General features: G+C 68.6%; 193 protein-coding genes, 1 tRNA gene and 6 pseudogenes. 127 read left to right on the forward strand and 73 right to left on the reverse strand.

All coding sequences use genetic code 11. From position 1 onward, the window contains the following. From AB0M45_RS12770 to AB0M45_RS12810, 9 genes are all read right to left on the reverse strand, one after another. Positions 1-680: AMP-binding protein (locus AB0M45_RS12770; protein ID WP_364326836.1), on the reverse strand; the 680-nt coding region annotated here is incomplete at its 3' end. A gap of 51 nt (positions 681-731) precedes the next feature. After that, a complete protein-coding gene (locus tag AB0M45_RS12775) occupies positions 732-2,369 on the reverse strand; it encodes a cation acetate symporter (RefSeq protein WP_364326839.1) in 1,638 nt (545 codons plus the stop codon). Continuing rightward, a complete protein-coding gene (locus AB0M45_RS12780) occupies positions 2,366-2,722 on the reverse strand; it encodes a DUF485 domain-containing protein (protein WP_364326842.1) in 357 nt (118 codons plus the stop codon). Before AB0M45_RS12780 ends, AB0M45_RS12775 begins: the two co-directional genes overlap by 4 nt. Positions 2,723-2,917: 195 nt before the next feature. Next, positions 2,918-4,666 carry a cation acetate symporter gene (locus AB0M45_RS12785; RefSeq protein WP_364326845.1) on the reverse strand — a complete coding sequence of 583 codons (1,749 nt, stop codon included), beginning with the start codon at positions 4,664-4,666 and terminating at the stop codon, positions 2,918-2,920. Next, positions 4,663-4,953, reverse strand: a complete 291-nt coding sequence (locus AB0M45_RS12790) for a hypothetical protein (RefSeq protein WP_364326848.1) — start codon at positions 4,951-4,953, stop codon at positions 4,663-4,665. The genes AB0M45_RS12785 and AB0M45_RS12790 overlap by 4 nt, the downstream gene beginning before the upstream one ends. A 2-nt stretch (positions 4,954-4,955) precedes the next feature. Then, positions 4,956-5,321, reverse strand: a complete 366-nt coding sequence (locus AB0M45_RS12795; protein ID WP_364326851.1) for a hypothetical protein — start codon at positions 5,319-5,321, stop codon at positions 4,956-4,958. Further along, entirely contained in the window at positions 5,318-6,106 is a 789-nt protein-coding gene (locus tag AB0M45_RS12800; protein WP_364326854.1) for a LytTR family DNA-binding domain-containing protein, read from the reverse strand. Before AB0M45_RS12800 ends, AB0M45_RS12795 begins: the two co-directional genes overlap by 4 nt. 32 nt (positions 6,107-6,138) lie before the next feature. Then, on the reverse strand, positions 6,139-7,326 hold the full coding sequence (locus AB0M45_RS12805; RefSeq protein ID WP_364326858.1) for a histidine kinase: 1,188 nt from the start codon (positions 7,324-7,326) through the stop codon (positions 6,139-6,141). Between the two features lie 197 nt (positions 7,327-7,523). After that, entirely contained in the window at positions 7,524-7,964 is a 441-nt protein-coding gene (locus tag AB0M45_RS12810; protein ID WP_364326861.1) for a hypothetical protein, read from the reverse strand. A gap of 321 nt (positions 7,965-8,285) precedes the next feature. Here AB0M45_RS12810 and dnaE point away from each other — a divergent pair, with 321 nt between their 5' ends. Next, entirely contained in the window at positions 8,286-11,834 is a 3,549-nt protein-coding gene (gene dnaE, locus AB0M45_RS12815) for a DNA polymerase III subunit alpha (RefSeq protein ID WP_364326864.1), read from the forward strand. 235 nt (positions 11,835-12,069) lie between these two features. Here dnaE and AB0M45_RS12820 read toward each other — a convergent pair whose 3' ends face one another. Continuing rightward, positions 12,070-12,687 (reverse strand): class I SAM-dependent methyltransferase, encoded by a 618-nt coding sequence (locus tag AB0M45_RS12820; RefSeq protein ID WP_364326867.1) that lies wholly within the window; start codon positions 12,685-12,687, stop codon positions 12,070-12,072. Positions 12,688-12,984: 297 nt separating this feature from the next. On the opposite strand from AB0M45_RS12820, the gene treZ reads away from it, so the two are divergent. Both treZ and AB0M45_RS12830 read left to right on the forward strand, forming a co-directional pair. Further along, positions 12,985-14,724, forward strand: a complete 1,740-nt coding sequence (gene treZ, locus AB0M45_RS12825) for a malto-oligosyltrehalose trehalohydrolase (protein ID WP_364326870.1) — start codon at positions 12,985-12,987, stop codon at positions 14,722-14,724. Between the two features lie 113 nt (positions 14,725-14,837). Then, positions 14,838-16,085 (forward strand): serine hydrolase domain-containing protein, encoded by a 1,248-nt coding sequence (locus AB0M45_RS12830; RefSeq protein WP_364326873.1) that lies wholly within the window; start codon positions 14,838-14,840, stop codon positions 16,083-16,085. A 92-nt stretch (positions 16,086-16,177) separates the two neighbouring features. Here AB0M45_RS12830 and ilvA (AB0M45_RS12835) read toward each other — a convergent pair whose 3' ends face one another. Beyond that, the gene (gene ilvA / locus AB0M45_RS12835) at positions 16,178-17,533 is read right to left on the reverse strand and encodes a threonine ammonia-lyase IlvA (RefSeq protein ID WP_364326876.1); all 1,356 of its coding nucleotides are present in this window, start codon (positions 17,531-17,533) and stop codon (positions 16,178-16,180) included. Positions 17,534-17,608: 75 nt separating this feature from the next. Next, complete coding sequence (locus tag AB0M45_RS12840; RefSeq protein ID WP_364326879.1) at positions 17,609-18,043, reverse strand: nitroreductase family deazaflavin-dependent oxidoreductase; 435 nt, start codon at positions 18,041-18,043, stop codon at positions 17,609-17,611. A gap of 85 nt (positions 18,044-18,128) precedes the next feature. On the opposite strand from AB0M45_RS12840, the gene AB0M45_RS12845 reads away from it, so the two are divergent. From AB0M45_RS12845 to AB0M45_RS12855, 3 genes are all read left to right on the forward strand, one after another. Then, a complete protein-coding gene (locus AB0M45_RS12845) occupies positions 18,129-18,362 on the forward strand; it encodes a hypothetical protein (RefSeq protein ID WP_364326882.1) in 234 nt (77 codons plus the stop codon). Positions 18,363-18,470: 108 nt separating this feature from the next. Beyond that, a complete protein-coding gene (locus AB0M45_RS12850; protein ID WP_364326885.1) occupies positions 18,471-19,076 on the forward strand; it encodes an MspA family porin in 606 nt (201 codons plus the stop codon). A 106-nt stretch (positions 19,077-19,182) separates the two neighbouring features. Next, complete coding sequence (locus AB0M45_RS12855; protein WP_364326888.1) at positions 19,183-20,355, forward strand: DUF2235 domain-containing protein; 1,173 nt, start codon at positions 19,183-19,185, stop codon at positions 20,353-20,355. Here the strand turns inward: AB0M45_RS12855 and treY are convergent. Genes treY through AB0M45_RS12870 form a run of 3 tightly spaced genes read right to left on the reverse strand, consistent with a single transcriptional unit; the run spans position 20,341 to position 25,512 of the window. Further along, complete coding sequence (treY, locus tag AB0M45_RS12860; protein WP_364327383.1) at positions 20,341-22,749, reverse strand: malto-oligosyltrehalose synthase; 2,409 nt, start codon at positions 22,747-22,749, stop codon at positions 20,341-20,343. The two genes, AB0M45_RS12855 and treY, sit on opposite strands and share 15 nt — an antisense overlap. A 34-nt stretch (positions 22,750-22,783) precedes the next feature. Continuing rightward, positions 22,784-24,904, reverse strand: a complete 2,121-nt coding sequence (glgX, locus tag AB0M45_RS12865) for a glycogen debranching protein GlgX (RefSeq protein ID WP_364326891.1) — start codon at positions 24,902-24,904, stop codon at positions 22,784-22,786. Between the two features lie 59 nt (positions 24,905-24,963). Continuing rightward, complete coding sequence (locus tag AB0M45_RS12870; protein ID WP_364326894.1) at positions 24,964-25,512, reverse strand: cupin domain-containing protein; 549 nt, start codon at positions 25,510-25,512, stop codon at positions 24,964-24,966. Between the two features lie 30 nt (positions 25,513-25,542). Here AB0M45_RS12870 and AB0M45_RS12875 point away from each other — a divergent pair, with 30 nt between their 5' ends. Beyond that, the gene (locus tag AB0M45_RS12875) at positions 25,543-25,992 is read left to right on the forward strand and encodes a MarR family transcriptional regulator (RefSeq protein ID WP_364326897.1); all 450 of its coding nucleotides are present in this window, start codon (positions 25,543-25,545) and stop codon (positions 25,990-25,992) included. 54 nt (positions 25,993-26,046) lie between these two features. Here the strand turns inward: AB0M45_RS12875 and AB0M45_RS12880 are convergent, their stop codons facing one another. Continuing rightward, a complete protein-coding gene (locus AB0M45_RS12880; RefSeq protein WP_364326900.1) occupies positions 26,047-26,973 on the reverse strand; it encodes a helix-turn-helix domain-containing GNAT family N-acetyltransferase in 927 nt (308 codons plus the stop codon). A 182-nt stretch (positions 26,974-27,155) separates the two neighbouring features. On the opposite strand from AB0M45_RS12880, the gene AB0M45_RS12885 reads away from it, so the two are divergent. Continuing rightward, the gene (locus AB0M45_RS12885; RefSeq protein ID WP_364326903.1) at positions 27,156-28,436 is read left to right on the forward strand and encodes an adenosylmethionine--8-amino-7-oxononanoate transaminase; all 1,281 of its coding nucleotides are present in this window, start codon (positions 27,156-27,158) and stop codon (positions 28,434-28,436) included. 16 nt (positions 28,437-28,452) lie between these two features. On the opposite strand, the gene AB0M45_RS12890 is transcribed toward AB0M45_RS12885, so the two are convergent. Continuing rightward, positions 28,453-28,782: a hypothetical protein gene (locus AB0M45_RS12890; RefSeq protein ID WP_364326906.1), complete on the reverse strand. Its 330-nt coding sequence runs from the start codon at positions 28,780-28,782 to the stop codon at positions 28,453-28,455. Positions 28,783-28,908: 126 nt separating this feature from the next. Between AB0M45_RS12890 and AB0M45_RS12895 the strand changes: the two genes are divergently transcribed. The 8 genes from AB0M45_RS12895 (at position 28,909) to AB0M45_RS12930 (ending at position 38,971) form a co-directional block, all read left to right on the forward strand. Further along, a complete protein-coding gene (locus tag AB0M45_RS12895) occupies positions 28,909-30,063 on the forward strand; it encodes an 8-amino-7-oxononanoate synthase (protein WP_364326909.1) in 1,155 nt (384 codons plus the stop codon). 97 nt (positions 30,064-30,160) lie between these two features. Beyond that, the gene (gene bioD, locus AB0M45_RS12900) at positions 30,161-30,835 is read left to right on the forward strand and encodes a dethiobiotin synthase (protein ID WP_364326912.1); all 675 of its coding nucleotides are present in this window, start codon (positions 30,161-30,163) and stop codon (positions 30,833-30,835) included. Positions 30,836-31,413: 578 nt separating this feature from the next. Then, positions 31,414-33,588, forward strand: coding sequence for a hypothetical protein (locus tag AB0M45_RS12905; protein WP_364326915.1), 2,175 nt, complete (start codon positions 31,414-31,416; stop codon positions 33,586-33,588). Between the two features lie 122 nt (positions 33,589-33,710). After that, on the forward strand, positions 33,711-34,874 hold the full coding sequence (locus tag AB0M45_RS12910) for an alpha/beta hydrolase (protein WP_364326918.1): 1,164 nt from the start codon (positions 33,711-33,713) through the stop codon (positions 34,872-34,874). Positions 34,875-34,939: 65 nt separating this feature from the next. After that, positions 34,940-36,031 (forward strand): ABC transporter substrate-binding protein, encoded by a 1,092-nt coding sequence (locus AB0M45_RS12915; protein ID WP_364326921.1) that lies wholly within the window; start codon positions 34,940-34,942, stop codon positions 36,029-36,031. After that, entirely contained in the window at positions 36,031-36,894 is an 864-nt protein-coding gene (locus AB0M45_RS12920; protein ID WP_364326924.1) for an ABC transporter permease, read from the forward strand. The genes AB0M45_RS12915 and AB0M45_RS12920 overlap by 1 nt, the downstream gene beginning before the upstream one ends. Next, positions 36,870-37,625: an ABC transporter ATP-binding protein gene (locus AB0M45_RS12925; RefSeq protein WP_364326927.1), complete on the forward strand. Its 756-nt coding sequence runs from the start codon at positions 36,870-36,872 to the stop codon at positions 37,623-37,625. The genes AB0M45_RS12920 and AB0M45_RS12925 overlap by 25 nt, the downstream gene beginning before the upstream one ends. Then, positions 37,622-38,971, forward strand: coding sequence for an LLM class flavin-dependent oxidoreductase (locus AB0M45_RS12930; protein WP_364326930.1), 1,350 nt, complete (start codon positions 37,622-37,624; stop codon positions 38,969-38,971). The genes AB0M45_RS12925 and AB0M45_RS12930 overlap by 4 nt, the downstream gene beginning before the upstream one ends. Before the next feature lie 410 nt (positions 38,972-39,381). Here the strand turns inward: AB0M45_RS12930 and AB0M45_RS12935 are convergent, their stop codons facing one another. Beyond that, positions 39,382-39,966, reverse strand: coding sequence for a TetR/AcrR family transcriptional regulator C-terminal domain-containing protein (locus AB0M45_RS12935; RefSeq protein WP_364326933.1), 585 nt, complete (start codon positions 39,964-39,966; stop codon positions 39,382-39,384). A gap of 104 nt (positions 39,967-40,070) precedes the next feature. Between AB0M45_RS12935 and bioB the strand changes: the two genes are divergently transcribed. The 4 genes from bioB to AB0M45_RS12955 are packed head-to-tail and all read left to right on the forward strand — an operon-like array spanning position 40,071 to position 42,705. Continuing rightward, entirely contained in the window at positions 40,071-41,084 is a 1,014-nt protein-coding gene (gene bioB, locus AB0M45_RS12940; protein ID WP_364326936.1) for a biotin synthase BioB, read from the forward strand. A 34-nt stretch (positions 41,085-41,118) separates the two neighbouring features. Further along, a complete protein-coding gene (locus AB0M45_RS12945; RefSeq protein ID WP_364326939.1) occupies positions 41,119-41,346 on the forward strand; it encodes a hypothetical protein in 228 nt (75 codons plus the stop codon). 2 nt (positions 41,347-41,348) lie between these two features. After that, the gene (locus tag AB0M45_RS12950) at positions 41,349-42,008 is read left to right on the forward strand and encodes a DUF2567 domain-containing protein (protein ID WP_364326942.1); all 660 of its coding nucleotides are present in this window, start codon (positions 41,349-41,351) and stop codon (positions 42,006-42,008) included. Positions 42,009-42,048: 40 nt separating this feature from the next. Next, a complete protein-coding gene (locus AB0M45_RS12955) occupies positions 42,049-42,705 on the forward strand; it encodes an AAA family ATPase (RefSeq protein WP_364326945.1) in 657 nt (218 codons plus the stop codon). Here AB0M45_RS12955 and AB0M45_RS12960 read toward each other — a convergent pair. Continuing rightward, on the reverse strand, positions 42,699-43,352 hold the full coding sequence (locus AB0M45_RS12960) for a Uma2 family endonuclease (protein ID WP_364326948.1): 654 nt from the start codon (positions 43,350-43,352) through the stop codon (positions 42,699-42,701). The two genes, AB0M45_RS12955 and AB0M45_RS12960, sit on opposite strands and share 7 nt — an antisense overlap. A 209-nt stretch (positions 43,353-43,561) precedes the next feature. Continuing rightward, the gene (locus AB0M45_RS12965) at positions 43,562-44,320 is read right to left on the reverse strand and encodes an NUDIX domain-containing protein (RefSeq protein WP_364326951.1); all 759 of its coding nucleotides are present in this window, start codon (positions 44,318-44,320) and stop codon (positions 43,562-43,564) included. 77 nt (positions 44,321-44,397) lie between these two features. Here AB0M45_RS12965 and nadA point away from each other — a divergent pair, with 77 nt between their 5' ends. The 3 genes from nadA (at position 44,398) to nadC (ending at position 48,051) form a co-directional block, all read left to right on the forward strand. Next, a complete protein-coding gene (gene nadA / locus AB0M45_RS12970; protein WP_364326954.1) occupies positions 44,398-45,441 on the forward strand; it encodes a quinolinate synthase NadA in 1,044 nt (347 codons plus the stop codon). A 115-nt stretch (positions 45,442-45,556) separates the two neighbouring features. After that, a complete protein-coding gene (locus AB0M45_RS12975; protein WP_364326957.1) occupies positions 45,557-47,128 on the forward strand; it encodes an L-aspartate oxidase in 1,572 nt (523 codons plus the stop codon). 62 nt (positions 47,129-47,190) lie between these two features. After that, positions 47,191-48,051, forward strand: coding sequence for a carboxylating nicotinate-nucleotide diphosphorylase (gene nadC / locus AB0M45_RS12980; protein WP_364326960.1), 861 nt, complete (start codon positions 47,191-47,193; stop codon positions 48,049-48,051). A gap of 288 nt (positions 48,052-48,339) precedes the next feature. On the opposite strand, the gene AB0M45_RS12985 is transcribed toward nadC, so the two are convergent. Further along, positions 48,340-48,978 (reverse strand): GNAT family N-acetyltransferase, encoded by a 639-nt coding sequence (locus AB0M45_RS12985; protein ID WP_364326963.1) that lies wholly within the window; start codon positions 48,976-48,978, stop codon positions 48,340-48,342. Between the two features lie 117 nt (positions 48,979-49,095). Further along, entirely contained in the window at positions 49,096-50,274 is a 1,179-nt protein-coding gene (locus AB0M45_RS12990; RefSeq protein WP_364326966.1) for a winged helix DNA-binding domain-containing protein, read from the reverse strand. A 52-nt stretch (positions 50,275-50,326) separates the two neighbouring features. Here AB0M45_RS12990 and AB0M45_RS12995 point away from each other — a divergent pair, with 52 nt between their 5' ends. The 9 genes from AB0M45_RS12995 to hisH all read left to right on the forward strand — a co-directional run bounded on the left by AB0M45_RS12995 (position 50,327) and on the right by hisH (position 60,756). Then, positions 50,327-51,034, forward strand: coding sequence for a ubiquinone/menaquinone biosynthesis methyltransferase (locus tag AB0M45_RS12995; protein ID WP_364326969.1), 708 nt, complete (start codon positions 50,327-50,329; stop codon positions 51,032-51,034). A gap of 283 nt (positions 51,035-51,317) precedes the next feature. Continuing rightward, complete coding sequence (locus tag AB0M45_RS13000; protein WP_364326972.1) at positions 51,318-52,193, forward strand: prolyl oligopeptidase family serine peptidase; 876 nt, start codon at positions 51,318-51,320, stop codon at positions 52,191-52,193. Between the two features lie 187 nt (positions 52,194-52,380). After that, positions 52,381-53,247 carry an arylamine N-acetyltransferase gene (locus AB0M45_RS13005; protein ID WP_364326975.1) on the forward strand — a complete coding sequence of 289 codons (867 nt, stop codon included), beginning with the start codon at positions 52,381-52,383 and terminating at the stop codon, positions 53,245-53,247. Positions 53,248-53,411: 164 nt separating this feature from the next. Further along, positions 53,412-55,163, forward strand: coding sequence for a penicillin-binding transpeptidase domain-containing protein (locus AB0M45_RS13010; protein ID WP_364326978.1), 1,752 nt, complete (start codon positions 53,412-53,414; stop codon positions 55,161-55,163). Positions 55,164-55,263: 100 nt separating this feature from the next. Then, entirely contained in the window at positions 55,264-56,868 is a 1,605-nt protein-coding gene (locus tag AB0M45_RS13015) for a protein kinase (protein WP_364326981.1), read from the forward strand. 132 nt (positions 56,869-57,000) lie between these two features. Continuing rightward, a complete protein-coding gene (gene hisD, locus AB0M45_RS13020; protein WP_364326984.1) occupies positions 57,001-58,338 on the forward strand; it encodes a histidinol dehydrogenase in 1,338 nt (445 codons plus the stop codon). A gap of 5 nt (positions 58,339-58,343) precedes the next feature. Then, entirely contained in the window at positions 58,344-59,468 is a 1,125-nt protein-coding gene (locus AB0M45_RS13025) for a histidinol-phosphate transaminase (protein ID WP_364327386.1), read from the forward strand. A 44-nt stretch (positions 59,469-59,512) separates the two neighbouring features. Next, positions 59,513-60,127 carry an imidazoleglycerol-phosphate dehydratase HisB gene (hisB, locus tag AB0M45_RS13030; protein ID WP_364326987.1) on the forward strand — a complete coding sequence of 205 codons (615 nt, stop codon included), beginning with the start codon at positions 59,513-59,515 and terminating at the stop codon, positions 60,125-60,127. Then, positions 60,124-60,756, forward strand: coding sequence for an imidazole glycerol phosphate synthase subunit HisH (hisH, locus tag AB0M45_RS13035; protein WP_364326990.1), 633 nt, complete (start codon positions 60,124-60,126; stop codon positions 60,754-60,756). Before hisB ends, hisH begins: the two co-directional genes overlap by 4 nt. A gap of 40 nt (positions 60,757-60,796) precedes the next feature. Here the strand turns inward: hisH and AB0M45_RS13040 are convergent, their stop codons facing one another. Both AB0M45_RS13040 and AB0M45_RS13045 read right to left on the reverse strand, forming a co-directional pair. Beyond that, complete coding sequence (locus AB0M45_RS13040) at positions 60,797-61,258, reverse strand: hypothetical protein (protein WP_364326993.1); 462 nt, start codon at positions 61,256-61,258, stop codon at positions 60,797-60,799. Positions 61,259-61,403: 145 nt separating this feature from the next. After that, complete coding sequence (locus AB0M45_RS13045; RefSeq protein ID WP_364326996.1) at positions 61,404-61,922, reverse strand: nuclear transport factor 2 family protein; 519 nt, start codon at positions 61,920-61,922, stop codon at positions 61,404-61,406. 97 nt (positions 61,923-62,019) lie between these two features. Between AB0M45_RS13045 and AB0M45_RS13050 the strand changes: the two genes are divergently transcribed. From AB0M45_RS13050 to hisI, 7 genes and pseudogenes are all read left to right on the forward strand, one after another. After that, complete coding sequence (locus AB0M45_RS13050) at positions 62,020-62,481, forward strand: MarR family transcriptional regulator (RefSeq protein WP_364326999.1); 462 nt, start codon at positions 62,020-62,022, stop codon at positions 62,479-62,481. Between the two features lie 63 nt (positions 62,482-62,544). Beyond that, a complete protein-coding gene (priA, locus tag AB0M45_RS13055; protein ID WP_364327002.1) occupies positions 62,545-63,276 on the forward strand; it encodes a bifunctional 1-(5-phosphoribosyl)-5-((5-phosphoribosylamino)methylideneamino)imidazole-4-carboxamide isomerase/phosphoribosylanthranilate isomerase PriA in 732 nt (243 codons plus the stop codon). Beyond that, positions 63,273-64,088, forward strand: coding sequence for an inositol monophosphatase family protein (locus AB0M45_RS13060; RefSeq protein WP_364327005.1), 816 nt, complete (start codon positions 63,273-63,275; stop codon positions 64,086-64,088). Before priA ends, AB0M45_RS13060 begins: the two co-directional genes overlap by 4 nt. 4 nt (positions 64,089-64,092) lie before the next feature. Continuing rightward, a complete protein-coding gene (gene hisF, locus AB0M45_RS13065; protein WP_364327008.1) occupies positions 64,093-64,866 on the forward strand; it encodes an imidazole glycerol phosphate synthase subunit HisF in 774 nt (257 codons plus the stop codon). A 59-nt stretch (positions 64,867-64,925) separates the two neighbouring features. Then, positions 64,926-65,213, forward strand: coding sequence for an LLM class flavin-dependent oxidoreductase (locus AB0M45_RS13070; RefSeq protein WP_364327011.1), 288 nt, complete (start codon positions 64,926-64,928; stop codon positions 65,211-65,213). A 38-nt stretch (positions 65,214-65,251) separates the two neighbouring features. After that, positions 65,252-65,920, forward strand: a pseudogene (locus tag AB0M45_RS13075) (LLM class flavin-dependent oxidoreductase); the annotation flags it as partial. 7 nt (positions 65,921-65,927) lie between these two features. Further along, positions 65,928-66,275 carry a phosphoribosyl-AMP cyclohydrolase gene (gene hisI, locus AB0M45_RS13080; protein ID WP_364327014.1) on the forward strand — a complete coding sequence of 116 codons (348 nt, stop codon included), beginning with the start codon at positions 65,928-65,930 and terminating at the stop codon, positions 66,273-66,275. A 6-nt stretch (positions 66,276-66,281) separates the two neighbouring features. On the opposite strand, the gene AB0M45_RS13085 is transcribed toward hisI, so the two are convergent. The 3 genes from AB0M45_RS13085 to AB0M45_RS13095 form a co-directional block, all read right to left on the reverse strand. Continuing rightward, positions 66,282-66,734: a MarR family transcriptional regulator gene (locus AB0M45_RS13085; protein ID WP_364327017.1), complete on the reverse strand. Its 453-nt coding sequence runs from the start codon at positions 66,732-66,734 to the stop codon at positions 66,282-66,284. Positions 66,735-66,934: 200 nt separating this feature from the next. Continuing rightward, positions 66,935-67,483, reverse strand: a complete 549-nt coding sequence (locus tag AB0M45_RS13090) for a permease (RefSeq protein ID WP_364327020.1) — start codon at positions 67,481-67,483, stop codon at positions 66,935-66,937. Positions 67,484-67,610: 127 nt separating this feature from the next. After that, a complete protein-coding gene (locus AB0M45_RS13095) occupies positions 67,611-68,066 on the reverse strand; it encodes a peroxiredoxin (protein ID WP_364327023.1) in 456 nt (151 codons plus the stop codon). A gap of 158 nt (positions 68,067-68,224) precedes the next feature. On the opposite strand from AB0M45_RS13095, the gene AB0M45_RS13100 reads away from it, so the two are divergent. From AB0M45_RS13100 to AB0M45_RS13145, 10 genes are all read left to right on the forward strand, one after another. After that, positions 68,225-69,784 carry an anthranilate synthase component I gene (locus AB0M45_RS13100; RefSeq protein ID WP_364327026.1) on the forward strand — a complete coding sequence of 520 codons (1,560 nt, stop codon included), beginning with the start codon at positions 68,225-68,227 and terminating at the stop codon, positions 69,782-69,784. Next, a complete protein-coding gene (locus AB0M45_RS13105) occupies positions 69,781-70,599 on the forward strand; it encodes a TIGR02234 family membrane protein (RefSeq protein ID WP_364327029.1) in 819 nt (272 codons plus the stop codon). The genes AB0M45_RS13100 and AB0M45_RS13105 overlap by 4 nt, the downstream gene beginning before the upstream one ends. Before the next feature lie 183 nt (positions 70,600-70,782). Further along, positions 70,783-71,601 (forward strand): indole-3-glycerol phosphate synthase TrpC, encoded by an 819-nt coding sequence (trpC, locus tag AB0M45_RS13110; RefSeq protein ID WP_364327032.1) that lies wholly within the window; start codon positions 70,783-70,785, stop codon positions 71,599-71,601. Then, positions 71,598-72,866 (forward strand): tryptophan synthase subunit beta, encoded by a 1,269-nt coding sequence (trpB, locus tag AB0M45_RS13115; protein ID WP_364327035.1) that lies wholly within the window; start codon positions 71,598-71,600, stop codon positions 72,864-72,866. The genes trpC and trpB overlap by 4 nt, the downstream gene beginning before the upstream one ends. A gap of 55 nt (positions 72,867-72,921) precedes the next feature. Continuing rightward, positions 72,922-73,725: a tryptophan synthase subunit alpha gene (trpA, locus tag AB0M45_RS13120; RefSeq protein WP_364327038.1), complete on the forward strand. Its 804-nt coding sequence runs from the start codon at positions 72,922-72,924 to the stop codon at positions 73,723-73,725. A gap of 117 nt (positions 73,726-73,842) precedes the next feature. Beyond that, positions 73,843-74,940: a prolipoprotein diacylglyceryl transferase gene (gene lgt, locus AB0M45_RS13125; protein WP_364327041.1), complete on the forward strand. Its 1,098-nt coding sequence runs from the start codon at positions 73,843-73,845 to the stop codon at positions 74,938-74,940. A gap of 253 nt (positions 74,941-75,193) precedes the next feature. Next, entirely contained in the window at positions 75,194-75,688 is a 495-nt protein-coding gene (locus AB0M45_RS13130) for a TM2 domain-containing protein (protein ID WP_364327044.1), read from the forward strand. A 69-nt stretch (positions 75,689-75,757) separates the two neighbouring features. Then, positions 75,758-77,164 carry a transposase gene (locus AB0M45_RS13135; RefSeq protein WP_364327047.1) on the forward strand — a complete coding sequence of 469 codons (1,407 nt, stop codon included), beginning with the start codon at positions 75,758-75,760 and terminating at the stop codon, positions 77,162-77,164. A 162-nt stretch (positions 77,165-77,326) separates the two neighbouring features. After that, on the forward strand, positions 77,327-78,745 hold the full coding sequence (pyk, locus tag AB0M45_RS13140) for a pyruvate kinase (RefSeq protein ID WP_364327050.1): 1,419 nt from the start codon (positions 77,327-77,329) through the stop codon (positions 78,743-78,745). 95 nt (positions 78,746-78,840) lie between these two features. Further along, complete coding sequence (locus tag AB0M45_RS13145; RefSeq protein WP_245547961.1) at positions 78,841-79,659, forward strand: acyl-CoA thioesterase II; 819 nt, start codon at positions 78,841-78,843, stop codon at positions 79,657-79,659. A 44-nt stretch (positions 79,660-79,703) separates the two neighbouring features. On the opposite strand, the gene AB0M45_RS13150 is transcribed toward AB0M45_RS13145, so the two are convergent. From AB0M45_RS13150 to AB0M45_RS13160, 3 genes are all read right to left on the reverse strand, one after another. After that, a complete protein-coding gene (locus tag AB0M45_RS13150) occupies positions 79,704-80,090 on the reverse strand; it encodes a hypothetical protein (protein ID WP_364327053.1) in 387 nt (128 codons plus the stop codon). Positions 80,091-80,283: 193 nt separating this feature from the next. Next, positions 80,284-80,904: a low molecular weight phosphatase family protein gene (locus AB0M45_RS13155; protein WP_364327056.1), complete on the reverse strand. Its 621-nt coding sequence runs from the start codon at positions 80,902-80,904 to the stop codon at positions 80,284-80,286. 1,080 nt (positions 80,905-81,984) lie between these two features. Further along, positions 81,985-82,068, reverse strand: a tRNA-Leu gene (locus tag AB0M45_RS13160). 222 nt (positions 82,069-82,290) lie between these two features. Between AB0M45_RS13160 and AB0M45_RS13165 the strand changes: the two genes are divergently transcribed. The 9 genes and pseudogenes from AB0M45_RS13165 to AB0M45_RS13205 all read left to right on the forward strand — a co-directional run bounded on the left by AB0M45_RS13165 (position 82,291) and on the right by AB0M45_RS13205 (position 93,972). Next, positions 82,291-82,908: an ANTAR domain-containing response regulator gene (locus tag AB0M45_RS13165; protein ID WP_040777220.1), complete on the forward strand. Its 618-nt coding sequence runs from the start codon at positions 82,291-82,293 to the stop codon at positions 82,906-82,908. Positions 82,909-83,140: 232 nt separating this feature from the next. Then, positions 83,141-84,340, forward strand: a complete 1,200-nt coding sequence (locus AB0M45_RS13170) for a branched-chain amino acid ABC transporter substrate-binding protein (protein ID WP_364327061.1) — start codon at positions 83,141-83,143, stop codon at positions 84,338-84,340. 94 nt (positions 84,341-84,434) lie between these two features. Continuing rightward, positions 84,435-85,472, forward strand: coding sequence for a branched-chain amino acid ABC transporter permease (locus tag AB0M45_RS13175; RefSeq protein ID WP_364327064.1), 1,038 nt, complete (start codon positions 84,435-84,437; stop codon positions 85,470-85,472). Continuing rightward, positions 85,469-86,890, forward strand: coding sequence for a branched-chain amino acid ABC transporter permease (locus AB0M45_RS13180; protein WP_364327067.1), 1,422 nt, complete (start codon positions 85,469-85,471; stop codon positions 86,888-86,890). The genes AB0M45_RS13175 and AB0M45_RS13180 overlap by 4 nt, the downstream gene beginning before the upstream one ends. Next, a pseudogene (locus tag AB0M45_RS13185) lies at positions 86,887-87,822 on the forward strand (ABC transporter ATP-binding protein); the annotation flags it as partial. The gene AB0M45_RS13180 and the pseudogene AB0M45_RS13185, both read left to right, overlap by 4 nt. A gap of 201 nt (positions 87,823-88,023) precedes the next feature. After that, positions 88,024-88,719, forward strand: coding sequence for an ABC transporter ATP-binding protein (locus AB0M45_RS13190; protein WP_364327390.1), 696 nt, complete (start codon positions 88,024-88,026; stop codon positions 88,717-88,719). A gap of 38 nt (positions 88,720-88,757) precedes the next feature. Continuing rightward, a complete protein-coding gene (locus AB0M45_RS13195; protein WP_364327070.1) occupies positions 88,758-90,446 on the forward strand; it encodes a DUF885 domain-containing protein in 1,689 nt (562 codons plus the stop codon). Positions 90,447-90,533: 87 nt separating this feature from the next. Then, complete coding sequence (gene polA, locus AB0M45_RS13200; RefSeq protein WP_364327073.1) at positions 90,534-93,278, forward strand: DNA polymerase I; 2,745 nt, start codon at positions 90,534-90,536, stop codon at positions 93,276-93,278. 199 nt (positions 93,279-93,477) lie between these two features. After that, entirely contained in the window at positions 93,478-93,972 is a 495-nt protein-coding gene (locus tag AB0M45_RS13205; protein WP_364327076.1) for a carbonic anhydrase, read from the forward strand. Positions 93,973-94,186: 214 nt separating this feature from the next. On the opposite strand, the gene AB0M45_RS13210 is transcribed toward AB0M45_RS13205, so the two are convergent. Further along, positions 94,187-94,498, reverse strand: coding sequence for a DUF6191 domain-containing protein (locus AB0M45_RS13210; RefSeq protein ID WP_364327079.1), 312 nt, complete (start codon positions 94,496-94,498; stop codon positions 94,187-94,189). A gap of 427 nt (positions 94,499-94,925) precedes the next feature. Between AB0M45_RS13210 and AB0M45_RS13215 the strand changes: the two genes are divergently transcribed. After that, positions 94,926-95,363, forward strand: a complete 438-nt coding sequence (locus AB0M45_RS13215; protein ID WP_364327082.1) for a 2-keto-3-deoxygluconate kinase — start codon at positions 94,926-94,928, stop codon at positions 95,361-95,363. A 158-nt stretch (positions 95,364-95,521) separates the two neighbouring features. Here the strand turns inward: AB0M45_RS13215 and trxA are convergent, their stop codons facing one another. Both trxA and AB0M45_RS13225 read right to left on the reverse strand, forming a co-directional pair. Continuing rightward, positions 95,522-95,893 carry a thioredoxin gene (trxA, locus tag AB0M45_RS13220; protein WP_040777328.1) on the reverse strand — a complete coding sequence of 124 codons (372 nt, stop codon included), beginning with the start codon at positions 95,891-95,893 and terminating at the stop codon, positions 95,522-95,524. 47 nt (positions 95,894-95,940) lie between these two features. Beyond that, positions 95,941-96,471, reverse strand: a complete 531-nt coding sequence (locus AB0M45_RS13225) for a 2'-5' RNA ligase family protein (protein ID WP_364327086.1) — start codon at positions 96,469-96,471, stop codon at positions 95,941-95,943. 79 nt (positions 96,472-96,550) lie between these two features. Between AB0M45_RS13225 and AB0M45_RS13230 the strand changes: the two genes are divergently transcribed. Continuing rightward, positions 96,551-97,645 (forward strand): isocitrate/isopropylmalate family dehydrogenase, encoded by a 1,095-nt coding sequence (locus AB0M45_RS13230; RefSeq protein WP_364327089.1) that lies wholly within the window; start codon positions 96,551-96,553, stop codon positions 97,643-97,645. 71 nt (positions 97,646-97,716) lie between these two features. Here the strand turns inward: AB0M45_RS13230 and AB0M45_RS13235 are convergent, their stop codons facing one another. After that, positions 97,717-98,934 carry a DUF4062 domain-containing protein gene (locus AB0M45_RS13235; protein WP_364327092.1) on the reverse strand — a complete coding sequence of 406 codons (1,218 nt, stop codon included), beginning with the start codon at positions 98,932-98,934 and terminating at the stop codon, positions 97,717-97,719. Between the two features lie 717 nt (positions 98,935-99,651). Between AB0M45_RS13235 and AB0M45_RS13240 the strand changes: the two genes are divergently transcribed. The 3 genes from AB0M45_RS13240 to AB0M45_RS13250 are packed head-to-tail and all read left to right on the forward strand — an operon-like array spanning position 99,652 to position 102,308. Further along, entirely contained in the window at positions 99,652-100,560 is a 909-nt protein-coding gene (locus AB0M45_RS13240; protein WP_364327095.1) for an ABC transporter substrate-binding protein, read from the forward strand. A 3-nt stretch (positions 100,561-100,563) separates the two neighbouring features. Beyond that, a complete protein-coding gene (locus AB0M45_RS13245) occupies positions 100,564-101,523 on the forward strand; it encodes an amino acid ABC transporter permease (RefSeq protein WP_364327098.1) in 960 nt (319 codons plus the stop codon). Positions 101,524-101,555: 32 nt separating this feature from the next. After that, complete coding sequence (locus AB0M45_RS13250) at positions 101,556-102,308, forward strand: amino acid ABC transporter ATP-binding protein (RefSeq protein ID WP_364327393.1); 753 nt, start codon at positions 101,556-101,558, stop codon at positions 102,306-102,308. A gap of 274 nt (positions 102,309-102,582) precedes the next feature. Here the strand turns inward: AB0M45_RS13250 and AB0M45_RS13255 are convergent, their stop codons facing one another. After that, positions 102,583-103,482 (reverse strand): LysR family transcriptional regulator, encoded by a 900-nt coding sequence (locus AB0M45_RS13255; RefSeq protein ID WP_364327101.1) that lies wholly within the window; start codon positions 103,480-103,482, stop codon positions 102,583-102,585. A 71-nt stretch (positions 103,483-103,553) separates the two neighbouring features. Between AB0M45_RS13255 and AB0M45_RS13260 the strand changes: the two genes are divergently transcribed. The 4 genes from AB0M45_RS13260 to AB0M45_RS13275 all read left to right on the forward strand — a co-directional run bounded on the left by AB0M45_RS13260 (position 103,554) and on the right by AB0M45_RS13275 (position 106,544). Beyond that, complete coding sequence (locus AB0M45_RS13260; protein WP_364327105.1) at positions 103,554-104,909, forward strand: FAD-binding oxidoreductase; 1,356 nt, start codon at positions 103,554-103,556, stop codon at positions 104,907-104,909. An 82-nt stretch (positions 104,910-104,991) separates the two neighbouring features. Then, the gene (locus AB0M45_RS13265; RefSeq protein WP_364327108.1) at positions 104,992-105,876 is read left to right on the forward strand and encodes an SPFH domain-containing protein; all 885 of its coding nucleotides are present in this window, start codon (positions 104,992-104,994) and stop codon (positions 105,874-105,876) included. 11 nt (positions 105,877-105,887) lie between these two features. Then, a complete protein-coding gene (locus AB0M45_RS13270) occupies positions 105,888-106,076 on the forward strand; it encodes a hypothetical protein (RefSeq protein WP_364327111.1) in 189 nt (62 codons plus the stop codon). Positions 106,077-106,235: 159 nt separating this feature from the next. Next, a complete protein-coding gene (locus AB0M45_RS13275; RefSeq protein ID WP_364327114.1) occupies positions 106,236-106,544 on the forward strand; it encodes a hypothetical protein in 309 nt (102 codons plus the stop codon). Here the strand turns inward: AB0M45_RS13275 and AB0M45_RS13280 are convergent. After that, complete coding sequence (locus AB0M45_RS13280; RefSeq protein WP_364327117.1) at positions 106,531-107,376, reverse strand: class I SAM-dependent methyltransferase; 846 nt, start codon at positions 107,374-107,376, stop codon at positions 106,531-106,533. The genes AB0M45_RS13275 and AB0M45_RS13280 overlap by 14 nt on opposite strands. A 241-nt stretch (positions 107,377-107,617) precedes the next feature. On the opposite strand from AB0M45_RS13280, the gene rpsA reads away from it, so the two are divergent. Beyond that, entirely contained in the window at positions 107,618-109,084 is a 1,467-nt protein-coding gene (gene rpsA / locus AB0M45_RS13285; protein WP_195131197.1) for a 30S ribosomal protein S1, read from the forward strand. Positions 109,085-109,153: 69 nt separating this feature from the next. On the opposite strand, the gene AB0M45_RS13290 is transcribed toward rpsA, so the two are convergent. Beyond that, positions 109,154-109,702, reverse strand: a complete 549-nt coding sequence (locus tag AB0M45_RS13290) for a hypothetical protein (RefSeq protein ID WP_364327122.1) — start codon at positions 109,700-109,702, stop codon at positions 109,154-109,156. Positions 109,703-109,801: 99 nt separating this feature from the next. Further along, on the reverse strand, positions 109,802-110,479 hold the full coding sequence (locus tag AB0M45_RS13295) for an NAD(P)H-binding protein (RefSeq protein ID WP_364327125.1): 678 nt from the start codon (positions 110,477-110,479) through the stop codon (positions 109,802-109,804). 85 nt (positions 110,480-110,564) lie between these two features. Between AB0M45_RS13295 and AB0M45_RS13300 the strand changes: the two genes are divergently transcribed. From AB0M45_RS13300 to coaE, 5 genes and pseudogenes are all read left to right on the forward strand, one after another. Further along, positions 110,565-111,266, forward strand: a complete 702-nt coding sequence (locus tag AB0M45_RS13300; protein WP_364327128.1) for a TetR/AcrR family transcriptional regulator — start codon at positions 110,565-110,567, stop codon at positions 111,264-111,266. A 295-nt stretch (positions 111,267-111,561) separates the two neighbouring features. Beyond that, positions 111,562-112,233 carry a TetR/AcrR family transcriptional regulator gene (locus tag AB0M45_RS13305; RefSeq protein WP_364327131.1) on the forward strand — a complete coding sequence of 224 codons (672 nt, stop codon included), beginning with the start codon at positions 111,562-111,564 and terminating at the stop codon, positions 112,231-112,233. Then, positions 112,233-112,382, forward strand: a pseudogene (locus AB0M45_RS13310) (hypothetical protein); the annotation flags it as partial. The gene AB0M45_RS13305 and the pseudogene AB0M45_RS13310, both read left to right, overlap by 1 nt. 113 nt (positions 112,383-112,495) lie before the next feature. Then, positions 112,496-113,416, forward strand: a complete 921-nt coding sequence (locus AB0M45_RS13315; protein ID WP_364327134.1) for an SDR family NAD(P)-dependent oxidoreductase — start codon at positions 112,496-112,498, stop codon at positions 113,414-113,416. Between the two features lie 720 nt (positions 113,417-114,136). Beyond that, positions 114,137-115,339, forward strand: a complete 1,203-nt coding sequence (gene coaE / locus AB0M45_RS13320) for a dephospho-CoA kinase (RefSeq protein ID WP_364327137.1) — start codon at positions 114,137-114,139, stop codon at positions 115,337-115,339. Between the two features lie 11 nt (positions 115,340-115,350). On the opposite strand, the gene AB0M45_RS13325 is transcribed toward coaE, so the two are convergent. Continuing rightward, positions 115,351-115,875: a DUF402 domain-containing protein gene (locus tag AB0M45_RS13325; protein WP_364327140.1), complete on the reverse strand. Its 525-nt coding sequence runs from the start codon at positions 115,873-115,875 to the stop codon at positions 115,351-115,353. Between the two features lie 57 nt (positions 115,876-115,932). Further along, positions 115,933-116,577 (reverse strand): DUF402 domain-containing protein, encoded by a 645-nt coding sequence (locus AB0M45_RS13330; protein ID WP_364327143.1) that lies wholly within the window; start codon positions 116,575-116,577, stop codon positions 115,933-115,935. A gap of 306 nt (positions 116,578-116,883) precedes the next feature. On the opposite strand from AB0M45_RS13330, the gene uvrB reads away from it, so the two are divergent. Continuing rightward, on the forward strand, positions 116,884-119,073 hold the full coding sequence (gene uvrB / locus AB0M45_RS13335; RefSeq protein ID WP_364327146.1) for an excinuclease ABC subunit UvrB: 2,190 nt from the start codon (positions 116,884-116,886) through the stop codon (positions 119,071-119,073). Positions 119,074-119,305: 232 nt separating this feature from the next. Here the strand turns inward: uvrB and AB0M45_RS13340 are convergent, their stop codons facing one another. After that, on the reverse strand, positions 119,306-119,776 hold the full coding sequence (locus AB0M45_RS13340; protein WP_364327149.1) for a VOC family protein: 471 nt from the start codon (positions 119,774-119,776) through the stop codon (positions 119,306-119,308). A 52-nt stretch (positions 119,777-119,828) separates the two neighbouring features. Between AB0M45_RS13340 and AB0M45_RS13345 the strand changes: the two genes are divergently transcribed. From AB0M45_RS13345 to AB0M45_RS13355, 3 genes are all read left to right on the forward strand, one after another. Beyond that, positions 119,829-120,725, forward strand: a complete 897-nt coding sequence (locus AB0M45_RS13345) for a helix-turn-helix domain-containing protein (RefSeq protein ID WP_364327152.1) — start codon at positions 119,829-119,831, stop codon at positions 120,723-120,725. A 28-nt stretch (positions 120,726-120,753) separates the two neighbouring features. Continuing rightward, complete coding sequence (locus AB0M45_RS13350) at positions 120,754-121,167, forward strand: DoxX family protein (RefSeq protein ID WP_364327155.1); 414 nt, start codon at positions 120,754-120,756, stop codon at positions 121,165-121,167. Positions 121,168-121,651: 484 nt separating this feature from the next. Further along, on the forward strand, positions 121,652-122,104 hold the full coding sequence (locus AB0M45_RS13355) for a universal stress protein (protein ID WP_364327158.1): 453 nt from the start codon (positions 121,652-121,654) through the stop codon (positions 122,102-122,104). A gap of 112 nt (positions 122,105-122,216) precedes the next feature. On the opposite strand, the gene AB0M45_RS13360 is transcribed toward AB0M45_RS13355, so the two are convergent. From AB0M45_RS13360 to AB0M45_RS13370, 3 genes and pseudogenes are all read right to left on the reverse strand, one after another. After that, on the reverse strand, positions 122,217-124,514 hold the full coding sequence (locus tag AB0M45_RS13360) for an ATP-binding domain-containing protein (protein ID WP_364327161.1): 2,298 nt from the start codon (positions 124,512-124,514) through the stop codon (positions 122,217-122,219). 171 nt (positions 124,515-124,685) lie between these two features. Next, positions 124,686-124,970 (reverse strand): annotated as a pseudogene (locus AB0M45_RS13365) (antibiotic biosynthesis monooxygenase); the annotation flags it as partial. Positions 124,971-124,980: 10 nt separating this feature from the next. Beyond that, a complete protein-coding gene (locus tag AB0M45_RS13370; protein ID WP_364327164.1) occupies positions 124,981-126,330 on the reverse strand; it encodes a diguanylate cyclase in 1,350 nt (449 codons plus the stop codon). Positions 126,331-126,818: 488 nt separating this feature from the next. Here AB0M45_RS13370 and AB0M45_RS13375 point away from each other — a divergent pair, with 488 nt between their 5' ends. Further along, positions 126,819-127,595, forward strand: coding sequence for a sigma 54 modulation/S30EA ribosomal C-terminal domain-containing protein (locus AB0M45_RS13375; protein WP_364327167.1), 777 nt, complete (start codon positions 126,819-126,821; stop codon positions 127,593-127,595). A 4-nt stretch (positions 127,596-127,599) separates the two neighbouring features. Here the strand turns inward: AB0M45_RS13375 and AB0M45_RS13380 are convergent, their stop codons facing one another. Next, positions 127,600-129,156, reverse strand: coding sequence for a GAF domain-containing protein (locus AB0M45_RS13380; protein ID WP_364327170.1), 1,557 nt, complete (start codon positions 129,154-129,156; stop codon positions 127,600-127,602). A 568-nt stretch (positions 129,157-129,724) separates the two neighbouring features. Between AB0M45_RS13380 and uvrA the strand changes: the two genes are divergently transcribed. Next, a complete protein-coding gene (gene uvrA, locus AB0M45_RS13385) occupies positions 129,725-132,694 on the forward strand; it encodes an excinuclease ABC subunit UvrA (RefSeq protein ID WP_364327173.1) in 2,970 nt (989 codons plus the stop codon). Positions 132,695-132,796: 102 nt separating this feature from the next. On the opposite strand, the gene AB0M45_RS13390 is transcribed toward uvrA, so the two are convergent. The 3 genes from AB0M45_RS13390 to AB0M45_RS13400 form a co-directional block, all read right to left on the reverse strand. Next, positions 132,797-133,507, reverse strand: a complete 711-nt coding sequence (locus AB0M45_RS13390; RefSeq protein ID WP_364327176.1) for an alpha/beta hydrolase — start codon at positions 133,505-133,507, stop codon at positions 132,797-132,799. A gap of 156 nt (positions 133,508-133,663) precedes the next feature. Further along, positions 133,664-134,005, reverse strand: a complete 342-nt coding sequence (locus AB0M45_RS13395; RefSeq protein WP_364327179.1) for a DUF1844 domain-containing protein — start codon at positions 134,003-134,005, stop codon at positions 133,664-133,666. A 5-nt stretch (positions 134,006-134,010) separates the two neighbouring features. Next, complete coding sequence (locus tag AB0M45_RS13400; protein WP_364327182.1) at positions 134,011-134,538, reverse strand: DinB family protein; 528 nt, start codon at positions 134,536-134,538, stop codon at positions 134,011-134,013. 338 nt (positions 134,539-134,876) lie between these two features. On the opposite strand from AB0M45_RS13400, the gene infC reads away from it, so the two are divergent. The 4 genes from infC to AB0M45_RS13420 all read left to right on the forward strand — a co-directional run bounded on the left by infC (position 134,877) and on the right by AB0M45_RS13420 (position 137,267). Further along, positions 134,877-135,542 carry a translation initiation factor IF-3 gene (infC, locus tag AB0M45_RS13405; RefSeq protein WP_364327396.1) on the forward strand — a complete coding sequence of 222 codons (666 nt, stop codon included), beginning with the start codon at positions 134,877-134,879 and terminating at the stop codon, positions 135,540-135,542. Between the two features lie 57 nt (positions 135,543-135,599). Then, positions 135,600-135,794, forward strand: coding sequence for a 50S ribosomal protein L35 (gene rpmI, locus AB0M45_RS13410; RefSeq protein WP_040777415.1), 195 nt, complete (start codon positions 135,600-135,602; stop codon positions 135,792-135,794). Positions 135,795-135,904: 110 nt separating this feature from the next. Next, on the forward strand, positions 135,905-136,285 hold the full coding sequence (gene rplT / locus AB0M45_RS13415) for a 50S ribosomal protein L20 (RefSeq protein ID WP_040777418.1): 381 nt from the start codon (positions 135,905-135,907) through the stop codon (positions 136,283-136,285). Between the two features lie 178 nt (positions 136,286-136,463). After that, positions 136,464-137,267 (forward strand): RNA methyltransferase, encoded by an 804-nt coding sequence (locus tag AB0M45_RS13420; RefSeq protein ID WP_364327187.1) that lies wholly within the window; start codon positions 136,464-136,466, stop codon positions 137,265-137,267. A 129-nt stretch (positions 137,268-137,396) separates the two neighbouring features. On the opposite strand, the gene AB0M45_RS13425 is transcribed toward AB0M45_RS13420, so the two are convergent. Next, complete coding sequence (locus AB0M45_RS13425) at positions 137,397-137,951, reverse strand: helix-turn-helix domain-containing protein (protein WP_364327190.1); 555 nt, start codon at positions 137,949-137,951, stop codon at positions 137,397-137,399. A 129-nt stretch (positions 137,952-138,080) separates the two neighbouring features. Between AB0M45_RS13425 and AB0M45_RS13430 the strand changes: the two genes are divergently transcribed. The 6 genes from AB0M45_RS13430 (at position 138,081) to AB0M45_RS13455 (ending at position 146,061) form a co-directional block, all read left to right on the forward strand. Beyond that, positions 138,081-139,511: an MFS transporter gene (locus AB0M45_RS13430; RefSeq protein WP_364327193.1), complete on the forward strand. Its 1,431-nt coding sequence runs from the start codon at positions 138,081-138,083 to the stop codon at positions 139,509-139,511. 361 nt (positions 139,512-139,872) lie between these two features. Then, entirely contained in the window at positions 139,873-140,934 is a 1,062-nt protein-coding gene (pheS, locus tag AB0M45_RS13435) for a phenylalanine--tRNA ligase subunit alpha (RefSeq protein ID WP_364327196.1), read from the forward strand. 33 nt (positions 140,935-140,967) lie between these two features. Next, positions 140,968-143,472: a phenylalanine--tRNA ligase subunit beta gene (gene pheT, locus AB0M45_RS13440; RefSeq protein ID WP_364327199.1), complete on the forward strand. Its 2,505-nt coding sequence runs from the start codon at positions 140,968-140,970 to the stop codon at positions 143,470-143,472. 167 nt (positions 143,473-143,639) lie between these two features. Then, entirely contained in the window at positions 143,640-144,407 is a 768-nt protein-coding gene (locus AB0M45_RS13445) for an alpha/beta hydrolase (RefSeq protein WP_364327202.1), read from the forward strand. Between the two features lie 37 nt (positions 144,408-144,444). Continuing rightward, a complete protein-coding gene (locus AB0M45_RS13450) occupies positions 144,445-144,963 on the forward strand; it encodes a hypothetical protein (RefSeq protein ID WP_364327205.1) in 519 nt (172 codons plus the stop codon). A gap of 45 nt (positions 144,964-145,008) precedes the next feature. Then, positions 145,009-146,061, forward strand: a complete 1,053-nt coding sequence (locus tag AB0M45_RS13455; RefSeq protein ID WP_364327208.1) for a hypothetical protein — start codon at positions 145,009-145,011, stop codon at positions 146,059-146,061. Positions 146,062-146,130: 69 nt separating this feature from the next. On the opposite strand, the gene AB0M45_RS13460 is transcribed toward AB0M45_RS13455, so the two are convergent. Then, on the reverse strand, positions 146,131-146,670 hold the full coding sequence (locus AB0M45_RS13460) for a DUF3558 domain-containing protein (protein ID WP_364327211.1): 540 nt from the start codon (positions 146,668-146,670) through the stop codon (positions 146,131-146,133). A 438-nt stretch (positions 146,671-147,108) separates the two neighbouring features. Here AB0M45_RS13460 and AB0M45_RS13465 point away from each other — a divergent pair, with 438 nt between their 5' ends. From AB0M45_RS13465 to AB0M45_RS13510, 10 genes are all read left to right on the forward strand, one after another. After that, the gene (locus AB0M45_RS13465; protein WP_364327214.1) at positions 147,109-149,553 is read left to right on the forward strand and encodes a nitrate- and nitrite sensing domain-containing protein; all 2,445 of its coding nucleotides are present in this window, start codon (positions 147,109-147,111) and stop codon (positions 149,551-149,553) included. A gap of 112 nt (positions 149,554-149,665) precedes the next feature. After that, on the forward strand, positions 149,666-150,049 hold the full coding sequence (locus AB0M45_RS13470) for a roadblock/LC7 domain-containing protein (RefSeq protein ID WP_067470251.1): 384 nt from the start codon (positions 149,666-149,668) through the stop codon (positions 150,047-150,049). Next, positions 150,046-150,480, forward strand: coding sequence for a DUF742 domain-containing protein (locus AB0M45_RS13475; protein ID WP_364327217.1), 435 nt, complete (start codon positions 150,046-150,048; stop codon positions 150,478-150,480). Before AB0M45_RS13470 ends, AB0M45_RS13475 begins: the two co-directional genes overlap by 4 nt. A 16-nt stretch (positions 150,481-150,496) precedes the next feature. Then, positions 150,497-151,054, forward strand: coding sequence for an ATP/GTP-binding protein (locus AB0M45_RS13480; RefSeq protein WP_364327220.1), 558 nt, complete (start codon positions 150,497-150,499; stop codon positions 151,052-151,054). A gap of 107 nt (positions 151,055-151,161) precedes the next feature. Beyond that, positions 151,162-151,428, forward strand: coding sequence for a hypothetical protein (locus AB0M45_RS13485; protein WP_364327223.1), 267 nt, complete (start codon positions 151,162-151,164; stop codon positions 151,426-151,428). Between the two features lie 96 nt (positions 151,429-151,524). Beyond that, entirely contained in the window at positions 151,525-151,944 is a 420-nt protein-coding gene (locus tag AB0M45_RS13490; protein WP_364327226.1) for a VOC family protein, read from the forward strand. A 63-nt stretch (positions 151,945-152,007) separates the two neighbouring features. Further along, a complete protein-coding gene (gene ppc, locus AB0M45_RS13495) occupies positions 152,008-154,779 on the forward strand; it encodes a phosphoenolpyruvate carboxylase (protein WP_364327229.1) in 2,772 nt (923 codons plus the stop codon). Between the two features lie 255 nt (positions 154,780-155,034). After that, on the forward strand, positions 155,035-156,339 hold the full coding sequence (locus AB0M45_RS13500; RefSeq protein ID WP_364327232.1) for an amino acid deaminase: 1,305 nt from the start codon (positions 155,035-155,037) through the stop codon (positions 156,337-156,339). Between the two features lie 342 nt (positions 156,340-156,681). Then, positions 156,682-157,635, forward strand: a complete 954-nt coding sequence (locus tag AB0M45_RS13505) for an ADP-ribosylglycohydrolase family protein (RefSeq protein ID WP_364327235.1) — start codon at positions 156,682-156,684, stop codon at positions 157,633-157,635. Positions 157,636-157,854: 219 nt separating this feature from the next. Continuing rightward, positions 157,855-158,625, forward strand: a complete 771-nt coding sequence (locus AB0M45_RS13510; protein ID WP_364327238.1) for a hypothetical protein — start codon at positions 157,855-157,857, stop codon at positions 158,623-158,625. Between the two features lie 510 nt (positions 158,626-159,135). Here the strand turns inward: AB0M45_RS13510 and AB0M45_RS13515 are convergent. Further along, positions 159,136-160,626, reverse strand: coding sequence for a DUF222 domain-containing protein (locus AB0M45_RS13515; protein ID WP_364327241.1), 1,491 nt, complete (start codon positions 160,624-160,626; stop codon positions 159,136-159,138). A 510-nt stretch (positions 160,627-161,136) separates the two neighbouring features. Here AB0M45_RS13515 and AB0M45_RS13520 point away from each other — a divergent pair. After that, positions 161,137-161,634 carry a hypothetical protein gene (locus AB0M45_RS13520; RefSeq protein WP_364327244.1) on the forward strand — a complete coding sequence of 166 codons (498 nt, stop codon included), beginning with the start codon at positions 161,137-161,139 and terminating at the stop codon, positions 161,632-161,634. A 107-nt stretch (positions 161,635-161,741) separates the two neighbouring features. On the opposite strand, the gene AB0M45_RS13525 is transcribed toward AB0M45_RS13520, so the two are convergent. After that, positions 161,742-162,302 carry a TetR family transcriptional regulator gene (locus AB0M45_RS13525; protein ID WP_364327247.1) on the reverse strand — a complete coding sequence of 187 codons (561 nt, stop codon included), beginning with the start codon at positions 162,300-162,302 and terminating at the stop codon, positions 161,742-161,744. 113 nt (positions 162,303-162,415) lie between these two features. Here AB0M45_RS13525 and AB0M45_RS13530 point away from each other — a divergent pair, with 113 nt between their 5' ends. Further along, positions 162,416-163,513, forward strand: a complete 1,098-nt coding sequence (locus AB0M45_RS13530; protein WP_364327250.1) for an FAD-dependent monooxygenase — start codon at positions 162,416-162,418, stop codon at positions 163,511-163,513. Between the two features lie 110 nt (positions 163,514-163,623). Here the strand turns inward: AB0M45_RS13530 and AB0M45_RS13535 are convergent, their stop codons facing one another. Next, complete coding sequence (locus tag AB0M45_RS13535) at positions 163,624-164,589, reverse strand: YafY family protein (RefSeq protein ID WP_364327253.1); 966 nt, start codon at positions 164,587-164,589, stop codon at positions 163,624-163,626. A gap of 63 nt (positions 164,590-164,652) precedes the next feature. Between AB0M45_RS13535 and AB0M45_RS13540 the strand changes: the two genes are divergently transcribed. After that, on the forward strand, positions 164,653-165,906 hold the full coding sequence (locus AB0M45_RS13540) for an epoxide hydrolase (protein ID WP_364327256.1): 1,254 nt from the start codon (positions 164,653-164,655) through the stop codon (positions 165,904-165,906). Between the two features lie 105 nt (positions 165,907-166,011). Here the strand turns inward: AB0M45_RS13540 and AB0M45_RS13545 are convergent, their stop codons facing one another. Beyond that, the gene (locus tag AB0M45_RS13545) at positions 166,012-166,983 is read right to left on the reverse strand and encodes a WYL domain-containing protein (protein ID WP_364327259.1); all 972 of its coding nucleotides are present in this window, start codon (positions 166,981-166,983) and stop codon (positions 166,012-166,014) included. Positions 166,984-167,047: 64 nt separating this feature from the next. On the opposite strand from AB0M45_RS13545, the gene AB0M45_RS13550 reads away from it, so the two are divergent. Then, complete coding sequence (locus tag AB0M45_RS13550; RefSeq protein WP_364327262.1) at positions 167,048-167,539, forward strand: pyridoxamine 5'-phosphate oxidase family protein; 492 nt, start codon at positions 167,048-167,050, stop codon at positions 167,537-167,539. On the opposite strand, the gene AB0M45_RS13555 is transcribed toward AB0M45_RS13550, so the two are convergent. Then, entirely contained in the window at positions 167,540-168,358 is an 819-nt protein-coding gene (locus AB0M45_RS13555) for an isocitrate lyase/phosphoenolpyruvate mutase family protein (protein WP_364327265.1), read from the reverse strand. It lies immediately after the preceding gene. Between the two features lie 466 nt (positions 168,359-168,824). Here AB0M45_RS13555 and argC point away from each other — a divergent pair, with 466 nt between their 5' ends. The 6 genes from argC (at position 168,825) to AB0M45_RS13585 (ending at position 174,740) form a co-directional block, all read left to right on the forward strand. Then, positions 168,825-169,883 (forward strand): N-acetyl-gamma-glutamyl-phosphate reductase, encoded by a 1,059-nt coding sequence (gene argC, locus AB0M45_RS13560; protein ID WP_364327268.1) that lies wholly within the window; start codon positions 168,825-168,827, stop codon positions 169,881-169,883. Further along, the gene (gene argJ / locus AB0M45_RS13565; protein WP_364327271.1) at positions 169,880-171,097 is read left to right on the forward strand and encodes a bifunctional glutamate N-acetyltransferase/amino-acid acetyltransferase ArgJ; all 1,218 of its coding nucleotides are present in this window, start codon (positions 169,880-169,882) and stop codon (positions 171,095-171,097) included. The genes argC and argJ overlap by 4 nt, the downstream gene beginning before the upstream one ends. After that, positions 171,094-172,017: an acetylglutamate kinase gene (gene argB / locus AB0M45_RS13570; RefSeq protein WP_364327274.1), complete on the forward strand. Its 924-nt coding sequence runs from the start codon at positions 171,094-171,096 to the stop codon at positions 172,015-172,017. Before argJ ends, argB begins: the two co-directional genes overlap by 4 nt. Then, positions 172,014-173,216, forward strand: a complete 1,203-nt coding sequence (locus AB0M45_RS13575; RefSeq protein WP_364327277.1) for an acetylornithine transaminase — start codon at positions 172,014-172,016, stop codon at positions 173,214-173,216. Before argB ends, AB0M45_RS13575 begins: the two co-directional genes overlap by 4 nt. Next, on the forward strand, positions 173,213-174,157 hold the full coding sequence (gene argF, locus AB0M45_RS13580; RefSeq protein WP_364327280.1) for an ornithine carbamoyltransferase: 945 nt from the start codon (positions 173,213-173,215) through the stop codon (positions 174,155-174,157). The genes AB0M45_RS13575 and argF overlap by 4 nt, the downstream gene beginning before the upstream one ends. A gap of 67 nt (positions 174,158-174,224) precedes the next feature. Further along, positions 174,225-174,740: an arginine repressor gene (locus AB0M45_RS13585; protein WP_364327283.1), complete on the forward strand. Its 516-nt coding sequence runs from the start codon at positions 174,225-174,227 to the stop codon at positions 174,738-174,740. 102 nt (positions 174,741-174,842) lie between these two features. Here AB0M45_RS13585 and AB0M45_RS13590 read toward each other — a convergent pair whose 3' ends face one another. The 3 genes from AB0M45_RS13590 to AB0M45_RS13600 form a co-directional block, all read right to left on the reverse strand. Then, entirely contained in the window at positions 174,843-175,223 is a 381-nt protein-coding gene (locus AB0M45_RS13590; protein ID WP_364327286.1) for a hypothetical protein, read from the reverse strand. 56 nt (positions 175,224-175,279) lie between these two features. Next, positions 175,280-177,088, reverse strand: coding sequence for a hypothetical protein (locus AB0M45_RS13595; protein WP_364327289.1), 1,809 nt, complete (start codon positions 177,086-177,088; stop codon positions 175,280-175,282). Positions 177,089-177,454: 366 nt separating this feature from the next. Continuing rightward, entirely contained in the window at positions 177,455-178,096 is a 642-nt protein-coding gene (locus AB0M45_RS13600; RefSeq protein ID WP_364327292.1) for a type I restriction-modification enzyme R subunit C-terminal domain-containing protein, read from the reverse strand. 430 nt (positions 178,097-178,526) lie between these two features. Between AB0M45_RS13600 and AB0M45_RS13605 the strand changes: the two genes are divergently transcribed. After that, entirely contained in the window at positions 178,527-178,670 is a 144-nt protein-coding gene (locus tag AB0M45_RS13605; protein ID WP_364327295.1) for a hypothetical protein, read from the forward strand. A gap of 58 nt (positions 178,671-178,728) precedes the next feature. Here AB0M45_RS13605 and AB0M45_RS13610 read toward each other — a convergent pair whose 3' ends face one another. Both AB0M45_RS13610 and AB0M45_RS13615 read right to left on the reverse strand, forming a co-directional pair. Then, positions 178,729-179,148 carry a type II toxin-antitoxin system VapC family toxin gene (locus tag AB0M45_RS13610; protein WP_364327298.1) on the reverse strand — a complete coding sequence of 140 codons (420 nt, stop codon included), beginning with the start codon at positions 179,146-179,148 and terminating at the stop codon, positions 178,729-178,731. A gap of 176 nt (positions 179,149-179,324) precedes the next feature. Beyond that, positions 179,325-179,438: pseudogene (locus AB0M45_RS13615) on the reverse strand (CopG family transcriptional regulator); the annotation flags it as partial. A 298-nt stretch (positions 179,439-179,736) separates the two neighbouring features. Between AB0M45_RS13615 and AB0M45_RS13620 the strand changes: the two are divergent. Together AB0M45_RS13620 and argH are read left to right on the forward strand one after the other, a co-directional pair. After that, positions 179,737-180,939, forward strand: a complete 1,203-nt coding sequence (locus AB0M45_RS13620; protein WP_364327302.1) for an argininosuccinate synthase — start codon at positions 179,737-179,739, stop codon at positions 180,937-180,939. A 364-nt stretch (positions 180,940-181,303) separates the two neighbouring features. Beyond that, positions 181,304-182,713 carry an argininosuccinate lyase gene (argH, locus tag AB0M45_RS13625; RefSeq protein ID WP_364327305.1) on the forward strand — a complete coding sequence of 470 codons (1,410 nt, stop codon included), beginning with the start codon at positions 181,304-181,306 and terminating at the stop codon, positions 182,711-182,713. 368 nt (positions 182,714-183,081) lie between these two features. On the opposite strand, the gene AB0M45_RS13630 is transcribed toward argH, so the two are convergent. Further along, complete coding sequence (locus AB0M45_RS13630) at positions 183,082-184,347, reverse strand: hypothetical protein (RefSeq protein WP_364327307.1); 1,266 nt, start codon at positions 184,345-184,347, stop codon at positions 183,082-183,084. Positions 184,348-184,471: 124 nt separating this feature from the next. Between AB0M45_RS13630 and AB0M45_RS13635 the strand changes: the two genes are divergently transcribed. Then, a complete protein-coding gene (locus AB0M45_RS13635; RefSeq protein WP_364327310.1) occupies positions 184,472-184,795 on the forward strand; it encodes a multidrug efflux SMR transporter in 324 nt (107 codons plus the stop codon). A 130-nt stretch (positions 184,796-184,925) separates the two neighbouring features. Here the strand turns inward: AB0M45_RS13635 and ilvA (AB0M45_RS13640) are convergent, their stop codons facing one another. Continuing rightward, positions 184,926-186,146, reverse strand: a complete 1,221-nt coding sequence (ilvA, locus tag AB0M45_RS13640; protein WP_364327313.1) for a threonine ammonia-lyase — start codon at positions 186,144-186,146, stop codon at positions 184,926-184,928. Positions 186,147-186,356: 210 nt separating this feature from the next. On the opposite strand from ilvA (AB0M45_RS13640), the gene AB0M45_RS13645 reads away from it, so the two are divergent. After that, positions 186,357-187,022, forward strand: a complete 666-nt coding sequence (locus AB0M45_RS13645; RefSeq protein ID WP_364327400.1) for a GntR family transcriptional regulator — start codon at positions 186,357-186,359, stop codon at positions 187,020-187,022. 14 nt (positions 187,023-187,036) lie between these two features. Further along, a pseudogene (locus tag AB0M45_RS13650) lies at positions 187,037-187,192 on the forward strand (Asp/Glu racemase); the annotation flags it as partial. A gap of 6 nt (positions 187,193-187,198) precedes the next feature. Here the strand turns inward: AB0M45_RS13650 and AB0M45_RS13655 are convergent. The 5 genes from AB0M45_RS13655 to AB0M45_RS13675 all read right to left on the reverse strand — a co-directional run bounded on the left by AB0M45_RS13655 (position 187,199) and on the right by AB0M45_RS13675 (position 192,432). Further along, the gene (locus AB0M45_RS13655; RefSeq protein WP_364327316.1) at positions 187,199-187,549 is read right to left on the reverse strand and encodes a hypothetical protein; all 351 of its coding nucleotides are present in this window, start codon (positions 187,547-187,549) and stop codon (positions 187,199-187,201) included. Between the two features lie 288 nt (positions 187,550-187,837). Further along, positions 187,838-188,410: an isopentenyl-diphosphate Delta-isomerase gene (gene idi, locus AB0M45_RS13660; RefSeq protein ID WP_364327319.1), complete on the reverse strand. Its 573-nt coding sequence runs from the start codon at positions 188,408-188,410 to the stop codon at positions 187,838-187,840. After that, positions 188,407-189,279, reverse strand: coding sequence for a geranyl diphosphate 2-C-methyltransferase (locus AB0M45_RS13665; RefSeq protein ID WP_364327322.1), 873 nt, complete (start codon positions 189,277-189,279; stop codon positions 188,407-188,409). The genes idi and AB0M45_RS13665 overlap by 4 nt, the downstream gene beginning before the upstream one ends. Positions 189,280-189,313: 34 nt before the next feature. Further along, positions 189,314-191,011: a family 2 encapsulin nanocompartment cargo protein terpene cyclase gene (locus tag AB0M45_RS13670; RefSeq protein ID WP_364327325.1), complete on the reverse strand. Its 1,698-nt coding sequence runs from the start codon at positions 191,009-191,011 to the stop codon at positions 189,314-189,316. A 14-nt stretch (positions 191,012-191,025) separates the two neighbouring features. Further along, positions 191,026-192,432, reverse strand: a complete 1,407-nt coding sequence (locus AB0M45_RS13675; protein ID WP_364327328.1) for a family 2B encapsulin nanocompartment shell protein — start codon at positions 192,430-192,432, stop codon at positions 191,026-191,028. Positions 192,433-193,221: 789 nt separating this feature from the next. On the opposite strand from AB0M45_RS13675, the gene AB0M45_RS13680 reads away from it, so the two are divergent. Both AB0M45_RS13680 and AB0M45_RS13685 read left to right on the forward strand, forming a co-directional pair. Next, positions 193,222-196,173, forward strand: a complete 2,952-nt coding sequence (locus tag AB0M45_RS13680) for an AMP-binding protein (protein WP_364327331.1) — start codon at positions 193,222-193,224, stop codon at positions 196,171-196,173. 86 nt (positions 196,174-196,259) lie between these two features. Next, entirely contained in the window at positions 196,260-196,859 is a 600-nt protein-coding gene (locus tag AB0M45_RS13685) for a class I SAM-dependent methyltransferase (RefSeq protein ID WP_364327334.1), read from the forward strand. A gap of 132 nt (positions 196,860-196,991) precedes the next feature. On the opposite strand, the gene rffA is transcribed toward AB0M45_RS13685, so the two are convergent. Further along, entirely contained in the window at positions 196,992-198,131 is a 1,140-nt protein-coding gene (gene rffA, locus AB0M45_RS13690) for a dTDP-4-amino-4,6-dideoxygalactose transaminase (RefSeq protein WP_364327337.1), read from the reverse strand. Next, positions 198,121-199,221 carry a glycosyltransferase family 2 protein gene (locus AB0M45_RS13695; protein ID WP_364327340.1) on the reverse strand — a complete coding sequence of 367 codons (1,101 nt, stop codon included), beginning with the start codon at positions 199,219-199,221 and terminating at the stop codon, positions 198,121-198,123. Before AB0M45_RS13695 ends, rffA begins: the two co-directional genes overlap by 11 nt. A gap of 270 nt (positions 199,222-199,491) precedes the next feature. Here AB0M45_RS13695 and AB0M45_RS13700 point away from each other — a divergent pair, with 270 nt between their 5' ends. The 6 genes from AB0M45_RS13700 to AB0M45_RS13725 all read left to right on the forward strand — a co-directional run bounded on the left by AB0M45_RS13700 (position 199,492) and on the right by AB0M45_RS13725 (position 206,145). Continuing rightward, on the forward strand, positions 199,492-201,726 hold the full coding sequence (locus tag AB0M45_RS13700) for a hypothetical protein (RefSeq protein ID WP_364327403.1): 2,235 nt from the start codon (positions 199,492-199,494) through the stop codon (positions 201,724-201,726). Further along, positions 201,723-202,220, forward strand: coding sequence for a GtrA family protein (locus AB0M45_RS13705; RefSeq protein ID WP_364327343.1), 498 nt, complete (start codon positions 201,723-201,725; stop codon positions 202,218-202,220). The genes AB0M45_RS13700 and AB0M45_RS13705 overlap by 4 nt, the downstream gene beginning before the upstream one ends. A 134-nt stretch (positions 202,221-202,354) precedes the next feature. Then, positions 202,355-204,610 carry a hypothetical protein gene (locus tag AB0M45_RS13710; RefSeq protein WP_364327346.1) on the forward strand — a complete coding sequence of 752 codons (2,256 nt, stop codon included), beginning with the start codon at positions 202,355-202,357 and terminating at the stop codon, positions 204,608-204,610. Next, complete coding sequence (locus AB0M45_RS13715; protein WP_364327350.1) at positions 204,607-205,167, forward strand: GtrA family protein; 561 nt, start codon at positions 204,607-204,609, stop codon at positions 205,165-205,167. Before AB0M45_RS13710 ends, AB0M45_RS13715 begins: the two co-directional genes overlap by 4 nt. A gap of 10 nt (positions 205,168-205,177) precedes the next feature. Beyond that, positions 205,178-205,411, forward strand: coding sequence for a Trm112 family protein (locus tag AB0M45_RS13720; RefSeq protein WP_364327353.1), 234 nt, complete (start codon positions 205,178-205,180; stop codon positions 205,409-205,411). 278 nt (positions 205,412-205,689) lie between these two features. Continuing rightward, positions 205,690-206,145: a L,D-transpeptidase gene (locus AB0M45_RS13725; RefSeq protein ID WP_364327356.1), complete on the forward strand. Its 456-nt coding sequence runs from the start codon at positions 205,690-205,692 to the stop codon at positions 206,143-206,145. Positions 206,146-206,167: 22 nt separating this feature from the next. Here the strand turns inward: AB0M45_RS13725 and AB0M45_RS13730 are convergent, their stop codons facing one another. From AB0M45_RS13730 to AB0M45_RS13745, 4 genes are all read right to left on the reverse strand, one after another. After that, a complete protein-coding gene (locus tag AB0M45_RS13730) occupies positions 206,168-206,812 on the reverse strand; it encodes a TetR family transcriptional regulator (protein ID WP_364327359.1) in 645 nt (214 codons plus the stop codon). Continuing rightward, positions 206,809-207,603 carry an ABC transporter permease gene (locus AB0M45_RS13735; RefSeq protein WP_364327362.1) on the reverse strand — a complete coding sequence of 265 codons (795 nt, stop codon included), beginning with the start codon at positions 207,601-207,603 and terminating at the stop codon, positions 206,809-206,811. The genes AB0M45_RS13730 and AB0M45_RS13735 overlap by 4 nt, the downstream gene beginning before the upstream one ends. Next, positions 207,600-208,331 (reverse strand): ABC transporter ATP-binding protein, encoded by a 732-nt coding sequence (locus AB0M45_RS13740; RefSeq protein WP_364327365.1) that lies wholly within the window; start codon positions 208,329-208,331, stop codon positions 207,600-207,602. The genes AB0M45_RS13735 and AB0M45_RS13740 overlap by 4 nt, the downstream gene beginning before the upstream one ends. Before the next feature lie 88 nt (positions 208,332-208,419). Then, entirely contained in the window at positions 208,420-209,943 is a 1,524-nt protein-coding gene (locus AB0M45_RS13745) for a multicopper oxidase domain-containing protein (protein WP_364327368.1), read from the reverse strand. A gap of 300 nt (positions 209,944-210,243) precedes the next feature. Between AB0M45_RS13745 and AB0M45_RS13750 the strand changes: the two genes are divergently transcribed. The 4 genes from AB0M45_RS13750 (at position 210,244) to tyrS (ending at position 214,485) form a co-directional block, all read left to right on the forward strand. Next, entirely contained in the window at positions 210,244-211,392 is a 1,149-nt protein-coding gene (locus AB0M45_RS13750; protein WP_364327371.1) for a low temperature requirement protein A, read from the forward strand. A 235-nt stretch (positions 211,393-211,627) separates the two neighbouring features. Then, complete coding sequence (locus AB0M45_RS13755) at positions 211,628-212,260, forward strand: DNA-3-methyladenine glycosylase (RefSeq protein ID WP_364327374.1); 633 nt, start codon at positions 211,628-211,630, stop codon at positions 212,258-212,260. A gap of 108 nt (positions 212,261-212,368) precedes the next feature. Then, positions 212,369-212,788 (forward strand): DoxX family protein, encoded by a 420-nt coding sequence (locus AB0M45_RS13760; protein WP_364327377.1) that lies wholly within the window; start codon positions 212,369-212,371, stop codon positions 212,786-212,788. Positions 212,789-213,195: 407 nt separating this feature from the next. Next, positions 213,196-214,485, forward strand: a complete 1,290-nt coding sequence (gene tyrS, locus AB0M45_RS13765; protein WP_364327380.1) for a tyrosine--tRNA ligase — start codon at positions 213,196-213,198, stop codon at positions 214,483-214,485. Positions 214,486-214,912 lie beyond the last annotated feature (427 nt).

A 214,912-nucleotide genomic window follows, 5' to 3' on the forward strand; every position in this document is an offset into this window, starting at 1 on the left:
GGCGCGTCGATGCCGGTGCGTTGCACCACCAGCACGTGCTCGACGGTCGTCTGGCCCGCGGTGAGTGCCTCGTCCACGGCCGCTTTGAGCGGGGCGGGGTTGCCGCGGCGCCATTGCCCGTCGGTGGTGATGATCAGTCGAGCGGCCGCGTCGTCGACGCGCTGGCGCAGCGCGGTGGGGGAGAATCCGGCGAACACGACCGAGTGGGTGAGCCCGAGGCGCGCGCAGGCGAGCATGGCCACGATCGCCTCGGGGATCATCGGCATGTAGATCGCGACGCGGTCCCCGGCCTGCAGGCCCAGCTCGGTGAGGTAGTTGGCGGCGCGTGATACTTCGGCCAGCAGTTCGGCGTAGGTGATGGCGCGGGAGTCGCCCGGCTCGCCCTCGAAGTGGAGGGCGATCTGGTCGCCGTGGCCGGCCAGTACGTGGCGGTCCACGCAGTTGTAGGCGACGTTGAGCTTGCCGCCGACGAACCACCGCGCCACCGGCGCGGCGGTCCAGTCCAGCACCTGCTCGAACGGTTGATGCCAATGCAACCGCCCGGCCTGCTCCGCCCAGAACTCCAGCCGATCAGCCCGCGCCCGGTCGTACAACTCCGCGTCCGCGTTTGCCTGGGCGGCGAACTCCTGGGTGGGCGGGTAGGCGGTGTCGTCGCGGTTGTCGGTGGTAGCGCTGGTCACGCGAAATCTCCTAACGAAAGAACAACAGGGACAAGGAAGACCGGGCACTGATCAGTGCACGACCGCCTTTTCGGCGCCGACGCCGGTGAGCGAGCGGACCTCCATCTCGGCGGCCTTGGCGGGGTTCTCGGATTTGCCGCCGAGGAAGGTGCCGGCAATGCCGAGCACGAAGGCCAACGGGATGGAGACGATGCCAGGATTGGACAGCGGGAACCAGTCGAAATCCGATCCCGGCAGCATGGCGGACTTACTGCCAGAGACCGCGGGGGAGAACACGATCAGCACGATCGTCGAAATCAGTCCGCCGTACATGCTCCAGAGCGCGCCGGTGGTGTTGAACCGCCGCCAGAACAGCGAAAACAGGATGGTCGGCAGGTTCGCCGACGCGGCGACCGCGAACGCCAGCGCCACCAGGAAGGCCACGTTCTGTCCGTTGGCCAGGATGCCGAGCGCGATGGCCAGCACGCCGATCACCACCGCCGTGATCCGGGAGACCCGAACCTGTTCGCGCTCACCGGCTTTCCCGCGCTTGATGACGTTGGCGTAGATGTCGTGCGCGAACGAGGCCGACGCGGTGATGGTCAGGCCGGCGACCACCGCGAGGATGGTGGCGAAGGCGACCGCGGAGATGACGCCGAGCAGCACCACGCCGCCGAGTTCGAAGGCCAGCAGCGGCGCCGCCGAATTCTGCCCGCCCGCGGCGGCCAGGATACGGTCCGGCCCGACGATCGCGGCCGCGCCGTAGCCGAGCACCAGGGTGAACAGGTAGAACGCGCCGATCAGGCCGATCGCCCAGACCACCGAGCGCCGCGCCTCTTTGGCGGTGGGCACGGTGTAGAAGCGCATCAGCACGTGCGGCAGACCCGCGGTGCCGAGCACCAGGGCGAGACCAAGGGACAGGAAGTTCAGCTTCGAGGTCTCGCTGCCGCCGTACTGCGCTCCCGGCGCGAGCACGTCGCGTGCGGCGACGGCTTTGCTCGCCGAATCGGAGACCGCGTCCTGCGCCGAGCCGAGGATGCCGGAGAAGTCGAATCCGTACTTGGCGAACACCATGACGGTCATCAGCGCCGCGCCCGCGATCAGCAGCACCGCCTTGATGATCTGCACCCATGTGGTGCCCTTCATGCCGCCGACCAGCACGTACACGATCATCAGCACGCCGACCACGGCGATCACGACCGACTGCCCGGTCTTGTCGGAGATGTCCAGCAGCAGCGCGACGAGCCCGCCGGCGCCCGCCATCTGCGCGAGCAGATAGAACAGCGACACCGTCAGCGTGGACAGCGCGGCCGCGGTGCGCACCGGTCCTTCCTTCAGCCGGAAGCTCAGCACGTCGGCCATGGTGAATTTGCCGGTGTTGCGCAGCATCTCGGCGACGAGCAGCAGCGCGACCAGCCAGGCGACCAGGAATCCGATGGAGTAGAGGAATCCGTCGTAGCCGTAGACCGCGATGGCGCCGGCAATGCCGAGAAAGCTCGCGGCCGAGAGGTAGTCGCCCGCGATGGCAACGCCGTTCTGTGGGCCGGAGAAACCGCGCCCGCCGGTGAAGTAGTCGGCGGCGCTGGCGTTGTTGCGGCTGGCCCGGATCACCACGACCATCGTGATCGCGACGAAGACGCCGAAGATGGCGATATTGGCGATCGGGTTGCCGACCGTCGCGGCGGCGGCGTAGGTGTGCACAGTGTTCATGCTCGGTCTCCCTCGAGGTAGCCGCGGATGGCCGCCGCGCGCGGATCCAGTTCCCGGTTGGCGAACCGGACGTACAGTGCGGTGATGGCGAAGGTGGAGACGAATTGGCCGAGGCCGAATAGCAATCCGACGTTGATGTTGCCGAATACCGGGCGGCTCATGAAGTCGTGCGCGTATGCGCCGAGCAGCACGTAACCGAGGTACCAGAGCAGGAACAGCGCGGTCATCGGAAAGACGAAGCGCCGCAGGCGGTTTCGGAGGTCCTGGAATTGGGGGCTCGCCTGGGCGTCGGCGAATTCCGCTGCGCTCGGCGCTTGCCTCGGTGCGAGGCCGTCGAGATGGGTACTGGTCATGATGGTCCTACCAAGTGACGTGGCTTACTTCTCGAGGACGGTAAGCCAGGCAGGCGGGCCGACTGTAGGCTGTGGTGTGGGTCACTCCGTGAAGGTGGCCGAATATGCGGTGAGCGGTCGTTGCGGCGCGACGAACGGTCACACCGCGCAACCCCTCCCCACGCGATGCCGGGCAGGTTCCCATGGCAAGGCGGGTCAGTCGGAGCGCAGGCTGCGCTCGCGGTCCGCGCCCATCCCCAGGCGTTCCGGCGCATGCATCCGCACGAAGATCCGGCCGACCGCTCTGCCGCCGAGTCCGCGGGTGAACGCGCTGACCAGCACCATGCTGGCGAACGCCAACGGCACGCTGATCCCCGCGGGATAGCTGAGCAGTGCCGCGGGCCAGCCGTTCGCCACCTCGCCGGAGAACCCGCCGGTGACCGAGACGGCCGTCGCCCCACCCGCCGTGAGACCACCCGCCACCAGGCCCGCCGCCGCGCCCGCCGCGGTCAGCCCGCGCCACCAGATGCCCAGCACCAGCAGCGGACACAGGGTGGAGGCGGCCACCGCGAACGCCAAGCCCACGGTGCGGGACAGATCCAGCGACGCGACGGTCAGCGAGAGCGCCAGCGGTACCGCACCCGCGGCCAGCGCCGCGGTGCGGAAATCGCGGATCCGGCCGCGCAGCATGTCGGTGCTGAGCACGCCCGCGATGCTCACCAGCAGGCCCGACGAGGTGGACAGGAACGCGGCGATCGCGCCCGCCGCGGCCAGCGCGGCGAGCAGTTGACCCGGCAGTCCGGCGACCACCGCCGCGGGCAGCAGTACGACCGCGGCATCGGAGGTGCCGGTGATCAGTAGTTGCGGCACGTACAGGCGCGCGAAAACGCCCAGCAGCACCGGGAACAGATAGAACACCCCGACCAGGCCGATCACCGCCAGCGCTGTCGCCCGGGCCGCCCGCCCGTCCGGGTTGGTGTAGAAGCGCACCAGCACGTGCGGCAGACCCATGGTGCCGAGAAAGGTCGCGAGGATCAGCGAGTAGACCTGATAGGTCGGATGCGGCCCGCCCAGTCCACCGCCCGGCGCCAGCCAGTCCGTCCCGTCCGCGGGCGCACCCGCGACCACCGGCACAACGGAGCCTGCCTCCAGCACCAGCCGGGTGCCCGCGGCCAGTTCGTGGGTGCCCGGTGTCAGCGGCACCGAGCCGTCGACCACGCGGTCGTCGAGGGTGCCGGTGATCGAAAACCGCTCCTGAGCGGCGACCCGCACCAGCACGTCGGTGCGCACGTCGACCGTGGTGCGTTCGGACACCACCGGCGGCGCGGGCGCGCCCAGTTCGCGCTCGTCGGCGAGGAAGTGCCCGAGCAGAACCAGCGCCGGGATCGCCACGGCGGTCAGCTTCAACCAGTACTGGAACGCCTGGACCAGCGTGATCGAGCGCATCCCGCCGCCGACCACGTTGGCGATCACGATCGCGCCCACCGCCACCGCGCCCACCCAGTCCGGCACGCCGAGCAGCAGGTGCAGGGTCAATCCCGCTCCCTGGAACTGCGGGATCAGATACACCGCGCAGACGAGTACCACGACGGTGGCCGCCAGCCTGCGCAAACGCGGCGAGCCCAGCCGGAATTCGGCGAAATCGGGCACCGTGTACGCACCGGACCGGCGCAGCGGGGCGGCGACGAACAACAGCAGAGCGAGATACCCCGCGGTGAAGCCCACCGGATACCACAGCGCGTCCGCCCCGTACTTGGCGATCAGTCCGGCGACGCCGAGAAACGAAGCAGCCGAAAGATACTCGCCGGAGATGGCGGCGGCGTTCCAGCGCGGTCCGACGCTGCGCGAGGCGACCAGGAAGTCGGAGGTGGTGCGTGCGAGGCGCACGCCGTACGCGCCGATCGCAACCGTAGCCAGCGCCGCGAGGACCAGCGCGGCCACGGTCAGCGCGGAGCCCGCGATCACGGCGCACCCTTGCGCGAGCGAAAGAGGCTGCCACGTGCCGAACCGCCTTCGGGAGTGCGCGCCCCGGCCGTATCGACGCGGTAGCCGGTGGCCCGGACCACGCGTGAGCGTCCGGCAGTTGCCGGGTTTCCGGCGGGTGTTCGGGTCGCGTTGCCGTGGTAGCTGGTGGCCTGCACCGCGTGCGAGAGCTGGGCTCGCGCCGAAGTTCCTTCGGGGGGACGCCTCTCAGCCGCATCGCCGCGGTAGCCGGTGGCCCGCTCCGCGCGGGGGGTTCGGGTCGAGAGCATCGTCAATCCTCGGCCAGCTCGAGAAAATCCTGTTCGTTGCGCTCGGCCAGCCGCACATAGATCCGGCCGATAAGGAACAGCAGCGGGTAGACCGCGCCGCCGAGCAGCAACCACGGCAACCGGATCCCCAGCACCTCCAGCGATCCGATCGCCTCGGTTCGCAGCAGCACGGGCAGCGCACCCAGTACGGCTATCGCCACCAGACCCAAGCGCAGCGCGAGCCCGAGTTGCGCGCGGATCAGCCCACCGATGAGCGCCTCGCCGAACTCGGTCTGCTCGGCCACCTCCGCCCGCGTGCGCACCCGCCGCGCCCCGCGTCGCTGCGAGAGCACGACGCGCTGGCGCACCGGACGCTGTGGCCCGGTCACGGGGTCCCCCGGTGCCGGTGGCGGTGCACCAACCGCTGTTTCAGCTCGCGCACCTGCCTGCGGCTGACCGGGAGTTCGACGGCCCGCGCCTCGCCCTCGGCGCGCAGGCACACCACGGTCCCGGTGCCCACCGTCCGCAGCCCGGTGACCAGCCGCAGCGCGACCAGATACGACCGGTGCACCCGGAGGAAGCCCGCGTCCTGCCAGCGGGATTCCAAGGCCGACAACGGAATCCGGACGAGATGGGATCCGCCGCTGGTGTGCAGCCTGGCATAGTCCCCGTCGGCCTCCACCCAGCTGACGCTCGATCGCGGCACCAGCGTGGTGACCCCGGCCAGCTCCACGGGGATGACCTCGCTCGGGTCGGTGCGTGTGTCGGAGGCGGGCTGGTGTGGCGCGCTGCGGGCCGCGGCGATCCGCCGCACCGCCTCGGCAAGCCGCGCTTCGTGCAGCGGTTTGAGCAGGTAGTCGACCGCGCCCAGGTCGAATGCCGCGATCGCCCGGTCGTCGTGCGCGGTCACGAAGACCACCGCGGGCGGGTTGGCGAACTCCGAGAGGATTCCGGCCAGCTCCATCCCGTCCAGGCCCGGCATGTTGATATCCAGGAACACCGCGTCGACCGGATGCGCCCGCAGCATCCGCAGCGCGTCGGTGGCGTCGCCCGCCGCGTGGATCTCGCCGATCTCGCGCCGCGCGCGCAGCAGATACACCAGCTCGTCCAGAGCGGGTTTCTCATCGTCCACGGCGAGCACGCGCAGCGCCGTCTTGCTGGTAACGCGGGTCACAACCGCTCCATCGTAAGGGGGCGCTGGACTCCTCACGCCCGGATGCCCGCGCGGAACTTGGGGACGCGCAAGCTGACCTTCGTGCCCGCGCCGGGCGCGGTCTCCACGACCAAGCCGTAGTCGTCGCCGAAGGCCGCGCGCAGCCGGTCGTCGACGTTGGCCAGTCCGACATGGGCCGACTCCCCGGTGCCCGCCCCGGTGTCGACTGCATCGAGCGCGCCGGAGCGCAACAGGTCCGGGTCCATGCCGACGCCGTCGTCCTCCACGCTGATCACGCAGTCGGTGCCAGCGTCGGTGGCAACGATGCTGATGGTGCCGCCGTGCGCGGTGCCCGCCAGCCCGTGCCGCACCGCATTCTCCACCAGTGGCTGCAGCGCGAGGAAGGGCAGGACCACTCCGAGCACCTCGGGCGCGATGCGCAGCCGGACCTGCAACGCGTCGCCGAAACGCGCCCGCTCGAGTGCGAGGTACCGCTCGATGTTGCGTAGTTCGTCGGCCAGCACCGTGAACTCGCCGGCGGCGCGGAAGGAATACCTGGTGAAGTCGGCGAACTCGAGGATGAGCTCACGGGCGCGCGCCGGGTCGGTGCGGACGAACGAGGCGATCGTGTTCAGCGCGTTGTAGATGAAATGCGGGCTGATCTGCGCACGCAGCGCGCGCACCTCCGCGCGGTCCAACCGGGCCCGCGACGCGTCCAGCTCGGCCAATTCCAACTGACCGCAGGCGTACCGCGCCACCTCCGCGACCGCGCCGAGCCCTCCGGGGCCGGGCGGCCCTGTGCTCACCACGCCGAGAACCCCGGCCACACCGGTGGATTCGATCAGCAGTGGCTGCGCGATCAAGGTTCGCCCGGCATGCTCGCCGCGCCCGGGACCGGCGACGAGCACCGGGCGCTCGCCCGCGACGGCGCGCTCGGCCGCCTCGGTGAAGTGTTCGGCCAGTTCGGCGTGCGGCCCCTCCCAGACCAACAGCGTTCCGTCGGCATCGGCCAGCGCGAGCGCCTCGGCGCCGGTGAGCGCGCGCAGGTGCGGCGCCGCCTCCCGTGCGGACCGCTCGGTCAGCCCGCGGCGAAGTGGGACCGCCGCCAGCGACGCGGTGTGCAGCGCCGAGTGCACCGCCCGCTCGGCGGGGGTGGTCACCAGCCTGCGAGTGCGCGACCAGATCAGCAGCGCACCCGCGATCAACGCCGCCGCGGCCACGGCGGCGAGTGCGGTGGTCATGGCGGGCTTCGACGTGGGCGGTCCATGGGCCGATTATGGCGTCGGGTGGATCCGCGCGCGCTTCGGCGTCGGCTCGGACACCGAAAACCCGGGCGTGGTCGCCAGGACATCCGGCTAGGTCCGGCCACTTGCATGGGCATGGTCGAGCGGCGTTCCGTACTTACCGGCTCGGGCGGAGCATGGCCGTTCGCCCGCGGCTAGCCCTGGTATTTCGTCACCGTGAACTCGACCGTGCCCGGCTCCGGGAAGTGCAGGGCGCCGACGGTGACCGTCGCGGTGAAGTGACCGATGCCCGGTGCGAACAGCGTCGAGTGGCTGCTGTTGGCCCAGTAGCCGGGTCCGTGCGCGATCACCTGGAACGCGCCCGTCTGACCGGTGGCTACATTGCGCCAGTTCAGCGTGACCGGCAGGCTGCACGGCCCGACGCCGACCAGCGTCGTGCTCACGGTGAACGCCGCCTGGTTCGGATAGGCGTCGCCGTTGACCGACATCTCCAGCTGTCCCGCGCACGCCCCCTGGGCGAGGGTGTACACGGTGGCGAACTCGACGGCCGGAGCCGCCGTGGCCGGTGCGGCCGTCGCGACCAGGGTTGCCGCCGCCACGGCGGGAAGGGCCAACAGCGCTGTCGTCGAATTCATCGACACCTCCACAGGTTCACCGAACATCCGTGTCCGTCATGCCGTGCGTCCGTCCCCGATACGCCCCGGCGGCGCCGTGGGAGGAAGGCCGAGACTACCGCCGCCGAACGGCCACGGTGCGGGAGTTCCGATATCCGGCGCGACCCGACACTCGCGGAAATTGGACGCTCACATGGCGAGTCGCCAGGACGCGCCGATCGCCTTTTCCGCCGACACGCCGGGTACGGACCGGACGCCAGCGCGCCGTGGAAAACCCGTCGGTGGGCACCCCTAGAATCGGTCCAGCCAACCCCCGTCGAGACTTTGGGAGGAAGGACCGTCTTGGCCCCCTCGTCCGGATCGTTCGTCCATCTGCACAACCACACCGAGTACTCCATGCTCGATGGTGCGGCCAAGATCTCGCCCCTGTTCAGCGAGGCGAAACGGCTGGGGATGAACGCCGTCGGGATGACCGACCACGGCAACATGTACGGGGCGTCGGAGTTCTACAACTCCGCCAAGAAACACGGCATCAAGCCGATCATCGGCATCGAGGCCTACATCGCGCCCGTCTCCCGGTTCGACAACAAGCGCGTGCAGTGGGGCGACCCGAGTCAGAAGGGCGACGACGTCTCCGGCTCGGGCGCCTACACGCACATGACCATGGTCGCCGAGAACGCGACCGGTCTGCGCAACCTGTTCAAGCTGTCCTCGCTGGCCTCCATCGAAGGCCAGCTCGGCAAATGGGCGCGCATGGACGCGGAGATCATCGCCCAGTACGCCGAAGGCATCATCGCGACCACCGGCTGCCCTTCCGGTGAGGTGCAGACCCGGTTGCGCCTCGGCCACGACCGCGAGGCGCTGGAGGCGGCGGCCAAATGGCAGGAGATCTTCGGCAAGGACAATTTCTTCCTCGAGGTGATGGACCACGGATTGTCCATCGAGCGCCGGGTCCGCGAGGGATTGCTGAACGTCGGCAAGCAACTGGGCATTCCGGCGCTGGCCACGAACGACTGCCACTACGTCACCAAGGATCAGTCCGCCAACCACGAGGCGCTGCTGTGTGTGCAAACCGGCAAGACGCTGTCCGACCCCACCCGGTTCAAGTTCGACGGTGACGGCTACTACCTGAAGTCCGCCGAGGAGATGCGCGCGCTCTGGGATGCCGAGGTGCCCGGCGCGTGCGACAACACGGTGCTGATCGGCGAGCGGGTCCAGTCCTACGACGATGTGTGGGCCTTCAAGGACCGCATGCCGGTCTTCCCGGTGCCCGAGGGCGAGGACCAGGATTCCTGGCTGCGCAAAGAGGTCGAGCGCGGCCTGCGGCGCCGGTTCCCCGGCGGGGTGCCCGAGGAGTACTACACCCGCGCCTACTACGAGCTCGACGTCATCAAGCAGAAGGGCTTCCCGGCGTACTTCCTCGTCGTCGGCGACCTCGTGTCGCACGCGCGGGAAGTCGGCATCCGCGTCGGACCAGGCCGTGGTTCGGCGGCCGGGTCGCTGGTGGCCTACGCGCTCGGCATCACCAACATCGATCCGCTGCCGCACGGCCTGCTGTTCGAGCGGTTCCTCAACCCGGAGCGCCCGTCCGCGCCCGATATCGATATCGACTTCGACGATCGCCGCCGCGGTGAGATGGTCCGCTACGCCACCGATAAGTGGGGCAGCGACCGGGTCGCCCAGGTGATCACGTTCGGCACCATCAAGACCAAGGCCGCCATCAAGGACTCCGCCCGAGTCCAGTTCGGTCAGCCCGGCTTCGCCATCGCCGACCAGATCTCCAAGGCGCTGCCGCCGCCGATCATGGCCAAGGACATTCCGCTGTCGGGCATCATGGACCCCGACCACGAGCGGTACAAGGAGGCCGCCGAGGTCCGCGAGCTCATCGGCAGCAATCCCGACGTGGCCAAGATCTACGAGACCGCGCGCGGACTCGAGGGCCTGATCCGCAACGCGGGCGTGCACGCCTGCGCGGTGATCATGTCCTCCGAGCCCCTGATGGACGCCATCCCGGTGTGGAAGCGGCCCCAGGACGGGGCCATCATCACCGGCTGGGACTACCCGTCCTGCGAGGCCATCGGCCTGCTGAAGATGGACTTCCTGGGCCTGCGCAACCTCACCGTGATCGGTGACGCGCTGGACAACATCAAGGCCAACCGCGGCATCGACCTGGACATGGACAACCTGCCGCTGGACGATCCCGCGACCTACGAATTGCTCTCGCGCGGCGACACTCTGGGCGTCTTCCAGCTCGACGGCGGCCCCATGCGCGACCTGCTACGCCGCATGCAGCCCACCGGCTTCAACGACATCGTCGCCGTGCTCGCGCTCTATCGTCCCGGCCCGATGGGCATGAACGCGCACAACGATTACGCCGACCGCAAGAACGGGCGGCAGCCGATCACGCCGATCCACCCAGAGCTGGAAGAACCGCTGAAGGAGATCCTCGCCGAGACCTATGGCCTGATCGTCTACCAAGAGCAGATCATGTTCATCGCGCAGAAGGTCGCCTCCTACTCGATGGGCAAGGCCGACGCGCTGCGCAAGGCGATGGGTAAGAAGAAGCTCGAAGTCCTCGAAGCCGAGTACAAGGGCTTCCACGAGGGCATGACCGCGAACGGATTCTCCGAGGGCGCGGTGAAGGCGCTGTGGGACACCATCCTTCCGTTCGCCGGCTACGCGTTCAACAAGTCGCACGCCGCCGGCTACGGCCTCGTCTCGTTCTGGACCGCCTACCTCAAGGCCAACTATCCGGCCGAGTACATGGCGGGCCTGCTCACCTCCGTCGGCGACGACAAGGACAAGGCCGCGGTCTACCTCGCGGACTGCCGCCGCCTCGGCATCACCGTGCTGCCGCCGGATGTCAACGAGTCCGAGCAGAACTTCGCCTCCGTCGGCAAGGACATCCGTTTCGGTCTGGGCGCGGTGCGCAACGTCGGCGCGAACGTGGTGTCCTCGATCATCCAGGCGCGCAAGGAGAAATCGAAGTTCACCGACTTCTCCGACTACCTGAACAAGATCGACGCGATCGCGGCGAGCAAGAAGGTCACCGAATCGCTGATCAAGGCGGGCGGGTTCGACTCCCTCGGGCACCCCCGCAAGGGCTTGATGCTGATCCATTCCGACGCCATCGACGCCGTGATGGCCACCAAGAAGGCCGAGGCGATCGGTCAATTCGACCTGTTCGGCGGCTTGGACGCGGACGAGTCGGTGACCTCGGTGTTCAACGTGAAGGTGCCCGACGAGGAATGGGAGGCCAAACACCGGCTCGCGCTGGAGCGGGAGATGCTCGGGTTGTACGTGTCCGGGCATCCGCTCAACGGCGTCGAGCACGTCCTCGCGGCCCAGGCGGATACGCAGATCCCGGCCATCCTGGAAGGGGATATCAAGGACGGCACGCAGGTGACCGTCGGCGGCATCCTGGCCTCGGTGAACCGGCGGATCAACAAGAACGGCCTGGCCTGGGCCTCGGCGCAGCTGGAGGACCTCACCGGTGGCATCGAGGTGCTGTTCTTCCCGCAGGCGTACTCGGTCTACGGCATGGACGTCGTCGAGGACGCCGTGGTGCTGGTGAAGGCGCGCGTCTCGGTACGCGACGACCGGATCTCGTTGATCGCCAACGATCTCGCGGTGCCCGATCTGTCCACGGTCGGCGTGGCCAAGCCGCTATCGGTCACCATCACCACCCGCATGTGCACCCCGGACAAGATCGGCGAACTCAAGCGGGTATTGTCCAGGCACCCCGGCACCTCAGATGTCCATATCCGCCATGTCGGTGCCCGAGACAAGACCACGCTGTGGAAAATCGACGAGCGGCTGCGTGTCTCGCCGTCGTCAGCCCTGATGGGCGACCTGAAGGCGCTGCTCGGCCCCGGCTGCCTGGCCAGCTGACGCACAGGTCCGCACGGTATCGAGTGGCACATTGCTGCGGCGTTTCGCGAGAAGAGCCCTCCACCGTGTGCCGTTGATCTTGAAACCTGATGTGACGGGAGGGTTCGTCCTTCAAGCGGTTGTTAAGCAACCGCGAGCCGGATCACGTTGCCGCAGAACGGTTACTACACGATCACCGTGGCGCCGAGCCGCGGCAACGCGACCTACACCCTGTCGGTGCGGATCGTCTGACCGTTCACGGTGAGACCGCGACGCCGAGCGTCTGGGCGGCCTCGAAGCGGGGGGCGCCTTCGCCGTAGAACGACTCGGCCTCGCGGATCTCGAAACCGGCGGTTGTCAGCAGAGCGTGGATGTCGCGGTTCAGGTGGCAGCCGCCGAACAGCCGTTTCTGGACCGGGTTCAGCCGGTTCTGCCAGACCTGCACCTTGTGGTCCGGCGCGCGCCCGTGCTCCACGAAATGCAAGGTTCCGCCGGGCATCAGCACCCGGCGCACCTCGGCGAGCGCGGTCGCGATGTCGGGAATTGTGCACATCGTCCACGTCGACAGCGCGCAGTCGAAGGTGTTGTCCGCGAAGGGGAGGGCTTGCCCATCCAGCCCCGAGCGTTCGATCGGCACGGTAGCCGCGGCGATCCGCTTGCTCGCTAGCCGCCACCCGAGATCGGCGGGTTCCACCGCGCTGACCGACTCCACCGCCGCCGGGTAGAACGGCACGTTGAGCCCCGAGCCGAACCCGATCTCCACGACCCGTCCGTGCAGCCCGGCGCACACGCGCTCACGCAGCGGTTTGTTGACCCGCATCCTGCAGGCAACGTTCACGATCCGCGGGACGACCTGCTCGCCATAGATGCCCACACCCCCACTCTCGCAGGGATCGCGCGCCCAGACCAGAGGCATGAGGACGCTGTCGCGCTGCTGGAGTCCGGGGCGGTGATCTCGGTCCGGCGAACACGCCGGTCCGCCGGTGGGGCCGCTGGTGGCGTTCTTCCCGTCGCTGGACTCGCGCGTCGCCGTACGGCGGGAGGACTAGGCCGGGGTACGGCCGGGCAAACTGATCCGGATTGCCAGGCGGGCGGTCCGCACGGCGCTCGAGCTGCCGGACCGGGTGTTCGTACCCCGGCGGACCGGTGACGCTCATGGGATGCTGGCGCGGTGACTGTGTTCGAGGTGTGGGCGCCGCGGCCGGAGTCGGTGCGATTGGATCTGGACGGCGTTGTCCACCCGATGACGCGGTCGCCGGACGGCTGGTGGCGTGCCGACGTTCCCGCCGCGAGCGGGGCCAGGTATGGGTTCCTGCTCGACGACGACCCGACCGTGCTGCCCGACCCTCGCTCGCCGCGTCAGCCCGACGGGGTGCACGCCCGTTCGGCCCTGCACGCCCTCGATCCGGCGGCATGGACCGACGCGGGCTGGACCGGACGGCCGCTGGCCGGAGCGGTCTACTACGAACTGCACATCGGGACCTGCACAGCGGCGGGTACCTTCGACGCCGCGATCGAGCGGCTCGACCACTTGGTCGACCTGGGTGTCACCGTGGTCGAGGTGATGCCGGTGAACGCCTTCGACGGCACGCACAACTGGGGCTACGACGGTGTGCTCTGGTACGCGGTACAGGAAAGCTACGGTGGCCCCGACGGCCTGCAGCGGTTCGTGAACGCCTGCCATGCCCGCGAGCTGGCGGTCTGCCTCGACGTCGTCTACAACCACCTCGGCCCGTCCGGCAACTACCTGCCGCGCTTCGCGCCCTACCTCACCGAGGGACGCAACACCTGGGGGCAGAGCCTCAACCTGGATGGCCCGCAGTCCGATAACGTGCGCGCGCACATCATCGACAACGCGCTGCGCTGGCTGCGTGATTTCCACCTCGACGCCCTGCGCCTGGACGCGGTGCACGCCTTGGTCGACCGGACCGCATCGCACCTGCTCGCCGAGCTCGCCGTCGCCACCGAACGCCTCGCCGCCCACCTGCGCAGGCCGCTGACGCTGATCGCGGAAAGCGATCTGAACGACCCGAAGCTGGTCACTCCGCGCGCGGCCGGTGGCTACGGGCTGACCGCGCAGTGGAACGACGACCTGCACCACGCCGTCCACACCGCCGTCTCCGGCGAACGGCAGGGCTACTATGCCGACTTCGGGTCGCTGCGCTGCTTGGCCCAGACGCTCACGCACGGGTTCTTCCACGCGGGCACGTATTCCAGCTTCCGCGGCCGCACGCACGGCCGCCCGATCGACCCCAGCCTGGTCCCGGGCAGCGCGCTGCTGGCCTACACGTGCACTCACGACCAGATCGGCAACCGGGCCATCGGCGACCGGCCGAGCGCTTACCTGACCGACGGCCAGCTGGCGATCAAAGCCGCACTGGTGCTGTGCTCGCCGTTCACGCCGATGCTGTTCATGGGAGAAGAGTGGGGCGCCCGCACGCCGTTCCAGTTCTTCACCTCGCACACCGATCCGGTCATCGCCGCCGCGACCGCGGCCGGGCGCAAGGACGAGTTCGCCGAACACGGCTGGCCCACCGACGAGGTGCCGGACCCGCAGGATCCGCGGACCTTCCAGCGCTCGAAGCTGGACTGGGACGAGCTCGCGAAACCGGCCAACGCCCGGCTGCTGTCCTGCTACCGAGCCCTGCTGGCGGTGCGCCGGGAGCGGGCCGAGCTCAGTGACCCATGGCTGACCCATGTTTCGGTGGATTACGACGAGGCCGCGCGCTGGATCGTCGTGCATCGAGGCACGCTGGCCCTGGTGTGCAACATGGGCGAGGACCAGGTCGCCGTGCCGGTTGCGGGGCTCCCGCTGCTGTACTGGGAGTCTCCGACCGTAGGCCCTTCTACGACAACCGTTCCGGGTCACTCGTTCGCGCTGCTGGAAACGGCGCCGCCGGGTGCGCGCTGAGCGTGCCGGAAGCGCAAGCACCGGCTCCTTTCTGGGCATGTGTTAAATAACGTGCTGACAACTGTCCGAGACACAACTTTGCCGGATGTGATCCACGCCATTACCGTGGAGGGATGAGCAACGTCGCTTCCGGGGACCTTGCGGTTCTTCCCCCGGGGATGGGCGGCAGCGCTGCCGCCGAATTCGCACCTTTCGTGCGTGCTTTCGCGCGGGCATTCGGCAACCGGAGAGGTGCGGGCGCGGCGTTCGCGCTGCACCGGCACGGTGAGCCGCTGGTGGACATCTGGATCGGCTCCGGTGGCGACGCTCCGTGGACCAGGGACACCGGCACGATCATCTTCTCCGCCACCAAGGGCATCTCCGCCACGGTCGTGCACCGTCTCGCCGACCGCGGATTGCTCGACTACTCCGCCCCGGTCGCCGAGTATTGGCCGGAATTCCGGGTCAACGGCAAACACAAGATCACCGTCCGCCAGCTGATGACGCACCGAGCGGGACTGTACGCACTGGCGCCGATCGCCACCGGCCTGGCCGACGTGCTCGATCACCGGCTCATGGAGCAGCGCCTTGCCGCGGCGAAACCGGACCGTCTGCTCGGCGTACCCACCTACCACGCACTCACCTTCGGCTGGTTGGTCGCCGGGCTGGCCCGCGCGATCACCGGCAGCAGCCTGGGTGAACTGTTCCGCACCGAGGTGGCCGAGCCGCTCGGCATCGACGGCCTGCACCTGGGCAGGCCGCCCGCCGACTCGGCGACCAGCTACGCGCCCCTGGCGGGCACCCAGCTGAGCATGGCCGGAAAGCCGCTCGGCGCGGCCATTCTCGGCCGTAGCCATCGGATTCCGGGCGCGCTGGGCGCCGCTACGCGCTGCCTGTTCCTGCCCGGCCTGGAAGCCATTCTCGAGGGCGTGGATCCGCCGATCCTGAACACCGAGCTCGGCGCGGGCAACGGCGTGTGCACCGCGCCCGCGCTGGCCACGATGTACAGCGCGCTCGCCAACGACGGTGTGCTGGCCGGCCGCAGATACCTCGGCGGGCACACCATGAAGGCGCTGCGCCGCATCGAGACCTACCAGCCCGACCGCGCGCTGTTCTACGCGCCCATGCTGTGGCGCCTCGGCTACCACTCGCTGCCGATGCCGGGCGCGCACGCCGGGTTCGGGCACATCGGTCTTGGCGGCTCGTTCGGCTGGGCCGAACCGCGGCTGGGTCTGTCGGTCGGGTTCGTGCACAACCGGCTCTCCGCCGCCCAGCTGCATTACGACCAGTCGGCGGCCTTCTGGCTGCTGCCGCTCATGCTGAACTGCCTGCGCGCGACCCGCCGCCGGGTGCCGGTAACGGCGACGCCGAAGGCAGCCTGACACCCGCCGCGGCGTGGCCTGACGGGACCGACCGGGGACCTGCCGTGTGGACCGGCCTGGCGGAACCAGCCCGGTCGGACCGGCGCGGTGGTTCAGGTCAGGTAGCGGTAGGCGGGTGTGTCCGGCTCGAGGCGCTCGCACTGTATCGGGGACTGGCGCATCCGTTCCAGTAGCGGCCCGAGCCCGTCCGGTGCGCCCAGTTCGATGCCGACCAGCGCCGCGCCCGTCTCGCGGTTGTTGCGCTTGACGTACTCGAACAGCGTGATGTCATCGTCGGGGCCGAGCACCTCGTCGAGGAAGCGGCGCAGCGCGCCGGGCTCCTGCGGGAAGTCCACGAGGAAGTAGTGCTTGAGGCCGCGATGCACCAGCGAGCGCTCGATGATCTCGCCATAGCGGGACACGTCGTTGTTGCCGCCGGATACCAGGCACACCACCGTCGACCCCGGCTCGACGGTGATCTCGGCCATTGCCGTCACGGTGAGCGCCCCCGCGGGTTCGGCGATGATGCCCTCGTTCTGGTACAGATCGAGCATGGTCGTGCAGATCGCGCCCTCGTCGACGTGCATCATCTGGAACGCGCCCGCCCCCTTGGGGTAGTCGGTGGTGGTCAGCAACGGCAGCGAGGCGTGCGAGACCACCCGCCCGCCGAAACCGGACACCGCGGAGAACGGCACCGAGCCGACGCGCCGCACCGCGGCGCCGTCCACGAACGGATCGATCGCCGGCAGCGTCACCGGGCCGCCCGCCACCAGCGCGGCCGTCATGGAGGCCGCGCCCGCGGGCTCCACGCCGAGGATGCCGGTGCGCGGGGACCGTTCGCGCAGATAGGTGCCGATACCGGCGAGGCAGCCGCCGCCGCCCACCGGAACGATCACCAGGTCGGGGGAGCCGCCGAGCTGGTCCAGGATCTCCGCGGCGATGGTGCCCTGACCGGCCGCCGTGCGCGCGTCGTCGAAAGGGGGAACCATGGTCGCGCCGGTGCGGGCCACGTCGTCGGCGGCGGCCGCGGCGGCCGCGTCGTAGGTCTCGCCGATGGCGATCAGCTCGACGAACTCGCCGCCGTGCGCCCGAATGCGATCGCGCTTCTGCTTCGGCGTCGTGGTCGGCACGTAGATGCGGCCGGTGATCCCCATCGTCTGGCACGCGAACGCGACGCCCTGCGCGTGGTTACCGGCGCTGGCCGCCACCACGCCCGCGGCGCGCTCGTCCTCGGTCAGCTGAATGACGAGGTTGTAGGCGCCACGCAGTTTGTAGGAGCGGACCGGGCCGAGGTCTTCCCGCTTGAGGTAGACGCTCGCCCCGGTCAGCTTCGAGAGCCGGTCGCTGCGCTGCAGCGGGGTCGGCTCGATGACGTGGGCAATCCGCTTGGCGGCAGCATCGATCTCGTCCGCGGTGAGCGGGGGACGAGTGGCGGATAGTGCGTCGAGGACCTCGAGCGGATTGGACACCCGAAATATGCTGCCACCCGCCGCGGCGGCGAGCTGCGGCGGGTGGCGGTGACACGGTGGCTACCTTCGCTCGGACTACGTGGGAGAGAGGACGAAGACCGGGATCTGGCGGTCGGTCTTGGTCTGATAGGTCGCGTAGTCCGGCCACACCGCGACCGCGCGCTCCCACCACAGCGCCTTCTCCTCGCCGAAGACCTCGCGGGCGGTGTAGTCCTTGGTCACCGTGCCGTCGCGCAGTTCGACGTGCGGTTCGGCCTTGATGTTGTAGTACCAGACCGGGTGTTTCGGCGCGCCACCCAGCGAGGCGACCACGGCGTATTCGCCGTTGTGCTCCACCCGCATCAGCGGGGTCTTGCGCAGCTTGCCGCTCTTGGCGCCCTTGCTGGTCATCAGGACGACGGGAACGCCCTGCAGGGTCGTGGCCTCGGTGCCGCCGGAGTTCTCGTAGCTCTCGGCTTGCTGGCGTGCCCAGTCGGAGGTACTCGGTTCGTATTCACCTGTCAATGGCATATCTGCCGGAACGCGGTGGCGATCTGGAGTGTTCCCACGGCGAAGTTCGCTCGCCCGAACATTCATTTCCGACTACCCTGAGGACATGGCAGTGGTGCACCCTCCGGTACGCGGCGCGACGATCGACATCGCCGGTAGCGCCTGGCCGGTGTACAAGCTCGACGCGGTGGTCGCGGGGTTGGTGAGCTGCCTCGTGCTGGCGCTGATCACCGGATCGCTACAGGTCGCGGTGCTGGCCGCCGCCGCGCTTGGGTCGGCGTGGTGGGTCGGCGGGCTGGCGGCTGCCCGGCGGGGCTCATCGACCGGCAAGGCGTCGTAGCGAGGCGCACGTCGCGGCGGTGTGTCGCCGCCGGACATCACGACTCGATCAACTCCTCGTCGTGTCGCGCACTACTGTAATAGCCATCTGCTACTACAGTGCTCGCCTATGCCGTCGAATGTCAGGAAAGCGCTGCTCGTAGCAGCGGGAGCTATCGTGGCCTGTATTCCTTCCACCGCGTTCGCCCCGTCGGGTGGGGCGGAGATCATCACCATGCCGGCGCACGAAAAGCAATTCACCTCACCCAACGGGATGACCTTCTCGGTCGGAAGCCGGGACGAGACGATCAACCGCATCCCACCGTTGAACATGATGGGCACGACGAGAGAGGCATTCGTCAGCGGTACCGCCTACGCCCGGCTGGAAGGTGACGCCGCGGGCAAGCTCCGGATCGGCTATCACGTCGGCTGCGCCGTGAACATCGGCACCGGCACCATCGGTTTCCAGCCCGAGATCGTCATCGCCCCGCAGGCGTTTCTCAACATCGGCCCGGTCGCCGTTCTCGACCTCGGCCCCGGCGAGGTCGTCGAGGTGCCGATCCGGGAGAAGGAGCTGATCCCCGGCAAGCTCGTCCAGGTCGTCATGCGTGACTTCCATCTCCGGGTCAACGCGTGCAGCGGCCCGGTGACGCTGCGCCAGTACGCCTACGTCGATCTCGAGACGCCCGAGGTGGACGATTCCGGCGCGGTGTTCGGGGATCCCAGCTGGCTCTGACGCGCGGATTCGGCCTCGTCCATTAACGCTGTCCCGTCCCGCCCGCGATGAATTCGAGTAGTCGATTACGCGGGTCACGGCAAGGTTGCCAGCGGAGGATGAGGCCATGAAGCGCTTGGTTGTGTGTTGCGACGGCACCTGGAAGGCCGAGTCGAGCAGCACGGTATCGAACATCATCAAAATCGCGCAGACGGTGCGGTTCGACGCGCCGGGGCCCGAAGGGGAGACGATCCAGCAATGGGTCACCTACGTGTCCGGCCCCGGCGCACGCGGCTTCCTCTCCGACCGGCTGATGGGCGGGGCCTTCGGGCTCGGACTCGAGGCGAACCTCTCCTCCGCATACTGGCATCTCGCCCTGAACTGGGAAAAGGGCGACGAGATCTATATTTTCGGCTTCAGCCGCGGCGCCTTCACCGCCCGCAGCCTGGCCGGGCTGATCAGCCGCATCGGCATCATGACCCCGGAAGCGATGATCAACGGCAAGTACCCGGACGCGTTGCGGATCTATCGGCAGCGTCCGCCCGCCAAGACCCAGGACAACCCGGATCCGCCGGAGCCCGCCCACTGGAAGGAGTTCCGCCGGAAGTACGCCAGGAAGGCCAAGATCGACTTCCTCGGCGTGTTCGACACCGTCGGCGCATTGGGCGTGCCAGGGCTCACTTCGCTTCGGCACCGGTTCCACGACGTCAAGCTCTCGCGTGAGGTGCACTGCGCCCGTCAAGCCCTGGCCATCGATGAGCGGCGGCGCAATTTCGAACCGTCGCTGTGGGAGGTGCCGGTCGAGCCGACCGTGAAGTACCGGCGTGGGTTCGAGCGGGTCAAGCAGGTGTGGTTCCCCGGCGTGCACAGCGATATCGGCGGCGGTTACGCCGAATGCGGACTGTCCGACGCCACGTTGCAGTGGATGGTCAGCGAGGCGGAATCGGTCGGTCTGGCGTTCGACCGGGACCGGCTGGCGGAGCTGTCGAAACGCTGCCGGGCCGCGGGCGGGGACCACATGCGGCTGCACGACTCTCTCGGCATGGGCTACCGAGTTCTGAATGTGGTCCGCACGCTGCGCCGCCCGCGCAGCCGCCGCTTTCACTGGGATTCCTGGCGCCGGATGTCCATGCCGACCGATCAGGGCGTCCGGGTGGCCTCCAGCACTCAGGACGCGCTGGACTACCGTCCGGCGAACCTGCGGCGGTGGCGCGAGGAACTCGGCGGCCTGTTCCCGGAGGAACTGTTCGAGAAGGTCGACGCGGTGACCGCCGAGTCGGTGCCCTCAGCGGACCAGTAACGCGACCGGCAGCCGGGCGAACACCTTCTCCAGCCGCGCCCGGCCCTGGAACGTGTGACCGGTCAGCCGGTCGGTCCAGTTGCCCGATGGCAGGTCGAGAAACGTGTCGCTCCACCCGCTTTCGGCCAATCCCACGCTGTGGCGGGTGGCGACGACGATCACCTCCGGCGCTTCGCCGGCGCGGCCGCGCGCGTAGGACACCACCTTGCTCGCGTGGTCGCCGGTAGCGAACAGCGGCCGATAGCTGCCGCCGACGAAGCAGTCGGGACGTTCGCGGCGCAGCCACAGGGCGTAGGCCACGATCCACATCTTTGCCGCGCCGGTGGTGTCCAATGCCGGTGTGCCGGTGAGTGATTGCAGCATGCCCGCGCGGGCGGCGAAGTCCACCGGACGGCGGTTGTCCGGGTCGACGAGGGAGTCCTCCCACAGCTCGCAGCCCTGGTAGACGTCCGGGATGCCGGGGCCGCACAGCTGCAGCAGCTTCTGCGCCAGCGAGTCCGACCAGGCGTGCGGCGCCAGCTCGTGCACCAGGTCGCCGAGCTCCGAGCCGACTGGCCCGTCGATCACCCCGTCCACCCAGGCGTGCACGGCGGCCTCGAATTCGGCGTCCGGCTCCTCCCAGGAGGTCTTGATGTTCGCCTCCCGGATCGCCTTCTCGGCGAACACGTGCAGGCGTTCCCGCAGGCCCGGCACCGACCCGGCGGGCCGGCCATCCGCGGGCCACACGCCGAACATGTTCTGCAACAGCAACAGCGCGGTGGCCCCGTCCGGGGCCGGTGTGGTCTCCAGCCAGGATTCGACGTTGCGCGCCCAGGTCTCTGCGGCCTGGGACAGCACGCCGATACGGGCACGCACATCCTCCCCGCGTTTGGTGTCGTGCGTCGACAATGTCGTCATGGTCGCGGGCCACCGCTGCGCGCGTTGACTGTTGGACAGGTGGAACTCGTTGAGCGAGTGGCCGAACCGGGCCGGGTTGCCGCCCACTTCCTGCAACGAGACCAGCCGACCGGCCTGATAGAACATGGTGTCCTCGACCGCCTTGGCGGTCACCGCCCCGCACACCTGACTGAAGCGCACCGCCGCGTCCGAGTCGGCGGCCAGCGCCGCGACCAGCACCGCCAGCGGCGCGGTGAGCTCGCTGTTGCGTTTCTCCACCTCGGCGATCACCGCGCCGGCCATCCCGGCCAGCGGTGCGTAGTCGGCCCGGTACACCGGCATGAACGCCAGCACCTCGATGGTGGCGTTGGTCAGTGCCATCGTGTCGAAGCTCTCGGCATGGGCGTCCTGCTTGATCGCGGCGACCAGCCGCCGGATCTCCGGCGCCAGAATGCTTTCCGCGACCGCCCGCTTGATCCGGTGCTCGGTCTCGCCGATCCACGCGCGATCGCTGCCGTGCCCGGCGACGCGCCGCGACAGTTCGGTGAGGGCCGGTTCGCCGCGCGGGTCGATCAGCACGCCGCCGAAGTCGGCCAGCGCGTCGTAGCCGGTGGTGCCGTCCACCGGCAGCGTCTCGTCCAGCGGCTCGCGGTTGGCCAGGATCTTCTCCACCAGCAGCAGCCGGTGCGGGCCGATGAGCCTGCGCAGCCGGATGAGGTAGCCGACGGGGTCGGACAACCCGTCCGGATGGTCGACCCGCACGCCGTCGATCAGATCGTGCTCGCACCAGGCGGCGAGTTCGCGGTGGGTGACGTCGAAGACCTCCGGGTTCTCCTGGCGGAGCGCGGCCAGGCTGCTGACCGCGAAGAACCTCCGGTAGGTGCACAACCCGGCCTTCCAGCTCACCAGCCGGTAGTGCTGCTTGTCGTGGATGCGCAGCGCGTTGTCACCGTCGGTGCCGGGCGCGATCGGGAAACGCAGATCGTGCAGCGCCAGCATGGGTTCGGCGCCGGTACGGTCCACGGTCAACGCGGCGGGGTCGTTCTCGCTCTGCAGCACCGGCAGCGCCAGCCGCCCGCCCGCGCCGTTGCCCGGGCTCCAGTCGATGTCGAAATACTGTGCGAACCTGGACTCCTGGCCGTTCCGCAGCACGTCCCACCACCAGGCGTTCTGCCGTGGGTCGGCGACCCCGACGTGATTGGGCACCAAGTCCACGATCAGGCCCATGCCGCGGCTGCGCACTTCGTCGGCGAGGGCCTTGAGGCCGGTCGGCCCGCCGAGGGCAGCGGAGACCGTGGTCGGGTCGGTGACGTCGTAGCCGTGCGTGGAACCGTGCGTCGCGGTCAGGATCGGCGACAGGTAGAGGTGCGAAATGCCCAGCTGCTGAAGATATTCCGCGATAGCGCGGGCTTCGGCGAAGGTCAGCGCGTCCGGTCGCAGCTGTAGCCGGTAGGCGCTGCGGATCGTCGTCTGGCGGGCGGGCTTGCGGCGCAGGGATACCGGGTCGGTCACGTGCATCTCGGTGGAATCGGGTGCGGTCATCGGCATTGGGTCAGGCGGCCTGGCGGAGGACGAGGAGACAGCGGGCTTCGACGGTGACGGTGGCGCCCCCGGCGTAATCGGCGTCGGCCAGACCGGTCGGCGTCGAGCAGTCCAGCGCTACCGACCATTCCGCGCCGTCGCCGGTGACGGGTAGCGCGAAGTCGATGGCCTCGTCGTGGGCGTTGAAGCAGAGCAGGAACGAGTCGTCGGTGATCCGCTCGCCGCGCGGGCCCGGCTCGGGTATGCCCGCGCCGTTGAGGTGGACCGCCAGCGACTTGCCGAAGCCGCTGTCCCAGTCCGCGGCGGTCATCTCCTCGCCCGAGGGGGTGAGCCAGGCGATGTCGCGGGCGTGGCCGCTGGATCGGAGCGGGCCGCCCGCGAGAAACCGCCTGCGCCGGAAGACGGGATGCTCGGTGCGCAACGCGATCACGGTGCGGGTGAACGCGAGCAGGTCGGCATTCGTCTCGCGCAGCGACCAGTCCATCCACGCCAGCGGCGAGTCATGGCAGTACACGTTGTTGTTGCCGGATTGGGTGCGGCCCATCTCGTCACCGTGCGCGAGCATGGGCACCCCCTGACTGAGCACCAGCGTCGCCAGCAGGTTGCGGCTCTGCCGGTCGCGCAGCGCAAGGATCTCCGGATCGTCGGTCGGTCCTTCGGCGCCGCAGTTCCACGACCGGTTCCAGCTCTCGCCGTCACGGTTGTCCTCGCCGTTGTCCTCGTTGTGCTTCTCGTTGTAGGACACCAGGTCCCGCAAAGTGAACCCGTCGTGTGCGGTGACGAAGTTGATGCTCGCGCTCGGCCTGCGCCCGGTGGCCTCGTACAGGTCGGAGGAGCCGGTGAGCCGCGCGGCGAACTCGCCGAGCGTCGCGGGCTGGCCGCGCCAGTAGTCGCGGACGGTGTCGCGGTATTTGCCGTTCCACTCCGTCCAGAGGCCGGGAAAATTGCCGACCTGGTAGCCGCCCTCGCCCACGTCCCACGGCTCCGCGATGAGCTTGACCTGGCTCACCACCGGGTCCTGCTGCACCAGATCGAAGAACGTCGACAGCCGGTCCACGTCGTGCAGTTCCCGCGCCAGCGTCGCGGCCAGGTCGAAACGGAATCCGTCGACGTGCATCTCCAGGATCCAGTAGCGCAGCGAGTCCATGATCAGCTGCAGGGTGTGCGGGTGGCGGACGTTGAGGCTGTTTCCGGTGCCGGTGTAATCCGTGTAGTGCGACGGGTCGTCGTCGACCAAGCGGTAGTAGGCGGCGTTGTCGATGCCGCGGAAGCCGATCGTCGGGCCGTGGTGGTTGCCCTCGGCGGTGTGGTTGTAGACCACGTCGAGGATCACCTCGATGCCCTCGGTGTGCAGCGCCCGCACCATCGCCTTGAACTCGGTGACCGCCGCACCGGCGCGGTCCAGCGCCGCGTACTCGTTGTGCGGAGCAAGGTAACCGAAGCTGTTGTAACCCCAGTAGTTCCGCAGACCCTGATCCAGCAGCACCCGGTCGTGCAGGAACTGGTGTACCGGCATCAGCTCGATCGCGGTGATGCCCAACCCCTTCAGATGGTCGATGACCGCGGGGTGTGCGATGCCGGCGTAGGTGCCGCGCAGTTCCTCGGGCACATCGGGGTGCGTCATCGTCATACCTTTGACGTGCGCCTCGTAGATCACCGTCTCGTGGTACGGCCGGTTCGGCGCGCGGTCGGCGCACCAGTCGAAGTACGGGTTGATCACCACGCCGGTCATGGTGTGGCCGAGCGAGTCCAGCCCATAGGTATAGAGCGACGGGTGCTTGTCGAATTTTCCGTCGAAAGCCTTGCCGTACGGATCGAGTAGCAATTTGCTCGGATCGCAGCGCAATCCGCGATCGGGGTCGAAAGGGCCGTGCACACGGAATCCGTAGCGTTGGCCGGGCTCGATCGCGGGAAGGTACGCATGCCAGACATAGCCGTCGACCTCTTCCAGCGCGATCCGGGTCTCGGTGCCATCCCCGGCGATGAGGCAGAGTTCGATCGCGTCGGCAACCTCCGAGAACACCGAGAAGTTGGTGCCCGCCCCGTCGTAGGTGGCCCCGAGCGGATAGGCGGTGCCGGGCCAGACACCCAGTGGTGTCGCGTCGCTGGGCGCTGCGTCGGGCTGAGCCATGGCAACGACAGTAGCGGCAGCCGGGCGTTTGCCTGTGCGGGTGGTTCTGGCTGGCGGAGTCAGGGGAGGTCGGAGCCGTTTTCCAGCCAGCGGCTGCGGTAGCCGAGGCGCACGGCGAGGCGGGCGAGACCACCCAGTACGAGCCGCTGCAACCGGGCCGGGATGCCCCCGAGGTAGCCGTCCTGGTAGTCCCACAGCAAGGCGAGCGCGAGCGGATCGCGTGGCACCCCGCCCCGGGTGGTCTTGCCCGCGCGGTCCAGGTTGTGCCAGAGCCGGAACATCTCCCAGTGCCGCAGCGGGGGACGGATCTCGTGATCGATCACCGTGCCGGGGACCTCGCTGCGGAATTCGTGCACGGCACCGGCCGGTGCGGTGACCGTATCGCCTGGGTGCGCGAGGATCTCGGTGCCGTCGACGGTGAATCGGAGTCGGCCCTGCCGGACTGTCCACCGCTCGCTGAGCACCGGATGCCAGTGCGGGCCCGCTTGGCGTTCAGCCCGCGGCAGCACATGCTCGAGCCGCAGGTAGGGACCGTGCTCGTCGGTGCCCTGCGCGACCAAGGTGACGCGGTGCCCATTGCGGAAGGTGAGTGTCCGTGCGTCTCGCATACTCCCAGATATAAAGGTAACCTTTGTAATATGTCAACCGCTGAACCGACGCTGCTGAAGTTGCTCAGTCAGGCCACCGCGGCCTACGAGCGCGCGCTGAACGATCAGCTGCGCGCCCGGCTCGACGCGCAGCTGCGCCCGGCGCACTACGCGGTGTTCCGGTACCTGGACCCAGCCGGGTCCCGGATCACCGCGCTGGCGGAAGCCGCCGGGATGACCCAGCAGTCGATGGGTGAGCTGGTCACACACCTGGAACGACGCGGGCTGGTGGTACGCCGGGTCGACCCGGCCGACAGACGGGCGCGGGTGGTGCTGGTCACCGAGGAGGGGCGGGCCGCCCTGGAGGTGGCGACCGAGCGGATTCGCGATATCGAGCGAAGGCTCGCGGGGACGTTGGGGGAGCGCCGTCTCGGTGAGTTGCGTACGGCGCTGGCGCAGCTGGGCGACAGGTTGGCGGAGGACGAAGCGGACGCCGGGTGACCGGGGCTGTTGCGACGCAAGCTGTTCGGTGTCGTCGCGTTCCCAGGCGCCCGGTCAGTCCGAGGGTTCCAGCGAGCGCCGCCAGGTCTGACCGACCAGGTCGTGGCCCCAGCTGTGGTGCGGATTCTGCTCGACGAGCTCGAATCCCGCGCGCTGGTAGACGCGCCGCGCCGCGGTGAGCACGTCGTTGGTCCACAGCACGATCTCGCGGTAGCCCGCCGCGGCGGCGAAGCGCAGGCATTCGCCGACCAGCGCCGACCCGACACCGAGGCCGCGCGCCGTGGGCTCGACCAGTAGCAACCGCAGCCGCGCGGTGGTGTCGTCCTCGCGGACGCAGAAGACGCTGCCCACCGGGCGGCCCGCCGACTCCGCGATCCAGGCGCGCTCGGAGCGCTCGTCGTGCGAACCCAGGTAGTCGGCGACGATGCGGACGATCATCTCCTCGTATGTTCCGTCCCACCCGTATTCGTTCGCGTAGAGCTCCGCGTGGCGCTGGATCACCCAGCCGTACTCGCCCGACCGCGGGGCGCGCAGCATGAACGACGGTGCGTCGGCGGGCCGGTCCAGGATCTGCTGGATGGTCCGCATCGCGTGGAGCAGCCGCGCCCGGTCCGCCGGGGATCGCTCGCCGAGCAGCACGCCGACCTCGTCGCTGGAGCGCTGGTCGAGGGTCGCGAAAACCTCCCGGCCCCGGGTTGTCAGCCGCACTTCTTGACGGCGGCCGTCGCTGTCGGAGCGATTGCGCCGCACCAGACCGGCCTGTTCGAAGCGGGCCAGGATGCGGCTCAGGTAACCCGCGTCGAGATCGAGGGACCGGCGCAGCGCGACCACCTCGGTCGCGTCCGATCCGGCCAGCTCGAACAGAACGCGCGCCTCGGCCAGCGAGTACTGGCTGTCGTGCAGTCCTTCGCGCAGCACACCGATCACCCGGGTATAGCGGCGGTTGAACTCGCGGACGGCGGCGATCTCGGCGGCGGTCACGGCGGCTCCAATCTTTGACTAAGTCAAAGGATATCCGACCGAGTGTCCTCCGGCGCGGAATCGCCGAACTCGGCCGTACGGACTCGGCTGCGCCGGACTCGCTGGGTGCCCGCCCAGTTCGGGTGCTAACTTGAACAGCGTTCAAGCCCCGGGTGGGCCGGGGCCGCGACGCGAGGATTCCTGTGGCACTGACCCCTGACGAGATCACCGCCCTCGACGCCGAGCATGTCTGGCATCCCTACGGCGGCTTTCCAGCCAGCACCGAGCCGCTGGTGGTGGCGGGTGCGGCGGGCACTCGGCTGACCCTGGCCGACGGGCGCGAGCTGGTCGACGGCATGAGTTCCTGGTGGGCCGCCATCCACGGCTATCGGCATCCGGTGCTCGACGCGGCACTGGTCGCCCAGTCGCGGCGGATGAGTCACGTGATGTTCGGCGGGCTCACCCACGAGCCCGCGGTGCGGTTGGCCGAATTGCTGGTCGAGTCGGCGCCCGCCGGTCTGGACAAGGTGTTCCTGTGCGACTCCGGCTCGGTGTCGGTGGAAGTCGCGGTCAAGATGTGCCTGCAGTATTGGCGTTCGCTGCACAAGCCGCAGAAGCGGAGGCTGCTCACCTGGCGCGGCGGCTATCACGGCGACACCTTCACGCCGATGAGCGTGTGCGACCCGGAGGGCGGCATGCACTCGCTGTGGACCGACATCCTGGCGGATCAGCTCTTCGCGCCCGCGCCGCCGCGCGAATACCGGCCCGAGTACGTCGCGGAGCTCGAGCGCATGCTCGTCACGCATGCCGACGAGCTCGCGGCGGTCATCGTGGAGCCGATCGTCCAGGGTGCGGGCGGAATGCGCTGGCATCACCCCGGCTACCTGGCCGACCTGCGCAGGCTGTGCGACGAATACGGTGTGCTGCTCGTCTTCGACGAGATTGCCACCGGATTCGGCCGCACCGGAACGCTTTTCGCCGCGGATCGAGCACGTGTGAGCCCGGACGTCATGTGCGTCGGAAAGGCGCTGACCGGCGGCTATCTCACGCTGGCCGCCGCGCTGTGCACGGCGCGGGTCGCCGAGACGATCAGCGCGGCACACGGCGGTCTCATGCACGGGCCTACCTTCATGGGCAACCCCCTGGCCTGCGCGGTCGCGGTCGCGTCGATCGAGTTGCTCCGCTCGCGCGACTGGCGCGGCGAGGTGGCGCGGATCGAGGCCGGGCTGGAGGCCGGGCTCGCCCCCGTGCGGGGCCTGCCGGGCGTGGTCGAGGCGCGGGTGCTCGGCGCGATCGGTGTGATCGAACTGGACCGCCCGGTGGACATGCGCGCCGCGACCGACGCCGCGGTCGCTGCCGGGGTATGGCTGCGTCCGTTCCGCAACCTGGTGTACACCATGCCGCCGTTCATCAGCACGCCGGAGGACGTCGCGACGATCACCGCCGGGATGCGGGCGGCGGTCGCCGCGCAGTCCGGTCGGTGACCTCCGCCCAACGGGTTCACTGGTCCGTGAATCCGTCACGCCCGCTGCGGCGGGTGTCGGCGATGTCCGGACGATCGCTGTCGGACAACACTTCCCAGACCCGGAAGATGCAGTGGTAGTCGTCGGACCAGCCGCGCACCATCAGCAAGTAGGTGTCGCCGTCGCGCAGGACGACGCGGCGGCCGCGCAGTTTGGGGTGTTCGGGGGTGTAGGTGGGGAGCACGCCGGCCAGCTTGGCCAGTGCCTGGGCTCGCGTGCCGACCACTTCCGCGAGAATGCGGGGTGACCAGCGCTTGTGATCGCCCGAGCCCGTTGTTTCCTCGACGACTATGGCCCACCGCGGCATCCGGCCGTTTCCTCCGGGGTGAAGCTTCGTCACCGCAGGCCGGTGACGCCACCAACGATGGAACAACGGTACCAGCCGGGTCCACGACTGGCTGCCCTGAACGGTGTTCAAGTATGCTGCGGAGCTGTGACTACCGATCCGTTGAGCTGGTTGGACGAGCGCGCCGCCGCGCGGGTGGCCGCGGGGCTGCGCCGTGAGCTGCGGCCGCGCGCACCGCGGACGCCATCGATCGACCTCGCCTCCAACGACTACCTCGGGCTGGTCCGCCACCCGGAGGTGATCGACGGCGCGATCGAGGCGGTGCGCCGCTGGGGCGCCGGATCGACCGGGTCCCGGCTCGTCACCGGCACCACCGCCGAGCACGAGCTGCTGGAAACCGAGCTGGCCGAATTCGTCGGCGCCGAAGCCGGACTCGTGTTCGCCTCCGGGTACGCCGCCAATCTCGGCGCGGTCACCGCACTCGCCGGGCGCGGCTCGCTGGTGGTCTCCGACGCCGGCAGCCACGCGTCGCTGGTGGACGCCTGCCGACTGTCGCGGGCCCGGGTGGAGATCGCGCCGCACCGCGATGTGACGGCGGTGGACCGGCTGCTGGCGCAGCGCACCGAGGAACGGGCGCTGGTGCTCACCGATTCGGTGTTCAGCGCCGACGGTGACCTCGCGCCGCTGGCCGAGTTGCATCAGGTGACCAGGGCCAATGGTGCGGTGCTCGTCGTGGACGAGGCGCACGGCCTCGGCGTGCGCGGCACGGGCGGGCGCGGACTGGTGCACGAACTCGGGCTCTCCGGGGCGCCGGACCTGGTGATCACCGCGACGCTGTCGAAATCCCTTGCCGCGCAAGGCGGTGTGGTGCTGGCCAGTGCACGGGTGCGCGCCCACCTGATCGATGCCGCGCGCACGTTCATCTTCGATACCGGTCTCGCGCCCGCTGCCGTCGGTGCGGCGCGGGCCGCGTTGCGCCTGTTGCGCGCCGAGCCGGAACTGGCCGGGCGGGTACTCGAACGCGCCGGGGACATCGCGCGGATCGCTGGTGTGCCCGCCCCGGATTCAGCGGTGGTGTCGGTCGTGCTCGGCCGCGCGCAGGTGGCCTTCGACGCGGCTCAGGCGTGCCAGGCGCGCGGCCTGGACGTGGGCTGCTTCCGTCCGCCGTCCGTTCCGGAGGGCACGTCGCGCTTGCGCCTGACGGCGCGTGCCAACCTCACCCCCGCCGAACTCGACACCATCGCAACGGTGCTCGGCGAGGTGCTGGCCGAGGCGCGGGGTATGGGGGTGGTGCCGACGTGATCGCGCTTCTCTGCACCGCGCGGTTCGGTGGTTGCGCTCGAGGCGGATCAGTCCTCGCGGCACGCATCGAGGTTCACCGGCCCTGGAGGAGGCGCCCATGAGCATCCTGTTGGTCACCGGAACCTCTACCGACGTCGGCAAAACCGTGGTCACCGCCGCCATTGCCGCCGCGGCGCTGGCAGAAGGCCGCTCGGTGGCGGTGTGCAAACCGGGCCAAACCGGTGTCGCCGCAAGGGAGCCCGGTGACGTCGCGGAGATCCAGCGCCTATCGGGCGTCACCCGAACCGTGGAACTCGCCCGCTATCCGGATCCGCTGGCGCCCGACACCGCCGCCCGCAGGGCCGGGCTGCCCGAGCTGACCCTCGCCGAGACCGTCGCCGCCGTCGAATCACTCGCCGGCGCCGACTTGGTTCTGGTCGAAGGTGCGGGCGGATTGCTGGTGCGCCTCGGGGATTTCACGCTCGTGGATCTCGCCCAGAAACTCGCCGCGCCCGTCCTCGTCGTCACCGCTGCCGGACTCGGCACCCTCAACCACACCGAATTGACCACCCGCGCGCTGCAATCGGCAGGCGTCCGCTGTGCAGGTCTGGTCATCGGCTCCTGGTCATCGGCCCCCGACCTCGCCTCCGAATGTAACCGCGCGGACCTGCCCCGCGTGACCGGCGTCGACCTGGTCGGCGCAATCTCTGCGGGGGCGGGCCGCTGGGACCGTGCGCGGTTCACCGCCGCGGCGCCTGGTTGGTTCGACCCCGCCTGGTCACCGTTCGTTTGACCGCAGCCGGTCCATGGTTGGTGGGCTTGCCGCTACCCGCCCGCCTTCGGCGGCATGTGAATGCGCCGTGCAGGGATGTCCACCCGCCTTGCTGGACGCACAGGCGGTGTCGCTGTGTGGCTGGTACCGACCGGCATGGCCGGCCCGGAGGGGCTGCGCGCGTCACCGCGGAATTCCTTCGAGAGGGAGCTTGCTCGCTCGAGCGACCCTCTGGCGCTGCGGGCAATCCGTTGTGCGGGTGCAGAATTCGGCGGAGTTTGCGCCGCCGCGTGGAACCTGCCATGCCGCCGATGCGACCCGGAGCTGATCGTAATATATCCGTTACATTTTACCGGTGAGCCAACGAGTAACGGCACGTTTAATGGTGTACCGACAAGCACGTAACCTACAAACGACCTGCGATCCAGGTCTGCGAGGTGAGACGTATGCGACTGCCCATGAGGCTTGGTCCGAATTCCTGTCCACGTGGGTCCACCGTGTGGGACACAGATTGGTCACTGCGGGCCTTGCTGGGGCGGGGTCGCGCCTGGGCCCGCGCCACGCGTCGCCGACATACCACCGTCCGGCTCCTGACCATCTTGCTGGCTCTGCTGGCAGCCTGGACTGTCAGCGGCGGTGCGGCCGCCGGACGGACCGACACGGTCGCCTATGCCAGAAGCCCGTCCACGATCGACGGGCTCGCCTGGACCGGTATCAAGGACTCGTACGGAGTTCCGTTGTCGAACTACATCTTCGCCACCGAAACCAACGTCCTCGACCCCGAAGAGGCGGCGGTGGCGATGGTGCTGGGTCTGCTCTTCGCGACCTTCATGGTCATCGTGATCAGTGGCATCTGGCTGACCGGGTTCGTGGCGAGTTTCGGCTGGCTCGCCTGGCTCGACAAACCCTTGACCGCGGTCGCCGACAGCCTCACCGGTGCGATAGCCACCCCGCTCATGCTGACCTCGGCGGCGGCGATCGGTGCGTTCTTTGTGGCGTGGTTCGTCGTGCGGGGGTACACCGCCAAAGCCGTAGTTCAAGTCGTAGCGATGCTGATCGTTGCCGTCGCCGGCGCCGGATACCTTGCGCATCCGCTGGCCGCCGTGTTGTCGTCGGACGGCTTGCTGAGCCAGGGGCGTGATGTCGGGATAGCGGTCGCCGCGGGACTGAACGGCAACTCTACTCCGGATCCACAATCGATAGTCGCCGAGTTCAACGGAACGCTGGCCGACAACTTCGCACGGCGTCCGGTGCAGGTCTGGAATCTCGGTCATGTCGTAGACGATTCGCCCAGGTGCCGTGCGGCATGGTCGTCGGCAGTTCTGGCGGCCGAGGAATCGCGGCTCGCGGAAGGAATGCGCCAGTGCGGCGACACCTTGGCCCACGACCGAATCCAGAATCCGAGTATCGGACAGATCGGCACCGGCCTGGTGCTGTTGATCTTCGCGACGATCCTGCTGCTCTTCCTGGAATATCTCTCGATCAAGATTTTCCTCGCCGCACTCTCGTCGGTCTTCCACGCGATCGCGGCTATTGTCGGTTTCGCCGCAGGTGGATTCATTTACGGTCCTACTCAGGCATTTCTGGTCCGCAACCTCGTGGGCATGGTCGGCGATGCCGGATCGATGGTGGTCCTCTTCGTATTCGAAGGTGGCTACATCCTTGTGCTCGGCAGCGTGTTCCGTGCAGCACCCGAGAGTGGCCTAGCGGTGATCTTCGTCGGTGGCATCGTGCTGATTGCAGGTTTCGTGCTGGTGCACCGTCTCGATCTCCACCTGATCGGTGGCCAGAGCCGGATAGCTGAGAAGATCCGTGCAGTGCTCGAGGGTAGACCGGCTCCGGCGGGCGGCGCATCCACCGGAATGGGCCAGGCAACCATTCGTCAGTGGTTATCTCCGGGCCACGCCATGGGAACCGCACTACGTTTTGCCGCTGATTTCAATGGAAACCCCGTCGCGTCCTGGGTATTCGGTCGCCCGAACCCGTTGATGTACTACTCGCGACGAATGCAGGAGATGAATTATCTGAATTACGAGCTGCTGCGCGGAAACGTACCGCCACGTACCGCCGGGAGCTGGATGGCTCGACTCACGTTGGGGAAGAATGCGCACGATGCAGCCGCCAGGGCTGCCGTGGAAGGCTTCGATGGTGTCAATGCCCGAGCTGCCGCAGCAGCCATGACGACCATTCTCACCCTCGGTGGGGACCGCGCCGACGCAATGGGCGCACTCGCTGTCGCCCGCTTCCCCCCTGCAATGCGCAGATGGGCGGCCGAGGCTCATGCTCGTACGGTGCAGTCTGCCGACGAGAATCCGGTGCAGTACGGGCCGCTGGCGCAAGCTGCTGCCGCGTTGGATCTCGCCGAAAGCACTCGAGGCTGGGGCGGCGCCGTCGAACAAGCCGCCCACAATGCGCAATTCGCGGAGTCCGCGGTTATGTTCCACCGTCTCACCCCCCGCCCCCTGGGCAGCACTCGCGGTTTTGAAAAGGACCCATTTACCTCGAAAGCTCTGGCTGATTACAATACGTACCAAGATTTCCTCAACGCATTCGGTGGGACGAAAGAGGGCGCGGCGCGGGAATGGGCGACGCAGAGTGAGGATAAGCGGCGATACGTCGGGTACACGCTCGCCGAGAGGCTGGCGAGCAAGGCGCAGCAATATGAAAGAACCCCGAGCAGTACCCTTCTCGCAGAGGCGATGGATCTCAAGAACAAGGCCACATATATAGATCTGGCGCTTTCCGGTACCAATATAGGCCCGTGGACCAACTAGTGTGCTGCTCTGCGCCGAGGGCTTGCCTGACCTGATCAGTCGATCGCGTCTCGGCCCCAGCCGGAGGGCCGGATCCCGCCGCCGGATGGCAGCCTTCCGCACTCGTGCCTACAGTGGGGTGGATGTCGCCGTTGGACGAGAGGCACCCGTCCACCGTCTCCGGCTGGGACGACGCGCGACGCCGCGATCGGCTGCGGGACACGGGCCTGGGGCACGGGTGGAAGACGTTGCGCCGCACCAGGGTGACGCTGCTTCGGGTGGCCGCATTGCTGCTGACCGGGCTCGTGGTGTTCGCGCAGTACTGGAAGTACGACGTCGTGCCGGAACAGGCGCGGTTGGCGCGCACCGACCCGGCCGTGCTACCGGTCGCCCCGCCGATGGACCCGGACAACTGGGACACCGTGGTGGTGGACCTCGTCGGGCTGGGCGGCTTGGACGCCAGTGACACCGCCGCCGCGCTGCCCTCGCTGCGCAGGATGGGCATGGTGTGGGCGATCCGCTACGACAACCGAGGTATCGACACCAAGGTGATCGCCGACCTGATCGTCCGCGCCGCGGAACTGTCCGGCTTGAAGAACGTGGTGCTGGTCGGACACAGCATGGGCGGGGTGATCGCGCTGGAGGTGGCCGAGCACATCCATCGGGACAGCGACCGCAGGCTCGTCGGGGTGATCCTGGACTGCACGCCGATGGACCTGAACGCGGTCCGCCCGGAGAGTCGCGGTCGCGGTGAGGATATGCAGCGCTGGATGCGCTGGCTGCCCGGCGCCCGGGAGAGCCGCATACTGCGTCTGGCGGTGGAGACCTACGCCCGCCGGGACCGGTTCCTCGAGCGCGGCGGCGAACTGCCCGGCATCCGGTTCGGTGAGCTGGGCGAGGTGTTGACGGAGGTGCTGCGGGAGAAGATCGTCTCGCGCGACGCCGCGAGCAACGGTCTGATCGAGTCCCAGTTCACCGCCATCGTGGCGGGTGGTGCGACGGACAATTTGCGCGCCTTGGCCGAACCCGCGGCCCAGAAGCCGCGGCCCGCCATCGTTTTCCTCCGTCCGCGCGATCCGGGTCGAGACCGCGTGGTCGACGTCGAATACTCCCACCAAGTGCTGATCGAGCGGTCCGGCGGCGTCGACGGCACGCTGCTGGTGGTGCTCGCGCGAAACATCGGGCACGCCAATCCGATGCAGCGTCCGCACGAGTACAACACGGTGATCGAGCAGCAGGTATTGCCGTTCATCCAGCGCTATCAGCAACAGGTTCGGGGAACGACGGTCGCGGCGCCGACCCGCTGACCGGGGTTCGAACCAGGCTGAGACAAACCGTTTTCACGCCGGATCCGTCTTGCTTCAATTCGCCTATGTTCCGACCCAGTACGTTCCGGTCCGGCCTCAGCGGCCGCACGACCGCCGCATTGCTCGCCGTGGCAACCGTTGCGACCCTGGGGCTCACCGGCTGCGCGAACGACGACAAGCCGGTCGGTCCCACCGCCGACGGACCACTGCCCACCGAGGTTCCGGCGGGAACCACCCTAGTGGTCGCCGACCAGTCCGAGCGCCTGCAGTCGGTCCTGCGCATTTCTGGTGAACTCGACAAACTTCCGTTCACGGTGGAGTTCGCCAACTTCGTCGGCGGACCGGCCATTCTCGAGGCGTTCCGCGCGGGCGCCGCCGATGTGGCGCAGGTGGGCGACGTTCCCCCGATTCACGCCCTGGTGGCCGGACAGGACGTTCCGATCATCGCGTCCTACCAGACCAGCACCACCGCCCTGAAACTCGCGGTGGCACCGGGCAAGCCGGTGTCCACCCTGGCGGATCTGAAGGGAAAGAAGATCGCCTACGCCGAAGGCACCGCCCAGCAGGCCGCGGTGCTGCGCGCCATCGACAAGGCCGGACTGAAAACCTCCGACGTGCAGCTGGTGCGGTTGCAGCTGGCCGAGTTCCCGGACGCGGTGCGCACCGGCCAGGTCGACGTCGCCCCGCTGATCGAACCGAATGTCACCCGGTTCCTGCGCACGCCGGGCACCTCGCTGATCGCCGACTCCGAGACCGCGGGCATCTACGGCGGCCTCGCCTACCTGTACGCCCGCCGCGCCGTCGTGCGGGACCCGGCCAAGGCGGCCGCCACCCGCGCCCTGGTCGGCGCGTTCGTGCGCGCCTACCAGTGGGCCAACACCCACCCGGAGGAGTGGGCGCGCCGCTACTACGTGGAGAACCAAAAGGTGAGCGCGGACGACGCGAGGCGCATTGTGGACTCGTTGGGCACGTATGTCTTCCCGCACCTGGACCAGAAGCTCGTCGACCATCAGCAGGCCACCATCGACGCCATCGCCAAAGCGGGCGAACTGCCCGAGAAGGTGCAAGCCGCGAACGGTTTCGATCTACGTTTCGACGCCGCGATCACCCAGGCGGTCACCGAGAGCGGTGCCGCGTTCGAACCGAAGGCACGCTGATGGCAACCCTGGACGCCGGAGTACTGCACCGCATCGGCCTGGCCCGCTCCGGCCCGGAACCGGTGCTCGCCAAACGCAAGCTCGCCCGCCCGCGGCTCGGCCCTGGCCGCCCGATCCCGTTCGGCATCGCGGTGGGACCGGTGTTGCTGGTCGCCGCGTGGGTGGCCGGATCGGCTTCCGGCGCTTTGGATCCGGAGACCCTTCCCGCGCCGTGGACGGTCGCCGGGACCGCCGGTGACCTGCTCGCCGACGGCAGGCTGCAATCCAACCTGCTCACCTCCGTGCAGCGCGCCGTGACCGGCCTCGGGCTCGGCGTGGCCATCGGCTTGGTGCTCGCGCTGCTGGCCGGGCTGAGCCGGATCGGCGAAGCGCTGGTGGACGGGCCGATCCAGATCAAGCGCGCCATCCCGACGCTCGCCCTTATCCCGCTGTTCATCGTGTGGTTCGGCATCGGCGAGGAAATGAAGCTGCTGGTCATCACCACCAGCGTGGCGGTACCGATCTACCTGAACACGCACGCGCACTTGCGCAGCGTCGACGTCAGATACGTCGAACTCGCCCAGACGGTGAAGCTGTCGCACTGGGGGTTCATCCGCCGGATCGCGTTGCCGGGGTCACTGCCCGGGTTCTGCACCGGCCTCCGGCTCGCGGTCACCATCTCGTGGCTGGCACTCGTCGTGGTGGAACAGGTCAACGCGACCAGCGGTATCGGCTATCTCATGACCCAGGCCCGCACCTACGGCCAGATCGACGTGATCGTGGTCGGCCTGGTGATCTACGGCCTGCTCGGGCTGTTCGGCGACATCCTGGTGCGCGCCGCGGAAAGGAAGGCGCTGTCATGGCGACAGACACTCGCGGACTGAACGTCGTCCGCACCAGGCAGCTGCGACGCGGCTTCGGCGACCGGGTCGTACTGCGCGACCTGGACATCGACATCGCACGCGGCGAGTTCGTCGCGCTGCTCGGCCGCAGCGGTTCCGGCAAGAGCACATTGCTGCGCGCGCTGGCCGAACTGGACTACGACGTGCCGGGATCCGGTGAGCTGAGTGTGCCCACCGAACGTTCGGTGGTCTTCCAGGACTCCCGGTTGCTGCCGTGGGTGCGGGTGCTGGACAACGTGACGCTCGGGCTCAGCGGCTCCGACGCGGCCGAGCGGGGACGCTCGGCGCTGGCCGAAGTCGGTCTCGCGGGGCGGGAGAAATGCTGGCCCAAGGAGCTTTCCGGTGGCGAGCAGCAGCGCGTCGCGCTGGCGCGGTCGCTGGTGCGCGAGCCGGAGCTGCTGCTGGCCGACGAACCCTTCGGCGCGCTCGACGCGCTGACCCGCATCAAAATGCACGCACTACTGCAGGACCTGTGTGCGAAACACCGGCCCGCCGTGCTGCTGGTGACCCACGACGTGGACGAGGCGGTGTTGCTGGCCGACCGCGTGCTGGTGCTCGACGACGGGCGCATCGCGGTGGACCAGCGCATCGACCTGGAACGCCCACGCCGCCACGGTGACCCGGCCCTTGTGCGGCACCGATCCCTGCTCCTGGCCGGCCTCGGCGTCGGCGTCCAGACGCCCGCCGACGACGAAGAGAAGAAAGCCTCATGACCGCACCGCGCAAACTCAGCCTCAACGCGTTCATCTACCCCTCCGGCCATCATGAAGCCGCGTGGCGGCACCCGTGGAGCAGCCCCGAGCGGATCTACGACGTCGCCTACTACCAGGAGATCGGCCGCACCGCCGAGGCGGCGAAGCTGGACGCGGTGTTCTTCGCCGACGGACCGGCCCTGCGCACCAACGTGAAGTACAACGCGGCCTCCGGCTTGGAGCCGATCACCCTGCTCACCGCGATCGCCACGGCCACGACGCATCTCGGTCTCATCGCCACCGCATCGACCACGTACTACGAGCCCTACAACCTGGCCAGGTTGTTCTCCACGCTGGACCACATCTCCGGTGGGCGCGCCGGCTGGAACATCGTCACCACCGGCACCGATCTCGCGGCGGCCAACTTCGGTCTGGACAAGCACCCCGACCACGCCGAACGGTACGCGCGGGCACGGGAATTCGTCGATGCCGTGGTCGCGTTGTGGGACAGCTGGGAGGATGACGCCATCGTCCTGGACCAGGCTTCCGGAGTGTACGCAGACCCCGGCAAGATCCACCGGATCGACTTCGCGGGCGAGTATCTGTCGGTTCGCGGGCCGTTCAACGCGCCGCGAACGCCGCAGGGTCACCCGGTGCTGGTCCAGGCGGGCGCCTCCAACGACGGCCGCGCGTTCGCGGGCCGATACGCCGAGGCGATCTTCACCGCGCATCAGCGATTGGGCGACGCGCAGGCGTTCTACGCCGACATCAAGGCGCGCGCCCGCGCTTTCGGCCGCGACCCCGAGCATGTCAAGATCCTGCCCGGGATCAGCCCGTTCATCGCCGGCACCGAGGCGGCCGCCAAGCGGCTGGAGCGCGAGTTCAACGAGCTCACCGTGCCGGAATACGGGCTGGCCCAGTTGGAGGGCATCGTCGGGATCAGCCTGCGGCACCTGTCACTGGACGAGCCGATTCCGGTCGAATTGTTCGAGGCGGCAGGCGATGTCACCGACAACGGACAGAGCCGATTGCAGGTCGTCGCGGGCATCGTGCAGCGCGAACGGCCGACCGTGCGCGGCCTGCTGCACCGCCTCGCCGGTGCGCGCGGCCACCGCGTCTTCGCCGGGACCCCAGAGCAGGTGGCCGACACCATCGAGGAATGGTTCCGGGGCGGCGCCGCGGACGGGTTCAACGTGATGCCGCCGTACTACCCGGGCGGACTGGAGATCTTCGCCGAAACCGTCGTGCCGATCCTGCAGGAACGCGGTCTGTTCCGCACCGAGTACACCGGCACCACCCTCCGCGACCACTTCGGCCTGCCCCGCCCCGACAGTCGCTTCGCTCGCCCGCCCGCGCTGACCCGGTGAGCGGCCCGCGCGACTACGCCGCGGTGGTACCGCGATGAATGAGCGGTCTGTCGCGCGCGGCGGTGTCGTGAGTCCTGTGCGTCTGCGGTCGCTGACCTGGACGGTGTTCGTGCCCATGGTGGTGTACGGCATCGGATCGGGCGCCGCGGCGCCGATGTTCGCGCTACGAGCGCTGGACTTGGGCGCGTCCGCGGGGCTGGCCGGGGTGGTCGTCGCGCTGTCCGGGTTGGGCATGGTGCTGACCGATCTGCCTGCGGGCCGGATCGTGCCCGTGGTCGGCGAACGCGGTGCGATGGCGGTGGGGTCGGTGCTCGGCCCGGACGATGTGGCGTGGCCCGCGCAGGTCAGCGGATCCCGGTGTCGCGCGGTCAGATCCGGCGCGTGCCCGCTTCGGGCGAGGCCAGGGTGCGTCAGCGGGCGCGGGTGCCGAGCAGGTGGCGCACGCCGGCGACGAACAGTTGCAGGCCGAAGTCGAAACGCGCTGTGGCGTCGGGGGTTTCCTCCAGCGTCGACAGGTCGTCGGGCAGAGCGCCCATCGAGTCCATCTGCATTCTCGACTGCTCGTCCACGGTCTGGCCCAGGACGTAGTAGAGCAGGGTGAATGCCGCGAGCTCGGCCTCGTGCCGCGGCATGCCGGCGCGAATCGCCGCGCTCACCAAGCGTTCCCGACCCCTGCTCGTGGTGAGGCGGGAAGCGTACGTCGCCGAGACCAGTTCGGCGCCGTCGCGATAAGCCAGCAGGCAGTCGCGCAGGCGGTGGGCCAATTCGGTGATCTGGCCGGACCAGTCGTCGGCCTCGACCGGGTCCTCCATGGGCGCGAGGATCTTGTCCGCGACCGCGCCGAGCAAGGCCTGCTTATTGGGGAAATGCCAGTACAGCGCGCCGGGTTGCACTTGAAGGGAACCGGCCAACCTGCGCATGGTGAGGTCGGCGAGACCGTATTGGTCCAGAATCGCGATGGCGCCGTCGACCACGTCCGCCCGGTGCAGCTGCACTCGAAGTCCTTCCCCGTCGTGCTTTGACTCACTCCTACCGCTACCCTAGCCTGAACACCGTTCAAGTTGCACGGCCACCTCGGCCGGACGAAGGGATTCGTGCAGTGACCCAGGCACCGGTAGACACCAACATCCTGTCGATCGCCCGCGAGCAGGTGCTAGAGCGCGGCGAGGGGCTGAACCAGGAACAGACCCTGGAGGTACTGCGTCTGGGTGACGACCGGCTGGAGGAGCTGCTCGCCCTGGCCCACGAGGTGCGGATGAAGTGGTGCGGCCCCGAGGTCGAGGTCGAGGGCATCATCAGCCTGAAGACCGGCGGCTGCCCCGAGGACTGCCACTTCTGCTCGCAGTCGGGCCTGTTCCAGTCGCCGGTGCGCGCCGCGTGGCTGGATATCCCCAGCCTGGTGGAGGCCGCCAAGCAGACTGCGAAGACCGGCGCCACCGAGTTCTGCATCGTGGCCGCCGTACGCGGCCCGGACGAGCGCCTGATGGCCCAGGTCGCCGCGGGTGTCGAGGCGATCCGCAACGAGGTCGACATCCAGGTCGCCTGCTCGCTGGGCATGCTCACCCAGGAGCAGGTCGGCCAGCTGGCCGCGATGGGCGTGCACCGCTACAACCACAACCTGGAGACATCCCGCTCCTACTTCCCGAACGTGGTCACCACGCACACCTGGGAAGAGCGCTGGGACACCCTGCGCATGGTGCGCGAAGCGGGCATGGAGGTGTGCTGCGGCGGCATCCTCGGCATGGGCGAAACCCTGGAGCAGCGTGCCGAATTCGCCGCGAACCTGGCCGAGCTCGAGCCGGACGAGGTGCCGCTGAACTTCCTCAACCCGCGCCCGGGGACGCCGTTCGGCGACCTCGAGGTGCTGCCCGCCGCCGACGCGCTGCGCGCCGTCGCCGCGTTCCGGCTCGCGCTGCCGCGCACCATGCTGCGCTTCGCCGGCGGCCGGGAGATCACCCTGGGCGATCTCGGCGCCAAGAAGGGCATTCTGGGCGGCATCAACGCCGTGATCGTCGGCAATTACCTGACCACCCTCGGCCGCCCCGCCGAGCAGGATCTGGACCTGCTCGGCGAGCTGAAGATGCCGATCAAGGCGCTCAACGAAACGCTCTGACCCCGGCTCGGTTGCGAGGAAAGAGGCCACGACCATGGGTACTGTCATGGACATGGACGAGCGCTACAACCCGTTCACCGGCAAGCGGATCGTGCCGGGACTCGACGACGCGATCCCGGCGGCCGCCGCGCTGGGCCTGGAGCCGCCGCGCTTCTGCGAGCAGTGCGGTCGCCGCATGATCGTGCAGGTCAGCCCGGACGGCTGGTGGGCGAAATGCTCCCGGCACGGCGTGCTGCTCTCCGCCGATCTGGAACGCCGCTAGTGGTGACGGTGCCGTCCCCGGGCGGGCTGCGGAGCGAGGTGCGTGCGGCGGCGCTGGTCGCCGTGGCGGTCGTGGCGGCGAGCGCGATCGGCGGTGTCGGATGGGCGCTGCTGGCGCCCACCGAGCGGCTGCTCGTGGTCGAGCCGGGCCGCGGTGTCGCGCTGCCCGGCGAAAGCGCGCACCGGTTCGACGCCTTGGCGCTGTTCGTGCTCGCAGGGGCGGTGCTCGGTCTGCTGTCGGCCCTGGCCGCGTGGCGGTGGCGCTCCGCGCGCGGCCCGCTGCTGCAGATCGGTGTGCTGATCGGCTCCGGCGTGGGCGCGGCGGTGCTGGCGCGAGTCGGCGAACAGGCCGCCGAATGGCTGCATCCGCGCCCGCACGATCCGCCGGTCGGCCAGATCGTCGCACTGCCCATCGAGGTGGGCAGTGCGCTCGCGCTGATCGTGCAGCCACTGATCGCGTCGTTCGTCCTGCTGTTACTCGCCGCGCTGAACACATCGGAAGACCTCGGTACCGGCCGCGGCCGGCGCAAGGGCGAATCCTTCGATACTGCAGGCACTTTCACGCCCTATGGTGACGCCGCGCACGGGGCAGAGTTGCCCTATCGCGGCTACGAGCCTGCCGCCGACGGACATTCGCTGCCCGCGTCCCACCCACGGCACTGACGCGTTGCCACAGGTGACGGTGAAGGACTGTCGAACAGCTATGCATGGGCTTCCCACACTCGTGGTCGTCAGCGGCCCACCCGGTTCCGGCAAGACGACGCTGGCCCACGCTCTCGCCCACGCCATCGGCTGCCCGGCTGTCTGCCGCGACGAGATCAAGGAGGGAATGGTCCACGCGACACCGGATTTCACATCCGGCCCCGAGGACCAGCTGAATCTGCGCACCCTGCCGGTGTTCTTCCAGACGCTGGAACTGCTGCTCCGGGCAGGCGTCACGGTCGTAGCCGAAGCCGCCTTCCAAGACCGGCTGTGGCGTCCGGGTCTGACGCCCCTGCAAGCCCACGCCCACCTGCGCGTCATCCACTGCATGGTCGACCCCGCCCTCGCCGCGGCGCGAATCGACCAGCGCCGCAAGAACGATCCGCGACGCCGTGCCCATTCCGATCCGCAACGCCCCATCTGGGCACCTGCCGCGTTCCAGCGAGTCACACTCGACGCGCCGCCCCTCGAGATCGACACGACATCCGGCTACCGCCCGACCCTCACCGCGATCGTCGATTTCGTCAACAGCAGCCACTGGAGCGACACGATTCATGATCAACGGCACATGAGCGAGGGCCCTTCTCGCGAAATGCCGCAGCCATGTGCCACTGATCATGAAGCTGAACGGACGGACAGCACGGGAGGCTGTCAGTAGGCGAGGTCGGACCACGGAATGTGGATGGGAAACGGGAAGTCGATGGTGATGCCGTCGGTGGTTGCCGGGGTCCACTCGTCGGCCAGGATGTAGTTCGTCGGGTGCAGCGGTCGGACCCCGGCCGGAAGTCGGCCGTGGCCTGTCTCCAGTGCGTAGGCGCGGACTATGTCGATTCCGCGCGGATCGCGTGCCAGCCTGACCTCCCAGTACCACGGGATACCCCCGTCGGCGTATCGGGCCTTCTTGGCTTCGATGTCTCGCTGCGTGTTCGACGGCGACAGTACTTCGCCCGCGATCAGGACATCACTCGCGCGGATGTCCTGATAATCGGATTCGAGGCAACGGAAAACCAAGAAATCCGGCGTTACGAAATCGGACTTCTCGTCGGCTCGGAGAAAGACGTTCGTCTCCATGCCGACCTGCCAGCACTGCTCCGGCTGCCCGGACATGGTTTGCTGGACGCATCGGCGCAGCGCGGTCCAGAACAGCCCGGTGTACTGCTGGTGCTCGAAGGGGCCGCGCCGGACCCAGACGACACGGCCGTCCCAGAGCTCGATCTGGGACGCGATGTCCTCCGGGAGCCGCTCGAGCTCCTCCCAGGTCATGTACTCGGGAAGCTCCGGCCGATCTACTCGCGGCGTCGACATGCCGCTCATGGTAGTCGGATAGGGCCCAGAAGAGCTTCGCCGACCGGACTTGCCCACGGCCTCGCCCGCACGATCGGTTGCCCCGCCGTGTGCCGGGACGAGATCGAGGAGGATGGTTCATACGGCACGGGGTTTCACGCCGGTTCTGACGACGGGCCGAACCTGTGCAGGGTCGGTGCAGCGGCAAACCGTCGCACAGTGGGCGGTGCTCAGCTCGGTGGGCGCAGGGCCGCGAATTCGTCCGTGACGCGTAGACCGGAGTCGGTGAAGCGGTAGACGGCGGCGGGGCGGCCGCCCGCGCGGCCGGGTGTGGCGGTGGCGCCGGTGGGTGTGATCACTTTGCGGCGGGTGAGGACTCGTTGGAGATTTGTGGTGTCTACGTCGTATCCGAGTGCGGCGCAATAAATTTCGCGCAAAGTGGACATCGTGAACCGGTCGGGGGCGAGTGCGAAGGCGATGTTGGTGTAGGACAGTTTCGCGGCCAGGCGGGTGCGGGCGTGGTCCACCACGGTGCGGTGGTCGAAGGACATGTCCGGCAGGGCGGAGACCGGATGCCAGGCGGTGTCCGACGGTAGCCGCGGGTCGGCGGTGAGCGGCACGAGGCCGAGGTAGGCCGAGGCGATGCGCCGCGGGCTCGGCACCCGGTCGGGGGCGCTGAACACCGAGAGCTGTTCGAGATGGGCCAGCTCGCGCACGTCGACCTTCTCGGCGAGCTGGCGGCGCGCGGAGGTGTCGAGGTCCTCGTCGTCGCCGAGCCGGCCGCCGGGCAGCGACCAGGTGCCCTTCTGCGGGTCGAGCGCGCGTTCCCACAGCAACACCGCCAGTTCGGTCCGCTGGTCGGGTGGGCAACGTCGCAGCATGCCTTCCGGGCCGTCCGCGGGACTTCTACCTGCGGTGATATCTGCGGGGAAGCGACGAACCTGGAACACCGCGGTGAGCGATTCGTGGATGGTGCTACCATGGGGCACGTTTTCGATTATAAGTCGAAAACCTGGTTTGGTGCGAATCGGCGGGGTAGCCGACCGCACGAGGAAGGGAGCCATCCATGGCGACGACGGGTGCGAAACTGGCGCCCCCGCTGATGGGGCAGGTGTTCGACGGACCCGCGGGGTTCGCCGGAGTCGAGGCGACGCCGGAATGGGCGCAGGAGGTCAAGCGACTGGCCAGGGAGCGCAACGCGACCATTCTCGCGCACAACTATCAGCTACCGGAGATCCAGGACGTGGCCGACCACGTCGGCGACTCGCTGGCGTTGTCCCGGATCGCGGCGGAGGCGCCGGAGGACACAATCGTGTTCTGCGGCGTGCACTTCATGGCCGAGACGGCCAAGATCCTCAGCCCGGCCAAGACCGTCCTCATCCCGGACCAGCGCGCCGGATGCTCGCTCGCGGACTCCATCACCGCCGACGAACTGCGCGCCTGGAAAGCCGAGCACCCGAACGCGGTGGTCGTCTCGTACGTGAACACCACCGCGGAGGTGAAGGCGCTCACCGACATCTGCTGCACCTCGTCCAACGCCGTGGACGTGGTCGCCTCGATCGATTCGGACCGCGAGGTGCTGTTCCTGCCGGACCAGTTCCTCGGCGCGCACGTCAAGCGGGTCACCGGACGGGCGAACATGCACATCTGGGCGGGCGAGTGCCACGTGCACGCCGGCATCAACGGTGACGAGCTGACCGAGCAGGCGCGCACCCACCCGGACGCGGAGCTGTTCGTGCACCCCGAATGCGGTTGCGCCACCTCGGCGCTGTACCTGGCGGGCGAGGGCGCGTTCCCGGCCGAGCGGGTGCACATCCTGTCCACCGGCGGCATGATCGACGCGGCCAAGGCGGCGAAGTCGAACCAGGTGCTGGTGGCCACCGAGGTCGGCATGCTGCACCAGCTGCGCAAGGCCGCGCCCGGTATCGACTTCCAGGCCGTGAACGACCGCGCCTCGTGCAAGTACATGAAGATGATCACCCCGGCAGCACTGTTGCGCTGTCTGGTCGAGGGCAGTGACGAGGTCCATGTCGATCCGGAAACCGCTGCGCTGGGCCGCAATTCGGTGCAGCGGATGATCGCGATCGGCAATCCCGGCGGCGGTGAATGAGTTTCTTCGGGGCGGTCGGTCTCCGGCGGAACGCGGTGGCGCAAGCGCTGGCCACCGCGAATCCGCCTGGGCGACCGGCTGATTCGCGGGTCGGAGGACAGAGAGGCACGGGCCGATGACATCCCGGTTTTCGATCGACTGGGAGGCCGAGGCGGACCTGGTCGTGATCGGCGGCGGCGTCGCCGGGCTGACCGCGGCGCGCACCGCGTCACTGCGTGGCCTGCGGGTGCTGACGCTCAGCAAGGGCGGGCCGACGGACACGTCCACCCAGTACGCCCAGGGCGGTATCGCGGTTGCGGCACCGCATGGCGATTCGGTCGAGTCGCACGTGCACGACACCGTGGAAGCGGGCGCGGGGCTGTGTGACGTGGACGCCGTGCGCTCCATCGTCGAGGGCGGCCGAGCCGCGGTGGCCGCGCTGACCGACCTCGGCGCGGTATTCGACCTCGGCCGGGACGGTCAGATATCCCGGACCAGGGAAGGCGGCCACAGCGCCCGCCGGATCATCCACGCCGGCGGCGACGCGACCGGCGCCGAGGTGCAGCGGGCGCTGAACGAGGCCGGTCTGCCGGTGCTGTTCGGGACCGCGGTGGGGCAGATCGTCACCGGGCGCGGCGGCGTCCAGGGTGTCGTCGCGGTGTCGGAGAAGGGATTCGGCGTCGTCCACGCGCCCGCGGTGCTGCTGGCCACCGGCGGGCTCGGCCAGTTGTACGCGCTGAGCACCAACCCGCCGGGCGCCACCGCCGACGGCGTCGCGCTTGCGCTGTGGGCCGGTGCCACGGTCGCCGATCTCGAGTTCGTGCAGTTCCACCCGACGGTGCTCTACACCCCGGGCGGGGTGGGGCGCAGGCCGCTGATCAGCGAGGCGGTTCGTGGTGAAGGCGCGAGACTCGTCGACACCGAGGGAAATTCGGTGACCGACGGGTTGCATCCGCGTGGCGACCTCGCGCCGCGCGACGTGGTCTCGCGCGCCATCGCCGCGCGCATGCGGGCGCTGGGCACCGAGCACGTCTACCTCGACGCGCGCTCGATCGAGCACTTCCCGCAACGGTTTCCGACGATTACCGCCTCCTGCCTGGCCGCGGGCATCGATCCGCGTACGGACCTGATCCCGGTCGCGCCCGCCGCGCACTATCAGTGCGGCGGGGTCGTCACCGATACCCACGGCCGCAGCGGAGTGCCCGGCCTGTACGCGGCGGGTGAGGTCGCGCGCACCGGCCTGCACGGGGCGAACCGGCTGGCCTCCAACAGCTTGCTCGAGGGTTTGGTGGTCGGCGAGCGCGCCGGAGCCGCCGCGGCCGAGCGGCTCGGCGAGCGGGTGAACGTTGCCGAAATCCCGGTTCGCGTCGCCGAGCATGCCGATCGCGACATCGTGCAGCGCTTGATGACCACGCACGCCTCTGTGGTCCGTGATGGCGCCGGTCTCGCCGAAGCGCTCAAACGGCTCGACGACGTGGTCTCCCGGCGCGACACGCTCACCGGCGCCGCACACCCGATCGCCAGGATCGAGGACGCTGCGCTGACCCTGGCGGCGCGCACCCTGCTATCGGCCGCCCTCGCCCGCACCGAAAGCCGTGGCTGTCACACCCGCTCGGATCACCCGGACCTGGTGGACGGACTCCGCCGTGACCTTCCGATCCGGTTGAACGACGACGGCGCCCCCGAACACCCTTCACCCATTTCCTGAACACAGCCGCCGCGCGCGTCCCGGATCCATCGTGTCCCGCTCGGCGAGAGAGGAGCGCTCCGATGGCGCTGGACGCCGGTCTGGATCGTGACGAGATACTGCGGATCATCCGCGCGGCGCTGGACGAGGATCTGCGCTACGGCCCGGATGTCACCACGGTGGCCACCGTGCCCGCCGACGCGGTCGTGAAGGCGTCGGTGGTATCGCGGCAGCCGGGGACCGTCGCGGGACTCGACGCCGGGCTGCTCGTGCTCGACGAGGTGATCGGCGCGGGCGAGTACGAGGTCACCGACCGCGTGGCCGACGGAAGCCGGGTGACACCGGGACAGTCCGTGCTGACCGTGGTCGCACCGACCCGCGGCCTGCTCACCGCGGAGCGCACCATGCTCAACCTGGTCTGCCATCTCTCCGGCATCGCCACCGCCACGGCCGCCTGGGTCGACGCGGTCGCCGGCACCCGGTGCCGCATCCGGGACAGCCGCAAGACGCTGCCCGGACTGCGCGCGCTGCAGAAGTACGCCGTCCGCGTCGGCGGCGGCGTGAATCACCGTATGGGCCTCGGCGACGCCGCGCTGATCAAGGACAACCATGTGGTCGCCGCGGGATCGGTGGTCGAGGCGCTGCGCGCGGTCCGCGCCGCCGCCCCCGGCATCCCCTGTGAGGTCGAGGTCGACAGCCTCGACCAGCTCGACGCCGTGCTCGCCGAGAACGTGGAACTTGTCCTGCTGGACAACTTCCCGCTCTGGCAGACCCAGGCCGCCGTGCAACGCCGCAACGCCACGGCACCGCGAACCAAGCTGGAATCCTCCGGCGGCCTGAGTCTCGACGTGGCCGCCGACTACGCCCGCACCGGCGTCGACTACCTCGCCGTCGGCGCGCTCACCCACTCGGTGCGCGTCCTCGACCTCGGCTTGGACATGTAGGCGGGCAGGCGCGCGAAGTTATCCGCGCAGACGAGCTCGCTGGTAACGGTTTACGACTCCCCGCGCTGCCCACCGAGTCGCGTCCCGGAACGGTCGGCGCAATACCGCAAGCGGCTCCGGCCAGAAGCACGGACACGCCGCGGCCAGTTCGAGTACCTCGGTGCGGCAGCGGGTCTGCTCGTCGCTGCAACGGTGATCCCAGCCGACGGTGACGAGCTCGGCATCTTGGGCGAAGTACCCGCCCGCCGCGCGTGCGGGCTGTGTGGCGGCTCATGGCGCCACCCGGCGTCAGGTGTCGCGCACCATCGTGCGTTGGTGGACACGTGCCCCGCGGTAGCGCAGGCCGGGTACCAGCGGCTCCGGGCCGTGGGAAGTGAATCCCATGCGCTCGAAAAACCGCACCGCCCGGCCGTTTTCGACCAGCGTTTGCAGGTGACAGCCGGGTGATCCGGCCTCGGTGAGGCGTTCGAACCAGCGCGCCATCAGGCGGTCGGCGGCGCCGATGCCCCTGGCTTCCGGTGCGACGTTGATGTGCAGGTGGCTCGGCCAGCGGTCGCCGCGGAAGTCCCCGGCCATCGGTGCCCTGCGGATCGCCGCGCCCGCGACGTCGGCGAGGCTGCGCGCGAAGAATGCCGCGGATCGGCGGCGGAACATCGGGCGATAGCGGCGGATGGCCTGGTCCATGCGCTCGCTCTCGCTGGGAAATGCCGAACTGTCCACGCAGCCGGTGAGATATCCGACCAGCGTGCCTCGAGACTCCGCGACGAACAGCGATTCCGGTTCCAGATCCAGGTACGGCTCGAGGTATACCGCCGCCTCGGATTCCGGGTGGCCCCAGAGCGACTCGGTCGGCGAATCGGCGCCCGCTCGAACGAACAATTCACGCAGGGCGGCTCGATCGCCGTCGGCGAACCCGCGAATCTCCATGCCGCCCAAGCTACCCGCCGGCAGTGGACCGGATGGTGCGCCCGGGCTCGCCGACGCGCGAGGCCCGTGTTGTCCGCGCGGAGCGAGGGACCCGGCCGCGAAGGTGTCGGGTGGTGATCAGGCGGTGAGTTCGCGTTCCAGCGGCGTCCGGAACCGCGGAACGGCGCGCACGTCGCCGAACCAGTCCGTGACCCGCTGCGATTCCGCGGCGATCAGCGATTCCGCGTCCGCCCCGACGTCCTCGAGCAGCCGGTAGACGATCTCGCCGTCCTTGCGCTGCGCCCAGCCGCCGACGATGCGCCCGTCCCACCAGACCGTGGGGCCGATATTGCCGTTGCGGTCGAACAGGCTCGGTCCGTGCGGGCCGAGAAACCAGTCCCGCCCCTGCCAGCCCATCGGGGTCGGGTCGAGCGCGGGCAGTAGCGCCGCCCACGGTTCCGGCGCGACGACGGACTCGAGATCGTCGGCGAGCAGCACGCCGGTGACGCCGTTCACGTCGACTTCGACCAGATCGAGCGCGCCGAGCGCCGCGCGGACCTCGCCGAGCGTCCAGCCGGTCCACCACTTGATGTCGGACACCGGCGCGGGTCCGAAGGCGCGCAACCAGCGCCGGACCAGCTCGACGCGGGCCGCGGCGGCGGGCACGGCGGCGACACCCTCCGGCAACCACGATTCGATCGGCGCCCAGGTGTATTGGCTACTGGCCCAGCTGCCGTTCGGCCTGCCGCGCACGATGCGGCCTTCACAGCCAAGCGTCACCAGCACCCAGGTGGTGATGTTCGTCGGTTTCGAATACGACTTGTCCGGCGCGGGGTTCACCTGGGTGCGCAGCCTGGGGACATCCTTGCTCAACTGCGCGCCAGTCGCCGATCCCCGCTCCAGCAACGCTTTGTGCGTCTCGGCTTCCACCTCGGCGAGCCAGCCCTGCACGTCGCCGTCGCCGACGCCCTCCTGCGCGAGGTACTTGCCGTAGGTGCGACGCTGCTTGTGCGCCAGCGCATCCGCGCACGCCGCTTGCAGAATCGGGACCAGGTCCACCGGCGCGACGAACATTGTGCGGCGCATCGCCAGCATGCGCAGCAGGGCCCGGTCCTGGTAGAGCGCCTGCTCGACATCCGCTGGAGTGAGACCGTCGCCGCGGGCCGCGACCGAAAGGAAGACGGTGGCCGGATCGGTCGCGTGCAGCGCCACCATCGACCTGGCGATCTCGGCGACCCCGGCGGACCGTTCCGGCGTCGCGAGCCGGTGCCGCACCGCCAACCGAGCGCGCCGCTCGGCGGCATCCATCGAACGCATAGGCGAATCGTAGCGTTGAGTGGGAAATGTACCGACCAGAGAGGTCCGCGAGATGACAAGTGACCGACTAGCTCATGGCAAAGGCTCTGAAGTACACGGGATCTTCGAAAAGGTCGCCGGGTACTACGATCGGATGAACTTCGTCATGACGCTCGGCCGCCATGAACGATGGTGCCGTGAAGTCGCCGAGCGTGTCGCACCGCCCGCGGGTGGACAGCTCTTGGATATCGCCACGGGGACAGGTGTGATCGCCTTGGAGGCGGCACGGAGGTACCCCGCCGTGACCGTGACAGGTGTCGATTTCTCGGACCAGATGCTGACTCGTGCAATGACCAAGCCCGGGGCGGACGCGGTTCGATGGCGCCACGCGGATGCAGCCGGTTTGCCGTTCGAGGACGAGTTTTTCGACGGGGTTACCGAAGGCTATCTGCTCCGGAACGTCGAAGACCTGGCCGGAGTGCTGCGTGAACAGCACCGAGTGCTCAAGCCCGGCGGGCGGATCGTCATACTCGAAACGTGCCCACCGAGCGGCCCGGTGAAGCCGGTCGTGGAGTGGGGAATGCGCCTCATCGTTCCGCTGCTGGGGCAGGTGGTGGCTCGCGACCGGTCGTCGTACACCTATCTCGAATCCAGCACGCTGGCCTTCGATTCACCAGAACAGGTCGCCGATGTTCTGAGCGGACTCGGTTTTCAGGACATCGGGTGGAGCAAGAAGTTCTTCGGCACCAACGTCATCCTGTGGGCCACCAAGCCGAGTTGATGAGATCTACGCGCCGAGCCGCTGCCGGGTGATGCGACCGGCCAGATCGTGCTGGTCGTCGGCGTGAGTCCGGGACCGCATCCCGCCGTGGTCACCGTTCCCGTCATGCCCCCGCAAGAGCCGGGTCGGTGGGAGTCACGATGCGTGCCATGATTCGGACATGAGGCGCTGGTATCCGGTGTTCGTGTGCTGTGTTCTCTCCAGCTTGTTCGCAACGATGAGCAGTGCGGCGCATCCTGTTTCGGCGGAACCCGGCTGTTCGGCAGGCGTAGTGGTCCGGCCCGTGACGCTGAGCGTCGACGGGGAGAACGCGACCGGCCGCGTCTATGAGCCCTACCTCTGTGCTGCAGGTGACATGACAGCGCAGGCCCTCGTGGTCGCCGTGCACGGGCACGACGGGTCCTCGGCCGACTTCGCTGACTATCTCGCCTCGATCGCGCGGCGTACCGGGACCCCGATTCTGTCGATGGACCTGCGGTCGGCGGAGAGCGTGTGGCGTCCCGGAGAATGGAACCTGTGGGCGGGGTGGCGCGACATCGTCGCCGCGACCGCGTGGTATCAGCAGGCCCATCCCGCCATCACGCGGACCGTGCTGTGGGGCTGGAGCCAGGGCGGTATCACGAGCGGTCTCGCGGTGGCGCACGGTCCGCGCGGGATGTTCGACTATTGGGTGGACAACTACGGTCCCGCCGACGATTTCACCATGTGGCTGGGTGCGGCGGCGGTGGATCCGGCCCTGCCGGGGCAGATCGAGCGCGATGCGGGTGGTTGTCCTCCGGCCGCCTGCCCGTTGGCCTACGCCGAGCGTTCGCCCGTGCTGCTGGCGAACCGCATGGACGTGCGGCGCGCGTTTCTCGTCCACGGCACCGCCGACGACGTGGTGCCTTACGCCACGAGCGTGCAGATGCGCGCCGGGCTTCTGGCCGCGGGCAAACCCACCTCGATGTACACCGTCGTCACCGGCCGCGATCTGACCGGGCGGGTGGTTCCCGGCGATCACAGCGTCGGTCCGGCTTTCTTCGAGGGCGGCTGCGTCGTAGAGCGTCTGCTGCTCGGCGCGGAGCCGGTCGACGGCTCGGATCGCGACTATGTGGTGGACGTCGCACACGGGGTCGTCACCGCTCCTTCCGCGCCGCCGGGCGCCAAGTGCGCGGCGTAGACAAGCGCCGGAACATGATCGCGGCGGGGGCGGTCGACGGCCCGGATCCGACTGCGTCGTCGACCTCGCGCACCGCGTCGTCACTACGCCGGCCGGCGCCACGTGCGCGGCGTGCGGCGAGCGCGGGAACATGATCGCGGTGTCGAGCGGTTGATCACGGGGAGACCAACGACGAAGTGAGGACTTGATGACGAAGCCGACCGACCCGGCCTTCCACTGGAACGGCGCCGATCTCGACCTGGACGCTTACCTGGCTCGGATCGGCTTCGACGGCGAGCGCGCCCCCACCGTGGCGACGCTGCACGAGCTGGTGCGGGCGCACACCACCGCGATCCCGTTCGAGAACCTGGAGATCATTCTCGGCCGCACGATCGAGCTGGACCTCGCGACGTTGCAAGACAAGCTCGTCCGGCGCCGCCGCGGCGGCTACTGCTACGAGAACGTCGGACTGTTCGCGGCGGCGCTGGAGCGGATCGGCTTCGGCGTCACCGGCCTCAGCGGCCGGGTGAGCATGGGCGCGGGCGCGGGGTTGCGGCCCGCCACCCACGCCCTGCTGCGGGTGACGACCGCCGATGACGACCGTGTCTGGCTCTGCGATGTGGGTTTCGGCGCCGGTCCGCTCGTGCCCTTCGAGTTGTCCACGGAGACCGGCGAATTCACCGCGGGGGAATGGAGGTTCCGCCTGGAACGCACGCTCGGCGAGCTGGATTCCGACCTGTGGGTGCTGCACCAATTCGGCCGGGAAGGCTGGGTCGATCGCTACAGTTTCACCCTGAACCCGCAATACCGCATCGACTACGCCGTCGGCAATCATTTCGTGTCCACGTCGCCGCGTTCGCCTTTCACCACACGGCCGTACGCGCAGCGCTTTCACCCGGACGTGCATCATGTGCTGGACGGCACCACGTTCGTCACCGAGTATCCCGACGGAACGAGCGACACACGGGAGTTGGAACCCGCCGAGCTGCCCAAGATCCTCGCCGAGGTGTTCGACATCGAGCTCGCCGACGCCGACGCCGCCGCGTTGGCCGAGGCACCCTGGGTGCGCAGCTGACACCATGCCCGGCGGACCTGGTCCGTTCCGGGCCTGTGCCGGGCCGGGCGAAAACTCGAGCAGCCGCATTACCGGCGCCGGCGGACGCAGTCTGCGCCGGGCCTACCGAAGGCGAGGCGCCCGCCTACGCCGTCGGCGCGCCCCGGCCCGATAGTGTCGGAGGCGTGCGTACCAACCGGAACTCTCTCGTCCTGTTCGCCGCACCAGTGCTCGTGCTCGCCGCCTGCTCGTCCGGACCGGACCAGCCCGACGCCGTGGCCGGGCAGTTCGCCGAGGCGCTCAATCGCGACGACATCGCCGCGGCCGCCGCGCTCACCGATAATCCGGCCGCTGCGTCCGACACGCTCGGCAGGCTCTACGACGGGCTCGGCAAGGATGTGCGCTTCGCGGTCAGCTCAGCCGACGACAACGGCTTCGCGCTGGCCGCGACCTGGAAGCTGGGTGAGGGCGGCACGACCGAGTGGACCTACACCACCAACGGCACCGCGAGCGACAGCGGTGCGGGGTGGAAGGTGAAGTGGGATCCGGCTACCCTCGCCCCCGGCCTGGCTTCGGGGCCGTTGAGCTACAGCCGGGTCTATCCGAAACCGGCCCGGGTTCTCGATTCCGCCGGTGGCGAGTTGCTGACCGAGCAGGTCGTCACGCTGGTGAATATCGCCCCTGGCGCCGATCTGGCGGCGGTGGCGGACCTGCTCGGTCCGCTCGCATCCGGCCTCACCACGCAGTCGCTGCACACGGAACTGGTCCAGGCGCAAGGAAAGCCGGTCACCGCGATCACGCTACGCGAGGCGGATATCGCTCCGATCCGGGATCGGCTTGCCGCGTTGCCGGGTGTCACCCTCGCGCCGCAGACCCGATTGCTGACGACCGATAAAGCGCTGGCCGCACCGACCCTGTCCGGGCTCGCCGAGTTGTGGCAGGAATCGGCCGACGCGAACGCGGGTTGGGCGGTGCGCGCCCAGACGCCGGAGGGCACCCAGCGCGTGGCCGGGAAGGACGCGACGCCCACCACCGACATCGTGACCACCCTCGACCTCGGCCTGCAGCGCGCGGCGGAGGCGGAGCTCGCGCCGATCGCGCAGCCCGCCGCGATCGTCGCCCTGCGACCTTCGACCGGCGACGTGGTCGCGATCGCGCAGAACGCCGCCGCCGACGCGCAGGGCCCGATCGCCTTGACCGGCCTGTACCCGCCCGGCTCGACGTTCAAGACGGTGACCGTCTCCGCCGCGCTGCAGGCGGGCACGGTCACACCCGATACCCAGGTGGCCTGCCCCGGCACCGCGAACATCGAGGGGCGCCGCATCCCCAACGACAACAATTTCGATTTGGGCACGGTGCCGCTGCACATCGCTTTCGCGCGTTCCTGCAACACGACGATGGGCGCGCTCGCGGTGAATCTGCCCGCCGACGCCCTGACGAAAGCGGCGGCACAGCTGGGGCTGGGAATCGACTACGTCACACCGGGCCTGACAACTGTCACCGGGAAAGTGCCACCAGCCGGCACTTCCGCCTTGCGGGTGGAGTCGGCGATCGGTCAAGGGCAAGTGACAGCCTCGCCGTTCGGCATGGCACTGGTCGCCGCCTCGATCGCCCGCGATGCCGTGCCGGCGCCAACCCTCGTCGCGGGGCGGCCCGGTACCCAGGACCGGACGCCGGACGCGCTGCCGCCGACCGTGGCCGACCAGCTGAAATCCATGATGCGCGAGACGATCACCGCCGGCACGGCGACCCAGCTGCGCGATATTCCCGGACTGCTCGGGAAGACCGGAACCGCGGAGTACATCGATGACACCCACGCGCACGGTTGGTTCGTCGGCATCGACGGTGACCTGGCCTTCGCGGCCTTCGTCAGTGACGCGAGCGGTTCGGCTCCCGCGGTGGAGGCCGCGGGGCGGATGTTGCGCGCGGCGCGATAGTCCGTTTCGGGCGATTTGGGCCCGGAACATGGCCCGGCTGACGCGTGCGAGTATTCCGGCGCCCGCTACACTCATCCCCGGACCGCGTGAAGTTATCAATATGCGGGATGTCACGATTTCGAGAAGGTTCGGAGTAGGCGCCATCGATACCGGTCAGTTGATCGCGGAGCATTACCGCCTGGTCGAGCGGATTGGTAGCGGCGGCACGGGCGTGGTCTGGCGTGCCGTCGACGAACGCCTCCAGCGCTCCGTGGCCGTCAAGCAGATCCACATCCAGCCGAGCCTGCCCGAGGCCGAACGGGACGTGGTGCGTCAGCGCGCCATCCGGGAGGCCCGCAACGCCGCCCGCTTCCAGCATCCGAACGCGATCGTCGTGTTCGACATCACCGAGCACGAGGGCGACCCCTGCCTGGTGATGGAGTACCTGAAGTCCAAGAGCCTCGCCGCGGTGATCGCCGCCCAGGGCACGCTGCCGCTGACCCAGGTCGCGCGGATCGGCGAGCAGGTCGCCTCGGCGCTGATCGCCGCGCATCAGGCGGGCATCGTGCACCGCGACGTGAAGCCGGGCAACATCCTGCTCGACGACCACGGCACGGTGAAGATCACCGACTTCGGCATTTCCCGCGCGACCGGCGACGTCACGCTCACCGAGACCGGACTGATCTGCGGCACCGCCGCCTACCTCGCACCGGAGATGGCTCGCGGCGCCGATCCGACGCCCGCGTCCGACGTGTTCGCGCTGGGCGCCACGCTGTTTCACGCGCTGGAGGGCGAACCGCCCTACGGTGGGGGCTCCAATCCGCTCGCGGTGCTCTACGCCGCCGCCAACGGTCAGGTGAGCGAGCCGCGCAACGCCGGTCCCGCCACGGATTTCCTGCTCGACCTGCTCAGCCCCGAACCGTCCGAGCGCCCGAGCATGCGGGTGGCCAGACAGCACCTGGCCGCGTTCGCCGACGCCGGTCCCGCGCCGGTGGCCGCCGGATTCGTTCCGGCCAGTGAGGCTTTCGCCCGGCCGGGAGCGGGGGAGTCGGAATCGGCCACCCGCGCGCTGCGACCGTCGGCGATGTCCTCGGCGCCCTACACGCCGACCGAGCGGCGTCCGCGTCCCGCACCGTCGCGCCCGCCCGCCCAGTACGACACCGCGGCGCATCCGCCGACCATGGCGCAGCCGCGTCCGTTGCCCGAGCGGCGGTCGGGTGGCAAACGGCGCGCGGTGCTGATCGGCGCGCTGGTGGGCGCGGTCGCCGCCGTCTCGGCGCTGCTGATCAGCGCGTTCAGCCAGTCCGGTGGTGACTCGCCGAGTCCGCAGGCGAGCCCGCCATCGGCGACCGCGACGACGAAACCCGGTTCGACCTCGACCGTCGCCGCCGAACTCGGCCGCACCCCGAGCTCGGGAGAGCGGGTCGAGATCGGGGCGGCCGGCGGCCTGATCGAGCAGTTCTACAGCGATCCGAGTGCTTCATGGACGCTACTCACGCCCGCCGCGCAGAAGGTCTACGGCAACGAACAGGGTTTCCGGCAGTACTGGGGGGCGCGGACCATCGACACCTTCGCCACCATCGAGGCGGCCAGGCGGACGAACAACGACGACGGGTCGGTCGACATGCGACTGGCCAGCCTCACCATCGAGGGCCAGACCAAGGGTCTGACGCTGCGCGTGATCAGCTCGGGTGGGCGTCTGCTCATCGATAGCGATACCCGCTAGGCATCGGCCGCCTCGCGTCCGCGCTCGGCCCGGCGGCGCCTGTGGCCCGGATCGGCGTCCGGCCGCGTCGATTAGGCTGGAGCTGCAACTTTCCTGTTGCGGAATCAGCTGGAGACAAGGAACCGACACCACATGACAACCCGCATCGAGCTCGCCCGCGTCGATCTGCGCGGTCGTACTCCCTCCGTTGCCGAGCTGCGCGCCGCGCTGCCCCGCGGGGGAGTCGACGTGGACTCGGTGCTGCATCAGGTGCGTCCGGTGGTCGAGGCGATCCGCGACCAGGGTGTGTCGGCGGCGTTGGAGTTCAGCGAGCGGTTCGACGGCGTGATCCCGGCCACGGTGCGGGTGCCCGCCGCCGAGCTGGACGCCGCGCTGGACCGGCTGGACCCGGCGGTGCGCGCGGCGCTGGAGGAGTCCATCGCCAGGGCGCGCAAGGTACACGCCGATCAGCGGCGCACCGACAAGACCACCGAGGTGGTTCCCGGCGGCACGGTCACCGAGCGCTGGGTGCCGGTGGAGCGGGTCGGTCTGTACGTGCCGGGCGGTAACGCCGTCTACCCGTCCAGCGTCGTGATGAACGTGGTGCCCGCGCAGACCGCGGGTGTCGGCTCGCTGGTGGTGGCCTCGCCACCGCAGGCGCAGTTCGGTGGGCTGCCGCACCCGACCATCCTGGCGGCCGCGCGGCTGCTCGAGGTCGACGAGGTGTGGGCGGTCGGCGGCGCTCAGGGCGTCGCGCTGCTGTCCTACGGCGGCGTCGACACCGACGGCACACAGCTGGAGCCGGTCGACCTGATCACCGGCCCCGGCAACATCTACGTCACCGCGGCCAAGCGGCTGTGCCGCGGCCTGGTCGGCATCGACGCCGAGGCGGGCCCCACCGAGATCGCGATCCTCGCCGACGCAACCGCCGATCCGGTGCACGTGGCCGCCGACCTGATCAGTCAGGCCGAGCACGACGTGCTGGCCGCCAGCGTGCTGGTCACCGACAGCGAGCAGCTGGCCGACGCGGTGGACGCGACGCTGAACGCGCAGCTGACCGTGGTCAAGCACGCCCACCGGGTCAGCGAGGCGTTGCGCGGCAAGCAGTCCGGCACGGTCCTGGTCGACGACATCGAGCAGGGTCTGCGCGTGGTGAACGCCTACGCCGCCGAGCACTTGGAGATCCAGACCGCCGACGCGCGCGCGATCGCGGCCAGGGTGCGCAGCGCGGGGGCGGTGTTCGTCGGCGCGTACGCGCCGGTCAGCCTCGGCGACTACTGCGCGGGTTCCAATCACGTGCTGCCCACGGCGGGCTGCGCGCGGCACTCGTCGGGCTTGAGCGTGCAGACCTTCCTGCGCGGCATCCACGTCGTGGAGTACACCGAGGCGGCGCTGAAGGATGTCGCCGGTCACGTGGTGGCGCTGGCCAACGCCGAGGACCTGCCCGCGCACGGCCAAGCGGTGCAGGCGCGCTTCGAGGCGCTGTCGTGACGGGCGTGGTGCGCGCGCCCGGCGCGAACGTGACCCTGGACGACCTGCCGCTGCGGCCGAACCTACGTGGCAAAAAGCCTTATGGCGCACCGCAATTGACCGTCCCCGTGCAGCTGAACACGAACGAGAACCCACATCCGCCGAGCCGGGCCCTGATCGACGACGTCGCCGAATCGATCCGCGCGGCCGCCGCGGACCTGCACCGCTACCCGGACCGCGACGCCGTCGCACTGCGCACCGACCTCGCGCGGTACCTGACCACGCAGACCGGCGTCGCGGTGCACACCGGCAACGTCTGGGCGGCCAACGGTTCCAACGAGATCCTCCAGCAGCTGTTGCAGGCGTTCGGCGGCCCCGGCCGCAGCGCCCTGGGTTTCGTGCCGTCGTACTCGATGCACCCGATCATCTCCGAGGGCATCGACACCGAGTGGATCGAAGCGAAGCGCAACGCCGACTTCTCCCTCGACGTCGACCACGCGCTGGCCGCCATCGCCGAGCGCACGCCCGACGTGGTCTTCGTGACCAGCCCGAACAACCCCACCGGGCACAGCATTCCGCAGCAGGATCTGGCGCGCATCCTGGACGCCGCGCCCGGGATCGTGGTGGTGGACGAGGCCTACGGTGAGTTCTCCGCGCAGCCGAGCGCGATCGGGCTGATCGACCGGTTCCCGGCCGAGCTGGTGGTCACCAGGACGATGAGCAAGGCGTTCGCGTTCGCGGGCGGGCGCCTGGGTTACCTGGTGGCCGCGCCCGCGGTGATCGACGCGATGCTGCTGGTGCGGCTGCCCTATCACCTGTCGGTGGTCACCCAGGCCGCCGCGCGCGCGGCCCTGCGGCACGCCGACGAGACCCTCGGTAGCGTCGCCGAGCTGGCCGCACAGCGCGATCGGGTCGCGGTGGCGTTGCGGGAGATGGGTTTCGACGTGATCCCCAGTGACGCCAATTTCCTGCTGTTCGGCCGCTTCGCCGACGCCCCGCGCACCTGGCAGCGCTATCTGGATCACGGTGTGCTGATCCGCGACGTCGGCATCCCAGGCTATCTGCGCACCACTATCGGCCTCGCCGCCGAGAACGATGAGCTGCTGAAGGTCAGTGCGGCGCTGGCGGGCACCGACCTCGCACCGCGATGACTCAGCGCCGGGAAATCCCGGCGACAACCCGATTGGACGTGAGCATGAGTAGGACCGCCCGGGTGGAGCGGATCACCAAGGAATCCAGCATCGTCGTCGAACTCGATCTGGACGGCACCGGCAAGACCGAGATCGCCACCGGCGTCCCGTTCTACGACCACATGCTGACCGCCCTCGGCGCGCATGCGAGCTTCGACCTGACCGTCCGCGCCGAAGGCGACATCGAGATCGAGGCGCACCACACTGTGGAGGACACCGCGATCGTGTTCGGCCAGGCGCTCGGTAAGGCACTGGGCGACAAGGCGGGGATCCGCCGTTTCGGCGACGCCTACATCCCGATGGACGAGACGCTGGCGCATGCCGCGGTCGACGTGTCCGGCCGCCCGTACTGCGTGCACACCGGCGAACCGGACCACCTGCTGCACGCGGTGATTCCGGGCTCCGGCCCCGGTGCGCCGTATTCCACCGTGCTCAACCGCCACGTCTTCGAGTCGATCGCCCTGAACGCGCGCATCGCCCTGCACGTGCGGGTGCTCTACGGCCGCGACCAGCACCACGTCACCGAGGCCGAATTCAAGGCGGTCGCGCGGGCTTTGCGCGCGGCGGTGGAACTCGACCCGCGGGTGAGCGGGGTCCCGTCCACGAAGGGAACGCTGTGAGGAAATCCGTCGCCCTGCTCGACTACGGTTCCGGCAACCTGCACTCCGCCGAGCGGGCGCTGACCAGGGCGGGCGCCCGAGTCGACGTGACGGCCGACCCGCAGGTGGTGCTGGCCGCCGACGGTCTGGTCGTGCCCGGCGTCGGCGCATTCGCCGCGTGCATGGCGGGTCTGCGGGAGGTACGGGGGGAGCGGCTGATCGGTCAGCGGCTCGCCGGTGGACGCCCGGTGCTGGGGATCTGCGTCGGCATGCAGATCCTCTTCGAGCGAGGGGTCGAGTTCGGCGTGGAAACCGACGGATGCGCCGAGTGGCCCGGCACCGTCGAACGCCTCTCCGCGCCGGTGCTGCCGCACATGGGCTGGAACACCGTCTCCGCTCCCGCCGACACCGTCCTGTTCGCGGGCCTCGACGCGGCCACTCGCTTCTACTTCGTGCACTCCTACGCCGCCCAGGCGTGGGATCTGCCGCCCAGCGACCACTTCGCCGCGCCCAAGCTCACCTGGGCCGAGCACGGGGTGCCTTTTCTGGCCGCGGTGGAGAACGGCGCGCTCTCGGCGACCCAGTTCCACCCGGAGAAGTCCGGTGACGCAGGCGCCCATCTGCTGCGCAACTGGGTGAACTCGCTGTAGCGACGATCCCGCGCACCCCGGCGCGGGATCGTCGATCGACTCAGCGCGACACGACCTTGCTGACCAGCCAGCGTCCGTCGACGTTGTCCACCGTCACGGTCATCGCCATGCGGCCGGTCTGCGGGAGGCCGTCGGTTTCGTCGCTGGTCACCGTTCGTGTGACGTCCACGTCCACCACGGCACGGTTGTCGTCGCCGGAGACGACGCGGCAGTCCGCCGAATCGGCCTGGGCGCGCAGGTGCGAGGCCTGCGCGCTCGCCTGGATGTTGCCGCGGAAGTTCTCGAACTCGGCCCGGAATTCCCCGGTGCTCAGCTCGAGCATCGTGCGGACGTGGTCGTCGAACCGCGCGTAGTCGTATGTCGCTGCCGCGGTACCGAATTCGCACCCGGCCAGGCGCGCCTCCTCGGGCGGGGCCGCCGCGGCGACGGGTGCGGCGAGGATCGCCGCGGAGCAGGTGGCTGCCGAAAACATCAGTGCGGCAGCAAGTGTCGATCGTGACATGCACTTCCTCGGTGCGAGGGGAAAGCGGCGACCGGGGTTGATCGCCGAGCGCAGACGATACCGGCCACCCGGCCCGACCCGTGGCGATCTCGCGCGCGGAATCGCCCTCGCTCGCAACCGCGCACGGGTGCCGGCCGCCAACTGCTCACGGGCGGGTGCCGGTGGACCAGATCGGGATGCTCTGCACCCGCGACAGCCGCCAGCCCTCCGTGGTGCGCACGGCGTCGAAGCGGTAGATCTCGCCGAGCGTGTATTGCGGTTGCGCAATCGCCCCATTCGTCGCGGCGGGCGCGAAGGTGGCGATGAGGTTGGCCCGGACGTCGGCGGCGTCGCCGCGCAGGTCGACCAGCACGTTGCTGATGACGTGCTGGATGTGGGTGTCGGCGGTGTGGTTGCGGCTGGCCTGGGCGATCAGCGCGTCGCGCCCCTCGGCCATGCCGCCCGGCGTCTTCGCGGTCGCCTCCGGCGTGTAGATCGCCCGCAGGTCGTCGAAGCGGCCCTCGTCCAACGCGCGGCCGAGCCGGTCGACCAGCGCCGTGATCTGCTGGCGGTCCAGCATGTCGCGGACCTCCCGCGCGTCGGTCGTGGTGGCGGAGGTGCAGGCGGCGGTGAGCGCGGCCAGCGGGAGGGCGAGCAAGGGGAGGGCGAGGCGAATCTTGCGCATCGGAGGGCCTTTCAGTAGAACGTTGGTTACCCCAACGTTGGCGCTGCCAATGTTATCAGTTGTGGGTGTCACCAACAAATGTTGTTAGAGTGACCGCATGGAGATCGCGCACGAGGGTGCGGCGGAGAGACTGAAGGCCCTGCCCACCCGGCTGGTCAATCAGGTCGCGTTGGTGGCGAACCGGGCGACCGAGCGGGCGCTGGAGAGCACCGGCTCCCGCCGCTACCACTACGCGCTGCTGGCCACGCTCGAGGAGTTCGGCGCGGCCAGCCAGGCCGATCTGGGCAGGCGCACCCGCATCGACCGCAGCGATGTCGTCGCCGCGGTGAACGACCTCGCCGTGCGCGGTCTGGTCCAGCGCAGTCCCGACCCCGCCGACCGGCGCCGCAACATCGTCACCATCACCACCGCGGGCACCCGGCACCTGGACGATCTCGACGAGCGCCTGGCCGGCGCCCAGGACGAGTTGCTGGCCGGATTCTCCGCCGCGGACCGCCGCACCCTGGTCACCCTGCTGACCCGCATCCTGGAGACGCACAGCGCCGCCCGCGGCCGGTGACCGGGGTCCCATTCGCCCAGGCCCGTGACTCGGACGCGGCCGGGTAACCACTAGGCTGCTCTCGTGAGTCTTGTGCTGCTACCCGCCGTCGATGTCGCCAACGGAGAGGCCGTTCGCCTCGTGCAAGGAGAGGCAGGCAGCGAAACCAGCTACGGTTCGCCGCGTGAGGCGGCGCTGGCCTGGCAGGAGGCCGGCGCGGAATGGGTGCATCTGGTCGACCTGGACGCGGCCTTCGGGCGCGGCTCGAACCGGGAGCTGCTCGCGGGCGTCGTCGGCGAGCTCGACGTCAAGGTGGAACTGTCCGGCGGCATCCGCGACGACGAGAGCCTGGAGGCGGCGCTGGCCACCGGCTGCGCCCGGGTGAACCTCGGCACCGCGGCGCTGGAGGACCCCACCTGGTGCGCGAAGGCCATCGCCCGCCACGGCGAGCGCATCGCCATCGGCCTGGACGTGCGCATCGTCGACGGTGAGCACCGGCTGCGCGGCCGCGGCTGGGTCAGCGACGGCGGCGACCTGTGGGAGGTGCTCGAACGCCTGGAACGCGACGGCTGCTCACGCTACGTGGTGACCGACGTGACCAAGGACGGCACGCTCACCGGCCCCAACCTGAGTCTGCTGCGCGAGGTGTGCGCGGCCACCGACGCGCCGGTCATCGCCTCCGGCGGCGTCTCCACCATCGACGACCTGGTCGCGATCGCCGAGCTGGTGCCGGATGGCGTCGAGGGTGCGATCGTCGGCAAGGCGCTCTACGCAGGCCGGTTCACCCTGCCCGAGGCGCTGGCCGCGGTGAGATGACCCAGGCGCTGTCGGCACTGCTCGCGGAGGCGAGCGAGGTCCTGGACGCGGTGTGCTCGCGGTTCGTCGAGGGTGTCGGTGCGCCGAGGGCGGTCGTCAAGGGCCGCAACGACTTCGCCACCGCGCTCGACTTGGAGCTGGAGCGCACCATCTCCGCCGAGCTGCACCGGCGCACCGGCATCGACGTGCACGGGGAGGAGTTCGGCGGCCCGCAGCTCACCTCCGGCACCGCGTGGGTGCTCGACCCCATCGACGGCACGTTCAACTACTCGTCCGGACATCCGCTCTCGGGCATGCTCCTTGCGCTGGTGCGCGACGGCGAGCCGGTGCTCGGCCTGACCTGGCTGCCGCTGATCGGGCGTCGATACGCGGCCATGGCCGGTGGTCCGGTGCTGCTGGACGGCCGCCCGCTGCCCCCGCTGCCACGGGGCGCGCTGGCCGAGTCGATGATCGGATTCGGCGCATTCAACGTCGACTCGCACGGCCGCATCCCCGGACAGTTCCGCTTCGATCTGCTCGGCCCGCTGAGCAGGCTGTCCTCGCGGGTGCGCATGCACGGCTCCACCGGCATCGATCTGGCGTTCACCGCCTCCGGAGTACTCGGCGGCGCGATTGTCTTCGGACACCATCCCTGGGATAACGCGGCGGGCGTCGCGCTGGTGCGCGCGGCCGGCGGCGTGGTCACCGACCTGGCGGGCCGGCCGTGGACCATCGCCTCCGGCTCCGTGCTGGCGGCCGCACCGGGGGTACACGAGGAACTGCTCGACATGATCTGCACGGTCGCCGACCCGACGGCCGGGGAGAAAGGGTGAGGCAATGACGTTGGCCGTACGTGTGATTCCGTGTCTGGATGTCGACGCGGGGCGGGTGGTCAAGGGCGTCAAGTTCGAGAATCTCCGCGACGCGGGCGATCCCGTCGAGCTGGCCGCCCTGTACGACGCGCAGGGCGCCGATGAACTGACCTTCCTCGACGTGACCGCCTCGACCGGCGACCGCGGCACCATGATCGACGTGGTGACCCGCACCGCCGAGCAGATCTTCATCCCGCTCACCGTCGGCGGCGGTGTGCGCACCGTGGCGGACGTGGACCGGCTGCTGCGTGCCGGCGCCGACAAGGTCTCGGTGAACACCGCCGCGATCGCGCGGCCCGAGGTGCTGCGCGAGATGTCCGAACGGTTCGGTTCGCAATGCATCGTGCTCTCGGTGGACGCGCGGACCGTCCCGGACGGCCAGCCCGACACCCCTTCCGGCTGGGAGGTCACCACACACGGCGGCAAACGCGGAACCGGCATCGACGCCGTCGAATGGGCGGTGCGCGGCGCCGAACTCGGAGTCGGTGAGATCCTGCTGAACTCGATGGACGCCGACGGCACCAAGGTCGGTTTCGACCTGCCGATGATCCGCGCCGTGCGGGCCGCGGTCACGGTGCCGGTGATCGCCAGCGGAGGCGCGGGCGCGGTCGAGCACTTCGCACCGGCCGTGCACGCCGGCGCCGACGCGGTGCTCGCGGCCAGCGTGTTCCACTTCGGCGAGCTGACCATCGGCCAGGTCAAGGATGCGATGCGGACGGAGAAGATCGTCGTCCGGTAGCGGTCGGCGGAAATCCGCCGAGCCGGAAGGGGCGTGGCGCGGTCGCGGTTGCATCGGGTATGAGCATCGGAATCGCGCTGTCCCCGTTGGCCCTCGACACCACCGGCAACGCCGTGGACGCGGCGGTCGCGCTGGGCGGCACGGCGGCGGCCGCCGGATTGTCCGCACTGTGGTTCGGTCAGACGTTCACCCATGACGCCATCACGCTGGCCGGGATCGTCGGCCGCGCGGTGCCCGAGCTGGTGGTGGGGACCTCCGCGGTGCCGATCACCGCACGGCATCCGCTGCTGATCTCCAGTCAGGCGCAGACGGCGCAGGCGGCCACCGGCGAGGCCGGTTCACCCTAGGTCTCGGTCTCGGGGCGAAGTCCTTCGCCGAAGCGGCGTTCGGCGGGTCCTTCGACCGGCCGATCACCCGGCTGCGCGAATTCCTGACCGCGCTGCGTACCGTGGTGCACACCGGCGCGGTCGATTTCCACGGCGAGACGCTCACCGCCGCCGCTCCGCTGCCCGCGGCGGTCGCGGGGGCGCGACCGCCCGTGCCGATCCTGGTGGCGGCCATGGGACCGCAGGCGTTGCGCGTCACCGGCGAGCTGGCCGACGGCGCCCTCCCCTTCCTGGTCGGGCCGCAGGCGATCGCCGAGCATATCGTCGCGCCGCTCGTCTCGGCGGCCGAAGCTGCAGGTAGGCCGAGCCCGCGGATCGCGGTTCTGGTTCCCGATGTGGTCACTGCCGACGTCGATGCCGCGCGCGCGGCCGCGGCGGCGCAGACCGCCTTCTACGATGACATCCCGTCCTATGCCCGCGTCATCGAGCTGTCCGGCGCGGCGCGCGCCGCGGATCTGGTGGTGATCGGCGACGAGGAGCTGGTCGCGGCGCGGGTCGAGGAGTACTTCGCGGCGGGTGCGACGGAGGTGGTGTTCTCGCAGACCGACTTGACCACCCCGGAGGACCAGTGGCGCACCTGGCGGGTGCTGGGCGAGCTCCAGCGGTCGGCGTGCGCGCTGAACCGCAGGCATGGCGGGCGCGTCGGCCGAAGACCGGCACTGTTATAACGGTGCTATGAGTCTGGATCCCGCCATCGCCGCCCGTCTCAAGCGCAACGACGCCGGGCTGGTGTCGGCCGTCGCGCAGGAACGCGCCACCGGTGACGTGCTGATGGTCGCGTGGATGGACGACGAAGCGCTCGCGCGGACGCTGCAAACCCGCAGAGCGACGTACTATTCGCGCTCGCGGCAGCAGTACTGGGTCAAAGGGGACACCTCCGGCCACACCCAGTACGTGCACGAAGTGCGGCTGGACTGTGACGGTGACACGATCCTGCTGGTCGTCGATCAGGAAGGCGCGGCCTGCCACACCGGCACGCACACCTGCTTCGACTCGGATGTGCTGCTGGCCGCGCAATCCTGAGCGCGGTTACCCACTCGACGGGCGGTCGTCGTCCTTGCTCACCGAGGTGAGCCCGCCGGATTGGTCGAGCCGGTCGGCGAGCCGCGCGGCCAGCAGCTCGCCCAGTTCGGCGAGCTGGGCCTTCTGCCCGTCGTCCAAACCGTCGAAGACCAGGTGGCGCACGGCGTCCACATAGCCGGGCGCGGCCTCGACAACCTTCAGGTATCCCTCGTCGGTGAGCACGGCGTGCACGCCGCGCCGCCCGGCGGTCGCCGAACGCTCGGCCCAACCCATGCGCTCCAGCTTGGACACCACGTGCGACAGGCGCGATAGCGATGCGTTTGCTTTGTGGGCAAGCTCACTCATCTGGAGCCGGTGCCCCGGTTCTTCCGACAGCAGCGTCAACACCCAGTACTCGAAATGCGTCACGCCGGATTCACGCTGCAGCTGGGTATCCAATGCCGCTGGTAGACGCGTCATCAGCGCCACGATGGCGCGCCAAGCTCGTTGTTCGACGGGATCGAGCCACTTCGTCACTGTGTGCCTTCTTTCAAGCCAAGTGACGTGGTTGCGTCGTGGGCCTAGGGATTGTGGAAGAGCATGTGCACAGTCACCCGCGTCCATGAGTTTGCCACGACTTCGCTCGACCGTCTTAAAGATCGCGAATGACGTGAGTTCACTCACACCTTCTCAGGGCCGGCGGCCACCGCGGCGCGCGAGTGCGTGCGCCGCCACTTACGCAGCAGCAACAGGCCGACCGCGAGCAACAGCAGCAATGTGGCGACGATCGCGCCGACGAGCGCGGCGCCACGGAACGCGGGCGCGCCCACGTCCAGGATCCGCTCACCCGCATGGGCGGCGCTGCTGTTCCCCAGCACGATGGTGAGGGTCATCAGGTTGGGAATCGCGACCAGGATCGCGACGATCGCGGCCGCCCCAGCCAGGAACCGGCCCGCCTTCCTGCGCCAGACCAGTACCGCGAAAAGCAGCAGAAAAAGCGATACGACGGTGCACAATCCGCCATAGAACAAGCCCCAGCCGATGCCCTTGGCGAAGCTGCCCCCCACCATCGACCCGACCCGCTGGGCCCACCATCGCGGGATGAAGGCGGCCAGGACGAAATAGGTGAGGAAGAAGAGAGCGAGGATCGCGGCGCCGACAATGATCCGTGTGCGCCAGACGGTGGCCGTGGGTTTGCGACCGCCGGGCTGAACCTCGGTCGAAGTCATGCGGAAAGCCTATGCCGCTGCCTTGCCCCCGCTCGGCCCGGCGCGCGGGCTACGGGACGGACTTCCGCGCCCGTTATGCCGCCCACCAGCGCGGACGCGGCCGCGGGCATGCGGTGCGTCGCGTGCGCTACCTGGCGCGCAGGTACGCCAGGGCCTCGTCGGCGTGCACGTTCGCGCGCAGCTCGCCGGTGATGACCTTGCGGATGGCGCGGTCGGTGTCGATGACGAAGGTCTGCCGCTTCACCGGAGCCAGTTTGCCAAGCAGTCCCCGCTTCACGCCGAACCGCGCGGCCACCGCGCCGTCGGCGTCGGACAGCAGCGGATAGCCGAGGTGCTGTTTCTCGGCGAACCCGGCCTGGGTGTCCACCCCGTCGGTGCTGACGCCGACGCAGGTGGCGCCGACGGCGGCGAATTCGGCTGCCAGGTCACGGAAATGGCAGGCTTCGGCCGTGCACACCGGGGTGTTGGCCGCGGGATAGAAGAAGAGGACCAGTGGGCCGTCCGCCAGCAATGCGTCGAGGGAGCGGGGCGTGCCGGACTGATCGGGAAGCTCGAAGTGCGGGGCGAACTGTCCTGGCTGCATGCCCGAGAACTTACCGGTCGCTTGGTCCGCGAGCGTAGTGAGGGCCGCCACACTCCCGCACTGGACGACCGAGCTGATGTGTCCGGTTTGCCGCCTCCGTGGCCGTGTCACCGGCACCGCTCACCGGCTTGTCGGCCCGGCCTGGGATGATGTGTCCCATGCCAGGCACGTCCACTCCCACCACCACGACCCGCGAACAGTTCCATCTGCTGGCCGCGGAACACCGGGTGGTCCCGGTGACCCGAAAAGTGCTGGCGGACTCCGAAACTCCGCTGTCGGCCTACCGCAAGCTGGCGGGCGACCGGGCGGGCACGTTCCTGTTCGAGTCCGCGGAGAACGGACGTTCGTGGTCGCGCTGGTCGTTCATCGGCGCGGGCAGCCCCTCCGCGCTCACCGTCGTCGACGGCGAGGCAGCCTGGCTCGGTCACATCCCGGCCGACGCGCCCTCCGGCGGCGACCCGCTGGTCGCGCTGCGCGAGACTCTGGAGCTGCTGCGCACCGAGCGACTTCCCGGACTGCCTCCGCTGACCGGCGGCATGGTCGGGTACCTCGGCTACGACGCGGTGCGCAGGATCGAGCGGCTGCCGAACCTGGCGGTGGACGACCTGGCCCTGCCGGAGATGGTGCTGCTCCTGGCCACCGACCTGGCCGCGTTCGACCACCACGAGGGCGCGATCACGCTGATCGCCAACGCGGTCAACTGGAACGGCACCGCCGAGCGGGTGGACGAAGCCTATGACGACGCGGTGGCCAGGCTGGACCGGATGACCGCCGCGCTCGGCGCGCCCGCCGATTCCACCGTGTCGGTGTTCGACCAGCCGGAGCCGCGGTACCGCCGCAAGCGCACCAGCGAGGAGTTCGGCGCGGGAGTGCGCCGCCTGGTCAAGGAGATCGAGGCGGGCGAGGCGTTCCAGGTCGTGCTGTCGCAGCGTTTCGAAATGGACTACGACGGTTCGCCGCTGGACCTGTACCGCATGCTGCGCGCGTCGAACCCGAGCCCGTACATGTACCTGCTGCACATCCCGGACGGCGACGGCGGCACCGCGTTCTCCATCGTCGGCTCCAGCCCGGAATCGCTGGTGACCGTGAAAGACGGTGTGGCGACCACCCATCCGATCGCGGGCACCCGCTGGCGCGGCGTCACCGAGGAGGAGGACCTGCTGCTGGAGAAGGGCCTGCTCGCCGACGAGAAGGAGAACGCCGAGCACCTGATGCTCGTCGATCTCGGCCGCAACGACCTGGGCCGGGTGTGCGAACCGGGCACGGTGCGGGTTACCGAGTACCGGCACATCGAGCGCTACAGCCACGTGATGCACCTGGTGTCGACGGTGTCGGGGCGGCTGGCGCCCGGGCGCATCGCGCTGGACGCGGTGCGGGCCTGCTTCCCGGCGGGCACCCTGTCCGGCGCGCCGAAGGTGCGGGCCATGGAGCTGATCGAAGAACTCGAGCCGACCCGCCGCGGCATCTACGGCGGCGTCGTCGGGTACCTGGACTTCGCGGGTGACGCCGACACCGCGATCGCCATCCGCACCGCGCTGCTCAAGGACGGCACGGCCTACGTGCAGGCGGGCGCCGGCGTGGTCGCGGACTCCGAGCCGGAGTACGAGGACGTGGAATCGCGCAACAAGGCGATGGCGGTGCTGAAAGCCATCGCGGCAGCCGGAACGGTCCGGGCCTACGGTACGGAACCGAGTGCGGGGATCGGCGAACCGCGATGACGGCGGCCGACGACGTCGGGAAGGTAGCGGGCCGGGCGCGGGAACCAGCCCCGGACGCGAGCGCCACGGCAGAGCCGCAATCCGCTCCCGCGCTGGACGATTCCGTCGCGTCCACGGAATCGGCTCGTGGCGACGCCGATTCCCGCCGCAGGTATCCGGTCGGTGCGGTCGTGTTGCTGACCGTCGCCGCCGCCGCGCTCTGGGCCTCGTCCCGGATGACGTGGGTGACGCTCACCTCCTCCGACGGGCTCACCCAGCCACGAACGGATCATCTGGACGGCGGGGTGTGGTTCGGCGCTCTGACACCGCTGGCGCTGGTGCTGCTCGCCTCGATCGCGGCCGTGCTGGCCACCAGGGGATGGTTGCGCCGGGTGGTCGGCGTGCTGGTCGCCTTGGTCGCCGCGGTGGCCGCGGTCCCTGCCTTCGCGCTGCTGACCAGCTCCGGCACGATCGCCGAACGGGCCGCGAAGCTCGCCGAACTCCCGGCCCGCGCGCAGGTGCAGGAGGCGACCACGTCGGGGTTCCCTGCCGTGCTCGCCCTGCTCGGCGCGATCGCCGCTTTCGGCGCGGGCATCCTGTTGGCCCGGATGCCCGCGGAAACGGCGCGGCTGTCCGGCAAATACGACAATCCGGTCTTCCGGCGCGCCGACGCGACGGCGGAGGTCACGCAGCGGCGCGCGCAGTCGCCGGAGCGGGGATCCGAGCCGCAGGTGTCCGAGCGTGTGCTGTGGGACGCACTGGACGCCGGTACCGACCCGACCGAGGAACCTCCGGATGATCCGGACCCGGGCGAGGCGGGCCGACGTGCGCGCTGAACTGTCCCCGCGTGCGGGGTGTGGCGGGTACCACCTTGCGCCGAGCCCTTCCGCGTGGTCCAACTCGAGCCCCGGCGCGAACGCGCCCGGTAGGTCCATTTATTCTTTGTCAGCATCGGTGAGACAGCGCCTGGGGGGATTCTCAGGTAGCAAGTCCGTCTCCCCAGAAAGGATTCGAGCCAGATGACGGTACTCGACTCGATTCTCGACGGGGTCCGCGCGGATGTGGCCGCTCGGGAAGCCCTTCTCGGCTTCCAGGCGGTCAAGGCCGCCGCCGCCGCCGCACCCGCGCCACTGGACGCCCGTGCCGCGCTGCTCGAGGACGGCATCGGCGTGATCGCCGAGGTCAAGCGTGCCAGTCCGTCCAAGGGCGAGCTCGCGGACATCCCCGACCCGGCCAGCCTCGCCAAGGCCTACGAGGACGGTGGCGCCCGGATCATCAGCGTGCTCACCGAGGGCCGCCGCTTCAACGGGTCGCTGGACGACTTGGACGCGGTCCGCGCCACGGTGAACATCCCGATCCTGCGCAAGGACTTCGTCGTCGGCCCGTACCAGATCCACGAGGCCCGCGCGCACGGCGCGGACGTCATCCTGCTCATCGTCGCGGCGCTGGAGCAGGACGTGCTGTCCTCGCTGATCGACCGCACCGAATCGCTGGGGATGACGGCGCTGGTCGAGGTGCACACCGAGGAGGAGGCCGACCGCGCGCTGGAGGCGGGCGCGTCCGTGATCGGTGTGAACGCCCGCAACCTCAAGACGCTCGAGGTCGATCGCGATGTGTTCGCCCGGATCGCGCCAGGCCTGCCCACCGAGGTCATCCGGATCGCCGAGTCCGGCATCCGCGGCACCGCCGACCTGCTGGCCTACGCGGGCGCGGGCGCGGACGCCGTTCTCGTCGGCGAGGGCCTGGTGACCAGCGGGGACCCGCGCGCCGCGGTGTCGGAGCTGGTGACCGCGGGGACGCACCCGTCCTGCCCGAAGCCGGCGCGGCGGGGCCGGTGACGGGCGTGGCGGCATTACCCCAGGCCAGTGACGGCGTCGCCCAGCGCAGCGGCCACGAGCCGGACGCGGGCGGGCACTTCGGTGTCTACGGCGGCAGGCACGTCCCCGAGGCACTGATGGCGGTGATCGAGGAGGTCACCGCCGAATACGAGAAGTCCCGGCTCGACGGGTCGTTCCTCAACGAACTCGACCGGCTGCAGCGCGATTACACCGGCCGCCCGTCGCCGGTGTTCGAGTGCACGCGGCTGGCCGAGCACGCGGGCGGTGCGCGCATTCTGCTCAAGCGCGAAGACCTGAACCACACCGGCTCGCACAAGATCAACAATGTGCTCGGCCAGGCCCTGCTGGCCAAGCGGATGGGCAAGACCAGGGTGATCGCCGAGACCGGCGCGGGCCAGCACGGCGTGGCCACGGCGACCGCCTGCGCGCTGCTCGGCCTGGACTGCATCATCTACATGGGCGCGGTCGACACCGCGCGCCAAGCGCTGAACGTCGCGCGCATGCGCCTGCTCGGCGCCGAGGTGGTCTCGGTGACCTCCGGTTCGCAAACCCTGAAGGACGCCATCAACGAGGCGCTGCGCGACTGGGTGACCAACGCCGACGACACTTACTACTGCTTCGGCACCGCCGCGGGCCCGCACCCGTTCCCGATGCTCGTGCGCGATTTCCAGCGCATCGTCGGCATGGAGGCCCGCGCCCAGGTGCAGGCTTCGACCGGCCGGTTGCCCGACGCGGTCGTCGCCTGCGTCGGCGGCGGCTCCAACGCCATCGGCATCTTCCACGCGTTCCTCGACGACGCCGACGTCCGGTTGATCGGCTACGAGGCGGCCGGTGACGGCGTCGACACCGGGCGGCACGCGGCCACTTTCACCGGCGGAACGCCGGGCGCCTTCCAGGGCGCGTACTCCTACCTGTTGCAGGACGAGGACGGCCAGACCATCGAGTCGCACTCGATCTCGGCGGGTCTGGACTACCCCGGCGTCGGTCCCGAACACGCCTATCTGAAGGACATCGGCCGCGCCGAGTACCGGCCGATCACCGACACCGAGGCGATGGACGCGCTGTTGCTGCTCAGCCGCAGCGAGGGCATCATCCCGGCGATCGAGTCGGCGCATGCGGTCGCGGGCGCGGTACAACTGGGCAAGGAACTCGGTCCCGGCGCGATCATCCTGGTGAATCTCTCCGGCCGGGGTGACAAGGACATGGACACGGCAGCGCGGTGGTTCGGGCTGTTCGACGCCGAGACCGAGGAGGCGGACCAGTGAGCGAGCGCCAGCGAGGTGCAGTCGTGAGCAGCCCGAGCGCAGGCGAGGCGCAGTCGTGAGTCAGCAGTCTCGTCTGGCGAACACTTTCGCCGCCTGCCGCGCCGAAGGCCGCGCCGCGCTGATCGGCTATCTGCCCGCCGGTTTCCCCGACCTCGCCGGTTCGATCGAGGTCGTGCGCGCGATGGTCGAATCCGGCTGCGACATCATCGAAGTCGGCGTCGCCTACTCCGATCCCGTGATGGACGGCCCGACCATCCAGGCCGCCGCCGAGCAGGCGCTGCGTGGCGGCGTGCGAGTGCGTGACGTGTTCTCCGTCGTCGAGGCCATCACCGCCGCCGGCGGCAAGGCCGTGGTGATGAGCTACTGGAATCCGGTGCTCAAGTACGGCGTCGATCGCTTCGCACGCGATCTGGCCGCCGCAGGCGGGTCGGGCATCATCACTCCCAACCTGATCCCGGAGGAGGCCGACGATTGGTTCGTCGCCTCGTCCACGCACAATCTGGACCGCATCTTCCTGGTCGCGCCGTCGTCCACCGAGGAGCGCCTGGTGAAGACGCTCGAGGCCAGCCGCGGCTTCGTGTACGCGGCCTCGACCATGGGCGTCACCGGCGCTCGCGACGTGGTCTCCTCGGCCGCGCCCGCGCTGTGCGCGCGCATCCGGGCCCACTCCGACATCCCGATCGGCGTCGGGCTCGGCGTGCGCTCGGGGGAACAGGCCGCCGAAATCGCGGGCTACGCCGACGGTGTGATCGTCGGCTCGGCGCTGGTCACCGCGGCCGCGGCCGGGCTGGACCCAGTGCGGCGACTCACCGCCGAACTCGCGGCCGGTGTCCGTTCACCGATCGCGTTCGTGAGTTGACTCATAGGCCGTGAGGTCCATCTGACGCCGCGGTGCTGAGCAACCGGATGCCAGCGGATCGGGCGACGCCCGACCGTGGAGCTTGCGGCTGAAGCGCACTCCGCTACGGTGGCGACCGTGACCTTACGAGTCCTGGCAGACAGTGTCGTGGCCAACAGCGACGTGCTGGCCTACATTCCCAGCCCCGCGCAGGGCGTGTGGCAGATCGGGCCCTTCCCGTTACGGGCGTACGCCTTGTGCATCATTCTCGGCATCGTCGTCGCGATCTGGTGGGGTGAACGGCGCTGGCGCGCGCGCGGCGGCCAGCCCGGCGCGATCCTGGATGTCGCGATGTTCGCGGTGCCGTTCGGTCTGGTCGGCGGCAGGCTCTACCACGTGGCCACCGACTGGCAGAAGTACTTCGGTGCGGACGGCAACCCGGTCGACGCGCTGAAGATCTACCAAGGTGGACTCGGCATCTGGGGCGCGGTGCTGCTGGGCGGCATCGGCGCGTGGATCGGCTGCCGGGTGTACCGCATCCCGTTGCCCGCGCTGGGTGACGCGGTCGCACCGCCGATCCTGCTCGCCCAGGCCATCGGCAGGCTCGGCAACTATTTCAACCAGGAGCTGTACGGCCGCGAGACCGACGTGCCGTGGGGTTTGCAGATCTTCCGCCGGGTCGGCGACGAGGGTCAGCTGGACATGATGAATGGCGTCTCCACCGGCGTGGTCGACAAGATCGTGCATCCCACCTTCCTGTACGAGCTGATCTGGAACCTGCTCGTCGTCGTGCTGCTGGTGTACGTGGACCGGCGCTTCCGGATCGGGCACGGACGCCTGTTCGCGCTGTACGTCGCCGGCTACTGCTTCGGGCGGTTCTTCATCGAGCTGATGCGCGCCGACGAGGCGACCCAGATCGCGGGCATCCGGATCAACTCGTTCACCTCCGCCGTGGTGTTCCTGGGCGCGATCGCTTACTTCGTGTTCGCCACCAAGGGCCGCGAGACGCCCGAGCAGTTGCAGCCCGGCGCGAGTCCTCGTCCGTGGCCGTGGCAGTTGCGCGCGTTGCGCGCCGCGGGTACGGCGTCGGCCGAGAAGCCTTCGGTCGCCGCATCCGAGCAGACCGCGACCGATGCGGCCGCCGAGGAGACGTCCGACCGCGAGTCCGATCCGGAGACGTCCGGTGGCGAGTCCGCTGAGACCGGTTCGGAGAAGGCGGGTTCGGACAAGAGCTGATTCGTGCCATCCGGTGCGGGCGGCGCAGTGGATTCGGCGCGCCCGCCGACCCGCTGCCGCCTGCGCCGGTTCTCCTCCACGGCAACGAATCGGCGACACACGGCGATAACTCCTCGCAGGGCCGAGAACATCGGGGGCGACAACCCGGTCGATCCCGGTGACAATGTCTCGTGATCGTCGCGAGCGGCAAATCGGCGGTCCAGCAATGACGGGGGCCGAGTAGAGGGTGCCCGCACTAATGAGGAGGACATGAGTGACCGACCCTAACCAGCAGATTCCGGGTTCCACGGGCCCGCAGTACGGCCCGCCCGGTACGGGTCCGGATCTGACCAAGCCGCTGGAGGCGCAGAGCCCGCCGCAGTACGGCCCGCCATCGGCCCCCTACGGCCAGCCGCAGTACGGCCAGCCCGTCGACCCCTACGGCCAGCAGCCGGGCGGTTACCCGCCCGCGCCGTACCCGGGTGTGCCGCAGGGCTACAACCCGAACGACCCGGAGGCGCCGTGGGGCCGCGACCCCTTCGGCGTGCCGCTGTCGGAGAAGCAGAAGCTGATCGCGGGTCTGCTGCAGATCTTCCTCGGTAGTTTCGGCGTCGGGCGCTTCTATCTCGGCTACACCGGGCTCGGCATCGCCCAGTTGGTGGTCACGATCTTCACCTGCGGCATCGGCGGCATCTGGGGTCTCATCGACGGCATCATGATCATCGTCGGCAAGGTCCCCGATCCCCAAGGTCGCCCGCTGCGCGACTGATCGCGATCGCACCGGCACAGGGAGGCGGGCGCAGGTTGTCCGCCTCCCTGTGTACGCCGGGCGAAAGCAATGAGCACAATCCTTCCGCATGCCGACCGGATCGCCGTGCCGATCCTGTCCAAGAGACTGATCTCGCTGGTCAAGGTCACTCGCTGGCCTGCGACCATTTGCTGCGGATCGCCCAGCTTGCCGCAGCGGCGATTCCAATCGGAGAATCGTGCGTGCACACCCGGTCTTTCCGGTAGCGCATCAAGTCCGTGGTTGTCGGTTCCTTGCGTTAGAGTTCGGGATGTGCTGACCGGCCGCCGTTATCGCTTGTCCCTCAATGAGACTCAAGCGCAGTACGCCGAACTGATCGGTGACACTTGCCGTGCGGTGTGGAACATCGGGTTGGAGCAGCGGCGGGAGTATCGGCGCCGGGACGCCTGGATCAACTACCGCGAGCAGGCCGGGCAACTCGCCGCCGCGAAGATCGAGCATCCGTGGTTGACCGACGCTCCCGCGCATTGCCTGCAGCAAACCCTGATGGACTTGGACCGGGCCTGTCGGGAACGCGGCACCTGGAAGGTTCGATGGCGGTCCGCGCGGTGGTGGCGGCCGTCGTTCCGGTTCCCCGAAGGCAACAAGATCCCCGTCGAGCGGCTCGGTCGCCGATGGGGCAGGGCGAAGCTGCCGAAACTGGGGTGGGTGCGGTTCCGCTGGTCCCGCCCCCTCGGCGGCTGCGTCCGGTCGGCCACGGTGTCGCGCGAGGGCGTGCACTGGTACGTGTCGTTCCTGGTCGAGGACGGCAAGCAGACACCCGAACAGCATGCGAGCGCGAGCGTGGTGGGAGTGGATCGGGGTGTCGCGGTCGCTGTGGCCTGCTCCGACGGCAGCATGCACGACCGCGCATTCACCACACCCGGTGAGCGCACGCGCTACCGCAGGTTGCAGCAGAAGCTCGCGCGGCAGCAGAAGCACAGTGGTAAGCGGCGCAAGACCATTGCGGCGATGCGGAGGTTGAAGCGGCGGGAAACGGATCGGCGCGCTGACTTCGCCGCCCAGGTCGCCAACCGGCTCGCCACCCGCCACGGCCTGGTCGTGCTGGAACACCTCGCCATCACGAACATGACGGCCAGCGCGAAGGGAACCGTCTCTGAGCCCGGTCGCGGCGTCGCCCAGAAAGCGGGGTTGAACCGAGCCATCCTCGGCAAGGGCTGGTATCGGTTCGAGCTGGCGCTGGCCAACGTGGCCTGGTACACGGGCACCCGGATTGTGAAGGTTCCGGCCGCGTATACGTCGCAGACGTGTTCGCGCTGCCGCAGTGTGGACCCAGTGAGCCGTGAGAGCCAAGCGGTGTACCGGTGCACCAGTTGCGGATATCGCGCGAACGCGGATGTAAACGCCGCGCAGAACATCCTCGCCGCAGGACGTGCGGTGACAGCCTGTGGAGACCTCGGCGGGTCGCGGCGCTGTACTACTGGGGCATCTGCCTGATCCTCGGATTCGCGCAGACCCGGCTGGAAACGAGGTTGGCCCGGCATGTCGCGCGCTGAGTATCCGTTTGTACCGGCTATCGAGCCGTCGTTCATATTTTTCACCAAGGTTTCACCGTGGCCACGGCGAGACCTGTACACCCAGCAGGACTAGGCTCTACCCGTGATGCGACGGACGAAGATTGTGTGCACGCTCGGCCCGGCCACTGCCACCGAGGACCGTATCCGCGAACTCGTCGAGAGCGGTATGGACGTAGCGCGGCTGAACTTCAGCCACGGCGAGCACGTGGACCATGCCGAGAACTACAAGAAGGTGCGTCAGGCCGCCGACCACCTCGGCCGAGCCGTCGGCATTCTCGCCGACCTCCAGGGTCCCAAGATCCGCCTCGGCCGCTTCCTGGAGGGAAAGACCGTCTGGGCGACGGGCGAAGAGGTCCGCATCACCGTCGACGACATCGACGGGACCCACGACCGGGTGTCCACGACCTACAAGGAACTGGCCCAAGACGCCAAGGCCGGCGACCGCCTCTTGGTCGACGACGGCAAGGTGGGCCTGGTCGTCACCCGCGTCGACGGCAACGACGTGGTCTGCCGGGTCACCGAGGGCGGCCCGGTCTCCAACAACAAAGGCGTCTCGCTGCCGGGCATGGACGTGTCGGTGCCCGCGCTGTCGGAGAAGGACATCGAGGACCTGGAGTTCGCGCTGAAGCTCGGCGTCGACTTCATCGCGCTGTCGTTCGTGCGGTCCCCTTCCGATGTCGAGCTGGTGCACGACGTGATGGATCGTGTCGGCCGCCGGGTGCCGGTGATCGGCAAATTGGAGAAGCCGGAGGCGATCGACAACCTGGAGGCCGTGGTTCTCGCCTTCGACGCGGTGATGGTCGCCCGCGGCGATCTCGGCGTGGAGCTGCCGCTGGAGCAGGTGCCGATCGTGCAGAAGCGCGCCATCCAGATGGCCAGGGAGAACGCCAAGCCGGTCATCGTCGCCACCCAGATGCTGGAGTCGATGATCGACAACTCCCGCCCGACCCGCGCCGAGGCCTCGGACGTGGCCAACGCGGTGCTCGACGGCGCCGACGCGGTGATGCTGTCGGGTGAGACCTCGGTGGGCAAGTACCCGATCGAGACGGTGCGCACGATGGCGCGCATCGTGCACGCGGTGGAAACCGAGTCGACCCGGGTCCCCCCGCTGACGCACGTGCCCCGTACCAAGCGCGGTGTGATCTCCTACGCCGCCCGGGACATCGGCGAGCGGCTCAACGCCAAGGCGCTGGTGGCGTTCACCCAGTCGGGTGACACGGTGCGCCGCCTGGCCAGGTTGCACACTCCGCTGCCGCTGCTGGCGTTCACGCCGCTGCCGGAGGTGCGCAGCCAGCTGGCACTGACCTGGGGCACGGAAACCTTCATCGTGCCGACCGTGAACAGCACCGATGCGATGATCCACCAGGTGGATGTAGCACTTCTGTCGATGGACCGATACCAGAAGGGTGATCTGGTGGTCATCGTGGCGGGATCGCCGCCCGGCACCGTAGGCTCCACCAATCTGATCCACGTGCACCGCATCGGCGAGGAGGACCATTAGTGAGTGCTTCCCTAGGCAGTCCCGTCATCGTCGAGGAGCCGCCCACACGGCGCTCCGACTTGGACGTGCTGCTCGGCCTGCTCGATCTGGAACAGATGGACGAGGACGTCTTCGTCGGCCAGCACCCGGAGAAGGTGTGGAGCCGGACCTTCGGGGGTCAGCTCGTCTCGCAGGCCATCATCGCGGCGGGACGGACGGTCGGTGACCGTCCGGTGCACGCGGTGAACGCGCATTTCGTGCGCGGCGGGGATGTGAAGAAGCCGATCGAATACCGGGTGGACCGCCATCGCGACGGCCGCGCGTTCGCCAACCGCACGGTCACCGCCACTCAGGACGGCCAGGAGCTGTTCGTGATGCTCGCCGCGTTCCAGGATTGGGGCAAGGGGCTCGAGCACGCGCACGCCCAGCCGGAGGTGCCCGATCCGGAGACGCTGCCTCGCGTGGAGGAGAGCTTCGAAGGCTTGGAGGACAAGCTGGAGATGTTCGTCAACGCGCCGCATCCGATCGATATGCGCTACACCAACGACCCGGCCTGGATTCTCAAGGGCACGGGGGAGCGGCTCAACCACAATCGGGTGTGGATGCGCGCGGACGGCAGGCTGCCCGACGACCCGCTGATCCACGTGGCGATGCTGGGCTATTCGTCCGACACCACGGTGCTGGACTCGATCATCACCACCCACGGGCTGTCGTGGGGCCTGGACCGGATCGTGGCGGCCACGGTCAACCACTCGATCTGGTTCCACCGCCCGTTCCGTTTCGACGAGTGGGCGCTGTACGCCACCGAGTCGCCGGTGGCAGCGGGCTCCCGTGGCCTGGCGACCGGACGGTTCTACTCCCGCAGTGGAGACCTACTGGCCACCACGGTGCAGGAGGGGCTAATCCGCCACTTCCCCTCGCGTCAGCGGGGCTAGGCGTACCTCCGCCTTCACTCCGGGCCCGGGTCCACCGACCCGCTCTACAGCAGTTCGCGGTCGCGATCGATGTCGAGATCGACGTCGGTGCGCTGCGAGGCGCGGATCGAGACCGGGATTTGCCGTCCCGGCTCGGTTCGCGCGAGTCCGGAGACACCGCACAGCAGTTGCCGTTCCAGCGTGGCCACGTCGTCGTCGGTCAGCTGGTCCGGCGCCCCGACGAGGCTGAGCGCGATTTCGTAGGTGCGGCGGTTTTCCGGTGCGTCGTCGAGCCGGTTCGTCGCGCAGTGGCTCGCCAGCGTCGCATGCGCCGGGTCGTCGGTATCGACCGGCAAGGTGAAGCGCCAGGCGAACACGTCGCAGTCGGTGAGATAGTCGTCCACCACCTCGCGCACGGTCTCGACGACGCGTTCCAGAGCTTCCGGTGTCACATAAACATGGAGCGAAACATCCGAAATTCGCTTCGGCATGTCTGATTCCTGTCCTGTGTCGAAGCAGCAACGGCGGAGAGTGTTGTCCGCGGGAGTGTAAACCGTCCAGGCCCGGAATGGACATAGCCGACTCGTGACAGGCGGGTCGGCCGGGTATTCGACGCTGCCCGAGCCGCTTCCGTGTGGTGGCGTGTTATCGCGCGCGCTGGGCGGCGAGGAAGGTCGCCAGCGGCGCGCGTGCCGCGCCGGGACGGATCACCAGTCCGGTGCGCTCGTCGTCCTGCGTGCGGGGCTGCTCGTGCGGCGCGAGCGCCAGCAGCAGCGGCACGAGCGCCTCGGCGATGCGGTCACCGATCTCGCAGAACGCCTGGGCCGACAACCCGACCGGGTCGGCGATGTTCTCCCGGCCGACCAGTGCGAGATCGTTGCGCGCGGCATGCAGTTCGGCGACTGTGCGTGCCCCGGTGACGTGGGCGATGCGGCTGGCTTCCAGCAGCGTGAAAGTGCGCGGCCGAGCGCCGAAGGCCATTTCGATCGCTTGGTCGCGGATCTGCTCGGTCATCGCGAGGACCAAGTCGGCTTTGTCGATCATCTCCGGCTTCAGGCGCCGGGCCCGGAAGTTGGCCGGGTCGGCGCCGAGCCCCGCGATGGTCTGCGCGGCGAGCGGTTCGACCGGAAATCCCACCAGCGCACGGGTTCCCGCGCTTTCGGTGGTGAGGTGGGGCAGAGCGTGCTCGGCCGCCAAGGCGCGGGTGAGCCGCTCGGCGATTACCGACCGGCAAACGTTGCCGTTGCAGACGAACAGGACGTGCATACAAACACGATAATCCGCGCGGAGGGTACCAGAACGCCCCGATGTGGTAGTCCCAGGTGTGGGAACAACATATTCATCTGTTCGTAGCGCGCCGTACACGAAGCTCGCCGCTTTTTCCGCTCTGGCCTGCGACGTACGTCACTTCCGCGGGTGGTGCGGTCTGATTCCCCACACTTGATGTACCCCGTGGCACCCGCAGCGAAACGCTGCATTGTGATTGCTTCGTGATATGACAGGCTGCCCAGACTGCTCGAATTCGCCGTCGCGGTAAGTGGATTCGGGTGCGACGGGCTTCAACTCGGCGGGCTGTCCTCGACGCGGGCGCGGTGGTGAACCTCCGTCCGAGGGTGGGCCACGGGCGCGAACCGCGCGAGCCCGGTCGCGGGGTCCATGGCGTCGATGTCGCCGCGCCCGAAGCCTAGGCCTCGCGCCGAAGCCGGTGCAGGCCGAGTCGCGCAGGACCTTCTGTCATCCCGCCGCCACCCGCTCCATAGCACAAACCAACGGAACCACATACCCCGCGCGAAATCTATGAACGCAACTCGCGACCGCCCGTAACATTCGCCGACCGCAACACGGAAGAGTCGCCCCGCCGACTCACGCGCAGGACGCGGCAACCCCCCACCGTTCCGAAGATGCACCCAGATCGAAACCGGAGCCCGGGGTTGCACCCACAGACTGCCGAAGACAGCTGCCAATTTCTGGTAACTACAGCTGACCGCAACACCGGATCGCGCCTATGACCAGACAGACCCTTCCGCAACGCAACCACACGCACGAGGTAGGAAAGACCCGCCGAGGAAGGCCGGAAGTCTCACCGCTCAGAAGATGCAACGACCCCCGTCCGGTGAGCGCTCTCCGCAGACGAAGGCAGCTTCTGGTTGTTGCTGACAACTGCTGGCCGTAACACCGGATCACACCAACTACCAGACGAGACGCTTCCACCCAACGCAACTACCCACATGGGGGTTCGGGGGGCGCAGCCCCGCCGAGCGGGGTCTGGGGGTTGCACCCCCAGAAAAACGACGAACTCCCCACCAGTGAGCGCCCTCCGCGAACAGGGCTCACCTAGGGAGCGAGTGCCGAGTGTGGGACTCGAACCCACACGTCCTTTCGGACAACGGTTTTTGAGACCGTCGCGTCTGCCAGTTCCGCCAACTCGGCGCACCGGGTGGAAACTATAGCGGGTGGGGTGCCGTGGAAGCGAATGGGTTGGTCTCGGTGCCCCGACCGCGCGGTTTGCGCAGGGTATATGCGTTCTATGCCGAAGTGAAAGGTACTCTTTACATCACTCGGCAGCCTGATGGGGTGCGGTGGTCGTCCGTGCGATCGCGGCCTATTTTCGGCGTGTCGGGTCAAGGGCATCGGAACCAGAGGGGTCTACCTATGAGCACAGCAGCTGGGGGCGCCGGCACCAAGCGGGACGCCGGGGCGAAGCGGGTCGTCGTCGCCGAGGACGAGGCGCTCATTCGCATGGATCTGGTCGAGATGCTGACCGAAGAGGGCTATCAGGTGGTCGGCGAGGCGGGCGACGGGCAGCAGGCGGTCGATCTCGCGGTGGAGCACCGGCCGGATCTGGTCATCATGGATGTGAAGATGCCGCGCCGGGACGGGATCGACGCGGCGGCGGAGATCGCGTCCAAACGTGTTGCGCCCGTGGTGATTCTGACCGCGTTCAGCCAGCGTGATCTGGTGGAGCGGGCGCGGGACGCGGGTGCGATGGCCTACCTGGTGAAGCCGTTCACCAAATCGGACCTGGTGCCGGCCATCGAATTGGCGGCCAGCCGCTTCCATGAGATCACCGCGCTGGAGAGCGAGGTGGCGAATCTGGCCGATCGGCTGGAGACACGGAAGCTGGTCGAGCGCGCCAAGGGTGTGCTGATGCAGACTCAAGGCCTTTCGGAGCCGCAGGCGTTCAAGTGGATTCAGCGCACGGCAATGGATCGGCGCACGACCATGAAGGCGGTCGCGGAAGTCGTGTTGGAGAACCTGACGCCGAAGTGACATCGGTGCGCGCGCGGCGGGAAAATTTACGCGGTCGAAACGCGATCGTGAACAAGAATTCGACACAATGTCGCGCGCATGATCCGAATGTGATGCGGAACTAACGTACCGACGCTATGTTCTGACCGGGCTGACGTGGTCGGCCTCCTCGGCGACCCCGGGGGAGCACAGAACTTAGATGAGGTGAATCGTGCTTAGTTCGACATGGCGCAGTCGATCGACGCGAGGTGTTTTGGCCGTCGGCGCTGCCGCCGCGCTGGTGCTGACGGGTTGTAGCGACAAATCCACCAGCAGCGGTTCGGATTCCTCGGGCACCAATGGCGCGGGTGGCCTGTCCATCCAGCCGGTTTTGCAGGTCGACCAGCAGGGCAAGGAGGTGCCGAAGGCGGATGCCGCCGCCGCGGCCGATCCCGCGGGCGACGGCAAGGCGACCTGCGCGCCGGGTACGTCCATCGCTATGGCGGGCGCGCTGACCGGTCCGGACGCCGCGCTCGGCATCAATATCGTCAACGGCGTCAAGCTCGCCCTGGACCAGCACAACAAGGCCAACCCCGGCTGCAAGATCGAGCTGAAGCAGTTCGACACCGAGGGTGACCCGCAGAAGGCCACCCAGGTGATCCCGCAGATCGTCAACGACAGGTCGATCATCGGCCTGGTCGGCCCCGCGTTCTCCGGTGAGACGAAGGCGACCGGCAAGATACTCAGCGACGCGGGCCTGGTCTCGGTCACCTCCTCGGCCACCAACGCGACGCTGACCCAGAACGGCTGGACCACCTTCTTCCGCGGCCTGGCCAACGACGACGTGCAGGGCCCGTCCGTGGCGAAGTACCTGGTCAACACCGCGGGCTACAAGAAGGTCTGCGTCATCCAGGACAACACCGACTACGGCACCGGCCTGGCGAAGTCGATCACCGAGGGCTTGGGCGCCGCGGCCGATCCGGCCTGCGCCGCCAGCATCAAGAAGGGCGACAAGGACTTCTCCGCGACGGTCACCAAGGTGGCGGGCGCGAATCCGGACGCCATCTTCTACTCCGGCTACTACTCCGAGGCCGCGCCGCTGGCCCAGCAGCTGAAGTCCGGTGGCGTGAAGGCGGTCTTCGTGTCCGCCGACGGCACCAACGACCCGCAGTTCGTCGCGCAGGCGGGCAGCGCGGCCAAGGGCGCGAAGCTGTCGTGCCCGTGCGGTCCGGCCCCGGAGAAGTTCGCCAAGGACTACGAGGCACTCAACGGTCAGGCGCCCGGTGTCTATTCGGTCGAGGCGTACGACCTGGCCGCCATCTTGGCCAAGGGCATCGACGGCGGTAAGGTGACCCGCTCGGATCTACTCGAATATGTGCGGACGTACGACGGTGCCGGCCTCGCGCGTCAGTACAAGTGGAATCCGAACGGTGAGCTGTCGAACGCGCTGATCTGGGTGTACGAGGTCAAGTAGCTCTGGGACTCGGACGAACGGCACGTACGGGGGTCCGCGCGAACCCCCGTACGTGCCGTTGTTCGGCGGGCGAATGGATGAGGGCAAGAAATAAATGAAATCAATGGCATTGGCCGGTGGGGCACAACTCCTCGGCGGCTCGATCGACTTCAACTACGAGGGGTTGATCGATAGTTTCTGGCGACTGACCGTCGACGGAGTGACCTATGGCGCCATCTATGCCTTGGTCGCCGTGGGTTATACGTTGGTCTACGGCGTATTGCGCCTGATCAATTTCGCCCATTCGGAAATCTTCATGCTCGGCTTGTTCGGGCAATTGATCGGGTTGATGATCTTCGGATTCGTCGCGAGTCCCGATGTCTACACCCAGGGTGTCGTGCTCACCGTCGTCTATCTCGGGTTGGCGATGGTCGTGGGCATGCTGGTATCCGGCGGTGCGGCGGTCGGATTGGAACGGGCGGCCTATCGGCCGCTGCGTAAGCGGGGCGCGAAGCCGCTGGCCTTTCTGATCACCGCGATCGGCATGTCGTTCGTGCTCCAGGAACTGGTGCACTTCGTGCTGCCGAAGATCCGCTCCGACCTCGGCGGCACCAACGCGCAGCAGGCGATCCGGCTCGTCGAGCCCACCGTGCAGTTCAGTTTCGGCGGCGCGGACGTCACCAACATCATGCTGCTCATCGTGGTCGCCGCGGTGGTGCTGGCGATCGTCACCGAGGTCCTGATCAACCAGACCAAGTTCGGCCGCGGCATCCGGGCCGTGGCCCAGGACCCGGACACCGCGACCCTGATGGGTGTGTCGCGGGAGCGGGTCATCATGCTCACCTTCCTCATCGGCGGCGTGCTCGCGGGCGCGGCGGCGATGCTGTACACGCTCAAGATCCCGAACGGGATCATCTACTCCGGCGGATTCATCCTCGGCATCAAGGCGTTCAGCGCCGCGGTGCTGGGTGGCATCGGCAATCTGCGCGGCGCCCTGCTCGGCGGCCTGCTGCTCGGTGTGGTGGAGCAGTACGGCCAGATCCTGTTCGGCACCGAATGGCGCGACGTGGTCGCGTTCGTGGTGCTGGTTCTTGTGCTGATGGTTCGCCCGACCGGCATCCTCGGCGAGAGTCTCGGAAGGGCACGCGCATGACCGACACGACCAAGACGGCGGGGCCCGCGCCGGACACCGCGCGCCACGGCCTCGGCGACGCGATCCGCACCTGGTGGGACGGCCTGAGCAGGCCCGCGCAGTGGGGCGTCGGCGTCCCGATTCTCCTCCTGCTGGCGCTGCTGCCGCTGTTCCCTCCGCCGCTGCTGAACACACCCTCTTACAACTTCGGCCTGGTGATGGCGCAGGTGGCGATGTACGCGCTGCTGGCGATCGGCCTCAACGTGGTGGTCGGGCAGGCGGGCCTGCTCGACCTCGGCTACGTCGGGTTCTACGCCGTCGGGGCGTACACCGTCGGCCTGCTCACCAGTCCCAACAGCCCGTGGAACCAGACCGACGGCGGCTGGCTGGATCCGAAGTGGGCGTGGCTGGCCTGCCTGCCGCTCGCGGTGGCGGTGACCGCCGTCTCCGGCTTGATCCTCGGTTCGCCGACGCTGCGTCTGCGTGGTGACTACCTGGCAATCGTGACGCTCGGGTTCGGTGAGATCGTCCGGTTGCTGGCGGAGAACCTCACCGAGCTGACCAACGGCAGCCTCGGTCTGTCGGGTGTGGCGTATCCGCATGTCGGCGAGTCCGAGAGCAGGCCGGAGGGCGTGTTCTCGGGCGGCAACAGCGGCGACCCGGACGCGGTGAACCTCCTCGACCGCGCCAGCTACGGCACCTACTGGTACTGGTTCGGCATGGCGCTGGTGGTGCTCGTGCTGCTGGTGGTCGGCAATCTGGAGCGCAGCCGGGTCGGCCGCGCCTGGGTGGCCATCCGCGAGGACGAAGACGCAGCCGAGATCATGGGTGTGCCGACGTTCAAGTTCAAGCTGTGGGCGTTCATGATCGGCGCCGCGGTCGGCGGCATGTCCGGCGCGATCTACGCCGGACAGGTGCAGTTCATCAACCCCACCGGGTTCAACATCATCAACTCGATGCTGTTCCTGTGCGCGGTGGTCATCGGTGGTCAGGGCAACAAGCTCGGCGTGATCTTCGGCGCGTTCGTCATCGCCTATCTGCCCGCGCGCCTGCAATCGGTGAACCTGGTGAGCAACGAGTCGACCGGGTACGTCCTGCTGGCGATCGACGTCGCGGTATTCGTCGCGCTGATCGTCGTCTGGCGGCTGTGGGCCGACCGGCTGGGCGCGTGGCCGCGCCGCGGGGTGATCACGGGCATGGTGGCCAGCGGCGTGCTGGCGCTGCTGCTGCTCGGCAGCGTGTTGCTGTTCCGCAAGGGCGGCGCGCAATCGCTGGGTGACCTCAAGTATCTGTATTTCGGTATCGCGTTGGTGGTGATGATGATTCTGCGTCCGCAGGGTCTGTTCCCGGTGCGGCAGAAGCTGCTCACCTACGGCAGGCAGGTGTATCAGGCCGTGCGCAGACCGGCCGTGCGCGAGCCGATCGGAGTGGGACGATGACCGGGCCCGGCGCGGGCGACGCGCTGTTCGACAACGAGGACATGGCGGCGGGCTATGCGCCCGCACCGGAGGTCCAGAGTGCGGGCACGGTCGATGTGACCGCGGTGATCCCGGATCTCGCCGACTCCGACACGGTCGCGGAAGTCGTTGCGCCACATCGGCTCATCGAGACCGCGGTGGGCGAACCGCTGTTGCGCACCGAGGGCCTGACGGTGAAGTTCGGCGGTCTCACCGCCCTGGACGACGTGAGTTTCGAGATCCGTCGCGGCGAGATCCTCGGCCTCATCGGTCCCAACGGCGCGGGCAAGACCACCTGCTTCAACGCGATCACCGGTGTCTACCAGCCCGCCTCCGGGCTGGTGTACTTCGACGGGAAGCCCCTGACGAAGACCAAGCGCAATGCGATCACCCGTCTCGGTATCGCGCGCACGTTCCAGAACGTACGTCTCTTCGGTGAGATGACCGCGCTGGAGAACGTGGTGGTCGGCACCGACGCGCGGCACAAGACCTCGGTGCCGGGTGCGGTGTTCCGGACGCCGCGGCATCGGCGCGAGGAACGCGACGCCATCGAACGCGGTATGGCGTTGCTGGAGTTCGTCGGCATCGCGCCGCGAGCGGTGGAGAAGGCGCGCAACCTCTCCTACGGCGACCAGCGTCGCCTGGAGATCGCCCGCGCGCTGGCCACCGAGCCGAAGCTGCTGTGCCTGGACGAGCCGGCGGCCGGGTTCAACCCGAGCGAGAAGTCCGCGCTCATGGACCTGATCCGCAAGATCCGCGACGACGGGTTCACGGTGCTGCTGATCGAGCACGACATGCGGCTGGTCATGGGCGTGACCGACCGGATCGTGGTGCTGGAGTTCGGCCGCAAGATCGCCGACGGCCTGCCAGCGGATATCAGGGAGAACCCGGCCGTGATCGCTGCGTATCTCGGCGTGCCGGATACCGAGGCGGTCGAATCCGGCAGGGTCGCAGGCGAATCCGGCAGTGCGGCAGGCGAAAGCGGTAGGCCCGGTGACGATGCGCGGTCCGGGCCGGAGAAGGCGCCGCTGGACAAGCCGGCGGTCGCGCAGCCGTCCACGCGGCCCGGGACACCCGGCAAGCCCGCCGGCTCGGCGCTGCTCCAAGTCGAGGACATGGTCGTCAACTACGGCAGAATCCAAGCGCTGCACGGTATCTCGCTGACCGTCGCGGAGGGCGAACTCGTCACCCTGCTCGGCGCCAACGGCGCGGGCAAGACGACGACCATGCGCGCCATGTCCGGGCTGCTGCCGCTGACCCGCGGGCGGATCCTGTTCGAGGGCCGCGACATCACCCACATGAAGGCGCACGAACGGGTCACCAGCGGCCTGATCCAGGCGCCGGAGGGCCGGGGCGTGTTCCCCGGCATGACGGTGCAGGAAAACCTCGACATGGGTTGCTACGGACGCGGTTTCAAGCAGAAGGCCGAGTACGACCGGACGCTGGAGTGGGTTTTCGAGCTGTTCCCGCGGCTGCTGGAGCGGCGTAAACAGGTCGGCGGCACGCTCTCCGGCGGTGAGCAGCAGATGCTGGCCATCGCCCGCGCGCTGATGGCCCGGCCGCGGCTACTGCTGCTCGACGAGCCGTCGATGGGCTTGGCGCCCATGGTGATCCAGCAGATCTTCCGGATCATCAGCGAGATCAACCAGCAGGGCACCACCGTGCTGCTGGTCGAGCAGAACGCCCAGCAGGCGCTGGCCCGTAGCCACCGCGCCTACATCATGGAGACCGGCGAGGTCACCAAGACCGGCCGCGGCGGCGAACTGCTCACCGATCCCGCGGTGAAATCGGCATATCTCGGCGTGGGTTAGGCGGGCCGAGTCCGGTGCCGCACGGCTCGGCTCGAGGCATGATCGTGACCATGGATGGTCACGACGAGCTGATGAGCTTGGCCGAGCGGTACTGGGACAGTGTGCTCGAGGCGGCGCCGAGCGAGGCAACCCTGCTCGGCGACCGCCGCTTCGACGACCGGATCGAGGATCTGTCCGTCGAGGCGAACCAGCGATTGCTCGCGACCTGGCGCGGGCTGCTGCGCGCGGTGGACGCACTGGAGGCCGACCGGCTGAACCCGACCGACCGCATCACCCGCAGTCTGCTGCGCACCGAGTTGGGCGGCGCGGTCGAGCACTTGGAGTGGCGGCCGGTCGAGATGGCGTCCGACCAGATGAACGGCGTGCACGCCGGGATATTGATGGTGGCGCCGCAGACCAACGCGCCGCGCCCGGAGAACGCGCTGGCGCTGGTACAGCGCTACCGGCAGTTCGGCACCATGCTCGGCCAGGCCGTGGAACGGTTCCGGTCGGGTCTGGCAGCCGGGCGCGCGCCCGCCCGGATCACCATCGAGCGCTCGCTCAACCAGCTCGACGGCTACCTGGACTCCGATCTCGCCGCCGATCCGTTCGTCACGTTCGCCGGACCGGACGACTGGGACGGCGAGGCCGCCTGGCGGACCGAATTGGCCGAGGTGGCAAAGGATGTCATCCGTCCGGCGTTCCAGGCCTACCGCGACGCGCTGTACGACGAACTGCTGCCGGCCGGCCGCCCCGACGACAAGCCGGGCCTCTGCTGGCTCGGCTCCGACGGCGACGATATCTACCGGCGGCTGCTGCGCCACCACACCACGCTGCCGGATCTCGGCGCCGAGGAGATCCACGAACTCGGCCGCAGTGAATTGGCGAAGCTGCGCGAGGAGTACGCCACGGTGGGCGAGCGGCTGTTCGGCACCGGGGATCTCGGCGAAGTGTTCGCTCGGCTGCGCGACGATCCCGCGCTGTGCTACGACGATGCCGAGCAGATCATGTTCGACGCGCGCCGGGCGCTGTCGCTGGCCACGGCCGAGATGGGGAACTGGTTCGGGCGGCTGCCGAAGGAATCCTGCGACATCGTGCCGGTGCCGGAGTTCCTCGCCGCGGACGCGCCCGCGGCCTACTACTTCCCGCCCGCCGCCGACGGATCACGGCCAGGCACCTACTTCGTCAACCAGCACCACCCCACCGGCCGCGGTCGCTACGAGACCGCGTCGGTGGCCTACCACGAGGCGATACCCGGCCACCACCTCCAGCTCACCATCGCCAACGAGCTGGACCACCTGCCGCGCTTCCAGCGACAGTCCTTCGCCAACACCGCTTTCGTCGAAGGCTGGGCCCTCTACACCGAGCGGCTGGCCGACGAAATGGGTTTGTACTCCGACGATCTGGGCCGCCTCGGCATGCTGGCGGGGGATTCGTGGCGCTCCTGCCGTCTGGTGGTCGACACCGGTCTGCACGCGAAAGGCTGGACCAGGCAGCAGGCCATCGACTTCATGGTGGCGAACGCGCCGATCGGACTCGCCGAGATCACCGTGGAGGTGGACCGCTACATCGCCATGCCGGGGCAGGCGGTCGGCTACAAGGTGGGCCAGCTGGAGATCCGGAGCCAGCGGGTGGCCGCCCACGAGCGGCTCGGCGCGGATTTCGACATCAAGGCCTTCCACGACGTGGTGCTCGGTTCGGGGTCGGTGAGCCTGCCGGTGCTGCGCGAGCTGGTTGCCGCGCTCTGAGCGAGCCGGGAAACCCGCTCCGAGCGGGCCACGGCTGGTGGGTGTCGGCGTATCGGCTTGTCGGTGGCGGTCCCTAGACTCTGGAGCGTGAGTTCACCCACGACCGCTCCGCGTCCCGCCCCCGCGTCCGGCTCCAGCGATCCCGGGTCGGGCGACCGGCCGACGCTGCTGCTGCTGGACGGTCATTCGATCGCCTACCGCGCGTTCTTCGCGCTACCGGCGGAGAACTTCAAGACGGTCACCGGGCAGACCACGAACGCGGTGTACGGCTTCACCGCGATGCTGATCAACCTGCTGCGCGACGAGAAGCCGACGCACGTGGCCGCGGCGTTCGACGTGTCGCGCCAGACCTTCCGCGCCGAGGCGTACCCGGAGTACAAGGCCAACCGCACCACCACGCCGGACGAGTTCCGCGGGCAGGTCGAACTCACCAAGGACGTGCTCGGCGCGCTGGGCATTCCGGTGATGGCGATCGATGGCTTCGAGGCCGATGACATCATCGCCACGCTCACCACGCGCGCATCGGCCGAGGGCTTCCGCGTGCTCATCGTCACCGGCGACCGGGACGCCATCCAGCTGGTCGGCGAGAACGTCACCGTGCTGTACCCACGCAAGGGCGTCTCCGATCTGACCAGGTTCACCCCCGACGAGGTGATGGCCAAGTACGGCCTCACGCCGAACCAGTATCCCGACTACGCTGCGTTGCGCGGCGATCCGAGCGACAATCTGCCGGGCATCCCCGGCGTCGGTGAGAAGACCGCCGCCAAGTGGATCCGCGAGTACGGCGACCTGAACGCACTGGTCGACAAGGTCGACGAGGTGAAGGGCAAGGTCGGCGACGCGCTGCGGGCCAACCTGAGCAGTGTGGTGCTCAACCGCCAGCTCACCGAGCTGATGCGGGACGTGCCGCTGCCGTACACGCCCGACCAGCTGGCGCAGGGGCCGTGGGATCGGGAGAAGATCCACCGGCTGTTCGACGATCTCGAGTTCCGCGTGCTGCGCGACCGGCTGTTCGAGACGCTGGCCCCGCCGGAACCCGAGGCGGAGGCGGGTTTCGAGATCAGCGGCGGCGCGCTGGAGATCGGCGCCGTCGCGGCCTGGCTCGCCGAGCACGCGAAAGCCGGTGTGCGCCACGGCGTCTCGATCGTCGGCACGGGCATTCCGGCGCGCGGTGACGTACGCGCGCTCGCCATCGCGGCCGGTGACGGCGAGAGCGGCTACATCGACGTCACCGTGCTCACCCCGGAGGACGAGGCCGCGCTCGGCGCATGGCTCGCCGATCCGGCCGTGCCCAAGGCACTGCACGAGGCGAAGGCCGCCGTGCACGCGCTGCGCGGCCGCGGCTGGACCCTCGGCGGGCTGACCAGCGACACGGCGCTGGCCGCCTACCTGGTCCGCCCCGGCCAGCGCACCTTCAACCTCGACGATCTCTCGCTGCGCTACCTGCACCGGGAGTTGCGCGCCGAGGCCGCCGAGACCGCGCAGCTGTCCCTTCTCGACGAGGAGGACACCGTCGACGCCGAACTGGCGCGGGCGCAGATGCTGCGCGCCCGCGCCGTCGCCGACCTGGCCGACGCGCTGGACGAGGAGCTGCGCAAGATCGAGTCCACGCCGCTGCTCGCCGATATGGAGCTGCCGCTGCTCGGCGTGCTGTCCACCCTGGAGGATGCGGGCATCGCGGTGGACACCGACCAGCTGGCGACGTTGCAGCGGCAATTCGCCGACCGGGTCGCCGAGGCGGCCAACGCGGCCTACGACGTGATCGGCAAGCAGATCAACCTGGGTTCGCCCAAGCAGCTGCAGGTGGTGCTGTTCGACGAACTGGACATGCCGAAGACCAAGCGCACCAAGACCGGCTACACCACCGACGCGGACGCGCTGGAGTCGCTGTTCGAGAAGACCCAGCACCCGTTCCTGGAGCACCTGCTCGCGCACCGTGACGCGACCCGGCTCAAGGTCACCGTCGACGGCCTGCTCAAGTGCGTCGCCGAGGACGGGCGCATCCACACCACGTTCAACCAGACGATCGCCGCGACCGGCCGGTTGTCCTCGACCGATCCGAATCTGCAGAACATCCCGATCCGCACCGACACCGGACGGCAGATCCGCGACACCTTCGTGGTCGGCTCCGGCTACGAGTCGCTGATGACCGCGGATTACAGCCAGATCGAGATGCGGATCATGGCGCACCTGTCCGGGGACGAGGGCTTGATCGAGGCGTTCAACTCCGGTGAGGACCTGCACAGCTTCGTCGCGTCGAAGGCGTTCGACATCCCGATCGCCGAGGTGACTCCGGAGTTGCGCCGCCGGATCAAGGCGATGTCCTATGGCCTGGCCTATGGGCTGAGTTCCTACGGACTGTCGGCGCAGCTGAAGATCAGCACCACCGAGGCGAAGGAGCAGATGGAGGTCTACTTCGCCCGCTTCGGCCGGATCCGCGACTACCTATACGAGGTGGTCGAGCAGGCACGCAAGGTCGGCTACACCGAGACGCTGTTCGGCCGTCGCCGGTACCTGCCCGATCTGGACTCCAGCAACCGGCAGCGCCGGGAGGGGGCCGAGCGGATGGCGCTCAACGCCCCGATCCAGGGCACCGCGGCCGACATCATCAAGGTCGCGATGATCAACGTGCACCGGGCGATGCGGTCGGCCGGGCTGCGTTCCAGGATGTTGCTGCAGATCCACGACGAGTTGCTGTTCGAGGTCGCGGAAGGGGAGCGGGAGACGTTGCAGGCGCTGGCGCGCGAACAGATGTCCTCGGCGATCGCCTTGTCGGTGCCCTTGGAGGTCTCGGTGGGCGTCGGCCGCAGCTGGGACGCCGCCGCGCACTGAAGACCCCGCGAAACCCACCGAGCGGACATGCCGGGCCCGACCGCACGGGCCCGGCATTCGGCTTTTCGGGAGCTATCATCGGCTCGCCGCGCCCGTAAACGAATCACCGTGAACGGGACGGGTGTCCCGCCGCGCGCGGGCATCTACCGTGAGGCTGGTCAGTTAGGGATTCACGCATACCGAGCGCAGGGGATGGCCCATGACTGTCACCGATGAATACCTGGCGAACAACGCGGCCTACGCAAGCGCCTTCCAAGGCCCGCTACCTTTGCCGCCCTCGAAGGGCGTGGCCGTGGTCGCGTGTATGGACGCGCGGCTCAACGTCTACGGAGCGCTCGGCCTCGCGGAGGGCGAGGCGCACATCATCCGCAACGCGGGCGGTGTGGTGACCGCTGACGAGATCCGCTCGCTGGCGATCAGTCAGCGGTTGCTCGGCACCAAGGAGATCATTCTGATCCACCACACCGATTGCGGCATGCTCACTTTCACCGACGACGCCTTGAAAGCCGCCATCCAGGAGGAGACCGGGATCAAGCCGGAGTGGTCGGTGGAGTCGTTCTCGGACCTGGAAACCGATGTGCGCCAATCGATCGCGCGCATCATCGCCAGCCCGTTCGTACCGCACAAGGGCGCCATCCGCGGCTTCGTCTTCGATGTCGCCACCGGCGAGCTGAACGAGGTCTTTGCCCGCTAGCGTGCCGGATATCGCAGTGCGACACCGAGATCCGGTTGACGAGCGCGGATCGAAGCGGTGATCGGCGAGCGGGGACCCGGTCGCGTCGAGAGTACGGTGCTCGCGCCGTTGTGGTCGGCGGCGCGACGAATACGTTTGTGGCCCCGCGCGGGTTCGAGTGCAGCCGGCCGACACGGCCGGGCTCGCTGTGGTGCGCGCTCGGCGGTGCCGGATCTCACCGCGGCGGGCGACCGACCAGACGCGCCGAACCGGAGGTGAGATCCACCTCGTCGTGCGGCGGCGCGCCGTCGGATTTGTCTTCCTTGTGCATCAGTGTCGTCATCCGCTGCTCGAATTCGTAATGCTTCGCGCCTTGGAACAGCGCCGTCACCTCTTCGAAGCCCGCGGCCGACACCGGGCGGCCGGACCGTTTGCGCGTCCAAGGCAGCACGCGGCTTCCGGTGAGCTTGTTCCACATGACTTCCGCGAAGGCGAGCGCTATGAGCAGGAGGGAAAGACCCGGGATGGTCATGGCGATGAGACCCATGTCGGCAACGCTACCTTCGCTGCGCTGGCAACGGCCTGAACTGCGCGAATGGTACTCGTCAGTAGACAAATCGGGCACCGGATGTGGTTGCTATTGCGCCGCGATTTCCCTATCCTCGATCGCGTGCCGAATCCCGCCGACCGCCACAGCGCAGCGCTCCGCGTCGCAGACCGCGACCGCGCTGTGTCGATGGCGTCGCTGACCGGACCCTCCGTGGTTACGCAGGCTACCGCCTCCGGGCCGGAGGTTCGCGCCGGGCTAGTTCCGCTTACCGCGATGGTGACGCCGCATCGTCGAGCTCTCGTAGTAACCCGCCGTAGCGGGGTCTGATCCGGGCCGGCCCCCTCGCTGCGGGCTGTTATGACTTGTTAGTGCTGGTCCCCTCTGTCAATTGAGCCACGACATTCTTCGGGAAGACCTACTTTCAATGACCATTCTGTCTCTCGACACCGACATGTTCCATGCCGCCGCTCCCAAGAGCCTGCGGGCCGAAAGCGGCGGCCTGACCTCGGCTGAGTTCCACCGCCGCTACTGCGAGCACAACGGCCCGATCCGTCTCGGTGACTGGTCGCCGGCAGGCAGCCGCACCGCCGAGTTCACCGCCACCCTGGAGTTCGCCGGGCACCTGCGGACCGTCGTCGCCGCTGGCAGCCCGGTCGCGGCGCTGACCTCTGCCCTCTACGACGAGGGATACCCGGTGGAGATCCTGCAGTTCCACCAGCGGCGCACCGCGAGTGGCACCGCCACTTTCGTGCAGTGCGAGTGTGACGGCAGGCGCGGCTGGGGCGCCGCCATCGCCGACGACGGGGCCGAGTCGACGGTGCGCGCGATGATCGCGGGCGTCAACCTGCTCGGCGCGTCCTGATACGAATCGAGGGGGAGGTAGTTCGCTCCCCGCGGTCGAAGCGTGCCATCCGGGTGCGGACGCAGATCAGGCCCGGACCCGAACTGCCCCCCCACAGGGCGTCCCGGGTCCGGGCCTGGCGTCGAATCAGTATGCCGCGGTAACTTACCGCGCCACGGTCACTGCTGACCGGCCTGCTGTTCGGCGAGCTGCTTGCGTACCTCGTCCATGTCCAGCGCCTTGACCTGGGTCACCAGATCCTCGAGCGCGGCGGGTGGCAGCGCGCCGGGCTGCGCGAACACCAGCACGCCCTCCCGGAAGGCCATGATGGTCGGGATCGAACGGATGTTGGCGGCCGCCGCGAGGCCCTGTTCGGCTTCGGTGTCGACCTTGCCGTGCACCACGTCGGGGTGCTTGTCGGAGGAGGCCTCGAAGGTCGGTGCGAAACTCTTGCACGGGCCGCACCAATCGGCCCAGAAATCGACGAGTACCACGTCGTTTCCGGTGACTACCTCGTCGAAATTCTGCTGGGTCAGCGTCTGGGTGGCCATGACGTCCTCTCGTTTCGGTGTGCCAGCTATAACGCGGGCTGCCTGAGTTATCTTCCACGGCGGATCCGGCCGACCGGCCACTCGCGCCGCTGATCACCATCCCATCGACGGATACCCAGCACGGTCGCCGGAAAATCCCGGTCCCGCGCGACGGCGTGGATCGCCTCGCCGAGCTGGTGCGGCGGCACCCGCCTGGCCAGGGTGATGTGAGGTGTCCAGGCGTCCGGGTGCAGATTGGCCGGAATGCCGGGGCAGGGGGAGATCGTGTGGAAGATGCGCCGGTGCAGCGCGAGCAGCGGCTCCGACGGCACTACCAGCCGCACCAGGATGGGTCGGCGCGCACCGAAAACCACCAGCCCGCCGAGCCGCACCGAGATCGGCGAGAAGGCCTGCTCGTCCAGCGCCTGCTCGATGCGCGGCCAGACCTGCTTTGCCACCGCGGCCGTGATGTGCGGGCGGTTGGTCTCGTCGGTGCGTGCGCCCAGGCTCGGCACGCCGGCCTCCGCCAGCATCCGCCACTGCTGGCGGATCTCCGCGTCGGCGTCGTCATCGAGGAGGAGTTCGACCGACTGCACCATGGTCCCCTGAAGGTAACCGCATGGGGTGCAGTCGCGGGCCGGTTCCGCCGCCGGGGCACCGCGGCGGGAGGATGTTCCGGTGAACGACGCGAACAAACCCCGTGTGGCGCTGCGGCTCGGCCTGATCGACGGCGACGGCATCGGGCCCGAGGTGGTGCGCGCAGCCATGCAGGTGGTCGACGAGGCGCTGTCGGCGGTCGGCGCGGCGCCGGTCGAATGGGTGCCGCTGGCGATGGGACACCCCGCCATCGCCGAATTCGGTACGCCGCTGCCCGAGCAGACGCTCGACGCGCTCGACGGCGTGGATGGCTGGATTCTCGGCCCGCACGACAACGCGTCGTATCCCGCCGAACATCGCGGCACGGTCGCACCGGGCGGTGCCATCCGCAAACGCTTCGATCTCTACGCCAACATCCGCCCCGCGCGGGCGTTCGCCGGCGTGCACGCGCCGGCCAAGGACATTGATCTGGTGATCGTCCGGGAGAACAGCGAGGGCTTCTACGCCGATCGCAATATGTTCGCGGGCACGGGTGAGTTCCGGCCGACACCGGACATCGCGATGTCCGTTGCCCTGGTGACCCGCGCCGCCTGCGAGCGGATCGCGCATCAGGCATTCCGGCTGGCCGCGACGCGGCGCAAGCGGGTGACCATCGTGCACAAGGCCAACGTGCTGCCGCTGACCATGGGACTGTTCCGGGACGTCTGCTACGAGGTGGCCCGGTCGTATCCGGGTGTCGAGGTCGACGACGAGCATGTCGACGCGGCCGCCGCGCACCTGGTCCGCGCCGCCGCCGACTATGACGTGCTGGTCACCGAGAACCTGTTCGGTGACATCCTCTCCGACCTGGCCGGGGAGTTGAGCGGCTCGCTCGGATTGGCCGCGTCGCTGAACTGTTCCGCGACCAAGGCCATGGCCCAGGCCGTGCACGGTGCCGCCCCCACGCTTGCCGGGCACAATCACGCGAATCCGGCCGCGCTACAGCTGTCATCGGCGATGTTGTTGCGGTGGTTGGCGGCCAGGGACGCGGAAGCGGCGTTCGCCCGGGCGGGCGAGCGGATCGAGCGGGCCGTCGCCGCGACGTTCGAAGCCGGCATCGCCACCGCCGACCTCGGCGGACTCGCGTCGACCAGCGAATTCACCGAGCAGGTGTGCGCAAGGGTGCGCCGGAGGTAGTCGAGGCCGACCTGCGCCGCGACCGGCCTGCGGCAGGTGGCGATCAGCGGTTGTCGGCGAGGGCCGGGTACTCAGGGAAGTTGCCACGCCAGGCGATATGTCCGCATGTATCTGGGGTCGGTCGTCCGGAACGTCATCGAATGATAGGCGGTGTCGTCGATCTCGACATGACCTTGCTCGTAACTCTCACCTGGCGAGTGAGTATCGGAAAAGTCGATTTGGCCGTGGAATCCATGGCGTGTGCCCAGCGGTGTCATGCCCAGACCGGTTGGTAGTTGGACCTTCATTCTGAGCTCGCGCGTCGGGTAGGCGATCTTGTACGAGTAGAAATCGAAGGATCGGGAGCCGAGCGGAGTATCGGCAGTCGCCTGCCGGATCTGATCAGCGGTGGCGAACCGGTAATTCGGAAAAATGCCGGATATTCGCAGATCTGCTTCCTCGTTTTGTCGAAGTGGCGGATCGAATGCTACATCGACCGTGTACGCCGTTCCGGTGTTCTTGCGCGCGTGCCTGAGTACGGCGGTGCCCGGCCCGGTGCGGATGGCCGTATCGAGACGCAGGGCAGGCGGGTTCGCCGGGTCGAAGGGAACGAGTCTGTCGCTCGACTTCGTAAACGTGAGTGGTACCGTCGCCAGGCCTTGCGTCAGATTGGATCTGATGATTCTCTGGGTCGCGTAGTGGAGATCGAGATTGTCCGCGACGTAACTCGACCGCTCGTACCGGTGCGTAGTATCGACGAGCAATACTATCCGGCTGAAAGCGCTTTCGTCGGTGATCACCGGATCCGGAGTTCCGCGGACCCAACCGGCGATGGTGTGGGTCTCCTTCATGTGCCCGATCGAGGAGAGCAGAGCGGTGACCAAATCCGTCTCGGAGTCCCACATGATGCAGTCGTGGTCGTTCAATACCTCTTGCCGGAAGGCTTGCAGTTGCCGATACCTGGCATCGTCTGTTTCGACCTTGTCCCGGGGCAGCGTCTCGATCGACCGCCGCATCAGGACAATGCTCGGCTTTCCGAGCTTTCTGGATTCACGATATTCTCGGTGCGTCCACGAGATATTGGTGGAAGGATCGATGGATCCATAGCGGCCGGCCAGGAGAAATATCGAGAAGTCCGCTGATTTCAGGCAGTCAATGATGGAGTTCCATTGCCCCGCTCCGGTCGACGGGAAGAACTCCATGCCCAGTGGCATCGTGCGCACGTGCAAACAGTTCCGCTGCAATAGCTCGCGCTCGCTGACCAGGTCGGTGTACGTGGAAGACACAAAAGCCGTATAAATACGCTCCATACCTACCTGCTATGACTGGGGCGGCAAGGATTGCCGGCGGTGGCCGGCGTCAAGGCTACTGCCCGGAAAGGCTCGGTGCATCCGAAATCACCGCATGTCGGATGAACGGATGACCGCGGGGGCGAATGGGGTGTCGGCCATCAATACATTTGCAGACCGACCGGAAGTTTTGTTTCTGTTGTGACGCTTGATGCGAAACGGCGTTCGGGCGAACAACTCGACCTCGGCCATCGCAGCGATTCCCCTGGAAGAAATGGAGGAAGTCGATGGTCTCCGACATTTCGGTTCCTTTTTGGATGGGTTTCGGTGAGCACGTCTCCGTCGCGGAGGGCTTTGGCGTCGGCAATGTTCTCGGCCGCAGAACCTGCCGCCACTGCCGGATGTAGTTGTCGGTCGCCTGCTCGGCATCGGCCTGCGCCTGCCCGGGCGGACGGACCCGGACCGCTGACGCGCACACACTTGCGCGGACCCGGCAGCAACCGCGCAGCCGGAGCATCAACCGCTCGTCGGCTCGGGGGTTCGCATCCCAAAGCCGCTGGTCACGGAGCAAGCGGGTAGGGTGTCGCGGCGATGTACCGGCACCGAGACGTCCGGGCAGTTCACAACGACTTCGTGTCGCTGTTCCGGCACTGCCCAGCGCGAACCGTCCCGGTCGCTTAGATTGCCAAACGGGTGGTGACGCCCGGGTTGCGTGTATCCGAAATGTGGAGGACTGCTGTGTCTGATCGATCGTTTCTCGGCAGGCGCGCCCTGCGGGCCGCACTGGGTGTGCTCGCCGCGGGCGCACTGGTGCTGACGGGCTGTACCACGAACACCGAGGAGTCCGGCCCCTCGGTGCCCAAGGTGCAGGCGGACAAGGTCGACGAGATCGCCGCGCAACTCCCCGACAAGATCAAGCAGTCGGGCAAGATCGTCGTCGGCGTGAACATCCCCTACCAGCCCAACGAGTACAAGGACGCCAGCGGCCGGATCGTCGGGTTCGACGTGGACCTGATGGACGCGGTTGCCGACGTGCTCGGCGTCGAGGCCGAATACGTCGAGTCGGCCTTCGAGAAGATCATCCCGGCGATTCAGGCGGGCACCTACGACGTGGGCATGTCCTCGATCACCGACTCCAAGGAACGCGAGCAGCAGGTCGACTTCACCACCTACTTCAACGCGGGCATTCAGTGGGCCCAGCAGAAGGGCAAGCCGGTCGACCCGGAGAACGCGTGCGGCAAGAAGGTCGCCGTGCAGGCCACCACCGTGGAGCACACCGACGAGGTGCCCGCCAAGAGCGCCAAGTGCGTCGCCGAGGGCAAGCCCGCCATCGATATGAAGCCGTTCGACGAACAGAGCGCCGCGACCAACGCGCTGATGCTCGGCCAGGTCGACGCCATGTCGGCAGACTCCCCGGTGACGGCGTACGCGATCAAGCAGAGCGACGGCAAGATCGAGAACGCGGGCCCGGTATTCGATTCCGCGCCGTACGGCTGGGCGGTGGCCAAGGGCGCGCCGCTGGCCGCGGTGTTGCAGAAGGCCGTCCAGCACCTGATCGACAACGGTAAGTACCTCGAGATCACGAGGAATTGGGGTGTCCAGGAAGGCGCCATCACCAAGTCCGTGATCAACGGCGCCGTGAGCTGATCGATGGCCGACGACGATACCCGGCCGACGCCCGGCGACCCCGGGCCCGACGGGGCGGATTCGACGCGGGAGCCGGCGCCGATCAAAGCGGTTCCGCTGCGTAGGCCCGGTCGCTGGATAGCGGCGGCAGTCATCCTGGTCTTGGTGGCGCTGTTCGTTTACGGCGCCGCGACGAACCCGGCCTATCGCTGGGATACCTACGGGAAGTATCTGTTCGACAGCCGGATCACCGCCGGTGCCCTGGTGACGCTGGAATTGACCGTGCTCGCGATGGCCATGGCCGTCGCGCTCGGGACGGTACTGGCCGTGATGCGCCTGTCGCCGAACCCGGTCCTGCGGGCCTCGGCGTGGGTGTACCTGTGGATCTTCCGCGGCACTCCGGTGTTCGTGCAGTTGGTGTTCTGGGGGCTGTTCCCCTCGCTGTATCGGCAGATCCACCTCGGCGTTCCGTTCGGACCGCAGTTCTTCGAGCTCGACGTGCAGGGACTCCAAGCGGCGTTCACCTTCGCCGTGATCGGCCTCGGCCTCAACGAAGCCGCCTACATGGCCGAGATCGTCCGTGCGGGCATCAATTCGGTCGGTGAAGGACAGCGGGAAGCGTCCGTCGCACTCGGTATGTCCTGGAGCCAGACCATGCGCAGGACGGTTCTGCCGCAGGCCATGCGAGTGATCATTCCGCCGACCGGCAACGAGCTCATCGGCATGCTGAAGACCACCGCGCTGGTCACCGCCATCCCGCTGAGCACCGACCTCTTCGGCCGGGCACGCGATATCTACGGCGTGAACTTCCAGCCGATTCCGCTGCTGCTGGTCACCGCCACCTGGTATCTGGCGATCACCAGCGTGCTGATGGTCGGGCAGTACTATCTGGAGCGCTATTACTCGCGCGGCGTCTCCCGGCAGCTGACCGCCAAGCAGCTGCAGGAACTCGCCGACGCCCAAGCGGTGGTGAAGGCGAAATGAGCACCGATCTCGGAAAGACCACGCCCGCGCCGATGATCGTCGCGGACCGGGTGTGCAAGAACTTCGGTGCGTTGCAGGTCCTCAAGGGCGTCTCGCTCGAGGTCGGCCGCGGTGAAGTGCTGTGCGTGATCGGGCCGTCCGGCTCCGGCAAGTCCACTTTCCTGCGCTGCATCAACCACCTCGAGCAGGTGAACGCGGGCAGGCTGTACGTCGACGGCGAGCTGGTGGGCTACCAGGAGAAGAACGGCAAGCTCTACGAACTGCATCCGCGGGAGGCGGCCAAGCAGCGCCGCGAGATCGGCATGGTGTTCCAGCACTTCAACCTGTTCCCGCACCGGACGGCGCTGGAGAACGTCATCGAGGCGCCCACGCAGGTCAAGAAGATCCGCAAGGCGGAGGCGGTGACCAGAGCGCGGGAATTGCTGGCCCGGGTCGGCTTGGCCGAGAAGGCGAACGCCTACCCGGCGCAGTTGTCCGGCGGCCAGCAACAGCGGGTCGCCATCGCCCGCGCGCTGGCCATGGACCCGAAGCTCATGCTGTTCGACGAGCCCACCTCCGCGCTGGACCCGGAGCTGGTCGGCGAGGTGCTCACCGTGATGCGGGAACTCGCCGAGTCGGGCATGACGATGGTCGTGGTCACCCACGAGATGGGTTTCGCGCGGGAGGTCGCCGACCAGTTGGTCTTCATGGACGGCGGCGTGGTCGTGGAGGCGGGGCCGCCTCGCGAGCTGCTGGCGAACCCGCGGCATGAGCGGACCAAGGCCTTTCTTTCGCGGCTGCTCTGAACCGGGCGCAGCGCACCCCGGCCCGCCGCCGAGCAGGCAGCCCATCACGCCCACCGAGGGGACGACGAACCGGCGCCAGCCGGTACCCGGCCGCCGCTTCGACCGGCGCGCCGCGCGTGCAACCGCTGGGAAGCGGTTGGGCGCGGCCCGCCTCGCCGGATCGGTTCCGACGCGGCCGGGTCGCTTGTCCGCCTACCCGTTTGCCCGCAAGGCAGGGCCGGTGTGCGCGGTCCGGCTCGGTGAGTCGATACGGACAGCCAGATCGCTCGTCGCCTCAGGTGGCCGCGCGCAAGGCGATTCGCAGCTGGCCGAGTAGCACTTTCGCCGCCGGGCTGCCGGGGCGGTCGGTGCGCCAGGCCAGCGCGAGACGCCCATGCAGGTCGGGCTCGATGATCCGCACGGTCCGCACCCCGAAGGCCGCGGACTCCTCGGCGGTGAGCGCCGGCACCACGGCGACGCCGAGGCCGCGCGCGGCCAGTCGCAGCAGCAGCGGGGGTGCGGCCGCCTCGTAGGCGATGGCCGGTTCGAATCCCGCCGCGGCGCAAGCCCGCTGGAACACGCCGCGGATGCCGGTGCCAAGGGAAAGGCAGATCAGCGGATGCTCACGCAGCGCGGTGAGCGGGATCTGCGCGTCGAAGCCGGGGGCCGCCGCCGGGACCGCGGCCACCACCGCCGTCTCCAGCACCACGTCGATGCCGATGCCGGGATCCAATTCCGCACCGGTCAGTCCGATCAGCGCGATATCCAACTCGCCCCGGCCGAGGGCGGCGAGCATCCGCTCGGAGGTGTCCTCGGTGAGACTGATGCCGACCTGCGGATGGTCGTGGTGGAAATCGGCGAGTACGGCGGCGACATCGAATTCCTCGACCGCCGCGCCCGAGATGAGGCCGACCCGGACCTGTCCGCGCAGCAGGCCGGTGAACTCGTCCACCGTCCGGGTGATCCGCTCGGCAGTGGCCAGCGCCGTCTCCGCGTGTTCCAGCACGGCGGCGCCGACCTCGGTGAGCGTCACGGTGCGCCCGCCGCGGTCGAGCAGCGGCTGGCCGAGTTCGCGTTCCAATTGCCGGATCTGCGCGCTGAGCCCAGGCTGGGCCAGATGCAGCCGGGCCGCGGCGCGGGTGAAGCTCCCCTCGTGCGCGACCGTGACGAAGTAGCGAAGCTGGCGCAATTCCATAACTATTTATTCTAGATCCCAGAAGAACTATCTGTTTTACTTCTTCTGCGCGGTAGAGCATCGTCGGAGTCATGGGAAACAACGCCGCACAGACCATCGACATCGACGCCTTCACCGGCTCGATCTTCCGTCCGGGCGAACCGCACTATGACGAGGAGATCGCCGGTTTCCAGACCGCCTACACACACCGGCCCGCGCTGATCGTCGGCGCGGTGCATGCCGAGGACGTGCGCGCCGCGGTGGAATACGCCGCACGCCACGATCTTCCGATCGCCGTGCAGGCCACCGGGCACGGGCTGTCGGTCGCGGCCGACGGGGGAGTGCTCATCAGCACCCGCCGGATGACGCGCATCCGGATCGATCCGGCGAGCCGGACGGCACGCATCGGCGCGGGTGTGCGCGCGGGCGCGTTGGTCGAAGCGGCGGCCGTGCACGGGCTGGCGCCGCTGAACGGGTCGTCGCCCTCGGTCGGTGTGGTGGGCTACCTGCTCGGCGGCGGGGTCGGGCTGCTCGCCCGGCGGTTCGGATATGCCGCCGAGCACGTGCGGGGGATCGAGCTGGTCACCGCCGACGGCCGGGTGCGCACGCTGACGCCGGGCGACGAGCTGTTCGGCGCCGTGTTGGGCAGCGGAGGCAATTTCGGTGTCGTCACGGCGCTGGAGGTCGATCTGGTTCCGCTCACCGAGGTGTACGGCGGACAGCTGGTGTTCGACACACCGCTGGTCGAACGAGCGCTGGACGCGTGGCGGCGGTGGACCGTGACCGTGCCGGACGAGCTGACCTCGACGGTCACCATGCTCGCCTTCCCGGATATCCCGCAGGTGCCCGCGCCGCTGCGCGGACGGTACGTCGCCTCCATCCGGATCGCCTTCACCGGCTCGGCCGAGGAGGGCGAGCGCCTGGTCGCGCCGCTGCGCGCGGTCGGCGACCGGTTGAAAGACGACCTGCGCGCGATGCCCTACACCGAGTCGCACACCATCCACAGCGACCCCGACCGTCCGCACGCCTACGCCGCCACCAACGCGCTGCTCGGTGCGTTCACCGAAGACGCGGCCGCGGCACTGCTGGCCGCCGCCGGTCCGGAGTCCGGCGCGGGGGCGGTCATCGACGTCCGTCATCTCGGCGGGGCGCTGGCTCGTCCTGGCAGCGCCGGAATCGCGGTGGACCATCGCGCGGCCGAGTACATCGTGCGGATCATCACCGGACCCGAAGACGCCGCGGCCCAGGCCGGGATCCGTGCCGCGCTGGCGCCGTGGACTCTGGGGCACAGCCTGAACTTTCTCTACGGCGCGGGCGGCGAAGCCGACGAGGCGCAGACCCGCGCGGGCTATCGGCCCGAGACCTACGCGCGGCTGGCCGCGCTCAAGGCGAAGCACGACCCGCGCAACCTGTTCCGTTTCAACCGCAATATCCGGCCCGCCCGCTGACGCCCGTCTCGCTGTCGCGCTCTGGCCTGCGCGACGGCGGGATGCTATCTTCGTGATATCACTCTGATATTGGGAGGATGTCATGCAGTTTCGCTCCGCGTTCCGCGTCAACGGCTTTCTGGTGCTGATGGGCTGGTTGGTGCTCACGGTGGTGTCCGGTGCCGCCGCGGCGCTCGGTTTCGTGGCGGGAGCCAAGGACGGCAACGCGCTCGCCATCGGCGGCGCGGTGGCCGCGACAGTTGTCGTGGTGGTCCTGCTGTTGCTCGCGACCGGCCTGACCGTGGTGAACCCGAACGAGGCCAAGGTGGTCCAGTTCTTCGGCCGCTACATCGGCTCGGTGAGCGAGCCGGGGTTCTTCTCGGTACTCCCGTTGACCGACCGCAAGAGCATCTCGCTGCGCGTGCGCAACTTCGAGACCCAGAAGCTCAAGGTCAACGACGCCGACGGCAACCCGGTGGAGATCGCTGCCGTGGTGGTCTACCGGGTGGTGGACAGCTTCAAGGCCGCCTTCGCCGTCGACGACTACGAGGAGTACGTCGAGACCCAGTCCGAGGCGGCGGTCCGCCATCTGGCCACCACGCACCCGTACGACGCGCACGACGACGAACGGACCAGCCTGCGCGACGGCGCCGAGATCGCCGAGGAACTCACCGTCGAACTGCGGGAGCGCACCGAGATGGCGGGCATCGAGGTGCTGGAGGCCAGGATCACCCACCTCGCCTACGCGCCCGAGATCGCCCAAGCCATGCTGGTTCGCCAGCAGGCCGCCCAGGTGGTCGCCGCGCGCACCCGGATCGTCGAGGGCGCGGTCGGCATGGTCGGCCTCGCGCTGGAGCGGCTCGCCCAGCAGGGCATGGTGGAGCTGGACGAGGAGCGAAAGGCGGCGATGGTGTCGAATCTGCTCGTTGTGCTGTGCGGTGATCGTCCGACCCAGCCCGTCGTCAACGCCGGTTCGCTCTACTCCTGAGGCGGCGGCCCGTGGCTGAGCGCAAGAAACTGCTGCTACGCCTGGACCCGGCCGTCCACGACGCCATCGCGAAGTGGGCGGCCGACGACCTGCGCAGTATCAACGCCCAGATCGAGTACGCGCTGCGGCTGGCACTGGAACAGGCCGGGCGCAAACCGAAAAGCGGCGACGGAACGGCGTCGGCCGGGGCGCCCGGGTGACGCGGCGGCACGGCGATTCCGCGACCTGTCGACGGTCTGGCACGCACGCATGCTCGGTCCGCGCCGAAATACCCGCGGTCGCGGCTGGTGCCCGGCATTCCCAGCGCGAAGACTGGTCATCAGCAACTTTCCAGCGGCCCGTACCGAAAGGGGAGTCCGATGACCACGACAGTGCACGTCGACAACACCGTGCGCGACTACGACACCTGGAAGACGATGTTCGACGGTTTGGAACAGTTCCGCGCCGAGGCCGGAGCCCGCACCTGCCGCGTGGAGCGATTCACGCACAACCCGAACCGGGTGCTCATCGACCTGGATTTCGACACCGCGGCGGCGGCCGAAGCCTTCCGGGACGAATTGCGCAAGATCACCGACAGTGCGCATGCCCAAGCGATGCTGGTCTCCCATGAGGTCTCCATCCTCGAGCTGGTCGACCAGCATCACCCGTCCTCGCTCACGGCTTCCTAGTCACGAAAATGGCGGTGCCGGGGAACAGCTCGCCGCGCAGCGGGCTCCACTGCCCCCATTCGCGGTCGAGCCATTCCGGCCACTCCGGCTCGACGATGTCCTCCACGATCAGTCCCGCCGCGACGATCTCCCGCACCCGGTCCCCGATGGTTCGGTGGTGCTCGACGTAGGTGGGCACGCCCGCGGCGTCCACCTCGGCATAGGGGGTGCGGTCGAAGTACGGGATGGTGGCGGTCAGACCGGCCGGGCCGGGATCGTCCGGGAAGATCCAGCGCATCGGGTGATTCACCGAGAACACCCAGCGCCCGCCCGCCCGCAACACTCGGGCCACCTCCCGCATGACGAGCGCCGAGTCGGCGACGAACGGCACCGCGCCGAACGCCGAACAAGCCAGATCGAACGACGCGTCGGCAAACGGAAGCGCCTCGGCGTCCGCCTGCACCAGCGGTACCCGCGGGCCTCCGCGGGCCATCACGGCCTGCCCGCGCTCCAGCATCCCGCGCGACAGGTCCAGCCCCACCGGCCGCGCGCCCTGCCCGGCCAGCCAGCGCGCGCACGGCGCCGAGCCACAGCCGATCTCCAGGACCACTTTGCCCGCGACGTCACCGAGGAAACGCATGTCGCCCTCGTGCAGGCCCTCCGGGCACCACACGAACTCGCCGCCGGGGGAATCCACGCCGAGGAACTCCGCGTGCGTCTCGTGGTACTGGGCGGCGTCGGCATCCCACCAGCGTCGGCTGGCCAGCCGGCTGGCCGGTGATCCGATCCGGGCACGGGTCGTGCCCGCCGTTCCGAGCAGTGCGTTTGCTTGCGCATGGCGATCTTCCGACACGCCGATCAGACTATCGGCGTGGCGGCCGGACCGGTTTGCCCGGCCGGACCAAGGTCGCGTACGCTGAACGCGCGAGTGTCTTCCGTACAGCCGTACCGGAGTTCAACCCGTGCTGAGTTTCACGCGCGTTGCGTGCGGTACGTTCCTAAGTGTCCGTCTTCACACCTCGCGGTGAGATCGCAGCGTACCGAAAGTTCCAATGTCCGCAACCGACCACAATCCGTCCGGAGCAAACCGACATATGCCCACCACCGTCACCTCGCCGCAGGTAGCCGTCAACGACATCGGCTCCGCCGAGGATTTCCTCGCCGCCATCGACGCCACGATCAAGTACTTCAACGACGGCGACATCGTCGAAGGAACCATCGTCAAGGTCGATCGTGACGAGGTCCTGCTCGACATCGGTTACAAGACCGAAGGCGTCATCCCCTCCCGCGAACTCTCCATCAAGCACGATGTCGATCCCAACGAGGTCGTTTCCGTGGGCGATGAGGTCGAGGCGCTTGTTCTCACCAAGGAGGACAAGGAAGGCCGCCTGATCCTGTCGAAGAAGCGGGCGCAGTACGAGCGTGCGTGGGGCACCATCGAGGAGCTCAAGGAGAAGGACGAGGCCGTCAAGGGCACCGTCATCGAGGTCGTCAAGGGCGGCCTGATCCTCGACATCGGCCTGCGCGGCTTCCTGCCCGCCTCGCTCGTCGAGATGCGCCGGGTGCGCGATCTGCAGCCGTACGTCGGCAAGGAGATCGAAGCCAAGATCATCGAGCTGGACAAGAACCGCAACAACGTCGTGCTGTCGCGGCGCGCCTGGCTGGAGCAGACCCAGTCCGAGGTCCGCAGCGAGTTCCTGCACCAGCTGCAGAAGGGCCAGGTCCGCAAGGGTGTGGTCTCCTCGATCGTCAACTTCGGCGCGTTCGTCGACCTGGGCGGCGTGGACGGTCTGGTGCACGTCTCCGAGCTGTCCTGGAAGCACATCGACCACCCGTCCGAGGTTGTCGAGGTGGGCAACGAGGTCACCGTCGAGGTGCTCGACGTCGATCTGGACCGCGAGCGGGTCTCGCTGTCGCTCAAGGCGACCCAGGAAGACCCGTGGCGGCAGTTCGCCCGCACCCACGCGATCGGCCAGATCGTGCCGGGCAAGGTCACCAAGCTCGTTCCGTTCGGCGCGTTCGTTCGCGTCGAGGAGGGCATCGAGGGCCTGGTGCACATCTCCGAGCTGGCCGAGCGCCACGTCGAGGTCCCGGACCAGGTCGTCGCCGTCGGCGACGACGCGATGGTCAAGGTCATCGACATCGACCTGGAGCGTCGCCGGATCTCGCTGAGCCTCAAGCAGGCCAACGAGGACTACCACGCCGAGTTCGACCCGTCGAAGTACGGCATGGCCGACAGCTACGACGAGCAGGGCAACTACATCTTCCCCGAGGGCTTCGACCCCGAGACCAACGAGTGGCTCGAGGGCTTCGAGAAGCAGCGCGAGGAGTGGGAAGGCCGCTACGCCGAGGCGGAGCGTCGCCACAAGATGCACACCGCGCAGATGGAGAAGATGGCGGCCGACGCCGCGGCCGAGGCCGCGAACGGCGGCGGCGCGTCGAACTACTCCTCCGAGAGTGGTGCGCAGTCCTCCGCCAACCAGGCCGAGCCCGCCGGCGGTTCGCTCGCCAGCGACGCCCAGTTGGCGGCCCTGCGGGAGAAGCTCTCCGGCAACGCCTGATCGGCACTGACCGACGACTGTGCCCCAACCGGATTCCGGTTGGGGCACAGTCGTTTTCGATGAGCGTTTTCAGCGGCCCACGGTGTGCTCGTGCCGCGAGGGTTTCGTGGTACCGCGACGGACTTTCGGCGTTTCCGCGGGCGGTTGTGCCGCTTCCTGTGGCGCCACCATCTGAGCCGTGGTGAGCGCGACGACCTGGATCTGCTCGAGCCGCAACCCGAGCGTGGCCAGCCGGGCGATGACGCCCAGCCGATGCTCCGCCAATCCGGGGCGGATCACGAGTGGCTCGCGGTCCGGAGTGTGCAAGACGTACGACCGGCGTTCGGCGTCGAACCGCACCGGCACGCCGTCCCGGATGGCCCGGTAAGCGTCCAGATCCAGCGTGCTGTGCCTGACCGGGTCGATCATCAGCGACGCGATGAACTGCTCCGCCTGCCGCAGCCACGGCTCCTGCTCCGTCGGGTCCAAGTGCTCGACCCGCTGGGCGACGCGCCACCGATAATCCTCCGCCGCGCGGCGCAGCAGAGAACGGTGCCGCTCGATCTCCACCGCGAAGGCCACGAGCTTTTCGTGGTCCGCGGCGAGTCGGTCGGACGTCGAAGCATGGACGTCGGGCATAGTGCCCCCTATCTCTCGGGTTGCGGATTACTTTGCGTGGCAACCAGATCGACGTCCGACGCGTTCTATTGTGCCGGAGGGGTACGACAGAAATTCCGCTCAGTAGCCGACGGTGAAGCGGCGCTGGATGAATCGGGGGTGCTCGACTTCGTCGAGGAGGGCGACAGCCATGTCCTCCGCGGAGATGTCCGCGTCGCCGACGAGTAGTTGGTCGCCGCCGATGCGGAAGCGACCGGTGCGAGTGCCGGGATTGATCCGGCCCGACGACGGGCTCAGGTACGTCCAGTTGCGATTGGACAGGCGATAGACGTTCAAGGCATCGCGCAATGCGCGCACCACCTCGGCGTACTCCGCAGGTACGTCCAATACCTCGGTAAGGGTGCGGGTGAAATCGTCTCCGGTGTCGAGCAACTGCACCCCGGGGGCGACCTCCAGGCTGCCCGCACCGCCCACCGCGATCAGGCGCACCCGTGGCTGCTGGTTGAGCGCGGCGACCATCGCCTGCGCTCCGGCCACGAAATTGCCCGCGTTCGCGATGGTATCCGGGATGCCGTGTCCCGCGTTGACCGCGCTCACGACGACGTCGAGTCCCGCGATGGCGGCGGCGATGCTGTCGGCATTCAGCCAGTCGGCCACCGCCCATGTCGCCGGTCCCCGTTCGGCGGGGATCCGCGCGGCGTCGCGCGTGAAGGCGGTGACCCGATGTCCCCGTTGCAGTGCCTCGGTGACGACACGCGAACCGATGACGCCGGTGGCCCCGAAAACCCCGATATCCACGAACACTCCTACACATAGTTCAGTTACTACACGCCGTTCAGTTACGACACGGCTGATAGTAGCGAAACGCTGTAGAGTGTCAACCGTGGCCGAGATCGTGAGAAGTCGCCGGGAACGTCTGCGCGCGCAGACCCTGGAGGACATCAAGACGATCGCGATGCGTCTGCTGGCCGAAGGGGGCCCCGACGCGATCTCCTTGCGCGCCATCGCACGCGAGATGGGAATGACGGCGGGCGCCGTCTACGGCTACTACGCCACCCGCGACGACCTGATCTCCACGCTCATCTCGGACGTCTACACCGCATTGGTCGACCGCCTCGAAGCGGCGCGCGACGCTGTGCCCGCCGGAGACCCGGCCGGACGCATCGTGGCTTGGGGAGAAGCGGTGCGCGACTGGGCGATCGAGCGCCCCGCCGAATTCCGGCTCATCTACGGCGACCCGGTGCCGGGGTATCAGCCGCCACCCGGCGGCCCCGCCGCGGCCGCCGAATTGCGCGCCTGCACCGGCTTGGTGGGGCTTGCGGCGGCTGCCTGGCCGCGCGCCGCGCAGCGGCAGGCCATCGGTGAGTGTGCCTGGTCGGACTTCGACGCGGACCTGACCGAGCACGTTCGATCCGAATTTCCGTCCCTGCCTCCGGACGCGCTCGCTCTCGCATTGCGCATGTGGGGCCGGATGCACGGGCTGATCGCGCTCGAAGTGTACGGTCATCTGCACCCGCAATCACTAGCTCCCGCAAAGCTTTTCCGCGCCGAGATGCTGGACCTGGTCCGCTCACTAGGGCTGTAGGCTCCCGAATTCGACCGGCGACGCTCCGGTGCGCAATTCCGTGGCGGGTTTCTCGGGCTCATGCTCACGGCGCCGGCGATGCCACGACGTCCACAGAGTCGCGTTACCTCGTCGATGTCGGTGCCGGAGCGGTACCGGCTTTGGCTGTACTGCCCCCTCCGGCGAGGAGCGCGGCCGCCGCGAGGAATTACGGAGCTGACTTCGAAACACGAGGCGAAAGCCGTGCGTGCGAGCGCCTTCGGTGATGCCCCGCGACGTCCTTGACTCTGTATGTAACGATCCCTACAGTGGGCATATGGCGAAGAAGCCCAGTGCCGAGGTTGAGGACAAGCGTGCCGCACCGTCGAGGGAGCAATTTCTCGACGTGGCGGAACGGCTGATGAGCGAACGCGGATACGCGGGCACGTCGGTGTCGGCGATCTGCGCGGAAGTCGGCGTCGCGGCTACCTCGCTGTACTGGCATTTCGGCAGCAAGGAAGGGCTGCTGGCCGCGGTGATGGAGCGCGGAGCGGCGCGCTGGTTCGGCGCGCTGCCGCGCTGGGACGACCTCACGGGCGATGTCGACGAGCGTGCGGCGCAGCTGCGGCACCGCGGCGCGACCGCCGTCACCGGCCATCCGCTTTTCCTGCGGCTGTTCTACATGCTGGCGCTGGAGGGCGGTGCGGACGCGGCGGCCGTCGAGCTGGTTCAGCGGGTGCGCGAGCGCGCGCGCGGCTACTTCGGCGAGGCGATCGCCGGGATGCTCGCGGACGCGGCCGAACCCGAGATCGCGCGGCGAGCATCCGAAGAGCTGGCACGATTCGCCGTCGCGTTCTCCGACGGTTGTTTCTTCGCGACGCACCTCGAGCCCGGCGACACCGACTTGCAGACCATGTACGGCGATCTCCTCACGGCGCTGTCGGCGCTCGCGCCCGCCGCGATCGCGCGTGCCCACCTCACGAAAGACCTGACACCCCAGGAAAACTGATGACCATCGCGTTCGCGGGCAGACCGCAGGAATACACCGACCCGGCGCCGGCGCCGGTCAGCACCGAGTGCACCGCCTGGCACCTTCCGGTGACCGGCTCCAACCCACCCGAGCTGGACGGGCGCTACCTCCGCACCGGGCCCAACCCGCCGCCCGTGCCTGAGGACGGCCCTGATTACTGGTTCCTGCGTGACCGGATACCGCACGGCGTCGGCAGCCGAGCACCGTTCGTGCGGGAGTTGAGCGTGAGCGAGGCACCGGCATGAGTGACCAGCGCACCGTGCTGATCACCGGGGGCACAGGCAGCCTCGGCTATCGGACCGCCGAAGCGATTCTCCGCGCCGACCCGGATCAGGTCGTCGTCATCACCGGTCGCGGCGCTGACACGGTGAACGCGGCCGCGGCTCGGCTCGGTGACCGGGCCGTGGGAATGTCCCTCGATTTGGCGTCGCTGTCGGCTGTGCGTCGCTTCGCGCGCGGGTTCGGAGAGTTGGGGTTGCCGCCGCTGCACGCGATCGTCTGCAACGCGGGTACCCAGATCGTGTCGGGCACCGTGCGCACCGTCGATGGCATCGAGCAGACCTTCGCGGTCAACCACCTCGCGCATTTCCTGCTCGCTCGTGAACTGCTGCCCACACTGGCCACGCCGGGACGAATCGTCTTCGTCGCCAGTGACACTCACGACCCGGCGAAACCCACCGGCATGCCCCGGCCGGTCTATACGACGGCGTGGGACCTGGCCTATCCGGACGACTCCGAGGGGGTCGGTGCCGGCTCGGCCGGTCGCCGCCGGTACACCACCTCCAAACTCTGCAACGTTCTGGCGACCTACGAATTCGCCCGGCATCTCGACACCGGGACCATTCCGCCCACCGTTACCGTGAACGCTTTCGATCCGGGTCTCATGCCCGGTACCGGGCTCGGCCGGGATTATCGCGGAATCCAAGGCTGGGCCTGGCACTATCTACTTCCCGCGCTGACGATTATCCCGGGAATCAATGTGCATACCCCTCGCCGTTCGGCCGCCGCACTGGCTCGACTCGTGCTCGCACCCGAATTGGCCGATACGACCGGGCGATATTTCTCCGGTCGACGGGAGATCAAGTCCTCCGCCGAGTCCTATGACATCGCCAAAGGCGAGGATTTGTGGACAACCAGCGTGGAAATCGTGGAAAAGCGGTAATCCGCCGGGCTGACCGCACGAGCACCGATCGTGCAGTTGTACGCACACCACCGCGACGGCGGCAGGCAGCTGCTCGTGCGCTCCGGGGCCTCGCGCGGCGCGGGCCGCCGCGCACAGCAGAGTGGCCCAGCCTTGGCGAGAGGCTGGGCCACTTCGACATCGGGGGTTCAGCTGGCTGTTGCAGGTACCCAACGGACCACGGGTGTGGTCGAGCGCTTCCGCGTGGCGGCGAAACTGTGCCGCGCGGGACTGATGAACGCGGTGAACCAAGAGCGACGGTGCTCGGCGAGCGCCGCCGCCACAGCGGGGATCCGAATGCAGTGCACTCGCCCCGCCATACCCAGGCGGTGGCGACCCGTCTGGTTGATTCTGGTGCCCAATGTTGTTCCTTTGCTTTGCTGGTGTCGGCCTGGATCGCCACGGCGAAGATTAGCCGAACGAAAGTGCTCGCCAAAGTATTTTGCGCGAGTAATTGCCTCGGCGTGTCGGAAACTCGTCCGGTCGAACGGGAAACCTCCGTAATTGTTGCGAATCGGTCTCGGCGCAGTCACGGATCGGGCAAATGGCGGCAGGAGTGGTGGAATGGGCGGCCGCATTGGGTAATCGAGCTCATTGCTGTCCATGGGGCCGTGGCGTGCCGGGGCACCGCGCGGTACGCCTCCGGCGGAGGCTATCGGGGCGGCGCGGGCGAGGGCCGCAGCCGGATGCAAGACTGGTCGAATGTTACGAATCGGCCTCACCGGAGGCATGGGAGCGGGCAAGTCGACGGTCGCCCGGGTCCTCGCGGACCTCGGCGCGGTGGTCATCGACTCCGATCTGATCGCCAGGGAGGTGGTCGCGCCGGGCACGGAGGGTCTCGCGGCGCTGGTCGAGGCATTCGGTGCCGATATTCTCGCCGCGGACGGAACGCTCGACCGTCCCGTGTTGGCGGCCAAGGCATTCGGTGACGACGCCGCACGCGTGAAACTGAATTCGATTACCCACCCATTGGTCGGAAAGCGCACCGCGGAATTGATCGCCGCGGCACCGCCGGACGCTATTGTCGTGCAAGATATTCCGCTCTTGGTGGAGAACGGTCTCGCACCACTGATGAACCTCGTTCTCGTCGTGGATGTCGACGCCGAAACGCGCATCCGCCGCCTTGCCGAATTTCGCGGTATTGCGGAAGCCGATGCCCGAGCGCGTATTTCGGCGCAGGCCACCGACGAGCAACGCCGGGCCGTTGCCGACGTTTTGCTGGACAACAGCGGTGCGCCCGGCGAGGTCGAGGCCGAAGTGCGCACGCTGTGGACGCAGCGGCTGCTGCCGTTCGAGCACAACCTGCGGACCGGGACCACCGCACGACGCGGCGAGGTGCGGATCGTGCCTGCGAACCCGGACTGGCCCACACAGGCGCAGCGGCTGATCGCCCGGCTGTGGATGGCCTGCGGCGCCGCCGCGTCCCGGATCGACCACATCGGCTCGACCTCGGTGCCGGGGCTGCCCGCCAAGGACGTGATCGATCTGCAGATTACGGTCCCCGATCTGGCCGCTGCCGACGACCTGCGGGACGCGCTCGGCGCCGCGGGGTTCCCGGTCCGGCCGGAGACCACCCAGGACAATCCCAAGCCGACGCCGCAGGACCCGGCGGGTGTCGACACCGCGCTGTGGACCAAGCGATTCCACCAGAACGCCGACCCGGGCCGGTTGGCCAACGTGCACCTGCGGGCGCAGGGCTCGCCCGGTCAGCAGTACGCATTGCTGCTGCGCGACTGGCTGCGCGCCGACGCCGCCGCCCGCGCGGAATATGTCGCGGTGAAACACGAGGGCGAGGCCAAGGCCGCGGGGTTGACCGGTGTGGAGGCGACCTCGGCCTACCTCGCGGTCAAGGAGCCGTGGTTCGACGCCGCCTATCCGCGGGCCCTGGCTTGGCGGGACCGCTAGCGCCGGAGTGCTTACAGCCAGGTCAGGGTGATGTCCATGGACTCCATCCAGCCCTCGAAGGTGTGGCCGTTGGCGGCGATGCCGTCGATGGCGGCGGTCGCGTGCTGCACGGCGGCCTCGGCCTCGGCGAGGGTGACCAGTCCGGCGGCGTGCGCGGCGAACAGTTCATCCACGTCGAGCAGCTGGGTTTCGCGCGACGAGCGCACGACGATGTCGAGATAGTGGTCGACGGATTTCCACTTCTTCGGCGCGACCACGGTGAATTCCCCGACGTCGAGGTAGTAGTCCTGGTCGCGCCGATGGGTGGGGAGATAGTGGAAGACGGTCGCGCGGAGGAACAGCTTCGGCAGCAGCCAGGACTCGATGTAGTGGAACTGCGGATGATCCGAGGTGCGCGCCATGTACAGACCCCACGGCTCGACGTGGTACCGCTCGACCGGGCGCACGAAGCCTTTCGGGTCCGTATTGGTCAGGTCCGCGATATTGAAGTACTCGACTTTGGGCCGGTGCACGTCGACGGAAGGTGCCTGCGTCATGCATCAAGAATCTACCGCCGCCCCGGACGCGTCGAGCCGGGGCCGGTAATCGGCCGGCTACATCCAGGTGAGCGTGATGCCACGGGTGGCGAGCCAGTCCTCCACGCTGTGGTCGTGCGCCGCCAGTCCGTCCAGTACCGCGGTGGCACGTTCGAAGGCCCGATGCGCCTGCGCCGTCTCGACCAGCTCGGCGGCATGAGCTGCCAGCAACTCGTCGACGCCGAGGAGTTCGGCGGGGCGGCCGCGGCGCACGACGACGTCCAGGTAGTGGTCCACCGCTTTCCAGCGCTTGGGGCCGATCCGGCTGAACTTGCCGATGTCCAGGCGATAACCAGGGTCCCGATGGTGTGCCGGGTTGCGTCGCGCGACCGTGACGCGTAGCGAGAGTTCGGGCAGCATCCAGGATTCGAGGTAGTGCGAATCCGGGCCGCCGACCGCGCGCGCCATGTACAGACCCCACGGTTCGACATGGAACCGTTCGACGGGCCGGACGAAGCCCTTGGCGTCGGTATTGGTGAGTTCGGCGAGATTGAAGTACTCGACCCTGGGCCGGTGGGGTGCCGGAGTGGCCGGCGGCCCGGGTGGTGCGGTCGCGGCGGCACCGGCCATAGCGGGAACCATCGCGCGGAGATCTCTGGCGACGTATCCGGCGAGGCCGGTTACGGCGGGCGCGGCGACGAGCAATGGAATCAGTCCGCTCATGACTGCGCCTCGCTGCGCTCGGCTGCGTCATGCGCGGTGCGCGATGTGTTGATGATTCGCTCGCTCATGGTTCATCCTTCAACATCCGAACAACCACGTCAGGTTACACCCGGGGCAAGGCGTTGGCGGGGTTCCGGATAAAGTGTTCTCGAACACGAAACATATTGCAGTAACGGACATTTCGGACACGTAACCGAATGCGCCGAGTGCAAAGGCGACAGCTGTGAGAACCGCTCGACGGCGTCATCGGATCGGGCGGATCGCCGTCGGCGGAATCTGTCGGTGGCTGGGCCTAGGCTGGTGAGCATGGCATTCGCAACCGAGATTCCGGCGGAGGGCTACGAGGACAGGGCCGCCGAGCAGCCGCTCGCGCGCTCGGAGTTCCGCCCGGTCGGCGAGATCCAACGCGTCGGCGGCCGGTTCGAGGTGGTCAGCGAACATCAGCCGGCCGGTGACCAGCCCGCCGCCATCGATGACCTGGAGCGCAGGATCAAGGCGGGGGAGCGCGACGTGGTGCTGCTCGGCGCCACCGGTACCGGCAAATCGGCCACCACGGCCTGGCTGATCGAGCGGCTGCAGCGGCCGACTCTGATGATGGCGCCGAACAAGACGCTGGCCGCCCAGTTGGCCAACGAACTGCGCGAGATGCTGCCGAACAACGCCGTCGAGTACTTCGTCTCCTACTACGACTACTACCAACCCGAGGCGTACATCGCCCAGACCGACACCTACATCGAGAAGGACAGCTCGATCAACGACGACGTCGAGCGGCTGCGCCATTCGGCGACCTCGAGCCTGCTGTCCCGGCGCGATGTGGTGGTGGTCGCGTCGGTGTCGTGCATCTACGGCCTCGGCACGCCGCAGTCGTATCTCGACCGGTCGGTGCAGTTGCAGGTGGGCACCGAGATCGACCGGGACGCGCTGCTGCGGCTGCTGGTCGACGTGCAGTACACCCGCAACGACATGGCGTTCACCCGCGGCTCGTTCCGGGTGCGCGGCGACACCGTGGAGATCATTCCGTCCTACGAGGAACTCGCGGTCCGCATCGAGTTCTTCGGTGACGAGATCGATGCGCTGTACTACCTGCACCCGCTCACCGGCGACGTGGTCCGCCAGGTCGACACGCTGCGGATCTTCCCGGCCACCCACTACGTGGCCGGGCCGGAGCGGATGGAGCGCGCGGTGCACGACATCGAGGCCGAGCTCGAGGAGCGGCTTGCCGAACTGGAGCGCCGGGGCAAACTGCTCGAGGCGCAGCGCCTGCGCATGCGCACCCAGTACGACCTGGAGATGATCCGGCAGGTCGGATTCTGCTCCGGCATCGAGAACTATTCGCGCCACATCGACGGGCGCCCGGCCGGTTCGGCTCCCGCCACCCTGCTGGACTACTTCCCGGAGGATTTCCTGCTCGTCATCGACGAGTCCCACAACACCGTGCCGCAGATCGGCGGCATGTACGAGGGCGACATGTCCCGTAAGCGCAACCTGGTGGAGTACGGGTTCCGCCTGCCGTCCGCGGTGGACAACCGGCCGCTCACCTGGGAAGAGTTCGCCGACCGCATCGGCCAGACGGTCTATCTGTCGGCCACGCCCGGCCCGTACGAGCTCGGGCAGACCGGCGGCGAGGTGGTCGAGCAGGTCATCCGGCCGACCGGCTTGGTCGATCCCAAGGTCGTGGTGAAACCGACCAAGGGCCAGATCGACGACCTGATCCACGAGATCCGCGAACGCACCGAGCGCGACGAACGGGTACTGGTCACCACGCTCACGAAGAAGATGGCCGAGGATCTCACCGACTATCTGCTCGGGCTCGGGATCCGGGTGCGCTATCTGCACTCGGAGATCGACACCTTGCGCCGCGTCGAGTTGCTGCGACAGCTGCGGCTCGGCGAATACGACGTGTTGGTGGGCATCAACCTGCTGCGCGAGGGCCTCGACCTGCCCGAGGTGTCGCTGGTGGCGATCCTCGACGCGGACAAGGAGGGGTTCCTGCGCAGCACCACGGCGCTGATCCAGACGATCGGACGCGCCGCGCGCAACGTCTCCGGCGAAGTGCACATGTACGCGGACAAGATCACCGACTCCATGCGGTATGCCATCGACGAGACCGAACGCCGCCGGGCGAAGCAGGTCGCCTACAACGAGGAGATGGGCATCGATCCGAAGCCGTTGCGCAAGAAGATCGCCGACATCCTCGACCAGGTGTACCGGGAGGCCGACGAGACCGAGGTGGAGGTCGGCGGCTCCGGCCGCAATGTCAGCCGCGGCAGGCGTGCCCAGGGCGAGCCGGGCCGGGCGGTCAGCGCGGGTGTGTACGAGGGCCGCGACGTCAAGTCGATGCCGCGTGCCGAACTCGCCGATCTCGTCAAAGAGCTCACCGATCAGATGATGAACGCGGCCAGGGAGTTGCAGTTCGAACTCGCCGGCCGGTTGCGCGACGAGATCGCCGACCTGAAGAAGGAATTGCGCGGCATGGACGCCGCCGGATTGAGTTGAGTCGCACTGTGTTCTCTGCGGCGGCGCTCGCGCGCCGTCCTCGGTGCGGCGGCTCGCTGTGCTCGGGCGGCTTCGTACGGTGCGTCGTCGCCAGGTCGTCACCGTGCTGAGCGTCGGAGACCGGCGTACCCTGGCGGCGCTGCCGCATGACGTGGACTTGGCGTCGAGTTCGGCGTTCGACGCTCTGCCTCCGCGGACCGGGCGCTGCGCAGCCGCGGAGGCAGCGGGACTGTCAGGCCTGGGTGGCCATCCATTCGTTGACGCGGCGCTCGGCTTCCTCGCGCGAAACGTCCTCGACCTTGGTGAGCACCGCCCAGCGGTGGCCGAACGGATCGATGATCACGCCGTAGCGATCGCCGGTCACGAAGGTCTGCGGTTCCTCGGCGCTGCGGGCGCCGTGCTCGACCGCGCGCCGCACGACCGCGTCGACATCGGGGCAGTAGTGCACGATCGAGGTGTGCACCCACTCACCGTTCGGGGCGAGCACGCCGTTGTCCGGGATCGGCATCCCCAATTGCAGGGTCGAGTCGCCGATCTTCAGTTCCGCATGCGCGGGCTGACCGTCGGGCAGGTCGTTGCGGCTGAGCACTTCGGCTCCGAAGACGGCGGTGTAGAAATCAATGGCTTTGTTGCCGTCACCGACAGCGAGAAAGCAGGTGATCGAGTGGTAGCCGTCGGCGATGGGATTCACTGTGTTCGTCATGACCACAACTTTTGTCGATCGTGGTCGGCGGGTCTTGTAAGAAAGCGACACCGTGCGCGGTAACGCCGAATCCGCCGAGCCACAGCCTTCGCGCAATCCCTTGGTGCCCACCGACACCAAAGGCATTCTGCATCCGGCCGAGCAGGCCCAACATCGCTCGTTGCTTCGCTTGCCGCCGAGCAATGCGGTGGACCGCTACGTCGAGTGGTACTGGGCGGTGCGCTGGGATCTGCACGGCAGGCCGCCGTATCGCGCCGAGGTGCTGTCCTATCCGAGCGTGAACGTCACCTTCGAACGATCCGCCACGCGTACCGGTGGATTCGTCAACGGTGTGCGCACCACCAAATTCATTCGCGAACTCAGCGGGGGCGGGGAGACATTCGGTATCCGCTTCCGGGCGGGCGGTTTCGGGGCGTTCACCGGGCTCGACGTGGGTTCGTTTCGCGACCGCGTCGTGGCCATCACCGACGTCATGCCCGACGCGGCCGGTTTGACCGAGCGGGTGCTCGACGCACCCACCGACGAACGGCGCCGCGCTGTCGTCGAGGAGTACCTCACGGGCAGGCCTGCGGTCGACGACCCGACCTACCGGCTCGTGCTGCGCATCGTCGACGCCATGGCCACCGACCAGGAGTTGACCAGGGTCGACCAGATCGCCGACCGCTTCGGTGTGCCCGCTCGCACGCTGCAGCGCGTGTTCCGCCGATACGTCGGGGCTGGCCCGAAATGGGTGCTGCGGCGTTATCGGTTGCAGGACGGAGCCGATCTGCTGGCCAAGGGCCGGACCGAAGATCTCGCCGCGCTGGCCGCGGAGCTGGGCTATTTCGACCAGGCGCACTTCTCGCGTGAGTTCACCGCGGAAGTGGGTATGGCTCCGCTGGAATATGCCAAGTATTCGCTACGGTCCCGCGACGAGGTAACCGCAAAGGTCATGCCGACCACGAGGTAGTTGCTGGACAGTCGACGAGGAGCCGCACATGGATGTAGTGGTGTTGATCGGGCGGGTGCTGTTCGTGATGCTTTTCCTGAGTTCCGCGCTCGGGCACTTCACCCAGACCGAGGCGATGACGGGATACACGGAGAGCCGGGGCGTGCCCATGCCGAAGTACGCCGTGCTCGCCTCGGGTGTGCTGCTGGCGCTCGGCGGTCTGAGTGTGTTGCTCGGCGTGTGGGCCGATCTCGGGTCGCTGCTGCTGGTGGTCATGGTGCTGCCGACCGCCTTCCTGATGCACGGATTCTGGAAGGAGACCGACCCGCAAGCCAGGCAGCAGGAGATGATCCAGTTCAACAAGGATCTCGCCCTGGCCGGCGCCGCCCTGATGCTGTTCGCGTTCTTCGCGCACGTGGACGAACTCGGATTGACCATCACCGGGCCGCTTTTCAACCTCTAGCCCGGTCGGCGCGCTAATATTGCACGTTCTTTTATCGCGGGAAGAGGAAGACATGGACATCATCGGTGCGATTCTCGGCATATTCTGGGCCAACTATCGGCCGTGGCCGTAGCGGCACGGTAGCCCAGGCTCGATCGGCCCGTCCCGGTGCGTGATTCACGCGGCCGGGGCGGGCCGATCCGCGTGTGATGTACCTGGCTCTGTGACGAATATCCCAGGGCCGCAATCCCGTTCGATTCCGTTGTGGCACATCACAGGTTTACTGCGCCGGAATTGGGTCGGTGCTGGTTGCTCGGGCCCTTTCCGGCATTCTCCGGCGAATCCGTGGCGGGAATCGTTAACACCCGAAGTGTGATGTCTTGCGATTTCGGAAATTTCCGCTTCGTTTGCCGCTATGGTCGACCCCAGTCGCCGCGCCGATGCCCCGACCTGGCCGGGAGACCCCGCGCGCGGCACCCGACCCACCGCATAGTTGGAGGAGAGAATGACCGCCTACCGGACCATTGTCGTCGGTACCGATGGCTCGGACTCGTCGTATGTCGCCGTCGAGAAGGCCGGCGCTCTGGCCGGCTTCTCCGGCGCGACGCTGGTCGTGGCCTGCGCGTACTACCCGACCGACGATCGCGATGTCGCCATCGCCGCCGATGTCCTCAAAGAGGAGGCCTACCAGGTGCGCGGTTCCGCGCCGACCAACGAGATCCTGCGCATCGCGCGCGACAAGGCCATCGCGGCGGGCGCGGCCGACATCATCGAGCGCGCCGTGGTCGGCGAGCCGGTGGAGTCGCTGCTGTCGCTGGTCAAGGAGGTCGAGGCTGACCTGTTGGTGGTCGGCAACCGTGGTCTGAACACGCTGACCGGCCGGCTGCTCGGTTCGGTGCCGTCCGACGTGGCGCGCAAGTCGCGCTCGGACGTGCTGATCGTGCACACCGTGCGCTGAGCTGATCGGCCTACGGGAGTCCTCCACCCCGCTCTACACCGAGGACCAGGCTCCGTGTTCATCGCGAAGCATCATGCGACACGGGGCCTTTCGTCGTCCGCGGGCCCTGTTATCAGCGCAGCCGGTCGAGCACCTCCGGCAACTCGGCGCTGTGCACCACACCCAGCCGCTGGGTCGCGCGGGTGAGTGCGACGTAGAGATCGTTGAGCCCGCGCGGCGATTCGTCGAGAATGCTCTGCGGCTCGACCAAGTACACCGCGTCGAACTCCAGGCCCTTCACCTCGTGCACGGTCAGCACCCGCACCGACTCGCCCGCGAGGTCGCCCAGCCGCGCCACCAGCGCGTGCGGCGCGATCACCGCCGTGGTGCCGGGGCCGGTCTCGGCGGCGACGAGCTGAGCGACCCGCGCGTGCACGTCGCCGGGAGCGACCCGGTAAGCGCGGGGCGCGACGCCGGTCTCACGGACCGACCGCGGCGCGGACACGGTGGTATCGATCGCGGCGAGGACGTCGGCCGCGACGTCCATGATTTCGGCGGGGGTGCGGTAGTTGACGGTAAGCTCGGTGAGCTTCCACCGGGTGGCGACGTAGGGTTCCAGCATCCGCTGCCATGAGGACGTGCCCGCGGGGTCGCCGGTCTGCGCGACGTCGCCGACCACGGTGACCCACCGGTTCGGGATGCGTCGCATCACCATGCGCCAGGCCATCTCCGACAATTCCTGCGCCTCGTCCACGATGACGTGCCCGTAGGTCCAGGAGCGGTCGCCCGCGGCGCGCTCCGCGGTGGTCTGCCGGGTGCGCACGTCCTGGCGTTCGGCAAGCTGGCTCGCGTCGATCAGGTCGTAGGCCATGAGGATCTCGGGGTCGAGCTCGTCTTCGAGATCCTGCGGTGCGGAGCCGGTCAGGATATCCAGCGCGTCCTGCGCCTCGGCGAGCTGCGCGCGCCAGCGGCGACGGGCGCGCTCGCGCTCCTCGGTGTCGTCCACGCCGAGCAATTCGGCGAGTTCGTCCAGCAGCGGCGCGTCGGCGGCGCTGAACTCGCCGTTGTCCGGGCGCAGCAGTTCGGCGCGGTCGGCCGGGTCCAGCGAACGCGCGGCCCGGTCCAGCCGCTTCGGGTCGGCGAGCAGGTCGGCGAGGACGTCCTGCGGCGACAGAATCGGCCACAGCTCGCTGATGGCGCCCTGGATCTGCGGGTCGGCGCGCATCTCGTCGCTGATCTCGGTGAGGTCGGCCGAACTGAGCAGGCTGGGACCACCGGAGAGGTCGGCGCCCATGGTGCGCGCGAGCTGGTCGGTCAGCGCGTCGATCACCGAGGCGGCGAAGATCGGCCGGGCCAGGTTGTGCGGGCGGCGCGAGGACCGCGCGCGGCCACGAGCCTTGGTGACGATCTTCCGGTCCAGCACGACCGGATATCCGTCGAAGCTCAGCCGGATCGGTTCGGCGGGCACCTCCTGACGGTCGCGCACCGCCTGCTTGAGCACGTCGAGTATCGCCAGCGAACCCTTGATCTCGCCCGCGCGCAGCGAGTCCTCGCGGGTCGCCCGCACGCCCGGGTAGAGGTTGCCGACGGTGGACAGCAGGACTCCTGTCTCGCCGAGGGACGGGAGCACTTGGCCGATGTAGTCCAGGAAGGTGGCGTTCGGCCCGATGATCAGCACGCCGCTCTTGGCCAGCTGCTGGCGGTAGGTGTAGAGCAGATAGGCGGCGCGATGCAGCGCGACGGCGGTCTTGCCGGTGCCCGGCCCGCCCTGCACGACGAGCACGCTCTTGTGCTCGGAGCGGATGATGGCGTCCTGCTCGTGCTGGATCGTCTCGACGATGTCGTTCATGTGGCCGGTGCGGGCGGCGTTGAGCGCGGCCAGCAGCGCGCTTTCGCTGCCGACACCGCCGTCGCCCGCGGCGACGCCGGCCCGGCGCGCGGCCTCCAGATCGAGGTATTCGTCGTTGATCGCGGTCACCGTGCGGTTACGCGAGCGGATGTGCCTGCGGCGGGTGACGCCGTCCGGGGCCGCGGTGGTGGCCAGGTAGAACGGCCGGGCCAGCGGGGCGCGCCAGTCCAACAGCAGGCTCTCGTAGTCGTCCTTTTCGTCCAGGATGCCGAGCCTGCCGATGTAGCGGTACTCCTCCTGGTCACCGTCGATGTCGATGCGGCCGAAGCACAGCCCATGTTCGGCGGCGTCGTATTTCGCCAGGTCCTCGGTGTAGAGGTGGGTGAAGGACTCCCGTTCGCTGCGGGCCTGCGGGGTGCCGCCGGTCTCCAGCAGCACCGTGCGCAGCCGGTTGCGCGCGTAGGCGCGCATCTCGTCCAGCCGGTCGTACAGCACCGACAGGTAGGCCTGTTCCTGTTCGGTCTCGCGGGTCCGCTCGGGGGTGCCGGAATGGGCGGCACGGTCCTGAGTGAGGTCGGGCAAAACGGAACTCCTTGTCACCGCGAAGAGCCGCGAGCACGCTACCCGGCCGGGCAGGTGAACGCTCGGAAAGCAGAGTTGTCGAGTCTACTGGGGTTGCGGAGGGCTCGCCGTAGTCGCAGGTGACACCCATGACGGCGAGCCGGCGGCCTGGTCGCCGGCCCAGGCGGGCAGCACCGGCGCGAAGTGCTCGACCACCGGGAACGGATCGTAGAAGTGATGCAAGAGATCCTTCCAGCGCTGGTATTCCGCGGAGCCGCGGAATCCGACGACGTGATCGTCGAGGTGGTCCCACTCCACCCGGAGCAGGTAGCTGCCCGGCGACTCGATGCCGCGCGACAGCGACAGCGAGCGGAATCCGGGCATGCTCGCGATAATCGGCCGCGCCGCGGCGAAGGCGGCCTCGAAGTCGGCGGCCGACTCCGGCCGGACGGGCAGCAGGGCGTGTTCGATGATCATGCGGAACCCGTCAGGAGGCGTGGGTGCTGTTCGGTCTGCGGACCGAGGCGGTGGCGCCGTCCCGGTGTCCCGGTGGCTTCGCGCGGTACATCGCCAGGTCCGCGTCGTGCAGCACGGCCTCAGGGGTGCGCCGGTCGCCCGCGCTCAGCTCGGTGACTCCGATCGAGGCGTTCACCTGGATGCGGTGCCCGCGGGCGATGATCGGCTCGGCCATGGTGGAACGGAGCCGGGCCACCAGCGCGTCGATGTCGACCCGCCGGGTGACCCCGGACAACAGCACGAGGAACTCGTCACCGCCGAGCCTGCCGACGATGTCGTCACCGCGCAGCGCGCGTTGCAGCCGCTGCGCGACGATCTGCAGCACGGTGTCGCCGATGGCGTGCCCGAGCGTGTCGTTGATCGCCTTGAACCCGTCCAGGTCGATGAACAGCACGGTGGACACCGGCAGCAGCTCCTCGGCGCTGGCCAGCGCGGCGGCCAGCTGGGACAGGATCAGGGAGCGGTTGGCCAGGCCGGTCAGCGAATCGTGCGTGGCCTGGTATTCCAGTTGGCGTCTGCTGGCGCGGAACTCGGTGATGTCGGCGAAGGAGGACACCGCCGACGAACGCGCGTCGCCGGGATTGAGCAGGCGGCTGCTGCCCGACAGCCAGCGGCGCTGGCCGTCGACGCGGTCGACGCCGAAGACGTAGCCGGTGATGGTCTCGCCCGTGGCGAGGGTGCGTGCGACGGGATGGCGGCTCGGCGGCAGCGGCTGGGCATTGGCGTCCAGCAGCACCAGCGGAAGCGACTGAATGGTGCGGCCGATCACGTGCCGGTCGGGTCCCTCGGTGCCGAAGATGCGTTTTGCCGCCGGATTCATCGATTCGATCCGCCCCTCCGGATCGATCACCACGACACCCTCCTCCAGCTGGGAGACCACCGTGGTGAAGTAGTGCTCGGCCCGGCGCTGCGCGGCCTCGGCGTCGCGCTGGGCGGTCAGGTCGTGGATGACCACCTGATAGGCGAGACGGTCGTGCCAAGCGGTCAGCACCGACACCGTCTCGACGGGGACGCTCACGCCATCCAGCCGCATCAGCGATATTTCGGTCGGAGCCGAGGCCGTGCCCGCGACGGTGAGCGCGCCGATGCGGTCGAGCATCGCGGGGACCGAGGCCGGATGGACGAAGTCGGTCAGCGGCCGGCCGATCACCTGCTCGGCGCTCTCGGCGGCGAGCAGGCGGACGGTAGCGGGATTGACGTAGACGACCATCCCGCCCTCGTGCACACAGATCCCGTCGGGGGTGTGCTCGACCAGGGAGCGGTAGCGCTCGGCCAGCTGTTCGGCGGCGTCGACCGCGGCGGCTAGCTTGTCATCACCCACTCGAACCCCCGATCATCGACCCCATTATGGCCATTGGAACACGGGATTATTGTGGTATCGACGTGGACAAGATCACACCGACCACGCTATTGCTCTGATCACAGTACCGGCACTATTTCGGATTCCATCCGGCGTTCATGACAGAACCGTTCGCGGCCGGGTACGGTGCTCGGCCCGGGAGCCGGTGGAGGAGCGAGACTGCCGGGCGTCGACCCGAACACCGCTGCCGGTTCCGAAGCGACTCACCCCGCCATCAAGATCATATGACGGAAGCCGGGATCGGCGCGGCTGGGGTGGGGAGCGTCGCGGGGGTGGATTGCGTTGATCGCGGTCCGTACGATGGTGCATGGTGTTGTGTGACCAGCAGGGCCTGAATCGCGGCTGCGCCAGTCGAATTCGCCGATGGTGACTTTCGGCCCTGTTCGCGGCACCTTTGCGGTGATGGCATAGGGGTGGACTGGATCGATCTGGAAAGCGGGGCGTGACAGATGGTTTCCTCGGGGCGGCGATTCACGTCGGAACACTGGGTGACGGCGGCGGCGCCGGAAGTCGCGGTGACCACCCGAGGGCCCGTGCCGGCCATGGACGTGACCCGGACGGTGCGGGCGATCGGCCGCGTCCTGCGCAGGCATCACCTCGACGCGGCCGCCCGGGCGCGCCTCACCGCGCCCTCCGACCCGGAAGAGCCGACGGTGGTGCAGGCCGATATCTCCGGCCGGGACATCACCACGCGGGTCCAGGTCACCGGGCCGCGCGGCTTCGCGGTCACGTTCGCCGCCGAACGCCTGGATCGCCAGCTGGCGCGGATGGCCGCGCACGAGTCCCGGATCTGGCCCGACCCGGCCCGCCCCGCGCTGGCCCGAGTCGGCGAACCTCGGGAGATCGTCCGCAGGAAACACCGCACCTTGCTGACCTGCACGCCCGCCGAAGCGGTCGCCGTGCTGGACGCGATGGACTACGACGCTCACCTGTTCACCGACGTCGAGACCGGCGAAGACGCCGTGGTGCACTGGGCCGCCGAGGGTGTGCGGCTCATCCGGCAGCGCGCGACGTACCCGCCGGTCTGGTCGCCGGAGGTGATCGCGGCCTCCGTCCCGATCGTCGTCGACGCGGAACCGGCCCCGCGCCTCAATCCCGGCGATGCGGCGAACGTGCTCTGCCGCAAGGGATTGCCGTTCCTGTTCTACACCGACCCGGACAGCGGCCGCGGAGGGCTGCTGTACCGGCGTTACGACGACGACCTCGCGCTCGTCGTTCCCGCCTGATGCGCTAGGCGAGCGGCGCGGACCAGTGGACCCTGGTGCCGCCGTTCGCGGCGCGTTCCACGGTGCAGTGGCCATCCGACAGATGCGCGCGGTGCGCGAGATTGGCCAGGCCGCTGCGTGCCACGTCCGCGGGCATGCCCGCGCCGTTGTCCTCGACGAGGACGGTCAGTTCGTCACCGACGGCGATCTCGACGAACAGCCGGTTCCCGCCGGAGTGACGCACCGCGTTGCTGACCGATTCGCGCACCACGGCTTCCGCGTGATCGGCGAGTGCGTCACCCACCACCGACAACGGTCCGCAGAACCGCACGCTCGTCCGGAAGGCGGCGTCCGCGGTCTGCTGCCGGATCGCGTCCTCGAGCCGCCGCCGCAGGGGGTCGCCGCCGTGCAGGTCGAAGATCGACGTGCGGATCTCCTGTACCACCTCCTGTAATCCGTCCATCTCGGCCGAAATTCGTTGCCGCACTTCGGGATCGCCGGTGCGGGCCGCGGTGGCCCGCAGCCCGAGACCGACCGCGAACAGCCGCTGGATGACGTGGTCGTGCAGATCGCGCGCGATGCGGTCGCGGTCGGCGAGTACGTCGAGCTCGCGCATCCTGCGCTGGGTCTCGGCCAACTGCATGGCCAGCGCCGCCTGGTCGGTGAAGGCCGCGGTCAGTTCGATCAGGTCGTCGGTGTAAGTACCGCAGGCGGGTGGACGCGCGAGGATCAGCACGCCGAGCACGAGGTCGGCCGTCCGCAGCGGCAGGATCACCGCTGGCCCCGCGGGCCCGATCGGTGCGCCCAGATCGACGGACCCGGCGTCGGTCACCTGTACCACCGCGCGTTCGCAGAGCGCCTTGCCGGTGGCGGTGTCGGCGATGCGCACCCGCCGCGGCCCATGGCCGGGGCCGAACCATTGCGCCACGATGAGCTCGGTGGCCTCCTCGGGCGGCGTCCCCGGCGCCACCACGGCGAGCAGCGCCTGCTGCGAGCCGGTCAGCGCACGGGCGCGGGCGACCACCTGCGCGAGGACCAGATCCGGCGTGGTGCCCGCGAGGAACTCGGTCGCGATGTCGCGGGTCGCTGTGATCCATGCCTGCCTGGTCCGTGCGGATTCGTACAGCCGTGCGTTCTCGATCGCGATGCCCGCCGCGGCGGCCAGTGCCAGCACGATCGACTCGTCGTCGTCGGTGAACGGTTGCCCGCCTGCCTTTTCCGTGAGGTACAGGTTGCCGAAGATCTCCTCGCCGATCCGCACCGGGACGCCGAGAAAGCTCCGCATCGGCGGATGACGCGGCGGAAATCCCACCGACGCGGGGTGTTTCGACAGATCCGCCAGCCGGATCGGTTCCGGTTGCACGAACAGCAGTCCCAGCACGCCGTGGCCCTCGGGCAGTCGGCCGATCCGCGCCCGGGTCGCGTCATCGATGCCCTCGTGGATGAATTCGACCAGCTGCAGGTCGTTTCCGCGCACGCCTAACGCGCCGTAGCGTGCGTCGACCAGGCGCGCGGCAGTCCGCACGATGACGCGCAAGGTGCCGAGCACCGTAGCCGGGAGGCTGGGGGTGACGTCCGTCATAGAGGTTTCCGGAGGCCGGTGGGGTGCGCAGAGCTCGCTCAGTCTAGTCGGCTGTATCGCCGTCCGACGTCCGTATGCCGGGCACCCGCAGTCGACCGTCGGACAGTTCCGCGCCGAAATCGGCCGGTGCATCGGCCACGCGCTGGGCTCGGTCGCCTCGATCTGCTCGACGACTTGCTGTCGGCACGTATAGCTGCTGGTCTCCGCCCCCAGCCGGGTCGAGTACGGCCCGACCGCCACAGCGCTGTCATTCGCCATGGCCTGCGTCGGGCAGTACCCGCGTCACCGGCCGCACGGCTTGCTCGGAGATCCGCACCGCCCGCTCTGCGGCACCGCACAGCCTCCTGGTGGAATGACTGTCCGCGCCGTGCTGTTGACCAGTGGTGCCGGGAGGGCGATGCTACGGAGGCGTCCTGGCCCGTTTCCCGGCTCCATCCGTACTGTCCGGCCGCGGGGCTCCGCCATTCATTGAGGTGACGGGCGGTCGGGGAAACTTGTCGGTGCCCATGCCTAGCATGGCAGCCGGGGGGATGTCTGGACGTCGACCACGAAGGAGAAGGGACGGCCTGTGGCGGAACGCCTCACTGTGCGCGGAGCTCGGGAGCACAACCTGAAGGGGGTCGATCTCGACCTGCCCCGCGACAGTCTCATCGTGTTCACCGGTCTGTCCGGCTCGGGCAAGTCGAGTTTGGCCTTCGACACGATCTTCGCGGAAGGGCAGCGGCGCTACGTCGAGTCGCTGTCGGCCTACGCGCGCCAGTTCCTCGGCCAGATGGACAAGCCCGACGTCGACTTCATCGAGGGTCTCTCGCCCGCGGTGTCGATCGACCAGAAGTCGACCAACCGCAACCCCCGCTCGACCGTGGGCACCATCACCGAGGTGTACGACTACCTGCGCCTGCTCTACGCGCGTGCGGGCACCCCGCACTGCCCGGTGTGCGGTGAGCTGATCGCCAAGCAGACGCCACAGCAGATCGTCGACCAGGTGCTCGCCATGGAGGAGGGCCTCCGCTTCCAGGTGCTCGCCCCGGTGGTGCGCACCCGCAAGGGCGAGTTCGTCGACCTGTTCGACCAGCTGAACACGCAGGGCTACTCCCGCGTGCGGGTGGACGGCGTGGTGTATCCGCTCACCGATCCACCGAAGCTGAAGAAGCAGGAGAAGCACGACGTCGAGGTCGTCGTCGATCGCCTCGCGGTCAAGCCGAATTCGAAGCAGCGCCTCACCGACTCGATCGAGACCGCGTTGCGGCTGGCCGATGGCATCGTCGTGCTCGATTTCGTCGACCGCGACGAGCACGCGCACGACCGGGAGCGCCGTTTCTCCGAGCGCCTGGCCTGCCCCAACGGTCACCCGCTCGACATCGAGGACCTGGAGCCGCGCTCGTTCTCGTTCAACTCGCCCTATGGCGCCTGTCCGGACTGCACCGGCCTCGGCATTCGCAAGGAGGTCGACCCGGACCTGGTGGTGCCCGACCCGGCGCTGAGCCTGAACGAGGGCGCGATCGCCCCTTGGTCGCGCGGGCAGACCGCCGAGTACTTCACCAGGCTGCTGTCCGGCCTCGCCGATTCCATCGGCTTCTCGATGGACACGCCGTGGCAAGACCTCCCGCCGAAGGCGCGCAAAGCGGTGCTGGAGGGCAGCGCCGACCAGGTGCATGTGTCCTACACCAACCGCTACGGCCGCAAACGCTCGTACTACGCGGATTTCGAGGGTGTGATGCCGTTCTTGCAGCGGCGCATGGAGAACACCGAGTCCGAGCAGATGAAAGAGCACTACGACGGGTACATGCGCGACATCCCGTGCCCGGTGTGCAACGGTGCCCGGCTGCGCCCGGAGATCCTCGCGGTCACCATCGCCGCGAACGGCGACAAGAAATCCATCGCCGACGTCAGCGACCTGTCCATCGGCGAATGCTCCCGGTTCTTGAACTCGCTGACGCTGGGGGAGCGCGAGACCGCCATCGCCGGGCAGGTGCTCAAGGAGGTGCAGGCACGACTGGGCTTCCTGCTCGATGTCGGCTTGGAGTACCTGACGCTCTCCCGCGCGGCCGCCACCCTCTCCGGTGGCGAGGCGCAGCGCATCCGGCTCGCCACCCAGATCGGCTCCGGCCTGGTCGGCGTGCTCTACGTGCTCGACGAGCCGTCCATCGGCCTGCACCAGCGGGACAACCGCAGGCTCATCGAAACCCTCACGCGCCTGCGCAATCTGGGCAACACGCTGATCGTCGTCGAGCACGACGAGGACACCATCCGCGCCTCGGACTGGGTGGTCGACATCGGCCCGTACGCCGGCGAGCACGGCGGCACGGTGGTGCACAGCGGGCCGTACGAGGAATTGCTCACCGATCCGAACTCGCTCACCGGTGCGTACCTTTCCGGCCGGGAGCGCATCGAGGTTCCGCTGGTACGCCGACCGGTCAGCAAGAAGCGGCAGCTCACCGTGGTCGGGGCGAGCGAGCACAATCTCACCGGCATCGACGTCAGCTTCCCGATCGGCGTGCTCACCGCGGTGACCGGCGTATCCGGGTCGGGCAAGTCGACGCTGGTAAACGACATCCTGGCGACGGTGCTGGCGAACCGGCTCAACGGCGCGCGGCAGGTGCCGGGCCGGCACACCCGGGTCAACGGGCTCGACCATCTGGACAAGCTGGTGCAGGTGGACCAGTCGCCGATCGGCCGCACGCCGCGGTCGAACCCGGCCACCTACACGGGCGTCTTCGACAAGATCCGCACGCTGTTCGCGGCCACCACCGAGGCGAAGGTCCGCGGTTACCAGCCCGGCCGATTCTCGTTCAACGTCAAGGGCGGCCGCTGTGAGGCCTGCTCCGGCGACGGCACGCTGAAGATCGAGATGAACTTCCTGCCGGACGTGTACGTCCCGTGCGAGGTCTGCCATGGCGCCCGCTACAACCGGGAAACCCTCGAGGTGCACTACAAGGGCAAGACCATCGCCGAGGTGCTGGACATGTCCATCGAGGAGGCCGCGGCGTTCTTCGAACCGGTCACCTCGATCCACCGCTATCTCAAGACCCTGGTGGACGTCGGGCTCGGCTACGTGCGTCTCGGCCAGAGCGCGCCGACCCTGTCCGGCGGCGAGGCGCAGCGCGTGAAGCTGGCCGCCGAACTGCAGAAGCGGTCCACCGGACGCACGGTGTACATCCTCGACGAGCCGACCACCGGCCTGCACTTCGAGGACATCCGCAAGCTGCTGGCCGTGATCAACGGCCTGGTGGACAAGGGCAACACGGTGATCGTCATCGAACACAACCTCGACGTCATCAAGACCTCCGACTGGGTGATCGATATGGGTCCGGAGGGCGGATCCGGCGGCGGCACCGTGGTGGCCCAGGGCACGCCGGAAGATGTCGCGGCCGTGACCGGCAGCTACACCGGCCAGTTCCTCCGGGAGGTACTGGACCAGCCTTCCGCGCCGAACGCCGCGAAGAAGGCTCCGGCGAAGAAGCCGGCGCGGGGAGCCGAATCCACCGCTGCCAAGGCGACCAAGCGGGTGACGAAGAAGGCGGCGGCGGTCGGCTGACCTGTCGTGGGCGCGGCGGGGTCCGGGTTCGATCGGGTCTCGCCGCTTTCGTTGTTGGTGCGTTGGCCGGTCGGCGGTTGACGGTGTCGCCCGTCGATGACGTCAGCGGTTCGCGATCGCGTCGATGAGTTCCGCGAGCTCTTTCGGCTTGGACCACATCGGCCAGTGGCCGGTCGGCAGGTCGACGTATTCGGCATCGATGCGGCCCAGCTCGGCGAAGATCGCCGCTTCGCCGTTGTCCCGCAGCTTCTTGACCAGCTCGGCGGTCATGCTGCTGCAGATCACGGTGGTGGGGACGGCGAGCCGCGTGGGCGAATCGCTCAAGCGCAGCGGTGCCGCAGCGACGGACACGGGCTCGGGCACGGCACGCTCGCGGAAGCGAGCCAGGGCCGCCTCGTCCAGCCCGGCCAGGCTGTTGCCCTCGGCCTCCAGCTCGGACCATTCCGGCAGGGTCCATTCGCGTGCGGCGATATCCAGTGCGGAGTTGATGACGAAGCCGTTCGGTAGCGGCGCGCTGTCGACGTAGATCGCGCGGTGGAACAGCTCGGGCGCGCGGTCGATGGCCAGATACGCGGGCGCCGCGCCGCCGGAATGCGCGACCAGCGCGACGGTTTTCCCCGCGGGCACCGCGTCGATGATGGCCTGCGCCTGGGTTTCCAGGGTCGCCGACAACCGGTCGGGGTCCGCGGCGTCCAAGCCGGGCAGCGTGAGCGCCATGACCTCGTTGCCGCGCTGGCACAAATCGGGGGCGACTTCGTCCCACGCCCATGCACCGAGCCAGAATCCGGGAGCGAGAAGAATCCGAGTAGCCATGGCCTCACTGTGCCCTACCCACTGGGAATTTTCCTAAACTTCGGTGCCGCAGCGTGTGTTTCGTCCTGATTTTCCGCCTCGCGTCGGCGTGGCGCATCGCGGCGACCGGGTAGTTTCCCGCCGATGCCAGGCGTCGGGAGTCCGGTCCGCTTCGAGTCAGTAGACCGGGCCGGTGTATTTCTCGCCCGGGCCTTTGCCCGGCTCGTCGGGATGGGCGGACGATTCGCGGAAGGCGCGCTGCAGCGATTGCAGGCCCTCGCGGATCGGCCCGGCGTGCGGACCCAGGTACTCCACCGACGCCGTCACCAGTCCGGCCAGCGCGGTGATCACGCGCCGTGCCTCGTCCAGGTCGCGGCGCGGACTGGCGTCCGGATCCTCGTCGGCCAGCCCGAGCTTCTCCGCCGCCGAGCTCATCAGCATCACGGCGGCGCGGCTGATCACCTCGACCGCGGGGATGTCGGCCAGTTCGCGTACGGAGGTGTCGAGCTCGTCAGTCATGCCCTTCAGGCTAGCGACGCCGCCCGCAGCATCCGGAGGTGGCCGATCTCCGCGACGTTCTTCATCAGCTCCGCGTTCACCCAGCCGGCCAGATGCGCGAGCGTCAGTCCGGCGTCTGCGGGCCACGGATAGGCGGTGGGGCGATCCAGGTCCGATTCGGTCAGTCCGTCGAGCACCCGCTCCCATTCCGTGCCGAGGTCGCGCAGGCAGGTGATCGCCGCGGGGCCGTCGCCGGGCCAGTGCACGTCCTCCCGCGCGGGTGGGGTCTTCCCCTCGGCGTGGTCGATGGCCGCGCCCCACCACCAGCCGATGTGCCAGGTGAGCCAGCCGATCGTGGGGACCGGAACGGGGTCGGGTTCGGTATCGGCCCAGTCCGGCCGCCACACGCCCTCGGCGTCGGGCCGGACGGTCCAGGTGAGCCCGGCGGGTTCCCAGAGGAAGTCCTCGGGCGCCAGCGCGTCGAGATGGAGGCCGGCGAGGGACCAGGTCAGGTCGAATTGCCAGCGCAGCAGGTCACGGCATGGTGTGCGCACCGGGGGAGCGTGGCACGCGGGATACGGCCGGGCAAGCGGTTTTCGTCCCGATTCGGCGATAGCCGAACGGAATGTTAGACTGGCCGCCGACGACCGCCCCGGGATTGCCCGGGGCTGATAAGTGGAGCCCGACTCCCACCGCTGCCGACGAGTGATCGTACGGTCAACGGTCCGGTCGCCCGCCCGGCGAGGGCGGGTTTCTTGTGCCGGGGTTCTCGTAGGAGAGCCGCCACACGAGGGTCGATCCGAGTTCGCTCGCGATCGGCGATCGGTCGACCTCGGGCCCCGTGTCGCGGAATACCGCACCGGGGCCTTTGTGTTGAACAGGGGTTGCAGTTATTGCGTGCGGTCGTCTGACGACACCGCTTGACCTAGGAGGCCCCATCAGCACTGAGACCCGCATCAACGATCGCATCCGTGTTCCCGAAGTCCGGCTCATCGGACCCGGCGGCGAGCAGGTTGGGATCGTGCGTGTTGAGGATGCATTACGCGTCGCCCTCGAAGCCGACCTCGATCTCGTCGAGGTGGCACCCGATGCTCGTCCACCGGTCTGCAAGATCATGGACTACGGCAAGTTCAAGTACGAGACGGCGCAGAAGGCGCGCGAGTCCCGGAAGAACCAGCAGCAGACGGTGATCAAGGAGCAGAAGCTCCGTCCGAAGATCGACGATCACGACTACGAGACCAAGAAGCGGAACGTCGTTCGCTTTCTCGAAGCCGGGTCGAAGGTCAAGGTGACGATCATGTTCCGCGGCCGTGAGCAGTCCCGGCCCGAACTCGGCTTCCGGCTGCTGCAGCGGCTGGCCTCCGACGTCGCCGACCTCGGTTTCGTGGAAACCTCGGCCAAGCAGGACGGTCGCAACATGACCATGGTCCTCGCCCCCCACAAGGGTGCGAAGACGCGGGTGAAGGCGCAGCAGGAGTCCACCCAGCGCCCGGCGCCCAGCGCCGCACCGGCCGGTCAGCCCGCCGCGGAGCAGGCCGAGACGGCCGGCCCGCAGTAACACCGATCAGAACACCGGCGGTCCTACGGGGCCGCCGGACGACAGATAGAGGAATCCATGCCGAAGATGAAGAGCCACAGCGGCGCCTCGAAGCGATTCAAGGTGTCCGGCAAAGGCAAGCTGCTTCGCCAGCAGGCGAACCGTCGCCACCTGTTCGAGCACAAGCCCACCCGCCGGACTCGTCGTCTGGACGGCGTGGAGGTCGTCGCCGCCGCCGACGTCCGTCGTGTGAAGAAGCTGCTCGGTATCTGATCGCGCCGCCGCGCTGACCAGCCGGCATATCGCGACCGGACCATGTCCGGCCCCATTCCCGACCCATTTCCGGGCGCCGCCCCGCGCCCCAGATCGAACAGGACTGACCAGTGGCACGCGTCAAAAGGGCCGTCAACGCGCAGAAGAAGCGCCGTTCCATTCTCGAGGCCTCCAAGGGCTACCGTGGCCAGCGCTCGCGGCTGTACCGCAAGGCCAAGGAGCAGCAGCTGCACTCGCTCGCCTACGCGTACCGGGACCGCCGGGCGCGCAAGGGTGACTTCCGCAAGCTGTGGATCGCCCGGATCAACGCCGCGGCGCGGATCAACGACATCACCTACAACCGCTTCATCCAGGGCCTGAAGGCCGCGGGTGTCGAGGTGGACCGCAAGATTCTCGCCGAGCTCGCGGTGTCGGACGCCGAGGCGTTCGCCGGTCTCGTCGCGGTCGCCAAGGCCGCCCTGCCGCAGGATGTCAACGCCCCGGCAGCCTGATCCGGACGCTGATTGACACACGCACGCGGACAACTGTCGGAACGACCCGTGGAAGCGCTCAGCGAGCGCAATCCGCGGGTCGTTCTGTCGGGTCAGCCTTCGGCCGATCCGCTGAGCCGGCCTTTGATGAGCTCGCGCAATCCGCAGGTTGTTTCCGTGTCGGTATGGGCAGGTCGCTGTGGAAGCTGAATTTATCGACTGGCGCAATCCGCGGGTCGTTTCCGCGGTCAAGCTGCAACGCAGCGCGCAGCGTCGCAAGACCGGCCGATTCCTCGCCGAGGGTGCCAACGCGGTAGCCGCCGCGCTGGAGACGGCACGGGTGCACGAGCTGTTCTACTCGCGGGCGGCCGCCGAACGCGACCACGCGCTGATCGCAGCCGCGGCCGCCACGGGGGTGCGCACCACGCTGGTGAGCGATCGCGCGGCACAGCATCTCGGCGAGACCGTCACGGCTCCCGGGCTGGTGGCGGTCTGCGATCTGCTCGACGTGCCTTTGGTGCAAATCCTCGACGCCAGCCCGCGGATGCTGGCCGTTCCTGTCGAGATGGCCGAGCCGGGTAACGCGGGGACGCTGGTCCGGGTTGCCGATTCCGTCGGCGCCGACGGCGTGGTGCTGGCGGGCGACACCGTCGACCCGCACAACGGCAAGTGCGTGCGTGCGAGCGCGGGCAGCATCTTCCATGTGCCGATCGCACGGCACCGGGACGTCGCCGAAACACTGGAGTCGATCGCGGCGGCGGGCATCACGATCCTGGCGACCGCGGCGAACGGCGAAGTAGACCTCGACGACGCCGACGAACTGTTCACCCAACCGGTCGCGTGGCTGTTCGGCAACGAGGCGCACGGCCTCGACCCGGCCGTCGCGCGCCGCGCCGACCACCGCATCCGCATCCCCATTCGCGGCCGCGCCGAGAGCCTGAATCTGGCCACAGCCGCCGCGATCTGCCTCTACGCGAACTCCCGCGTCCGCTACGGTGGCTGATTTGTAGCGCCTGCGGCGCTGCGTGTGCGGGCCGCGGACCGACATCCGGTGCCGGGCGCAGCACAGTTCCCGGCAGCCACAGCCGGCCCGGACGGCGTACCTTGATGCCGCGTAACGGAGCCCCGCTGGTCAATCGCCGTATTTGCGCAGGTCTTCCATGATCTCCGTCGCCCATGCCGCGGGCACCGCGTCCGGCCCGGCGACCCGCATCGCGCTCATCACCGTGAGCAGCATGCCGGTGGCCAGGAAGCGCCGCGCCTCGATTTCGGGTGCTCCGGTCAGTTCCCGGATCAGCTGGTAGATCGCCCCGAACCGCGCCCTGACCTCGTCGCCGATTTGGGGGTCGGCACTGGCCGCGAACCCGTGCAGCAGCACCTGAAGCAGTTCTCGTTCGGCCAGGAACGCCGCGTAGCCGCTGGCGAGCGCGGCCAATGCCTCGTCGGGGCTCGCGTCGGGCTCCGCGTCGGCGCGCTGCGTCCGGAAGATTTCCTCGATCCGGTCGCATACGCGATGCAGCGCGGCGCGGAAGAGGTGCTGTTTGGTGCCGAAGAGCCGGATCACATACGGCTGCGAGACGCCTGCGCGCCGGGCGATCTCGTCGGTTTTGGTGGCGGCGTAACCGGACTCTGCGAAGGCCGAGACGGCCGCGCGCAATACCTGCTCGCCCCGTTCGGTCGCGGTCATTCTGGTCCTGTTCGTTCCCGCCATCGTGCTCCATTTCTGCTGGTTAGTGGCCTGCTCTTGACATGTTATCAGTCAATGCATACCGTTGCGAGGCAACTAGTTATCAGTCAATTACAACAAGGACTGGACATGACCGAGACTCTCGAATCCGCGGCCGCGACGCCGGTTGTGACGCCCGGGCGGACGATCGGCGGGCGCAGGCTCGCCGCCGTCCTGGCCGCCGTCGGCATCCCGATGTTCATGGTCACGCTGGACAACCTGGTCGTGACGAACGCGCTGCCGGTGATCCGCACCGAACTGGGGGCGTCGCTGGCCGACCTGCAGTGGTTCGTCAACGCGTACACGCTGTCGTTCGCCTCGCTGCTGCTCACCGCCTCTGCCATCGGCGACCGGTTGGGCAGGCGCCGGATCTTCCTGCTCGGCATCGCCCTGTTCACGCTGGCTTCCGCCGCCTGCGCGCTGGCGACCGGGCCGGGCATGCTGATCGCCGCACGCGCGGTGCAGGGCTTCGGCGCGGCGGGCGTGATGCCGCTGTCGCTGACGTTGCTGTCGGCGGCCGTTCCGGAACGGATGCGCAACGCGGCCATCGGCATCTGGGGTGGGATCGCCGGTCTCGGTGTCGCACTCGGGCCACTCATCGGCGGCGCGGTGGTGGACGGGCTCAGCTGGCAGTGGATCTTCTGGCTGAACGTGCCCATCGGCTTGGTGGTATTGCCGTTCGCGGCGCGGGTGCTCGCCGAATCGCACGGCGGCAGCCGCCGCCTCGATCCGATCGGCTTGCTGCTGTCGGCGGGCGGCGTGCTCGCGGTGGTGTGGGGCGTCATCCACGGGGCCGACGACGGCTGGACCTCCGCGAGCGTGCTGTCCGCGCTGATCGGCGGTGCCGCGCTGCTGATCGGCCTGATCGGCTGGGAACTGCGCACGCCGGAGCCGATGCTGCCGCTGCGGCTGTTCCGTTCCCGTGCGTTCAGCGTGAGCAATGTGGTCGGCTTCGCCTTCTCGGTCGGCGTGTTCGGGTCGATCTTCCTGCTCGCGCAGTATTTCCAGGTGGTGCAGGGCTACAGCCCGCTGGAATCGGGTGTGCGCACCATGCCGTGGACCATGGCGCCGATGGTGGTGGCGCCGATCGCGGGTCTGCTGGTGGACCGGGTGGGCGCGCGCACGCTGATCACCACGGGGCAGGTGTTGCTGGCCGCCGCGCTGGCCTGGATGGCCGCGATCACCACCGTGGATATCGGCTACGGCTCGTATGTCGCGCCGTTCCTGCTCGCGGGCGTGGGGATGGGGCTGACCTTCGCGCCCGCGTCGACCATCGTGATGGCCAGTGCGGCGCCGGAGGACCAGGCCATGGCCTCGGGTACCAACAACACGATCCGCGAGATCGGCGTGGCGATGGGTGTCGCGGTGCTCGCGTCGGTGTTCGCCTCGTCCGGTTCCTACTTGGGGCCGCAGAGCTTCGTGGACGGGCTGGTGCCCGCCGTCTGGGTCGGCGCGGGCATCGTCGCGGCGGGCGCGCTGGTGTCACTGCTGTTGCCGCGGCGGGTGGTCGTGGCGGACTGACCCGCATGCTGGCCTCCGGCATCGCCGCTGCCGAGCCTGCCTTCTCCGGCGGGGCGGCCCCGATGACCAGGTCGGGCGCCCTTCCCCATGCTTCGGCGGGAAGGGGCGCTTCTGCTGTGCGCAGTGGCAACCGGGATACCGCCCCACGTCGTGGCAGGACATGGTGATCCAGGGCTCTCAGCTGGCGCGGCTTGCCGCGATCGGTCCTGGTTGACGTCTCGATAACAGACTGTCTGGTCTGCGCTACCGGGTAATCCGCGTGAATCGCCCCCGGGCCATCGAATACGATGCGACCAGCAGCAATGCGGGTCGGCAATCAGCTGTGCCCGCGAACCGATCCCCAGGGGAGAGACGGAGCATCGTGGCCGACGACATCGACGCAGGCGAGCAGAACGCGGCGCTGACCGAGGAGGCACTGGCCGCGGCAGCGGCGGCCGCCGAGAAGGCGTTCGCCGCTGCCGCCGACCTGGATGCGCTCGCGGTCGCGAAAACCGAACACCTCGGCGCCAAGGCGCCGCTGGCGCTGGCTCAGCGTGCTTTGGGTGGCCTTCCGAAGTCGGAGAAGGCCGACGCGGGCAAGCGGGTCAACCTCGCCAGAGGCAGAGTGTCCGAGGCGTTCGAGGCCCGCCGCGCCACGCTGCTGGCCGAGCGCGATGCGGCCGTGCTGGTCGCCGAGGCCATCGACGTGACGCTGCCCGCGCGCCGCACGGCAGTGGGCGCCCGGCATCCGATCACGGTCATCTCCGAGCAGATCGCCGACGTGTTCGTCGCGATGGGCTGGGAGGTCGCCGAGGGTCCCGAGGTGGAGACCGAGCACTTCAACTTCGACGCGCTGAACTTCCTGCCCGACCACCCGGCGCGCACCATGCAGGACACCTTCCACATCGCGCCGGAGGGTTCCCGGCAGGTGCTGCGCACGCACACCTCTCCGGTGCAGGTGCGCTCGATGCTGGAACGCGACCTGCCGATCTACGTGGTCTGCCCCGGCCGCACGTTCCGCACCGACGAGCTGGACGCCACGCACACCCCGGTGTTCTCCCAGGTCGAGGGCCTGGCGGTGGACAAGGGCCTGACCATGGCGCACCTGCGCGGCACCCTGGACGCGTTCGCCAGGGCGCTGTTCGGTCCGCAGACCCGCACGCGTATGCGCCCCAACTACTTTCCGTTCACCGAGCCTTCCGCCGAGGTCGACGTGTGGTTCCCGGACAAGAAGGGCGGTCCCGGCTGGGTCGAGTGGGGTGGCTGCGGCATGGTGAACCCGAAGGTGCTGATCGCCAGCGGGATCGATCCCGAGGTGTACAGCGGGTTCGCGTTCGGCATGGGCTTGGAGCGCACTCTGCAGTTCCGCAACGGCATCCCGGACATGCGGGACATCGTCGAAGGCGACGTGCGTTTCACGCTGCCCTTCGGTATCCGGTCCTGACCCCACCCTTCGATCGAGAGAGCGAAACGTCAAGTGCGAGTAGCGCAGTCCTGGCTGACCGACATCATCCAGCGCACCAACCCGGAGTGGTCGGTGACGCCGGAGGAGCTCGACGCGGGATTCGTCCGGGTCGGGTTGGAAGTCGAAGAGGTCGACAAGCTCCAGCGCGTCGACGGCGCGGACGGCCGGCTGCCGCTGGTGGTCGGCCGGGTCGCCGAGATCGCCGAGCTGACCGAGTTCAAGAAGCCGATCCGCTTCTGCAAGGTGGATATCGGCGCGCCCGAGTTGCAGGAGATCATCTGCGGCGCAAGCAATTTCGCGGTCGGTGACCTGGTGGTCGTGGTGCTGCCCGGCGGTGTGCTGCCGGGTGGGTTCCAGATCACCTCGCGCAAGACCTACGGCCATGTCTCCAACGGCATGATCTGCTCGGTCGCCGAACTCGGCATCGGCAAGGAACACTCCGGCATCCTGGTGCTGGAGCCGGGCACCGCCGAGCCCGGTACCGACGCCAACGAGCTGCTCGGACTGGACGACACCGTCATCGAGCTGAACATCACTCCCGACCGCGGCTACTGCTTCTCGGTGCGCGGGCTGGCCCGCGAACTGGCCTGCGGTTTCGATCTCGACTACGCCGACCCGGCCGTGCGGACGCTGCCCGACTACGAGGCGGAAGCCTGGTCGATCCGGGTCGAGCCGAGTTCGCAGTGCACCCGCTTCGCGGCGCGCCGGGTCACCGGCATCGATCCGACGGCGGTCAGCCCCTGGTGGTTGCAGCGCAGGCTGTTGCTGTCGGGTGTGCGCCCGATCTCGCCCGCGGTGGACGTCACCAACTACGTGATGCTCGAGCTCGGGCAGCCGCTGCACGCGTTCGACGCGGCGAAGGTGTCGGGCGGCCTGGTGGTGCGCAGCGCGAGCACGGGGGAGAAGCTGCGCACGCTGGACGATGTGGAGCGCGTGCTCGACCCCGAGGACGTGGTGATCGCCGACGATTCCGGCGTCATCTCGCTGGCCGGTGTGATGGGTGGCGCGAGCTCCGAGGTGGGGTCGGAGAGCACCGACATCCTGCTCGAGGCGGCCACCTGGAACCCGCTGCGGATCTACCGGACCGCGCGCAGGCACAAGCTGGTGTCCGAGGCGGGCAAGCGGTACGAGCGCGTAGTCGATCCGGAGATCAACGTCGCCGCGCTCGACCGGGCCGCGAGCCTGCTCGCCGAGATCGCGGGCGGCACCATCGAACCCGTGCTCACCGACGTCCGGATCCCCGCACTCGCCGCCGAGCCGATCCGCATCGACATCGATCTGGCCGATCGCGTCGCGGGCGTCATCTACCCGACCGGGACCTCGGCGCGCCGCCTGGCCCAGATCGGCTGCACCGTCGAGGTCGGCGTCAGCGAGACCGGACACGGTCAGCTGGTGGTGACCCCGCCGAGCTGGCGGCCCGACCTGGCCCAGCCCGCCGACCTGGTGGAGGAGGTGCTGCGGCTGGAGGGGCTCGAGCAGATCCCGTCCGTGCTGCCCGCCGCCCCGGCCGGGCGCGGGCTCACCCCGGCCCAGCGCCGTCGTCGTGCGGTGAGCCGCGCGCTCGCGTTCGCCGGTGCCGTGGAGGTCCCGCCGCCGGTGTTCCTGCCCGCCGGTGTGTTCGACACGTGGGGCTTGGCCGCCGACGACCCGCGCCGGATCACCACCCGGGTGCTGAACCCGCTGGACGTGGAACGCGCCGAACTGGCCACCACCTTGCTGCCCGGCCTGCTCGAGGTGGCCGTCCGCAATATCTCGCGGGGTGCGCGTGATCTCGCGATCTACGGCATCGCGCAGGTGGTGCTGCCGGGGCCGAACGTCCGGGCGGTCGAGCCGCTTCCGGTGGACCGGCGTCCCACCGGTGACGAGGTCGCCCAGCTGCTCGACTCGCTGCCCGACCAGCCGGTGCACGTGGCCGCGGTCCTGACCGGCCGCCGCGAGCCGCGCGGGCCGTGGGGGCCGGGTCGCCCGGTCGAGGCCGCGGACGCGTTCGCGCTGGCGGACGCGGCCGCCGACGCGGCGGGCGTCACCATCGAGCGCCGCCCCGCCGCGGACCTGCCCTGGCACGCCGGTCGCTGCGCCGCGATGGTGGTCGAGGGCGCCGTCGTCGGCTACGCGGGCGAACTGCACCCCGCCGTGCTGGAGCGTTCGGGTCTGCCGCCGCGCACCTGCGCCGTCGAACTCGACCTGGACGCGCTGCCGCTGCGGGAAGCGCGACCGGTGCCGACGGTGTCGCCGTTCCCCGCGGTGCTCCAGGACGTTTCGGTGAGCGTCGAGAAGACGATTCCGGCGGCATCGGTCGAGTCCGCGCTGCGCGCGGGCGGCGGCCGGCTGCTGGAGGACATCGCCCTGTTCGACGTCTACGAGGGCGCGCAGGCGGGCGAGGGACGCAAGTCGCTGACCTACGCGCTGCGTTTCCGCGCTGCCGATCGGACGCTCACCGAAGACGAGGCGAGCGCGGCTCGGGACGCGGCCGTCGCGGCGGCCGCCGACGCGGTTGGCGCGGTCCTGCGCGGCTGAGCGGAGGACCCGGCGACCGTGCGGCCCCGGTGGCGGCATGATCGCGTCTCAGGTGCTGTCCGGTAGCCCGATCCAGGCGCTGCGGTGTCCGAGGGCGGCGCGGACCGCACGCGACCTCGCACCACCCGCCTGTCGTCCCGCCACCACCCGAGAGTAAGAACAGGGGCATGCGACATCCGGCCAGTCCGATCCTCAACGCGCTGACCTACCTGCCGGAACGGACGATCGTGCAGACCCCGGCGTTGCTGGGCATGGACTACACCGACCTGTCTCTGACCACTTTGGACGGCGAGGTCTTGCACGCCTGGTGGATTCCGGCGCGGGAATCGGCCGGGCACATCCTGTTCGCGCACGGCAACGCGGGCAATATCGGTGATCGGGTGCCGATCTTCGCGTTGCTGACCGAGGCGGGATTCGACGTGCTGGCCTTCGACTACCGCGGGTACGGGCGTAGCACCGGAAGGCCCACCGAGCACGGCACCTACCTGGACGCCCGCGCGGCGCGTGAGGCCCTGCTGGCGCAACCCGGTGTCGATCCGGATCGTGTGCTCTACCTGGGCAAATCGCTCGGTGGGGGCGTGGTGCTCGAGCTGGCGCAGTATCACCCACCGGCCGGGTTGATGCTGATGTCCACGTTCACCGGGCTGCGCGACGCGGCTCGCTCGGTGTACCCGTTCCTGCCCGCGCCGCTGGTCCCGAACGCGTATCCGAACGAACGCCGCATCCGCGAGCTGCGCGCCCCGGTGCTGATCATGCACGGCGACCAGGACGAGCTGCTGCCGCCGCGGCACGCGGAACGGCTCTACGCCGCGGCCAGGGAGCCGAAACGGCTCGTCGTCTTTCCCGGCGCGGGGCACAACGACCTGATCACGGTCGGCGGCTCGGCCTGGTATGACCTGGTCCGGCACTGGGCGGGCAGCGTGGTCCTGCGGTGAACCGGACACGCTGGTCGCCGCTGCGTAGCCTGGCGTCATGAGTGACAACAGCGATATCGCGAGCCGGTTGGCCGGGTTGCCCGACGCGGAACTGGCGGGTGTCCTGCTGGTCGCGACCGCGGGACGGCCGGGGTTCGCGGCGGTCCACGCGGCGCTGGCAGGGCTGCTCGAGTCGGGTGATGCCGGCCGCATGGCGGATGTGACTCCTGCCACTCCACCTGGGACGGTTCCGTTCCCCGCGCAGCCGCCGGAGGTATCCGGGCAGGTCGCAGACGTTTCCGCGGTACCGGCGGTACCGGTACCACCGCCGGGTATCGCCACACCCGCCGAGAGCGGCGGATATTCGGCCTCGGGCGTTCCTACTTTCGAGTCAGTTCGCGATAAGGTCGAGCAGCGCTTCGGCACCGCGCAGGGGATGAGCGAACTCGACCGGCAGACTCCCGCGGGCCGCAGCGCGGACGAGCAATGGGAGGCACGCGAGAAGGCCACGCGGGAGCGCCTGGATCGGATTCGGAAATCGCTGCATGGCAACGACACCGATCCAGACCAGCCGTGATCCGGGCCGGGCGCGCCGGACGACGACTGTGATGGATGGATTTCGATGAGCGAGCCGCGTGAGATCGCCGAACGGCTGCTGGACGCCCAAGTGGAATTCCTGCTCGCCGAGGTGACCGGCGACCGCTTCGCCGAGGTGATCGCGCGCGACACCGAAGCCGTGCTCGCGGTCGCCGACACGCTGGTCTTCCGGGACATCGTCGAGATCGACCAGGCCAAGGAAACCGTCCGCACCGTCATCGAGCTGATCGGCGGCAGTCCGGTGCTCGCCGACATGGTCGGGGTGTTCGCCGATTCCATCTACGACCACATCGCCGAAAATCACGACTACACGCTCGGCGAGGTGGTCGACCGCGAGCCGGTCGAGGCGCTGCTGGAGAAGATCTTCGGCATGCACCAGGCGCAGGAGCGCATCCTGGACCGGCTCACCGAGAGCCCGCTGGTCGCCACCGTCGCCTCGAAGTTCGTGGACAAGCTGATCAACGACTTCATGCAGGCCAACCGGGAACGCGCCGAGAAGATCCCGGGCGTCTCCTCGCTCATGTCGCTGGGCCAGTCCGCCGCCAATCGGGCGAAGAAGGTCGCCGCCGACAGCACCTTTGTGGGTGACCTCGCGGGCAAGGGCGCGCTGTTCGCGCTCAAGCGCACCAACAACGCGATCCGCGAGATGCTGCGCGACGCCCCGGTGCACGACGCCGCGATGGAGTTCTGGGACCTGCACGCCGACGAACCGGTCAGCGGCCTGCGTGAATACCTGACCCAGAAGGATCTCAACGAGCTGGTGCTGCTGTGCTACGAAATCGCTGTCACCACGCGCGAGAAGGAGTACTTCGGCCTGCTCGTGGATGAATGCGTCGAGGTGTTCTTCACCAAGTACGGCGATTACACGCTGGCGGCCATGTTGCCCGAACTCGGTCTCTCCGGCGACGACATCGCCAAGGAGATCCTGCGCTACGGCCCTGCGGTCATCGCGGGGGCGAAGCGGGATGGTGTGCTCGCCAGGTTGATTCGCGAGCGTCTGGCGCCGTTCTACACCTCCGACGTGGTGCGCAGTATTCTCGCCGACGCCACGGGGCCGACTGGTGGACAACGGGCATAACACCTGCGGCGCTTAGGCTTTCGTGTTCCGCTCCGCCGTGTGCGCACTACTGGCGAGAGGATGGCTCTGCTACATCGGCAGTGCCGGGACGATCGCCGCGCCGACCTCCGCCAGCCGGTCGCAGGGACTCTGTCCGGCGGTCTTGTTGACCAGCGTCAGCTGCAGCAACCCCTGCCCGGCGGCGAACAGCACGTCGCACATCTGATCCTTGGCGGCGCCGTCGACTCGGAACTGGCGGCCCGCGCGTCCGGCGATGGTGACGTCCTGGAACTCGACATTGCCCGGCTTGCGCTCGAACTCGGCCACGGTCCCGCTGGTGGAGAACACGCCGAGGGTGTAGTCGGTGCCCTTCCATCCGCAGATCTCCCAGCCGGGCTGCTTGACGCCGCCGACGCCGACCTGTTCGGTGGCCGGGTCGAGTCCGGCTGTGGTCAGCGCGGTCTCGGGGATGCCGGTGCACGGGTCGAACAGCTGGGTGTGCGTACCGCTGGCGCTCGTGGATTGCGTGCTGTTCGTGGCCGGTGACCCGCCGGATTCGTCGCCGCCGCAGGCGGTCAGGCCGAGCACAAGTGCTGCCGCCAAGGGAACCAACGTGATTCGGTGCGCCATCCCGCTCTCTTACCCTTCGGAGTTTCGGGCCGGACTGTATCAGAACCGCGCTAGGGGGTTTGACGCCGGGCGAAGGCGGGTACGACGCAGTGGGATTCGGCATCCGATCGGGTGGGGACGGATGTCGCTCTTGTCGCGCCCGGTAACCCTTCGTTGCCAGTGTGTTTATAAGTCCGCACATTGTCCGATTTGTCCGTTTTTCGCGTTGACAGTGGGTAGGCGCTGTGAAAGCTTGCCCTTGTTTTCGTGTGCTCACCGTGGAGCGATCACGGCGGGGCAATCGGAGGAGCCAGGGTGGTGCGGTTACGTCGACGGCCGGAAAATTCCGGCGGCACACGGCTTTCCACGCCCGTCGCCCTCGTCGGTGAACGGCAGGCGTCCAGCAGCGGAATCGTCCGCCCTCGGACCATTCGCGGGCAGCTGGCCCGAATCCTCGTCGTGTCACTGGTTCTGGTGCTCGCGTTGCTGGGCACCCTGGTCACGCGGGAGATCGACGCGTATCGCAAGAGCCGGGACACGGTGGCGGCGGTCTCGCTGGCCCTCGCGGCGCAGGACCTGGTGCACGAGACGCAGCGCGAGCGCGGCCTGACCAACGGCCTGCTCGGCGGCGACGGGCGATTGCGGCAGCCGGTGGACGACCAGCGCGGCGCCGTCGACCGCGCGCTGCGCGACTTGCAACAGGCGATGGCGAGCAACCCACCCGGCGCGGATCGGGTGCGCTCGGCGGCCCGGCCGCTGACCGACCTGGACGCGACCCGGTCCCGGATCGATGAGCTGCGCACGTCACGGCAGGCGGCCTTCCAGTACTACACCGACGCCATCGACGCGCTGAACCACCTGTCCCTCGGTCTCGACCAGGCGAGCGACCCCACGGTCCGGCACGGTCTGCAGGCCCTCTACGCGCTGGGCGAGGCCAAGGAGCAGACCGCGCGGGAACGCGGATTCCTCAACGGCGTCTTCGCCGCCGACGAGTTCGGGCCCGGAGAGTACGTGCAGTTCCTCGACATCCGCGCGGCCAAGCTGGCCGGTCTGGCCGCATTCGCCCGCGCCGCCACCCCGGCCCAGCGATCCCGCCTGGACGCCGCGCTGGACAGCGCCGACGCGGTCGCGGCGGCGGAGTCGGAGAACATCGCGATCGCCTCCGACGGGGGACAGCTGGCGCGTCCGGTCGACCCGATCACCTGGTGGACCAGGACGACCGCGGTGATCGACGAGCAGCGCACCGTGCAGCAGGCGGTCGGCGCCGACGTGCGGCAGCGCGCCGACGTGTTGCGCCGCAAGGCCGCCCTCGTCCTCGGCGCGTTCGTGCTCGCCGCGTTGGCCGCGATCGCGGTGGAGGTGGCGCTGGTCGTCGCCGCGGTGCGGGCGATCGTTCGGCCGCTGGCGAGGCTGGCCGCCGACGCCGACGACGTCTCGGGCAGGCGCCTGCCCGACGTGATCGCCGCCTGGCGCACCGGCGCCGACGTCAGGCCGGACCCGCCCGCGCCGGTGTGCACGCCGCCGGGGGCGAGCGCCGAGATCGCCGCGGTTGCCGGAGCGCTGGACCGGGTGCAGTCCACCGCGTTCGAACTCGCGTCGGAGCAGGCGCTGGTGCGCCGCAACACCACCGAGTCGATGGTGAGCCTGGCCCGCCGCAGCCAGAACCTGGTGCGCCGCCAGCTCAATCTGATCAGCGAATTCGAGCGCGAGGAACTCGATCCCAAGGCGCTGTCGAACCTGTTCGAACTCGACCACCTCGCCACCCGCATGCGCCGCAACGCCGAAAGCCTGCTCGTGCTGGTCGGCGAGGCGAGCCCGCGCCGCTGGGCGGAACCGATCCCGCTGAGCGACGCGATCCGGGCCGGTCTGTCCGAGGTCGACGACTACCGCAGGGTGGTACTGCGGCGCATGGACGAGGTGCTGATCACCGGGTCGGCGGCCAGCGAGCTGGCGCACATGCTCGCCGAGCTGATCGAGAACGGGCTCGCCTTCTCGCCGCCGGATCTCGAAGTGGAAATCTACGGGCGCACCGTGCCGGGCGGATACCTGCTGGCCGTGGTCGATCACGGTGTGGGCATGCCCGCGGAGCAGCTGGCCCGGGCCAACGCGCGGCTGCGCGGCGAGCAGGACTTCGTCGTCGCGCCCACCCGCAATCTCGGTCACTACGTGGTCGGCAGGCTGGCCCAGCGTCTCGGCATCGGCGTCGAGCTGAGCGTTTCGCCGGTGAGCGGCATCGTCGCGCGCCTGACGCTGCCGCCGGGAATGCTGGAGGCTGAATGGGAACAGTCGGGCGACGCCGTGCGTGAGAACTCTGCCGCGGCCCGACTCGAAAGCGGGGCCGACTCTGGACAGGCGGCCGCAGCGACGCACTCAGCGCCAGTCGGCACCGCGCGGGGTGCTACCGCTGCGCGCCCGGTTGTTTCGGGTCCGGCGGTACAGCGCCCTCCCGCGACTGGGATCGATCAGATCGGTGCGCTACCCGCGTCGGTGATCTCGGCCCCGGCGCACTCCGTGGCCGGCACGTCCGCTTATGGCCAATTCGTTTCGCCGCGCACGGAATCGGCGGCCGCGCCGCTCGGCCCCGCAACCGAATCATCCCGTCCGGCGATGCGATCGGTTTCCGACGAGCCGGAAATTCAGCGCACCGAGAACGGCTTGGTCAAGCGCAACAAGAAAGCCCGCGCGGCTGCCGCGCGTCCCGGTCCCGCCGCCGTGCCCCGGCCGCAGCTCGCACCGGCGGTCGATCGCTCTCCTGAGGAGACCCGCAGCATGCTGTCCGCCTTCCGGACCGGGCACCAGCGCGGCGCACCGGCCGTCGCCGTAGCCCGCCCCACCGACATCCGCGCCGTCGATTCGGCGTGCGAATTCCAGCCTGCCGTGCCCATCGCAGAGGAGGCTCGATGAAACACAATCGCACAGCGCTCATCGAGCCGACGAAGTGCGGGAGCCCCCGCAAGATACAGGAGATCCGGTGACCACCCACCTATCGAGCGCCGACCCGCACACGTTCAACTGGATGCTGGCCAACTTCGTCCGCGAGACCGACGGAGTCCGGGAAGCGGTCGCGGTCTCGTCGGACGGACTGCTCATCGCGATGTCCGAAGGCTTGGACCGCACCTCGGCCGACCGGCTCGCCGCCATGGTGTCCGGGCTGGTCGGTCTGGCCAAGAGCGCCTCGCGCAGTTACTCGTTCGACGGTCTGAAACTGATCATGATCGAGATGAAGCGCGGGTTCCTGCTCGTCTCGGCGATGGGTGACGGCAGCTGCCTCGGCGTGATCGCCGACAGCGGGTGCGATGTCGGCCTGGTCGGCTACGAGATGGCCGTACTCGCCGACCGAGCAGGCGCACTGCTGGATCCGGCGCTCATCGCCGAACTACGCGAGACGCTGCGGCGATGAGACGACCAGAGCTACCTCGGCTGCCGGACCCACGCATGATCCCGGTGCAGGGAACCTACGGCGGGTTCGGCACGCCGCCGGGCCGCCCGGCGAACGAATCGGCTGGCGGCGACGAGCAATTCGTGCGGCCCTTCGTCGTCACCGCCGGACGCACCACGCCGCTGTTGGACGGACTGCGGATCGAGACGTTGGTGCGGGCGCAGCCAGGGGCGCTGTCCGCGCCGCTGCGCTTCGAGCAGCGCACCCTCGTGCGGCTGTGCCAGCAGCCGCACTCCATCGCCGAGATCGGGACCGCGCTGCGCGTTCCGATCGGGGTCGCGAAGGTCGTCGTCAGCGACCTGGCCGCCACCGGACACGTGACCGTGCGCGCCGCCGACCAGCTCACCGCCGCTGCCATCGAGAGGATCAGGGACCTTGTCCGGGCACTCTGAGATACGAACGCCTACCATGCCGTCCTCGGTGAAAATCGTGGTCAGCGGCGGATTCGGCGTCGGGAAGACAACATTCATCGGGGCCATCTCGGAAATCGAGCCGCTGGTGACGGAGGCGGCGATGACCGAAATGGCCGTCGGCGTGGACGATCCGGGACACCGCGAGGACAAGACACAGACCACCGTGGCCCTGGATTTCGGCCGCATCACCCTGGACGGTTCGCTGATTCTGTATCTGTTCGGCACACCGGGACAGGACCGATTCGTCTTTCTCTGGGACGACCTGGTCGACGGCGCGCTCGGCGCGGTGATCGTGGTGGATACCAGCCGCGTCGACGACTGCTATCCGGTACTGGACTACTTCGAGGAACGCGGCACACCCTTCGTCGTCGCGGTCAACCGCTTCGAGGGCAGCACGCACTTCGACGTCGACGAGGTGCGCGAGGCACTCGAACTGGAGCGCTGGATTCCGGTGCTGGAATGCGATGCGCGGCAACGCGATTCGGTCAAGGACGTGCTGGTGTCGCTGCTCGAGCAGGTGCTCCTGCACCGGACGGTCGACCTTCCCGCCTGAGCCGCTGGTCGACCTAGGCCAGGCCTCGTCACCGGTCCGGGGACACAGTGCTTGTCGCGAAGTACCGGCCGTCGTGGCAGCTGGTCGCACCCTCCGCCGGGTGAGCGTTGACAGCGATACGTCAGCGCAGGGCGCCGCGCGGACATCGCCCGGCAGTAGGCGAGGAATGCGGCCGTCAGCAGCAGGACGCCGAGATCGAACAGCGCCAGCTGTGCTCCCAGGGCATGCCAGCGATCGCGGAAACCTTGCTCACCCACGTCACCGTTTGGTCGATCCGAGAAGTCGTGCCGAGCGAACGTGATCGGCGTTCACGTCAGGTTACCGAACGACGGCGACGTGACCGCGGCGAAGGGATGCTCGACCAGCGCTTGTGACACCGGCCGAAACAGTGGACACAGTGGCCGATGAATTCGCCGCGCGGCCGCCGTCCATAGTGGTGGCAAGCCTCACCGAGCAGAAAGCGCAGTTTCATGAGCAATGGCAAAGACCTCGCCCTGTCCCACGTCGGCGTGCTGGTTGCGGACCAGGAGAAGGCGCTGGAGTTCTACCGCGACGTGATCGGACTCGAGGTGCGCGCGGACCTGCCCTTCGCCGGCGGACGCTGGGTGACCGTCGGTCCGGCGAAGCAGCCGGGGATCGAGTTCATCCTGGAGACCCCCGAGATGGTGCCGGATGACGCGGCCCGCGCGGCGGCGCAGGCGCGCATGGCCAGCGGCGCGCAGGGCACCCTGATATTCGTCACCGACGCCGTGGACGCGACCTTCGCCAGGCTGCGCGACGCCGGGGTGGAGGTGACGCAGGAGCCCATCTCGCAGCCGTACGGGGTCCGTGACTGCGCATTCCGCGACCCGTGGGGCAACTACCTGCGCTTTTCCGAACTACAGGGCTGAGCCGGGACGGTCCGTCGTGGGCCGCGTCGCATACATTCGCAGACCGGACAATACTGTCTGACCATGGGCGAATCGACGATCGACACCGCACAGGACGCCATCCGGCCGCTGCGCGACGACATCCGGTTCCTCGGTGGCGTGCTCGGCGACACCATCCGCGACCACGAGGGCCCGGAGGTCTTCGACCTCATCGAGCGGGTGCGCATCGAGGCGTTCCGGGTGCGTCGCGAGGAGGTCGGCCGCAGCGCCGTCGCGGAGATGCTCGACGGTGTCGACATCGCGGTCGCACTCCCGCTCATCCGCGCGTTCAGCTATTTCGTCCTGCTGGCCAACCTGGCCGAGGACATCCAGCGCGACCGTCGCCGCGCCGCGCACGAGGCGGCCGGTGAACCGCCGCAGGATTCCTCGCTCGCGGCGACCTACCGCAAGCTGGACGCGGCGGCGCTGGACGGCGACCGGGTCGCCGATCTGCTGGCCGACGCACTGGTGTCGCCGGTGATCACCGCACACCCGACGGAGACGCGCCGCCGCACCGTCTTCGACGCGCAGGCCCGGATCACCGAGTTGATGCGGCGGCGCCAGCGCTACGCCGAGAGCGAGCGCGAGCGCGCCGATCTCGAGTCGCGGATTCGTCGCCAGGTGCTCAGCCTGTGGCGCACCGCGCTGATCCGGTTGGCCCGTTTGCGCATCCAGGACGAGATCTCCGTGGGGCTGCGCTATTACGACCTCACCCTGTTCGACGTGATCCCGGCGATCAACGCCGAGGTGCGCGCCGCGCTGCGCTCACGCTGGCCCGGTGTGGAGCTGCTGCCGCGCCCGATCCTGCGGCCCGGCTCGTGGATCGGCGGCGACCGGGACGGAAATCCGTACGTCACCGCCGATGTCGTGCGTCAGGCCGCCTACCGCGCCGCGGGGGTCGCCTTCGAGCGCTATCTGCACGAGCTGGTCGAGTTGGAGAAGACGCTGTCGCTGTCGGCCCGGCTCGTCGCGGTGACGCCCGAGGTGGCCGCGCTCGCCGAGTCCGGGTATCCCGATCCGGCCACGCACGCCGACGAGCCGTATCGCCGGGCACTGCACCATATTCGCGCTCGCCTGACCGCCACCGCGCTGGCAGCGCTCGGGGAGGTGCCGCCGAACGGCCTGGATGTGGGGGCGCGACCCTACTCGACGCCCCAGGCGGTGCTGGACGACCTCGACGCCGTGGACGTCGCGCTGCGGCGCAGCGGTGACGGCCTGCTCGCCGACGACCGCCTCGCCGCGCTGCGCTACGCACTGGAAACGTTCGGCTTCCACCTGCAAGGTCTGGACATGCGGCAGAACTCCGAGGTGCACGAGCAGGTGGTCGCGGAGCTGCTGGCCTGGGCCGGGGTGCACCCGGACTACGCGAGCCTGCCGGAGACGCGGCGAATGGAGCTGCTCACGGCCGAGCTGAGCACCCGCCGCCCGCTGCTCGGCCCGCACGCGCGGCTGAGCGAACTCGCCGCGAAGGAGCTCGACATCGTCCGCGCGGCACGAGAGGTGGTGGAGACCCTCGGCGCGGAGGCGGTGCCGAACTACATCATCAGCATGTGCACGTCGGTCAGCGACCTGCTGGAAGCCGCCCTGCTGCTGAAGGAGGGCGGGCTCCTCGATCCGGGTGAGCCGGACGGGCCGCCGAGCTGCCCGGTGGGCATCGTGCCGCTGTTCGAAACGATCGAGGACCTCGGAGCCGGGGCGGCCACGCTGTCCGCCGCGCTGGAGGTTCCGGTCTATCGCGAGCTGGTGGCGGCACAGGGGATGCGCCAGGAAGTGATGCTCGGCTACTCCGACTCCAACAAAGACGGCGGATACCTCGCCGCCAACTGGGCGTTGTACCGGGCGGAGCTGGACCTGATCGAGGTGGCCCGCAAGACCGGAATCCGGTTGCGGCTGTTCCACGGTCGCGGCGGTACGGTCGGCCGCGGCGGCGGACGCAGCTACGACGCGATCCTCGCCCAGCCCGCGGGTGCGGTGCGCGGATCGCTGCGGCTCACCGAACAGGGCGAGGTGATCGCCGCGAAGTACGCCGAACCCGGTGCGGCGCACCGTAATCTGGAGTCGCTGATCGCGGGCACCCTGGAGTCGACACTGCTGGACGTGGAAGGCCTCGGGCCGGACGCGGAGCCGTCCTACGGGATCATGGACGATCTGGCGGCGCGCGCCCGCGCGGCGTATTCGCGTCTGGTGCACGAGACCCCCGGCTTCGTCGAGTATTTCCGCCAGTCCACGCCCGTCGCCGAGGTCGGCGACCTGAACATCGGCAGCAGGCCCGCGTCGCGGAAGCCGACCAGTTCGGTCGCCGACCTGCGTGCTATCCCGTGGGTGATGTCGTGGAGCCAGGCGCGGGTGATGCTGCCCGGGTGGTACGGCACCGGCACCGCGCTGGAGGAGTGGATCGGCGGCGATCCGGAGCGTCTGGCGACGCTGGCGGATCTGTACCGCCGCTGGCCGTTCTTCCGGACGGTGCTGTCCAACCTGGCCCAGGTGATGGCCAAGACCGATCTGGACATCGCCGCCCGCTACGCCGAACTCGTCGACAACGTGGCGCTGCGGGAGCAGATTTTCGGCATGATCCGCGACGAGCACGCCAGGACCATCCGCATGCACGCCGCGATCACCGGCAACGATCACCTGCTTGCGGACAACCCTTCGCTGGCCGAGTCCATCCACAACCGGTTCCCGTACCTGGAGCCGCTCAACCAGATGCAGGTAGAGCTGCTGCGCCGCCTGCGCGCCGGGGACGACTCGGAATTGGTCAAGCGCGGCATTCTGCTGACCATGAACGGTCTGGCCACCGCATTGCGCAACTCGGGCTGAGCAGCAGGTGACGGAATGCCGAGCAACCGGCCGGAAAAGAGAAGCCGGTCGGACCCAGCCAGGATGGAGCGCTGTGCCGGTCGGCGGAGCAGCCGTGGCGGTGCTCGGGTCGCGTGAAGGGTGCCGAGCGCATGTGCAAGCCGTTCGCGACCGTGCCATATGTGCGGGGATTCTGGTCGCGGATTCGAGGTCGCCGTATCGGCTGTCGGGTAATTGGAGAAGAGATGCCGGTCGTTCCGGCCGGGAAGGAGCGCCGTGTCGATCGACGAAGCAGCCGTGGCGGCACTCGGGGATCGGGTGATAGGCCCCGAACACAAGGGCATGCCGCCGACTTCCTGGGGCCACACCGTGCGGGAATTCCTCGCCACCGCACCGGCTCTCGATCAGCTGGAGACGCCGGTGCTGACCGTCGATCGCGCGGCGGTCGCGACGAACATCGCGGTGATGGCCGACTGGGTGCGCGCGGCGGGCGTGCGGCTCGCGCCGCACGGCAAGACCACGATGGCCCCGCAGGTGTGGGCCGATCAGCTGGCGGCGGGCTCATGGGGGATCACCTTGGCCACCATCTGGCAGACGCAGGTGGCGCGAGCCTTCGGCGTCGCGCGCGTACTGCTGGCCAACGCGCTGGTCGATCCGGTCGGATTGCATTGGCTGGCAGCCGAATTGGCAAACGACCCGGATTTCGAGTTCGTCTGCTGGGCCGACAGCGTCGAGACGGTCGCTCTGATGGACGGGCACCTGCGTACCGCGCCGGGATCGGAATGCGTCCGGGTACTCGTCGAACTCGGCGGGCCGCGCGGCCGGACCGGAGCACGCACGGTCGAGCAGGCGCATGCTGTCGCACGGGCGATCGACCAGGCGTCACGGCTGACGCTGGCCGGGGTCGGCGGTTACGAGGGCGCGCTCGCACACGATCGCACGCCGGACAGCATCCGCGCGGTGCGCGACTATCTCGCGGAACTCGCCCGCCTGCATCACGAACTCGCCGCTGCCGGGCTGTACGGGAGCTCCGCGATCGTCACCGCGGGCGGCAGTGCCTATCCGGAGCTGACTGTCGAATACCTCGCCCCGCTCGCCGACGAGCAGGGCACGCGCGGTGTCGCGACCACGGTCGTCCTGCGCTCCGGGGCGTACGTCATCCATGACGACGGCTTCTACGCGGCCATGTCGCCCTTGGCGGCACCCCGCAGCGAGCGGCCGCTGCGCTCCGCGATGCACGGCTGGGCGCGCACGCTCTCCCGCCCGGAGCCCGGACTAGCACTGCTGGACGCGGGAAAGCGCGATCTGCCGTTCGACGAGGGATTCCCGATCCCGCAGCGGATTGCCGGACTGAAGAGCGTGCCACTCGATCCGGACGCCACGGTGTCGGCACTCAACGACCAGCACACCTTCTTGCGCCTACCTGGCCGCGCCGCAAGGGAATTGCCGATCGGTACGGTCGTACGCCTCGGGCTCTCCCATCCGTGCACCGCTTTCGACAAGTGGCGGCTCATCCCGGTGATCGATGACGCCGACGCCCCGACACCGCGTGTAGTCGACTTCCTGCACACATTTTTCTGACGGTACGGCCGAGGTGTTCGAAACCGAACTGGCACCTGACCGCCGACGACCTGCTGGAACCGGGCCTCCGATTCGCCCACGTCCCAGTGGGACCGAACGCACGAAAAAACCGACAAGCGGACGTTTGCGTAGGCTTCGGCCGCGGCAGTGCGCGTAGATTTTGGTTCGACCACCCACTCTGCGCACAACACAGATCGATGTGACACCAGTCGGCTCGACGGTCGACGCGCGCAACTCGATCTCATGAACGTCCGCGACTGGCGATTCGGCTCGTCGAGCAGCGATGCCTTGGGGCAGGGATGTTGCGATGGCTTGTCGTGGTTTGGCAGCATGGTTGCCGATATGCCGCTGGTTTCCGATGTCGCTCGTGACAGTCTCGAGGGCTTGTCCGTCGGTGATGCGCTGGGTGCTCAGTTCTTCGTCCCGGGCCGTTCGCTACCCGATCTTCTCGCCGGCCGAGCGCCGGCGGCGCCGTGGGAATGGACCGATGACACGGAGATGGCCTGCTCGGTGTATGCGCAGATCCGTGGCTACGGCCAGATCGACCGCGACGGGCTGGCGGCAGCCTTCGCCGACCGTTGCGAGCCCTACCGGGGCTATAGTGGCGGCACAGTCGCTGTGCTGCACGAGATTCGCGACGGACGGCCTTGGGCCGACGCGGCGGGCGCCCTGTTCGACGGGCGCGGCTCCTGGGGCAACGGTGCTGCTATGCGGGTCGCCCCACTCGGAGCGTATTTCGCCGGAAGCCTGGACCGTGCGGCGGTCCAAGCCGCATTGTCGGCTGAGGTGACGCATCGGCATCCGGAAGCGATTGTGGCCGCCATGGCGGTTGCCGTTGCGGCGAGCCACGCCGCGACGACCCGCGGAAGGCATTGCGCGCCTGAGGAACTGCTGGACGTTGTGGAGCCGTACCTGGTCGAGGGCCGGACCGCGAGCGGTGTCCGCCGAGCCCGGCGGTTGCTGGGGCGATCGGTGGCCGAAGCGGCATACGAACTCGGTAACGGTGCGCAAGTCAGCGCCCAGGACACGGTGCCGTTCACCCTCTGGGCGGCCGCGAGCTTCCTCGACGACTATCCCACCGCCGTTACCGCGTGTATCGAGGCCGGCGGCGATGCGGACACCACGGCCGCGATCGTCGGCGGGATCGTGGCAGCGCGCACAGGCATCGGCACGCGAAGCGGCGTACGCGGAATACCCCCGCAGTGGTTATCGGCGCGAGAGCCACTGCCGACCTGGGCGACGGATGGCGACGCCCAGCAAAAACTCGACGACAGGCAAGGCTCGAACGTGCGGTAATGCCGCGATCGGGGTGGTGAACAGTTCGCCGATCGCGGTCATAGTGGGGCATGGGTACCTCGACCGGCACCCGAACTACATCCTGGCCGCGTACATTGCTTCGGCACATGACATCTCAAACGCACTACTTTGCCGATTATCGAGTGGCGCGCACCGATCGGAGGGGCGGTATCGTGCGGCAAGCGCTCGGCAGTAGGGGGCCATTGGAGGAGGCCGCGTATGTCCACGGTGCGGCGATTCTGGATCGAATTCGATCTAGGCAACGACCGACGACTCTCCTGGCTGATGCTGAGCCAGGGCGTTGGTGTGACCGGATTCGACGAACGGGACTGCTTGTCGATGGTGGCGGATCTGTTCCCCGACGACACGGTCCTACCCCCAGTGCGCCGCATCACGATCGACATCTCGCTCGCAAAGAAACTCCCGCTGAACCCTTCCCATCTCGGAGTTCCCGTGTGGCGCGGCATCTGGTATCCGCCCAGCAACCTCTGGACCGGGCCGATGTGGCGTCCCCGCGGCGTCGGCCGAAATCCCGCCGCGCCCGCCTCCAGCCCGGAACGCCTCACGGATTCACCAGGCCAGCCGGGGGCCTGCGTGCGCCCCGACCCGCTCCCGGAGTGGTGGGACGAAATCCCGCACGTCGACAGTCTGCTGTGGCCGGTCGGCAAGATGCCCTACACCTATCTGGGCGATCAGATGTGGCGCTACCAGTCAGAACTACGCTTCGCCATCACCAAGGAGCCGAGTTACGGTGACATGGTGCGCGAAGCCCTCGACTACGTGATCGCGCGACGTCCGACGCCGAACTATTGGTTCGACCCGAACACGACTATGTTCCTCGGCCAACAGCAGCAGGACGAATATCTGCGAGCCTTGCGCGACTTCTTGTTCGGACACTCCCCGGATCCGATCTACCCTCCCCGCAAACGGCTTCCCCCGACGCGGAAACCACACCATCCGACGAATGAGCACGACCCCCAATGCGCCTGACAACCTGCAAAGCCGCGACCCGCGCGAAACCGACGGTCTGCGGCAATACCAGTGACGCTCGCGGAACCGCGTGGGCATCGTTGTGTATGAGTACCTCAGCAGACATCGACGTCACCTTCGCCGGTGACGACCTCGTGTTGCGGCTGGCCTCAGCGGCCTACCTCGCCCGGTTCTCTGGAACCTCCCGCCCGAAGGAACGTCCGGAAATGCCGCTGCGCGCGGGTCTGGAGGTCCCGTCAGTCCCACGATCGCGCGAAACCGCCGATGTGGGTGCGTGCTGTGGCCGGGCTCATGAAGAGACGTTCGCCGATTTCAGTGTTGGTTGGTGTCGACGACCAGCCACCCGGCGGCCTCGATGAGTCTGGAGACCTGAGCGATTCGGGCCGCCCGCATGGCCCTGCCGCTGGGCGGGCATGGATTGACCGCACATCCCCGCAGTTCAGGCGCCGGGCGTGCTCACCTGCTAGCACATACACCGGGTCGGCTCAGCGGCTTACTTCGGTATCCCCGTTAGGCGGCGGTGGTGCCGGGTTGTGGGGGTTGCCCCGGTCCTCGGCGGTGTTGTTGATGTTCTTGACGGTTGTGTTCGTGGATGCGGGCGAGGGTGTCGGCGAGTAGTTCACCGCTGTGGTGGCGGTGGTTCACGCGCGGGATCTGGTCGGGGTCGATGTGGCGTGGCGCGATCCACGCTGTTCGTCCCGGGAATCGTGAATCATCGCCGAGTGCAATGGTTTTCCAGCCGCCGGGTCCATCGTGGACGAGGGAGTGGCAGTGATCGCAGGCCAGGGTTTCGTTGCCGATGTCGGTGGTGCCGCCTTTGCCGTAGTCGGTGATGTGGTGCACCGCGGAGAGGGTGGCGGGCGCGTCGCAGCCGGGGCGGGAGCAGCCGCGCAGGGCGGCGATCAACGCCAGCCGCTGGGCGGGGGTGGCCAGCCGCTTGGTCCGTCCCAGGTGCAAGGGCAGACCGTGGTGGTCGAACACCGCCAGGAACAGGTCGGCTTGTTCGGCCAGTTTCAACGCTTCGCCGATGGGGACACTGCTGCCGGAGGCGGTGGTCGCCACCCCCGCTCTCTTTTCGACATCGGCGATGCTCATGGTCAGGATCGCCGACACCGGCAGCCCCCGGTGACTGCCCAACCGATCGAGGGCCAGGCCGGGTTGCAGCACCGCCACCAGGGCGTCGTGGTTGCGCTGGGCGGTCGAGCGGTGGTCACGTTCGGCGGCTTCGGCCAGGGCGTGACGGTCGATCGGCCCGCCGAGACCGGTGGGGCTGTTCGGATCCTGCGGATTGTTGATGCCGGGACGGGCGAACTTGGCCAGGATCGGATCCAGCAGTGCCCGCAACAGTGGGGTGATCTCCCCGTGGATCGGGGTCATGCCATCCGCGCGCTGACGCCCGAGGGTGATGCCACGCATCCTTTGGCGATCCACGTCGTCGGTCAGTTTCCCGTCGGGGTCGAGGTGGGCGAGGATGCGGTCGCCGACCTTGCTGATGTCGTCCGGGGATCCGGAGCGGGCGAATTCGGCCAGGATCTGTTCGGCCGCTTCTCGATCGGCGTCTTCGATTCCGCGCGGCACCCGCTTCATCACCGCCGCGATTTCTCGTGCATGATCGGCCGAAATCTCGCCCGCAGCCTGGGCCGCGGCGGTATGCGGCAGGGCCGGTGCGGTGTCTCCACCGTCCATGGTGTGCCAGACCCCGAGATCCCGCACCGCCGCGATCCGGCTGCCCGCGTCGGCGGCCGACAACCGCAGGGTTTCCATCAGAAACCGCTTGCTGGTGCGTGCCCCGGCGCGGGCCGGTATCGACCGCTCTTGGACCTCCACCAGCAGTCGATGCGACACCGCCGCCAACCGGCGGGCGCAGGTCTCCAGACCGCGCAGCAGATCGACGACCTCGTCGTCGGACAAGCTGGTCAGCGGCAGCTCGAGCAGACCCGCGACCGCGTCCGCCAGCGGCGCTACCGCTGGCGACAACGATTTCTCCCCACCCGAACCCATGTTCGAATCCTAGCCGATCGGGATCTGTCCAGACAATAGAAAACCTATTCTGATCTGCGTCTTTTCGCCTGCTTCACAAGCGAATTCGACTCAGTAGCGCGCCTATCCAGGATGCGATTCAGGGCCACCATTCGCAGCTGGTGAACCATGTGACTGATGTCCGGCGCGGTACTCGGCGCTGGATATCGCCAACGGCGCGGCCGGAGTCGTGTAGTTCGGCGAAGACGGCGCACGCCCTGACCTCGCCCCTGTGCGTGAGTCGTTCCCCGGGCATTGGCAACTGTGGGATGCGGTGAAAGCCGCGTATCGGGATGTCGTTCTACACCTTGCGTACCCGCGCCGCGAAACGCGGACCTGGACCGCCCATGATTATGTGCCGGGCAACCGTACTTCCGCGATGCCTCTGACGCATGAGGCCGCTCACCCGCGCTCTCGCAACAGTCCGGTCGACACAGTCTTTCTCGGCGGATTCTCCAGGTGCGCAAGGCAATTGTCGGCTAGGTTAGGTTGGTGACCAAGGTCGTCTGGGAGGCATATCCGCAACGGGCTGGACTCGCTGAGCACACACCCGGTTACCTACTATCCGACGATCCGTTCCAGATTGCCGAGCGGCTTTCCGATGTAGGTTTCGAGACGGTCCATCTCACCGGCGCGCGCTGGACTCGGTCCGACGAGAACTACACCTATACGGCGACCGTCACCGAATCCGAGGGGTCCCACGCCGACGCCGCCGCAGAAATCAATCGGTACCTGAAGGCAACCGAGCTCCAGCAGGACGTCCGACGCATTCTGTACGCCTTCGTGATCCGCCAGGACTGCGGCGACGGGCCGGTCAGCCGTGACGAGGCATTACGTGTCGCCGGTAGTCATGCAGCCCTCGACGCGTTGATCTACCTGCGCCCGCGAGCCGACGACGTGGGCGTGGACGAGATCCTGCACCGCGGGATCGACGCACTGGCGTTGCTGCACGCCGAACGAGAGCTGGGTCTGCTGAACGACGACGACTAGCTGTGCTGACCTGAGAGGCCGGGAGCGCGGGTGGCTGGTGGGTGTCCGTCGATGCGGGGTGCCGCGGTGGTGATGGTCAGCCGATCCGGCGATCCCGTTCGCCACCGTCAGCCTGCCGCGCCGCCGATCAGCGCACGCACCAACCGGTCCAGCGCGGGGCGTGGATCGAAGTCCGGCGCCGGATTCACCAACTGGTGCAGGATGATTCCGTCGAACTGGGCGACGAGGATGCGCGTCGCCGCCTGGTCGCCGCCGACTCCAGCCAGCAGGGTGGCGGCCCAGTCGGTCAGCCGGCGGTGTCCGCGTCGCACGCTCTCGCGCAGCGCGGGCATCGTCTGCGCTTCCAGGAACAGGGCGTAGCGGGCCAGCGTTCGTATCCGATCGGTGCGCGCCGCGTGGACGACGAAGGCGGCCATGCCGTCGACGAGTTCATCGATCGTGCGCGGTATGGGCCGGCGGCTGAGCGCTTCCCAGTCCGCGTAATCACGTGCTTCGAGCCGCTCGGCGATGCCGGTGAGCAGCGCCTCGCGGGTACGGAAGTAGTTGGAGGCCGACCCGGCGGGCATGCCGGCGACCTCGTCGACCGCGCGATGGGTGAGCGCGCGGGTGCCGCGGGACCCGAGCAGCTCGATCGCCGCGTCCAAAACGAGTTCGCGTTTGGTGGACACATCGCAATACTACATCAGTAGTGACACTGGTTGCAGCGGTCGCGATTCCCACTACATTCGTAGTGCCGTCGAGAGTTGTAGCCCGCGGCGCGGGCAGGAGAAAGGGGACGTTTATGTCCGAGGCGGTCGTCGTGGGCGGTGGCATCGGCGGTCTGGCGGCCGCTGTGGCCCTCCTCCAGCAGGGATGGGATGTCGAAGTACTCGAACGGGCCACCGAGATCACCGCCGTCGGCGCTGGATTGTCGTTGTGGCCCAACGCTCTTCGCGCCCTCGACGCACTCGGTCTCGGCGATCGGGTCCGCGAGCGTGCCGTCGAGGGAGGGACGGCGGGCATCCGGGACCCAGCGGGCCGCTGGTTGACGCGGATGGACGCCGAGGCGATCCGGGCGCGCTACGGCAGCCCGATCATGATGCACCGCGCCGATCTGGTGCACATCCTGCGCTCGGCGATCCCAGTGGACGCGGTGCGCACCGGCGTCACGGTGACCGAAGCGCGAGTCGATGGCACGGTGCTGCACTCGGCCGGGACCTCCAGCGGCGACGTCGTCGTCGGCGCCGACGGCATCCGCAGCGTTGTGCGTCGTGCGGTCTGCGGGGAGGTGCGGCCGCGCTATGGCGGCTACACCGCGTGGCGGGTCGTCGTCACGCCGCACGAACCGGTCATCGGCATGGGTGAAACCTGGGGCCGCGGCGAGCGTTTCGGCTACGGCGCGATCGCTGACGGCCGGGTCTACTGCTTCGCGACGGCGAACATGCCCGAGGGCGCCCCGGGTGATGGGCTGGCCGAGCTGCATAACCGATTCGGCGGGTGGCATGAGCCGATCCCCGCGCTGCTCGCGGCGGCAAGGGAATCCGAGCTGCTGAAGCACGACCTCTACGATCTGCCCGCGCTGAAAACTTCTATGGCGGGGGGCATCGCGCTGGTCGGCGACGCGGCGCACGCGATGATGCCCACCCTCGGACAGGGTGCCTGCCAGGCGCTGGAGGACGCCGTGGTGCTGGCAAGGGCGGCCGCCGACGGAGATCTCACCCGCTACGACCGGGAGCGCAGGCCACGCACACGGATGATCGCGGACCGCTCCCGTCGTCTCGGCGCGGCGGCGCAACTCTCGTTCGCGCCTGTAGTCGCTATCCGCGACACCCTGATACGCGCGATTCCCCCTTCGGTACAGCTCAGATCGCTGGCATCAGTGCTGGATTGGAGCTGCTAGCAGACCAACGACGATGAACCAGGCGACGCGGGCGAGGGGCGCACGGCACGATGGCCGCAGGTTGCGCGTCGCGGATGAGTCGTTGCGTTCCTGCGGCTGGGCCGCGGACACTATGGCACCGAAAAGTCGCGCAGGGCATATTGGCAGCGGGTTGCTTGGGCGCGGAGGGCGTCGACGAGTTCCTGCGGCCCGGTGAGCAAGGTGAAGTCGAGGTCGACCGAGGTGATCATCCATACCAGTTGCTCCGGTGACTCGGCGCCGACGTGCAGGCGGCAGCTGTGGTCGTCGACGGCTTCCAGGACACCCATGCCCGGCCACACTCGATCGGCGGCGTACTCGGCGGATCGGTGCAGGAGCACCGTCGCCTGATACGGCCACGCACCGGCGGACAAACGCATCGAAAGATATGCCGCGGCATCGCCTTCCGGCGGCTCCCGTGGTGTGAAGCGGGGGCCGGTGGGAATCCGCGGGGTGATCCGGTCGACCCGGAAGGTGCGCCAGTCGGCGCGGTCCACGTCCCAGGCGACCAGGTACCAGTGCCTGCTGAAATGCACGAGCGTGTGGGGCTCGGCGGTGCGTAGACCGGGCGCGCCGCTGTGCGAGCGGTAGTCGAATCGCAAGCGTTCGTGTCGCTGACAAGTCTCGGCGATGGCCATGAGGGTGTCGGGGTGGACCCGCGTGGCGGGCGCGGCGACGCGCAGCGTGGCGCCGCGCAGCGTGCGGACGCGGTGCCGCAACCGGGGCGGCAGCACTTGTTCGAGCTTGGTCAAGGCGCGCAGCGACGCTTCCTCGAGACCGGTCACGGCGCCCGAAGCGCTGCGCAGGCCGACCGCCACCGCGACCGCTTCGTCGTCGTCGAGCAGCAAGGGAGGTAGCGCGGCGCCCGCGCCGAGCCGGTAACCGGCGGCGCCCTGGGTGGCGTGGACCGGGTAGCCGAGTTCGCGCAGCCGGTCGATGTCGCGGCGCACGGTTCGTCCGGTGACGCCGAGCCGTTCGGCCAGTTCGGCGCCGGTCCAGTCGCTGTGGGTCTGCAGCAGGGCCAGCAGTTTGAGCAGGCGGGCCGAGGTTTCCAGCATGGTTCTCAGAATGCCGGAATCTTAGGAACGAATTCGTCCTAAGCGGTTCCTACCGTGGCCTGCATGACTACCGAACAGGACATCCGCCCCTTCCATATCGAAATCCCCCAGGCGCAGATCGACGATCTGCGCGGCCGCCTCGCGAACACGCTGTGGCCGCAGGACCTGCCCGGCGTCGGATGGGGCAAGGGCATGCGGGTGTCCTACCTGAGGCCGCTGGCCGAGTACTGGCGCACGGAATTCGACTGGCGTGCCGTGGAAGCGAAGCTGAACGAGCTGCCGCAGTTCGTCACCGAGATCGCCGGGCGGCAGGTGCATTTCCTGCATGTGCGCTCGCCGGAGCTGGATGCCCTGCCGCTGGTGCTCAACCACGGCTGGCCCGCGTCGTTCGTCGAGTTCCTGCCGGTGATCGGGCCGCTGAGTGATCCGCGTGCGCATGGCGGCGACCCCGCCGACGCGTTCCACCTGGTGATTCCCTCGCTGCCGGGCTTCGGGTTCTCCGAGGTTGCCCCGGACGCCGGGGCGGGCTCGACCGAGCGCTTCGCGGAGGTGGTCGCCGCACTGATGGCGCGCCTGGGCTATGACCGCTATGGCGTGCAAGGCGGCGACGCCGGATACTTCGTCGCCGCCCATTTGGGTCACATCGCGCGTGAGCACCTCGCGGGCATCCACGTGAACGGTCCGATCACCGTCCCGGCGTGGGACAGCGACGAATCCTGGGGAGATGCGGCCGAATCCGCGTCCGCGGGCGAGTGGTCCAGTGGCGGTGCGGAGGAATCGGTGTCCGCGGGCGAGTGGTCACCGGGTGGTGCGGAATCCGAGTACAGCCCGGAAGATCAGGCGAAACTGGCGGTGCTGAGCGGTCCGGAGAGCTATTCCCGGTATGACTACGCGACACTGCAAGCCAACCGTCCGCAGACACTGGCGATCGGTGTGCACGACTCGCCTGCGGGGCTGCTGTCCTGGATCACCGACCTGTTCCGTCAGTACACCAGTCCGGCTATCGACCTGCCGGAGGACGCGGTGGGCCGCGACGCCCTGCTGACCAACATCAGCCTCTACTGGTTCACCGGAACCTTCGCCTCATCGCTTCGGCTCTACAGCGAGTCCGCGGCGTGGGGCGCGCCGGTGCAGAAGTCCGACGTGCCGACCGCGGCGGCGCTCTTCCCAGGCGACATGTCCATCCGCAAGCTCGCCGAAGACGCGCACAACATCGTGCGGTGGACCGAGTTCGACCGCGGCGGGCACTTCGCCGCGATGGAGGCGCCGGATCTGCTGACCGCGGATGTGCGGGAATTCTTCCGGTCGCTGCGCTGACCACTCGGATCCGCCGTCGCCACCGATGGACGAGGTGCTGATCCGCCGGGAGCCGGACGAACACGGGTCCGGCTCGGCGGCCGGTCGGCCTCTCCCACGGGTGGCCTACTCGCCGGAGTAGCGCGCGTGCATGGCGGCGGCTGTCGCCGCGAGGTGCGCGCGAAGCTGCGGCGGTTCCAGCACTTCGACGAACTCGCCGAGCGGAAGAATGCCCGTCGCGAGCACCTCGTAGGACTCCGACGGCACGACCACTTCCACCCACCCTTCGGCGTCGGGCGGACCGGCGGAGGCGAGCGCCTCCGCGACCGCTGCCGGATCGTTCATCAGCCGCAGCAACCGCAGGTGGCCGGCCGCGATCCGGCAGCGCGCCCGTACGCGCAGCATCGAGCGCGCGAAATCGTCGGCGGCGTCGGCCCAGTGTGCCCGCAAGTCGAATTCCGCTGGGCGGACGAAGGTTTCGCCGGTCCGTTCGGCGGCGAGGATGCGGCTCACCCGATAGGAACGCAGCGCCGACCCGTCGCGGGCCACCAGGTACCAGGTGCCCGCTTTGAGCACCAGGCCCAGCGGGTCGAGCCGGCGTTCGACCACCTTGTCCTTGCGTCCATACCGCACGCGTAGCGTCCGGTCGTGCCAGAGCGCGTCGGCGACGGTCGCGAGCGTCGGCGTCTCGTCCGGCCGGTGGAACCAGCCCGGTGCGTCCACGTGCACCCGCTCGGCGATGCGCGTGGCGCGCCCGCGCAGTTCGGGTGGCAGCGCAGCGAGCACCTTCAGCTGCGCGGTGGCCAGCACCGTGCCGAGCCCGAGATCGGCGGCGGCGCCGGGCAATCCGGTCAGCAGGACCGCGTCGGCCTCCTCGGTGGTGAGTCCGGTCAGACGGGTTCGGTAGCCCTCGACGAGCCGCACGCCGCCCGCCCGGCCCGGCTCGCTGTACACCGGGACGCCCGCCGCCGAGAGCGCGTCGATATCGCGGTACACGGTGCGCACCGACACCTCCAGCTCCCTGGCCAGTTCCGGCGCCGTCAACCGGCCGCGCGTCTGCAACAGCAACAGCAGCTGCACCAGTCGACTCGCCCGCATGCCTGCGAGACTAGCCGGAAAACCTTGACAGAAGATGGCAAGTATTCGCCGTACCGTCGTCCCCATGACCACTTGGAGCCGATTCACCGAAGAAGCGCCGCACGTCGCCGAGATCTTCCTGCGCAGGCACCGTGCCGCGGGCAACCTCTGCATGCTCGGCACCCTCCGTTCCGACGGATACCCGCGGATCAGCCCGGTGGAGCCGCGCATCTTCGAGGACTTCCTCGTCATCGCGGGCATGCCGGGGACGACCAAGTTCCGCGACCTGGCCCGGGATCCGCGCTTCTGCCTGCACACCGCCACCGTCGACACCAACGTCTCCGACGGCGACGCCAAACTCTTCGGCACCGTCGTCGACCTGCCCGACCGGGCCGTGCACGCCCGCTTCGCCCAGCAGCTGTTCGATGACACCGGTTTCGACATCCGCGGCCAGGAATTCGACCATTTCTACGTCGCCGATCTCACCGGCGCCTCGACCGTCGAGGTCGTCGGCGACCGCCTCGACATCACCATCTGGAAGCCCGGCGAGGGCGAACGTGTGGTTCCCAAGCGCTGATCACCGAGCGGGCAGGAGGCGCTGGATGTCGGGATAGGTCACGATTCCCGACGACACGGGCGCGTCCTGCAGCACGGCTCGCGCGACGTCCACGGCGGCCGACAGCGCCGCACGGTAGAGCAGCGAGCCGGTGCTGACCCGGCGTACGCCGAGTTCGGCCAGCGTCGCGACAGTGGGGCCGGTCGCCGAATACAGGACGTTCACCGGCAGGTCTGTCGCCGCGACGATCTGCTCGATCCCGGTTCGGTCGGTCAAGCCGGGAACGAAGATGCCGTCGGCCCCGGCCGCGGCGTAGCGCCGCACGCGGTCGTGTGTGGAGCTGTGATCGAGGCTCAGCCAGTAGGTGTCGACGCGGGCGTTGACGAACACCTCCGGCGTGCGGTTCTTGATCGCGGTGATCAGCTCGGCCTGGTGGTCGGGTGCGGCCAGGGCGGATCCGGCGCGGCCGTCTTCGAGGTTCACGCCCACGATCCCGCACGCCGCGAGTTGTTTGACGAAATCGGCTACCGCGCTGGGGATTTCGTGGAATCCGCCCTCGATGTCGACGGTCACCGGCACCGGCAGCCCCGCCAGCCGCCGGGCCATGGCGAGCGTTTCGGTCTCGGTGACGCCCGCGCCGTCGGCGAGCCCGGCAGCGGCGGCCACCCCGAGGCTGGTGGTACCGATCGCCGGGAATCCCTCGGTCGCCAGCAGCGCGGCCGAGGCGAAATCCCAGGCGTTCGGCAGCACCAGGGGCTGGTCCCGGTAGTGCAGACCGCGAAAGATCTCGAACTCGGTCGTCGGGGCGGGCGTGCTCGGTAGCTCGGAAGGCGAAGTCATGCACTGACGGTAGCCATGGGACGTTTCGGTACCCGCCGAGCTCCACGGTCACCAGCCTGCGCACCGCCGTGCTCGCCCCCCGGCCGCACCTGCCACGACCATCCCGCGGGGGCGCATCGGCGTGGCCGTCACCGACGCCATGATCGCGCAGGGCCTGCTCGACAGCGACCGGGGTTTCGCGCTCACGGCGTCGGGCCTGGACTGGCTCACCGGGCCGATGCACGTCGAACCCGCCGCGCCGCCCGTCATGCGGCGCGTCACGTCACGGGCGAAGCCTCGCGATCGCTTCTTGGGACCACGTCCAGAGCCTGGAGCCTGCGCGAGCAGGGGACGCACATGTCATCAGCGCCGCGCGTACGGTTGCTGGTGCGGTTTGCGTGCTTCCTCGCCGGGTATCACCCTGCCCGTGACCGAGCCGGGCAACCCAGGCTGTGAATGAGATTGCACAATCATGCATAATCATCACATGGTTGATTCCTCGGGCGGACCCGTCATCCGGGTCGCGGTAGCCGGTGCCAGCGGGTACGCGGGCGGTGAAGTGTTGCGTCTGCTGCTGGGTCATCCGGCCTACCGAACCGGGCGCCTCGTCATCGGGGCGCTGACCGCGGGCTCGAACGCCGGAACCGCGCTGGGGGAGTTGCAGCCGCATCTGCTGCCGCTGGCCGACCGGGTGCTGGCGCCGACCACGGCCGCCGAACTGGCCGGACACGATGTGGTCTTCCTCGGGCTGCCCCATGGGCAGTCGGCCGCCATCGCCGCCGAGCTGCCCGAGTCCACGGTGATCATCGACTGCGGCGCCGACTTCCGGCTCACCGACCCGCAGACGTGGGAGAAATACTACGGCAGCCCGCACGCGGGCAGCTGGCCCTACGGTCTGCCCGAACTGCCCGGTGGCCGCGAGAAGCTGCGCGGCGCGACGCGGATCGCGGTCCCGGGGTGCTACCCGACCGTGGCCAGCCTCGCGTTGGCGCCCGCGGTCGCCGCGGGCATCGTGGAGCCCGCGGTGCACGTGGTGGCGGTGAGCGGCACGTCCGGGGCGGGGCGCAAGCTGGACGTGGCGCTGCTCGGGTCCGAGGTGATGGGCTCGGCACGGGCCTACGGCATCGCGGGTGCGCACCGGCACACTCCGGAGATCGCGCAGAACCTGACGGCGGCAGGCGGTGCGGACGTCGCGGTGTCGTTCACCCCGGTGCTCGCGCCGATGCCGCGCGGCATCCTCGCCACGTGCACCGCGCCGACCCGCGTCGACGCCGCACAGGCGCGCGCCGTCTACGAAAAAGCCTATGCCGATGAGCCTTTCGTGCACCTGCTGCCGGAAGGCGTGCTCCCGCAGACTGGTTCGGTGCTGGGATCCAACGCTGTCACCCTGCAGGTGGCCGTGGACGCCGACGCCGGGCTGCTCGTGGTGATCGGCGCGATCGACAACTTGACCAAGGGCACCGCGGGCGCGGCGGTGCAATCGATGAATCTCGCCCTCGGATTCGACGAGACCGCAGGACTTTCCACCGTAGGAGTGGCACCGTGACGACAACCGACACCGCGAGCGGCAAGCTGGTCCGGACCCAGGGCGTGACCGCGCCGCTCGGCTTCCGCGCGGCGGGCATCGCCGCTGGTATCAAGGCCAGCGGCAAGCCGGACCTCGCGCTGGTGTTCAACGAAGGCCCGGAATACCCGGCCGCGGGCGTGTTCACCCGCAACAAGGTGAAGGCCGCACCCGTGCTGTGGTCGCAGCAGGTGCTGACCGGCAAGCGGCTGCGCGCGGTGATCCTGAATTCCGGCGGCGCCAACGCGTGCACCGGCCCGGGCGGATTCCAGGACACGCACAAGACCGCCGAGGAACTCGCGGCCGCGCTGAGCAACTGGGGCACCGAGACCGGCGCGGGGGAGATCGCGGTCTGCTCGACCGGGCTGATCGGCGACCGGCTCCCGATGGACAAGCTGATCCCCGCCGTCACGGAGATCGTGCACGAGATGGGCGGCGGCCTGTCCGGCGGCTCGGATGCCGCCTGGGCCATCATGACCACCGACACCGTGCCCAAGGAAGCGGCGTTCCATCACCGCGACAAGTGGAACGTCGGCGGCATGGCCAAGGGCGCCGGCATGCTGGCCCCGTCCCTGGCGACCATGCTGGTGGTGCTCACCACCGACGCCGCGGTCACCGCCGACCAGCTCGACCACGCTCTGCGCAACGCCACCGCGCGCACCTTCGACCGGCTCGACGTCGACGGCTCCTGCTCCACCAACGACACCGTGCTGCTGCTCGCCAACGGTGCCAGCGAGGTGACTCCCAGCCAGGAGGAACTCGACGCCGCCGTGCTCGCGGTGTGCGACGACCTGGCCGCCCAGCTGATGGCCGACGCCGAGGGCGTCACCAAGCGGGTGCTGGTCACCGTCACCGGAGCGGCGACCGAGGACGAAGCGGTGGCCGCGGCCCGCACTGTTGCCCGCGACAGCCTGGTCAAGACGGCGCTGTTCGGCTCCGACCCGAACTGGGGCCGGGTGCTGGCCGCGGTCGGCATGGCGCCGGTGACGCTCGATCCGAACCGTATCTCGGTGTCGTTCAACGGACGTCCGGTGTGCGTGGACGGCGTCGGCGCACCGGGCGCTCGTGAGGTGGACCTGTCCGGCGCCGACGTCGAGGTGCTGATCGAGCTGAACGTCGGCTCCGCGACCGGGACCATCCGCACCACCGACCTTTCGCACGGTTACGTCGAAGAGAACTCGGCCTACAGCTCATGAGTCAGGTGTTGCACACGCTCTCCGCGCTGGACAAAGCGCACGTTCTGGCCGATGCCCTGCCGTGGTTGCAGAAGTTCCGGGACAAGGTCGTCGTGGTCAAATACGGCGGCAACGCCATGATCGACGAGAACCTCAAGCAGGCCTTCGCCGCCGACATGGCGTTCCTGCGCACGGTCGGCGTGCACCCGGTGGTGGTGCACGGTGGCGGCCCGCAGATCAGCGCGATGCTGCAGAAGCTGGGTCTGCAAGGCGAATTCCGCGGCGGCTTCCGGGTGACCACACCCGAGGTGATGGACGTGGTACGGATGGTGCTGTTCGGTCAGGTCGGCCGCGAGCTGGTCGGCTTGATCAACGCGCACGGCCCGTACGCGGTCGGCACCTCCGGCGAGGACGCCGGGCTGTTCACCGCCACCCGCCGCACCGTCGAGGTGGATGGCGAGCCCACCGACATCGGCCTGGTCGGCGACGTCACCGAGGTGAACCCGGACGCCGTGCTCGACCTCATCGGCGCCGGCCGCATCCCGGTCGTGTCGACCATCGCGCCGGACGCCGACGGCGTGGTGCACAACATCAACGCCGACACCGCCGCCGCCGCACTCGCCGAGGGCATCGGCGCCGAGAAATTGGTGGTGCTCACCGACGTCGAGGGCCTGTACACGAACTGGCCGGATCGGTCCTCGCTCACCACGCGCATCGACACGGGCGCGCTGGCCGAGTTGCTCCCGAGGCTCGATGCGGGCATGGTGCCCAAGATGGAAGCCTGCCTGCGCGCCGTACGAGCGGGGGTGCCGTCCGCGCATGTGATCGACGGACGGGTACCGCACGCGGTGTTGCTGGAACTGTTCACCGGAGAAGGAATCGGAACGATGGTGACGCCCGCCCCGGACGGGCCGGACTCGCTGGACGGAACGAAACAATGAGCACAGCTGAACTGCAGAAGCGGTGGTCTGCCGCGCTGATGAACAACTACGGCACGCCCGACGTCGCGCTGGTGCGCGGAGCCGGCGCCGTGGTCTACGACGCGGACGGCAAACGCTACGTCGACTTCCTCGGCGGTATCGCGGTCAACAGCCTCGGCCACGCGCACCCGGCGATCCTGGAGGCGGTCACCCAGCAGCTCGGCACGCTGGGACACGTCTCGAATCTGTACGCCAGCGAGCCGGTCGTCGAGCTGGCCGAGCGGTTGCTCGCGCACTTCGGCGACGGGGAGGGCCGGGCGTTCTTCTGCAACTCCGGTACCGAGGCGGTCGAGGCGGCGTTCAAGATCGCGCGGTTGACCGGGCGGCACAAGATCGTCGCGTGCGAGGAGGCCTTCCACGGCCGCACCATGGGCGCGCTCGCGCTCACCGGCCAGCCGTCCAAGCGGACGCCGTTCGAGCCGATGCCGCCCGGCGTCGTGCATGTCCCCTACGGCGACGCCGCGGCGCTGGACGCCGTGGTCGACGAGGACACCGCCGCGGTGTTCCTGGAGCCGATCATGGGGGAGAGCGGCGTGGTGGTGCCGCCGTTCGACTACTTGGCCAAAGCGCGTGAGATCACCGCGCGCAACGGGACGCTGCTGGTACTCGACGAGGTGCAGACCGGCATCGGCCGCACCGGAAAGTTTTACGCACACCTTGCCGTCGGCATCGTGCCGGACGTGATCACCTTGGCCAAGGGGCTCGGCGGCGGATTGCCCATCGGCGCGGTGCTGGCCAACGGACGCGCGGCCGAGTTGCTGACGCCCGGCCTGCACGGCACCACCTTCGGTGGCAATCCGGTGTGCGCCGCGGCCGCGCTCGCGGTGCTGCGCACGATCGATGAAACCGACCTGCTCTCGCACGTGGAATCGGTCGGCAAGCGGCTCAGCGACGGCATCGAGCTGCTGGAGCATCCGCTGGTCGACCGGGTGCGCGGCGCGGGTCTGCTGCTGGGCATCGTGCTCACTGGCAACGTATCGGCGCTCGTCGAGGCGCGCGCGCGGGCGGCGGGGTATCTCGTCAATCCCGCCAAGCCCGACGTGATCCGCCTCGCGCCGCCGCTGGTGCTCACCGAGACACAGGCGGACAATTTCGTCGCCGATCTGCCGGAGATCCTCGACGGCGCCCTCGCCGACGCGAAAGGGGCTGCGGCACAATGAGCTCCGTGCGGCACTTCCTGCGCGACGACGACATCAGCCCGGCCGAGCAGGCCGAAATCCTCGCCCTCGCGGCCGAACTCAAGAAGGAGCCGTTCGCGCGGCAACCGCTGGCCGGCCCGCGCGGCGTCGGCGTGATCTTCGAGAAGAACTCCACCCGCACCAGGTTCTCCTTCGAGATGGGCATCGCCCAGCTCGGCGGGCACGCGGTGGTGGTCGACGGCCGTGACACCCAGCTGGGCCGGGAGGAGACGCTCGGCGACACCGGCCGGGTGCTCTCGCGCTACGTGGACGCGATCGTGTGGCGCACCTTCGAGCAGTCCCGGCTCGACGAGATGGCCGCCACCGCGACGGTTCCGGTGGTCAACGCGCTGTCCAACGAGTTCCATCCGTGCCAGGTGCTCGCGGACCTGCAGACGCTGGCCGAGCGCAAGGGCGACCTGACCGGGCGCGAGCTCGCCTACTTCGGCGACGGCGCCAACAACATGGCGCACTCGCTGCTGCTCGGCGGCGTCACGGCGGGCCTGAACGTGACCATCGCCGCGCCGGCCGGATTCGAGCCGCTGCCCTGGATCGTGGAGGCCGCGCGCAAGCGCGCCGCCGAGACCGGAGCCACCATCACGCTGACCGGTGACCCGATCGCCGCCGCGTGGGGCGCCGACGCGCTGGTCACCGACACCTGGACCTCCATGGGACAGGAAAACGACGGTCTGGACCGGGTCGGCCCGTTCCGGCCGTTCCAGCTCAACGCCGACCTGCTGGCCCACGCCAAGCCGGATGTGGTTGTGCTGCATTGCCTTCCCGCGCATCGCGGCGAAGAGGTCACCGACGAAGTGCTGGACGGGCCGCACAGCGCCGTCTGGGACGAGGCGGAGAACCGGCTGCACGCGCAGAAGGCGCTGCTGGTCTGGTTGCTGGAGCGACGATGCGGGGGCGGGGCGTGAGCACGTCGAACCGCGGACACCGCGGGCAGTCGACCACGCCGGAGCCGAGCCCTGGCGAGGCGCGGTCGTGAGCGTCTCGCAGTCGGAATCGGGACGAAGCGGCCCGGCCATCGCGCACACCCGCGCCGGGCGGCAGTCGCGCATCGTCGAACTGTTGTCGGCGCACGCGGTGCGCAGCCAGACCGAACTGGCGGCACTGCTCGCGGCCGAAGGCATCGAGACCACCCAGGCGACGCTGTCGCGGGACCTGGACGAACTGGGCGCCGTGAAGCTGCGTGCCGCCGACGGCGGTGCGGGCGTCTACGTGGTGCCAGAGGACGGCAGTCCGGTCCGCGGTGTCATCGGCGGCACCGACCGGTTGTCCAAGTTGCTCGGCGACCTGCTCGTCTCCACCGACGCCAGCGGCAATATCGCCGTCCTGCGCACCCCGCCCGGCGCCGCGCACTACCTGGCCAGCGCCCTCGACCGCGCGGCCCTGCCTTACATCGTGGGCACCATCGCGGGCGACGACACCATCGCCGTCATCGCTCGCGAGCCGCTGACCGGCGCGGAGGTGGCCGCGAAGATCGAACAAATGGCCTGAGTCGTCGAGCCCGCTGCGTACGCCGGATCAATGGCCCTGGCTGAATTGGCCCTCCTCTGGGCCAGGCGCACTCACCCGCCGGTTGGCCGCTGCGAACCGCACTCACTCGGCGAGCGCACGCACCTTTTCGAAGAGATCCACGATCCGTGTGAGAGTGTCGATATTCGTGAACGCCTCTGGGATTCGGCGGACCAGCCGACTCCATCTGCCGGTGGCCCGTTGGAGGTCGGGCTCGGATTCGCCGAGGGCTTCGATGACTTCATCGACATCGGCGGGTTCCGCGTACGGCCCCTCGGTGTCGGTGAGCAGCGCTCGGAGCGCGATCAATTCGTTACGCAGCTGAGCGATTGTCGTCTGCAGGGCGGCCCGGTGGTCGCCACCGTTCACCGTGACTCGTCCGTGAATGGCCCCGGAATTGCCGGTACCGCCGATGTTTCCCGCGACCACATTGCCGCCGCCGATATTCACCCCGTTGTCGGGCATTCTCGAGTACTCCTAGTAGCTTTCGCTCATTGTCGTGGCGGTGGATCGGGCCGAAGTCATCCAGCGGCCGGTGCGCCGATGACATCGGCGGATCCGACGGTACCGGAATTGCCGCTGCCGCCGATGTTCCCCGCGACCACCGTGCACCCGTCCATGACCGTCGCGTTGTTGATCTGGGTGACCATCGCGGTGAAGGTTCCGGTGGCGATGCCCTTGGATGCGAGGAACCGGTGGATCGCATCGAGCGCTCGACGCTCGAGAATTTTCAGGTACTGGTCGGCGTCGGTCTCCTGGAAGAAATTCGGGAATGCGATGCCCGCGCCGATCTCGCGTACGGTCGCCGCCGCCCCGAAGGCGTGGGCGGCCTCGGCGGGCGTCCTCGTCAGCCCGCGGCCGTAGCCGAGCGCATCGCGAATCCACGTCGCGATGTCGGCGACGCGGGTGGGCACCGTCGTCGGCAGCAGCGCCATCTGACCGAGGGCCTGCCACAGGGACCGCGCCATCGTCGCGCCAGGTGGCGTGTCGACAGTCCGGTATGCCGCGGCGACCGGCGGCAGAACGAATCCGTTCCACTCCAGGTAAAGAGTGCGCCGCTCGTACCCGATGTGCAGATAGCCCGCCACCGCGAGCTGTCGCTCCCATGCTTCGACCCGGAAACAGCGGTACAGGCGCAGCCATTCCGGTGAACGATTCAGCAACTCGTGCCAGTATGTGTCGGCCAGCAGCGGGTTGCGGCCCGCCGCCAGTTCGTCGGCGAAGAACGTGGCGTCGGCGTAGTGCCGAATGTGTCCCGCGGACACGAAAGCCGTGTCGGTGATGGTCAATCCGGCGAAACGACCGCCCGGGGTGATGTCGGGCGACTTCCGGATGGCGTCGACGTCCTCGGCTACGAAGTTGTGCAGATCCGCGGCGGTGAACTCGCCGATTTCCACATCCGGCTTTGCCGCGGGATCGTCGGAGTGCAACTCGATCGCCTGTGACCAGGACCGGACTCTGGCGCCCGCGCCGATGAACGGCCGATTGCCTCGGTATATGACGACATTGCGCGGCATAGGGTGCGTGGCGCGTCGCTCCTCTTGGGCGATTCGCCCCAATCGCCCGGCGAATTGTCGGCAGGCCCAATTCACGAACGGGCGTGGCGGCGCGTCCGGATGAAAAAAGCCGAATTGGAAACACCGGTCGGCGAGCACCCATGGCAGAAAACGTTGTACGAACAGCACGCAGTACATCGCCACCGTCACGAGGAGCAGGCCGAATCCGCTGGCGATGGCGATGAACGATGTCAAATCGTCGGTTAATTCCATATCGGGGCCGTCGCCGAATCCGCCACCGCGCCGGGAGCGGCTCGGAACATCACTTTCGTCGGATCCGAACATGAGCAGCAGGCTCAGCGGAAGGCTCAGCGAGAGCGCGAAGACCCACGAAAGCGGTAGCCACAGCAGCGCGGTCGACCACCACGGCGGTGGTGTGCCACGCGCCGACCGCCGCCCGGTGTCCGGACCGCCCTGGCGCCGCATCACACGAGCGACGATCCGGGCACTGACCCGCCATGCGAGCCCCGAGGCGAGCCAGATCACGACGAGTCCGCTTCCGAGTACGAGGAACGCCAGCAGCAGAACGAGCAGCAGGGCGTTCTCGATCCGCCGGGCGGTCTGCGCGGAGACGGCTTCTCTGAGTACGACGTCGGCGCGAACCCCCGGTGTCGGCACCACCACCCGGAACGGCTCTGCCAGGAACTCCTCGACGAGCGTGTCGGCGAGCTGTGGATGCAGGTGCGCCGCGGAAGCCAGGTAACGGGTCGCTTCGTCCTCCGGGACGATAACCGGCCTCGATCTCGGCGCCGCGCTGATCTGCTCCTGTACCACCTGATACCCCCATTCGGTGAAAGATGTTGTCGCGCAGACACTATAAGCATCTTTGTTGCGGTCGGCGGTGTTTTCCTTCGACCGTTGGATGACAAAGCCCGGCTGGCTTTCCAGGCGGTCGCCGAGACGCACGGGTACCGATCGGGCTCATGCCACGCATAGGGAGGCCGCCCTGGCGTCGCCACGTATACGGCCCGCAGACCTGTACGGTCGATTCTTCGAGTTGCAATCGGTACTGCCGCCGATCGACCGGTGCGCGAGCCCGGTCCTGATTGTGAATGGGTCGAGGCCGCCGAATTCCATGGCGCGAGCACTGTCGCACACGGCTACACCGGCAAGAGCATCGAGGAACTCGGCTGGCCGGCCTTATCCGTGTGTCGCGGTGTGCTCGGCTCGAGCGGTCAGCGCAGTGGTTCGAATGTTCTTGACAACCGCCACAATCCGGTCCACATCCTCCTCGGAGAAGATGTCCTCCGGCCCCGTCGGCGCCACCGTCTTGAACGGCGGTTCGTAGAGCGCGCCCACCTCGATCACCCCGTTCTTCCTGATGTAGTCGGTGAGCAGGTTCAGGAAGTGGAGCTGGCTGGCGGTGAGGGTGCGGCCGATGTGGAATTCGTCGAAGGCGGCGGTGGCGTCGAGGCCGGTGAGCGAACGAAGGAAGAGGCCGAGTCCGCCGTGTGCGGCGGCAGCGTGCTCGATGTCCTCGGCAGTGCCCGAATCCGTTGTCGAGGAAGATCTTTTCGAGCTCGCCGAGGTCGGCCGAGGTGATCTGCTTGTTGCGCAGCAGTTTCTGCACTGCGAGCACGTCCTCGTGGCTGCGCAAGTAGGTGCGGACCTTCGATTCGAAGCGCGCCATGCCCTTACCGCCGCCGGGGGAGTACGGCTATCGCGATCTCGCTGACGTCGCTGAGTTCGTCCCGGAAATCGGTGTAGAGCGGATTTTGGGCGCCTTTGGCGGGAATCGCCTTGACCAAACTTCGCAGCCGTCGACGCAGTGTTTTCCAGCATGGGGAGGGTGACATCCTCCCACCATGGACTGATGAACCTGCCACGGGCGGTCGGGACGGCGAGAGGAGTGATCCCACCCGATGCCCAGAATCCGGCAGGCGAAGCTGGCCGGTGTCGTCGCCGGTCTAATGGCTGTGACGGTCGGCATGACCAGCTGCAGCAGCGAAAGACATGACGCTGACCACCGCTCAGAGCCGACCCGGGCCGCGAAGGACGCCGACATCGCCAGAGAGGCTTCCGAATTCGGCGGAATCGTCATTCCGGTGAATGCCGCCATGCTCGGCGCGCGATCAGAGCACGGTCGCGACGCTCTCTACCGGCTGGCCATATCCACGGATCCGCAGGGTCTTACCCTGCTGCTGGCCATATCGAAGTTCTCCGCGCCGCTGAACAAGGTTTTCCGCGTGGCCGAGACCACCGTTGCGGGTCCGTGCCTTTGGAGACTTCGCCGTCGATCCTGCAGGCCGAGGACGTCTACCGGCGCCCCGACGGAAAGTCGGTCAACCGTATCGTCATCGTGGATGAGCGGGACCCGTCGAGCCGCTCCGTCCACATCCAGCTGTTCGACACATAGTCCGGGTATTCAGCTGAACAACTCACCCGAGGGCCCGGTACCCGCGGACTGGGGTGAGCTATGTCCCTGGCTGGGGAACTGGAACAACGGTGAGCACCGTGTCGGTCCCTCGGAAGTCGTCCGGGTTTGTCGTGAACAGCGGCAGCCGGTTGGCGGCTGCCACCGCCGCGATCATCAGATCGGCTTCCCGACGCCGCGGCTTACGACCCATGGCGATGACACCAGCCGCGATCAGACCGTACTGACGTGCCGCAGCAGCGTCGAACGGCAGCGGGTCGAACGTGGCCTCGACCCGCTGTAGACGCGCGATTCGGCGGCCCCGCTCGACGAAATCATCGGTTTGGTGAACACCGGCAGACAGCTCCGCAAGAGACACTGCACTCGTCAGAAGCTCCCCAGGAAGGGTCTCCCGTGGTAGATGTTCGAGGTGAATCAGGATGTTCGTATCACCGAGTCCGCGCAGATATCGCGAGGTCATTAGGATTCCTCAGCGCGGTGTGCCCGAAGATAAGCATCGAAGTGAGCCGTACCGTCGATGTTTTCGGCTTGGTCGGCCCGGAATCGTTCGATATCCATCGGCGGCAGGTCTGCGAACGCCTCGAGCAACTCGTCCACCGGTACGGCTCGGCGCCGCGCGGGTGTGGGCGGCTGATTCACGTACGAATCGATCGCGGCCAAGGCGACCTGCTGCATCGACCGGTGCTCGACCTCTGCCCTGCGGCGTAGGGCCTCGGTTTGTTCGTCGGTGAGGCGGAGAGTCATAGCCATGCATGCAATGATACCGCAAGGTATCACCGCCGCTGCCGGGGGCGGTTGGCACCATTGGTGGCCGCGTCCGGAGTCGGTTCCGGCGGCGCGCCAGTTACTGGTAGCCGCCGCGAGCGCGGAGGGCGGTGTCTGTGCGAGGGTGTACGCATGGCCGTTGTCCCAGCATCCGGGGCGATAGCACCCGATCGTGAATGAGCTTGCATCGTCATGCATAATCATTTGCAGGACGTGCGGCCGCTGTGGCGGGAAGCCGGTCCGTACTACAGACGAGCACCGAAACATCGAGGAGCACACAGACATGTCCGAGCGCGTCGTACTCGCCTACTCCGGTGGGCTGGATACCTCCGTCGCGATCAGCTGGATCGGCAAGGAGACCGGCGCCGAGGTGGTGGCCGTCGCCATCGACCTCGGCCAGGGTGGCGAGGACATGAACGTGGTGCGCCAGCGCGCGCTGGACTGCGGCGCCGTCGAGGCGATCGTGGTCGACGCCCGCGACGAGTTCGCCGACGAGTACTGCCTGCCCACCATCCAGGCCAACGCGCTGTACATGGGCCAGTACCCGCTGGTGTCCGCGATCAGCCGCCCGCTCATCGTCAAGCACCTGGTCGAGGCGGCCAAGTTCCACGGAGCCAGCACCGTGGCGCACGGCTGTACCGGCAAGGGCAACGACCAGGTTCGCTTCGAGGTCGGCATCGGCGCGCTCGCGCCCGACCTGAATGTGATCGCCCCGGTCCGCGACTACGCGTGGACCAGGGAGAAGGCCATCGCTTTCGCCGAGGAGAACGCGCTGCCGATCAACGTCACCAAGAAGTCGCCGTTCTCCATCGACCAGAACGTCTGGGGCCGCGCGGTGGAGACCGGCTTCCTCGAGGACCTGTGGAACGCCCCCACCAAGGACGTCTACGACTACACCTCCGACCCGACCGTCAATTTCGAGGCGCCGGACGAACTGATCATCCGGTTCGAGCGCGGCGTGCCGGTGGCCATCGACGGCCGCCAGGTCAGCGTGCTGGAGGCGATCGTCGAACTGAACCACCGCGCCGGCCGCCAGGGCGTCGGCCGGCTGGATATGGTCGAGGACCGCCTGGTCGGCATCAAGAGCCGCGAGATCTACGAGGCGCCCGGCGCCATCGCCCTGATCGCCGCGCACCAGGCCCTGGAGCACGTCACCATCGAACGCGAGCTGGGCCGCTACAAGCGGCAGGTCGAGCAGCGCTGGGGCGAGCTGGCCTACGACGGCCTGTGGTTCTCCCCGCTCAAGCGGGCCCTGGACGCTTTCATCGGCGACACCCAGCAGCACGTTTCCGGCGACATCCGGATGGTCCTGCACGGCGGCTCCGCCGTGGTCAACGGCCGCCGCTCGGACCAGTCGCTCTACGACTTCAACCTGGCCACCTACGACGAAGGCGACACCTTCGACCAGTCGCTGGCCAAGGGCTTCGTCCAGATCCACGGCCTGTCCTCCAAGGTCGCCGCCCGCCGCGACCTGAACCAGAAGTAGTCCCGGCGCGCCGGTGCGCGAATCCGCACCGGCGCGCTGTCCGCTGTCCCTGGTTCGCAGTTGGGGGAGTCGGACAGCTCGGCGTATGTTCCCCCGCAAGGTTTGTCACCGCGGCTTGGACGGAACAACGGAATCTCGCAAGATCATGGGTAACTCACCGGGTACCGCCAGAACTCCAACGGCACCTGACGCAGGACTTGGACGCAGGTCTCGTGTCACCTGACGTGTACGGCTTGAAGGATCGGAGAGGCGGGGGAGCACCCAACGCAGGACCTGAACGCAAATCACTCGGCACCCGACTTGTACGGCCTGAAGGCCCGCAGAGGCGGGGGAGCCTGAAGACACGGAGAGGCGGAACAGCGCAGTGAGCACGAATCAAGGCGCGCTCTGGGGCGGGCGTTTCGCCTCCGGACCGGCCGAGGCGATGGCCGCGCTGAGCAAGTCGACACACTTCGACTGGGCGCTGGCCCCCTACGACATCCGGGCGTCGAAGGCGCACGCGCGGGTGCTGCACAAGGCGGGCCTGCTGTCCGATACCGAGCTGTCGGGCATGCTGGCCGGGCTGGATCGGCTTGCGGCGGACGTGGATTCGGGCGCGTTCGGCCCAGCCGACTCGGACGAGGACGTGCACGGCGCGTTGGAGCGCGGCCTGATCGAGCGGGTCGGCGCCGAGCTCGGTGGCAGGCTGCGCGCCGGACGATCGCGCAACGACCAGGTGGCCACCCTGTTCCGGATGTGGTTGCGCGACGCCGTGCGCCGGGTGGCCGCCGGTGTGCTCGCGGTGGTGGACGCGCTGGTGGACCAGGCCGCCGCACACCCGGACGCGGTGATGCCGGGTAAGACCCACCTGCAGGCCGCCCAGCCGGTGCTGCTGGCCCACCATCTGCTCGCGCACGCTCATCCGCTGCTGCGCGACCTCGATCGGCTGCGGGATTTCGACAAGCGTGCGGCCGTGTCGCCCTACGGTTCCGGCGCGCTGGCCGGTTCCTCGCTCGGACTCGACCCGGAGGCGATCGCCGCGGAACTGCACTTCGACGCGGCCGCCGCCAATTCGATCGACGCCACCTCGGCGCGGGATTTCGCCGCCGAGGCCGCGTTCGTGCTGGCCATGATCGGCGTCGACCTGAGCCGGATGGCCGAAGAGGTGATCATCTGGAGCACACCGGAATTCGGCTATGTCACGCTCGCCGACGCGTGGTCGACCGGGTCCTCGATCATGCCGCAGAAGAAGAATCCGGATGTTTCCGAGCTGACCCGCGGCAAGGCGGGCAGGCTGATCGGCAACCTCACCGGACTGCTGGCCACCCTCAAAGCGCAACCGCTCGCCTACAACCGTGACCTCCAAGAGGACAAGGAACCCTTGTTCGATTCGGTCGCCCAGCTCGAGCTGCTGCTCCCGGCCATCGCCGGCCTGGTATCGACGCTGACCTTCCACACCGACCGCATGGCCGAACTCGCGCCTGCGGGTTTCACGCTGGCCACCGACATCGCCGAATGGCTGGTCCGCCAGGGTGTTCCGTTCCGCATCGCGCACGAGGCGGCAGGGGCATGCGTGCGCGCCGCCGAATCCCGCGGCGTCGGTCTCGACGACCTCACCGACGAGGAGTTCGCCGCCATCGATCCGGCGTTGACCGGAAAGGTGCGCGAGGTCCTCACCGTGCAGGGCTCCATCGCGTCCCGCAACGCGTGGGGCGGAACGGCGGGCGTCCAGGTCGCGGCACAGCTCGACGAGGTGCGCCAGGCAGCGTCCGCTGCCCGCGCCTGGCTGGGCTGATCCGCTTTCCGGCTCGGCCCGCCGAGTGGAGTCGGTACCGGCGGGCGTCCAGGTCGTCGCCGCACAGCTCGACGGGGTGCGCCGGGCGGCGTCCGCTGCCCGCGCCCTGGCACGGCTTTTCCGGCACCGCTGGCAACTGCCTGCTGAGAGGTTCGGGGCAAGTGCTGGGCTTACGTGATGGTCGGGGCCGCTGACCCGCTATCTCGAGGGGCATCGTCCACATGCCCGGGATGGACGGCGTTTGTGCAGCTAGAGGAGATAGGGCGCGGCGTCAGGTGCACGCGCCGAGCTGGGCTGATCCCTCGGTTCCGCCGCGGCTCGGCACGGTGATGGAATGCTGTTCGTGAAGGGATCCGTCTTCGCGTTGTCTACCCGACGATGGTGATGTCGGCCCCGCTGAACAGCAGGTCGCTGGGACGCGGGGCGCTGTGCCCGGCGTCCGGCATGAGTTCGGCCTCTGGCGCCAGCTCGTGCAGCTGCCGGAGGAACACTTCGACGGCCAGCGTGGCCATGCTCTTGCCCGGACAGACATGCCTGCCGAATCCGAAGGTCAACGGCAGTTTGCCGGTTCCGTGCAGGTCCAGGCAGTCCGGGAACGCCTCCGGATCGCGGTTGGCGGCGGCGAACAGCACCAGCACACCTCCGGCGGGCAGCCGGGTGCCGCTGGCCAGCACGACCGGCGTCCTGGCTCGGCGCTTCCACGCCACCAGGCCGGGATCGAGCTGGAGGATTTTCGCGGCGACCCGTCCGCAGGCCCCGGGGTCGGCGAGCATGTTCCACCACGTCCGGTCCGGATCATCGAGTAGACGCTGCAGGCCTTGCTGGATGCTGCCGCTCACCGTGTGCACGCCGGCGGCGAGCGAGTTCGCCATGGCCGACACCGCGATCCGATGGGAGAGCCCGGCGTCGCGTAGCCTGCGCGCGAAACCGGTTGCCTCGCTACCGCGACCCGCTCGCACGGCCTTGCCGCTCACCGTGAACAACCAGCCGAGCGCGCCCACCGCGTCGGCCAGTTCGCGTCCGCGCAGCATGCGGCCGAGCAGTCCCGATTGCGCGCCGCTCCAAGCGGCTACGTGTGGCCAGTCGGATGCGGGCAGGCCGACGGCCGCGCCGACCGTCCGCGCGGCGTACGCGATCGACAACGCCGTGATGTCGAGCGGCGATCCGGAACGATAGCCCGCGTCGCGCAGCGCGTCGTGAAAATGCTCGGCCATGGCCGCCGACCTACCTGGCCGGTCCGCCGCGGAAATCGTGAAGTGTCCGGACGGACCGGCCATGGTGTTCCACACGCGCTTGTGCAGCCGGTCGTCGGTCAGGTTGGCCGTCGCCTTGGCGGGCGGCGGAACCAGGTGCCGCACGAAATGCGGAATGGCTCGCGGCGTCGTCGCGATGCGCGGGTAACCCACCAGTGGGTCCAGCGAATTCGCGTTGGAGATGCCCGGAGTCGTCGCGTCGAGCACCTCGCGCACGTCGGCGTACTTCCAGATCATGTGCAGTCCGGACGGGTGCCGGTAGGTCGGCTCCGGCCATTCGTGCAATCGGCGATATCGTTCGTCGCGTTCGGCGTACGACATCTCATTGCAGGTCAGCTTGTCGAACGGGAATCCCGTCGCCGCGACGATCGGTTCGAGCACGACGTGAGCGTAGGGATGCGCGGCAAAGAGTGCCGACCGGTCTTTCTCGAGCGTGGGAAGTGTCACTCCGGTGACCTCGCGATCGAAGCTGCTCCCGCGGCTCGCCGCTGGCTACGCTGCGGCAATGACCTTGCTGCTGCTTGCCCTTGCCATCGCCTCCGAAGTGACCGCGACCGTCTCGCTGAAGCTTTCCGAAGGATTCAGCAAGCTCATCCCATCGATCGTTGTCGTCGTCGGTTACTGCGCGGCGTTCTACTTCCTGGCCCAGGCGTTGAAGCGCGGCATGCCGATCGGAGTGGCCTACGGCATCTGGTCGGCGGTCGGCGTCGCCGCGATCGCGGTGATCGGCGTGCTGTTCCTGGATGAACGGCTCAGCCTGGTGCAGGTCGGCGGCATCGCGCTGGTGATCCTCGGCGTGCTGGCATTGGAACTCGGTGGCGCGCAGTGATATTCGGCTTGCATCGGTTGGTGCACGAACTGCCGGTCGCGCCGGGATCAGTGATCGTGTTCCGCGGATGTCCGATCGCCCACCGAGATGTCCGCGAGTGCCGGTCGGTGTGTCCATGTCAAAGCGGGCGTCAATCCGAAACGCGCACAATGTATCCCGCGTTCGACAGTGCCGTGAGCACATCGTCGCGATGTGTGGGGCCCCGGGTCTCCAGGGTCAGCGACACCTCGACCTCGTCCACCGCCAGCCAGGTGCCGGTCCGTGCGTGCGCGACATCGACGACGCTCGCGGCCGTCTTTCCGATGACGGCGAGCAACGCGCCGAGCGCACCCGGACGATCGGAAATCGTCACGCGCACCGCGAGGTAGCGGCCCGCCGCGCTCAGACCGTGGCCGATCACACGGGTCAGCAGGAGCGGATCGATATTGCCTCCGGACAAGATCGCGCAGACCGGACCGCGTAGATCGAGCTCTTCCGGCGCGCGACTCATCAGCGCGGCGACGGCCGCGGCCCCGGCGGGTTCCACGATCAGTTTCGCGCGTTCCAAGCACAGCAGCAGCGCCTGCGACAACGCTTCCTCGTCCACCGTCACAATCGCCGAAACATATTCGGCCACATGGGCGAACGGCACCGCGCCGGGCTGCCCGACCGCGATGCCGTCGGCCATGGTCGACATGCGATCGACCCGGACCGGACGGCCCGCCGCCAGCGAGTCCGGCCAGGCGGCCGCCTCCGCGGCCTGAACGCCGATCACGCGCACCCGCGGCGCCAAGTGCTTACACGCGATCGCGACACCCGCCAAGAGGCCGCCACCGCCGGTCGGCACGAGCACCGTGCCGACCTCGGGCAGTTGCTCCAGGATCTCCACACCGACGGTCGCCTGCCCGGCCACGATGTCGGGATGGTCGAACGGGTGGATCAGCGTCGCCCCCGTGCGGTCGGCGAAATCCAGCACGGCGTCCAGTGACTCGTCGATGGTCTCGCCGACCTGGCGCACCTGCGCGCCGTACGCCTTGGTCGCCATGAGTTTCGGCAGCGACGCGCCGATCGGCATGAAGACCGTCGACTCGATGCCGAGCGAAGCCGCCGACCACGCGACCCCTTGCGCATGATTACCCGCGCTCGCGGCGACGACGCCGCGCGACCGCGCCTCCTCTGGCAGGTTCGCGATCCGGTGGTAAGCGCCGCGCGGCTTGAACGACCCGGTCCGCTGCAAGTTCTCGCATTTCAGCCACACCTCGGCGCCCGCGCGCTCGGACAACACCCGCGACGCCACCAGGGGAGTCCGGCGGATCACCGGAGCGAGCAACCGCACGGCCGCCTCGATCCGCGCCATGTCGACCAATTCCATGCCGCCATGCTGCCACTGTGCCGATCGGGCGGACGAGATCAGACGGCCCTGACGAGGTTGGGGGCGAGCGCGCCAAGCCCGGGCAGCGGGTCGTCGCCCAGCGGATGGCGATGTCGGCGGTCGAGTCTTCCGGATGAGTGCGTGGATGCCGCTCCGGCGGGTCTCGGGGTACGCGCCCCAGCCGTCAATGCGACCGGTCGGTACTGTGAGATTTTCCAGATCATCCTCGGCGAACTACGCCGGGTGATTCTCGACGGAGCGGTGCCGCCGCGCACCCTCATCCCGCTACGCGAAGTGGCGGAGTTGTTCGGGGTGAGCCACATTCCGGTGCGCGAGGCGCTCGCGACGCTGATCGGGGAGGGGCTGGTCACGCACGAGCCGCACGCCGGGTACGCGGTGGCTCAGCTGACCGCCGCGGAACTGCGCGAGATGTACGTCGTGCGGGAGACGTTGGAGACCGCTTCCCTGGCCGCGGCGGCCCTGAATCACTCCGCCGCCGATCGTGCCGAGCTGCTCGAGGTGAACGCCAGTCTGGAACAGGCCATCCGCGATGACGATCCGGCCGCCTACCACCGCACGTCGCGCACGTTCCATGTGGCGCTGACCCGCCCCTCCCGCATGCTCCGGCTGCTGCACATGCTCGAGACGGCGTGGAACGTCACCGAGCCGGTGCAACCGATGGTGCACATCGGCCGGGCCGATCGGGTGCGTCTGCACACCGACCACGCCCTGATGCTCGACGCGTTTCTCGCCAGGGACGTCGATCGCCTGCTGCGCGTCGCCGAACAGCATCACCGCCGGCTGGAGGCCGTGATCGCGACGTTGCCCACCGACACCGGCTCGCTTGCTCGGGAAGACATATCCGCGGCACGATAGCCGCGCGATTTGTTGCGCACATCCGCGCCGAGGTGGGCGTACCAGTGGTGGACGGCGTGGCGGCGGGGGCATTGACCGTGCGATCGCTGCTCACGCTCGGTCTGCGGGAATCGGCAGGAATTCGCCCCGACGCCACGCCGTACACCGGCCCCCTTGTCCTTCGAGCCTGAATTCGGTCAGGCAGCCGCCGCGGTGACGAGCCTGCGTAACTCGGCGTCCGGGTTGGCGACGTCGACGATGAGCCGGGTAACTTCCGCGCCCGCCAGGTCGATACGGATGGCGTGTCCGTCGAATCGGGTGTCCCAGAATTCTTTGCGTCCTTTGCCGCGGAACGTGCCCGCCGCGATCACGCCGGGGAAGAACGTGCCGGGTGCACGCACCCACGGTGGGCGGCGGTCGACACCGGCCAGGCCGAGCGCGGTGATATCGGCCAGATCAAAGGTCAGCCGATCGCGCAGCGCGAGCAGTTGATGCGCACCGAGCACGTGAACCGTGACCGTCGTTCCCGTGACCTCGAATTCGACCATCGCGCACCTCATTCCACCGAGAACTCGTACAACCTCAGGATGCAGAACGGTCCTGGCCATAGCCTGTGCCGTTCCTATGATTTCTCTCAGTTTCGGGCCATGGTGTTACATGGATATGCGCATCTACCCATGTATCCGCAACGATCGAGGCGCTGAGCAGCCCGGACAGGGCGCTCATGCCCCGGGCCGGAGGGCTGGGTTCCGCGCGGAATGGGATCGAGGCAGCCGGGCCGGCACCATCGTTACGTGCGCGGTCGATGGTGCACGGTGGCCGCCTCGAACCGACGATCAGCGCACCGGCGTTCCCGTGACGTGCGCGTGTTGGGCGATATCCAGGACCCCGGCCAGCCAGGGCGTGTAGGTGGCCGGATTGTCGGTCAGCGCGTCGCGTAGGGCATCGGGTCGGATCCACACCCAGTCGGCGACCTCGGCCGGATCCGGCCGAGGTGTGCTGTCCAGCCGGCCGATCAGCACGTGATCCCACTCGGACTCGACACGGCCGGTGCGCCGGTCCGCGGCGTGATAGCGGTAGATCCCCGCCTCGGTCAGCGCCGCTGTCAAACCCATCTCCTGGGACAACCGCAGCGCCGCCGCGGTGGCGACCGATTCGCCGGGAGCGGGGTGGCCGCAGCAGGTGTTGGCCCAGAGTAGAGGGAACCTGGTCTTCACCGCCGCGCGCTGCTGCAACAGCACCCGCCCGTCCGAGTCGAAGAGCAGCACGGAAAACGCGCGGTGCAGCAGGCCCGGCGCCATATGGGCTTCGGCGACCGAACACGCGCCGACCGCGCGCCCCGCGTCGTCGACGAGCTCGACGGGCAGGGCCTCGCGATCGGTGGTCGGCTGGGCGAGGGTGTCGGTCACCTGCTCACCTTATCGGCGGCAATCAGCAGGTAGTGGAAGCTGCCCTCCCGGTAGGCGGTCAGGAACGGTTTCTCGACACCGGTCGCGAGCTCGGATTTCGTGCGCAGCTCCCAGTACGGGATGGTCGCCGCCGTGAGGTCGGTCACGGCGATGGGCACCAAGTGATTTTCGGCCATGGCGCGGAAGTACTCGCCGCGCGGATGGATCATGCAGCCGTAGTGCGCGTCGATCCAGCTGACCGAGGAGGAGCGTCCTCCGGTCACGTCGTTGGAGCAGCCGGTGATGCACACGTAGCGGCCACCCGGCTCCAGCAGCCGGGAGAACTCGCGGAACAGTTCGAACAGGTCCACGTACATCGTGGTCTCGTTGGTCCAGATACCGCGCATGGACCCGGCTTCGAATCCGGTGTCCAGCATGTTGCGGAAGTGGAACCGCACCTTGTCGGCGACGCCGCGATGGGCGGCCTGCTCGTTGGCGAAGCCGACCTGGTATTCGGAGATGGTCACCCCGTCGACCTGGCAGCCGAAGCGCTGATTGGCCATGAGGCTGGTGCCGCCGCGGCCGGAACCGCCGTCCAGCAGCCGGTCGCCGGGGCGTATGTCGCCGAGGTGGTCGAGCAGGAACTCCGCCTGCGCGGTTTCCAGGCGGTGCAGCTCGGTGACGATGCGCTCCTCGCGGGTGTCGTCCGGTCCGGTCAGCACGGACAGGTCGGGCTCGCCGATGCCGTAGTGGTGGTGATAGAGGCCGTCGACCTCGCCGAGTTTGGTGTTGACCCGGTCGTCGTTCGGGTTGTTGTTCCAGTACGCGGCGACGGACTTCTGGTAACTCGTACGCAGAACGGTGCCGGTCTCCGGGTTGAGCATGGTCATGCGCGATCATCCTCTCTCGGTGCTGGTACTGCCTTTATTGCGGGTCGCGATAGCGCTTGCTGTCGGCGTGCCAGGCGCGGTTGCCGCCCATCCAGGCCCACAGACCGGCCAGGAAGCGGCCCAGCTCCGGCGATCCCGCCGTGGCCAACGGCGCCGCTTCGCGTTCGAATCGGTGCACCAGCTCGTCGTGCACCTCGGCGGTGCGCAGCACGGCCTCCCGGCGCGAGCAGCGCTCCTCGGCGGCCAGGACGGTCGGCAGGTTGAATTCCCTGCCGCCCGACAGGTCCTCGCGCGCCATGGAATACAGGTCGTTCACCATCTGGCTGGCGAGCGCGGCGGTGGTGACCACCCGGCGTACCACGGGATCGGTGTACTCCGCCGCCTGCAGCTCGTAGCCGCCGACCACGTCGGTCGGCGCCATGCACGGCAGGAAGCTGTGCGGTTGCCGGTTGGTGAGGTACTCCCATACCGGCGGCATCCGTCCTGCCGCCCGCCATCCCGCCTCCGCGCCGAGGGCGATGAACCAGCCCGCGATCTCGGTGCGCAACCGGGCCAGCTGCGCCGGGCGGGCGTAGCGGGCCAGATGGGCGAAAGAGGTGCGGAACGCACGCAGGATCGGGTCGGCGTCGAGGGCCGCCTCGAGCTGGGCTTGGTAGCGCGTCGGCAGATGGACCGGATCCATGGCGGCGGCGGCCAATTCGAGCCGCGGTCCCAATTCCGCCTCGGCGCTGGACGGGGTACCGTCCGGTGCGCGGTCGTCGGCGTCCTCCTCGCAGTAGTAATCGTCCACCGACCATTCCGATACCGCGCATTTCGCCACCGCCAGCAGCCGGTCGGGGTCGTCGCAGTCGGGATGCGCCAGCATGATCAGCCGCCCGAAGTCGGCGTCGCGCAGCGTGTCCAGGCGGCCTTCGTACAGCCCGATATCCCTGGCCCAGTCCACGATTCCGTCATTGACGGCCGCCGCGAGCGCGGGATCGTCGCGCAGCGGCGGCGGACAGTACAGCGGGGGAATCGGGTCCTGCTGATCGCGGTTCGCCTTGGCAGTGCCCGGCCCGGTCGGCCCTCGCGGAACACGCCCCGAGTCGCCTGCGGGTTCCGGTTCGTCCCTTCCGGCTCGCAGGACGGATATCCCGCTGTGTCTGTCGAGTAACGCCGACGCTGTACCCAGCCCCGTCGGTCCGGCGGGAATGCGGGGCGGTGGCATCTGTCGCGCGGTCCCGAGATTCTGTGCCGGTGTGCCACCCCTTGGCGTTGTTGTGGTCGGCATGATGCCCCCAGCAGCGCCCAAGTGATCGTCAGATGGTGCGGTTCGCCCCGGCGGGAATTCCTGCGTCCGCGCCGAAGGGGGCGTCTTCGCCGCCGCGGTGTCGGAAGCCACCGCGGTGCGATCCATCCCGCGGAGCGGAAGCAGCAACGCGGCGGCACCGAGTCCGCTCGGACCGAGCAACCCGCGTGGCGCGACATTCGCTCGGTCGATCGGTAATAAATCACTCTGCGCGCCAGATGCTTTCGCGTGGGACGCTGTGGCTTCCGCGTGGGGCATCGCCATCGAGCCCGTGGTCTGGCGAGCATCCGTCGACGGGCGCGGATCCACCGCGGCTACATTCTGCTTTTCGGCGGCAAACAGCTCGCGAGGCGCGGTCGTCCGGGTATCGGCGAGCAACGCGATGACGGTGGCGGCCACCTCGTCGGTCGCTTGGGACGCCGCGGCGCGGGAGAGCACCGACATGCCCATCACCCCGGTCAGTCGGCTTGCCGGGCGACCAGGACATTGTCGAGCACGCCGAGCGCGTCGGGCACCAACACGGCCGCCGAGTAGTAGCAGTTGACCAGGTAGGAGATGATCGACTGGTCATCGATGCCTTTGAAGCGGACGTTCAGGCTCGGCTCGTACTCGTCCGGGATGCCGGTCTGGTGCAGGCCGATCACGCCCTGGTCCTTCTCGCCGGTGCGCATGGCCAGGATCGACGTGGCCTGGGTGTCGCTCACCGGGATCTTGCCGCACGGGAAGATCGGCACGCCGCGCCACGCGAAGACACGGTGTCCGTCCACCTCGACCGGGTCCGGGTAGATTCCGCGCCTGCTGCATTCGCGCCCGAACGCGGCGATCGCCTTCGGATGGGCGAGAAAGAGTTTCGTGCTGCGGCGCATGCTGAGCAGCTCGTCCATGTCGTCCGGGGTCGGCGGGCCGGACTCGGTGTAGATGCGCTGCTTGATATCGCAGTTGTGCAGCAGGCCGAAATCGGGGTTGTTGACCAGGTCGTTCTCGCGGCGTTCGTAGAGCGCCTCGATGGTCAGCCGCAGCTGCTGCTCCACCTGGTTCATCGGGTCGTTGAACAGGTCGGCGACCCTGGTGTGCACCCGCAGTACGCTCTGGGCCAGACCGAGCTCGTACTCGCGCGGGGAGGCGTCGTAGTCGACGAAGGTGCCGTGCAGCAGCGGCTCACCGGCGTGACCCGAGGCGATCTCGATGTCTGCCTCGCCCTTGGTGTTCTGCCGGTGGGTGGGCGCTGCGGCGACGCGGGCAAGTCGCTCGCGCAGTGCGGGAGCGCTGTCGACCAGCTCGGTGAGCGATCGCCGGGGGAGGACGAGCATCGTCGTATTCGTCACGGTCTTGACCGTGACGGGCCAGATCGCCGACGGATCGGTGAGCATGGCGTCACCGAAGAAATCACCGCCGGCCAGCATGCCGAGCTTGGTCTGCTCGCCGTACTCGCCGGACCCGATCTTGCTCAATTTGCCGTGCACGATCAGCAGGACCTGATCCATCGGGTTGCCGAATTCCGCCACGACAGATCCCGGTTCGAGATCGCGCTGTTCGAAACGCTGTGCCAGAGCGCGCAACACTTCCTCGTCGCCGAAGTCGCGCAGCGGCGGAAGCTCTCGCAGTTCCAGGGGAATGACCTTCGCGGTGGAGCCGTCGATGTCGAATTCCACCGCGCCATTGCCCAGGGTGTGGGTCAGGCGGCGGTTCACCCGGTACACACCGCCTTTGACTTGCGTCCAGGGCAGCATGCGCGTGAGCCAGCGCGAGCTGATGCCCTGCATCTGCGGTTCGGACTTGGTGGTGTGCGCAAGCAGGCTGGCTGTGCTGGTACTGAGGCTTTTGCGCACGTTGTCTTCCGTTGAGACCGGCATTTCTATGGTCATGCGTGATCCTCACCTCGAGTCGGCCACCGAAACGATCGGTGGTTACGGGGAGTCGGGAATGTTCAGAGTCGTCGATAGTTCAGAGTCGTTGGGTGTGCACAACAGATCGGCGGACGCGGGGATGTCCGTGGAGAGCTCATCGAACGAAATTGCCTACGCGCCAGGGCGTTCCGGGCGAGATTGATAGTAGACGTCGAAACCGCCTGTGCGGGGGAAAGTTCGAATATTTTCCAATGCGGGGCTGGATGGTAACGACACGCGCTCGATTCCGGGAACGACCGGTGGCGTCCTGGCGTGAATCCGCGAATTGCTTTTAAATTGCCGCTGATTAGCTATCTTAGGCGTTCGGGTTCGCCTGAATCGATCGGTCGTAATACTGATCCGAGTGGAACCGAGCTTGTCACCGGCTTAGTGGCCGGGTCGGAGATCGCGGTGCTCGTCACCGGCCCGGAGGTGTGCCGCGGACGTCCGGGCCGGGAGATCATCGGTGCGGCCGATCTCGGGGACGCGTGGCGCGGGCCTATCGGGCGTGGGAGCGCCCGGTGCCCCGCCGTCCGGATGAGGGTTGGCCGAACTTGTGCGCTGAGCCGGAGCCGATGAACGGCGTCATACCGGCCGTTCTGTGGTGAGCTGATACGTGGTCGTGGGCGTAGATGTCGCCGGTGTGACCAGGTCGCCGGTCATGTGACGTGTCACAGCGGACACATAATGGACATGAGGTGTGGGAAGCTCGTCTGAACACCTCGGGGTGTGTGATGCGGGTCACGTTCAAGCGTAGGGCCAGGAGCGATGGTGAAGTTGAGTGCGAAGGATGTGGTGGGTTCGGTGCAGCGGTTGATGGCAACCGCGCAGAACGGCCTCGAGGTCATCCGCTTCGGCGGATTGACCCATGACGTCGACGCGTCTCCGTTCGAGGTCGTGGAGCGCAGACGCATGTACCGATTGCGCCACTACTTCCCCGACGACACCACCCCCGGCCGTCCCGTTGCCCTGCTGGTTCCTCCGCTCATGGTGAACGCCGACATCTGGGACGTGAACGCCGAAGGCGGCGCCGTCGGCATCCTGCATCGGGGCGGAGTCGATTGCTGGGTGGTCGATTTCGGCTCACCCGCCAGCGAGGAGGGCGGCTGGCAGCGTGACCTCGCCGACCACGTACTGGCGATCAGCAGCGCGATCGACACCGTCACCGAGGCCACCGGCAGCGGCGTGCACCTCATGGGCTACTCCCAGGGCGGCATGTTCGCCTACCAGACCGCCGCCTACCGGTACGGCAAAGGCGTGGACAGCATCGTCACCTTCGGTGCCCCGGTCGACATCGTCGCGGGCATCCCGTTCGGGCTGCCCTACGGCATGGTCTCCGACGTCGCCGACTTCCTGGCCGACCACGTGGTCACCCGGCTGCCGATCACCGACTCCATGGTGCGGATCGGCTTCCAGCTGCTCGATCCGGTGAAGACCGCCAAGTCGAGGATCGATTTCCTGCGTCAGCTGCACGACCGGGAGGCCCTGCTGCCGAAGGAGCGCCAGCGCCGCTTCCTCAACAGCGAAGGCTGGGTCGGTTACGCGGGCCCGGCCGCGGCGGATCTGCTCAAGCAGTTCGTCGCGCACAACCGGCTGATGCTCGGTGGTTTCGTGATCCGCGATCAGCCGGTGTCACTGGCCGAGCTGAAATGCCCGATCCTGGCGTTCGTCGGGGAGGTCGACGACATCGGCCAACCGGCCGCGGTGCGCGGTATCGTCCGTGCCGCGCCGAACGCGGAGGTCTTCGAGGCGACGCTGGTCGCGGGTCATTTCGGCTTGGTGGCCGGGAGCATGGCCACCAACCACACCTGGCCGCTGGTGCGGCAATGGGTCCAGTGGATGGACGGCGGCAAGCCGCTTCCGCCGGAGATCGTGCCGATGGCCGAGCACGTGCCGAACAATCGCCCGCGCTCGGCGGCCACCCGCGTGATCCACACCGCCGCGACCTTGGCGGAGGCGGGCACCGGGGTGGGGAAGGCGCTGGAGGGCATCGCGAACAACACGGTGCGCGGCTCGATCGAGCTGGCGGGCGAGGCGGCGCGGGCGCTGCCCAGGCTGACCCGCCTGGGCATGATCCAGCCGCACACCAGGATCTCGCTCGGCCGCCTGGTCGCCGAACAGGCGCGGCGCGCTCCGCAGCGGGATTTGTTCCTGTTCGACGACCGGGTGCACAGCAACGCCGCGGTCAACGCGCGTATCGACAACGTCGTGCGCGGCCTGGTCCAGGTCGGCGTGCGTCCCGCTATGCGTGTCGGCGTGGTAATGGAGACCAGGCCCAGCGCGCTGGCCGCCGTGGCGGCGCTGTCCCGGCTCGGCGCGGTCGCGGTGCTGCTGGCTCCGAGCAGCGAACTCGGTCACGCGATCGAGCTGACCGGCGTGGAAACCCTGATCTCGGATCCGGAGAACTTGCGGCAAGCCGCCGCCACCGGCGCCAGGGTGCTGGTGCTCGGCGGCGGCGTCGCGCGCGAACTGGCGATTCCCGCCAGTGACCGGATGATCGACCTCGAGCAGATCGATCCCACCCAGGTGCAGCTGCCCGCGTGGTACCGGCCGGATCCCGGGCTGGCCCGCGAGCTGGCGTTCGTGCTCGTCACCGGCACCGGCACCCGGCTGGAGACGAAGTACATCACCAATCATCGGTGGGCGCTGTCGGCGTTCGGAACCGCTACCACGGCCGACCTGAACCGCAGGGATACGGTGTATTGCCTTGCGCCGCTGCATCATTCGTCCGGTCTGCTGGTCAGCCTCGGCGGGGCGGTCGCGGGCGGCAGCCGGATCGCGCTGGCGCGTTCGCTCGACCCGCAGCGCTTCGCGGAGGAGGTACACCGCTACGGCGTCACCGTGGTGACCTACACCTGGACGATGCTGCGCGACCTTCTCGACGCCGAGGTCTTCCCGGCCGGCCATCGCCACCCGATCCGGCTGTTCATCGGCTCCGGCATGCCCGCGGGGCTGTGGCGGCGCACCGTCGAGCAGTTCGAGCCCGCCCGGGTTCTGGAGTTCTACGCCTCCATCGAAGGCGACGTGGTGCTGGCCAACGTGACCGGCGCGAAGCGCGGCTGCAAGGGCAGGCCGGTGCCCGGCACCGCAAAGGTGGAACTGGTGGCCTACGACCCCATCACCGAAAGAATCCTCCTCGACGCGTCCGGTTTCGCCCGGCGCTGCGCGGACAACGAGGTCGGACTGCTGATCGGCAAGGCGTCCGAGGGCGTGGACATCTCCGCGGGCGGTCTACGCGGGGTGTTCACCGCCGGCGACTCGTGGATGCCGACGGAGAACCTGTTCCGCCGCGACAGCGACGGCGACTACTGGCTGATCGACCGCACGGACACGGTGATCCGCACCCGCCGCGGCCCGGTCTTCGGTCAGCCCATCGTCGACGTGCTCAACGACATCACCGCCGTCGACATGGAGGTCGCCTACGGCCTCGACGTCGGCGACCACTGCGTCGCGGTCGCGGCGGTGAGCGTGCGCGAGGGCTTCCGGCTCGAACCCAAGGACGTCACCGAGGCGGTGCGCGCACTGGAGTCCGACCAGCGTCCCGACCTGGTGTACCTGGTGGACGACATCCCGCGCAGCCCGTCCTACCGCCCCTCGACCCGTGCGGTGCAGGAGGCCGGGCGACCGACGCCTGGGCCGGACACCTGGTGGTACAACCGCGCGTCGGACGCCTACGAGGTCCTCACCGAGAGTCGGGCGCGCACGCTTTTCGGCGATTGACGAGGCGCAGTGCTCTCGTCGACCGAGTACTGCCGGTCACATTGCCGAAGCACGGGATTCACCGTCCAATGGCATAGTGAGTCCTTGTGAGAACGAGCCTCATTTACCGCAACGGGACCGTCTATGAGGTGCTGATGCGCGGGTTGTACGGCAGGCATTACACGGCTCGGTATCGCGCCATTGCGGAACTCGTCCCGGCGGGGGCGAGCGTGGTCGATCTGTGCTGCGGACCCGCGACGCTCTACACCCGCTATCTGCGCCGCAAGGCGGTGGCCTACACGGGACTCGACCTGAACGAGCGTTTCGTCGCGCGGGTGACCGAGGCGGGCGGGCAGGGCAAAGTGTGGAACCTGCGTTCCGGCGACCCGCTGCCCGCCGCCGACTACGTGATCATGCAGGCGAGCCTCTACCACTTCCTTCCCGATCCGGGGCCGGTGATCGATCGGATGCTCGCGGCGGCGACCGAGCAGGTGGTCGTCGCCGAACCGGTCCGCAACCTGGCGACCAGCGACAATCCGGTTCTCGCCACCATCGGCAAGCGGTTCACCGACGCGGGTGACGGCGAACAGGCCCACCGCTTCACCGAGCGGACACTGGACGAATTCTTCACCGGGTACGGCCAACGAGTGGTGCGGCAATCCCTGATCGCGGGCGGCAGGGAGAAGCTCTACGTGCTCACGGCGTAAGGCGGCTGGAATCCTCGGCAAGGGCAAGGACCGGGCGGTGGGCGCTGCAGCCAGATCGCGGGGGCCGACGCAGCTGTACGAACTCACCGCACGAGGCGGAATCCGGGTCCGGTGTCGACCGGACCCGGGCCGTTATACCGTGAACGCGGTGACCGCGTCGATGACCCGGCCGACCTGCGCGTCGGTCAGGCCCGGCCACAGCGGCAGGCGTACGACGGTCGCGGAGAACTCCGCGCTGTGCAGGCACGGCCGCGGCGTGCGGCCGAGTTTGAAGCCCGCCGGGCTGGAGTCCAGTGGAATGTAGTGGAACGGCGCCGAGATGCCCTGCGCCGCAAGGTGGGCGATGAGGTCGTCGCGGCGGCGTTCGGTCGGGGTGCGCAGGTAGTACAGGTGCGCGGTGTGTTCGCGGTCGGCGGGCACCGACATGAGGCGCATGTCGTTGCGCCGGGCCCAGTCCGGGAGCGCGGCGGCGTAGGTGTCCCACACGCGGTGGCGCCCGGCCTGGATGGTGCCGAACTCGTCCAGCTGCGCGTCCAGCACGGCCGCGTTCAGCTCGCTGGGCAGGTAGCTGGAGCCGATGTCCTGCCAGGAGTACTTGTCCACCGCGCCGCGCAGGAATCGCGCCCGGTCGGTGCCCTTCTCCCGGATGATCTCGGCCCTGGCCATCAGGATCTCGTCGGTGAGCAGCAGTGCGCCGCCCTCGCCGCAGTGCACGTTCTTGGTGTCGTGGAAGCTGAGCGTGCCCATCGTGCCGATGGTGCCGAGCTGCCTGCCGCGCCAGGTGCCGCCGAGCCCGTGCGCGTTGTCCTCCACGACGGCGAAGCCGTGCGCGTTCGCCAGCTCCAGCAGCCCGGCCATGTCGGCGGCGACGCCGCCGTAGTGGATGACCACCACGGCCTTGGTCCGCTCGCTGATGAGGGCGGCGACCGAAACGGGGTCCAGGTTCCCGGTGGCCGGGTCGATATCGGCGAAGACGCAGGTGGCGCCGCGCAACGCCATGGCGGTGGCGGTGGAGGTGAACGCGAAACTCGGCACGATCACTTCGTCGTCGGGGCCCAGTTCCAGCAGCAGGCCCGACATCTCCAGTGCCGAGGTGCAGGAGGTGGTCAGCAGGGCGTGCGGCGCGCCGGTGATGGTCTTCAGCTTCGCGGTGGCCGAAGCGGTGAACTGTCCGTCGCCGTGGCTGTGGTCGGAGGCCAGCACCGCCTCCAGGTTGGCGAGTTCCCTGCGCGCCCGGAACGGGCGGCTGAAGATGACGCGGTCAGTGTTCAACCCGGTCGGTCCCCCTGCTGGCGGTGGTCGCGGTCAGTTCCGAAGCATCGGCCGGCCGCGGCGTCGGCGTCTCGACGGTGAGATAGAGCGGTTTGCCAACCAGGATGTGCAGGGCGACGCCGAGATACTCGGCGATGAGGCCGAGCGAGAAGAGCACGGCGCCGGAACACAGCAGCAGCACGACGATGGTCGAGGCCCAGCCCTCGGGCGCCCAGCCATCGGTGGTCAGCGCCTCGAACACGACGACGGCGGCCATTACGCCACCGGCCAGGGCGAGCGTGACGCCGAGCAGGCTGACCAGCCGCAGGCCGCGCGTGCCGCTGCACAGCACCATCTTCCAGAACAGGGAGAACAGGCGGCGGTAGTTGTAGCCGGAGTCCTCGCGCCCCTCGGCGCGCAGCATCACCGGCGCCTGCGCGACGGCGCCGACCACCCAGGTCAGCGCGACGTCGAGGTAGACGCCGTTGGAGGCGACCTCGGCGAGCTGCCTGCCGATGTCACCGCGGATCAGCCGGTAGCTTTCGAACCGGGTGGAATCCGGGAACGCGAACAGCGTCGCGAGCACCAGTTTGGCCCCGCGTGAGGTCAGATTGCGCAGGAAGCCGTGCGGCCGGGTGTTGGTCGGTTTGGAGTACACGAGGTCGGCCCGCTCGGCCAGCGCCGTGTCCAGGAACGTGCTGATGAAGCGAGGGTCGTGCTGACCGTCCTCGTCCATGGTGACGATCCAGTCGCCGGTCGCGGCCGACATCCCGGCGATCGTGGCCGCGTCCTGCCCGAAGTTGCGGCTGAGCCAGACCGGGCGCACCTCGGCGTAGGTCTGCTCCAGTTCCTGCAGCACCACGTCGGAACGGTCGGGACCGTGGTCGTGCACGAGGATGATCTCGCTGACGGTGAACGTGATACCGCCGGGAGTTTCGACGGGGCGGGTCAAACCGTGCAATTCGGCGACCAGTCCGGCGATGGTGTCCTCGCCCCGGTACACCGGCACGACCACCGATACCGTGTGCGGCCGGTCCAGGCCGGGCCGAGCCGGATCACCGTTCGTCGCGGGGGCGCCGGAACGGAGTGCACGGGCGGGAGGAATCGGCATCAGCTGGATCGACTTTCGATGACGGTGCGTGCCGGTACTCGTTGCAGGACTGCAGAGCCCGAACCGGTGTGGACTCTAGCACGGTGCGGTTTCCGGCTACCGGAGCAGCTGATCATGCCCTCATCATGGTGGCGCCGCTCGACCGATGCCAAGCCGAGAGCGGCCCTGTAGGGTTTGGAACTCGTGACGGACAGTGCAGTACTCGGCTCGCGGCAGGATGTCTATTCGCGGCGAGATGTCTACCGGTGGGGGGCCATCACCGCGCTCGGAGTGGTGGCGGGTTACGTCGCCGTCCTGCTCGCCAATGTCCGGCATTTCTTCACCGACGACACCGAATCCCAGTACACCTCGCTGTGGGTCGGACTGGGCCGTGCGCTGCGTGAGGGCACTTTTCCGGTGATGGTGCCCGAGCAGTGGATGTCGGGCAACAACACGATGGACGACGCGGGCCTGTTCAATCCGCCGCAGCTGCTGATCGATCTGATCGCGCCCTCGGTGGACAACGTCGCCGTGTACGCCACCGTCGTGAAGCTGATCTTCTCGATCATCGCCGCGCTCGGCGTCTACCGCGTGTGCCTGGTCTACGGCGGGCGTCCGTCCTGGTCGGCGGTGGCGGGTATCGCGCTGCCGCTGTCGGGCTTCTTCCTGTTCTTCGACGAAGCCAGCTGGATGACCGCGCTCACCGGCACCGCGTGGCTGGTGCACGCGTGGGCGGCGTCGGTGCGTTACTCCCGCGGCATCGGCGGGCCCGGGGGCGGTAGCTTGCGTGCCCACGCAGGGCCCCGCGGACGCCGCACCATATCCGGCGGGCCGATCCCGGTTTTCGTCTATCTGTATCTGACCATCTCGACGCAGTACATCTTCCCTGCGGTCGAGGCGGTGCTGATGCTGCTGGCGGTGGCCGTCGGCGAGCTGGTGTACCAGCGCAAGTGGCAGCCCGTGCTGCGGCTGACCGTCGCGGCCGGCTGTGCCGGGCTCGCGGGTCTGCTGACCTTCCTGCCCTCCATGCTCTCGGCGAAGGTGACCTGGCGCGGCACCGCGCAGATCAACAACGACCAGTTCCTCACGGTGCCGTGGTCGGAGTCGCTGAACGCGAGCCTGCCCAGCTCACTGCCTGCGTTCAGCTCATGGTGGGGTTACGTGCAGCCGCTTCCGGTCACCTATATCGCCTGGTTCCTGATTCCGGCGCTGGCGTTCGTCGACTGGCGTCGCGCCAGGGAGGCGTGGCGGGAACTCAGCGCGGTGGCGATCTTCGCGATCATGATGCTGATGTGGACCGCTGGCCCCGGTTCGGTCGGGCCGCTGCGCTGGCCCGCTCGCGTGCTCCCGATGCTGGCCATCGGTCTGCTCGTGCTGGTGTGCGTGCTGCTCGGTCGCTACGGCACGGTGCGGGACGCGAAGAATCGGGGGATCGCGGCGGGCGTGCTGATCCTGCTGCTGTGGGTGCGTTCGTTCTCCGCCGACCCGCACGACTGGGTCTGGCACGTGATCGCGGCGGTCGCGCTCGCCGCGCTGGTGGCCGCGGCGATGTGGCTCGGTCGCACCAAGGGCACCGCGGCGGCCTGCGCATTGACCATCCTCGCGATGTTCCCGATCGCCTACTTCCAGGTCAGCGCCGCGCAACCCACGCCGATGTCCTGGAACCTGCCCGCCAAGCGGTCCGAGGCGAAGGCGGCGTTCCCGGATTTCGCGGGCACCACCATCCAGCTGGGCGACCGTGGTCTGTTGCAACCGCAGGACAAGAGCGTCGACGGTGCCTACGGCTCGCTCGTCTTCGGCAACTATGCCCGGGGGGTCGAACTCACCTACGTCAACGGCTATACGCCGAGCGGGCACTTCTATTTCGGCGAGCTGCTGTGCATGCGCTGGGACGGCAGCGTCTGCCCGGATGCCTACCGGCGGATGTTCGCGCCGGAACCGACTACCGGGCGGCCACTAGTCGACCTGATGAAGCTGGACCGGGTCGTCGTGCAACGCGCGCTGTTCCCGGACGTGGCGAACCAACCCGCGCCGGAAGGCTGGAAGTGGGTGGACTATCCCGGTCATGAGCGCTACATCGCGGTGCTGGAACGAGTGGGCGGTCCGATCTCGACGACCAACGGCCGTGTCGCCGACGCCACGGGCGTGACCGCGACCTCGATTTCCGAAACCGAGACCACCAGCCGGGTGCGGGTGTCCTCGGCCGAGGGCGGCCGGATCGTGTTCTCGCGGCTCGGCTGGCCGGGCTACCGGGTCACCTTGAACGGCCAGTCGCTTCCCATGACGACGGTCGCCAAATCGTTCGTCGCCGTCGAGGTTCCGGCGGGCACGCAGAACGCCGAGCTGGTACTGACCTGGCGTCCGCCCGGCTGGAAGATCGGCATCGCCGCCGCGGTGGCGGGCGTGTTCGGCATCGGCGTGCTGCAGTGGCTGCACGTGCGCACGCGGCGGCGCGAGGAGCCGGAGCCGACCGATGATTCGACTTCCGCCGAGCCGGACCGCGAGTTGGCGGACGTCGTTTCGTGAGGGCGAACGCACGCCCCGCCGCCACCGCGGACCCGAGCGCGGCGGCGGCCGATGGCCCTGCGGCGGGACTGCTGGTGCGCGTCGTGCGCAGGCAGGAGGTTGCCTTCGCCCTGGTCGGCGTGTGCAACACCCTGCTCGGTATCGGTCTCACCGTGGCGTGGCTGGCAGTGCTGGGTGACGCGTGGCCACCGGCCGTCTCCGTCGTGCTGGCCTATGGCATGGGCATCGTCATCGCTTTCGTCCTGCATCGGACCCTGGTGTTCCGGGTGCGGGGCCGGATGCTGCGCGATTTCGCCGGGTTCGTCGTGGTGAATTCCGGTGGGTTGCTGATGAATACGGTGCTGCTCTCGCTGGCGGTCGGGGTACTGCATCTGCCGCGGATTCCGTCCGCGGTGGTGGTGATGGGCCTGGTCGCGGTCGCCAGCTTCTTCGGCCATCGCTACATCTCGTTCCGCCGTCGCCCCGAGGTCCGGTCCGCCGGCGCGTCGGGGTAGGCCGCACGGCCGGGGCGGCCGAGCCTGCGTCGTGTGGGAGTCCGACGCGCGGTACACCGCGGAAGACCATGGCGTCGCCTACCCGGCACGGGCTGGCCGGGATAGCGCAGTGTTGCCTGTAGGGTCTGTGACTCGTGGCCGAACGTAGAACCTTCGCTTCGCGAGAAGTTTTCACCTGGGGCATCGTCACCGCGCTCGGTGTGGTCGCGGGATACGGAGCGGTTCTACTTGCGAACGTTCGCCATTTCTATACCGACGACACCGAGTCGCAGTACGCGCCGCTATGGGTGATGCTGGGTCGACACCTGCGCGAGGGACGGTTTCCCGCGCTCGTTCCCGAACACTGGATGGCGGGCAACTACACCATCGAAGAGGCGGGCCTGCTCAATCCGCCGCAGCTGCTGATCGATCTGATGGCGCCTTCGGTGGACAATCTCGCCCTGTACGCCACGGTGGTGAAGTTGATCTTCGCGATCATCCTCGGGCTCGGCGTCTATCGGATCTGCCTGGCCTACGCGGCGAAGGCGCCCTGGGCGGCCGTCGCGGGCGTCGCCATCCCGTTCACCGGATGGCTGCTGTTCTTCGACGAATCCAGCTGGATGACCGCGTTCACCGGCACGGCCTGGCTGGCCAACGCGTGGGCTTCCGGCGTGCGTTACGCCCGCGGGAACAGCGGGCCGATCCCGACGTTCGTCTTTCTGTATCTGGCCATCTCGGTGCAGTACATCTTCCCCGCGGTCGAGGCCGGTCTGATGATCGGCGCCGTCGCGATCGGCGAACTCGTCCACCAGAAGGCGTGGCGGCCGTCGCTGCGCTTGCTCGCGGTGGCCGCGTGCGCCGCGCTGGCCGGTTCGGCGACCTATCTGCCGAGCATGCTGTCGGCGAAGGTGACCTGGCGCGGCACCGCGCAGATCAACAACGATCAGTTCTTCACCGTGCCGTGGTCGGAGTCGCTGAACGCGAGCCTGCCCAGCACGTTGCCCGCGTTCAACTCCTGGTGGGGCTACGTGCAGCCGATGCCGGTGGTCTACATCGCGTGGTTCCTGATTCCGGCGCTGGCCTTCGTGGACTGGCGTAAGGCGCTCGACTCGGCGCGCGAACTGGTCGCACCCGCCCTGTTCGCGGTGATGGCGCTGATGTGGACCGCGGGTCCCGGCGCGATCGGTCCGCTGCGCTGGCCTGCCCGCGTGCTGCCGATGGTCGCGCTCGGCCTGCTGGTGCTGGTGTGCGTGCTGCTGGGTCGTTTCGCGACGTTCGACGACTGGCGGCGGCGTGGTATCGCGGCCGCTGTGCTCGTCGGTCTGTTGTGGGCGCGATCGTTCTCGGCCGCTCCGCATGAGGTGATCTGGCACGTGGTCGCGGCGCTGGGCGTCGCGGCGCTCGGAGCGGGCGTGGTCTGGCTGGCCCGCGGTCGCGGCGTGGTCGCCGCGTGCGCGCTGGTGATCGTGTCGGTGTTCCCGATCGCCTACCTGCAGGTATGGGCGGCGCAGCCGACGCCGATGGGCTGGAATCTGCCGGAGAGCCGGTCGGAGATGAAGGCGGCGTTCCCCGATTTTCCCGGGACGACGCTGCAACTCGGCGACCGCATGCTCATCCCCCGGGACGAGCGGAGCCTGGGTGGCGCCTACGGGTCGCTGGTGTTCGGCAATTACGCCAAGGACCTCGAGCTGACGTATGTCAGCGGATACACCCCGAACGGGCATTACTGGTTCGGCGAGACGCTGTGCATGCGGTGGGACACCAGCGTCTGCCCCGACGCCTACCGGCGCGCTTTCGCGACCGAACCGGCCACCGGCAAAACCATCGCCGACCTGATGAAGATCGACCGGGTAGTGCTGCATCGCGCCCTGTACCCGGACGCACGCGAGCAGCCCGCGCCACCGGGTTGGACATGGGTGGACTACCCGGGACACGAAAAGTACATCTCGGTGCTGGAGCGCAGCGACGGCCTGATCTCTACCCAGAACGGCCGAATCGCGGCCGTCGAGGGCGGGACCGCGAGCTCGATCGGCGAATCGGACACCACCAGCCGGGTGCGACTGAGTTCCCCGGCTGGCGGACGGGTCGTGTTCGCCCGGCTCGGCTGGCCGGGCTACCACGTGACGCTCGACGGTCGTGAAATCCCCTCCACACTCGTGGCGAAAACGTTTGTCGCCGTGGATATTCCGGCTGGCACGACGGGCGGTGAGCTGGTGCTGACCTGGCGGCCGCCCGGCTGGCAGCTGGGCGTGGCCGCGGCACTGCTTGGCTTGGTGGGCCTCGGACTTTTGCAATGGGCGTATCTGCGCGGCAGGCGGCGGACGGACCGTTCGGTCGACGCGACCGATGAGCCCGCGCTACCTGATTCCGCTGCCACCCCGGAGTCCGATCTGGCGGACGCTGTCCGATGAGCGCGGGCGCAGCGGCGCGGGCGAGGATCATGCGGCGTCTCGACGCCACGAACGCGATGGCGCCTCTCGCCGCGTTCGCGACGAACGCCGCGCGCGGCGGGGATCCGGACCGGGGGCCTTTGCTGCGATTGGTGCGGCGCCAGGAGATCGCGTTCGCGGTCGTGGGCATGGTGAACACCGGGCTCGGCATGGCCCTGACGGTGATGTGGCTGGTAGTGCTCGGCAATCGGGTACCCGCCGCCGTCGCGCCCGCCGCGGCCTACGGCGTCAGCGTGGTCGTGGCGTTCGTCCTGCACCGGACCCTGGTGTTCCGCGTGCGGGGTCGGCTGGTCCGCGACTTCGTCGCGTTCGTCGCGGTGAACTCCGGCGGGCTGCTGATGAACATGGCGCTGCTCCAAATGGGGGTCTCGGTCCTGCATCTGCCGAGCATCCCGTCGGCGATCGCGGTAATGGCGCTGGTGGCGGTGGCGAGTTTCTTCGGGCACCGCCACATCTCGTTTCGCCGCACGCTCGCACCCGCCACGGACGGTTCCCTATCCGATTCGGCCGGAAGGTAGGTTTCCAGTTATGCCTGAGCACACCACCCTGGATGCCACACTGCTGAGCCTGCTGGCCTGCCCGCAGGACAAGGGCCCGCTGCGGCTGGTCCGTGCCGCCGACGGCAGCGCGCTGCTCTACAACCCGCGCCTGCGCCGGGCATACCCCGTCGAGAACGGCATTCCGGTGCTGCTCATCGACGAGGCCAGGGACGTCACCGACGCCGAGCACGAAGCGTTCACCGCGCCGCAGGCCGACATCTGACCCTGCCGTACGTTCCGCTGAACTCCTCTCTGCCCGCTTCCAGGCGCGCGAGGTCGGCACTCGGCAACGGATGAGTCACGTTCGTTTAAGACCGTTGACCCTCCGAAGCCGGGTCCGCCATGATCATTTACACCTCGCGAAGGTCCGCACGCTCCGGCGTCGGGCGCTCGAACCAGCCTGCTGAGCAACACAGGGGGCGTAAGGGGAGAGAGGTCGGGAACGTAATGGGCAGCTCGCGTTTACGTAACTGGACAGCTCGATGTGCGATTGCCTGCGGTGTGGTGTCGGCGGGGCTGGTGATGGCCGCGCCCGCATCGGCCGAACCGCTCTGGCCGGGAGGCCCGGACATTCCCGGTCTGCCCGCACTGATTCCGCCGCCACCGCCCGTGGCACCCTGTTCCATCGCCGCCCGCGCGTGTATGCGGCTGTCGACCGACGAAGCCTGGCTGATGGACGAGGGCCGGGTGGTCTACGGTCCGACGCCGATTTCGCACGGGATGCCGGGATACGAGACGCCGGCCGGTGTCTTTCGCGTGTCGTTCAAGAAGGAGTTCCACTGGAGCACGATGCACAACGCTCCGATGCCGTACGCGGTCTTCTTCAACGGCGACATCGCCTTCCATGTCGGCCCGATCGAGAAGAAGTCGCACGGTTGTGTCCGGATGACACATGAAGGCGCGAAGGCGTTCTACGAGTACTTGTGGCCCGGTGACATCGTCGAAGTCGTGGAATGACCGGCCGCGGTGATCGCCGAGGTCACCCGGACGCCAGTTCTTCTCCGATGTCCCCGGTCAGGTAGCGCTGCAGCGTCGGGCCCACCGCCGCGACCAGGTCGGGCGCGGGCATGGACGCGAGCGGTTCGACGCCGATGATCTTGCGACCCACCAGCACGCCGATCATCTGCGAGGCGACCAGTGCGACCCGGCTGCGCCCGTCGTCGTCCGGGGTGGCGATGCGCTTGCGGACACGTTCCAGCACGACGTCCAGCAGGAACGTTCTGGCCAGGGCCGGGTCGTCGCTACCGGCCAAGATGCTGCGCACCACCGCGACGACACCGGGACCCGCGGGGGAGTCCCACACCCCGAGTGCCGAGCGAAGGATGGTCTCACCCAATTGATTCAGCGGCGCCGACTCGAGGTTCCGCAAAATCTGCTCCGGATCCACCGGCAGCTCCACCACCGCGGCGAAGAGCTGTTGTTTGGTGCCGAAGTAGTGGTGCACCAAGGCCGGATCGACCCCGGCGTCGGTGGCGACCGCGCGAATCGAGGTCTTGTCGAAGCCGACGTCGGCGAACCGCGCGCGGGCGGCCGCGAGGATGGCCTCGCGGGCGCCCGACTGTCCCGGCCGGCGGCCGGTGCGGGTGGGCCGCTCGGTGCCGCCGGAACCGTTGCCTGCCGTCACGCGGTCCGCCGTCGTAGCGTCGCCGCGCCCAGGACCAGGGCGACGATCGCGAATCCGGCGACGATGGCCAGGTCACGCCACATCTGTCCGGTGACCTCCGGATGCGTCGAAACCTGTTGCAGCGCATCGACCGCGTAGCTCAACGGCATCACGTTGCTGATCACCTCCAGCCAATCCGGCAGCTGGCCGCGGGGAACGAGCAAGCCGCACAAGAAGATCTGCGGCGCCACCACGACCGGCATGAACTGTACGGCCTGGAACTCCGTGCGCGCGAACGCGCTTGCCAGCAGCCCCAGAGCCACCCCGCAGATCGCGTCGACCACCGCGATCAGCACGATCCAGCCGGGGCTGCCCGCCGCGTCGAGCCCGAGCAGACCGAAGGAGACCAGGCAGGCGACGGTGGCCTGCGCGGCCGCGGCCAGCGAGAAGGCGGTGCCGTATCCGGCCAGCAGGTCGAGTTTCGACAGCGGTGTGGACAGCAATCGCTCCAGCGTGCCCGAGGTGCGTTCGCGTTGCATGGCGATCGCGGTGATCAGGAACATCACGATGAACGGCAGGATGCCGAGCATGCTGATGCCGACCCGGTCGAACAACGAGACCGGGTTCATGGGATTGGTCGGGGTGTCTTTGTAGATGAAGTACAGCAGCGCCATCAGCAGGGCTGGAACCACCAGGATCATGGCCACGGTGCGGTGGTCGTTGCGCAGCTGCCGCAGGATGCGGCCGGTGGTCGCGGCATAGGGGCGCAGCGTCGGCGTCCGCCGCGGCGCGGCTTCGAGGGTGGCGGTCATGCGTTCGGTCCCATCGTGATCAGGGTGAGGAAGGCGGTCTCCAGGTTCTGTTCGCCGGTCCGTGCGCGCAGTTCGTCCGGACTGAGCTGGGCGAGCAGCCGCCCTTCGCGCATCAGCAGCAGCTGGTCGCAGTGCTCGGCCTCGTCCATGACGTGGCTGGACACCAGCAGCGTCGTCCCGTTCGCCGCCAATTCGCGGAACTGCTTCCAGAGCTCGACGCGCAGCACCGGGTCGAGCCCGACCGTCGGTTCGTCCAGGACCAGCAGGTCGGGCTGGGCGACCAGCGAGCACGCGAGCGAGGCCCTGGTCTTCTGGCCGCCGGACAGCTCGTCGCCGCGCTGGTGGGCGTTCTCTGTGAGGCCGACCGCCGTGATCGCGTCGTCGACGTCGGCCCGATCACGGCCGTAGAGCGCGGCGAAGTACGCGACGTTGTCGCGGACGCTGATATCGGAGTAGATGCTCGGCGCCTGGGTGACATAGCCGATGCGGTTGCGCAACGCCGCCGAGCCCGCCGGTAGTCCGAGCGCGGAGATGTCGCCCGATTCGACGATCTGGGTGCCGACGACGCAGCGCATCAGCGTGGTCTTGCCGCAACCCGACGGGCCGAGCAGCCCGGTGATCGAGCCGCGCGGGATGGTCAGCGAGACATCGTGCAGTACTTCGCGGCCGCCGCGGCGGACCCGCAGGCCCCGGACTGCGACGGCGGGGGAAGAGGTGGATTGCGACACGGTCGCCTCAATTCATCGAGTGTTGAATTCACTGTGTGATGAATTTAGCGCGCTCGCGGCCGGTCGGCAAGGGTGTCGCGGTGGAAAGTCAGTCGCCGTGGTGGCGCGGCGGCGTCCCGGCGGCCTCGCCCGGGTTCACGACCACGAACTGGCCCATCATTCCGAGGTCCTCATGCCAGAGCAGGTGGCAGTGATACATGTAGGCCGAGTCCGGATCGGCTGGGCCGTCGAACCGCATGGCCAGCCGCACCGTGACGTTCGGCGGCAGGAAGACGGTGTCCTTGGCGCCGGTCAGCGCGGCGGGCGGTGGGCCGTCGTCGACCGCGAGCACCCGGAATTGCACGTCGTGGATGTGGAAGTTGTGCGGCATACCGTCGTTGTTGCGCACCACCCAGGTCTCGGTGGTGCCGCGGGTGACCGCGAAATCAATGCGGTCCATTGCCATCGGTGTGCCGTTGATCCCGGCGAGATTCAGGTCGAAACGCCGTTCCAGTGTCGAATCGGCGCCGTCCGGCGCGGTGGGGAGCGCCAGCGTCGCGGGGAGTTCCGGTGACGGCCGCAGGGTCTCGGCCGCGCGCAGTTCGAGGATGTCGAAGGTGTCATCACCGCCGGAAAACCGCTGGGTCCAGAAATCCAGTCCGGCGTCGAGTTTGCCGCTGCGCAGCACCGTTCGCTCGCCGGGCCGCATCCGCACGACGATCTCACCGCGCTCGCCCGGCGACAACCGCAGCCGATCGAGGGTGATCGGTCGTTCCACGAGGCCGCCATCGGTGGCGATGAGCGCGAACGGTCGCTGGTCGGAGAGTTCGAACGTATACGTGCGCGCGGTCGAGGCGTTGAGCAGACGCAGGCGGACGAGTTCGTCGCCGACGTTCCGGTGCGGTGTCAGCGTCCCGTTGACCATGGTCCGATCGCCGAGGAATCCGACGTCACGGAATATCGCGTGGGCGGAATCGAACGCCGCGCCATCGAACTTCACATCCTGGACGATCACGGGCAGGTCGTCCACGCCGTAGGTCGCCGGAAGGGGCAAGGAGGTGGAAACGTCGTCGTCGAGCAGGAACATGCCCGCGAGACCGCGCCGGACGTGGTCTTCGGTCGCGCCATGCGGATGTGGGTGGTACCACAGCGTGGCCGCGGGTTGATCGATGCTCCAGTTCGGCGTCCAGCTCGCGCCCGGCGCCACTATTTGGTGCGGGCCTCCGTCCATGGCCGCGGGCAAATGCATCCCGTGCCAGTGCACGGTCGAGGCCTCCGTCAGATTGTTGCGGACGGTGACCGCCACCTTCTCCCCACGCCGTGCCCGCAGCGTGGGTCCAAGATAGGCGCCGTTGAATCCCCAGGTCTCCGTGCTTTGTCCGGGAAGGAATTCCCTTCGCCCCGAACGCATATCGAGCTCGAAGGTGCGGGCTCCGTCGGGGTCGATCCGCGACGGTGCCAGCGGAGGGATGGCGAGTTCGTCGCGGAATTCCGCACTGCCGACAGTGGATACGGTCGCTTCGACATACACCCAGATGACGCCACCGGCGATCACGAGAGCCAGTGACATCACGACCGAGACGAGAACCAGGAGCAACCGCCGCCCTCTGCGCGGCCGGGAATCCGAAGACATGGCCTGACGGTAGAAACGGGCGGTGCCACAACACATCCGGGAGCGTCCCCATTTTCCTCCCCCGTCTGCCCCTGATGCCCCGTGCCGGAGCGGTCAGGGTATGGAGCGGCCCACCCTGGGCAGCGTCGCCGACACGAGCATCGTCCCGGTGGCGCCGACCATGCGTGGACCCTCGTCAGCCCGGGCACCGCACACCGGTTCGCCGGGCAGCGACACCCCCCCCGGGTGACGCGGCCGGAGACCGGCACGGCCCCCACTGGTCCGCGCGCGATATGGCCGCCCGCGCTCTAGGCTCCTGCCGTGACCACTCAGAGCGCGGAACTGTCCGCCGAGGGCGGGCAGCTGCGGGCTTCGACGCTCGAGCTGTTCTTCGATCTCGTCTTCGTCTTCACCATCACCCAGCTTTCGCACGTCTACACCCATCACCCGGGCTGGCAGGCGCTCGCCCAGGTGGCGCTGCTGTTCGGGGTGATCTGGTGGATGTACTCCGGCTACGTCTGGCTCACCAACGAGGTCGCGCCGAACAGTACGGCCCGGCGGAGCTGGCTGATGGTCGGCATGTTCGCGTTCTTCGTGCTCGCACTGGCGATTCCGGACGCGTTCCACGGCACTGGCATCGCGTTCGGTGCGGGGTACGTCCTGGTCACCGCCGTGCATACCGCGCTGTTCGTCTCGGCGGGCGGCGCCTCGGCCACCCTCGCGATCCGGCGGATCGCCCCGCTCAACGGATTGGCGGCCGCACTGGTGCTGGCGGGCGGTTTCGTGCACGGCTGGGTGCAATACGCGTGCTGGACTTCGGCGTTCGCGGTTCAGGCGATCAGTCCGTATCTCGTGGACACCCAGGATTTCGTCATCCGTGCCAGTCATTTCTGCGAGCGGCACGGGTTGGTCGTCATCGTCGCGATCGGCGAATCGATCGTCGCCATCGGTGCGGGGCTGGCCGGGGAGCAGGTCACCCCGCAGTTGATCGCCACGGTGGCCCTCGGCTTGTGCCTGGCGTACGTGCTGTGGTGGGCCTACTTCGGCGTCGACGACGAGCGTGGCGAGGAAGCGCTGGCGGCGGTGCCCGACCGGGAACGCTCCCGACCAGCCGTGCTGGCCTACGGCTATTCGCTGTATCCGCTGCTCATCGGCGTCATCGTGGCGGCCGCGGGCATTCAGATGAGCATCGCCCACGGCAACGAAGCCGCCTCCGTCGCGGTGGCCGCCGCCCTCTCCGGTGGCGTCGCCCTGTACTTTCTCGGCCAGTTCTTCTTCCGGTTGACGCTGCGTCTGCCGCGCCCATGGGCGCGGCTGCTCGCGGCAGCCGCCGTCGCCGCGACCACGCCGATCGGCGTCTACTGGGTGTCGTGGGCCCAGCTGGCCGCGATCGTCGTGGTCGCCTACGCGGCGGTGATCGCCGACGACCTGGTCACGGCGCGCTCAGGCCAGCACGGCAAGTACTTCTGAGTGGGTGGCGCAGATCGACCTCGGCTCTGCTCCGTGCTGTCGCTGAGCTCACCGGGCTCGGCGCAGCGATGCAGGCACATGCTCGGTGCCGGAGAACGCCAACGGGATGCGTACCCATGCCCACGACAAGGCGATGACCTGGCGTTGCAGCCGCCAGGTGCCAGGCAGGTCTCCAGCGGCACCACCGTGCGAACCCGTTCGAGCGACTGCACGCCGGTCGCGCCCGTCGAGGAGAATGGCGGTCGTGTCCGCTGAAGAACTCGCTGTCGAACCGCCCGCTGCCGCCCGCCGTCTGCTCGGGGCAACCATGAGGTCGGGGCCGGTCGCGGTACGGATCGTCGAAGTCGAGGCGTACGGGGGAGACCCCGCGGGGCCGTGGCCCGACCCGGCCTCGCACTCCGGGCGCGGGCGGACCAAGCGCAACGGCGTGATGTTCGGTCCCGCCGGAATGCTGTACGTGTATCTCAGCTACGGCATGCACACCTGTGTGAACGTGACGAGCGGACCGGACGGCACCGCCAGCGCCGTGCTGGTCCGATCCGGCGAGGTGATCGACGGACTGGAGACGGTGCGAGCCCGGCGTCCCGGCGCCCGTTCCGATCTCGACTTGGCCCGTGGCCCAGGCAATTTCGGTACCGCACTGGGAATCACACTGAGCGACTATGGAACCGCGCTGTTCGATCCGTCCTCCGCGATCCGGCTGGAGTTGAACGGCCCGGTCGATGCCACCGAGATCGCCAGCGGTCCCCGGGTGGGTGTGAGCACCGCGGCGGACGTGCCGTGGCGGTTCTGGCTCTCCGGCTCCCGGGCGGTGTCGGTCTACCGGCGCAGTCCGCGTGCGCCCCTGCCGACGACGAAGGTGGTATGACCACCAGGCGAGGGATTTTCGCCGCGCCGCGATGAATTCCCGTGCGGCACACCGTTCTATCAGGTGAACGCGCTACCACTCGACGCGACCGACCTGAAGGAGAGCACAATGACCGCCGTCGCCGCTCCCGCCGTCGCCGCCCGCCCCGGCAAGGCGCTCAACCGCACCCTGTGGACACTGCAGATCCTGCTCGGTCTGTTCCTCATCATCGCGTCGGGTCTGCCGAAGGTGGTCGGCCGATCCGACGCGGTCCGGATCTTCAACGAGATCGGACTCGGCGATTGGTTCCGTTACCCCACCGGCGTCGTCGAGATCGCGGGCGGAATCGGCCTGCTGGTGCCCCGGTTGAGTGGGCTCGCCGCGGCGGGACTTTCGGTCACCATGGTGCTCGCCGCGGTCACCCAGGCATTCATCATGAACGCCCCGGCCCTGGCGCCGTTCCCGCTGGTGCTGGCCGTGGTGTTCGCCTGGATCGCCTACGAACGCCACGACAGCCTCGCCACCCTGCGGGAAACGCTCACCCGCTGAGCGCCGCGTCGGTGACGACGGTCGGCGGACTCCGGTCCGCCGAGCGTCCCGTCGTGTTGGCAAGAAGGTTCCCGTATCAGGTCCGTCGGCGCGACGACTCCAGCTGGTGCGAACCGGGTCGTGACAACCAGCAATGTCACGTGAGCGAGTGACTGCGAGTGGTAGCGGTTACCCGCACGATCTCTCCGGCGGGGCAGCGGCAGCGGGTGCTGATCGCAGCCGTGCCGGTGTGCGCACCGGACCTGGTCATCGCCGCACCCGATCAGCGCGCTCGTCGTCGGCCGCGTGCCGACGACTCGATCACTGCGGAGCGGAGCATCCGGAAAATCGTTCGACCTGCGCCGCGTCGCGTCACGACACTGAGGCGCACACCGGACCCCAGACCTCATGCGGAAAGATAGGACGGCGTGAGCGGCGACATCATCGACGAACTGACCTGGCGCGGGTTGATCGCGCAGTCCACCGACCTGGATGCCTTGCGCGCGGCGGCGGCCGCCGGGCCGCTGACCCTGTATGCCGGCTTCGATCCCACCGCCGCCAGCCTGCACGCGGGACACCTGGTGCCGTTGCTCGCGCTGAAGCGTTTCCAGCGTGCGGGGCATCGCCCGATCGTGCTGGCCGGCGGCGCCACCGGTCTGATCGGCGACCCTCGCGACGTCGGCGAGCGGACCATGAACTCGACCGACACGGTGGCGGAGTGGGCTGGGCGGATCCGCTCCCAGCTGGAGCGCTTCGTGGATCTGGACGATTCGCCGACCGGCGCGGTGATCGTCGACAACATGGACTGGACCGGCCCGCTGACCGCCGTCGACTTCCTGCGCGACGTCGGCAAGCACTTCTCGGTGAACGTCATGCTGGCCCGCGACACCATCAAGCGGCGCCTGGACGGTGAGGGTATTTCCTACACCGAGTTCAGCTACATGCTCCTGCAGGCCAACGACTACCTCCAGCTGCGCCGCAACTACGGCTGCACGCTGCAGGTGGGCGGCTCCGACCAGTGGGGCAACATCATCGCGGGCGTCGAGCTCAACCGCCGCGTCGACAGCGCGTCCGTGCACGCGCTGACCGTCCCGCTGGTGACCTCCGCCGACGGCAAGAAGTTCGGCAAGTCCACCGGCGGCGGCAGCCTGTGGCTCGACCCGGAGATGACCAGTCCCTACGCCTGGTACCAGTACTTCGTGAACACCGCCGACGCCGACGTGGTGCGCTACCTGCGCTGGTTCACCTTCTTGTCCCGGGAGGAACTCGACGAGCTGGAGCAGGCGACCGCCGAGCGCCCGCACGCCAGGGAGGCGCAGCGCAGGCTGGCCGCGGAGATGACGACCCTGGTGCACGGCGAGGCGAACACCCGCGCGGTGCAGCTGGCCAGTCAAGCGCTGTTCGGTCGCGGCGAACTGCGCGACCTCGACGACGCGACGCTCGGTGCCGCGCTGCGCGAGGCCGCGATCGATGGCGAGGTCGCGCGGATCGAGCCCGGCGAGCCTGCCACCATCGTGGATCTGCTCGTCGCGACCGGTCTGTGCGAAAGCCGCGGCGCCGCGCGGCGCACGGTGAACGAAGGCGGGGCTTCGGTGAACAACACCAAGATCTCCGACCTCGAGTGGACTCCCGCCGACGCCGACTACCTGTACGGGCGGTGGCTCGTGCTGCGGCGCGGCAAGAAGAACCTTGCCGGGGTCTTGCGGGCAGGTGCGTGAAGATCGCGGTGGCTTGAATCACATCGGTGTGATTCAAGCTCCCGCTCGACTCAGGTGCGGGCCTGTGACCTGCGAAAACACCTCGTTGTTCAGGCGATTTGACGTAGCGTTATCCGCCGCGTAACTTATTCCAAGTCAGAGCGACACGGACACCGACCCGGAGCAGGGAAGCGAGGCGCGAGCCGAGCGGACGGACCGGGAAACGAGGTAGTACGAGGAGCGCCTGACAGGCCAGCACAACCGGATAGGCCGATCGGACTTGATTTCGCTCGGTTCCTTGGTTAGACTGGGAAAGTTGCCCCAGAGAAGGTTCGGCTAGTCCGGATCGAATCTGTGTGCGTGTGTTCTTTGAGAACTCAATAGTGTGTCGATGAATGTCAGTGCCAAATATTTTTTGGTTCCGGCTCTTCACTCCCCGTGTGGGGGG

The organism is Nocardia sp. NPDC051787 (assembly GCF_040681325.1).
In the GTDB taxonomy this organism is placed as follows: Bacteria; Actinomycetota; Actinomycetes; order Mycobacteriales; family Mycobacteriaceae; genus Nocardia.

What these genes read in the sequence shown, in the direction of transcription:
- AB0M45_RS13430 (WP_364327193.1), top strand. Translation starts at nt 138,081, where the DNA reads ATGACCGAGACTCTCGAATCCGCGGCCGCGACGCCGGTTGTGACGCCC.
- AB0M45_RS13535 (WP_364327253.1), bottom strand. Translation starts at nt 164,589, where the DNA reads ATGCTGGAAACCTCGGCCCGCCTGCTCAAACTGCTGGCCCTGCTGCAG.
- AB0M45_RS13610 (WP_364327298.1), bottom strand. Translation starts at nt 179,148, where the DNA reads ATGACCTCGCGATATCTGCGCGGACTCGGTGATACGAACATCCTGATT.
- AB0M45_RS12780 (WP_364326842.1), bottom strand. Translation starts at nt 2,722, where the DNA reads ATGACCAGTACCCATCTCGACGGCCTCGCACCGAGGCAAGCGCCGAGC.
- AB0M45_RS13555 (WP_364327265.1), bottom strand. Translation starts at nt 168,358, where the DNA reads ATGACTTCGCCTTCCGAGCTACCGAGCACGCCCGCCCCGACGACCGAG.
- AB0M45_RS13390 (WP_364327176.1), bottom strand. Translation starts at nt 133,507, where the DNA reads ATGGCTACTCGGATTCTTCTCGCTCCCGGATTCTGGCTCGGTGCATGG.
- AB0M45_RS12910 (WP_364326918.1), top strand. Translation starts at nt 33,711, where the DNA reads ATGTCGCCGTTGGACGAGAGGCACCCGTCCACCGTCTCCGGCTGGGAC.
- AB0M45_RS13275 (WP_364327114.1), top strand. Translation starts at nt 106,236, where the DNA reads ATGACCACGACAGTGCACGTCGACAACACCGTGCGCGACTACGACACC.
- AB0M45_RS13315 (WP_364327134.1), top strand. Translation starts at nt 112,496, where the DNA reads ATGAGTGACCAGCGCACCGTGCTGATCACCGGGGGCACAGGCAGCCTC.
- AB0M45_RS13135 (WP_364327047.1), top strand. Translation starts at nt 75,758, where the DNA reads ATGAGCACAATCCTTCCGCATGCCGACCGGATCGCCGTGCCGATCCTG.
- AB0M45_RS13490 (WP_364327226.1), top strand. Translation starts at nt 151,525, where the DNA reads ATGAGCAATGGCAAAGACCTCGCCCTGTCCCACGTCGGCGTGCTGGTT.
- AB0M45_RS13480 (WP_364327220.1), top strand. Translation starts at nt 150,497, where the DNA reads ATGCCGTCCTCGGTGAAAATCGTGGTCAGCGGCGGATTCGGCGTCGGG.
- AB0M45_RS13305 (WP_364327131.1), top strand. Translation starts at nt 111,562, where the DNA reads ATGGCGAAGAAGCCCAGTGCCGAGGTTGAGGACAAGCGTGCCGCACCG.
- AB0M45_RS13355 (WP_364327158.1), top strand. Translation starts at nt 121,652, where the DNA reads ATGACCGCCTACCGGACCATTGTCGTCGGTACCGATGGCTCGGACTCG.
- AB0M45_RS13085 (WP_364327017.1), bottom strand. Translation starts at nt 66,734, where the DNA reads ATGACGCGTCTACCAGCGGCATTGGATACCCAGCTGCAGCGTGAATCC.
- nadA (WP_364326954.1), top strand. Translation starts at nt 44,398, where the DNA reads ATGGCGACGACGGGTGCGAAACTGGCGCCCCCGCTGATGGGGCAGGTG.
- AB0M45_RS12855 (WP_364326888.1), top strand. Translation starts at nt 19,183, where the DNA reads ATGAAGCGCTTGGTTGTGTGTTGCGACGGCACCTGGAAGGCCGAGTCG.
- coaE (WP_364327137.1), top strand. Translation starts at nt 114,137, where the DNA reads ATGTTACGAATCGGCCTCACCGGAGGCATGGGAGCGGGCAAGTCGACG.
- AB0M45_RS13375 (WP_364327167.1), top strand. Translation starts at nt 126,819, where the DNA reads ATGGTTTCCTCGGGGCGGCGATTCACGTCGGAACACTGGGTGACGGCG.
- AB0M45_RS13210 (WP_364327079.1), bottom strand. Translation starts at nt 94,498, where the DNA reads ATGGGTCTCATCGCCATGACCATCCCGGGTCTTTCCCTCCTGCTCATA.
- AB0M45_RS12805 (WP_364326858.1), bottom strand. Translation starts at nt 7,326, where the DNA reads ATGACCACCGCACTCGCCGCCGTGGCCGCGGCGGCGTTGATCGCGGGT.
- AB0M45_RS13600 (WP_364327292.1), bottom strand. Translation starts at nt 178,096, where the DNA reads ATGCTGGAAAACACTGCGTCGACGGCTGCGAAGTTTGGTCAAGGCGAT.
- AB0M45_RS12810 (WP_364326861.1), bottom strand. Translation starts at nt 7,964, where the DNA reads ATGAATTCGACGACAGCGCTGTTGGCCCTTCCCGCCGTGGCGGCGGCA.
- AB0M45_RS13060 (WP_364327005.1), top strand. Translation starts at nt 63,273, where the DNA reads ATGACCCAGGCGCTGTCGGCACTGCTCGCGGAGGCGAGCGAGGTCCTG.
- AB0M45_RS13040 (WP_364326993.1), bottom strand. Translation starts at nt 61,258, where the DNA reads ATGTCACGATCGACACTTGCTGCCGCACTGATGTTTTCGGCAGCCACC.
- AB0M45_RS13250 (WP_364327393.1), top strand. Translation starts at nt 101,556, where the DNA reads ATGATCGTCGCGGACCGGGTGTGCAAGAACTTCGGTGCGTTGCAGGTC.
- AB0M45_RS13680 (WP_364327331.1), top strand. Translation starts at nt 193,222, where the DNA reads ATGGTGAAGTTGAGTGCGAAGGATGTGGTGGGTTCGGTGCAGCGGTTG.
- AB0M45_RS13735 (WP_364327362.1), bottom strand. Translation starts at nt 207,603, where the DNA reads ATGACCGCCACCCTCGAAGCCGCGCCGCGGCGGACGCCGACGCTGCGC.
- AB0M45_RS13070 (WP_364327011.1), top strand. Translation starts at nt 64,926, where the DNA reads ATGAGCATCGGAATCGCGCTGTCCCCGTTGGCCCTCGACACCACCGGC.
- treY (WP_364327383.1), bottom strand. Translation starts at nt 22,749, where the DNA reads ATGCACGTGACCGACCCGGTATCCCTGCGCCGCAAGCCCGCCCGCCAG.
- AB0M45_RS13100 (WP_364327026.1), top strand. Translation starts at nt 68,225, where the DNA reads ATGCCAGGCACGTCCACTCCCACCACCACGACCCGCGAACAGTTCCAT.
- AB0M45_RS12830 (WP_364326873.1), top strand. Translation starts at nt 14,838, where the DNA reads ATGAGCAACGTCGCTTCCGGGGACCTTGCGGTTCTTCCCCCGGGGATG.
- AB0M45_RS13350 (WP_364327155.1), top strand. Translation starts at nt 120,754, where the DNA reads ATGGATGTAGTGGTGTTGATCGGGCGGGTGCTGTTCGTGATGCTTTTC.
- AB0M45_RS12985 (WP_364326963.1), bottom strand. Translation starts at nt 48,978, where the DNA reads ATGGAGATTCGCGGGTTCGCCGACGGCGATCGAGCCGCCCTGCGTGAA.
- nadC (WP_364326960.1), top strand. Translation starts at nt 47,191, where the DNA reads ATGGCGCTGGACGCCGGTCTGGATCGTGACGAGATACTGCGGATCATC.
- trxA (WP_040777328.1), bottom strand. Translation starts at nt 95,893, where the DNA reads ATGGCCACCCAGACGCTGACCCAGCAGAATTTCGACGAGGTAGTCACC.
- ppc (WP_364327229.1), top strand. Translation starts at nt 152,008, where the DNA reads ATGGGCGAATCGACGATCGACACCGCACAGGACGCCATCCGGCCGCTG.
- hisI (WP_364327014.1), top strand. Translation starts at nt 65,928, where the DNA reads ATGAGTCTGGATCCCGCCATCGCCGCCCGTCTCAAGCGCAACGACGCC.
- AB0M45_RS12960 (WP_364326948.1), bottom strand. Translation starts at nt 43,352, where the DNA reads ATGTCGACGCCGCGAGTAGATCGGCCGGAGCTTCCCGAGTACATGACC.
- AB0M45_RS13260 (WP_364327105.1), top strand. Translation starts at nt 103,554, where the DNA reads ATGGGAAACAACGCCGCACAGACCATCGACATCGACGCCTTCACCGGC.
- AB0M45_RS13050 (WP_364326999.1), top strand. Translation starts at nt 62,020, where the DNA reads ATGGAGATCGCGCACGAGGGTGCGGCGGAGAGACTGAAGGCCCTGCCC.
- AB0M45_RS13180 (WP_364327067.1), top strand. Translation starts at nt 85,469, where the DNA reads ATGACCGACACGACCAAGACGGCGGGGCCCGCGCCGGACACCGCGCGC.
- AB0M45_RS13095 (WP_364327023.1), bottom strand. Translation starts at nt 68,066, where the DNA reads ATGCAGCCAGGACAGTTCGCCCCGCACTTCGAGCTTCCCGATCAGTCC.
- AB0M45_RS13190 (WP_364327390.1), top strand. Translation starts at nt 88,024, where the DNA reads ATGGTCGTCAACTACGGCAGAATCCAAGCGCTGCACGGTATCTCGCTG.
- AB0M45_RS12870 (WP_364326894.1), bottom strand. Translation starts at nt 25,512, where the DNA reads ATGCGAGACGCACGGACACTCACCTTCCGCAATGGGCACCGCGTCACC.
- AB0M45_RS13090 (WP_364327020.1), bottom strand. Translation starts at nt 67,483, where the DNA reads ATGACTTCGACCGAGGTTCAGCCCGGCGGTCGCAAACCCACGGCCACC.
- AB0M45_RS12920 (WP_364326924.1), top strand. Translation starts at nt 36,031, where the DNA reads ATGGCAACCCTGGACGCCGGAGTACTGCACCGCATCGGCCTGGCCCGC.
- AB0M45_RS13105 (WP_364327029.1), top strand. Translation starts at nt 69,781, where the DNA reads ATGACGGCGGCCGACGACGTCGGGAAGGTAGCGGGCCGGGCGCGGGAA.
- argB (WP_364327274.1), top strand. Translation starts at nt 171,094, where the DNA reads ATGAGTCAGGTGTTGCACACGCTCTCCGCGCTGGACAAAGCGCACGTT.
- rpsA (WP_195131197.1), top strand. Translation starts at nt 107,618, where the DNA reads ATGCCCACCACCGTCACCTCGCCGCAGGTAGCCGTCAACGACATCGGC.
- AB0M45_RS13340 (WP_364327149.1), bottom strand. Translation starts at nt 119,776, where the DNA reads ATGACGAACACAGTGAATCCCATCGCCGACGGCTACCACTCGATCACC.
- AB0M45_RS13590 (WP_364327286.1), bottom strand. Translation starts at nt 175,223, where the DNA reads ATGCCCGACAACGGGGTGAATATCGGCGGCGGCAATGTGGTCGCGGGA.
- AB0M45_RS13510 (WP_364327238.1), top strand. Translation starts at nt 157,855, where the DNA reads ATGTCCACGGTGCGGCGATTCTGGATCGAATTCGATCTAGGCAACGAC.
- trpC (WP_364327032.1), top strand. Translation starts at nt 70,783, where the DNA reads ATGACGGTACTCGACTCGATTCTCGACGGGGTCCGCGCGGATGTGGCC.
- AB0M45_RS13620 (WP_364327302.1), top strand. Translation starts at nt 179,737, where the DNA reads ATGTCCGAGCGCGTCGTACTCGCCTACTCCGGTGGGCTGGATACCTCC.
- argF (WP_364327280.1), top strand. Translation starts at nt 173,213, where the DNA reads ATGAGCTCCGTGCGGCACTTCCTGCGCGACGACGACATCAGCCCGGCC.
- AB0M45_RS13550 (WP_364327262.1), top strand. Translation starts at nt 167,048, where the DNA reads ATGACCACTTGGAGCCGATTCACCGAAGAAGCGCCGCACGTCGCCGAG.
- AB0M45_RS12875 (WP_364326897.1), top strand. Translation starts at nt 25,543, where the DNA reads ATGTCAACCGCTGAACCGACGCTGCTGAAGTTGCTCAGTCAGGCCACC.
- AB0M45_RS13225 (WP_364327086.1), bottom strand. Translation starts at nt 96,471, where the DNA reads ATGGTGCAGTCGGTCGAACTCCTCCTCGATGACGACGCCGACGCGGAG.
- AB0M45_RS13720 (WP_364327353.1), top strand. Translation starts at nt 205,178, where the DNA reads ATGCCTGAGCACACCACCCTGGATGCCACACTGCTGAGCCTGCTGGCC.
- AB0M45_RS13330 (WP_364327143.1), bottom strand. Translation starts at nt 116,577, where the DNA reads ATGAGCGGACTGATTCCATTGCTCGTCGCCGCGCCCGCCGTAACCGGC.
- AB0M45_RS13045 (WP_364326996.1), bottom strand. Translation starts at nt 61,922, where the DNA reads ATGCGCAAGATTCGCCTCGCCCTCCCCTTGCTCGCCCTCCCGCTGGCC.
- AB0M45_RS13005 (WP_364326975.1), top strand. Translation starts at nt 52,381, where the DNA reads ATGACGAAGCCGACCGACCCGGCCTTCCACTGGAACGGCGCCGATCTC.
- AB0M45_RS12955 (WP_364326945.1), top strand. Translation starts at nt 42,049, where the DNA reads ATGCATGGGCTTCCCACACTCGTGGTCGTCAGCGGCCCACCCGGTTCC.
- AB0M45_RS13245 (WP_364327098.1), top strand. Translation starts at nt 100,564, where the DNA reads ATGGCCGACGACGATACCCGGCCGACGCCCGGCGACCCCGGGCCCGAC.
- hisF (WP_364327008.1), top strand. Translation starts at nt 64,093, where the DNA reads ATGACGTTGGCCGTACGTGTGATTCCGTGTCTGGATGTCGACGCGGGG.
- glgX (WP_364326891.1), bottom strand. Translation starts at nt 24,904, where the DNA reads ATGGCTCAGCCCGACGCAGCGCCCAGCGACGCGACACCACTGGGTGTC.
- AB0M45_RS13395 (WP_364327179.1), bottom strand. Translation starts at nt 134,005, where the DNA reads ATGACTGACGAGCTCGACACCTCCGTACGCGAACTGGCCGACATCCCC.
- AB0M45_RS13670 (WP_364327325.1), bottom strand. Translation starts at nt 191,011, where the DNA reads ATGTCGGTGCTCTCCCGCGCCGCGGCGTCCCAAGCGACCGACGAGGTG.
- AB0M45_RS13635 (WP_364327310.1), top strand. Translation starts at nt 184,472, where the DNA reads ATGACCTTGCTGCTGCTTGCCCTTGCCATCGCCTCCGAAGTGACCGCG.
- AB0M45_RS13425 (WP_364327190.1), bottom strand. Translation starts at nt 137,951, where the DNA reads ATGACCGCGACCGAACGGGGCGAGCAGGTATTGCGCGCGGCCGTCTCG.
- AB0M45_RS12845 (WP_364326882.1), top strand. Translation starts at nt 18,129, where the DNA reads ATGGCAGTGGTGCACCCTCCGGTACGCGGCGCGACGATCGACATCGCC.
- AB0M45_RS13290 (WP_364327122.1), bottom strand. Translation starts at nt 109,702, where the DNA reads ATGCCCGACGTCCATGCTTCGACGTCCGACCGACTCGCCGCGGACCAC.
- hisB (WP_364326987.1), top strand. Translation starts at nt 59,513, where the DNA reads ATGAGTAGGACCGCCCGGGTGGAGCGGATCACCAAGGAATCCAGCATC.
- AB0M45_RS13455 (WP_364327208.1), top strand. Translation starts at nt 145,009, where the DNA reads ATGAGCGAGCCGCGTGAGATCGCCGAACGGCTGCTGGACGCCCAAGTG.
- AB0M45_RS12990 (WP_364326966.1), bottom strand. Translation starts at nt 50,274, where the DNA reads ATGCGTTCGATGGATGCCGCCGAGCGGCGCGCTCGGTTGGCGGTGCGG.
- AB0M45_RS13515 (WP_364327241.1), bottom strand. Translation starts at nt 160,626, where the DNA reads ATGGGTTCGGGTGGGGAGAAATCGTTGTCGCCAGCGGTAGCGCCGCTG.
- AB0M45_RS13575 (WP_364327277.1), top strand. Translation starts at nt 172,014, where the DNA reads ATGAGCACAGCTGAACTGCAGAAGCGGTGGTCTGCCGCGCTGATGAAC.
- AB0M45_RS12925 (WP_364326927.1), top strand. Translation starts at nt 36,870, where the DNA reads ATGGCGACAGACACTCGCGGACTGAACGTCGTCCGCACCAGGCAGCTG.
- AB0M45_RS12915 (WP_364326921.1), top strand. Translation starts at nt 34,940, where the DNA reads ATGTTCCGACCCAGTACGTTCCGGTCCGGCCTCAGCGGCCGCACGACC.
- AB0M45_RS13015 (WP_364326981.1), top strand. Translation starts at nt 55,264, where the DNA reads ATGCGGGATGTCACGATTTCGAGAAGGTTCGGAGTAGGCGCCATCGAT.
- AB0M45_RS13205 (WP_364327076.1), top strand. Translation starts at nt 93,478, where the DNA reads ATGACTGTCACCGATGAATACCTGGCGAACAACGCGGCCTACGCAAGC.
- hisD (WP_364326984.1), top strand. Translation starts at nt 57,001, where the DNA reads ATGACAACCCGCATCGAGCTCGCCCGCGTCGATCTGCGCGGTCGTACT.
- AB0M45_RS13655 (WP_364327316.1), bottom strand. Translation starts at nt 187,549, where the DNA reads ATGGTCGAATTCGAGGTCACGGGAACGACGGTCACGGTTCACGTGCTC.
- AB0M45_RS13505 (WP_364327235.1), top strand. Translation starts at nt 156,682, where the DNA reads ATGCCGCTGGTTTCCGATGTCGCTCGTGACAGTCTCGAGGGCTTGTCC.
- AB0M45_RS13175 (WP_364327064.1), top strand. Translation starts at nt 84,435, where the DNA reads ATGAAATCAATGGCATTGGCCGGTGGGGCACAACTCCTCGGCGGCTCG.
- AB0M45_RS13145 (WP_245547961.1), top strand. Translation starts at nt 78,841, where the DNA reads ATGGACGAGGACGTCTTCGTCGGCCAGCACCCGGAGAAGGTGTGGAGC.
- argC (WP_364327268.1), top strand. Translation starts at nt 168,825, where the DNA reads ATGGTTGATTCCTCGGGCGGACCCGTCATCCGGGTCGCGGTAGCCGGT.
- AB0M45_RS13695 (WP_364327340.1), bottom strand. Translation starts at nt 199,221, where the DNA reads ATGCCGATTCCTCCCGCCCGTGCACTCCGTTCCGGCGCCCCCGCGACG.
- rpmI (WP_040777415.1), top strand. Translation starts at nt 135,600, where the DNA reads ATGCCGAAGATGAAGAGCCACAGCGGCGCCTCGAAGCGATTCAAGGTG.
- AB0M45_RS12930 (WP_364326930.1), top strand. Translation starts at nt 37,622, where the DNA reads ATGACCGCACCGCGCAAACTCAGCCTCAACGCGTTCATCTACCCCTCC.
- AB0M45_RS13530 (WP_364327250.1), top strand. Translation starts at nt 162,416, where the DNA reads ATGTCCGAGGCGGTCGTCGTGGGCGGTGGCATCGGCGGTCTGGCGGCC.
- AB0M45_RS13470 (WP_067470251.1), top strand. Translation starts at nt 149,666, where the DNA reads ATGCTGGCCAACTTCGTCCGCGAGACCGACGGAGTCCGGGAAGCGGTC.
- AB0M45_RS12775 (WP_364326839.1), bottom strand. Translation starts at nt 2,369, where the DNA reads ATGAACACTGTGCACACCTACGCCGCCGCCGCGACGGTCGGCAACCCG.
- AB0M45_RS13665 (WP_364327322.1), bottom strand. Translation starts at nt 189,279, where the DNA reads ATGACCATGCTCAACCCGGAGACCGGCACCGTTCTGCGTACGAGTTAC.
- AB0M45_RS13475 (WP_364327217.1), top strand. Translation starts at nt 150,046, where the DNA reads ATGAGACGACCAGAGCTACCTCGGCTGCCGGACCCACGCATGATCCCG.
- AB0M45_RS12850 (WP_364326885.1), top strand. Translation starts at nt 18,471, where the DNA reads ATGCCGTCGAATGTCAGGAAAGCGCTGCTCGTAGCAGCGGGAGCTATC.
- AB0M45_RS12840 (WP_364326879.1), bottom strand. Translation starts at nt 18,043, where the DNA reads ATGCCATTGACAGGTGAATACGAACCGAGTACCTCCGACTGGGCACGC.
- AB0M45_RS13155 (WP_364327056.1), bottom strand. Translation starts at nt 80,904, where the DNA reads ATGCACGTCCTGTTCGTCTGCAACGGCAACGTTTGCCGGTCGGTAATC.
- AB0M45_RS13715 (WP_364327350.1), top strand. Translation starts at nt 204,607, where the DNA reads ATGAGCGCGGGCGCAGCGGCGCGGGCGAGGATCATGCGGCGTCTCGAC.
- AB0M45_RS13165 (WP_040777220.1), top strand. Translation starts at nt 82,291, where the DNA reads ATGAGCACAGCAGCTGGGGGCGCCGGCACCAAGCGGGACGCCGGGGCG.
- AB0M45_RS13325 (WP_364327140.1), bottom strand. Translation starts at nt 115,875, where the DNA reads ATGACGCAGGCACCTTCCGTCGACGTGCACCGGCCCAAAGTCGAGTAC.
- AB0M45_RS13460 (WP_364327211.1), bottom strand. Translation starts at nt 146,670, where the DNA reads ATGGCGCACCGAATCACGTTGGTTCCCTTGGCGGCAGCACTTGTGCTC.
- AB0M45_RS13380 (WP_364327170.1), bottom strand. Translation starts at nt 129,156, where the DNA reads ATGACGGACGTCACCCCCAGCCTCCCGGCTACGGTGCTCGGCACCTTG.
- AB0M45_RS13450 (WP_364327205.1), top strand. Translation starts at nt 144,445, where the DNA reads ATGAGTGACAACAGCGATATCGCGAGCCGGTTGGCCGGGTTGCCCGAC.
- AB0M45_RS13545 (WP_364327259.1), bottom strand. Translation starts at nt 166,983, where the DNA reads ATGCGGGCGAGTCGACTGGTGCAGCTGCTGTTGCTGTTGCAGACGCGC.
- AB0M45_RS13445 (WP_364327202.1), top strand. Translation starts at nt 143,640, where the DNA reads ATGCGACATCCGGCCAGTCCGATCCTCAACGCGCTGACCTACCTGCCG.
- AB0M45_RS12790 (WP_364326848.1), bottom strand. Translation starts at nt 4,953, where the DNA reads ATGCTCTCGACCCGAACCCCCCGCGCGGAGCGGGCCACCGGCTACCGC.
- AB0M45_RS13255 (WP_364327101.1), bottom strand. Translation starts at nt 103,482, where the DNA reads ATGGAATTGCGCCAGCTTCGCTACTTCGTCACGGTCGCGCACGAGGGG.
- AB0M45_RS13235 (WP_364327092.1), bottom strand. Translation starts at nt 98,934, where the DNA reads ATGGAGCGTATTTATACGGCTTTTGTGTCTTCCACGTACACCGACCTG.
- AB0M45_RS13745 (WP_364327368.1), bottom strand. Translation starts at nt 209,943, where the DNA reads ATGTCTTCGGATTCCCGGCCGCGCAGAGGGCGGCGGTTGCTCCTGGTT.
- AB0M45_RS12890 (WP_364326906.1), bottom strand. Translation starts at nt 28,782, where the DNA reads ATGCCGCGGTGGGCCATAGTCGTCGAGGAAACAACGGGCTCGGGCGAT.
- AB0M45_RS12975 (WP_364326957.1), top strand. Translation starts at nt 45,557, where the DNA reads ATGACATCCCGGTTTTCGATCGACTGGGAGGCCGAGGCGGACCTGGTC.
- AB0M45_RS13195 (WP_364327070.1), top strand. Translation starts at nt 88,758, where the DNA reads ATGATCGTGACCATGGATGGTCACGACGAGCTGATGAGCTTGGCCGAG.
- AB0M45_RS13755 (WP_364327374.1), top strand. Translation starts at nt 211,628, where the DNA reads ATGGCGGTCGTGTCCGCTGAAGAACTCGCTGTCGAACCGCCCGCTGCC.
- AB0M45_RS13265 (WP_364327108.1), top strand. Translation starts at nt 104,992, where the DNA reads ATGCAGTTTCGCTCCGCGTTCCGCGTCAACGGCTTTCTGGTGCTGATG.
- AB0M45_RS13540 (WP_364327256.1), top strand. Translation starts at nt 164,653, where the DNA reads ATGACTACCGAACAGGACATCCGCCCCTTCCATATCGAAATCCCCCAG.
- AB0M45_RS12995 (WP_364326969.1), top strand. Translation starts at nt 50,327, where the DNA reads ATGACAAGTGACCGACTAGCTCATGGCAAAGGCTCTGAAGTACACGGG.
- uvrB (WP_364327146.1), top strand. Translation starts at nt 116,884, where the DNA reads ATGGCATTCGCAACCGAGATTCCGGCGGAGGGCTACGAGGACAGGGCC.
- AB0M45_RS13760 (WP_364327377.1), top strand. Translation starts at nt 212,369, where the DNA reads ATGACCGCCGTCGCCGCTCCCGCCGTCGCCGCCCGCCCCGGCAAGGCG.
- ilvA (WP_364327313.1), bottom strand. Translation starts at nt 186,146, where the DNA reads ATGGAATTGGTCGACATGGCGCGGATCGAGGCGGCCGTGCGGTTGCTC.
- AB0M45_RS12945 (WP_364326939.1), top strand. Translation starts at nt 41,119, where the DNA reads ATGGGTACTGTCATGGACATGGACGAGCGCTACAACCCGTTCACCGGC.
- AB0M45_RS13675 (WP_364327328.1), bottom strand. Translation starts at nt 192,432, where the DNA reads ATGACCATAGAAATGCCGGTCTCAACGGAAGACAACGTGCGCAAAAGC.
- bioD (WP_364326912.1), top strand. Translation starts at nt 30,161, where the DNA reads ATGAGCATCCTGTTGGTCACCGGAACCTCTACCGACGTCGGCAAAACC.
- AB0M45_RS13215 (WP_364327082.1), top strand. Translation starts at nt 94,926, where the DNA reads ATGACCATTCTGTCTCTCGACACCGACATGTTCCATGCCGCCGCTCCC.